The sequence below is a fragment of the Cohnella sp. 56 genome (genome assembly GCF_037963805.1).
Classification (GTDB): domain Bacteria; phylum Bacillota; class Bacilli; order Paenibacillales; family Paenibacillaceae; genus Cohnella.
In genome coordinates this window covers 57,672-288,357 of the sequence record NZ_JAZDQE010000002.1, presented here as the reverse complement: position 1 = coordinate 288,357, position 230,686 = coordinate 57,672, and the positions used below count along the sequence as shown (strand labels likewise).

Here is a 230,686-nt window from a genome sequence, read left to right as displayed (position 1 = left end):
CGTCATCGTCTTGCCTCCTTCTAGGGTAAAGGGGAAGCCTAAGCCGATCGCCAGATGATTGGACGCATTCTCGTCGAACAGCGTGTTGTAAAACAAAATGTTGGAGTTCGAGATCGGCGAACGATGCGGTACGAGCGCGACTTCTCCCAAATAATGCGAGCCTTCGTCCGTCTCGACAATCTGCTTCAGTATGGCCTCGCCGACTTCGGCTTCCACGCCGACGATCCGGCCTTTGTCGAACGTCAGCTTGAAGCGGTCCACCGTGCTGCCGCTATAGTTAAGCGGCTTGGAGCTGCTCACGTACCCGTCCACGCGTTCCCGGTGAGGCACCGTGAACACTTCCTCGGTCGGCATATTTTTCATGAAGCCGACGCCGTCCGGCCGCGTGCCGGCAGCCGTCATCCACAGATGACGCTCCGGCAGCCCGATCGTCAGGTCCGTACCGGGCGCCCGGTAGCGCAGCTCGTTGAACCGCATCTCGTTCAGCCAAGCGGCCCGGGCTTGGAGGCTGGCATTGTGCGCGCGCCAATTGTCCACGGGATCGTGGGCATGCAGCCGGACGGCGTCGAAGATCGCCCGCCATAGCTTGCGCACGGACGTCTCCGCGGATTCGCCCGGGAATACCTTGTGCGCCCATGCCTGCGTAGCGCTCGCCGCGATCGTCCATGCGACCTTGTCGGCCGCCGTCGCCTGGCGGTACACGATCAGCGCCTCGCCCGCAGCCTTCTGATAGTCGCCGATCCGCTTCGGCTCGACGCCGGCGAGCAGGTCGGGATTGGACGAGTTCAGGAAGATGAAGCAGGCGCCCCGCTCGACGAACCCGTTGCGACGCTGCTTCTCCCACTCCGGAAACTTGGCGAACACCTCGGGCGCCGCATGATCGTATTTGAGCCTGGTGAGCGTATCGTCGGCCCAATCGACGAACACCTGGCTGGCGCCCGCTTTGTAGGCCTGCTCGACGACAAGGCGGGCGAGCGGCGCTCCTTCGATCAGGCTTGTGACATACACCTCCTGACCCTGCTGAACGTTCGCGCCGATCTTTACGATCAGCTCTGCATACTTGGTCAAATCCTTCTCGAACTCCGACATCAGGGCACACTCCATTTGTTCAGTTTGAGTCATTTCGTTTTTCTTGCTTCCATTGTAACGAAAGACGGGACGAATCACAAACTGAACTGGTCGGTCATTTTTATTGTGCCGACCTGTCTGCACGGGCGCAATGCCGCAGCGGCGTGTACGGACGTCGGGAGCAAGCGGCGCGGAGAGCCGCAACCGCAAAATGCGCTGCTGCTGCAGACGGATGTCCGCAGCAGCAGCGCAAAATTCCCGGCAGCGGCCGGGCAGTTAACGAACGGGCGCGTAGCGCAGCAGCACGACGCCTGAGCTGAAGGTCTTAGTCTCGGTCAGCTTCAGCTTCAGCCGCTCATGAATTCCCCCCAATAAGCGGGGACCGCGTCCTGCAACGATAGGGTTTACGAGCAAATGATACTCATCCACCAAGCCCAGTTGCGCCAGGGTGGAGCCGAGGCCGGGACCGCCGTTGACGAGCAGATTCTTCCCTTCTGCCGTAAGCTTCGGCACTTCCTCGGAGACGGGCCCTTTCAACAAAAAAGAATTCTGCCACGATACATGATCCAGCGTCCGCGAGAACACGTACTTGGGCTGCCGGTTGAGCTTGTGCGCGAAGTCGACGATGAATGGGGGTCCATCGCCGCTGCTGGCAATGGCCGGCCAAAATTGCTCCATCAGCTGGTAAATCTCTCGTCCGAAAAGCCCGCCGTCGCAGCGGTCCATCAAATCTGCCGTGTACCGGTGAACCTCCTCATCCGCAATCATCTGTCTGTGGTCACAGCAGCCGTCCAGCGTTACGTTCATCTGCAGGATTACACGCCCCATATGTCCCGCCTCCTTTATAGCTACATTTTATAATATTTTTGCAGCCCGGAATTCTCTTGGATTGCTGATTTGGAGCCTGCGACCGCGGCATTGGCCGCTGCGCCGGACAGCCGAGGCCTGTCGTCGCTCGGGAACAGCCTTCCGGACGCAAAAAAAAGCGGCGCTTCGCACCGCTTTCCATAGCTGCTTGCCTTATTCATTGCTTGCCTTATTCATTCAACGCCTCGATCAAGGCCGAGAGGTTGTTCTCCATAATGCCGATATAGTCGAGGTGCCGCTCCTTGTCCTGCTTCGTCAGACCTTCGATCGGATTCAGCACGGCCGTCTTGGCGCCGGTCTCGTCCGCGATCGTCTCCGCGATCTTGGGATCGACCAGCTCCTCGAAAAAGATCGTGCCGATGCCGAGCGACTTGACCTTCTGCACGACGGCCGCCATCTCCGCCGGCGTCGGCTCCTGCTCGGGCGACAGTCCGGCGATCGGCACTTGCACAAGGCCGTACTCGCGAGCCAGATAGCCGAACGCGGCATGCTGCGTCACGAAGTCTTTTCGTTTGGTCCCTTGCAGACCGGACTTAAAATCCGCGTCGAGCTTCTGAAGCTTGGCGATATAGGCCGACGCGTTCGCTTCGTAGTCGCTCTTGTGAGCCGGATCGGCCTTCGCGAGTCCGTCCCGGATGTTCTCGACCTCGCGCTGCGCAAGCGCGGGACTGAGCCAGACGTGGGGATCGGCGCCGTCATGGACGTGGTCGCCGTGATCCGCTTCCGAATGAGCTTCATGCGCTTCCTCCGCATCGCCGCTTGCCAACGCAACTCCTTGCGAAGCCTCGACATTGACGCGCCCGGCATTGGCCGCGCTCGACAGCGCCTGCTCCGCCCAGCCTTCGACCATTCCGTTGTAGACGAACACGTCCGCCTTGGACAGCATGGCCATATCCTTGGGCGTCGGCTCCCAGTCATGGGGCTCCACGCCTTCCGGCACCATCGCGACGACTTCGGCCCGGTCGCCTGCGACCTGACGGGCGAATTCGTACATCGGGTAAAAGCTTGCCACGACGCGAAGCTTGCCCGGATCGCCGGCAGCGGGATCCGCGCCCTTCGTCGAACCCCCGCCGCCGCAGCCCGCCAGCAGCAGCGCGGCAGCTAACGGCAGAGCCGCCGCCTTGATCAGCACGCCTCTCACGATTTTGTCTCCCCCTTGTCCGGCACACGCACGGCATTCGCGGCATTCGCGGCACTCTGGAACAGCGCCGCTTCGAACCGGACGGCCGCGCCTTCGCCGGCCTGCCCGAGCCGGCTCCTGCGCTTGGCCGCCTTGACCGCGGCCTTCCTCAAGCCGATGCCGACGAGCAGCATCGCGAGCAGGATGAGCGCGATCGTCGCGCCGGGCGGCGTGCTCAAGGCATAGGAGGCGGCAAGGCCCGACCATACGCCGGCGAGGCCGAATGCCATGGACAGTCCGACCGCCAGCGCGAAGCTCGACGCCAGCCTGATCGCCAGCGCCGCCGGCAGCACGACGAGCGACGATACGAGCAGCACCCCGACGATCGGCATCGCCGCGGCGACGATCATGCCGGTGACGACGCTGAATGCGAGCGACAGCCAGTTCACGGGCAGTCCCGCCGTCTTGGCCGTATCCTCGTCGAAGGTCATCTGATACAGCGGCCGCCGCATCAGAATGAAGAATAGCGCGGCCAGCACGGATACCGCGAACATCAGAATCAGCTCGGTCCGGTTGACCGCCACGACCGAGCCGAACAGATAGGACGAGAAGCTCTTGCTCACGCTCTGGTTCAGGTTCATGATGATGACGGCGCTCGACAGGCCGCCGACCATGATGATCGCGACCGATATCTCACTGTATGTCTTGTACGAACGGCGGACGTACTCGACCGCAACCGCGCCGACGATGGCGATGGCGAATCCGGTCAGCGTCGGATTCCAGTGGAGATACGCGCCGGCTGCGATCCCGGCCAGGGAGACATGCGAGAGCATATCCGCCATGAGCGCCTGCCGGCGCAGCATGAGATAGACGCCGAGCGCAGACGCGACGAGCGCTATGAGTGCGCCGGCGAGAAATGCCCTCTGCATGAAGTCGTAGTGCAGCATCTCCACTTGCCATCCTCCTTCCGTTCCAGTTCGATGATGCGGTCCAAATACGGCGATACTTCGTCCAGGCCGTGCGTGACCATGACGACCGTCCGTCCGTACTGCTCCGTCTGGGCCTTCATCAGCTCGTAAAAGCCGAACCGGCTCTCCTGGTCCATACCCGTCGTCGGCTCGTCCAGCACGAGCAGGTCCGGCTCCATCGCCAGCGCCCGCGCGATGCAGATCCGCTGCTTCTGGCCTCCGGACAGCTCGCCGATCTTGCGATGCCGCAGATGCCACATGCCCACTTGCCGGAGCGCCTGCTCCGTCAGCTCGTGATCCCGCACATTCAATCTTCTGAGCCACGAGCCTTTGGTATAGCGGCCTGACCGCACGAACTCCAGGATGCTGCTGGGGAAGCCGCTGTTAAAAGCCGCAATCTGCTGCGGCACGTAGCCAATCGACAGCTTGCCGCCGCCCGTGCCGCGACTTGCGAGCGCAACCTTGCCCTTCCAGGGGGAGAGCAGTCCCATCATCAGGCGAAGCAGCGTCGTCTTGGAAGCGCCGTTCGGACCGGTGACGGCGACGAACTCGCCGGTGCCGATCTCCAGATTGACATCCTCCAGGCTCGGCACGTCATCATAGCCGAATACGACGCCTTCCATCGCAACAAGCTTCATCCCGCTCTCTCCCCTCTTCTTTATCGTAAAAGTTACACTTTTTATCCAAAACAAAAGGCTGCAGCGCAGCCCGGCTATTTTTCATTATAAACAGTAACAATTACACTTAAACAATATAACAGCACGCGGTCCGTGCGTCAACATCCAATCGTCGTCGGACGAGCTGTCCTTCAACGCGCCGTCTGCTGCGCACCCTCCTGCTGGCATTCCTCGCATACGCCGTAAATCTCGAAGCGATGGCTCAGCACCCGATAGTGGCCGGGCAGCTCCAGGTCTTCCTTCATGGGGCAATAGTCGAACGACAGCGTCTTCTCGCAGTTGGTGCAGATCAGGTGATGGTGGTGATGTCCCACACAGTTCGCCCTGAACTTGAGCCCGCCGTCCATAAAATAAAACTGCTCCAGCACACCCATATCGCTCAGCATCCGGAGATTGCGGTATACCGTATTAAAGCTGACGCTCGGATACTTCACGGCGAGCTGATCGTAAACGTCCTTCGGAGACAAATAGCCTTCGGTATCCGCGAATATGCGGGCAAGCGTCCGGCGCTGGTCGGTAATGCGCCATCCGGCCCTGCTCATCATCGACACCATCTCCGCCACCGTGGCGGACTCGCCGGCCGATCCCTGATCGTGACCGCAAGTGTCGTCGTGTTGGTGCACGCCCATCGATATCAACCTCCTATAACGCACAATCGGAAAGCGCGACGTAAGCCGGGTTCTGTTCTTCCGGTGGTAAGACGGACCTGGTGGTCCTCCCACGGATGGAAGCGACAATCATCTATCTAGGCCGTACGTTGCCGCACGGCTCGAGCGACCAACCCGAACGCGCCCCGGGCAAGGGCTGCGGCTGCGAGAGCCGCTGCGTTCCTCTTCGGTCTTGCTCCGGATGGGGTTTACCAGGAGCAAAGTCGCCAGTGCTCCTCGTGGTCTCTTACACCACGGTTCCACCCTTGCCTGATCCGCGACGGATCGCGGCCATCGGCGGTCCATTTCTGTGGCACTATCCTTCGGCTCGCGCCGACTGGACGTTATCCAGCATCCTGCCCTGCGGAGCCCGGACTTTCCTCTCGCGGCGCGAAGCCGCCAGCGATTGTCTGTCGAACTTTCCGATATGCACCGATAAGTATAACCAATATCGCGCTCCGGCACAATGGCAGCGGCACCCACATGCCGGTGAGCAGGCTGCAAAAGCAGGGTTTGCACATGCGCATCCTCAGCGATTCGACCGCCCAATCGTGCGTCCCCTACTTCAGCCTGAACGGCTCCGTATTCAGCTCGGAGGCGAACACTTCCGTCGCATAGCCCTTGTCCGCGAGCCGCTCGCGCAGCCACTGCGCCGTCTTGGGACGCATGATCTTCTCCGCGTAATGTCCCGGATCGACGATCGCGAGCCCGCCGGCTTCGGCATCCTGGGCCGAATGATAGTCGATGTCGCCCGTGACGAGCACGTCCGCGCCCATGAACATCGCCCGCTTGATATAGCTGCGGCCCGAGCCGCCGAGCACGGCGATCTTGCGCACCTGGCGCGCGCCGTCCCCGACGACGCGGACGAACGGCATGTCCAGCCGCGCCTTGACGAGCCCGGCGAAGTCATCCAGCGCCATCGCCTCGGGCAGCTTGCCGACGCGTCCGAGCCCGAACGAGCGGCCTTTCAGGTCGACGCCGTACAGATCGTAGGCGACCTCCTCGTACGGATGTGCCTTCAGCATCGCCTGCACGACCGCCTTGCGCGCGCTGTCCGGCACGATGATCTCGATCCGGGTCTCCTCCGCGCGCTCGAGCTTCCCCGTCTGCCCGATATACGGATCGCTGCCGTCCCGCGGCATGAACGTGCCGATGCCGTCTGCGTTGAAGCTGCAATGGCTGTAGTTGCCGATCCAGCCTCCGCCCGCGCGGAACATCGCGTCCCGCACCGCATCCTGATGCGAACGCGGCACGAAGACGGCGAGCTTGTACAGCTTGTCCGTATGAACCTCCTCCAGCACGTCGCGGCCTTCGAGGCCGAGCGCCTCGGCCATCCAGTCGTTCAGGCCGCCCTCCGCCGTGTCCAGGTTCGTATGCGACACGTAGACGGCGATATCCCGCCGGATCAGCTCGGCCGCCAGCGCTCCCGCAGGCGTATCGGTCTGCAGGTGAGCGAGCGGACGGTAGATCACGGGGTGATGCGCGACGATCAGCTCTGCGCCCAGCGCAGCCGCCTCGCGCACGACATCAAGATTGACGTCGAGCGTGACGAGCACGCGCTTGATCTCCTTGCGCAGCGAGCCGATCTGCAATCCGATCTTGTCGTCCGCGACTGCAAAGTGCTTCGGCGCGAGCCGCTCCATCAGCTGCGCGATCGTCTCTCCTCTTGCCAGCATGCCAGCACCTCCTTGATGTCGGCCGATACGCGCTCCCACGCTTCGAGCTTCGCCCGGGTATCGGCAGATTCGGATTGTCTCATCCCCTGCGCGATCCGCTCGCGCTTGACGAGCTCGGCCCGCCACTTGTTAAAGAAAGCTTCGTCCGTCGAACGGAGCAGCAGCGGGCCCATCTCGTACAGCAAATTCGTCGGCACGGCCTTGTTGCCTTCGCCCAGCAGCAGTGGGTCGTACAGCGCCAGATGGCGCGACTCGGACTGCGCCTCGTTGTCGGCGCGGACCGCCCGCAGCAGCGTGTAGCTCTCGCCGTCTTCCTCGACGATCGCCTCCCGCTCCAGCACGTAGCGGTGCGCCTGCAGCCAGCGGCGCACTTGATCCTCCGCCACATGCGGCGACAGAATCAGCGTCGTCACGTCCGACAGCGCCGCCCCCGCCTCGTCCAGCAGCCGCACCATCAGGCTGCCGCCCATGCCGGCGATGCAGACCGTGTCCACCTCGCCGGGCGAGAGCACCGACAGGCCGTCCCCGTGGCGGACGGACACGATGTGCCCGACGCCGGCGGACGCAACCTGACGCCTCGCCGCTTCCGCCGGGCCGGCATTGACGTCGCCTGCCACCGCGCGCGACACCGTGCCGTTCAGCGCGAGAAATACAGGCAGCAGCGCATGGTCGGTGCCGATGTCGGCGAACCTGGCCCCCGGCCGCACCCAGCTTGCGAGCGTCGCGAGCCGCTTGGACAGCTTCGGGGCTTCCGCCTTGCTATTGATATCGTTCATCGTCATGCAACCCATTCCATCCATTGTCTGCGCAGGCGGAACATCAATGTGCCCACCAGCGCGATTTTAATCAACAGCTCGATCTGAATCCAGTCCCGGGCCACGCCGAACAGCGCGGAGTAAACTTCAGGCATGAACCACAAAATGAGGGCGGTCGCGAACAATACGGCCCCCGTCATCTTGAACTTGACGTGCAGGAACCAGCTGAGCCATGCGAACAGCAGGGCGGCGGGCACCCAGAACACCTGCACCTCAAGCCAGCTCGGATGCGGCGCCTGACGCGACAGGACGGCCGCATACAAGGCGACGATGCCCATCCAGCCGAGCCAGTGCAGCACTGCGAACCGCTCCGCAATCCCGCATACGATCCAGATCAAGGCGCTCGCGACCAGCAGGATGAACAGACCGGGACCTTCCGTCCAGCCCTGGATATGCAAAATGGCGGCGCCCGACGCCGGCAGCAGCAGCATGCCTGCGGAGAGCAGCGTCAGCCCGCGGGCGGGAAGACTGTCCCTGAAGCGCGAGCCGAGCGCGACGAGCACGCCCGTCCCGATGACGGATATCGCGATTTGCAATGCCGGAGGAAACGCGCTAAAATGAAGGGCAACAAGACAGATCAAGGAAAATATGACAAGGACATACAACCACTGTTTACCCGACGCCTGGCCGATCTTTTGCAGCCGCTCCCCGGCCGCGCTCTTGGGCCGAACGGTCAGATCGTCCAGATATAAATTTTGGAGGAAGTCGCAATAGTGCTCCGGCAGCATTTTGGCCCGCCGCCAGGATTCGATTTCCCGCACGACCCATTTCCTTTTGTCCTCGTCTACTGGAGGCATGTTGCTTGCTCCTCTCGCTTCGCGTTGCTTGAAGCCAAGAAGACCTTGCAGCCGGACGGCCGGCGCAAGGTCCTCTGAGACACGGCAATGCGTCCCGTCTTCTTATTCCAGGAAGTCCTTCAGACGTTTGCTGCGGCTTGGATGCCGCAGCTTGCGGAGCGCCTTGGCTTCGATCTGCCGGATCCGCTCGCGCGTAACGCCGAATACTTTGCCGACTTCCTCCAGCGTGCGCGTCCGGCCGTCGTCGAGTCCGAAGCGCAGCCGCAGCACATTCTCCTCGCGCTCGGTCAGCGTATCGAGCACGTCCTCCAGCTGTTCCTTGAGCAGCTCGTACGCCGCCGCATCGGCCGGCGCCAGCGCCTCCTGGTCCTCGATGAAGTCGCCCAGATGCGAATCGTCCTCTTCGCCGATCGGCGTCTCGAGCGATACCGGCTCCTGCGCGATCTTCATGATCTCGCGCACCTTGTCCACGCTCAGCTCCATCTGCTCGGCGATCTCTTCAGGCGCCGGCTCGCGGCCGAGCTCCTGCAGCAGCTGCCGCGAGACGCGGATCAGCTTGTTGATCGTCTCGACCATGTGCACGGGAATACGGATGGTGCGCGCCTGGTCGGCGATCGCGCGCGTGATCGCCTGACGGATCCACCACGTCGCGTACGTACTGAACTTGTAGCCCTTCGTATGGTCGAACTTCTCGACGGCCTTGAGCAGACCCATATTGCCCTCCTGGATCAGGTCCAGGAACAGCATGCCTCGTCCGACATAGCGCTTCGCGATGCTGACGACCAGCCGCAGGTTCGCCTCGGCCAGCCGCTTTTTCGCCTCTTCGCCGCCTTCGCCGCCGATTTCGATTTTCTTCGCCAGCTCGACCTCGTCGTCGGCGCCGAGCAGCGGCACCCGTCCGATCTCCTTCAGATACATGCGCACCGGGTCGTTGATCTTGATGCCCGGCGGCAGCGACAGATCGTCGTCGAAGTTGAATTCGTCGTGCCCTTCCTCTTCGCGGTCGCGGTCGCGCCCGCCGCCCAGCTCGTCGTGGTCGTTGACGACCTCGATGCCGTGGTCCGCGAGCTGTTCGAAAAAGTCATCGATCTGCTCGGCGTCCTGATCGAACGGAGACAGCTTCTCCATGATGTCCTTGTAGGTCAGGCCGCCCTTCTTTTTGCCCTGCTCGATCAGCAGCAGCTTGACCTGCTCCAGCGAGCTCTCCGTCTCGAGTCCGGTGTGTTGATCGTTCGCCATTTCCGACTCCCTCCTCCCTGCAGCGACGGCTTCACTTCATTTTAAGCCGTTGCCTCAGGGCGATAATCTCTAGTCCAATTTCTGCAGCTCGTTGCGTGTCTCCGGCACGATCTGCCTGAATCATCTGCTCCTGCAAACTTTGCAAATCATCTTTTTTGGCCGCCTGACGTTCAACCGTGCGAAGATAATCCTCAAGCTGCCGCTCTCCGAATGGAACATCGATCAATGCGATGGCGGTGGCCGCACGTTCGAGCCGATCATCCTGAAGGTTGGCGGTGAATCTTCCTATGTCAGGCTGATTGCCCATCGCATAATAAGCGTATAGATAAGCAGCGATTGCCGCGTGATCCTCCACTTGAAAACGATCGCCAAGCCGCTCCTGCACGATGCCGGCCGTCTCTGCGTCCAGCAGCATCCACGACAATAAATGCCGTTCGGCTGTCACGTAAGCGGGCGACAAATCGGGAAGCTTGGCCGAACTTCGGTTATCATTCCATTCATTATTCCACGATCCGCCCGGATTATCCCCAGCCGTTCCCAATTTCTCCTGCTGCCTGATCTTGAATACGTCCTGCTTCAGGCTGTCCGTCGAAGCGCCGAATTCCTGGGCCAGCTCCTTCAGCGTGAGCTCGCGCTCGGTAGCCGATTCGCGCCGGGCCACCAGCTTGATCGCGTCTTCGAGGTATCGGAGCTTCCCGTCTTCTTCTAGAAGTATATGGGATTTCCTTAAATAGATGAGCTGAAATTTAAGCGCCGATACCGCCCCTTCGACGATCTCCCGCAGAAATGCCTCGGAGCCGTACGACGCGATGTACTCGTCCGGGTCCATCTTGCCCGGCAGCACACCCACTCTCACTCTGAAGCCCGCCTGCTCCAGCAGCGGGATGCTCTTGCTCGCTGCCGCCATCCCTGCATCGTCGCCGTCGTAGCAGACGACGGCCTCGTCCGCATAGCGCTTCAGCAGGGAAGCGTGCTCGGCCGTCAGCGCCGTCCCCATCGTCGCCACGCCGTTGTGGACGCCGGCCGACCACGCCTTGATCACATCCATATAGCCTTCGAACAGCACGACCTGACGGGACTTGCGGATCGTTCCCTTGGCCGCGTGGAACCGGTAGAGCGTCCGGCTCTTGCTGAACAAGGGCGATTCGGGCGAATTCAAATACTTGGGCTGCCCGTCCGACATCAGTCTGCCCGCAAAGGCGATGATCTTGCCGCTGTCGTCGTGGATCGGGAACATGACGCGGTCGCGGAATCTGTCGACGAACCCTTCGCCCTCATGACGCCTAGAGAGCAGTCCGCCCCGGTCCATCTCGGACAGATCGAAGCCGCGCTTGTCCAGCGCCTGCGTGAGCGTGTCCCATCTGGCGGGCGCATAGCCGACGCCGAATTCCTCGATCAGCCGGTCGGTCATCCCGCGGCCCCGCAGATAGTTCATCGCCTCCGTCCCCGCAGCCGTGTTGCGCAGCACGGCATGGTAGAGCTTCGCGGCGAACGCATGCGCCTCCGTCATCACGGACCGTTCCTTCTGGCGGGGCGTCTGCTCGCCCTCGGACGCCTGCCAGTTGATCGGAATGCCCGCTTCCTCGCACATGCTGCGGATCGCCTCGGGGAATGTCTCGTTCTCGATCTCCATGATGAACTTCACGACATTGCCGCCCTTGCCGCAGCCGTAGCAGTGAAAGATCTGCTTCTCCGGCGTCACCGTGAAGGACGGCGTCCGCTCGGAGTGGAACGGGCACAGCCCCTTCAGGTATTTGCCGTTCCTCGACAATTGAACGTAACGACCGACGGTCTCCGCAATATCGTACCGCCGAAGCACCTCGTCGATCGTCTCTTGTGGAATCATGCCGTTACTCATATCATAAGCCATCCGCCTTGCCGTTCATTTTCGGCACGTAATACAATTCGCTAAGAGAGACGATTCTCCTGCAACCTCCGAATAAGCAATGTCAGTTTTTGTTGAAATCGGTCGCGATCCTCGTCCGTGAACGGCTTCGGTCCCCGCGTCCGCATGCCTCCCCGGCGCTGCCGGGCCGAGAAATGCCGCTGCGCGAGCAGGCCCTCGATATCGTCCTCGCCGATGATCTTGCCGCGCGGCGTCAATACCGCCGCTCTTCGCGCGAGCCCGAGCGCAGCGAGGCCGTAGTCGCCGGTCACGAGCACGTCCGTAGCCTTCAGCGCGTTGGCGATATACAGGTCCGCCGACTGGTCGCTGTCGTCCACGGTGACGATGTCCACGCCTTCCTCCGACTGCAGCACATGCGCATGCGACGATACGAGCAGCGCGCGGATGCCCGCAGCCCGCACACAAGACGCGATCTCCGGCTTCACCGGGCAGGCATCCGCGTCCACGACGACTCTGACCGGGTTTAGCAGCATTCGACACCACCGCTCATTAATTATGTTGTGAGTCCCTATTATATACGCTACTTGTCTAATAAATCCTTCCTTGCGACCGAAAAATCGGGCCAACGTCCCGTAAGAAAGGAACAACCAGCCGCCTTGTGAGGCAAGCCGGTTGTCCGCTGGCAATCCGCCGAAAACGACTATTTTTCCAACCGTTCCATAATCAGGCTGGCCGTCTCCTCGACCGCTTTGTTCGACACGTCGATGATGACGCAGCCGAGCTTCTCCATGATGCCGTGCGCGTACTCAAGCTCCTGCTGAATCCGCTCGGCCGTCGCGTAGGAAGCCGTGTTCGGCAGTCCCAGCGCCTTGAGCCGCTCCACGCGGATCGCATTGAGCGCATCCGGACGGATCGTCAAGCCGAAGACCTTGGCCTTCGGCACGAGGAACAGCTCCCGCGGCGGCGTCAGCTCCGGCACGAGCGGGACGTTGGCGACCTTGTACGTCCGATGCGCGAGCACCATCGACAGCGGCGTCTTGGACGTGCGGGATACGCCGGTGAGCACGATATCCGCCTTCATCACGCCGGTCACGTCGCGGGCGTCGTCGTAGCGGACCGCGAACTCGACGGCCTCGACCTTGCGGAAGTAGCCGGCGTCGAGCACGTGGTTCAGTCCCGGCTCATGCCGGGACCGACAGCCGAAGCGCTGCTCCATCTGGTCGATGAGCGGGCCCAGCAGATCGATCGCCGAGATGCCGCGCCGCGCGGATTCGGCGGCCATATGCGTCCGCAGCGCGTCGATGACGAGCGTATAGAGCACGACGGCCCGCTCGCTCTGGGCCGCCTCGAGCACCGCATCGATCGCCTCCTGCCGCTGGATGAAGCCGGCCCGCCTGATCTGCACCTTGAGCGGATGGAACTGGGCGGCTGCCGCCCGCACCGCCAGCTCCCCGGTATCGCCGGCGGAATCCGAGACGACATAGACGGTCACGCTGTTTGCTTCCAAGTAGATCCCTCCCGTTCGCTCAAGATCGATCCGCCCGGTACGCCGGCGGGCGCTGCCGCGCGCCTGCTCCGGCGATCAACCGGCGAGCTTGGCGAAGTCGGCGAAGCCGCGCACATCGTCCGCGATCAGCCCGAGCAGCGCCAGCCTGTTGCGGCGGATCGCCTCGTCGTCGGCCATGACCATAACCGCCTCGAAAAACGCAGCGATCGGCCCGCTCAGCTCGGACAGCGCGGATAGCGCCTCGGTCAGCTTCGCCTCCGCCGTCGCCGTCACGATCGTGCCGTGCGCCTTCATCCAGGCTTCGTACAGCGCGCCCTCCGCCGGGTCTGCGAACAGCGAGGCGTCGATCTGGCGGGAATCCCCCGCCTTGGCCGCCAGGTTGGCGACGCGTCCGAACGCTTCGGCCGCCGGACGGAACGCCTCGCGGCTGTCGCCGGCCGCCGCAGCCTGCAGCGCCTTGGCCCGCAGCACCGTGCGGCGCACATCGTCGCAGCCCGCGCCGAGCACCGCATCCGTGACATCGTAGCGGATCTGCTGCTCCGTCAATACATTCTTTACCCGCAGCGCGAAAAATTCGCTCAGGTCCTTGGAGACGTCGAACGCCTCGCGCTTGCCGAGACCGGCCGCCGCGAACACGTCGAGCGACAGCTTGAACAGCTCGGACAGCCTAAGCTCCAGGCCGTGCGCCAGCAGCGTCGACACGATGCCCGCCGCCTGGCGGCGCAGCGCGTACGGGTCCTGCGAGCCTGTCGGGATGATGCCGATTAAGAAGCAGCCGACGATCGTGTCGAGCTTGTCGGCGATGCCGACGATCGCGCCGACGAGCGATGCCGGCGGGTTGTCGGATGCATTGCGCGGCGAATAGTGCTCGTTGATCGCCTTGGCGACGGCCGGCTCCTCGCCGAACTTGAGCGCGTAGTCTTCGCCCATGATGCCCTGCAGCTCGGGGAATTCGTACACCATCTGCGTGACGAGGTCGAACTTGCAGATGTCCGCCGCGCGGCCGACCTGCGCGCGAACCGTCTCATCCGCTCTCAGCAGCTCCGCGAGCTTGTCTGCGGTCGCGCGGACGCGGCGCACCTTGTCGGCGACGGTGCCAAGCTCCTCGTGGTAGACGATGCTCTCCAGCTTGTGCAGGAACGCGTCTATCTTGCCCTTCTGATCCTCGGCGTAGAAAAACTTCGCGTCCGACAGCCGGGCGCGCAGCACCTTCTCGTTGCCCCTCGCGACCATGTCGAGCGATGCCGCGTCGCCGTTGCGCACGGTGACGAAGTGCGGCTGCAGCTTGCCCTGCGCATCCAGCACCGGGAAGTAGCGCTGATGCTCGCGCATCGAGGTGATCAGCACTTCCTGCGGAATGTCGAGGAAGGCCGGGTCGAACGAGCCCGCGAGCGCAGTCGGCGTCTCGACGAGGAACAGCACTTCCTCGAGCAGGTCGTCCTTGATCGCGATCTCCCAGCCGCGGGACTTCGCCAGCTCGCCGAGCTGGGCCAGAATCGCTTCGCGGCGCTCCTCGATGTCGACGATGACATGCTGCTCGCGCAGCTTGGCCACGTATTGCGAAGGCTCGGCGATGTCCGTATCGCTACCCAGGAAGCGGTGTCCGCGGGATGTACGGCCGGTCTGCACATCCGTGATTGAGAACGGCACGACCTCGCTGCCGTGCAGCGCGACGAGCCAGCGGATCGGACGGACGAAGCGCAGCTCGTAGGCGCCCCAGCGCATATTTTTGGGGAACGTCATCGACGTGACGATCGCCGGCAGCGCCCCGGGCAGCAGCTCGGACGCGGCGACGCCGATGCTCGATTTGCGCGCATAGACGTACTCGACGCCCGCCAGCTCTCTGACGAACAGCGCCTCCGGCTCGGCGGCGTTGCTGCGCGCGAAGCCGAGCGCGGCCTTGGTCCAGGCGCCGCCCGCATCCTTCGCGATCTTGAGCGAGGGTCCCTTGACCTCCTCGCTGACATCCTCCTGACGGTCGGCCAGGCGCTTGACGATGACGGCCAACCGCCGCGGCGTCGCGTAGGCGGTCACGCCTTCGTGCGCCAGCCGATTGTCCGCCAGCCATTTTTCCGTCTTGTCCTTCAACTGCTCCACCGCGCCGCGCACGAATCGCGCGGGTACTTCTTCCAGACCGATCTCAAGCAGCAGATCCTTAGGCATTTTCCGTCGCCTCCTTTTTCAGCAGCGGGAATCCGAGGCGCTCGCGTTCCTGCAAGTAAGTTGCGGCAACCGCCCTGGACAGATTGCGAATTCGTCCGATATAACCGGTACGCTCCGTGACGCTGATCGCGCCGCGCGCGTCGAGCAGGTTGAACGTATGGGAGCATTTAAGCGCATAATCGTACGCAGGGAACACCAGATTCTCGTCCATCGCCCGTCTTGCTTCTGCTTCGTAGGTAGAGAACAGATTGAACAGCATCGCGACGTCCGACACCTCGAACGTATACTTGGAGTGCTCGTATTCCGGATGCTTGAACACGTCCCCGTAAGAGACGCCCTGGACCCATTCGAGTTCGAACACATTTTCCTTGTCCTGAATGTACGAAGCCAGGCGCTCCATCCCGTATGTGATCTCGACCGCTACCGGATGGCAGTCGATGCCGCCGACCTGCTGGAAATACGTGAATTGGGTAATCTCCATGCCGTCCAGCCATACTTCCCAGCCGAGTCCCCACGCGCCAAGGCCCGGATGCTCCCAGTTGTCTTCGACAAAGCGGATATCGTGCTGCAGCGGGTCGATGCCAAGCCGCTTCAGGCTCTCGAGGTACAGCTCCTGAATGTTGTCCGGCGAAGGCTTCATGATGACCTGGAACTGGTGATGCTGGTACAGCCGGTTCGGGTTCTCGCCGTAGCGTCCGTCCGCCGGACGGCGGGACGGCTCCACATAAGCGACGTTCCACGGCTCCGGTCCGAGCGTGCGCAGGAACGTCATCGGGTTCAGCGTGCCCGCGCCTTTTTCCGTGTCGTACGGCTGCACGACGATGCAGTTCTGCTCCGCCCAGAACTGCTGCAGCGTCAATGTCATCTGCTGAAAATTCAAGTTCGCCACTCCTTCGTAAATTGGGATCCAATCCGCCTTTTCCGCGGCGCCGGAACGCGACAAAAAACTCCCGTCCCACGTCTGCCGCGCAGACATAGGGACGGGAGCTCGATCCCGCGGTTCCACCCTACTTGACGCCCGAAGATACCGCCGGAAGTCCGAATCCGCGCTGTGCGGCTCGCTCCCGCGTTCCTTCGATTGCCCGCTCTTTGGTGTGGCCGTTCTCTCCGGAGTGCCCTTCGCCGGTTCGTCGCGCCGGGCTCGCACCGCCCCCGGCTCGCTGCAGCTGCCGACAGGCAACCGGCTACTCTCTTCCTTCAACGAGTACATGGCCATCAATATGCAACATTCTAGCCGATGGACGGCGAATATGTCAAATATCGGCGGCAGCAAGCGGCGCGCCGCGCATGCGCGCTACTCCCGGATCGTCACCTTCACCGGCGAATACTCCGCGATCACGGTCTGTCCGTGCACCGACACGCTGCCCTCCGGGGTCAGATCCTTCTCGGTCATGATGCCGAGCGCGATCGTGAAGCGGTTGAACTTGACCGGCACGCTGCGCTCGCGGCGGACCTCGGCGCCGTTGACGTAGAAGACGACCTCGTCCTCCGCCCTGTTGTATACGATCTTGTAGGTGTTGAACTCGCGCGCCTTGAAGTTCGTATCCTCCTGGAACACGCAGAAGTACCGGGTCTTGTCCGACGGCGGCACCTCGACGCCGGGGAACGGCAGCACCGCGTAGACGGATGCATACTTGTCATTGCCCGCAAAAAAGTCGAGCGCGGCGCCCGTGGAGAAATCGAGCAGGTTCAGCGAGACGTAGCCGTCGTACAGATCGCCGGGCGCCGTGCCCGTGCTGCGCGCGCGAATGTCCAGCTCAAAGCTGACCTCCCCGTTGTCCGGCACGACGACCTCCTCCACGGCGTAGTACATATGCTTCGCGTTGTCGAGAATTTGCACGCGGTCGTGGCTGCGGCTGAGCGGCGCGCGCACATACAGCATACCGTTGCGGACGATGACGACGGCATCGGGCTCCCGGTATTCCCAGAACGAGCCGTCCGGCAGCGGGAAGCCGCCGATTTTCCATACTTCGCCCTCGGACAAGATGCGGTGAAAATCGCCGAATACGATTTGCTTTTCCATCGAGCTGTCACTCCATATCGGATTGAATTAGTTCAGAATGCCCTGGATAATCAGGCAGACGATCAGGATCGAGCCGCAGCGGTTGGCGGCTTGAACGGATGCGCCCATCAGCGGAAGATAAGCCCGCGAGCTGTTGTGATCCTGCAGCCGGCCATATACGAGATACAGCGGTATCGCAGTGAGCAGGCCCAGCAGCGCATAGGCGGGCAGCGCGCCTGCAACGACGGCCACGATCTGCGACAGCGCCGCAAGCCCGAGCAGCAGCCGCGAGAATTGAAGCGCACGGCGCTCGCCCCACACGACGACGAGCGTGCGCTTGCCTGCGGCCCGATCCGCCTGCCAGTGCAGGAAATGATGGTTGAACAAGATCAGCGTCGTGAGCAATCCGATCGGCAGCGACAGCAAAATCGCTCTGTAATCGAACGTGGACGTCTGTACATAAAACGAGCCGAGCACAGGCAGCACGCCGAACGCCAGCAGTATCGCCAGCTCGCTGTAGCCCTTGCCCCGGTAACCGAAGCGGATCGGCGGCGCGACATAGAAATAGGCGATCAGGCCGCCGAGCGCGCCGAAGACAAACGCCCAGATGCCGGACAGCAGCGCCAGCGCGATGCCGCTGGCGGCGGCGAGCGCAAACAGTCCCCAGGTGACGGCCGCGAACAAACGCAGACTCCATACGCCGTTCGTCAGATAGCCCGAATTGGTGCCGATTGCGTCCGCCGTGTTTTTGGCCGCTTCGTCCGTACCGCTCTTATAATCCCAGAGATCGTTGATCATATTCGAAAACAGGTGGGCGGCCCCGGCGCCGACCAGCGTGAGCAGCAGCAGCCAAATATTAAAGACGCCTTCCCATACATAGGCGCCGAGCGCGCCGAGCGCGACGGGCATCAGCATGACGGGAATGACCCGCATGCGCGAAGCTTTCATAAATCGCCTGAATTTATCCATTCAGCCGCATCCTTTCGCCAGTGGCAAGTATCCCAGCATGCATAGAAAAACGGCTTCGCAGACCTACGAATCTAGCGAACCCGTATCAATGCTTGAATCGCGTATGTTACTTACTATAGTATAGCACACTTTGTCGAATTAAGGTACCGGTTTGAAAAAATCTTCTCCCCGTTCCCACTGATCCAAAAAATGCCGCGACTTCAAGTTCAGCGCCAAATGATGATCGAACCATCGCCTCATGACCTCGGCGAGCCGCTTGGCGGTCGCCTCCTTCACGGCCACATTGCCGAGCCTGCGCAGGTCCATCGCCGAAAAAACCCGCAGCAGCTTCCAGACGCCCTCCTCGAGCTCCATCGCCTTCGGGTCGCGATGACGGCACAACGAACAAAGGGCGCCGCCTCCGGCGGCGCTGAAATAAAAAGGCCCCGCCTCCCGTCCGCAGTTCGCGCATGCGTCAAGCATCGGCGCATAGCCGGCCGCCGCCGCAATTTTCATTTCGAACAGCCGCGCGACAATCTGCGCAGCCTTGCCTTCGGATATAGCTTGCAGGCCCGCGTGAAGCTGATAGTAGAGATAAGCGCCCGCATCCTCGTCCTGAATGGCGCGGTCGCACAGCTCCACCAGGTACGAGGCATAGGCGGCTTGATCGAGTCCTTCTCGCAAACCTCTGAAAGATTCGATTATCTCGCCGCTGTTCAAATTGCCCAGGCCGCCTCCCTTGTAAAAGGAAAAATCGCCAAGCGTAAATAGCTGGGCGAGCGATGCGTAACGGCTTTTCGGTTTGCGGGCGCCGCGGATGACGATGCCCTGCTTGCCCAGCGACGGGGTCATGATCGTAATGATCTTGTTGCCTTCTCCGTAGTCGATGCTGCGGATGACGATGCCTTCCGTCCGGTAGAGCAACGGCCTCTCCTCATTTCTGTCGCCCGGCCGGGACCGGTGGCGCGCCGCGTTCGATGCGGCTCGCGCCGCGGGCTTCCCCTACAACAGGGCTCCCGCTCCGTCCTCTTCCCTTTCGCTCTCCGGCGCCGGCATTTCCGTCGCCAGGCCGGCGGCTCCGGGCTGACTCATTTCCTTGTACAGCAGGTAGGCTTCGATATCGCCGGTCTGCGTAAACACGTGCCACGTGAAGTCTCGCACAGCGTCACATCCTCCCGGGTGGAAATGAACTTTTCCCTATCGCCACCGTTAGAATGCCACCGCCGGGGTGCGCCTATGCCTGACAACATTTGACCTTCGTGCGCTTAACACCGCCGTATTTAGCCCGCACGACCGGTCAGTCGTGCCGGAAGCCGAGCGACTTCAGCACCGCTTCCCGGTTGCGCCAATCTTCCTTGACCTTGACCCACAGCTCCAGAAAAATTTTGGAGCCGAGCAGCCGTTCCATATCGTGTCTCGCCCGTTTTCCGACCTCTTTGAGCGCGGCGCCGTTTTTGCCGATGATGATGCCCTTCTGGGAAGGACGCTCGACGTAAATGACCGCGCCGATGTTGACGACGCCGTTGTCGCCGGTTCCCATGCTCTCGATCTCTACGGCGATCGAATGCGGAATCTCCTCGCGGGTCGTCTGCAATATCTTCTCGCGAATGAGCTCCGCGCAGATGAACTGCTCGGGGTGGTCGGTAATTTGGTCCGCCGGATAGTACATCGGTCCCTCAGGCAGGTAGCGGCCGATCTGCTCGAGCAGCGTATTCACATTGTTGCCGTCGCGAGCCGATACGGGCACGACCTCGGTGAAGCTGTGCAGTTTGCTGTACTTGCCGATAATCGGCAGCAGCGCCTCGGGCTGGATCTTGTCGATCTTGTTCAGCACGAGAAAGACGGGCGTATTCACCTTCTTCAGCTGCTCGATGATGAAGCGGTCGCCGCCACCCAGCTCCTCCGACACGTCGGTCAGGAACAGGATCGCCTCGACCTCCTCGAGCGCCCCCAGCGCGGACTTGACCATAAAGTCGCCCAGCTTGGAGTTCGATTTGTGGATGCCGGGCGTATCGAGGAACACAATCTGCTTGTCCTCGGTTGTATAGACACCGTGAATTTTGTTGCGGGTCGTCTGCGGCTTGTCGCTCATGATTGCAATCTTTTGCCCGATCACCTGGTTCATCAGCGTCGACTTGCCGACGTTCGGCCGTCCGACGATGGCGACGAAGCCCGACTTGAACTTGCTTTTCGGATCGTTCATTGTCTGTTCCTTCCCTCCGCCAGACTGGCCGGCGTGAATGCGCCGGGCAGCAGCTCGGCGACTGTCGTGATCGAGATGTCTCCCTTGGCGTTGCCCATAATGACGGGCATATCCGGTCCGCCCAGTTCGATCAGCACCTGCCGGCAGACGCCGCATGGCGTGATCGGTTCGTCCGTATGCCCCGTGACGGCGATCGCGCGGAAGCTCCGCGGCGCATGGCCGTCCGCGATCGCGCGGAACAGCGCCGTGCGCTCCGCGCAGTTGCCGGGGCTGTAAGCCGCGTTTTCGATATTGCAGCCGTGATGGACCGCGCCGGCGCTGTCGACCAGCGCCGCGCCGACCTTGAAGTTCGAATACGGCACATAGGCCTTGTCCATCGCCCGGGCCGCCTCGGCGAGCAATTGCTCCGGCGTCCAGCCGATCGTCTCTAGATTAATGTCCCCCATCTGTCATCCTCCGAATCGGGGCAGTCCGCCCCGATGTTGTTAGCCTGCAATACGCTCCCATAGCGGCGGCAGCAGCACGATCAGCCCGACTGCGGCTGCGAACAGCGCTGCGACCAGCACCGCGCCGGCAGCCGTGTCCTTGGCCGCCTTGGCCAGCACGCTCCGCTGCAGGGAGGCGTGATCGACCGCGCGCTCGACGGCCGTGTTCACGAGCTCTGTCCCCAGCACTGCGGCGCAGGCCGCCAGCAGCCACAGCCAATCCCCGCGCGGCAGTCCGAGATATGCCGCCGCGGCGAGCACGATCGCGCTCGCCGCCGTATGAAATCGCATATGCGGTTCGGTCCGCAGCGCATGCGCAATGCCGGCCAGCGCCTGACGGAACGACGCCAGCTCGGACTGCTTGCGGCTCACCGGCCGAGGCCCGCGCTGGCCAGAATCTCTTCCTGCTTCGCGAACATCTCGCGCTCGGCGGCCTCGTCTCCGTGATCATAGCCGAGCAGATGCAGGAAGCCGTGCACGAACAGGAAGCCCAGCTCGCGCTCTGCGCTGTGGCCGTATTCCTCGGCCTGCTCGTGCATTCGCGGCACCGAGATGACGATGTCCCCGAGCAGCTCCTCAATCAGCCCGAATCCGGCCGTCTGATCCTCGGCTTCGTCGGCCTCGCGCTCGTCCGCCTCGTCCGCGCCGTCCGGTCCGATCTCGATCGTCGCCGTCTCGTAATCGTCCTCGTACAATATTTCCAGCTCGTCCGAGCCTTGCTCCCGCATCGGGAAAGACAGCACGTCCGTCGCCTTGTCGAGACCTCGGAACTGGCGGTTCAGCTCGCGGATGCCGTCGTTGTCGGTCAGCGTCAGCGTGACAATGCCGTCCGCCACGCCCTCCGCGGCTCCAGCTTCGTTCAGCAGGCGCTCGAGAAGGGCCGGCCAGCCGCTCTCGCCCGCCCCTGCGCCATCCGACCGCTCATCCACCCATTCCAGCTTCAGGCTCATGCTTCCCGCTCCTTTTTATCCATTTCGTGTTTGGAGGTATTTTCCTCCGGATATTTGATTCTGGAATGGAACATGCCGATTACGGTCGTCTTCAGCGTATCGGCGATCTGGCCGAGCTCCTTCACCGTCAGATCGCATTCGCTCAGCTGCCCGTCGTCCAGCCGGTCCTTGATAATCTTGGCGATGATCGTCTCCACCTGCTCCACGGTCGGCGCGCCGAGCGATCGAACCGCCGCCTCGACGCTGTCCGCGATGCCGACGATCGCCGCTTCCTTGGACTGCGCCTTGGGCCCGGGATAGCGAAAGTCGTCTTCGGACCATTCGCACGGCTCGCCGGCCTGCTCCGCCTGCTTGACCGCTTTGTAATAAAAGAACTTGAGGAAAGTCGTCCCGTGATGCTGCTCCGCGATATCCCGGATCTGCTTCGGCAGCTTGTACGCTCTCAGCATGTCCGCCCCGTCTCTCGCATGCGCGATAATGATCGAGGCGCTCACCTTCGGGTCGAGCTTGTCATGGGGATTGTCTCCGCCGTTCTGATTCTCGATGAAGTAAAGCGGCCGCTTCGTCTTGCCGACGTCGTGGTAGAAGGACCCGACTCTGCAGAGCAGCCCGTTCGCGCCGACGGACTCGGCCGCAGCCTCGGACAGATTGCCGACCATCAGGCTGTGATGATAAGTGCCCGGCGTCTCCGTGAGCAGCTTGCGCAGCAGCGGATGGTTCGGGTTGGACAACTCGACGAGCTTCAGCGCCGACAATATGCCGAACGTCATCTCAAAAAACGGCATGATGCCAATCACGAGAACCGCCGTGAGCAGTCCGCTCGCCAGCATGAAGCCGACCGACTGGACAAGCTGCGACCGGTCGAGATCGGGGCCGACGAGCGCGAGCGCCGTCACCGCGAATGCGCCGAACAGGCTCACCATGATGCCCGCCTTCAAGATCGCGGAGCGCTGGCTCGCCCGATGAATGGCGAGCACCGAAGCGAACAGCACGACGGCCGCGACGAATCCGTAGCGGAAGTCGAAGATGTTCGTCTGCTCGACGTTCATGACGATGCTGGCGTGAATCGTGAACAATAGCGAACCGATCATCGCCGTCTGGATATCGATCAGCAGGGTGATGAGCATGCTGCCGAGCGCCAGCGGCGCAATATAAATGATAAAAGGCCATGCGTCGCTATGCGCCAGCGCGACCAGATGCACGACCAGAATATTGATCGCAAAAATAAGAAGCAGCATCAGCCAGTCCACGTTCGTACGCCGCATCGCATGCCTGGAAGCGGCAGCGGACAGCTCCGAATACCCGTAAAGCGCCAGCATGAACAAAATCGACAGCATCAGCGCGCCCAGCTGCGGCCAGTAGGTCTTCTGCTCCTTGAGCAGCCCGAAGCTGTCCAGCAAATCGTACGTCTCCTGGTCGATGACCTGGCCGGCCTTCACGATCACGTCGCCCTGCTTGATGACGATCGGCTGCGTGTTCTGCTTGGCCTGGACCTTGGCCTCCTCGGTCGCTTCCTTGTCGTAGAACTTGTTGGGCGTCAGCACGAATCTGGCGAGCTCCTGAACGATCTCGCGCTGCGTCTTGAGCGCCAGCGAGCTTCCGTTTACGAGCTCCGCCACCTTCGCGCGCGCCGCCTCCGCGTCCGTGCTCGGATCGCTCATCAGCCTGCGGACGACGTCCCGCCCCACGGTGCGCATCTCTCCGATCTGCTCCGTCGTCAGCTTGGGCAGCTTGTAGTACGTCTCCTCGGGAATCCGGTAAGCCTGCGCCTGGACGACCTTTTTCATCTCGGCCAGCAGACTGTCCGAGTAGACGCCGGCTCCGGCATTCGTGCTCGTGAACGTGTCGATGAATTGGTCCACGCGGTCGGGCAGCTCCGTGCGGTAGATCTGGATCTTTTGCTCCAGCGTGACCTGGTCGTCCTGGTTGAGCTGATCGATGCGCACGAAGATGCTGTCGATCAGGTTCTCGTTGTGCAGCGCAACATAGGGGTAGATCGCCCCGATCTTCTCGGCGGCGGCCTCCTGGGCCTTCAGGGTCGCCTTCTCGTCCGTCGTCTGATGCGGTGCCTTGATGTCGTGCTCGCTTCTCACGCCGAGCGTGATATCGTATGTCTCCGGCACCAGCCGCGTCGCCAGGCTGAAATAAAACAGCAGGACGAACGCAAGCAGCAGCAGGCCTTTGACCGCCGCGCTTTGCTTCCATCCTGCGGCAGCAAAGGAAGTTAATATACCCGCCGGGCCGCTTCGTGTCCGATTCATCCGGCGCTCTCTCCTTTACTCGTTGTGTTCGTCGTCCCTCTGATAGGCTACGATAATCTTCTGCACGAGCGCATGGCGGACAACGTCTTGCTCCGAAAAGTAGACCAAACCGATCTCGGGAATGTCCTTCAGAATGCGTTGGGCTTCGTTCAGACCGGACTTCTTGCCCTTGGGCAGATCGATCTGCGTTACGTCTCCGGTGATGACCATGCGGGAGCCGAAGCCGAGCCGTGTCAGAAACATTTTCATCTGCTCGCCCGTCGTATTCTGCGCCTCGTCCAGAATGACGAACGAGTCGTCCAGCGTGCGGCCGCGCATATAGGCGAGCGGCGCGATCTCGATCATGCCGCGCTCGAGCGCCTTGGCTACGCCCTCGGGGCCGAGCACGTCGTTCAGCGCGTCGTACAGCGGGCGCAGGTACGGATCGACCTTCTCCTGCATGTCCCCGGGCAGGAAGCCCAGATTCTCGCCGGCCTCGACGGCCGGACGCGTCAGCAGAATGCGCTTGACGCGCCCTTCCTTGAGCGCGGCGACGGCCGATACGACCGCCAGGTAGGTCTTGCCGGTACCGGCCGGGCCGATCCCGAAGACGATGTCCTTCTTGCGGATCATCGTGACATAATGCCGCTGGCCGAGCGTCTTGGGAATGATCGGCTTGCCCCGGTAGGTCGTCGTAATCTCGCCCTGGAACAGCGCGAGCAGCTGGTCCGCCTTCATGTCGCGTGCCAGCTCGTACGCATAGCGCACATCGCGCTCTCCGAGCGTGAGGCCGGAGCGGATCAACTGAAGCAGCGTATCGAAAAACTGCTGAAGAGACCGCACGTCGTTCTCCGCGCCCTCGACGGTAATCTCCGCGTCTCGGGAGTGGATGACGGCTGCCGTCTCCTGTTGGATCATGCGGAGGAACTTGTCCTGCGGACCGAATAGAGCCAGTCCCTCCGCCGCGTTGCGGAGAGGAATCGTAATTAGATGCCTGCTGTCAGTCAAAAAGCCTCATTCCCCCTGCGTATTGGGATTCGCCGAGATCGGATGCCGAACGGCAATCGATTGTTCGATTTCAAACAGTACACGTACCATCACTTTACCATTCTCCGATTGTTCATGCAAAATTTTTTCCGCCTTGATGACCGCGCCCGATCCGGCGGCCGACAGCGCTTCCTCTCTTGCGCGGGCCAGCCCGGCCTCTCTTGCGGCTTCCGGCGTCATACGCTCGCTTCGCTTTTCGACGGCCCGCTCCTTTTCTCTCAATATCGCGATCGGCAGCGTCCAGCTTCCCCACTTGAACGTCTGCCACTGCGCGAACGTCTTGGAGAAGGCGTAGCTGTCCTGCCCGTAGCCGCCCGTCTGCAGCGCCCGGCTGCCGATGACGAGATAGGTGCGATCCGCGGACTCCCCCGTATAATAATTCGTGCTACGCGCAAGCGGCGATACGATGTCGTATTCATGCCATACGAGCCCCCGCACCTCTCCTTCCGACGCGACGAGCTTGACCCGCTCGGCCTCGCCGAGCCGGCCGGAGATGAGCACCTGACCTGCCCGCACCCGCGTATTGCGCGCGACTTGCGGCCGGCCGCTCTCCGCGACGATCCGGGTCACGACGGCGTCCGCCTTGGCGACCAGATCGCTCGGCCCCGCTGCGGCTTTTTCCTCGGGCTTGTTCGATCGGACGACGGAGATGACATAACGTGTCCCGTCCTTCTCTACGCCTACCCATGCCGCATCGGGCAGCCTCCGCGCGAGACGGTGCGCCAGCTCCGTCGTATCCGGCAGCCGGAGCGACCAATGAAGCGGCCTGATGCCCTCCGACGCGGCCGCTTGACGGATCACGCTCTCCGGCACCGTATCGTCCGTCTTCACCTGCACGTCCCAGATCAAGGTGGACAGCGCGAACAAAGCCGCGACGAACAGCAGCAAACCGCCTGCAAATGTCTTGCGCCGCGACAGCCGGTTCAGCTTGAACGGCAGACCGTAGCGCGCAATCACGCGGGGACGGCTGCCGGCCTGCCGCAGCAGCGGGCGCAGCGCAAAAAAATCCGGCACGGACACGCAAAACGACAAGCGGCCTTCTCTATCGTAGGCGACCTCCCACAGCTCGATCCGCTGGGAGCCGGCCGCATTCAAAAAAACTCGGCTGTCTCCCCCGACCAGCCTCACCTTCACGCTTCCGCGGATAAAGCTTAACCACTGACCCTTCACGGCTTCTCCCCCTTTCTCGCCGGCTTGTCCCTTGTTCCGGCAGACGCGGCGTTCGGCGCCGCCGCAGAAGCTGCTCACCCCCGACGCGCTGCCTCCGGCTTCGGCACGCCGCCCGCCGCGGGGCGGCCGTCTGCCGCTCCCCATTGCGACGGGCTCAATCTCCCGGATGCAGCAGCACGCCGGTAATTTTGCCTTCGACGAACACTTCCTCGCCTCCGATCAGACGGATCACGAGATCGCTGCCCAATATCTCCAATTCGCCGCGATCCATCGCGAGCCGCAGCCGATCCTGCGAGAAATGAAGCACGCCGCGGTGATTTTCCACCGTCAGCTGCAGTCCGGCGATCATCGTGATGCGCGGCACATCCAGTACGACATCCTGAGGCAGATCGAGGACACGGGCTGTCCACTTGCGCAGCTTGCGTCCGACTCGCGGCATGACGCGCCCCCCTCCCATACGTCTCATCTATATGCGAGGGCGGCGGGGAATATGAAGAAGCGACAAAAAGCCGTCCGCTGCGGGCGGATGGCCCGAACGGACGGCTTCAAGTTATGGCGGCGCCGGAGCGCCGGCAGGCTTCATCTGCGATGCGGCTTGCGCGAGCGCGGCGGGCCGAGAATCTCGGCCCACATGACCGCCTGCGCCAGCTCGCTGCGCTTGGGCCGCTGCCGGGCCATGCCGGCCTGCGGCTGCTGCGCCGGCAGCGAGCGCGATGTCGCCGCGTGGTATGCCGCGTCCTCGCGCGCCGACTGCGCGGCGGAAGCGGAGGGCACGCCCTCGCCTCCGGATTCGCCCTCGCCGGCCCAGGGGACGGCGGCAGGCGGCGAACTCCCCGGGCTGCGATACACGACCTGGCGCTCGCCTACGGACCGTGCAGCGGCAGTCTCCCTGCCGCCCGCTTCGCCAGTCGCCTGCGGCGACCACGGCCGGTCATGCGCCCCGGGCCCTTCGTGGCGCTGAACCGGCTGCTGCGCGCGCCGGGGCTCAGGTGCCGTCTTCGGCCCGGCTGCCGGGCGCATCGGCCGCGGCAAGCCGCCGCCGCCAAAGTCGGGCATCCTCCCGGACTGCCCGTTGCCCGGCCTGCCGCTCGGCGGCTTCTCCAGCGGAGACTTGCGCAGCAGCATATACAGAATGCCGATGCCTATGAGGACAAAATGGAAATTCCCGAGCAGAAAACCGATCAGCTGTTCCATGGCGCTCAGCGCCCTTCGCCGTCAGCAGGACCCGCTTCGCTGCGGCCGATGGAGCCGCGCATCTGGGTGTCGGCTTCGAGGTTTTTCAGATTCATGTAATCCATGACGCCCATCTTGCCGCTCCGCAGCGCTTCGGCCATCGCCAGCGGCACGTCGGATTCGGATTCGACGACCTTCGCCCGCATCTCCACGACGCGCGCCTTCATCTCTTGCTCTTGCGCGACCGCCATCGCGCGCCGTTCCTCCGCCTTCGCCTGGGCGATGCGCTTGTCGGCCTCCGCCTGCTCCGTCTGAAGATGGGCGCCGATGTTTTTGCCGATGTCGACGTCCATGATGTCGATGGACAGAATCTCGAACGCGGTGCCGGCATCCAAACCTTTGGCAAGCACGGTGCGCGAGATCAGGTCCGGATTTTCCAGCACGTCCTTGTGAGAATTGGCCGAGCCGTTCGTACTGACGATGCCCTCGCCGACACGGGCGATGATCGTCTCCTCGCCGGCGCCGCCGACGAGCCGGTCGATGTTGGCACGCACGGTGACCCGCGCCTTGACCTTGACCTCGATGCCGTCCTTGGCTACGGCCGAGACGACCGGCGTCTCAATGACGCGCGGGTTGACGCTCATCTGCACGGCCTGCAGCACGTCGCGGCCTGCCAGGTCGATCGCCGCCGCCCGCTCGAAGGGCAGCGGGATATTGGCGCGCTGCGCCGCGATGAGCGCATTGACGACTCTGTCCACGTTGCCGCCAGCCAGGAAGTGGCTCTCCAGCTGATTGATGTTAAGCCCGAGTCCCGCCTTCGTAGCCTTGATGAGCGGATTCACGATTCTCGACGGCACGACGCGCCGCAGCCTCATGGCGACGAGCGTGATGATGCTGAGCCGCACCCCCGACGCAAGCGCGGATATCCAGAGCATGAACGGGAAAAAGCTGAAAAACACGGCCAGCACGATAATAATCAAAGCGCCGATAATCAATAGCTGCACATTCGGATCCATTCGCATTACCTCCGGCAAATAAATTAGTTTGTTACCGTCTTGCCCTCAGTCTTATTCCGCTTCGCGGACAGCCCTGACCAATATTCGCGTGCCGTCGGCCGATACGACCTCGACACGGACGCCCGCATCCACGAATTCTCCCGAAGTGATGACGTCGACACGTTTGCCGCCAATATCGGCCACGCCCGCGGGCCGAAGCGGGGACAGCGTCCTGCCGGCGCTGCCCACGAGCAGCTCCCGCCCGTCTCCGCTCGGCACGTAGCCCTGCTCCGCCGTCAGCCGCTCATGCAGGATGAATCGATTCCATACGCCCTTCCGACGGAAGACATAAGCGACGACGACGACCAGTACGAGCGCGATCAGAAGCGCGTAGCCGAGAGACTCGAACGCATTGCCCGTATCGTAGGCCGCCGTGACGACTCCGCTCACGATGCCGGCCCCGCCCAGCAGGCCGAGAATGCCGAAGCTCGGCACGAACATCTCCAGGACGATGAATGCGATGCCCGCCACGAACAGCACGATCGACTCTCGGCCGGCGAAGCCCGCGACCTGCTGCCCGAAAAAGTAAAGGCCGAAAGACAGCAGTCCTATGATGCCGGGCAAGCCGAAGCCCGGCACGATCAGCTCGATCAGCACGCCCGCGATCCCGACGATGAGCAGCAGCGTGGCCACGGCCGGGCTCGTCAGCGTCTGGGAGACGCGCTCGGCGAGCGTCGGATTCTCTTGAATGACCATCCGCCCGTCCAAACCTTCGGCCGCGATCGCCTCCGCCGCATTCGCCGCCTTGCCTTCGGCATACCCTGTCTTCAGCGCTTCGTCGGCGCTCAGCGAGATAATCTCGCCCTTGGACTTCGTCTTGTTCAGCGCCTTGAGCTCGACGACCAGATTCGGATTGGCCATGCCCTCGGCGATATCCGGATCGCGTCCGTTGAGCTCGGCGGCGGCTCTCATCTGATGGCTCCAGAACGACACGATCTTCGGACTCTCCACCGCTTCGCCTGCGCCGTCGACGACCATCGCGGCGCCGATCGTCGAACCGGGCGACATATAGAGGCGGTCCGCGTTGAGCGCGATATAGGCGCCTGCGGATGCGGCCTTGCCCTTCACGAATGCCAGCGTGGGCACCTTGGACGACCGTATCCGCTCCCCGATCTTCTCCGCGCTCGCCAGACTGCCGCCGGGCGTATCGATCTCAAGCACCGCCAGCGCCGCCTCCGCTTGCTCGGCCTCGTTCAGCGCCCGATCCAAAAATGAAGCAAGCCCGCGCTCCACCGTCATGTTGACGGGAATTACGTAAACCGAGGCGCCTTCCGTCGGCGCGGACGGCGTCTTCTCCGCAGCGGCCGCGGTTGCGGCCGCCCCCAGCGACAGTACCAGTGTCAGCAGGATCGTTGCGGCCAGCAGCGGCCGACGCGCAAGGCGGCCGAGCGCCAGCAGTCTACCGCCGGCGACCGACCATTTTTCGTCAGCACGAGTCAACGTCGTTCCCCCTTTCTTGGGGCAGCTTCGGATTCGGCTTCCATCCGCCGTTCATCATAACCCCATATGCTACTTTTACGTTATGTAAGGGCTTTACGTTTCATTGCCAGCTTGCCGCCCAGCGACTGCGCCACTTCGAGAGAGCCGCAAGTAAGCAAAAAGCACTCCCCTGCCGGAGAGTGCCTGTCGTTCTCGAGATGATCATTGCAATAGCTGCTGGACGATCTGATTGACGAGCTTGCCGTCCGCGCGTCCCTTCACCTTGGGCATCAATGCGCCCATCAACTTGCCCATATCGGCTTTGGAAGAAGCACCGGTCTCTTGAATGGTCTGTGTAACGAGAGTCTTGATTTCTTCTTCGTCTAGCTGTGTGGGCAGGTATTCGCTGATGATATCGATCTCCGACGCTACGGCCGTTGCCAGATCGTCGCGACCCGCTTTGCCGAATTCCTGGAGGGAATCTTTGCGTTGTTTGACTTCGCGGCTGAGGATCTCGATCACTTCGTTATCCTCAAGCGGGCGGCGCAGCTCAATCTCTTGATTCTTGACCGCCGCACGAACCATGCGAATGGTGGTCAGGCGAAACTTATCCTGGGCCCTCATCGCCTGCTTCATGTCTTCGTTCAAACGGTCCGCGAGGTTCATAATGCGTAATTCCTCCTAGAACTTGCGTTTACGAGCAGCCTCGGACTTCTTTTTCCGCTTGACGCTCGGTTTCTCGTAGTGCTTGCGTTTTTTCAGTTCCGCGAGAACGCCGTCTTTAGCGATCGAACGCTTGAAGCGGCGGAGTGCAGCGTCGAGTGTTTCATTTTTGCGAACTTTCGTTTCGGACACCAGTTTTCCCTCCCTCCGGAACAGACCACAACACACGGTTATCAAACTTCATTATAGGCGAACGGGAAAGGCAGTGTCAACTTCTCGATCCGGCCTTTTGAAAAGGAATTACGACTGCGACGGACGAGCGTTGAGCGGCCCCAGTTTTTCCCCGCCCAGCACATGAATATGTACGTGGTACACCTCTTGGCCGCTGTCCGGGTTGCAGTTGTTGATGAGACGGTATCCGCTCTCCGCGATGCCCGCATCCCTGGCCACGCGCTGCGCAGCCAGCAGCAGCTTGCCGAGCAGAAGCGCATCCTCGGGTTCGGCCGCGTCCATCGTCGGGATCGGCTTTTTGGGGATGATCAGCACATGTACGGGCGCCTGCGGACGAATGTCCTTGAACGCGAGCACATCTTCGTCTTCGTAGACGATGTCGGCCGGAATCTCGCGGTTGATGATCTTGGTAAAAAGCGTATCCATAAGCTGCAGCCTCCAACTTAAAAATTTCCATGCTCCCATCATACTCCACGCGAGGAGGGCGCGTCCAATCGAACGGAGGAGATCTGATCCGGCTCCCTTATTCGATCCAAGTTCGATATAATGTTATTTATGCAGCGACGGGCGGGAGGTCAGACCGTGAACAAAGAGGAGCAGCTCATTATAGGCGTCAGAAAACTTTTCAATCAAATGGTTTGGCTCAACAAACAAAAGATGGAGGACAGTCTCAAAGGCTACACGCCTTCCGAAGTCCATTGTGTCGAAACCATTGCGAAAAATAAAGAGCCCAACGTAACGAAGCTTGCGGAGTCCCTTTATATGACGAAAGGCGCCATAAGCAAATTAACGAAAAAGCTGATGGAGAAGGACCTAATCGAAAGCTATCGGAAACCTGAAAACAAAAAAGAAATCTACTTCAGACTTACCGAGCAAGGAAAAGTAATATTTAAAATTCACGAGGAGCTGCACAAATCGTTTCAGGAGCGGGACAAAGTCGTATTCGAGCAAATTACCGAGGAACAATTCGACAGCATGCTTGCCTTTGTGAAAAAGTATAGCAGCCATCTGGATGCGGAAATCAAGCGGCAGGGCTTAACGATAAGTTGATGCGATTGGAATAGCATTCGAATATGTTCGCACAGGCAGCCTCGCTCTTCAGGAGATCGGCTGTCTTTTTAATGCTGCGTTTTAGTTGACAAGGAAACAAAGAAAATGATAGTTTGGTTGACAAGGAAACGAAAAACCAAGAACGTCGAGGAGATTACGATGGCAAAAAATAAAGCAAAAAAACCGGGACTACCTAAAGAAATTCTCGCTGCCGCTTGGGCGATTGCGCTTGGGGCGATTGCTCCCATGCTCGATTCGACGATGGTGAACATCGCCATCGACCAGCTGACGAAGGAATTTAACACGACACTGGGGATCATCCAATGGTCCGTTACAGGTTATGTGCTGGCTCTTGCGATCGCAGTTCCGGTGTCCGGCTGGCTTATGAACAGATTTAACGGAAAAAAAGTTTTTGTCGGCGCCGTCGTCGCCTTTGGTTTGATTTCCGTATTTACCGGAGTCAGCTGGAACATCTCCAGCTTCATCTTTTTCCGACTGCTTCAAGGATTTAGCGCCGGTATCATTGCACCGCTCATGTCCACGCTTTTGGTTAAAACAGCTGGCAGGGAAAATCTGGGGAGAGTGATGGCGATCGTCAGCACGCCTATGATCCTGGGGCCGATCCTGGGGCCTGTAATCGGGGGCTTCATCGTACACGCCGCATCGTGGCACTGGATTTTTTTCATCAATGTGTTCATCGTACTGATCGCCGCACCGCTAATGGTCAAAACGATCCCGGACTTTGACCCGTTCAACAAAAACAGCAAGCTCGATCTGTTTGGCATTATCGACTTGTCCTTCATGAGCGCGGCGTTCATCTACGGCATTACAAAAGCGGCGGATCATGCAACGTTTAACAACAGCGAGACCAAGCTATGGGCGGGCATCGGCCTCGCTGCAGCCGTCGCTTACTTCATTTACGATCGGATCAGAAAAAATCATGTCGTGCTCCCGCTGAGCCTGTTTGCCAACAAGCGTTTCCTGGCATCGAGCATCGGTTTGTTTTTGGCGAATATCGCCGTCATGGGCCCCATGCTCATCCTTCCGCTGTTTTTCCAAAACCTCCGTCAGTTCACGGCGATCGAAGCGGCGCTTGCGTTGATCCCGCAAGGCGTCGGGATGCTCGTCACACGCCCCCTGATCGGAAAAATGATTGACAAAATCGGCGCAAAATACGTCGTCTTGGTCAGCCTTGCCATTTCGCTGGTCGGCTCGGTCCCGCTTATTTTTATGACGGATCAAACGAGCATGATATGGATCTCCATCGTATTGTTCGTCCGCGGCACCAGCTTCGGCGGAATTATGCTTCCGTTGACGAGCGACGCATACACGGGTCTTGACGACAAGCAGCTCCCCGAAGCAGGCGTCGGTATCAATATAATCGAGAACCTCGGTTCCAGCTTCGGTTCGGCCGTCATCGCCACTGTCGTCGCCACCGTCATGCAGGGATTGGAGCCGACGATTGCAGGCAGCCTGCGGGCTTACCATGCCGGCTTCCTGGTGTCGGCCGTTGTGCTGGCTGCAGTCTTCGTCCCGAGCCTGTTCCTCTCGCACAAGAAGAAGCATGCATAATGAAGAAGCCCGCGCTTGAGTCATCGAGCGCGGGCTTCTTGCAGTTCGGATCAGTAGTAGTAGGGGAGCAATGCCAGACCGGTCAATGCGGCCAACGGCAGTGCCAGCCTGCTGAAGCGCCTGGGCCTGAACGGATAAGGTCCGGGGCCGAAGCCGGGACCGAAGCCAGGACCGAAACCGGGAGCAAAGCCGGGACCGGAACCAGGGCCAAAGCCGGGACCGAAACCGGGGCCGAAACCGGGACCGAACGCCCGATCCTCGATCGCTCCCGGCACCGCGAGACATAACGTTTCCTCGTCGACATATTCGACGATGCCGTCATAACAGATGCCTTTGTGATCCTGAACCTCCACATAACGATGCATGTACGATTCGCTCAGCGCCATAATGTCCTGCCTAAGCACGAGTTGCCAGCCTCCTCGATTGCCGCTTTGTATCAGCATATGCCCAAGCGGGCAATCGGCTACTGGACGCAAGGCGCCCAAAGCCGGACAAGAGCGGCGGATTCGGAACGAAATCGACATGAGTCTGAGCCGGTTCGAGTCGTGCTCAGCCGATATCGGCTGCCGCCCGGTTCAGCTCGTCGACAAAGCGCTGCGCGACGGGAGGCCAGTCTACGCCGGCCTGCATCTGCCGGAAGCGGTCGGCGCCTTTGGGCGCGGAATAAGCGCCCAGTACGCCAGCGAGCTCGTCCGCCGTAGACGCCAATGCGGTCAGCTTGGTCCGGTCTCCCTCAGTGAGCGCTCCGCTGCGACCGCCGATCGACGCCAGAGCTTCGTTGATCTTCTGCATTGGTTCGGAGGCGGCGGCCAGAGCCGCCTCGTCGGTCATTCCGGCACGTATGCCGGATTGAAACAGAACGCCCCCGGTGCACTCGCCGCCCGCGAACTCCAGCCTTCCCTGCGCCTTCACGGCCCGTGTGCGGGCTTCGTCGTCTCCGCCTCGGAGCAGCCCTGTTGACGATTCCTTAAGCGCGTCCGTATAGACGAGGCAATAGTTGTAGCTCGACGCGAGCCGTTCGCCTCGCTCGGTCTTGAGCGACTGGCCATCCAGCAGCACCCTGGACAGCAGCACGACGATGATGAACGTCAGCATCGTGATAATAATCAGCATTACCGGTACGGTATACTTCCTTTTGCCCGACATGATTCCATTCCTCTCGCTCGAATTCAGGAGATATTACGTCCGCAGCAGCCGTTGGTTGCGGGAAAAGCGGACTCAGTAGAGACGAACGCCTGTCCCTCCGCCAACAAAGTAGACATGTCCCTCCGCGACGCTTCTGCCCATAATGTCCCGTACAGCGCGCGCATACATTTCCATCTGAAACCGGTGCTTCTCCGCGGCCGCAGCCCAGTCCCCGTCCGGCACGGTGTCGGTTTTGTAATCGACGAGCACCAGATCGCCGCCGTCTTCGAACAGGCAATCGAGCACGCCCTGGATGAGCACCGTCTCCCCGGCCAGGTCGGCCGCGTCCGCGCCAGGGTGCGCTTCGCCGGCAGGTATGCCGACGCTGAACGGCCATTCCCGCCACAGTCTGTCGGCTCTGCCGGCGCGCGCATACAGCTCCGTCCGGCAAAATGCGGCGATGTCGACGCTTCGGACAGCCTCCCGCTGCTCCGGCGACAATATGAGCTGCTCCACGAGTCGATCCAGCAGCGCATTCACTGCCTCGTCCGCATGCTCGGGGCGCAAGCCGAGCGGCAGATGCTGCATGACCATGTGTACGGCCGTGCCCCGCTCCGCCGGCGTCATCCGGCGCTCGGACAAGAAGCGCGGCCTGCGCAGCCTGTAGGTCCACACATCGGCGTCCGGCACGTCCTCGGGATTCCAGGCCGGATGCCGCGTCTCCTCCAGATCCGGCATCTGTTCGGACGCCGGAGCAGCCGCCCGGCCGAACCCGGAGTCCGCGTCCGCAAGCTGCGCCGGATGATACGCCGGTTCGGAGGGCGCTGCGATGCGATCGGCGATCGCGAAGTCGCGCGCGGACTTCATCGCCGTGATCGAGGTCTTCGCCGCCGAGCGCGCGGCGGCCGCGTGCGGGTCCTGCCAGGACAGCGCCTCGTAGGCCCGCTCCCCTGCCGGCGACACAGGTCCCGGCAGCGGCTCCAGCCGCAGCGCGAGGTTCCAGAGCGGCTCCTCGTCCGACACGGCCGTCCGCTCCGCAGTCTTCGGCGCCCGCAGCGAGCGCGACGGCACGATCCGGCAGGACCATGCACCCGGCGAAGGCGTATGCGGGCCGGCAGGGAGACCGTCCGCGGCAGCCGCCGCAGCCTGGCCGATGCCTTCGGCCGCGCCGGTCGCTTGCCAGCTCGCTCCCGTCAGGACGGAAGCCGGACCGAGCCAATCCAGATAGCGCCCGGCAGAGGCGACGGCATGATCCGGCAGCCGGTCGGTCGCATCCGCGGCCGTCCGCAGCCAGTTCTCCAGATCGCCGGCGGCATCCTTTGTCGTGCCGACCAAAATCAGCTTTTCCTTGGGCCGGGTCAGGGCCACATACAGTACGCGCATCTCCTCCGCGAGCAGCTCCGCCTTCATGCGGCGGCGAATCGCCAGCTGCGGCAGCGTCGGATACGAGACCCGCGTCACGCGCTCGACCATGCGGGGGCCGAAGCCCAGCTTCTTGTGCCTGAGGAACATCCCGCCGAGATCCTGACGGTTGAAGCGTCGGCCGAGTCCGGCCACGAAGACGACCGGAAACTCAAGGCCTTTGCTCTTGTGGATGGAGACGACGCGCACGACATCCTCCTGCTCTCCGGCAGCCCGCGCCGCGCCGAGATCGCCGCCCGTCTCCCGCATGCGCCCCAGAAACCGCAAAAAGCGAAACAGGCCGCGGTAGCTGGAATTGCGCTCGTACTGGCGGGCCCGGTCGACGAGCGCGCGCAGGTTGGCCTGCCGCTGCGTACCGCCGGGAAGGCCGCCGACAAAGTCGAAGTACCCGGTGTCCCGGTACAGCGCATGCAGCAGCTCGCCGAGCGGCTCCCGCCGCGCGAGATTCCGCCAGCGCTCCAGATCTTCGATAAAGCCGACGAGCCGGCCCCTGAGCGCGGCTTCCTCGCCCATCTCCGCCGCGATCCGGACCGCCGTCCAGAACGAACCTGCGCGGTCCGCGATCCGCACGGCGGCGAGCTCGTCGGCGCTGAGGCCCACGATCGGGGAGCGCAGCACGCCCGCCAGCGGAATGTCCTGGTCCGGATTGTCGATGATGTGCAGCAGCGACAGCATCACGTCCACTTCGACGGCGGCAAAGTACCCGGTGGCGAGCTCGGCGTATGCCGGTATGCCCGCCGCGTGCAGCTCGTCCAGCACGACCGGCGCAAGCGAGGTCGCGGCGCGAAGCAGGATGACGATGTCGCGATAGGCGAGCGGACGATGCAGGCCGGACCGGCTGTCGTAGACGGCGAACGGCGGCCGTCCCGAGCCGTCCGTACCGGTCAGCCTGGCGATCTCGCCTGCGATGCAGCGCGCCTCCAGCTGGGCGCTCTCCAGTTCTTCCTCGTCCGTGTCGGCGAGACCGGCTTCGTCTGCGCCCGGCGCGGCAACAGCGCCCGGTGCCGGCGCTGTAGCGGCCCGATCCGGGCGCGCTGCATCCGCCGGACCTGCCGAAGCGCCGGCATCGATGAGCAGCATGTCGACCGCGTACGACGGCATCGCGCTTCCGTCCGGCGCATCTCCGGCCGTGTCGTCCGGCGGGTAGCCTTGACCGTAGATCAGCTCGGCGCGGCGATCGTAATCCATCTCGCCGACCGGCTCCCGCATGATGAGCCGGAATACGTGGTTGACCGCATCGATGACGCGGCTGCGGCTGCGGAAGTTGCGCGCCAGGTCGATGCGCAGTCCCGCAGTCGCTTCGCCTGCCGATCCGCCGCCGGCGGGCTCCGTCCCCTGCGGCGTCCAGACGTCGTACGTCTTGTACTTCGCCAGGAACAGACCGGGCTCCGCCAGCCGAAAGCCGTATATGCTCTGCTTGACGTCGCCGACCATGAACACGTTGCCGGGATCGCGGCGCGCGATCAGCGACACGATGGCCTCCTGCACCTCGTTCGTGTCCTGGTATTCGTCGAGCAGAATCTCTCTGAAGCGTTGCCTGTAGGCGAGCGCAGCCTCCGATGGCCGCGTATCCCCGGCCGACGCCCCCGGCGCCCGCAAGATACGCAGGGCATAGTGCTCGAGATCGCCAAAGTCGAGCAGGCCTTTGTCCCGCTTCGCGAGCTCGTACCGCTCCCCGAACGCGATGACCAGCTCCGCGATCTCGGCCATCCGGGGCGCGAGCGCGGACAGCTCCGCCGCATATTGGGCGGGCGATCGTACGAACCATTCCTCGGCGAGCCGCGTCACCGTCTTTTTGGCTTCGTCCCGCATCAGCTTGACGCGCTCCTGCAGCGCCGGATCGTAGCTGTCGCCTCGGCATGGCTTCAGTCGGCCGAAGAGGGCCGCTGCGAATGCCTCGCGCCAGTCCGTCCACGGGCGCGTCGCCACCGTCTCGGTCAAGGCGGCCACAAGCGCGGCGTCTTCGGCGAGCGTGGACGCGTACGGCTCGGGGCCGCCCGGCTCGGCGGCCAAATCCCGCGCGCCGCGCAGCAGGCCGGCAGCGCCGTCGAGCGCGAGCAGCACGTCGGACTGCATGCTCTGCACCCAAGGCGACGAAGCCAGATCGTCCTCGCCGCCGATGTCGAACTGACCCGCCGTGCCGCGCAGCCACTCATCCGGCCACGGATGGCTGCGGGCGAAGTCGTACAGCTCCAGCACGAGCCGGTGCAGCGGCTCGTCGCTCCGCTGCCCGCCGTACATGTCCGCCAGCGCTGCGAGCGTGCCTTCTTCGTCACCCCGCTCCAGCTCCTGCTCGTAGCGCTCCTCGAACAGCGCGTCGAGCGTATCCATGCGGAGCAGCTCCGCCTCGGTCTCGCCCGCGATGCGGAAGCTCGGATCCAGCCCGATGAGCGGCGCGTAGCGCCGCACGGCATCCAGGCAGAACGAGTGCAGCGTCGTGATCGCAGCCCGGGGCAGCAGAGCGAGCTGCCGCCGCAGATGGGCGGAGTCCGGCTGCTTTTCGAGCTTGAGCTCGAGCGCCGTCCGAATCCGCTCCTTCATCTCCGCTGCCGCCGCCTTGGTGAAGGTCGCGACGAGCAGCGCATCCACGTCGAGGGGAGCCGTCTCGTCGGCGATGCGCGAGATGATCCGTTCGACGAGCACGGCCGTCTTGCCCGAGCCCGCCGCGGCGGCGACCAGCAGATTGCGGCCGTCCGCCGCGATTGCCGCCCACTGCTCTGCCGTCCAGCGGCTGCCTTCGGGTCTTGCATACGTGGCGGCCAGTCCGTCTGCGCCGGGAGGCGCTCCCGCTATGGGCGCGGGGGCGTCCGCCTGCCGCGGGGCCGACCCGGCCTCCGGCCTCCTTGACGTGTCTACCGGAGGAGGAGACGCCTGCTGCGGCTCCATCGCCTCCCGCGCTCCGGCCTCGCCGCTCTCGGACCGGCCGGCCGCAGTCTCCGCCGAGCCGGCAGCCGGCCGGCTCGACTCCCCGAACAAGCCGTCCCAATCGAAGGCAAGCTGCTCGTCGTCCGCGCTGTCGTGATTTCCGCTCATGCCTCGTCTCCTCCTTCCTCGTCTTCTTCACCCAGCCACTGCCATACCTCGTCCTTGTTCGCCGGACGCCGCAGCGTATGATGGCGGTTGCCCTCGAGCTGCCCGTCGAACTGGCATACCGGCCGGAATTCGCACATTGTGCAGGGGCTTCGCTTGCCGAGCCTGTAGGGCGCGATATCGACGTCGCCGTCCACGATGCGCTTGCCGATCTTGGAGATGTTGCGGCGCACGGCTTTGCGCAGCGTATCCCACTGCGCGCCGTCCGCCACCTGGGAGCGCGCGGAGAAGGTGCCGTCCTTCTTGTACTCCACAGGCACGACAGACGACTTGCCGCTGCTCTCGAGCGACTCGTCCATCAGCTGCACGGCTTCGCCGTCGGCGAGCACGAGTCCCTCCATCCGGTACTCCTTGCGCAGCGCCTCCTCGGCGCCCGAATCGTCCAGCCCGTTCGCCGTATGCAGCAGCGGGTTGTGGACGTGCAAATAAAGGACGCCGGCAGGCTTCGCGGGACGACCGAGCCAATGCGGCGCATGCGTCACGACGACATCGAGATATGTCAGCATCTGCAGCGACAGTCCGTACGCCACCTCGTCGAGCCTCAGCTTGACCGCGCTGGACTTGTAGTCGAGAATGCGCAGCAGCGTGCCGTCCTGCGACTCCGCCGCATCGACCCTGTCGATCCGTCCGGCGATGTCCATCCACCTGCCTTCGCCCAGATACAGGCTGAGCGGGGGCATGACGCCCTGCGGACCGAAGTCCACCTCAAGCCCTACCGGCCGAAAAGCGGACAACGCGGCATGCTCTCCGAGCATCGCGGACGTCTGGGACACGATCCGGCTTAGCTTGCGCGCCATCGTGCGATGGCGGTTCGAGGAAAGAAGGATCTGCGATTGCACCCTCGGCAGCAGCCGCTCGACCGCCGCGGCGGCTTCGGTATGCCACAGGCCCGCGTCCCCTGCGCCCGGTTCGCCCATGAGCAGCTTCTCCGTCGTCTGCCGCAGCGCGGCATGGAACAGCTGCCCGATGTCCGGGGCGTCGACGCGGTACATGCGCCGCTCCTTGAGCCGCAGCCCGTGCGCCGCGTAATGACGGAACGGGCAAGCCACGAACCGCTCCATCCGCGACACGCTGGCGAGCAGCCGCTCGCCGTACAGCAGCAGGCTCGTCTGCGGGCGCAGCGGGCGCTCCTCGTTGTTGTAGCGCAGCGAGGACAGCAGGACGCCCAGCCGCATGCGCCAAGGCTCACGCTCCACGAGCCAGCGGTACGCGGAACGCCAGCCCGGCGACAGCATGTCGCCCTGCCTGTGCCTGCGCAGCATCGCGACCGTGTGCGTGAGCGCCCGCCCCGGACGGACGGCGAACGACAGCTGCCTCTCGTCCGTCGCGCCCGGCTGCGGCTCGGCCGTCTCGGGGACGACGGGCAGGCCGGGGAACCAGGCGCGGATACGCCCGATCAGGCTGGACCGGACGAGGCTCTGTCCCTCCTCGTCGGCCAGCGCGCAGCTGACCCACAGATGGCGCGAAGGAGTCGTCAGCGCCAAGTATGCGAGAAATTCCTCGTCGAGCAGCCGGCGCCTCGCGCCGATCGCCATGCGGATGCCCGACTGCGCCAGCCGGTCGCGATCCTCTTCGGTGAGCAGGCCATCCTCGCGTACCGCCATCGGCATGATGCCTTCATTGACGCCCAGCAGATAGAGGACCGATACGCGGTCCGATCTCGTGCGCTCGGGCGTGCCGATCAGCACCCGGTCGAGCGAAGGTGGGACGACTCCGATCCGGAGCGATTCGAGCCCCGCGTCGAGCATGCCCGCAAACAATGCGGAATCGGCCGGCTCCCCGCCCATCAGCTCCACGAGCTGGTCGAGCAGACTCATCACGCCATCCCACAGCTGTCGGTGCAGACGCGCGCGCAGCGGATCTCCCGCCAGCTCGTCGTGCCGGCTCCACAGCTCCAGACGGTCCGGCGCGGCCGTCTCCTCGAGCAGCATGTACAGCGCCCTGCTCAGCTCGGACATCGTCTTGGCGCGTTTAAACCGCGATTCGAGCGTCCGGAGCGGCGCCAGCAGCGCGTCGCGGGCCGCGCGAATGCCGCGCATGGCGCGTCCGCCGCCTTCGGCCCCCTCCGGCTCCTCCTCGGCGTCCAGATCGCGTCCGGAGAGCGAGTACCAGCTCCGGTCGTCGTGCCAGCGCCAGCCGTCGATGCCGGCGGCCAGTACATAGTTCTCGAGCGTGTCTACCGCATCCCGGGATACGCTGCCCCCCTCCGGATGGAGCAGATCCGTCTTCGCGCAGCGGAAAAACGCCTCGTAGCGCCAGCCGCCCGTCACGCATTCGAGCGCCGAACGGATGAACTCGGCAAGCGGGTGATGGGAGGCCCGGGCTCTGCCGTCCATGAAGTACGGAATGCCGTAGTCGTCGAGCACATTGGACAGCAGCTCGCTGTAATCCTCGATATTGCGCGCAAAGACGCTCATCTCCCGCCAGCGCATGCCGTCCTCGCGAACTCTGCGCAGCATGTCCCTCGCCGCGGCCTCCGCCTCGGCCCTGCGGCTGACCGATTCGTGGATCGACAGCCCGCAGCGCGGGTGCGCGGGACTGAGCATCGCCTCGCTGCCGGACCACCTGCGTCGGCCGTCCATCGCCCGCTCCAGATGCGCCAGCATCGGACTGTCGGCGAACCGCGGCGGCGTCTTCGGCTGCAGCAGCAGGGCAGGCTCGAGCGTCGCGCCGGCCGCTTCGGCCAGCGCGCACAGACGGGCTGACGTATCGGCCGTCTGGTAGAACAGGTCCAGCTCGTCGGGCGTCTCTCCGGCCTCGTACGGACGATCCAGACAGAGCGCGGCCGATACGCGGACGCATCGGCGAAGCAGCGCCTCGATGACGGCGTATTCCATCGGCGTGAACCCGTGGAAGCCGTCCAGCCAGATCTCCGCCCCTTCCAGCAGGACGGACGACGGCGCGCCGCGGATCAAAAAGTCGAGCGCATCCTCACCGTCCATATAGTGGCCGACCAGCTCGCGCTCCACGTCCTCGTACAGCAGCGCCAGATCGTGCAGCTTGTCAGACAACAGACCGTCCGCATCGCCTCCAGTCAGAGTTCCGCCCATCACGCCTTCCGCGTCCGTACCGCCGGCTCCGCCCGCAAGCGGCACTGACAGGAGCATGTCCGGCTTTGTGCCGTAGCGCTTCCACTCGGTCAGCAGCTCGCCGATCCGCTCGGCCAGACCTGCCCCATCCGCTCCGCCGCGGTACAGCTTAAGCTCGGCCTGCCTGCGGACGAGCGCCTTGTGGACCAGCATCGCCTTGCCCTGATCCCCGATCGGCACGACCGCGGCGCCGCCCGTCTCCTGCATGACCCGGAACGCCAGCCGTCGGAAGCTGAGCACCTGCAGGCGCATGAATCCGCCGAGACCGGGCGCGGAGGCCAGCGCGTACTCCGTCTGGAACGTCGCCTGCTCCGGCACGATCAGCAGCAGCGGCGGACCTGCCGGGTCGCGGCCGATTCGCTCGGCCAGCTCCTGGCGTATCAGATGCGACTTGCCGCTCCCCGAGCGGCCCGCGATCAATCTCAGTTTCACGGCTCATGCCTCCTTTTGTCGGTGCAAACACCGATAATCCGATCCGCTCCCGGCATTTACGCCGGATTATAGCGAATATTGTACCACAACCGCACAGACGTTCGCACCGCATCGCGCAAATAAGGATGTCTCACATCGTTATCCCGAGCGTCGGGCCGGGTTCCGGGCAAATAAGGATGTCGCACATCGTTATCACGAACGTCGGACCGGGTTTTGCGCAAATAAGGATGTCGCACATCGTTATCACGAGCGTCGGACCGGGTTTCGCGCAAATAAGAATGCCTCACATCGTTATCACGAGCGTCGGGCCGGGTTCCGGGCAAATAAGGATGCCGCACATCGTTATCCCGAGCGTCGGACCGGGTTTCGTACAAATAAGGATGTCGCACATCGTTATCACGAGCGCCGGACCGGGTTTCGCGCAAATAAGGATGCCTCACATCGTTATCACGAGCGTCGGACCGGGTTTCGCGCAAATAAGGATGCCTCACATCGTTATCACGAGCGCCGGACCGGGTTTTGCGCAAATAAGGATGTCTCACATCGTTATCCCGAGCGTCGGACCGGGTTTCACGCAAATAAGGATGTCGCACATCGTTATCACGAGCGTCGGGCCGGGTTTCGTGCAAATAAGGATGCCTCACATCGTTATCACGAGCGTCGAACCGGGTTTCGCGCAAATAAGGATGCCTCACATCGTTATCACGAGCGTCGAACCGGGTTTCGTACAAATAAGGATGCCGCACATCGTTATCACGAGCGTCGAACCGGGTTTCGTGCAAATAAGAATGCCGCACATCGTTATCACGGCTTCACCACCGCAGGCGCCCAAAAAATAAGCCGTCCCTCTCCGCATTGCCGCGGATGAAGGACGGACTTTTGTCACAGCTCTTTGCGGCTCCTGACTTCAAAGATGCCGAACTTCAAATAGTGACCTTCCTCGACGCCGACGAGCTGCGGGTGGTCGCGTCCCGCGCCGTTCCAGACGATGCGCCGCAGCACCTTGCCTGCGTCGCGCGCCGCCTCGAGCAGCGTCTCCATGAACAGCTCCGGCCGGACATGATAGGAGCAGCTCGCGGTGACGAGACAGCCGCCTTCGTTGATCAGCTTCAGCGCCTGCAGATTGATGTCCTTGTAGCCGCGAATCGCGCCTGGCACCGCCCGCTTCGTCTTGGCGAACGCCGGCGGGTCCAGGATGATGACGTCCCAGGTGCGGCCCTGCTTGGTCAGCGGCTTGGACGTATCGACCTTGGCGCCCGCCTTGGCTCCGCCCTTCGCCTCGTCGGCTGCCCCCGCTCTCAGAGCGCGCTCCTCGCGCCCCTTGACCTGCAGCCGCAAATATTCGAACGCATCCGCGACGACGAATTCGACGCGGTCCTCGAAGCCGTTGCGCGCTACATTCCGGCGCGCAGTATCGATGCCGTGCTCGGAGATGTCGAGGCAGGTGACGCGCTTGGCGCCGTACTTGCAGGCATGCAGCGTGAAGCTGCCGGTATGTGCGAAGCACTCCAGCACGGTCGCCCCGTCCCAATAGGGGAAGGTCACGACCGCACCGTTCGGATTGACGGGCACGGGGCGCACGCCCTCTTCGGTCGCCCGCTCCTCGACGGTAATGCCGCTGCGCTTGCCCCAGCCCCGCATGAGCGGCTCGATGGCGGCGCGGTTTTCCCGCTGGTCGAAAAAGTAGCCCGTCTTCTGGCCGCCCTCGATGTCGACCTCGACGGCCAGCCCGTTCTCCGCAATCTCGAGGTAACGCGGACATTCGCCGTACAAGACGCCCGTGCGCTCCTCCAGCCCTTCGAGCGTGCGCACGCCGACATCGCTGCGCTCGTAAACGCCGCGCGGCGCGAACACGCTCACCAGCGCCGGCAGCCAGGCGTCTCTCGCCCTGTCCATGCCGAGCGTGAGCACCTGCACGACGAGCACGCCGTCGAACCGGTCGACGACGAGCCCCGGCAGGAAGTCGGCTTCGCCGAATACGAGCCGGCAGGAGTCATCGCTTGCCGCGAAGCGGTCGCGATAGTCGCGGCATGCGGCGAAGCGTACTGCGAACCATGCTTCGTCCATCGCATCCAGCGGACTGTACGCTACGATTCGGATCGCGATCTGCGACGCCGGATTCCAATAGCCCGTCGCGAGAAATTGGCCCCGATGATCGCGCACCTCCAGGAGGTCGCCCGGCTCGGCCGCCCCCTCCGTCCGCTCGATCTCGTTGGCATAAATCCACGGATGGCCGAGCTCCAGTCTCGGCCGCCGCGAGCGGTTCAGCACCGCGAACGGCTTGTTTTCTGTCGGCATGCGCTCATCCCTTTCCCAATCATGTCTCATGTCTGTGGCGGTCCAAGCATACGATGGTGTACAAGGAACAGGTCGTCCCGTATCCGTCTCGTCGTCGCCGCCGCTATGTATTCAAAGGAGAATCGATCCCTATGGTGCTGTATCTTGTCTCGCTGTCGGTCGTCGGCCTCGCGCTGCTGCTCTCCGGCATGAAGGTCATGGAGCTGGCGCTCTCCCAGTGGGCCGGGGACCGCATGGCGCTCGCCGTCGCGCGCTCCACGTCGACGCCGCTCCGGGGCTTCGCGCTCGGCACGGCGTCCAGCGCGCTGCTGCAGAGCGGCACGGCCGTCACCCTGCTCACGATCAGCCTCGTCAACGCCGGCATGCTGCCGTTCGCCCGCTGCTTCGGCGTGCTGCTCGGCACGAACGTCGGCACCTGCCTGACGACGGAGCTGATGAGCCTGGAGCTGCACCGGTACGGGCTGCCGCTGCTCGGCGCAGGCACCGGTCTGTGGCTGCTGTCGCTGCTCGCGGGCGAATGGCGCGTGCTGCCGCCGCTGCCCCGCCGCGTACACGACGCCTGCCGCTTCGGCGGCGCCGTGCTGGCCGGCTTCGCGCTGCTGCTCGCGGGCTTCGCGCTGCTGCGCACGATGGGCCCGCTGCTTCAGCAGCAGGGCGCCTTCCAGCGCCTGATGGACTTGGCTTCGCAGCAGCCCGTACTCGGCGTGCTCGGCGGCGCCGCGCTCACCGCGCTCATCCACTCCGGCGCGGCCGTCATCGGCATGTCGATGGGCTTCGTGTCCGCGGGCGCGATGGAACCGGGCACCGCCGTCGCCGTCGTGCTCGGCGCCAACATCGGCACCTGCGCGACCGGGCTCGTCGTCTCGCTCGGCGGCGGCCGCGGCGGCAAGCTCGTCGCGCTGTCGCAGATCGCGCTCAATGTGGCCGGCGTGCTGCTCTTCTACCCGCTGCGGCACGAGCTGCTCGCAGCCGCAGCCTGGATCGCGCCCGGCCATCCCGCCGCGCAGATCGCGCATGCGCAGACGATATTCAACGTCGCCTGCTCGCTGCTGGCGCTGCCGATCGCCTATCTGTTCCACAAGCCGCCGGCTCGCCCGGCGATGCCCAAGGCGGCCTGATCTGTCCTGGCCGGCAAGCGTCAGTAAGCGCCCGCCGCAGCCGCGTCCCCGCTCACAATAGCGATGCCGGAGCTCGTGCCGATGCGGCTCGCGCCCGCAAGCAGCATCGTCTCGGCGGTCGCCGCGTCGCGCACGCCGCCGGACGCCTTCACGCCGACGTGACCGGATACCGCCTCCCGCATGAGTCGGATATCGGCCTCCGTCGCCCGTCCCGGCCCGAAGCCGGTGGACGTCTTGACGTAATCCGCGCCGGCCGCTTCGGAGATGCGGCACGCTTCGCGCTTCAGCTCGTCCGTAAGCGCCCCGGTCTCCAGGATGACCTTGACCAGCGCGCCTCCCTGCACGGCCCGTACGACGGAGGAGATATCCCGCCCGACGGATTCGAAGTCGCGGTCGAGCAGCTTGCCGACCGACAGCACCATATCGATCTCGGAGGCGCCGTCCTCGACGGCGGCGGCCGCCTCGAACGCCTTCACCCGCGTCGCGGAGGCGCCGAGCGGGAAGCCGACGACCGCGCACACCTTGACATTGGTGCCGCCGAGCCGCTCGCGGCACAGGCGCACCCATCTGCCGTTCACGCACACGCTGTAGAACTGGTAGGCGAGCGCTTCCTGGCACAGCTGCTCGATATCGGACGTGGTCGCCTCCCCCTTGAGCAGCGTGTGATCGATGAAGGGCGCGATCGATTGGCCCGGCGTCCAGATCGGGAATCGCCCGGCGACGGCGAGCTGCCCGTCCTGCGGCACGAATCCGAGCTGTCTGAGCGCCTCGCGCAGCACCTCGTCATTGTTGTCGTAGCCGCCGCTGCGCTGCAGCTTCCAGCTCTCCGCAGGGCTGTACCAGGCGACGCCCTTGATCTCTTCGATCTGCGCCTGCAGCGCGCCGTCGCCGGCCTCGACGAGATAGTAGTGAACTTCCTTCTGAATCGTCGTCCGTTCGGCGGACTCGTACTGGTAGCGGATGACCGACAGCGGCGAGCGAATCTCGCCGCGGATGCCGGTCTCCTCCCATATTTCCCGCAGCGCCGTCTGCTCGATCGTCTCGCCCGGCTCCATCTTGCCTTTGGCCAGCGTCGTCTTGCCGAAGCGGTCCTCGATCAGCTGAATTTCAATCCGGCCGCCGTTTTTCCGATATACGACTCCGCCTGCCGATATTTCCAACATGTTCGTTATCCCCCTATGTTAAGCCTGCATCGCAGGCACAAACCCTGCGGACGGCGCTTCGATCAGCATGCCTCTGCATTCGTTCGCGCCGCCCTCCAGCACCCGCACCCGGCACAGCTGGCCGACGAGCGACGGGTCGCCTTCGAATACGATGTTCAAATAATTGTCCGCATGTCCGCTCATAAGACCGCTGCCCGCCGGCCCTTTTTCACCGCGCTCGGGAATGATCTCCAGCTCCTGGCCGACCCACGCGGACGCATAGGCGGCCTGCATGCGCTCGGACAGCTCGATCAACTGCTGCACCCGCCCGTGCTTGACGTCGTCCTCGACCTGATCCTCCATGCGCGCGGCGGGCGTACCCGTCCGCTTGGAATACGGGAACACATGCATCTCCGCGAATCCGATCTCCTCCATGAACCGGTAGCCCCGCTCATAATGCGCATCGGTCTCGCCCGGAAATCCGACGATGACGTCCGTCGTGATCGCCACACCCGGCATCGCCGCCTTGATGCGCCTGATCTTGTCCGCGAACTCGGCCGTCGTGTACTTGCGTCGCATCCGCTTCAGCACCTCGTCGTCGCCCGCCTGCAGCGGGATGTGCAGATGCCTGCACATTTTTTTCGAGCTGTTCAGCACCGCAATCATCCCGTCGTCGATCTGGCTCGCTTCGATCGAGCTGATGCGAATCCGCTCAAGCCCCTCTACGCGGTCCAGATCGCGCAGCAGATCGGCGAGCCGGTAGTTCTCCAGATCGTCGCCGTAGCCGCCCGTATGAATGCCCGTCAGCACGATCTCCTTGTATCCCGATGCCACCAGCTGGCGCGCCTGCGCGAGCACGCTCTCCGGGCTGCGGCTGCGCGACAGGCCGCGCGACCAGGGGATGATGCAGAAGGTGCAGAAGTTGTTGCAGCCCTCCTGAATCTTGAGGAAGGCGCGAGTATGGTCGGCAAAATCCGGCACGTCGAGCTCCTCGAACTCGCGTGTCTTCATAATATTGCGCACCGCGTTGACCGGCCTGCGCTCTGTCTGGATATCGGCAACGTAGCTCAGCAGCTTGTCCCTGTCCTGCGTGCCGACGACGAGGTCGACGCCCTCAATGGCGAGAATCTCCGCGGGCGACGTCTGCGCGTAGCAGCCCGTCACCGCGATGACGGCGTCGGGATTGCGGCGGATGGCGCGGCGGATGATCTGCCGGCTTTTTTTGTCGCCCGTGTTGGTCACGGTGCAGGTGTTGATGACGTATACGTCCGCCGTGCGCGACTCGAAGTCCACCTGCTCGTAGCCTTCCTTTTTAAAAAGCTGCCACATCGCTTCCGTATCATAGAAGTTGACCTTGCAGCCCAGCGTATAAAATGCCACCTTAGACATGGCGAGCTTCCCCCATCTCTCCGGATTCGTATCCGATTGCGGCGAGCGCGATGAGCGCCGCCGTCTCCGTGCGTAATATCCGTCTGCCGAGCCCGACGCAGACCGCGCCGGCCGCCTCCGCCTGCCGAGCTTCGTCTTCGTCGAAGCCGCCTTCGGGGCCGACGATGACGAGCAGCCGAGGTGCTTCGCCTCCGCCGTCCGCCGCCGACGAGCGTCCGAACTGCTCCAGCACGGGCCTGAGCCCCGCGCCGCGGCGGCCCTCCTCCTCGTAGCACAGCAGCGCCAGGTCGTAATCGGGCAGACGCGCGAGCAGCGCCTTCCACGAGGCGACCTCCGCGATGTCCGGCACGACGCTGCGATGGGCCTGCTCCGCGGCTTCCTTGGCGATCTTGCGCCAGCGCTCGTGGCGCTTGGCTTCCTTGCGGGCGTCGTACTGGACGACAGTGCGCCGCGAGACGAAGGGCAGGAACGCGGCCGCGCCGGCCTCCGTCCCCTTCTGGATGACCGTCTCGAGCTTGTCTCCCTTGGGCAGGCTCTGGGCCACCGTGACGCGCCAGGCCATCTCCGCTTCGGATGCGAGCCGGCGCACGATGCGTCCTGCGACGCGGCCGCTCTCTATATTCACGATCTCGGCCAGACAGTCCCCGCCCGACCCGTCGCATACGATGAATTCATCGCCGGGCTTCGCCCGCATGACGGTCGCCAGGTGCCTGGCATCCTCCCCCAGCAGCAGAGCGGTATCGCCTTCTATCTGCCCGGGATCGACAAAGTAACGCTGCATTCGCTTGAAGCCTCCACGATCGATTCAAGTTCCACCGTCCATCATACCGCGAATCGCGCTTAGGCGCTAGCTTCGCGGGCGCCACATGGCGGATACATTCGCGTGCAACGCCATGCGGCGACAGACCTCGCAAGCAAGAAAAGCCTTCGAGGCGGATACCCCGAAGGCCGTCTTCATATAGAACCGATGCGCCGTGCCGCCGATCAAGAAGTAAACCCGTAAAACGGCGTCGTAATATGCAGCAGCTCCGCCAGCCAGATCGTCGTGCCCCGGATAATCGGCCGCCCCAGCGAGAAGAGCGGCGTCAGCGTCACGGCTTTGAGCGGCGGCAGGAACACGAACAGCAGGAACAAAAACATTCCCCACTGCTCGAACTGAATCATCTTGAGCCGCAGCCGCAGGGGCGCGAACTCCTCGACGATCCGGTAGCCGTCGAGCGGCGGCAGCGGGATCAGGTTGAACAAAAACAGCATGACATTGATCGGCACGAAATAACTGAAAAAAGTCCAAACGGTCTCATGGGTGGCGTACTGGTCCAGCGCGCCGAACTTCACGAGCAACAGATAGATCAGCAATCCGATAAACGCCAGCAGCAGGTTGCTGACGGGCCCCGCAGCCGTAACCGCGATATTCATGAGGCGCGGATGCTTGAACCGGCTGCGCCGGACCGGCACAGGCTTCGCCCAGCCGAAGCCGGCGACGAGCAGGAACAGGATGCCGAACAGATCCAGATGCGCCATCGGGTTCAGCGTGACCCGGCCTTGCTCGTAGGCGGTCGGGTCGCCGAACTTGTAGGCCGTCCACGCATGTGCGAATTCGTGCACGGTGAAGGCGATGAGCATCGTCAGCAGGACGAACGGCAGCTCGCTGAGCGGGAACCATAGAAAGCTCATTCGTCCTCACCCTTCGGCTTGCCGCAGACGAAGGCGATCCAGTCGTCCTGCCGCACGCGATCCACGATCTCGAAGCCTGCGGCGAGCAGCCCCGCTTCGACGTCTTCTTCCTTGTTCTTGTATATGCCGCTCGCAATATAGATGCCGCCTGGCTTCAAGACGTCGAATACGTCTGCGATAAAGAGCAGGATAATCTCCGCGAGAATGTTGGCGACGACCAGATCGACGGGCGGGACGACCTTCGAAGTCTCGGATTGCGCCCCGGCTCCGGCGTCTTCGCCTTCCTGGAGCACGCCGAGCAGATCGCTCAGCCGCACCTCGATATCCTGTTCAAGCGCATTCAGCTTGACGTTCTCCGTCGCGCTCGAGACGGCGACAGGATCGAGGTCGAGCGCCAGCACGCGCGAGGCACCGAGCTTCATCGCGCCGATGGCGAGAATGCCGGAGCCGGTGCCGACGTCGATGACGGTGTCGCCCGCCCGGATCGCGCCTTCGAGCGTGCGCAGGCAGAGCGCCGTCGTCGGATGCGTCCCCGTGCCGAACGCCATGCCGGGATCGAGCTCGATGATCAATTCGTCCTCCCGGGGCGTATAATCCTCCCAGGTCGGCTTGATCGTCAGACGCTCGGACACCGGCAGCGGCTTGAAGTACTTTTTCCAGGCATGCGCCCAGTCATCCTCGTTCACCTCGCGGGTCTCCACGGTGAAGTCTCCCGCGTCATAACCGTACTCCGGCAGCCCGCGCAGCAAACCGGAGAGCTCCTCTACCAGACTGTCGCTGTAAATATCCTCCGGAAAATAGCCGGCGATGACGGCAAGTCCCGCAGGAATGTCGTTCAGCGGCTTGTCGTACCATTGACCGAGCGACGTATCCCTCGGCTTGTCGGGCGACCAAGATTCTTCAATCGAGACGCCCCCCGCGCCCAATTCATGCATATAGTGAGCGACCATTTCCTGGGCCTGCTCGTTTGCCACAATCGTAATCTCGAACCAACGCAATTCCGTTTCCCCCTAGACGACTCGTTAGCACCCATTATACAGCCAGCCCGGAACGGGAAGCAAAGGCAGGGCAGAAGCGTCTTTGCTAGACGATTTTTACCAAACTGTAGTTTTTCTTGCCTTTGCGGATAATGATGAACCGCCCGCCGATCGCATGGCTCTCGGATATAGCTAGCTCCAGGTCGCTGACACGCTCGCCGTTCAGGTAGATCGCGCCCTTCGTAATATCCTCGCGCGCCTGCCGCTTGGAAGGCTCGATCGTCAGATCGACGAGCCAGTCGACGATATTTTTCGCTTCGCGGGCAGCTTCGAACGTCGGCATCTCCTTGAAGCCTTGCTCGATCTCGTCGGCGGTGAGCGCCTTGATGTCGCCGCTGAACAGCGCTTCGGTGATGCGTTTGGCTTGCGCGAGCAGTTCCTCTCCATGCACGAATCTCGTCATTTCCTCGGCCAGCGTTTTTTGCGCCTCGCGCTTGTGCGGCTCGCTCTGCACCTTTTCCGCCAGCTCGTCGATCCGTTCCTTGGTCAGGAACGTGAAGTACTTCAAGTACTTGACGACATCCCGGTCGTCCGTGTTGGCCCAGAACTGGTAGAACTCGTAAGGCGTCGTCTTGTTCGGATCGAGCCATACGGCGCCGCCCGCCGTCTTGCCGAACTTCGTGCCGTCGGCCTTCAGCATAAGCGGGATTGTCAAACCGAATGCCTTGGCGTCCGCGCCTTCTTTTTTGCGGATCAGGTCGAGACCGCTCGTGATGTTGCCCCATTGGTCGGAGCCGCCGATCTGCAGCTGGACGTCCTCTTCCCGGTACAGATGCAGGTAGTCGAGCGATTGCAGGATCATGTAGGAGAACTCCGTAAAGGAGATGCCGCTGTCGAGCCGGCTTGCCACGACGTCCTTGGCCAGCATCGCGTTGATGCTGAAGTTTTTGCCGTAGTCGCGCAGAAACTCGATCACGTTGATCTTGTGCGTCCAATCGTAATTGTTGACGATGCGCATCGGCGCCTGGCTGGTATCATCGGTCAGAAACAGCTTGGTGAGCTGCGCCGAGAGCGCCTCGACATTCGCCTGAATCTGCTCCATCGTCTGCAGCGAGCGCTCGGTCGTGCGGCCGCTCGGATCGCCGATCGTGCCGGTCGCGCCGCCGATCAGGATGACCGGCCGGTGGCCGGCCAGCTGGAAACGCCGCAGCACCATAAACGGGATCAGGTGCCCGATGTGCATGCTGTCCCCCGTCGGATCCACGCCGCAGTACAGCGACACCGACTTCTCGTTCGTCAGCTCCCGCAGTCCTTCCGCATCCGTCTGTTGGTTGATGGCGTCGCGCCATTCCAGTTCGTCGATAATGTTCATTGTGAGCCGCTCCCTTGTCTGAGAAAAATAAAAATCGCCCCTCGTCTGTATAAGACGTAGGGACGATTCAATAACCGTGTTACCACCCAAATTGCACCGATGGATCTCGCGCATGCGAGTCATGGATGCCGCTCTTAAGCGCGATATCGTTCGCCAGTCCGCCCGGCATTACCCGGGATACTCCAGAGCGTACTTCGCTGGCCTTCGTGTGTGCCGGGTCGCATCGACCCCCGGCTCTCTGCGACAGGGACTAGGCAGCTACTGACTCCTTCAACGCATATGCATATCGAATTACAGACAGTTTATTGAAATTAACTCGCGATGTCAACGATTATATCGCTATACGAGCGTGCCGCCCGTCTCCGAGATGACTTTGCGCGCCCGCTCGACCGACTCGCCGGGAATATCGGCGGTCAGCCGGATCGCCGCTGCCTTCGATGCGCCCGGGCCGTACTCCGACGCGCCCGTGCCCAGCTCCTCGGCCGCTTCGAGCTCTGCGCCGCCGTAGAGCATCGCGCTCGCGATGCCGCTCGCAATCGCATTCTGTTGGCCCGCGCGAGAGCCGAAGTCCGCGCCGGCCGCCGCGCTCTCCATGCGGAAACGGTCGCCGCGCAGCGCCGTCAGCTTGCGAACCGCCGCCTCCGCTTCCTCCTGCGAGTCGAAGCTCGCCTCCAGCGTCGTCTTGTCCACGCCGCTCACGTCCCTTCGTATTGCTGCGCGCGGCGTTCTGCTTCCTCCGAGCGCCGCAGCGCCTCGAGATCGTCCTGGTCCGCGCGCTCGGCCGCGAACTCGACGTCCTCGGCCTTCGCCAGTGGCAACTGATGTTTGTCGCTCTTGTTCCGCTTGCCCATCGATGCTGTTCCTCCCGTAGTGGCGATTCTGATGCATGCAGTCTCACTTGTAGGATGCGCGATTGCAGACGGCTTATGCGCGGGGCGACGGGCGGTGGGCTGGCCGGGCGACAGGCGGTGGGCTGGCCGGGCGACAGGCGGTGGGCATCACCTTTGCTGCGGGTGGCGATGCGCCTCCCGGGCGGTGCGCGAAGCCCATCGCCTTCACCACGAGAGGCGATGCGACTCCCGGGCGGTGCGCGAAGCCCATCGCCTTCTCTACGAGTGGCGATGCGACTCCCGGACGGCGCGCGAAGCCCATCGCCTTCACTACGAGAGGCGATGCGCCTCCCGGACGGTGCGCAGCAGCCATCGCCTTCACTACGAGAGGCGATACGCCTCCCGGGCGGTGCGCGAAGCCCATCGCCTTCACTACGAGAGGCGATGCGACTCCCGGGCGGTGCGCGAAGCCCATCGCCTTCTCTACGAGAGGCGATGCGCCTCCCGGGTGGTGCGCGAAGCCCATCGCCTTCACTACGAGAGGCGATGTGACTCCCGGGTGGCGCGCGAAGCCCATCGCCTTCACTACGAGAGGCGATGCGACTCCCGGGCGGTGCGCGAAGCCCATCGCCTTCACCACGAGAGGCGATGCGACTCCCGGGCGGTGCGCGAAGCCCATCGCCTTCACTACGAGAGGCGATACGCCTCCCGGGCGGTGCGCGAAGCCCATCGCCTTCACTTCGAGAGGCGATGCGACTCCCGGGCGGTGCGCGAAGCCCATCGCCTTCACTACGAGAGGCGATACGACTCCCGGGTGGCGCGCGAAGCCCATCGCCTTCACTACGGGAGGCGATGCGACTCCCGGACGGTGTGCGAAGCCCATCGCATTCACTACGAGAGGCGATACGCCTCCCGGACGGCGCGCGAAGCCCATCGCCTTCACTACGAGAGGCGATACGCCTCCCGGGCGGTGCGCGAAGCCCATCGCCTTCTCTACGAGAGGCGATGCGCCTCCCGGGCGGTGCGCGAAGCCCATCGCCTTCACTACGAGAGGCGATGCGACTCCCGGACGGTGCGCGAAGCCCATCGCCTTCTCTACGAGAGGCGATGCGACTCCCGGGCGGTGCGCGAAGCCCATCGCCTTCACTACGAGAGGCGATACGCCTCCCGGACGGCGCGCGAAGCCCATCGCCTTCACTTCGAGAGGCGATGCGCGGCTAGGCTGCGCCCGGCAGCGGCTCCTCATGCAAAAAGCCATCCCCAATGTCATATTCATGACAATAGGGATGGCTTTTTAACAAGCATCAGTCGCCCAGAATCGCCTTCTTCATGCGCTCGAAGATCGACTGATGCTGCTCGTGCGTCGATTCGCCCGTGGTCGAGCCGAACTCCCGCAGCAGCTCGCGCTGCGCTTCGGTCAGGTTCGTCGGCGTGACGATCGTCACCTTGACGTGCTGGTCGCCCTGGCCGTAGCCGCGCAGCTTGGGCACGCCTTTGCCCTTGAGGCGGAAGTATGTGCCCGTCTGGGTGCCGGCCGGGATCTTGAGCTTGACCTTCTCGGTCAGCGTCGGAATCTCGATCTCGTCGCCGAGCGCCGCCTGCGCGAACGTCAGCGGCACCTCACAGTAGATGTCGTCGCCGTCGCGCTCGAAGAAGTCATGCGCCTTGACGCGCAGGACGACGTACAGGTCGCCCGCAGGTCCGCCGCGCGTGCCGCCTTCGCCTTCGCCGCTCACGCGCAGCTGCGAGCCGTCGTCCACGCCGGCCGGAATCTTGATGTGAATTTTGCGCTGCTTCTTCACCTGGCCATTGCCGGAGCATACTTTGCAACGCTCCTTGATGATCTTGCCGCGGCCGCCGCAGGTCGAACACGTCCTGCGGTTGACGATGCGGCCGAACGGCGTGTTCTGCGCGACTTCCTGCTGGCCGGTGCCGCGACAAGTCGGGCAGTTGTCGACCTTGGAGCCCGGTTCCGCCCCGCTGCCGTGGCAGTGGTCGCAGCTCTCGGTGCGCGGAATGGTGATGTCGAGCTCTTTGCCGAAGACGGCTTCCTTGAATTCGATCGTCATCGTATACTGCAGGTCGTTGCCCCGCTGCGGCGCGTTGGGATCGCGCCGTCCGCCGCCGCCGCCGAAGAACATATCGAATATATCGCCGAAGCCGCCGCTGAAGTCGCCCTGGCCGCCGCCCATGCCCGCCATCGGGTCTTCATGCCCGAACTGGTCGTACCGGGCGCGCTTCTGATCGTCGCTCAACGTATCGTACGCTTCCTTGACTTCCTTGAACTTGGCTTCGGCATCGGCCGCCTTGTTCACGTCAGGGTGATACTTGCGGGCGAGGCCGCGGTATGCTTTTTTGATATCGTCCGCCGAAGCGCCCTTGCCTACGCCGAGCACCTCGTAATAATCCCTTTTGTCCGCCACTGTTCAACCTCCATCTCCATGACAAAGTCAAAGCGGGTTCCGCCGCGTTTGCACGGTGGCAAACGACCTGGCGGAACCGGCTTTGACTACTCGCTGCCGCCGGCAGCCGGCTATCTATCGCTTATTTCTTGTCTTCGTCCACGACTTCGTAGTCTGCATCGACGACATTGTCCTTCTTGGCCGATGCGGGGCCTGCGTCTGCGCCGTCAGCCCCGCCTTGCGCGGCTTGGGCTTCCTGCGCGGCTTGCTCGTAGACCTTGACCGACAGCTGCTGTACGATGCCGGACAGCTCGTCGGACGCCGCCTTGATCTCGTCGAGATTGTCGCTCTCAAGCGCCTTCTTGACTTTTTCCTTGGCCGCTTCGACGTTCGCCGTCTCGGAGGCTTCGACCTTGTCGCCCAGATCCTTGACGGCCTTGTCGGCCGCATAGACCAGCTGGTCGGCGCTGTTCTTGGCTTCGATCAGCTCGCGGCGCTTGTTGTCCTCTTCGGCGTGCAGCTCGGCTTCTTTCTGCATGCGCTCGATCTCTTCCTTGGACAGGCCGCCCGAGGACGTGATCGTGATCTTCTGGCTCTTGCCCGTGCCCTTGTCGAGCGCGGAGACGTTGACGATGCCGTTGGCGTCGATGTCGAACGTGACTTCGATCTGCGGTACGCCGCGCGGCGCCAGCGGGATGTCCGTCAGGTTGAAGCGGCCGAGCGTCTTGTTGTCGCGCGCCATCGCACGTTCGCCCTGGAGCACGTGAATCTCAACCTGCGTCTGGTTGTCGGCGAAGGTGGAGAATACTTGCGACTTGCTCGTCGGGATCGTCGTATTGCGGTCGATCATCTTCGTCAGCACGCCGCCGGCCGTCTCGATGCCGAGGGAGAGCGGGGTAACGTCGAGCAGTACGACGTCCTTGACGTCGCCCGTCAGGACGCCCGCTTGAACCGCCGCGCCGAGCGCGACGACTTCGTCGGGGTTAACGCCCTTGTGAGGATCCTTGCCGGTCAGGCGCTTGATCGCTTCCTGGACGGCAGGGATACGCGTCGAGCCGCCGACGAGCACGATCTTGTCGATCTGCGAAGCGGACAGACCCGCGTCGGACATCGCCTGGCGCGTCGGGCCCATCGTGCGCTCGACGAGCGAAGCCGTGATCTCGTCGAACTTGGCGCGCGTCAGGTTCATCTCAAGATGCTGCGGCACGCCGTCGACGACCGTGATGAACGGCAGCGAGATCGTCGTCTGGAGCACGCCGGACAGTTCCTTTTTCGCCTTTTCCGCGGCGTCCTTCAGACGCTGTACGGCGGATTTGTCCTTCAGGAGGTCGATGCCTTGCTCCTTCTTGAACTCGGCGGACATCCATTCCATGATCGCCTGGTCGAAGTCGTCGCCGCCGAGGTGATTGTCGCCGCTCGTCGCCTTGACTTCGAAGAAGCCGGAGCCCAGTTCGAGGATGGAGACGTCGAACGTGCCGCCGCCAAGGTCGAATACGAGGATCGTCTGATCTTCGGCCTTTTCCAGACCGTAGGCCAGCGCCGCCGCCGTCGGCTCGTTGACGATACGCAGCACTTCGAGGCCCGCAATGGCGCCCGCGTCCTTGGTCGCCTGACGCTGGCTGTCATTAAAGTATGCGGGAACGGTGATGACGGCTTGCGTCACCGTCTGGCCGAGATAGGCCTCGGCGTCGGACTTCAGCTTCTGCAAAATGATCGCGGAGATCTCCTGCGGCGAGTATTCCTTGCCGTCGATCGTCTCCTTGTGGTTCGTGCCCATGTGGCGCTTGATCGAGATGACGGTGCGGTCCGGGTTGGTGATGGCCTGACGCTTGGCCGTGTCGCCGACGATGCGCTCTCCGTCCTTCTTGAAGCCGACGACGGACGGTGTCGTGCGGTTGCCCTCCGGATTCGGGATGACGACGGCTTCGCCGCCCTCCATAACCGCTACGCAAGAGTTGGTAGTACCCAGGTCGATGCCGATAACTTTGCTCATGATTTAAACTCCTCCAGTCGTAATTTGCTCGGATAAATGCTCGATTAAGTATTCATTACCCGCTGACCTTGACCATGGCCGGACGGATGACCTTGTCGTTCAGCCAATAGCCGGGCTGCACGACCTCGACGACGACGCCCTCTTCGTACTCCTCGGACTCTACCTGCATGATCGCCTGCTGCAGCTCGGGATCGAACGGCTGGCCGACCGGATCCATCGCCTTCAGCCCTTCGGCCTCAAGCACCTGCCAGAGCTGGCGGTTGATCATCTCGATGCCCTTGACGAACGAATCGCTCTCGACCGCCTCGGTCGAAGTCTGGAGCGCGCGCCCGAAGTTGTCGAGCACGGGCAGCAAATTCGTCACGAGCTTGACCGATGCGTACTTCTGCAGGTCGGCCGTCTCCTTAAGTGTACGGCGGCGATAGTTGTCGAAGTCCGCCTGCACGCGCAGCTGACGCTGATGCGCCTCCTCCGCCTGGCGCTTGAGCTCCTCGAAGCGCGCATCCTCCGCAGCTTCGGGAATCCCGGCTTCCGCAGCCTCGGCAGCTTCTGTATCGGGAGCCGCCTGTGCCGTCTCGTCGACATTCGGCTCTTGCTTGAATTCCTGATCCATCGTAAGGCTCCTTTCTCTATTGCGCAAGATATGCGATTCCGAATTATTTGTACAATCGGTTGTAAAGACGGGTCAAATCTCCGGATAAATAGTCCAGCAATCCGATCACCTTGCCGTATTCCATGCGCGTAGGGCCCAGTATGCCGATCGTGCCGAGCAGATGACCGTCCGCCGTGATGGTTGCCGTCACAAGACTGCATTGATTGATCGCCTCGACGCCGTTCTCCGTCCCTATCCGTACCTGTATCCCTCCGGACAGCGACTGAAACAGCTGCATCAGCAGCGGCGTCTCGTCGAGCAAGTCAAGTATGCCCTTGACCTTGTCGACGTCCTTGAACTCGGGCTGCGTCAAGATGTTGGTCGCGCCGCTCAGGAACACCTTGGGCTCGGCCTCTTCCTTCAGCGTATCCTCGAGCAGGGACAAAATATGCTCGCAATGATCGACGTAGCTGGTGAGCTCGTTGGCTACCTCGGTATACAGCACCGACTTCACCTTGTAGAACGGAACGCCGGTCAGCTTGTCGTTGAGCAAGCCTGCGATCCGGCGCATATCGTCCATGCTCACGCCCTCGGGCAGCGAGATGGTGCGATGCTCGACGTGTCCGGTGTTGGCGACCACGATCGCGACCGCCGTCGTATCGGTCAGCGGGAGCAGCTGGAAGTGCTTCAGACTCGTATGGAACGAATCCGGCCCCAGGACGATAGACGTGTAGTTGGTCAGCTGCGACACGATGGTCGCCGCATGACTGACGGCGCCCTCCCAATGGTTCATCTTGTCCGCGACCAGACTGTGCAGGCGCCTGACGTCCTGCTCCTTGACGCCGCCATGCCGGATGAGATGATCCACATAATAACGATATCCCTTAATGGAAGGAATGCGGCCGGCCGACGTATGCGGCTGTTCGAGGAGCCCCAGCTCCTCCAGATCGGCCATGTCATTGCGGATGGTAGCGGGGCTGAACGAGACGTCGCTGCGCTTGGATATGCTGCGCGAGCCGACCGGCTCCGCCGAGCGAATATAATCATCCACAATGGCACTTAGAATCATACGTTGACGCTCGCTGAGCATATATCCGTTCACCCTCCTCGCCGTCGTTAGCACTCAACACCAATGAGTGCTAATCACTAATACAAAAATACCAAACCGCGCCTGTCGTGTCAAGACGACCGGAGACGGTTCGGCATTTATTCGGGCGATCGCCCGGCGGTGCGTTCAATTCAGTCGAGCAGACGAACGACAGCGATCTCGTCGCAGTTGTTGCGCTTGCTGCAGTGTATGCAATCCGTCCATACTTTCTCGGGAAAAATCTCCTTGTCGACGACTTCGAAGCCGTTTTTCAAGAAAAAATTCACTTCATAAGTGAGCGCCATGACCTTCGGAATATTCATCCGGCGCGCCTCCTCGATCAGCGCATCGACGATGCGGGAACCGATGCCCTTCCCCTTGTGGCCCTCACTCATCCCGAGCGAACGGATCTCGACCAGATCGGAGCCGAGCTTGAACAACGAACCGCAGCCGATCAACAAGCCGCTATCCTCGACGACGACGAAGGAATCGATATGGCGCAGCAGCGCCTCTCGCGATCGGGGCAGCATAATCCCCTTTTCCGCATAGCCCTGAATCAGCTCGAACAAGGCTTCTACGTCCTCCGGCTTTGCCTTGCGGCTTACGATAGTCGTGTTCATCGGTCTCCCCCGCTTCCCGTACGCGCCCTCGGCGCCCGATAAATGATGATGTGAATAAATATACATTATGACGAATGAATTCTCAATAGTTTATTGAAGACCGGCTTGGATTCGGCTGCGAACGATAAATATGAATTCGGCAAATAACAATTGACAAGGCATATTTACCCGTTCATAATACCCTCAAAAGGTAGTATTCCAAAATACGACTAACAGAAAGGTGGTTATCTCTTGATCGACAGGCTCAAGCGGCTGGGGCTATCCGAGCTGGAAGCACGCTGTTATCTGGCGCTGCATGAGGAAGCCGCGCTCTCGGGCTACGAAGTCGCCAAACGCGTCTCCGTATCCCGCACCAACGTATACGCGGCACTGAGATCCCTGGTGGACAAAGGCGTATGCCGGGCCGCGGAGGGCGACCCGGTGATGTACGGCGCCGTGCCGGTCGGGCAGGTCGTACGGATGCTGCGCTCCGAGTTCGACGAGATTGCGGACGTGCTTGTCAGGGAGCTTAAGCCCCAGCTGCCTCCTCCTTCCTTTTACAGCTGGTCCGGCGACGCCAACATCCTCGCCTCTATCCGGCGCATGATCGTGAGCGCGGAGCGTTCGATCGTCGTCGACGTCTGGAGCGAAGACTTCGCGGAGCTGGAGCCGCTGCTGCTGGAGGCGGAGGCGAGAGGTGTAGTGGTCGTCGCCATCACGCTAGGTCCCGTCCGATCGGCGCTCAAGCATGTGCGCACGCACAAGCGGATGGAGATGTGGCTGAATGGCGATGCCCGCGACTATTACGTGCTGTGCGACTGGAAGGAAGGCTTCATCGGCAGCTTCGGCACGCGCGGCAAATCCGCGGCGCTGGAGACGAACCACCCGGCCGTCGCGCACATCCTGAAGCAGGCGTTCCAACACGACGTCATGATGATGGATATCGAGCGGGACTTCGGCCCCGAGCTCGAACAGGCTTACGGCGGCGATTATGAGCGGCTGCTGGAGCGTTATCGCCAGGATTACGGACTCGAATGAGGTATTAAGGAGAGAATTCGCACATGAAAACCGCGGCCATCCGCGCGCTGCCTGCCAGCGCAACCGTTTTTCCGATATTGTTCATGATCAGCACGGTTCATCTGCTCAACGACTCGATGCAATCGACCGTGACCGCGCTGTTCCCGGTGCTCCGCGAGTCGCAGCATCTGAGCTATGGGCAGATCGGCCTCATCGCCTTTATGATGAACATCACCGCATCGTTCCTTCAACCGCTCGTCGGCTGGTTCGCCGACAAGAAGCCACGGCCTTACATTCTGCCCATCGGCGTCTGCTTCACGCTGCTCGGCGTCGTCATGCTCGCGCTCGCGCCCAGCTTTGCCATGATCCTGCTGTCCGTGACGGCGATCGGCGTCGGCTCGGCTGTCTTCCATCCCGAATCGTCGCGCGTCGCCTACCTGGCGGCCGGCAGCAACCGCGGCCTCGCCCAGTCGATCTTCCAGGTCGGCGGCAATATCGGCAGCTCGCTCGGCCCGGTTATGACCGCACTTATTTTTATCCCCCTCGGGCAAAAAGGCGTGCTCCTGTTCGTCATCGCAGCCGTCGCAGGCATCGTGCTGCAAACGGTGGTGGCACGCTGGTATGCGGCGGTAGGCGCTGCGCCGAAGCCGAAAAAAGCGGTGGCGCATGACGAGAAGTCCGCGCTCAAGCTTTCCGCGGGCAAGGTGCGAATGTCGGTCGGCATTTTGATCCTGCTCGTTTTTTCCAAGCATGTATACTTATCCAGCTTCACCAGCTTCTACTCGCTGTATCTGATCGACGACTTCGGTGTCGGCAAGCAGCAGGCGCAATGGTATTTGTTCGCCTTTCTCGTCGCTTCCGCAGCGGGCACCTTCATCGGCGGACCGCTGGCGGACCGCTTCGGACGCCGCAACATCATCTGGCTGTCCATTCTGGGCACCGCGCCGTTCTCGATCGCGCTCCCGTACGCCGACCCGTTCTGGTCCGCCGTACTGTGCATTTGCGCAGGCTTCGTGCTCTCGTCCGCTTTCTCGATCATCGTCGTGTATGCGCAGGAGCTGCTGCCCGGCAAGATCGGCCTCGTATCCGGCCTGTTCTTCGGCCTCGCGTTCGGCCTGGGCGGCCTCGGCTCGGCGCTGCTCGGCGAGATCGCCGACCACACCAGCATCTCGACGGTCATGCATATTTGCGCTTATCTGCCACTGCTGGGCATCTTCACGCTGCTGCTGCCGAAGGACGCGGAGCTGCGGGGAAGGTGAGGCAAGAAGGCGAACGGAGCCAAGGCATTCATGCTGTCAGGCGCGATCGCGGGGGGACTCATCATCTTCGAAGTCATCCATCAGTTGGTCAAAGGGCGGCATAAATTCAACGGGCATCGCCGATGATGGCGATGCCCGTTGAACTGCCCGGTGCGGCGTGAAGGGCGAGTTGTGCGATAGTATCGCGTAACGGCCGCTGAAATGCCTCCAGGTGGCCGAGTTGTGCGATGATACCGCGTAACGCACGCAAATACACGGTACAGAGGGCGAGTTGTGCGGTAGTATCGCATACCGGCCGTTGAAATGCCGCCAGGTGGCCGAGTTATGCGATTGTATCGCGTAACGCACGCAAATACACGGTACAGAGGGCGAGTTGTGCGATAGTACCGCGTAACGGCGGCAGAAATGCCACCTGGAGCCCGAGTTGTGCGATAGTATCGCGTAACGGCAGCTGAAATGCCGCCAGGTGGCCGAGTTGGGCGATAGTACCGCATAACGGCCGCTGGAATGCCGCCAGGTGGCCGAGTTATGCGATAATGCCGCGTAACGGCCGTAAAAATGTGACGCGGGAGGCACCGCCTTCACTACAAGAGGCGATGCCTCCGCTTCATCGCTCTGCATGCGCGTCTCATGACGAAAAGAGCCCTTGCACACTTGATGCAAGGGCTCTTTTCGTTATGTCATGGCGCCGTCAGCCGCTCCAGCTCGGCCAGATAAGCGAACGCCTCTTCGTCGCGGCTGCCGCACATCTCGCGGGATGGCTGCAGCTGGCCGCATATAACCGGCCGCTGCGGCTGGCCGAACAGCAGGCAGCGATTGTCGGGCGTCAGCTGCACGCAGCGTACGCCCGCAGGCTTGCCGCCGGGCATTCCCGGAATCGGCGAGGAGATCGACACGACGATGCAGCATGCGCCGCATCCGGCTCTGCATTCCATACTGGCTCCCCCCTCGCTCTCGCTCCCGCGTGCAGCCGCTCGGTCCGGCAGAAGCTGCCGCCACGCCACCGTCCCGGCCAGTTGCAACTTCAGGACAGAAACGCCCCGAATACTTCGTTGCCCAGCGGCACGCCCGCCTCGCTCAGACGATAGCCGTCGTCCTCCGGTGTCCGCTCCAGCAGTCCCTGCGCCAGCAGCTTGTCCAGCACCGGACCAAACACATCCGTCAAGCTCGCGCCGCCGAACTGCAGCGCGAAGTCGGCATCCCGCACGCCCGCGCGCAGCCGCAGGCCGACCATCATGAAGTCTTCCATCGCTTCCTTGACCGGCACGGCGTTGCGCTCGAGTCTGGGCAGGCGCGCATTCGCGGCATCGATGTAAGGCTGCACGCCCTTGATATTGAGATGACGCTCGCCTCTCGCATACCCGTGCGCGCCCGCACCGAGTCCGTAGTAAGGCTCGTTGTGCCAATAGGCGGAGTTGTGCCGGCTCTCGAAGCCCGGACGGGCAAAGTTGCTGATCTCGTAATGCCCGTAGCCCGCTTCGCCAAGCCGACGACGCAGATGCTCGAACATCGCGACCTCGGTGTCTTCCTCGGGCAGCGGCAGCTCGCCTCGTTCGTACAATCGATGGAACAGCGTGTTCTCTTCGACCTTCAGACTGTACAGCGAATAATGCGGCAGATCGAGCTCGAGCGCCCGCTCGACGCTGTCGGCCAGCTGCTGCAGCGTCTGGCGCGGCAGTCCGAACATGAGGTCGATCGACAGATTCGTGAAGCCTGCCGCCTTGGCGTTGGCAATGCTGTTCACGACGTCATCCGCCTCGTGAATGCGGCCGATGGCGGCGAGCAAGCCGTTGTCGAACGTCTGTGCGCCGAAGCTGATCCGGTTGACGCCGCCTGCCCGCATCGCCGCGAGCTTGTCCGGATCGGTCGTGCCGGGGTTCGCCTCCATCGTAAACTCGGCCCCGCCAGCGATCGGAAAATGACGCTTTACCGCGTCGAGAAACCGCGTCATCTGCGTGGGATTAAGCACGGTTGGTGTGCCGCCGCCGACGAATACCTTGCCGATCGTCTCCGGCGGCAGCTCGCGCACGGTACGCTCCATCTCCCGCTCCAAGGCATCGAGATAGGCGTCGATCGGCTGCCCCGCGGCCACGTAGGAGTTGAAGTCGCAGTAGTAGCATTTGTTCGTGCAAAACGGGATGTGTATATACAGCGCCCTCGGCGTCCACGCGTGAAGCGGCGGGACTGTCGCGGTTGCATGATTCATAGGTTGAGCTCCTCTCGGGTGGCAGGGGCGGCACGTTCGACGGAAGCAAAAGCTCTCCGGGACCTAGTCCTGCGGAGAGCCGGCTGCTAACCTTCGTCTGTCAGATGTTCCTTGGCGCGGACGAGGGCGTCGATGATCTCCTCGAGTTCCTCCGCCCGCTCGATGTACAGCGATACGTAACGTTCCCGGTACCCGGTGCTGGACATCTCGATATGCACATGTCCTTTGGCGGGATCCGCGCTAATGAGCATCTGTTCGCCGGAATAGATCGGCACGAGCGCCATGACTTCCTCCGCCTCCGTCCGTCTTTACGCTTTAATTAATCGTCCAGCTTCAGCACGGCCATGAACGCTTCCTGCGGCACCTCGACGTTGCCGACCTGCTTCATGCGCTTTTTGCCTTCCTTTTGCTTCTCGAGCAGCTTGCGCTTGCGCGAGATGTCGCCGCCGTAGCACTTGGCCAAGACGTTCTTGCGCATCGCCTTGATCGTCTCGCGGGAGACGATCTTCTGACCGACGGCCGCCTGGATCGGCACCTCGAACATCTGACGCGGGATCAGGTCCTTCAGCTTCTCGCAAATAACGCGTCCGCGCTGGTAAGCGCGGTCCCTGTGCACGATGAACGAGAGGGCGTCCACCTGCTCGCCGTTCAGCAGAATGTCCATCTTGACGAGGTTGGACTGGCGGTAGCCGGTCAGCTCGTAGTCGAAGCTGGCGTAGCCCTTGGTGCCGGACTTGAGCTGGTCGAAAAAGTCGTACACGATCTCCGCGAGCGGAATGTCGTACTTCAACGTGACACGGTTGGCATCGAGGTACTGCATATCGATGAATTCGCCGCGCTTGCCTTGACACAGCTCCATGATGGCGCCGACGTAGTCCTTGGGCACGATGATCGACGCCTTGACGTACGGCTCTTCGACGAAGTCGAGCTTGCCCGCCTCCGGATACTCCGAAGGATTCGAGATGTCGATCTGCGCGCCGCTCGTCAGCGTCACCTTGTAAATAACGCTCGGCGCCGTCGTAATGAGCGGGATGTTGAACTCGCGCTCGATCCGCTCCTGGATGATCTCCATATGCAGCATCCCGAGGAAGCCGCAGCGGAAGCCGAAGCCGAGCGCCTGCGACGTCTCCGGCTCGAAGCGGAGCGACGCGTCGTTCAGCTCGAGCTTCTCGAGGGCGTCCCGCAGATCGTTGTAATCCGAAGACTCGATCGGATACAGGCCGCAGAACACCATCGGGTTGATGCCGCGGTAGCCCGCGAGCGCCTCGGCGGTCGGACGCTTGGCATTGGTGATCGTGTCGCCGACGCGCGTGTCCTTGACGTTTTTGATCGACGCGGTCACGAAACCTACGTCGCCCGGCCCCAGCTCGTCCACGATCGTCGAGCGCGGCATGAACGTGCCGACCTCGACGACGTCGAACGTCGCGCCCGTCGCCATGAACTTGATCGGCGAGCCCGCGCGGAGCTTGCCGTCGATGACGCGGATATAGCAGATTACACCTTTGTACGCATCGTAGTAGGAGTCGAAGATCAACGCCTTGAGCGGGGCTTCCGGATCGCCTTGGGGCGCGGGCACCTTTTGTACGACCTGCTCGAGAATCTCCTTGATGCCGATGCCGTTCTTCGCGGAGGCGAGCACCGCTTCGCTCGCGTCGAGTCCGATGACGTCCTCGACCTCCTGCTTGACCCGCTCCGGCTCGGCGCTCGGCAGGTCGATCTTGTTGATGACCGGCAGAATCTCCAGATTGTTGTCCAGCGCGAGATAGACGTTCGCCAGCGTCTGGGCCTCAATCCCCTGCGCAGCGTCTACGATGAGCAGTGCGCCCTCGCAGGCCGCGAGACTGCGCGACACCTCGTAGGTGAAGTCGACATGTCCCGGCGTGTCGATCAGATGCAGTGTATAAACCTCGCCGTCGTCGGCCTTGTACTTGAGCCGGACGGCCTGCAGCTTGATCGTGATGCCGCGCTCGCGCTCCAGGTCCATCGAATCGAGCACCTGGGCCTGCATCTCGCGCGCGGTCAGTGTGCCCGTATATTCCAATATGCGGTCGGCCAATGTCGACTTGCCGTGGTCGATATGCGCGATAATGCAAAAATTGCGAATATGGCTTTGCTTGTGTTGGATGTCTGCCATCTTCTTTGTCCTTACCTCCACCGATACATGCCGTTGCCCGGCTATCCTGTCTATTATATCAGCCGGGTCAAGGAGCGGCAATCGGGATCGGGCGGAGACGCTTGACGATAACGTAAGACAGCCAACCTACTTAGCCGCCTGGGGGCCATTCGCCTCGTCATAGCTTGCCTTCGCGAGCCGGTACACATCGGTGCCCTCTACCTTATCAGGATCTTTCTCGAGGTTTTTGAGCGACGTCTGGTGGTCCTTCAGTTCTTTGCCGATATCCCGCTGACTGTCCGCCAGCTCCCGCTCCCGCCGGAGCAGGTTCTGGATGCGCGGGTCGCTCGGGTCCAAGCCCTTCAGCGATTCAAGCTTGCCGTTCGTGACGGCGATCAGGTAAGCCAAGTGAGCCAGTTTTTTCATCATCTCGTCGATCTTGGCCTTATATTGATCGATAGCTTGCGTGTATGCGCCGGTCTTGAGGCGAGCCTTCGCGGTGTCGTTCACGGTGCGAACGGCGGTCTCCGCCACGCGATCCGACAGACCTGCCTCGTGGAGCGCGGCACGGCCCGCCTTCTCCCATTCCGCCAGCTTGGCGCCGAACTTGGCCGGGTCGGAGCCCGGTGCCGGCGGCGGCTGCATCGACTTCAGCGCGCGGGATAGTGCATCGATGTCCCGATAATCCATCGTCTCGAGGCGATCGGCACCGGTCAGGGCGAGCAGCCCCCGCTCCGCGCCGCCCGGCTGCGCAGTCGCGATCTGCTTCGCGGTCTCCGCGAGCTGCGCCAGATGCTCGCGGAATGCCGCCCGATCGAACGCTGGATCGCCGGTCGTCATCTTGTACGCGGACGTTGCCTGGGCAGCGCCGTTAAAAAACCGGTCGAACTGGTCGACGAGCCTGTCCGCCTCATCGGATGTCGCCTGGCCGTAAACCTCGTCGAGCATTCTAAGCTGCTCGGTCTTGTAAGTCTCGTCGCCATCGCCGCTCGATATCTCATCGCGAATCTTGGCGTACGTCTCGGCGTAGCTCGCCAAGTACGAGGCCGGACTCCGCTCATCGCTCGAATCCGTGTGGAACCGCTGACGCATAGCGGACTTCGCGAGCCCGGCGACGGAGATGGACAAGTCATCCGGATTGCCTGCTTCGACTTTCGTCAGCGTCTGACTGACGGCTGGCAGCGACCCATGCTTGACCAAAGGTTGAGCAAGCGCCGGAGGAAGCACCTGAGGAAGCGATATACCTTGCAATTTCATGCGAACACCGCCGTTGGAGGATTTTATACACCCATTATCGGCAGGGTAATTATGGAAATGAATAGTTATTGCTCCAAATCGCCTCGTTCAATCTTCAACCCGTCTATATGGCGCTTGGCCCTAAGCTTGCGTTTTTTGCGGTTGTCGAACGTCAACAAAAGCCCCGCATCCACCGATGCGGGGCCCGCCTGCCTTATTGCTGCTTCGTCTTCGCCCACTCGTCCAGCTGGCGCTGCTTCTCGGCGATGATCTTGTTCACGCCGGCAGCCTCCATCTTCTTCAAATATTGCGGAATCGTCTTCTCCGGATCGAGCGCGCCCGTCGCCACGACGCCGGCGAATTGCTGGCTGGCGTTGTTCACGGCCGTAATCTCGTTTTTGACCGGGTCCGGGTTGAACACGAAGCCCAGCGCCGGCGAACGCTCCGCCGATTCGTTGAACTGCTTGTATTGATCCCACAGGTCGGACGCTTCGCCCTTCCACAGATAGGTGTTCATCTGATTGCCGAACATCCAGGAGGCGTTCAGATTGTAGCCGGTCGTCGCGGCGTCGACGCCCGCCGGGTAGTCGATCGTGCCGTCCGCTCCCTTGACGAAGTGCTTGCCTTCGATGCCCCAATTGAGCAGATTGATCAAGTAAGGGTCGGTGAACAGCAGATTGATGAACATCATCGCCCGCTGCGGATCACCCGAAGTCGTCGGGATCGCCAGCATGGAGCTTGTCGTATCGCCCGTCGTCATGAACGGCTGGGTCAGCGGCACCGCGACCATCGGCGTGCCCGTATTGCGCGACTCCTGCAGCTCGATGCCGGGCTTCATGGCGACCGCATAGGAGAACGCTTTGCCCGCCTTCACGGCGTTCGCCACGCCGTCGCTGCGCGTCGGGGCGTCCTTGTTGATGTAGCCCGCCTCGAACCACTGGCGCATCAGCTTCGCGAGCTCCATATATTCCGGCGTGCCGATCGCGTTCACGACCTTCAGATCGTGCGCGCTGCGCATGATGGCGCCCGGACCGTCGCCGAGGCCGTCGACCTGGAGCAGCTGCGTCAGCGGCGAGTTGCCGCCCTCGGCCTGCAGCGGCGTCATGCCCGGCTCGCCCTGCTTGATCTTCTCAAGCACGGGTCCGAAGTCCGCAAGCGTCTTGAGCTGCGCCACGTCGATGTTGTACTTGTCCACGAGATCCTTGCGCATGACGATACCCCGATTGGAGGCGAACTCCTTGTTCGTGACCGCGCCGTACACCTTGCCGTCGATCTTGCCGCCCTCGACAACGTCGGGATCGATGATTGCCTTGATGCCCTGGCCGTCCGAATCGATCAGATCGTCGAGCGGGATGATCTGCCCCTTGGCCACCTGCTGGCCGAGCCCCATCCACGAGGATGTCCACATGACGTCGAGCTGTTCCTTGGACGCGAACAAGAGGTTGGTCTTGTCGTTCCAGGCGCCCCAGTCGATCGGGCGAAGCTCGATCGTCGCGTTGATCTTGTCCGTCAGGTACTTGCTCATCTCCGCATTTACGGCGTCGAGGTCCTTGGGCGTGCTCCCCGGGAAAATCATGACAAGATGATACGGCTTGAGCGACGAGGATGCGGCGGGCGAAGACGCTGCGGCGGGCGAAGCCGAGGCTCCGGCGTCTGCACTGCCGCTTGCCGGCGCCGACGAGCCGGCAGCGCCGTTATTGTTGTTGCTTCCGCATGCGGTTGCCGCCAGCGACATGGCCATCATGGCGGACAGCATCAGCGTTGATTTCTTTTTCAAGAGAAAACCCTCCCGTATGAATGATAAACAATATCTATGGCAAACGGAACATCCCGCCGCGCCGCGTCCGGCTCCGGCAGCAGCCCGGTCAACCCTTGATCGCGCCGATCGTCAGGCCTTTGACGAAGTACTTCTGGAAAAAAGGATAGGCCAGTACGATCGGCCCCATGCCGATGATCGCCATCGCCATCCGCATCGTCTCCTGCGGCACGAGGCCGGAGAACGAGGCGGCGCCGGCGTTCTGGGATTTTTGCGACAGGAACTGGATGTTGAGCAGCGACATGTTCAGCAGGTACTGGAGGCTGTAGAACTTGGCCTTGGTCAGGAACACGAGGCTGTTGAACCAGTCGTTCCAGTAGGCAAGCGTGTTGAACAGTCCGATCGTCGCGAACACGGGCTTGGACAGCGGCACGACGAACTGCGCGAAGATGCGCAGCTCCCCTGCGCCGTCGATATAAGCGGACTCGATGAGCGCGGGCGGGATCGACCCGGAGAAAAAGGTGCGCATGATCAGCACATTGAAGCCGTTCAGCAGCAAGCCCGGCACGATCAGCGCCCATACCGTATCCCGCAGGTCGATGTACTGGGCGAACACGAGATACCACGACACCATGCCGCCGTTGAAAAGGATCGTGAAAAACACATAGAAGGAAAAACCGGTGCGAAACGGAAGCTGCACGCGGGACAGCGGATAGGCGAGCATCGCCGTGACCGCCAGGCTGACGAGCATGCCGACGGCGGTCACGAACAGCGTGACGCCGTAGGAATCGAGGATGACCCAAGGGTCCGACTCGAACAAAAAACGATAAGCGTCCAAACTCCAGCGTTCCGGGAACAGCGAGTAGCCTTTGCTCAGAATCGAACGTTCGTCGGTAAAGGAAGCGATCAGCACCAGCGCGATCGGCAGCACCATTGCCAGCGTTACGATTCCGAAAAACAGATGGACCGGCCAGTACTCTTTTTTCATCAGTCGTTTTCCCCTTTTAAAATAAAGCGTTGTCCCGGTTGATCTTGCGGACCGCAAAGTTGGACAGCAGCACGAGCGCAAATCCGACGACCGATTGGTACAAGCCCGCCGCCGAAGCCATCGAGATATCGCCCAGCTGCATCAAGCCCCGGTAGACGTAGGTGTCGATCGTGTTGGTCGCGGGCAGCAGCGGTCCCGAGTTCATCGGCACCTGGAAAAACAGTCCGAAGTCGGAGTAGAAGATTTTGCCGACCGCGAGCAGCGTCATGATCGTCATGATCGGATACAGCAGCGGGATTGTAATATGGCGGATCTGCCGCCACTTCGTCGCACCGTCGATGGTGGCCGCTTCGTAATACTCCTGGTCGATGCCCACGATCGCAGCGATGTAGACGATGCTGGAATAGCCGATGCTTTTCCATATATAGACAAGCGTCAGGATGACCGGCCAATACTTCGGGTCCATGTACCAGTAGACAGGATCGAGCCCCAGCATCGGCAGCACCGCCTTGTTCATGAGCCCGTATTCGGGACTGAGCAGGCCGAACAGCAGATAGGCTACGATAACGGTCGACAGAAAATACGGGAGGAGCAGCGCGCTCTGGTAAGCTTTGCGGATACGCGAGCGCACCTCATTCAGCAGGATGGCGACGGCTACCGACAGAATGAGGCCGAGGACGATAAAGGCGGTATTGTACAAAATCGTGTTTCTCGTAATGACGTACGCATCCGATGTTGCGAACAAGTACTTGAAGTTGTGGAAGCCGACCCAGTCGCTGTGCCAGATGCCCTTCGTAAAGTTGATCTCCTTGAACGCGATGACGACGCCCAGCATCGGCATATAGTTGTTAATGAGCAAATACAGGAGGCCCGGGAGCATGAGCAGGTACAGGGCGCGGTATCGATAAGCTGTTTTCCATACGGTCTTCACAAAACGGTTCCCTCCTCGCGCGGACGCTCTCGCGGCGCGCTCGCTGTCTATAATCGAATTATAAAATGCAGGCCACCCGCTCCCCCACTACTTCGGTTACATGCGTATGCAACGATTGTTACGGGTTTGGGAGACAACGAAAAACCCCGTCTCCTCGCGGAAACGGGGCATTTGTCGACCGCGTGCTTATTCGCGCGATCTGCGATATTCCTGCGGTGTCGTCTGGAACACCTTTTTAAACATTTTGGCAAAATACGAAAAATTGTCGTAGCCGAGCGAACGCGCGATGCTGCTGACCGATTCCCTGGTGTTGGCGAGCAGCTCCGAGGCCCGGGTCATGCGCTCCCGCAGGATGTACTCGGACAGCGACTGTCCTGTCTTGATGCGGAAAATCCGCGACAGGTAAGAAGGATTAAGATGCACATGCTCGGACAACTCGTCCCGCGTAATCTCGTCCTGCAAATGCTCCTTCACATAGCGCTGGACCTGGAGCACGATGCTGCCTTCGGGATGCTCTCCCTGCCCCGAATCCGACAGCGACAGGACGGAGGCCACAACTTTTTCCATCCACTGCTTCAGATGGACGGACGAACGGGTCGCCTCGGCCGGTCCGGACTCGAGCCCGCGCTCGTGCAGCAGGCCGGGCGAGATGCCTTTGCGGAGCAGCGCGTAATAGACGACCTGCAATATGCCGTGGTAGACCTGGGCCAGCGACTCCCGCCTGCCCTTTTGTTCGCGGATCCACGCCTCCGCCTCCTGCATCAATTCGTCCATGCGCTCCGCATGGCCCGACTCCAGCGCGTCCGTCCAATGCAGGAAGGAGATCGAGCCGCCCGCACGCGCCTCGTGCCTCCGGGTTCCGCAGAAAAGCACCTGCCGCCTGCGCTTCAGATTGCCGTATTCCGTCTCCAGCAGCATATGGTAGGCGAGTCCGATATCGCGGACCGACGGCGCCTCGCCGATATAGCAGGACACGTCGCAGTAAAAATAACGCCCGCATGCTTCAATATAAGACTCGCAGCGCGTCTTGAGCGGATCGGACTCGGGATCGGCACGGCTGCCCGGATACAGAATGACCATCATATTGCCCAGCTCGTCCTCCATCACATGGCCCGGATGCCCCGCGACGATGACCTCTTCGGCGGCTTTGCGCAGCGCATAGCCCATCAGCTCCTCGTCGAATGCGCCGAGATCCCGCTTCCACGCCTCGATGCTCAGCAGGATGAGCAGCAGCGGATCGCGGTCGGTCAGCGGCAGATCGTAGGCCGCGATCGCCTCTTCGAGCTTGCTCCGGCGGCCGCCGTCCTCGCCCTTCATCATGTCGCGCCAGAACGACTGCACCAGCTCCGGCTTGTGCGCCTGCCATAGCTGATAGTATTTCTTGAACGTCTCGGTCTGCGTGCTGGCAATCCGCATATCGCCGAGCTCCTTCAAGTTGTGGGCGACGACCGCCTCCAGCTCCTCGTAGACGACCGGCTTCAGCATATAATCCCGGGTGCCGAGCTGCATCGCCCGCTGCGCGTAGCCGAAGTCGGCATGGCAGGTCAGGAACACGGTGCGAAGCTCCGGCTGCCTCTCCTTCGTCCACTCGAGCAGGGACAGCCCGTTCATGACGGGCATCTGGATATCGCAGATCATCAGATCGATCCGCTCGTCGAGCAGGATGCGCTGCGCGTCCTGCGCGTTGTACGCCTCGTGAACCTCGATGACGTCAAGCCGCTCCCAGTCGACGCCGTCCACGATTCCTTTTACCGCATACATCTCGTCGTCCACGATCAGCACTCTATACATGCGCATCCCTCCTCTCGCTCTCCGGCTCAAGCGGCAGCATGAGTTCTACGATTGCTCCGCCAGCGGGCCCGTTGTCGAACCGGATCGTCGTGGCCGCACGGTAGTACAGCTGGCAGCGGTGATAGACGTTCCAGATGCCGATATGCTCATCGTACTCGTAGCCGAAATAATCGCCGGACTGCAGCTTCTCCAAAATGCCGGGCTCGAAGCCGACGCCGTTGTCCGACACCGTGACCGCCAAGCACCGCCTGCCGGAGTCCGGGGAAGATACGAGGCGCAGTTCGATACGGACGCGGAACGGCTCTCCCTCGTTGTAGCAGAAGCCATGCTCCAGCGCGTTCTCCACGAACGGCTGAATCGTGAGCGGCGGAATCTCGATCGGTTCCGTCTCGGCGGGCGGCGCCTCGATCTCGTATTCGAAGGCCCCGGGGAAGCGCATCTCCTGAATGCTCAAATAGTTGCGGATATGCGCCAGCTCCTCGTCGATCGGCACGGAGACGACGTTGGTCCGGATCGTAAACCGCAGATGCTTCACGAGCTGCAGCGTCAGCTTCTGCACGAGCGCGATATTCTTGACCTGGGCCAGGCTGTAGATCAGGTTCAGGCAATTGGTGAAAAAATGCGGATGAATCTGCGCCTGCAGATGGCGGAGCTCCGCCCGCTGGGTCTTGATATGCTCCTCGTAGATGTCGATCTTGAGCGTCTCGATCTCGTCGGACATCCGGTTGAACGTGCCGTTGATATCGTCGAACTCCGCCAGCCGGGATGGCGCGAGCCGCATGTTGAAGTTGCCCGCGCGCATCTGCCGCATCCCCTTCAGCAGCTGCCGGACGGGCATCAGTATGGAACGCTGCAAATAAACGAGGAACAGCAGCAGCAGCCCGACCGCCAGCGGAGGCATCAAATAAATGAACCACTGAAACATCGGCAGCCGTTCAAGCAGACTGCGCACGGGCAGAAGCACGGCCAGATGAATGTCGGCCATGCGGGAATGCTGGCTGACCATGATGCGCTTGGCATCGCCTTCGCCGGTCGAGACGGTATGATAGAGCCGGCCGTCGTCAGCGAACGCCCCCGCAAGCGGCAGATCGGCCGCGGGAGCGCCGGATGCCGGGTCATGATCGTACGCCAGCAGCGTGCCGCCGGACGATGCGATCAGCACACGCCCTTCGTCGCCCATATCGAGCGCATGGAACGGCTTCAAAAACCGGTTTAAGCTCACCCATGCCCCTGCATAGGAGCCCTTGTCCGCATCCATCACCCGCAGCAGCGCGTATTCGCCGTCCAGACTGACCACGCCCCACCTGCTCATGTAGGGCTGGCGCGATTCGGACGTCGCCAGCAGCGCGGACAGCTTGCCCCTGACCGCCTCCTTCTCTTCGTACGGCATGCTCTGCTGCGCGGCGAAGATCAGCTCGCGGGAGCTCGCCCGATAGGCAAAAAACGCATCCATGTCGCCGTAATAAGGAATGTCCTGGCTGAGCCGGTTAAATGCGTTGACCTTGGCGTAGACGGCCTCCTCGCTGCCCTCGGGATACGATCCGAGCGCGAGCAGACCGGGGTCCTGCAGCGTCGTTTTCAGCAAATAATGGTCCGCCTCGGCGAGCTTCTGGTCGATCTGGTCCATGTTCATCGTGACCAGGTTTTTGTTGGAGCCGGCCACCTGCTTCTGGACGACGCCCATCGCGTACCAGTTGTTCACGATCAGCAAGACGATCAGCGGCGCGGTGACGAGCGCGAATCCCAGCACGAGCCGGGAGCGAAGGGTCGATTTACGCATGGAGGGCCTCTTTCCGGTGTCGAGTCATGCTTTCATTATAAAGGTTTTGGGATGCGACTTTGGTGCGGTTCTGCATGCAACGATTGTGACTTCGCGCCAAAAAGCGGAACCGCCTCCGGCGCGTTTGTACGCGTACGGGGCGTTTCCGCTGTATGGAGTCCGGATAACGCGATTACTGGCTGATCGTCACGTCGTCGATCTGCAGCGAGGTGCCTGCCGCCGCGTCGACATAAAACCCGACGTCCAGTTGGCCGCTCGTCACGGTGACGCTCTGTGTGACGGTCTGATAGGTCGTGCCGGCCGTTATATTTTTGTTCAGCTGCGTGCCGCCGTAGCCCGACACCTCCATACGGGCCGTCGTCGGCGGCATGCCGGCCGGATGCTGCAGCTTGACCGACGCGCTGACGGTATAGGTACCGCTGGGCAAGGCGACGACCTGATGCACGCTCTGCTGGTAGGCCGCAGTTCCGTTATAGAAGTACAGCTTGTAATTGCCGGTCGCCGCGTCCGCCGAATCGACGCCGAGCGAGGCGATTCCCGTTCCCGGATGCCATTCCGTCCAGTCGGACCGGGAGCCGGATTCGAAGCCTCCGTTTTTCACCGGATTGCGGTTGTTCAGCTCGATGTAGTCCAGGTTGAACGCCCCGGTGTGGCCGCTGCCGCGTGCAATCGTGATCAGGTTCAACCCTTTTTGCAGTGTCACCGTCCGATTGACCGTTCCCCATGTGTCCCAGTTCGCCAGATTCGGCAAAGAAAGCGTGCCCGAGGATAGCAGCGTTTGATTGAGATTCGTGACTGTGTAGCTGCCCGTGCTCGCACTGCCGGTCGCGTTGGCATACCGGACGGCCAGGTTGTAGCTGCCCGCCTTGTCCGCCTGCACGCCGATGACGACATTCGCGCCCGCATGGTCGCCGCTCAGCCGGTCGACGAAGCCGACGCCGGAGCGGCCCGTATGGTCGTTGTTGAAGTGCGCGCCGCTGCGGAACGTGCCGACTTCAGCCTGGTAACGGTTCACGAACGGACTGCTCGCCGCCGGGCTGATCCGGACCATCCGCACGTCATGCGGATTCAGCGTCGCACTGAAGCTCGTCATCGCGCCGAGATCCGCATGGCTCCATACGTCACGGACCGTGCCGCCGCTCGGGAGGCCGAGTACGCCCGCAAAGTCGATCGACTTGGTCTGGACGCTATCGGATCGGTTAAACAGAGCGACCACCCAATCGCCGCCGGCCGTCTGTCCGATCCAGCGCTCCGAGTCGCGGCTGCCGGTATCGGGCTGCCCGCTCGTCGCCGGCTCGAACGAATTGCCGTTGTTGAACACCGGCTTGCCGACGAAGCCTTCCTTCTTGAGCGCGAGAATCTCCGGATTCGTATAGTAGGACTGATTCGAGCCGATCGTATCGTACTGATCCGCGGCCGCTAGCGGCGAGCCCGCCATCGTGAACAACGAGACGACCGACCGCTTCTCGTTGTCCGCATATGACCCGCCGAACGTGCTGAACCGCAGGAAGTCCCCGTCGAGCGTCAGACCGCCCCGACCGCTCACATCCGCGAAGCCGGTGAAGCCCTGGAACGGGTTGGCCCACTGCGAGAAGCCCGCATTCCACGTCTGCCGCTCGTCGCCGAAGCTGCCGCGGTTGAGCCAGGTCCAGCCGCCGTTCGCCGTATCCGTATCGATCCGCATCAGGTCGCCGTATTTAATCTCGTTCTCCGCATGATTGAACGAATTGGGCATGACCAGGCTCAGCTCCATATCGTCGCCCGCAGCCTCGCTCATCCAGCGCAGCGCGGTCGCGTAGCTGGCGGTCCCGAACACCGGAGAGCCGGCAGGCGCACCGGCGGCGGCGCCCGATTCGTACCAGGACAGGAAGTCGACGCGCAGGAAGCGGATGCCCATATTTTTAAAATAGTTCACATAACCCTTGATATAAGCCTCGGCGCCATTCTTGGTCACGTCTACCCAGCCGGACGTCGCGATCGACGAGATCGGGATGTTCGTGCCGATTACCTTTTTGTTGGGGTCGCTGACGGCCGAGTCCGCCACCCACAGCGGATTGTAGTAGACGCCCATATCGAGTCCTTTGCCGTTCGCGTAGCTCGCCCAGTACGCCCAATCGTGGGACCACGCATCGTTGTACTTGAGCAAGTAGCCGTTGGCGTTCGTCTGCGTCGCGCCGTAGATCCAGCCGTCCGTCGTCACCATCTTGTAGCCGTACGGCAGCAGCGTGGACGCGACCCAGTCGATATTGTCCTTCCAGCGCGCCTCCGAGATCGGGGCGTCGTTCACGAATGAATTCTCGTAGGCAGTCCAATACAACGGATAGAGGCTGGTACCCATACGCGTGCTCATGCTGTCGCGGGCCTGTGCGCTGCCCGGCAGCGCGGCTTGTGCGCCGGCGACGGTCAGACCGATCGCGAGCGCCAGCGTCAGCAGACGTTTGAACGGCTTTTTGTTCATCTTTTTCCCTCCAGCTATGAATTGGATTGTGATGCGTCGTATCGCATTTGCTCCGTGGCATTTGTTCTCGCGGCAAGCGCGGAACGCGGTCACCTCCCTTCAAGCGGCGGAATCGTGGGATATTCAGTGCTGGATAATGACCGGCTTGCCGTCGCATCTCAGCTTGCCCGCTTCGACTGCGGCTTCCGTGCCGTCGATCAGATTGCGGTAGCGTCCGTCCGGCAGCTCCACAGCCGCTTCCGCCGGCTTGCCGCGCATGCTGAACACGCCGACGAGCCTTTCTGATCCTTTCTCATGCACGGCGACGAGGACGTCATTCGCCGAATCCGCACGTACGAAGTAGCGGCTATCGGCTATAAGCGGATTTTTTTTGATGCCGTACAGCGTTCGGAGGAGTCCGCTCAGATCGCTGCCCGTCTCCCAGTCGACCGTATCCTTGTTGAACAGATCGGGACGGCGGACATTTTGCGTCTCCTGTCCGGCATAGATCAGCGTCATTCCTTTTTGAAAATAAATAAAAGCGGTCCAGTTGATCAGGCTAAGCTCGTCTTCGATGATGCTTTTGGCGCGGGCTTGGTCGTGATTTTCCAAATAACGCAGCTTCACGTAGTTGTCGGGATAAATATACTCCTGCATGTTGATCTTCTCCGCGTAGGCATCCAGCGTTTGTCGGCCGACCAGATAGTCTCGGAAAACCTCGAAAATATCGTAATCGTAGCAGACATCGAACGCCTGAAAAATCTCGGAGTCCGACAAACTTGTCATGCCGCGCGCGCGATTGTTCACGATGAAGGCGGGCTCGACCGACTCGCTGAGCCACAGGCAGTCCGGGCGAACCTGCGCGACCTCGGCGCGGGCTCTGAGCCAGAAGTCGAGCGGGATTAGCGGCGCCACGTCGCAGCGGAAGCCGTCCACGATCTCCGCCCACATCTTGAGCGTGTCGATCTGGTCGTCCCACAGCTCGGGGTTGGCGTAGTCGAGATCCACGATGTCGCCCCACTCGGCGATCCGGTTGCCCATGCGCCCTTCCGGCGTCCGGTAGAAAAATGCGGGACGGTGGCGGGCGAGCCACGAATCGGGGGACGTGTGATTGTAGACGACGTCGATAATGATCTTCATGCCCTTGGCGCGGACGGCCTGCGCCAGCGCCTTGAAGTCCTCCAGCGTGCCGAGTTCCGGGTTGACCTCGCGGTAATTTGCGATCGCGTACGGGCTGCCCAGCTCCCCATTGCGCGCCTGCTTGCCGATCGGATGGATCGGCAGCAGCCAGACGATGTCCGTCCCGAGGCCCCGGATGCGGTCCAGGTCCCGCTCGACGGCCTTGAAGCTGCCTTCCTCGCTATAGTTGCGCACGTAAATCGAGTACATGACCTGATTTCTTAACGCTTTGCTCGTGTCTTTTGCCATTCGACTCTCTCCTTGTAATCCGTGACGGACGCGGCTGATGCCCCACGGCCGCTTGCTAGGCCCAGTATAGCGGTCGCTGCGGGGTGATTCCTGCCACACGCGTGACTTGTTGGTGCGACGATTGTTACGTGATGGCAAGTGGAAGGTGGGAGAACGCGGTTAGGTGGGCGGGGCGGAGCGGGGGCGGTTGGGAGCGAGGGGAGTGGGCATCGCCTATACTACGAGAGGCGATTCGACCCGCACACCGCTGCTCCGGCCGATCGCCTTCACTACGAGAGGCGATTCGGCCTACACACCGCTGCTCCGGCCGATCGCCTTCACCACGAGAGGCGATTCGACCCACACACCGCTGCTCCGGCCTATCGCCTTCACTACGAGAGGCGATTCGACCCGCACACCGCTGCCCCGGCCGATCGCCTTCACTACGAGAGGCGATTCGGCCCACACACCGCTGCTCCGGCCTATCGCTTTCACTACGAGAGGCGATTCGCCACACACACCGCTGCTCCGGCCTATCGCCTTCACTACGAGAGGCGATGGGCTTCGTAGGACACGGGCGGCGAGCTTCGCCTTCACTACGAGAGGCGATGGGCTTCGTAGGACACGGGCGGCGGGCTTCGCCTTCACTACGAGAGGCGACTCGGTCGGTAAGTTTGGTTTGTTATAGCAAAAACCGCCCCTCCAGCGAGAGGCGGTTCCGGTGTTAAGCTCACCTGATGCAAATTATGCGAATCATGTGGTTGCATGGTCCAACTGTTTATGTGGTTCGTGTGGTTCGTGTGGTTCGTGTGGTCATGTGGTCATGTGGTGCGTGCGCCTCGGAGCGGTTTGTACGGGTTGCGCGAATGCGCCGACAATCGCCACCTCCGAAGGCCCTACTCCAGCTCCTCACGCTCGATTGTCAGACCCTCCACGTGCCGCTTGGCCATCAGCTTGCGCTTCTTGCGATTGTCGACGGTGTCGAAGACGATGTCCATATCGTAGTCGTCGGGGTACAGATGCTTGCTCTCGATCTGGAGCTGCAGCCGCTTGCGGTTGATGAGCTGCTTGGCGCCGCGGATGTGCACGATCAGATTGCCGCGCTCGTCGGCCGGTCGGTAGACGACGCCGCGCTGCCCGAGCGACGGAATCCACACGACGTCGCCGACGCCGAGCGGCGGCGGCGCTGGCGCTCTCCGATCGCCGGCGTCACCTGCCTCGTGCGGCGCAGCAGCCGCCTCCGCATCGGGCCGTGCGGTCTGCCGGTCTGCTGCGGTCGGCACCGAGTCGCGCCGATCGCGGAGCGACGCATGGCCCGCCGCTCCCGAGCGCGCCGCAGCATCGCCGTCCATCGCAGGCTGCGCCTCCCCGTGAGCCTGCGGCAGGATGCCCTGCACGCCTTCGCGCAGCGAAAGCCCGCTCCCGCCGCCGCTGCGCGCTCCGCCTTTCAGGCTCTGCGCGATCTCCTTGGCGCGGGCGATGATCGCCTCGCCGATGCCGAACTTGCGGGCGATGACGAAGGCATAGCTGTCACCCGCTTCGCCCATATCGAGCCGATAGAGCGGCTGCAGCGTGTCTTCGTCGAACGCCATGCGGGCGTTGCGGAAGCCCGGCGCGAGACGCGCGTATTCCTTGATCTCGTTGAAGTGCGTCGTCGCCAGCACGGCCGCGCCGCGCCGGTACAGCTCCTCAAGCACGGCGATCGACAGCCCGACGCCCTCGCCGGGGTCGGTCCCCGTCGCCAGCTCGTCGAGCAGCACGAGGGTCGCGCGGTCCGAGACGGCGAGGATGTCGGTGACGTTGCGAATATGCGAGGAGAACGTGCTGAGCGAGCGGTCCAGGCTCTGGCCGTCGCCGATGTCCGCCTCGATCGCGCGGAACACCCCGACGCGGCTGCCGGCAGCGGCCGGGATGAGCAGGCCGGACTGGGCCATCAGCGTGAGCAGGCCCACCGTCTTGAGCGCGACCGTCTTGCCGCCGGTGTTGGGCCCGGTGATGAGCAGCGACCGGTAGCTGGCGTCCATGACGATGTCGAGCGGCACAGGCTTCGCGCTCAGGAACGGATGCCGCGCCGTGCGCAGCTCGAACGTGCCGTCGTACGTGAGCGACGGCGGCAGCGCGCCGATCGCGAGCGCCCACTTGGCCTTGGCCAGCAGGAAGTCGTAGTGCGCGACCGCCTCCGCGTTCACGGATAGCTGCGGCAGCGCGAGCTCCGCCTCGCCGGTCAGCCTCGCGAGCACCTGGAGCTCCTCGCGCTGCTCCTCGGCCCGGAGCGCGGACAGATCCATCTGCAGGCCGGTCGTCTCGGCCGGCTCGACGAACACCGTCTGTCCGCTCGCAGATTCGTCGAGCACGGTGCCGGACACTTTGCGCCGATGCTCCTTTTTGACGGACAGCACGTACCGCCCGCCGCGCGAGCTGACGATCCGCTCCTGCAGATGCTCGGCATGCTTCGCCAGCAGACCGTCCAGCCGCTTCTGCAGCTTCTCCTCCGCCTGCCGCAGCTTGCGCCGGACGCGCCCCAGCTCCTGGCTGGCGCCGTCCAGTATGCGTCCGCGGTCGATGCTGCCCTCAATCTCGGCGAGCAGTCCGCCGAGCTCGTGCATCGACGACGCGTAGGCGGCGACCGTCGGGGCGACGTCCGCCTTGGCCGCCATGAACCTGCGCAGCTGGCCGCAGCTGCGGACGAACTGCGCCAGCTGGCCGAATTGCCGCTCATCCGGGACGTAGCCCGTGCCGAGCAGCGCGAACAGCTCCTCCATGCCGTCCATCGAGGGCAGCGGCACATGCATGCCCTTGTCGATCATCGCGCGGGTCTCCTCGGTCTCCGCCAGGCGTGCGGCGATGATGCGGGTGTCGGACAGCGGGGCCAGTCCTTCTGCCAGACGACGGCCCATATAGGTAGTCGCGCGAGACACGACGGCTTCGACTGCGCGCGGGTATTCCAATTTATCGAGGGATTGATTTCTCATGAGTAGGGGATGCTCCTTTGTTTAAGGGGATTGGGTCAACCGGACGCAGCGAAGAAAACGCAAAAAACCGTGCCTATAGGCACGGTTCGCATTCCCGCTCCTCGCCGCAGCGACGGACGGAATGTCGGACAGTTCCTCCCCGGCAATCAGAGCCGTTAGCCAAGCGCAATAAAATAAACGGGTCGAATCCGCTTCGACCGTCCATGCGCTCGCGCTAACGGGCTATCCAATTGATCAGTTCAGAACCATCGCAGACATCAAGGTGTTCCCCTTTAGATAAACAAAGTTGCCCTCATTTTAGCACAGATCATACTTCGTTCTCAAGCAGCTTTTCCAGCTTGGAGCGGTCCTGCACCTGAATCATTTTCTGCTGAATGCGAATCAGGTCTTCGTCCTGCATCTCCTGCAGCACCTTCGATACGGTCTCCCGCACGGCCCCGACCATGTCGGCGAGCTGCTGATGCGTGAGCTTGATCGGGATGCGCACGGGCGCGGACGGATCCGAGCCGCCGCCGTATTCGTCGCACCAGGAGACAAGGCGCTTGACGATCCGCGAGCGGACGCTCAGAAAGGTCAAATCGTAGATTTGCTGGTTGGCCTTGCGCAGCCGGTTCATCGTATCCTCGACGAGATAGTGCAGCAGGTTGCGGTCATTCTCGAACAGCAGCTGGAAATGCGAGCGTCGAAGCGACAGCAGCCGGGTCTGCGAAGCCGTCTCCGCCGTGGCCGAGCGTACGAGACCGGGCTTGATGAGCGCCATCTCGCCGAAATAGTCGCCTTCCTGGAACAACGCGAGCACGACTTTTTTGGATTTGTTGATCGTGTGGATGCTGACCGAGCCGGAGAGGATAAAGTAAATCTCGTCGCCTTCGCTGCCCTCGAGGAAAATGATCGCGCCTTTGCGGCACACTTTCTCCTGGACATACGGGAGGACACGGTCGAACAGTGCGGGATCGATGCCTTTAAAAAAGGGGATCGTCCTCAGCCTGGTGGCGGTAATCGGCATAATAGCCCCCTTGCGCGTATGTGCAGCTGCGCCGAGCGTCCCCTCTAGACGACAGCCTCCACCATAAAGCCGGGATGCTCCATCAGGTTGAACTTCGTGCCGAACTGGTGCAGCCTGACGACCGGCCTGGCCAGATGTCCCTTGTTCAGTTCGACGACCGTCGCAAGAAGTCCCCCGGTCAGCCTGAGCTCGGTGCCGATCGGATACGGGACGAATGCCTTCAGGAAGCCGCGGACGACGGCATAGCTGTATGAAGTATCTATTTTCGACATGACGTACTCGATTCCTCCACATGGCAGCTTGTCCGCGAGTCGATCGTTCATAAAATAACTGAATTCGCTGCACAGCCCGCAAATCTGCGCCTCCTCCGCCAGCTCCGCACCCTTCGTTCCGTGCGGGAACCCTCTGCCGTTCAGCTGCTCGTGATGCTGCATGACGATCCGGAGCGCCGCCGCTGGCACGCCGGGGGACTGCCGCAGCAGCTCGTATCCCACCTGCGGATGATGAATGACCATGGTGCCGTCATGCGGCCTGAACAGTCCGATATCGTGCAGCAGGCTGCCTATGGCCACGTTCTGAATCCGCTGTCTGCTGTAGCCGAGCGCCTTGGCCGTCAGCATCGCCAGAAAGCAGACATTGACGCTGTGCGCGATCAGGCTGTCGTCTCCCCTCAGCAGATCCTCGTAGTGATACATCAGATCGCGCTCTTCCATGACGATCCGCGACATATGCGCGGACCATTCCAGCACCGGCTCGATAGGGACGGCGCCGCCGCGTTGGACCGCAGCCGTCACGAGCGCCAGCAAGTCCTTCATCTGCGCCCGCAAATTTTCCTTGAGCGCATGCGGGTGCGCATTGCGCGCTTCTGTCGTTTCGATAAACAAATAACGCAGGCTGCGTCTCCTCAGACCTTCGATGAGACGCTTGTCCAGCAAGGCGCCCTGCTTTAAAACCAGTCGTCCTTCGGACGTATATATGCTTTTGCCCAGTCTGTCGCCTTCAACCAGCTGGTCTGCACGCACGAACCGCACAGTCTCACACTCCCGATCCTTGTTTGTCTCTCTTGTGCGATTCGATATTACTATTGAACCCGGGTTCGGTTCTGTAACTCAGATCACATAAAAAGGCAAAAAGTCTCAGTCGCCACCTGATGCAATGTAGGCCTTAAGAACCCGACAGCTTGTCGAAAAGCGAGACGACCGCCCGCACGCCGCCCTGGGACAAGGCTTGCAGCGCCGAAGCCGTCTTGTCTGCGAGACTGTCGACGAGCGGTTCGCCGTCCGGCCGCGGAATCGCGTACGGATCTCGCTTCGCGGTCTCCCGCTCCACGGTATCCCGCTCCTGTCCCCCGCTCCGTTCGCCGCCGCGCACGCCGCCTGCCGAGCTGCGCTCCACGCCGCTGCCGCCCTCATAGGCAATGCCCTGCGGCTCCTCCGCGTAGTAGCGGCTGCGCTGCGCCGCCCGCTCGTCATTCGCGGCCTGCGCGCCGTCCGCGGCGGAGACGCCGGCACTGTCTCCGACCGGTCCGTATACCGTGCGAATGCCGTCGTCCGCCAGCTCCATCCCGAACAGGATGGCCAGCGCGATCAGCACCGACACGAACGCAAGCCTGCCCATTGAACGTCCCATGACCCGTTCCCCCTTTATTGTGCCGACGTCTTCGTCTTCGCCCCGGCGCCTACGGCTTCGGCGTCCTGGTCCTGCCAATACAGCTCCGCGATCGTCTTGGCCAGCGCGTCGGCGGTGCGGTAGCATTCCTCCAGCGTGTTGTCGACGCCGCCGATCTCGATGAGCACGCTGTCGGGCGCCATCGACTGGTTGTACTCGCCGTTGCCGGTCGCAGCCGTCTTGCCCCATATGCCGCGTGACAATCCCGGGTATGCCGCCTCCAGCTTTTCGTGAATCGAATTGGCGAACTTCTCGTTCTGCTTCCAGTCCGGATTGCGCTGACCGATGATGAAGAATACCTGGGCATAGTCCTTGCCGCCGATCGTGACGGTCGATTCCTTGCGCCGCAGCGAATCTCTGTGAATATCGAAGAAAAAGGTCAGATCCGCATGACTCGCAATCGCCTGCGCGACCGTCTGTTTGGAATATTTATAGGATTGGTTCCAATCGTAATCTTTAACCGTGCCCGCATAATCCTTGGACGAGTGCACCGCGCCGATGCCCCGCTTCTCGAGCTGGTCCGCCAGGCGCTTGCCGACCGCGGTCACATTGACTTTGCCCGAATTCGGGTCCTTGGTGCCTGCCGGCAGCTCCGGATAATAGGATTCCCGGCTGTGAGAATGATAGACGAATACGACTTTGCGTCCGTCCGTCGTCCGCGGGGCGTCCTCGCCGGCATCCGGCGCCGGATCGTCGGCTCCGCCTTGCTGCGTATCCGGCGACTGCGTGGCGTCCGGCTTGTCCGCGTCTCCCGGCGTCTGCTGTCCCGTGCCTCCGCCATGATCGTCCGGCTCGTCCGAGGCTTGACCATCCGCGCCGGAGTGGCCGTCCGAAGCCGGACTGTAGTCTTCAGGCGCGCTGTCCGAGCCCCCGGAGCCCGTCCTGAACAAGGTCGGCTCGTCCCCGCCCGCGCCCGGCATCTCGGCCGCGAGCAGACTCTTGGGATCGCCCGGGTTGACATCCGTCAGGAACCGCAGCAGAAACGCAGCGATCCGCTCCCCGTCGACCCGCTCCCCATCGCCGCGATCCGCCATCTGGGGCAGCTCGAGCCCGAGCATCGAGGAAAAAAAAGTGTCGGATACCGAAGCCGCAAACCCCTTCATCGATTGCGAGGGTGAAGCGGCCAGCTTGATCTGCAATATGCCGCCAAGACCGAGCAGCACGAACAGCACCATCGAGCAAAAGCTAAGCAGCAAAAAAGCGCGGCCCGACGCCAGAAACTTTCGGGACTGCCTGCGCCAGACCGGCCATTGAGCGATTACCGCACGGATCATCCCGCACCTCCGTTTTCCCTGTCCGGGAATTCTCTCAGACTCTCAACTCTTCCGTCTTGCGAAGCGATATTGAAGTCTATGAGAGATTAGGAGATGCTAGAACGGACGAATCCATATCATAGAAAAAAAGGACTGTCCCCCGGTCATTGGCCATGACCTTGGGACAGTCCTTTTGGGATGGCGGCATCCTGTGCCGCCGTTATGCGTTTCTAAGCTGATGCGTTCGGCTTAATAGCCGAGGTCCTTGCGAGCCTTGGCCCACTTGGCGTTCATGTCGTCGAACGCTTTCTTCAGATCCTTCGCCACGATCAGGTCCTGATCGACGGAGCCGGTGCCCAGCGCGATCTCGGCCTTCTTGGCGATCTCGTTGTAGCGAGGGTCGACCGCGACGCCTTCGATATAGGTCGGGTTGGCTGCATTGAATTCGGCCAGCTGCGGCACTTGCGGCTCCTTGGTCTTGTCGACCGGCATGAAGCCGGAGTCGGTGTCGTAGCCGGATTCCTTGACGAAGAAGTTAACCCAGGCGGTAGCCAGTTCCTTGTTCTTGGAGTCCTTGCTCACGCCGACGAAGTAGTCGCCGCCGAGCGGAGCGTTGTACTTGCCGGAGTTGTCGTAAGGGAACGGGAAGAATCCGATGTCTTCGGAAGCAGCGCCTGCGCCGATGACTTGCGGAATAACCCAGTTGCCGAGGAAGTACATGGCAGCTTTGCCGGATGCGACTTCGCCCTTGGACATTTCCCAGTTGTTGGTCGACAGGTCGGATTCAACCCACTTGTTCTCGACAAACTTGCGTGCGATCTGGATCATTTGGCCCCAAGGCCCGTCCACCGTGAACGGCGTGTCCGTGGAGATCAGGCTGTCGGTCCACTTGGCGTCGCCCGCTACGGTCGTGTAGGAGTTCTCGCCCCAACTGCCCATCGGCCATTGTGCGCCGAAGTTCATGTACAGCGGGATGATGCCGGCGTCTTTCAGCTTTTGCGCGTCGGCGTACAGCTCGTCGAGCGTCTTCGGCGTCGCGGTGATGCCTGCCTTTTCGAACGCCTTCTTGTTGTACACGATGCCCTGGGTGTTGACGCCGGACGTGATGCCGTAGCGCTTGCCTTCATAGGCGTCGAAGTCGGCGAAGTATACGTTCTCGAACATCGAATCCGGCAGCGGCTCATAGTACTTCGGATATTCGCTGGCTGCGAGGGCGGACGGAATCATGTTGACGTCGCCGGCTTCGCCGGTCGTCAGACGGGTGTTGATATCGGTGGCGTAGTTGGTGAGGCCTTCGAATTCGACTTCGGCCTTCGGATATTTTTCCTTGAACTTGGCGACGTACTTGTCGAACGTGCCGTCGCTGATATAGTCTGTACGGTGCGTGAGCACCAGAATCTTGCCGGACAGGTCGGCGTTCGCTTCGCCGCCGGATGCGGACGCGGATGCAGAAGCGGATGCGGACGGCGATGCCGGCGCGGACGACGATGCGTTGTTATTGTTGTTGCTGCCGCAAGCGGACAGGACGGCGGAAGCGGTCAGCAACGACAAGATGGCAAGCGTGCTTTTCTTCATTTGTATACCCCCAGATTGATGGTGTTTGCCGATCGCTCGGCACCTGTAAGCGCTGTGATGGGATCGCTTACATGTACTCATTATACGCTTACCGTTCTGCAATAACAGGCAATCGTTTTGTTTTTATTGTCATCAATTATGATAACAAACAAAAACTTTTAGCTTAAAATCCCCTAACCAGGCATTATTATGCACCGGTCAGGGGATTTTTATCATGGCCTATTCAGTTATGCGGACGAGCTGTTAGCCGCGCTTCAGAAAAGCGTACTCGGGGCGATCCAGCAGCTCCAGGTTGCGCGCGATCAGCTTGTGGCGCGTCTCGACGCTCGCGCGCGAGCGCAAGCCGTCCTCCGGCGTGTTCTGCACATAGTCGATCAGGCGGTCGATCGTCGTGGAAGCGACGTGCAGGCGCGTGTCGGAGGAAGCGTAATAGATGTACACTTCGCCGCTCTCCTCGGCGATCAGGCCGTTCGTGAACACGACGTTGGATACGTCGCCGACGCGCTCGATGCCCTCGGGGGCGATCAGATGGCCGGCCGGGGCGTGGATGACGCGGTTCGGCTCGTCGAGCGCGGTCATGAACGCGTAGATGACATAACGCAGACCGGCAGCCGTGTTGCGGACGCCGTGGGCGATATGGAGCCAGCCCTTGTCCGTCTTGATCGGCGCGGCGCCCTGGCCGTTCTTCACTTCCTTGATCGTGTGATACACCTTCTCGTCCACGATCGCTTCGTGGTCGACGATGGCCGGATTCATGCTGTCGGACAGTCCCCAGCCGATGCCGCCGCCGGCGCCCGTGTCGATGAAGCCGTCCTGCGGACGCGTGTAAAAGGCATACTTGCCGTTCACGAACTCGGGGTGAAGCACGACGTTGCGCTGCTGTGGCGAAGGGGTCTGGAGATCCGGCAGACGCTCCCAGTTGATCAGGTCCTTCGTGCGGGCGATGCCGCCCTTCGCGTTCGCGCTCGACGTGTCGCCCTTCGGCGCGTCCGGGTCTTTGCGCTCGCTGCAGAACAGGCCATAGATCCAGCCGTCCTCATGCTGCACGAGGCGCATGTCGTATACATTGATGTCCGGGTCTTCGGTCTCGGGGAGCAGCACCGGATAGTCCCAGAATCTGAATCCTTCGGTCGGGCTGTCGCTCTCGGCGACGGCGAAAAACGATTTGCGGTCGACGCCTTCGACGCGAACCATCAGATAATACTTGCCGTTAAGCTTGATCGCGCCAGCGTTGAACGCGGCGTTGACGCCGATCCGCTCCATCAGGTGCGGATTCGTCTCCGGGTTCAGATCGTAGCGCCAGTAGAGCGGCGCATGCGCATGCGTCACGACCGGATGCTCGTGGCGCCAGTAGATGCCGTTGCCCGGCTCGACCTTCGGGTTGGGACGGGAGATCAGCTGCTCGTACTGCTCATTCAATTGTTTGATTTGATTCAGAAAATCGCTCATGGATTACGCCTCCGATTTAAGATGTTCGAGTCTTTCCAGCACTTCGATGCAAGCCCGGCTGTTGTGATACGGGCACTTCCACTGACCGACCTTCGGCTGATTCGCGTCCATGATCGGCTCGCCTGCGCGCGTTACCTGCCAATGCCATTCGCCGCCCTCGCGGTCGCTGACGAACTTCGAGATGAAGTCCCAGCTATGCTTCGCCGCGTCCAGGTACTTCGTCTCGCCGGACAGCTGGTAGGCGTTGAGGAAGCCGACCATCGCTTCGGCCTGCGGCCACCAATCCTTGCTGTCGTCGAGATGATGGCCGTCGTATTCGTTGAATAGGCCGCCGTCCTCGTCCACGCCCTGCTCGAGCGTCGCCTTGGCCATGGCGACCGCCGCTTCCTTGACGCGCGGGAGCAGTGACTCGTCGCCCAGCACCTCGGCCGCTTCCCATAGCAGCCAGCTGCCTTCGATGTCGTGTCCGTACGACACATGCGGCGACTTGGACTGCCACTCGTCATCGAAGAACAGCAGGAAGTGATCGGTATTCGCGTCGATGATCTTGTCCAGATGGACCTCGATCAGCTCCTTCAGCTTCGCCTTGAGGCCTTCGGGCTTCCAGACGCGGTACAGATTCGTGTAGGCCTCGAGCACGTGAAGATGCGTGTTCATCGACTTGCGCTCGTTCATGTCCTTGCCGGAGAGGCTCAACTCGTCCGTCTCGGACCAGTCGCGGGCGAGCGCTTCGACATAACCGAGGTGCACCGGATCGTAGGCGTGCTTTTCGAGCAGCCGGTAGATCTCCTCCGCCCAAGCCAGCGCTTCCCCGTCGCCGGTCACGCGCACGTACTCCGACAGCGCATAGATGACGAACGCCTGGCCGTAAACCTGCTTTTTATCCGATACCGCATTGCCCTTGACGTCGATCAGCCAGTACAGGCCGCCGTGCTCGGGATCGTGGAAATGATTGCGAAGCGCTTCGTATGCCCGCTTGGAAGCGGCGAGGTACGCCTCCTCCTTGTACAGACGGTACGCGGACGCGAACGTCCACATGATGCGCGCATGCAGCACCAGCCCCTTGTCCGCCTCCGGCTTCCGTTCGCCGCTGCTCGCAATCTCGCCGACATAACCGAAGTACTTTTCATCAACCGTGTTGTTCAGCCAGTAGCCGAGGATGTTGTCCTTGAGCTCCGCGGTCAGCTCTTGCCGCCACCGTGCGCTCGTCAATTGCTGCGTCATGCGTAAGTCCTCCCTCTTGTGCGAGTTCAATCATTCAGGCGTTCAGGCGTTCAAGCCTTCCGGCTTCTGTCCGGACTTGTAATAGTCGCCGACCGTCTTGGCGGCCGCCTTGCCGTACATGCAGTAGTCGTCGTTGGCCGCCGCATCCTGCGTGTCGTACAGCTTGGCCGGCCAGTCCCAGAGCATGAAGCCGCGCATCCACTCGCGCTTCGCGCACGCGCCGAACATCGCCTCGTAGTAGCGCTGCTGCGCCTCCTCCGACGGACCGCCGGGCAGCGACCAGTCGTTCGGACGGAGCGGCGAGCCCTCGCGGCTCGGGCATCCCGCTTCCATGAAGAAGAACGGTTTGTTCCACTGTGCCAGCACGCCTTCGATGCGGTCGAGATGTTCCTCCCACTCGTGAATCGGGTAGTAGCCGCTCGAGGAGATGATATCGACCGCGTCCCACCACTTGACCCGGCCTTCTTGGTACTTGTCGCAATTATAGGTAATCAGGCCGGAGTAGATCGGACGGATGTCGGCGATCAAGGCGCGCCATTCGGCCTCGCGCTTGTCGGTCTGCACCATCTCGCAGCCGATGCACAGCATCTCGCAGCCCTCTTCCTCCGCGATGGCGGCGTAGTGGGCGATGAACTTGCCGTAGGAGGCGAACCATTGCGCCCAGCTCGGCTCTCCGGGAACCTCTTCGTCGAAAAAGCCGATATGCGCGCGCCACGTGCCGTTCTTCACGTTGACGACCGGCTTCAGGCACACCTTCATCCCGAGCGCCTTCGCCTTGCGAATCGCCGTGCGCACCTCGTCGTCGGTCACCGTCGGTTCGTCCCAGTACGGGATGTCCGTCGACTGCGGCGTCTCCTGCAGCGCGGACAGCGCGATCGCCGCCCAGTTCACGCCGAGCTTCGTCATCTCCTCCATCGAGAAGTCCGCTTCTGGCCCCGTCCAAGTGCCGCGGGTGCCGACCCAACCCCAAGTCATGCCGCTAACCGTCTCGTTCCAAGTCTGTTTGCTCATGCTGGCCGCTCCTTCGTGCAAGCTTTTGTAGGTAGAGATTTGTAGATGCAGTTTTGTGGACATTAAGATGCAATTCTGTAAACCATAATATAATTATTGTTATCTAATTTGTTAGTAAATTAAATAACAATATCTAAAAGTGATTGTACCATCTAAGGGGAAGAAGTCAACAAGAGAAGGCATCATTCATTATTGGTTTGAGGGGCGCATTTGAATCGGGCAATATGCCTTGCAGGTGTTCGGCCTCGACCAAGCGCGGGAGATGCCATCGCCTTCACTACAAGAGGCGATCGGCCTCCTCCAGCCCACGAGCGCGCCATCGCCTTCACTACAAGAGGCGATCGGCCTCCTCCGGCCCGCGATCGCGCCATCGCCTTCACTACAAGAGGCGATCGGCCTCCTCCAGCCCACGAGCGCGCCATCGCCTTCACTACAAGAGGCGATTGGCCTCCTCCAGACCACGAGCGCGCCATCGCCTTTACTACGAGAGGCGATTGGCCTCCTCCAGACCATGAGCGCGCCATCGCCTTCACTACGAGAGGCGATCGGCCTCCTCCGATCCGCGAGCGCGCCATCGCCTTCACTACGAGAGGCGATCAGCCTCCTCCAGCCCACGAGCGCGCCATCGCCTTCACTACGAGAGGCGATCAGCCTCCTCCAGCCCACGAGCGCGCCATCGCCTTCACTACGAGAGGCGATCGGCCTCCTCCAGCCCACGAGCGCGCCATCGCCTTCACTACGAGAGGCGATCAGCCTCCTCCAGCCCACGAGCGCGCCATCGCCTTCACTACGAGAGGCGATCGGCCTCCTCCGATCCGCGAGCGCGCCATCGCCTTCACTACGAGAGGCGATCGGCCTCCCCCAGCCTCGAGCGCGCCATCGCCTTTACTACGAGAGGCGATCGGCCTCCTCCGATCCGCGGGAGATACGCTCACAAAACAAGAAATAACCGTCAGAGCGTTCCTGACGGTTTTGTTTGTTTCACATACAATGGTAGTCCGCTCCTGTAGCAGCGCATTTCTCGCTTGCACCGCGATCCGGCGCACTCGTCACACCAGTAACGTTGGTTTCCGCGCTTACAGCGGGCGGCCGCTCCTGTAGCCGTGCATTTCTCGCTTGCACCGCGATCCGGCGCGCTCGTCACACCAGTAACGTTGGTTTCCGCGCTTACAGCGAGCGGTCGCTCCTGTAGCCGCACATTTCTCGCTTGCACCGCGATCCGGCGCACTCGTCACACCAGTAACGTTGGTTTCCGCACTTACAGCGGGCGGTCGCTCCTGTTGCCGCGCATTTCTCGCTTGCACCGCGATCCGGCGCTCGTCACACCAGTAACGTTGGTTTCCGCGCTTACAGCGGGCGGTCGCTCCTGTTGCCGCGCATTTCTCGCTTGCACCGCGATCCGGCGCGCTCGTCACACCAGTAACGTTGGTTTCCGCGCTTACAGCGGGCGGTCGCTCCTGTTGCCGCACATTTCTCGCTTGCACCGCGATCCGGCGCGCTCGTCACACCAGTAACGTTGGTTTCCGCGCTTACAGCGGGCGGTCGCTCCTGTTGCCGCCGCGCACAGCAGCCGCGCCGTAAGTAATCTCGTGTTGACCGCCCTGCGCGGCGCGCTACGATCCGTACACCCTGATCTCGACCAACTGCGCGCGGCGGGAGCCGTTGGTCGACTCTGCGACGACTCGCAGCCGCTCCGCCCGAATCGGCTGCTCCAGCCGATGGATTCGCTTGCGCTTGCGGTTATCCGTCTCGCGCAGCAGCACCTGCCAGGTTCCGCCGACATTCGCTTCGATGCGGTAATCCTTGATCAGCTCCGGGATCACTTCGAACGGGGTGCGATGATGATGCAGGTTGATGAGGTCCTCGTTGACATCGTCGTTGAACAGAAGTTGAATCTCCGCGATCGTCTCCGCCGCTTGCCACTCCAGTTGAATCCATTCCTCGCGTCCCGGCCCCATGACGTCCGACATCCAAATATGCGGACCACTGTATGGCCGAGCGAAGCCGTCGACGACCGACGCCGCGGCGTACGCCTCCGTGTCCGGCGACACGCGCAGGCAGAACGGCATGCGATGCAGCCCCTTCATCGACCACGCCATCGTGAGCTGCGATTGCTCGTAGTCGGCGAAGTCGGCCGACGCGGCGATGCGGTTCTCGAAGCACAGCACGCCGAACAGCGGTTCGCCGCTCCGATACAGCGCGACGGCTTCGTTCGCTTCGATCACGGCGAACAGATTGCACGGGCGGTTCGCCGCGTATTCCAGCGGCACCGTCGCCCATTGCCGATCGCCCCGAGACACCGGCACGGTATGCGACAACAGCAGCCGGGCCGGAATATAATTCTCGTCTCTGCCCGTCTCGAACAACGACACGGTCAATGCCGTATCCGCCGAAGCGTCCAGCAGCAGCGACAGGCTGTCCATACGATCCGTGACCGGGAACAGCACGCCCGCCGGATGCGTCAGCGCGTAGGCGGACGACGGCTCCTCGACGGCGACGCGGCGCTGCACCGAGGATGCCGTCACGGCAGCGCGCCGCGCCGCATCCGACTCGTCCTCGCTGCGCAGCCCGATGACCGCGGCGTCCTGACGGAGCAGCGTCTGCTGCAGCGCATCCAGATGCGCCGCGTGCAGCTCCCGCGGCGCCGCGCCGCGCTGAACGCACAGCGCGGCGGCCGTGCCCGCCGCTTCGCCGATGACGGCGCATGTCGCCATCACCCGCGTCGTGCCGAAGGCGACATGGGACGCGCTTATATTGCGGCCCGCGAACATCAGATTGTCGATGTTGCGCGAGTAGAGCGAGCGCAGCGGGATATGGTAGATGCCGTCCGCATGATAATGCTTGGAGCCGCTCTCATCGGCGTACATGCCTTGCGGCGGATGCAGGTCGATCGACCAGCCGCCGAAGGCGACCCGGTCGGCGAAGGGCGCCTGCGCGACAATGTCGTTCTGACTTAGCACATAGTCGCCTACGAAGCGGCGATATTCTCGTTTGCCGGGCAGCGCTCCCACCCATTCCAGCGTCATGTTGTCCGCCTCGAACTTACCCGAGTTTTTAATATAATCCCAGATGCCGTATATGACCGACCACAGCTCGTCGCGAATACGCTCGTTGTCGTGAACCGTATCCAGCTCGCCGCCCCATTCGATCCACCAGTAATGACAGCCCGAATCGCCGCTGCGAATGACGCGGCGGATCGGAATGGACGTCGTCTCGATATTGCGGGCGAAGCTCGGCGGGATATACCGGACGGGGCGTCCTTCATCCTTCGTATAGAACAGAATCGTGCTGCCGAGCGTGATGTCGTCGGCTTCCTCCGGCGCCCAATCCTCGTTGAACTCGGCCTTCGCCTCACGTCCGATCCGATAGTCCGCCCCGGCCATGAAGCCGACCAGACCGTCGCCCGTGCAGTCGAGGAACATGCTGCTCTCGTACCGAATCCGGCGCTCCGAGCCCATCATCCACCCCGTCACCGCCTTGATCCGGCCCGCCGCTTCGCCGCCGTCCGACGACGCCTCCGCCACTTCGACCTCATGGACGTCGGTATTCAGGAACAGCCGTATGTTGTCCTCGGCCCGGACGGTCTCCAGCACGATCAGATCCCACAGATACGGGTTGCCGTCCGGGTTGCGATACTGGTTCTCCACGAACATCTCGCCCATAATGCCGGTCTCCCTGGCGTAGCGGTTGACGCCGTGACTGGTCGCTCCGCATACCCACACGCGCACCTCGCTGCTGGAATTGCCGCCGAGCACCGGCCGGTTTTGCACGAGCGATACCGTCTGCCCCAATCTTGCGGCCGCCACCGCGGCGCACACGCCCGCCAATCCGCCACCGATCACCGTCACATCGGATACGATCGTTTCTTTCCTCACATCTCTCACACTCCAGTCTGTCCCGCAGCGATCATCCCTTGACCGCCGAATTGGATATGCCTTGAATGATGAACCGTTGTCCGAGCAGGAATACGACGATCATCGGCACGATGCCGGCCGTCGCGGCGGCCATCATCCCGTTGTAATCGATCGTGTTTTCCAGAATGAAGTTCTGCAAGCCTAGCGGCACCGTGTACAGCCGTTCGTCGATCAGGAACACGAGCGCATTCTCATAATCGTTCCAGTGCCAGCTGAAGTCGATGACGGCAAGCGTCGCCAGCGCGGGCTTGGCCAGCGGCAGCACGAGCCGGAAAAAAATGCTGAAATGTCCCGCCCCGTCGAGAAACGCGGATTCGGAAATCTCATACGGGATCGACAGAAAAAACTGCCGCATCATAAAAACGCCGAATATCGTAAACATGCCGGGCAGGATCAGCGCATAATGCGTGTTGTAGATGCCCGCCCACTCGAACATGATGAACTTCGGCACGAACAGCACTTGCGGCGGCACCATCATCATGGACAAGTACACAAGGAACATCGTGTTCCGGCCTTTGAACTCCACCCTCGAGAAGCCGTAGGCTGCGAATGAGGACAGGAAGACCGCGCCTGTCGTGCTGATAACGGATACTTTGAGCGAGTTCAAATAATACGTCACAAAACTCTTGTCGCCGGTCCACACCTTCACATGATGATCCCAGTTGAACGGGTTCGGCAGCCACTTGATCGGATAGACGAATACATCGGCCGGCGTCTTGAACGATGTGCTGATCATCCAGATGAACGGCACGATCATCAAGAGCCCCAGGAAGGCCATAATCAGCGTCAGGATCAGCTTGTTCCACTCCAGCAGCTTCAGTCCGGCCGACGTTCTCCGCGGCACGGACCCCGCATGGGGGGAAGCAAGCGGTTTACTCGTTGCGTCCATTGTCCGTTCCTCCCATTAGTAGTGGACCCAGCGCCTCTGACCGGCCCATTGAATCAAAGTAATGATCAAGATGATGAAAAACAGCACCCAGGAAATGGCCGAAGCGTAGCCCATCTCGTAATAGCGGAACGCATTTTTGTAGATGAACAGGGACAGAATCGTCGTGCTGTTGCCCGGTCCGCCCTGCGTAATCGCCTGAATAATGCCAAACGTCTTGACTGTCATAATCAAGCCGGTAATGAGCAGCAGAAACGTTGTCGGACTGACGAGCGGCCATACGATACTGCGCACGCTCTGCCACCACTTGGCGCCGTCGATCTTGGCGGCCTCGAGCTGCTCCGTGGATATCTCCTGCAGCGCTGCCAGATAAATAATCATATTGTAGCCGAGCATAAACCAGATCCAGATGATGTCGATCGCGATCATGGACGTCTCCATCGTCGACAGCCAGCCCGGCGGATTATCGATGCCAATGGCCCGCAGGAAGCCGTTGATCGGCCCCATCTTGGGCTGGAACAGCAGCATCCATACAAATGCGATAGCGACGCCGCTCGTAATGTAAGGCATGAAGAAGAGCGCTCTCAGCGTTTTTTTCCAATAAACGGACTTGTTCAGCACAACCGCCACGATAAAAGCCAGCATAATCGAAACCGGCACCGACAGCAGGAAAATAAACGTGTTGGTCAGCGATACGTAAAAAACCTCGTCCTTAAACAGTCTCGTAAAATTATCGACACCGACAAAGGACACATGCGGATTCATAAACTTGTAGTCCGTAAACATGAGCGCAAAGGAAAAGATTGCAGGCAGAACAAAAAACAGCAAGACGCCGAGCATATTGGGCGCAATAAACACATATCCGAGCATTTGCTGCTTCCTCATCCAGTTGCCTTTCATGGAGCTCCACTCCTGTCGTTAAGGAAAGAGGGGGCGCGCGGGGCGCCCCTCCCTCCGGCTTCTTCGTTTATTGTTTAAGGAAGTCGTTGTGGCGGGATACCATGTTGCCGATTGTTTTGTCGATATTCTGGCTGCCCAGGAAGTACTTCTCGTACTCCTGCGTCCGCAGGTCGATGACCTGCTGCGGCACGCCGCGGACGTAGGTCGGCGTCGTGTCTCCATACAGCACGTACTCCAGCGACGCCAGATCGTACGTATCGGCTTTGTCGCCGAGCAGGCTGTCCATCGCTACCTGCTTGTCGACATCCTTGGACGCCGGCAGCCGTCCGCCGGCAGCCATCGGAGCCATGCCGCCGTCCGCATACCACTTCACAAATTCCCATGCCTCGTTCTTATGCTTCGACTTGGCGTTGACGGACACAAAGTCGCCCAGTCCGCCGCGTGTGATATAGTCGGCTTCGTTGTCCGCAAGACGCGGCACGGGAGCAAATGCGATCTTGAAGTCGCGCGGGAAATCGGTCATGTTGTTGGAGCTGCGGATGAGCCATTCCCCGATGTTCAGCATCGCGGCTTGCCCGCTCAGGAAGCTGGTGTCCACCGGCAGTTGCGTCGACATCTGCTCGCCGAGCGGCGGCGTCGATTGATCTTCCTTCATCATGCCGTTCAGCGTCTCCAGCCACTTGCGGATCAGCGGGTGATCCAGGTTGGAGCTGCCGTCCGCTTTGGTATAGCCTTCCTTCACCAGCACCGAATCCATCGGATCGTAGAACGGCTCCAGATGCTGAATGAAGCCGTAACGGCCGTCCGCCTTTAACTGCTTGGCGTATTGGCGCGCTTCGTCCCAGGTCCAGCTCTTCGGCACCGCCAGCCCGGCAGCATCCAGCATATCTTTGTTCAGCGCTACGAAAAATGCGTTTTTCTTGGTCGGCACGCCGTAATACTTGTCGTTGATCTTCCACAGCGCGGCGTCCGGCCCCATCTTCTCGTCGATGTTGTAATCGCCAAGCTCGCTCAGATCAAGCGCTACGCCCGCTTCCACCCGCTTCTCGGTCTGCGACAGCGTATAGTTGACGTAGATGTCCACGCCCTGGTCGGTCAGCATCGCGGTGTCCAGCTTCAGGTTGCCGTCGTCGTCGTTGACGAACCGCACATATTCGACTTGCACGTCCGGATGGGCCGCATTCCAGGCGTCTACTACCGCTTGCGGACCCGACTCCGGCGGCACGCCGCCCCACATCGTCAGCTTGATCGGGTCGGCCGCCTTGCTTGCGCCCGCGCCGCTCGGAGCGCTCGACGACGCGCCGCCGCTGTTGCCGCCGTTTTTGTTTTTGTCGCCCGAGCAGGCCGAGAGCAGCCCGATCATCATGATGCTTGCCAGCAAAATCGTAAACCATCTCCTGTTGTTCACTTTGTTGACCTCCTGATTTGATTGTCTGCGTGCGTGCGACTTCGGTGAATCGCCGACAACATCAGCTTAACAGGAGCGCATCCGACCGATAATAAACATAACCACCTATCTCATGGAACAAAAATCCGCAATTTCCCGCACTGTCGGAGCATGAGCTTCTTGCACAGATTTGTTCTATTCGTCAAGTAAAGGGCGGCCGGACAGAGGCAAGGCGACATACGCAAACAACTGTACGGCATATGCGCCGTACAGTTGTCTCCTGGTATGCTTCGCCGCCGACTGACACAGCGCGCCGCACACCTTTTTATTTCTTGTTCAGCAGGCTCAACAAGTTGTAGACCGCCTGCGCCGTCTGTGCACGGGTGGCATTCCCGCCGGGATTGAACGTATCTGCCGCCGTGCCTTGCATGAGGCCGGCCGATACCGCTTTGCGCACATCTTCCTTGGCCCAGCCGGACAGCTTGGCGATATCCGCATAGTCGGCCAGGTCCGCATCCTGGGCGTCAATTTTGCCGCTCGCATACTCGTAAGCGCGAACGATCATCGCCGCCATCTGCTCGCGGGAGATGCGTGCGCCGGGCGCAAAGCGAGCATCCGACACGCCTTGCACGAGGCCCGCTTCGTATGCGGCGGACACATCGTCGGCGAACCAGTCAGCCGTCGATACGTCGTTAAATGCCGGAGTTGTGCCCGATTGACCTCCGTCACCCGCGCGCAGCCCGAGCGTCCGTACCAACAGCGCCGTAAATTCGGCGCGCGTCGTCAGTCCCGACGGCGCATACGACGTGTCGCTGATGCCGTTCACCACATGGCGCGCCGCGAGCACTTGCAGCGTTCTGTACGCCCAGTGAGTGCTCGGGATATCGTCGAACTGCTTGGTGCGCATCAGCAGCGCGTATTGTCCCGACCGATCCATAGTGGCCGCAATAGCGGCATGATCGGCAGTCGCTGCGCCGCCTGCATACACCCACTTGCCGGATGCCTCGTCGAATCGATACATGCCGAGCAATTCGGCATCCGCCTGACTCGGATCATAGCCGATCTCGATCTGGACGCCGTCCGCCGGGTCCTTCGCCTGTATGCTCGTGCCGTTTTTCAGCTTCAACGCCAACGATATCCGGCTGGCAGCTTCGCTGATCGGACGCAAGTCGTCGCCCCACGCGCCGAGCTGCGCGGCTGTATACGGATTGGACGCGATATCGAGGACGTATCCCTCGCGATCCGCCCCTCCCGCATCCGCAGACAGCTGCCGCAGCGCCTTCGCCGGGATCGTGAATCGAACCTTGCCGGATTCGATCTGAATCATGTCTCCGTCGCGAAGCTGGTCGGTCGATGCGGGCAGTCTTACCGAGGTTTGCTTGCCATCCAATCGGATGAGAACCTTGCCTGTCTGTCCCGCTTGCTTCAACTCGTCGTCGAGTACGTTGCGCACCTGCTCGTCCGGAGCCGGCGGCACGCCGCTATCGGAGCCGCCGGTGTTGTTACCGCCGTTGTCGCCACCGCCGTTGTCGCCGCCGCCGTTATCTCCGCCGCCGTTATCTCCGCCGCCGTTGTCGCCACCGCCGTTATCTCCGCCGCCGTTGTCTCCGCCGCCGTTATCTCCCCCGCCGTTGTCGCCGCCGCCGTTATCTCCCCCGCCGTTGTCGCCACCGCCGTTGTCGCCGCCGCCGTTATCTCCGCCGCCGTTGTCGCCGCCGCCGTTGTCACCGCCGCCGTTGTCGCCGCCTCCCTCGTCCGGCTTACCTCCGCCTGTCAGCTCATATTGATGCCCTTCCGTTAATGCGAAGGAATAACGTCCCGTCTTGGCATCGTACACATAAACCACTTGGTCGCCGGCAGTCGTGTCCGTGATGACCAGCGTATCCTTGTTCCATCCCGCATTGCGGTTCACTATCCGGCTTGTGGACACGCCGTCCGGGTAGGTGTACACAAATTCGGAACCGTTCGCGGCGATCGGATACACTTCGGCGTACAACGCCTCGGACGCCAGATCCCGCTTGACCAGCACGCCTTTCCCGCCGACAAATACCGGCACTTTGTCCAGCGGCAGCTCATAGTTTTTCAGCGTCACAGGCCCGTTGTGAACCTCGCCCGTCTCATACTCGATCCACTTGCCCTCCGGCAAATACACATCCCGGGCCGTTGCCGTCGTCAGATCGTTGCCGAACAGCGGCGCAGCCAGCAGCGATTCGCCCAGCATCCATTCGTACTGACGCGTGGTCGTGTTGGCCAGATCGTACGTATTCGCATCGCTCGGATACGCGATCGGCAGCGGCGTCATCGTATACGGGAATCCGGTCTTGAAGCTGTCGACGGCAGCGCTATAAATATACGGCGCGTACGCGGAGTGGAAATCGACCGCTTTTTTGACGTCGCTCTCGTAACCCGCATTGCCCATGCGCCACGGCCCGAGACCAACCGACATCGCCGGGGTCAGCGCCGCGAAGGTAGCGTTGCGCACAAAGTAAAGCTTCTGGTCTTCAGTCAATTTTTTCGGCAAAGACTTGCCCGCTACAATGTCCGAATATACATTCGGCGCGCCGCTGGCCGCCATGCTCAGCGCCACCAGCACCGGACGGTCCTGATCGTAGTCCCAGCGGGTGTCCTCCAGGCGAATGATATCGCCGGGCACCGAATACGCCGCGTTGCGCACCATAACCTCGTAGCCCGCCTGCATCAGCGCTTCGTTCGGCTTGTTCCACAAGCTGTCGCTCGAAGGCGCGCGCGCCATCGTGTCTTCTTTGAAGCCGTCCACGCCCCATATGTCCGCGCCCTTCTTGAACCATTCCACGGCGCCCGGCGCCTCGGGGTTCAGCAAGTACACCGGGCCGTTGGGGAACGCATTGACATCGAACGTCTTGGCCGCTCCGCCCAGCGCAGCGGATTTTACGAAGTAGCCGTTGTCCACGCCTTCTTGCGTATAGGGTCCGTCATTGGCCGGATTGTAAAATCCCTCGTCCTCGGGCAGCGCCTTGAAGTTGGTTCTGAGTCCGAGCAGGAACTTGATGCCGTTGTCCCGGAAGAAGTTCTTGAAGCCCTCTACGTCCGGATAACGCGGATTCGGGTAGTTGTCGGTTCGGCCCTCCTGATAGGTGTCGTCCCACATGCCGAAGCTGGTCGTAATGGCCTGCTGCGGATCGTTGCGATCTCCCTTCCAGAAGCCTGAGCCGACGACGGCCCACTTCAGTCTGTATCCCTGGTCCAAATAATTTTTTATATCGTCCGTCACGGTAGCTTGTGCGGTATTCCAGCCGAGCGAGCCGAATGCCTCGTAGCCGACCTCGAAGAAGTTGGACTTCGGCTGGAACTCGGGATAACCCTCGGCGAAGCGCACTTGCTGGTAGTCCGCATAGATCTGCTTCATATCTCCGACAAAATAGTACAGCCGGTCGATACGCTCGGCGCTGCTGACGCCCATTTTGTTTTCCGCGGTGTTCAGCGCGACTCTTTTTTTGGCGTGATCGTCGAACAGCACTTGAGCGAAGCCTTGCTTCGGGAACACCATGAAGTTGGAAATGAATCTGGAGGTTGTCCCGTTGTTCTCCACGTAGGAGCGGTCCGCCTCCGAGAAGCCGAACACATTGCTTCCGCCGCCGAATCGCCCGTCATCGCCGAGCCCGTATGCGGGTGCGATCGATGCGGTCCGCGCATCGATCATAAACAAGCGGTTTTCCACGCGCTGTTGAACGAACAGACGTCCTTCGTCCAATGTCCACTCGTCGATATGACCGGAGGCAAAGTCGGTATGATACACCGGGACAGCTCCGTTTGCCGCCTTGATGCTTGCATAGTGAACCGTGCTTTTGAACGCCTTGACACCGATCTCGCCCGCGAAGGCTGCGCCGGTATCCGTCCAATCCACTTTTTTGACGCCGTCCACGAATACCGAGATCGTATTGCCTGTCATCGTCGCCTTCAGGTTGTACCATACATTTTTATTGATGAGTTCGTCCTTCTTGCTTGCTACCACCTTCAGCGTCCCGCTGCTGTCCGTCTTAAGCAGCTGGACCTCGCCCTTCGCATCGTGCAGCCGCACATAATAATATTGCTTCGGGCTCTGATAGCCGAATACGAGACCGGAAGCCGAAGAACCGGATGATTTCTCGATGAGCATATCCGCCTCTATGGAATCATACTGCCAGTTCCCTGCTCCTGCGCGGGCAATCCCGTTTTCCGAAGCCAGCGAATCGAATACCAGAACATTGTCGGATTGCTGTACAGGCTCTCCGCCATCCTGCTTCGCAAACTCGTAGATGACAAGCTCGCCGCGCTGAATGTTCCATCCGGCCGTATCGCTCGCTTGGAAATCGTCGGCGTACAGCGGCGCATTGTCGCGGCTGATTCGCATATCGTCGAAGTGCACCGTCGTTTTGAACGATTTGACGCCGATCTGGCCTTTGAAGTCGGCCGAAGCGTCGGACCAGGCCAGTTGCTCCTGATTGTTGATCCCGATTTTCACCTGACCGTCGGCCAATTCGATTTTCATATCGTACCATACGTTTTTGGCGATGGAGAGGGCTGCCTTCTTGACAACCTCCAGCGCGCCGCTGCCGTCCGCTTTGGTGCGCAGCAACTGAATTTCCTGATTTTTGTCGTGCAGTCGCGCATAATAATAGCTTGTATCGCTCTTGTATCCGAACACGATGCCCGAAGCCGAGGAACCCGTTGATGCTTCGATCATGATCCGGCTGGAGATCGTATCGTACGCCCAGCTCGTATCCCCGGTGATCGCCACCGCATCGTCCAGGTCCGTCTGCTTCATTCTGAGCGACCGATCCGGTTGCTCGGGCTGCTGCGGCTGCTCTCCGTCTTCGTCGCGCGGCGATATATCGAACTTCGCATACGTGGCGAACGGGTAGATCGTCACATCGGCATGTTGGCCCGCTGCGCTCGCTACCGTCATCTCGACCTTCGCGTCGTCGTAGCCCGCGAGCTCGGTAGATACCGCATCGAATAGCGTCCCGCCGCCCGGAGCGGTGTACCGGATGCCGGACTGCTGATGGCCGCCGGCAATTACAGTGCCGTCCGGCTTTTTGAACGAATACTTGAAGCCCGCCTTTTCGATCTCGATCGTATACGCTGGCGCGTTCACCACAATCAATGAATCCGTTTCCACAACTTGGAACGGCGCTGCCGCCCCTCCCCCTGCCGCACTTGCAATCGTCGCTCCCGACGGGAGCCACAACGCAACGGTCAGACATAACGCAAGTACGAATGCTACACTCCTGTTGAATATAGTTCCAACGCGCACGAACCTTCACCCTTTCTCTGATTGTCGCCTGTATATGCGAGGCATTGTTGTTGACGGTACTAAGTATACTGGAGCGACAATAGCCGAACGATAAACATAACCACACAAGTAATAGAACAGATTTACGTATTGTGACGCTGCTTTTCGGGTTGCACAGTTTTGATATGTACCGAATCATCTTTTGTCGGACAAATACTCCATATGTCTTCTGCTCATGTTGCCGACCGTCTGTTCCAGCGTCTGCACGCCCAGAAAATATTTCTCGTATTCCTCGATTCTGAGATCCAGCACGGGCTGCGGAACGCTGCGGACAAAGTTCGGCGTCTTGCGTCCGTGCAGCACGCGCTCCAGCGAATCGATATCGTACAGAACCGGACCCTGCTGTCCCAAAATATAGTTCATGGCCACATCCCGGTCGGCCCCCTGCGAAGCGGGAAACCGCCCTCCTTCCGCCATCGGCAGCATCCCTCCGTCGGCATACCACTTCACGAATTCCCACGCTGCCGCAATATGAGCCGAGGACGGATGAATCGAGATAACGTCACCGAGTCCGCCCCGGGGCACATAATCGTCCTCCTGCTCCGTCAGGCGGGGCACCGGCGCGAAGGCGATGGTGAAATTCCGCGGGTAATCCTTCATGTTGTTCGCACTCCGGAACAGCCACTCGCCGATGTTCAGCATGGCCGCTTCGCCGCTCAGGAAATTTTGCTCAACCGGCATTTTGGAAGTCAATTGTACGCCGTATTCCGGCGTGGAGCGGTCATCCATCATCATCGCTCTCATCGTCTCCAGCCAATGGGCGACCAGCGGATGATCCATCCGCGAATGCCCGGAGCCGTCCGTGTAGCCCACCCGGGTCAGCAGCGAATCGATCGGGTCCGAGAACGGTTCGAGATGCTGCAGCAGGCCGTATTTGTACGTCCTGGACAGCACTCTCGCGTATTGCCTCATCTCGTCCCATGTCCACGACAGCGGGATCGGAAGATTCGCAGCCTCCAGCGCCTCCTTGTTCAGCGCCACAAAATAATAATTTTGTTTGGTCGGCACGCCGTAGTACCGCCCGTTCACCTTCCAGGCGGCCGCATCCTCGCCCATCCTGACGTCGGGATCGTAATCGTCGAAGCCGCTCAGATCAAGGGCAACCCCCGCATCGATCCGCCGCTCCAGTTGGGAGAACGAATAATTGAAATACAAGTCCACCTGCTGGCCGGCCATCAGCGCGGTATCCAGCTTCAGATTGCCGTCATCGTCGTTGACGTAGCGAACGTACTCCAGCGCAATGCCGGGATGCGAGGCATTCCAGGCTTGTACGACTGCGTCCGGCCCCGCCTCCGGCGGCACGCCGCCCCACAGCACCAGCTTGATCTTGCCGGAGCCGGCGAGCTCTGTGCCCATAGCCGCCCCCTTGCTCCCGCCCATCACGGAGCATCCGGCACACACCGCCGCCTGCACCGTCAGACATAGTAGGACGGACAGACGCAGGAACATCTGTCCTGACCGTCTTTTTCTCCCCACTCCCGCATCCCCCTTCCCGGCTACCTTTGTTCCTTGCGGTACAGACTCGGCGTCTGCTTCGTTTGCCGCTTGAATATTTTAATGAAGTAGTTGTCGTTGGCGAAGCCGACCTTCCGGCCGATCTCCGACACCGGCAGATTCGTATTTTTTAAATACCAGATCGCCTTGTCGATTCTGACCTGATGCAAGTAGTGAATGAGCGTATGCCCCGTCTTTTTCTTGAACAAAGCGCTTACATAATTTTCGCCCATCGTCACATATTGGGACAATTGCTTGACGGACAAGTCCTCGTGGTAGTTGTCGCGAATATAGTCGATAATTTTGTTGATCTCGGGATGGGTGATTCGGTCCTCCGCCGCCGTTCGTGCGCTGTACGGCATGTCGGCTCCCGGAGAGGAAGCTGCGGCTTCATCCGTTTGTGGCGCTGCCGCCGCTCCGGCTTCATGCTGCGGCCGGTAAGCGTCCCTGCGCTGAACGGCTTCCTTCTCCAGCTCCGTCCGTATTTTGCCGAGCGTCTCTCTCAAGTCCTTCACATTCATCGACAGCTTCAATATGTAGTTCGAGGCGCCGTATTCCATCGCTTGCCGGATATATTCGAATTCGCTCATGCAGGTCAGCATGACGAATTTGGAGTGAATGCCCGCCGCCCGCGTTTTTCTGAGCAGCTCGATCCCGTCCATCTCGGGCATGATGATATCGGCCAGCACCAGGTCCGGCTTTTCTCTGCGGATGATGGCCAGCGCCTCCGCACCGTTGCCCGCCTCGCCTACTACCCGGAACCCCATACTCTCCCAATCGATAATTTCCCGCACCGACTCCCGGACGAACACTTCATCCTCGGCGAGCAGTACTGTCCACATTTACATCGCTCCTACACCAAGATGATCGCATCCGACTAGGCTTGTCCGCCCGGCAGATCCGGGATTGGCGGCGCCTTCGTCCCATACGGCTTGGACAGCAGCAGCGGTATCTCGATCACCGCTTCCGTCCCCTGCTCGAGCGCGGTCAGCTCGATGCTCCCTTGATCCTTGAACAGCAGCGCGAGCCGTTCTCGCAGATTGCGGATGCCGATCCCGCTGCTCTTGCGCGCGGAGGGCCGGGCCCGTGCTCCGGCCAGTCCCGCTCCATTGTCCCGGACGCTGATGGCCAGACGCCTGCCTGTCTTCCGTTCGATCACAATATCGATGTTCCCGTCTCCCTGAATATGCGCTATGCCGTGCTGGATCGCATTTTCCACCAGCGGCTGTATGCTCAGCTTCGGCACAAGCGCGTAGGCCGTCTCTTCCTCATATACAAAGTTCACATCCAGCTTGTAGTTGAAGCGTTTCTGCTGAATATGCACATAGGCTTGCACCAGTTCCAGCTCGTCCTTCAGATGAATCATATCGATCTCCGAATTCAGGCTCATCTCCAGCAGCTTCCCGAGCGACATGCAGATTTCCTCGATATCCTCGTTCTGCTTGCGAATGGCGATCCACTTCATCGTGTTCAGCGTATTGAGCAGGAAATGGGGATTGATCTGCGCCAGCAGCATCTGGAAATGGACGGCTTCCTTCTGCCGCTCTTCTTCCTTGAGCCGCCGGATAAGCCCGTTCATATCGTCCAGCATCGCATTGAAGGTGCGCGTCAGATCCAATATTTCTCCCCGGTATTTCCCGTGGGGCAGCCGGATCTTCAAGCTCTTGTGCACGACTTCCTTCATCTTGTTCTGCAGATGGGACAGCGGGCGCGTGATCGTCGCAGCAATCATAAAGGTCATCGCGATGAACAGCAGCATGAAGGCGACCGATGTGGCAAAAAACTGCCGCTTCAACGCATTGATCTCGTTGAACAAAATGCCGAGCGGCGTCCGGTTGACCATATACCAGTCGAGCGACGGAATGTAGCTGTAGTTGACGATGGTGGCGGAGTCCCGATCGATAAAATAGCCGCTGCCGCGCGTCTCCACGATCTGCCGGACCGCGTCCGCCGTCAGCAGCCCGTCCGTCCGCGACTGCGCCACATGCTCGCCGTCTCCCCTTATCATGAAGTACTCCTGCTCCGGGGACGACTGATTCAGCACCGATTTGAACCAGTAGTTGTAGTCGATGCTGATGCGGGCCACGCCGTAGGGCTTATAGCTTTTGTTTTTGTCCTTGAAGACCGTGTACATCGACAGCAGCCACCTGCTCGTCGACAAGTCGCTCGACACATAGTTCGCTTCGTCGGTCATCCAGCGGAAGCTCTTCTCCTCTGAGAGCGCTTCCTTAAAATGGGGTTCTTGTACCAGCCGTTCGTAATCGAGCGCCTGACGAGGCTGATAGGAGGTGTATATGTTGCCTTGCAGATCGAGAATCGTATAATAAACGACCGGATTCAGCAAAAACAGGCTGTTGTTGATGCTGATGAACTTGGCTTCCATATCGTGCTTGTTGTCCAGCACACTCCCGTTCTCCGGATGCAGCAGCATATCCTTGACGGCGGCGTCCTGTCCGAGCATAATCCATGTCTTGAACGCCATATTCATTAAATCGTCCAGGGAAATAATAATCTGTTGAAGCTGGTCGTGACTTTTCTCGCTGATCTTCTGCTGCATGACCGCCTCAACCCGTCTATAGTTGTACAGGTTCAGTATGCTGAAGGGAAGCAGGATAAGTACGAGGAATGCGGTGAACAGCCGGTATTTGAGCTTCTCGGGAAAGAGGGAGCGCAGCCTCCCAAGCATCGCTAACAGCTCCTTGCTCATCGTAGTCGCAGTCTTGAAGTAGCTTCATTATACCATCTCCTCCCCTCGCGTTAATCCGCCGGCCGCAATTGCGAAGTTCTGTTGCATCGTGACGGCGGCCATACACAGATTTGTTCTATTGCACGTTAAAATGAGCGATTAAAAAAAGACATTGCAGCATAACCGCAATGTCCGTGCAACCCTATTCAATCGTTCACTACCGCCGTCGACTGCCTGAACACGAATTCCCCCGACAGCAGGATGCGCTCCTTGGGACTGTCCGGATGGTTGATCCGCCACAGCAGCGTCTCGACCGCACGCAGGCCGAGCGCTTCCTTGTTGACGTTAACCGTACTGAGCGTGGGCGTCGAGAGCGCGGCGTCGTCGATATTGTCGAAGCCGGTGACGGACACGTCCTCCGGCACGCGGATGCCGTGCTTCATGAGCGCGGTGACGACGCAGAGCGCGAGCGAGTCGTTCGCGCAGACGAAGGCGGTCGGCAGCGTCTCGCGGGCCTTCATGCCGCCGATGACCTCCGTGAGCACCTCGGTCAGCTCCGAGCGGTTCTCTCCCTCCAGGTCGAGCAGCCCCGGCTCCTGGTCCAGCGCGATCTCCTGCTCCTCGAGCAGCGAGCGGTACCCGAGCCAGCGATCGTAGAAGCTCCGGGAGTAGCGCGTGTTGCCGACGAATTGCAGCTTGCGGTGGCCGTTGCCGAGCAAGTAGTTCGTCACCCTGCGCATGCATTCGTAGTTGTTCATGAACAACGCGTCCGAAGGAATGAGCGGGTCCTCGTGATCGACCATGACGAACGGGATCGCCAGATTGCGGATCTCGAGCAGCAGCTGGTTGGAGATGAGGCCGACGCAGACGATGCCGAGCACGCCCTCCGGATTGATCAGCTTGATGAAGTTGTCCGTAATATGCTCGGTCACGATCATCATCCCGAGCCGGTGCTGCTCGAGTCCGGTCGTGATGCCGTCGATAATGCGCCCCCAGTAGAAGGAATGGCGATTCTGCTCCCGCACATTCGGGATCAGCACGATAATCGTGTCCCGCTGCGCTCTGCCGGAAGCGCCGGACGAAGCGCGGGCCGCGAGCGTTTTGTTGCGTTTGCCGGCAAAGTAGCCCAGCTGCGTCGCCGAGCTGATGATCTTCTCCCGCGTCTCCGCGCTGACGCCGGACTTGCCGGCCAGCGCCTTGGAGACGGCGAACTTGGAGACGCCGACGTGATCGGCGATCTGCTGCATCGTTACTTTCTTGGACATCTCTCGTACGACCCTTTCCGCCATTAAAAAATCCGAATGCGATGATAACAATATTAATTGTTATCATAACACATTCGGATCGTTAGCGTCATGGGCGGAATCCGCTCATTATTTGACCGCGCCGTTCGTGACGCCGGCGAAGATGTAGCGCTGCAGGAACAGGTAGATCACCAGCGTCGGGATGAAGATGATCAGGATGCCCGCCGAGATGACATTGATCTCCGATGCGTTCGGGCCGACGAACGAATAGATCGCGGTCGAGACGACCTGCAGCTTGCGCGACGGCATGTACAGGTACGGCGTGTAGAAGTCGTTGTAGATCGAGATCGTCTTCATGATGATGAGCGTCGCCGTCGCCGGCGCGAGCAGCGGGAAGATGATCGACCGGTAAATTTTGAAGAGCGACGCGCCCTCGACCATGGCGCTCTCGTCGAGATCCTTCGGAATGTTGTTAACGAACTGCAAGTAAATGACGATCTGCAGCACATCCGCGCCCAAGTACAGCAGCATCGGCGCGTAAATCTCGTTGTAAGCCCCCAGGAACTTGATGACCTGGAAGGTGGCGACCTGCGTCGTGATCATCGGGATGACCTGCGCGACGAGGTACATGCCCATGATCGGCTTTTTCATCTTGAAGTCGAAGCGGCCGAGCGCGTAGGCGACCATCGTGCCGATGACGACGTTGCCGGCAAGCGACACGATGAGGATAATGAAGATATTCTTGAAACCGAGACCGAGCCGCCCGACCTTGAACACCTTCCTGAAGTTGTCGAAGTTGAACCAGTCGTGCGGCAGGGCGAGGCCCGAGTTGTAGTATTCGACCTTCGTCTTGAAGGCCGCGATCAGAACGGAATAGATCGGGAAGAACACGATGAACAATCCGATTGCGATCGTGATGTAGCGGAATATCGTCCAGGCTTTATTTTGGCGCTCCATCGCTTATTTCTCCTCCCTGAACAGCAGCTTGCGCTGCAGGATGATAAAGGCGATGACGATCATGAGCAGCACGATTGCCATTGCGGACGCAAGTCCGGCCTGTTGGAACTTGAACGCCATATCGATCGTCTTGGAGACGAACGTATGCGTATCGTTGGCGCCAAGCATCATGATGTACGGAATGTCGAACGCTTCGAGCGCGCCGGTCAGCGTCAGAATAAGCATCAGCTCGAGCACGCTGCGGATGCTCGGCAGCGTGATGAAGCGGAATGTCTGCCAGCCCGAGGCGCCGTCGATCTTGGCGGCTTCGTAGTTGTCGGCCGGGATCGACTGCAGCGCGCCGATGAAGATGACCATCGTGAGGCCGAAGTATTTCCAGATCGAGATGAAGGCGAGCGAGAAGTTGACCAGATGCGGATTGCCCAGCCACTGCTGCTGCCACGAGCCAAGACCGATCGCTTCGAGGAAAATGTTCAGCGAGCCGTACTCCACGTGATACAGGTTGCGGAACATAATGACGATGGCTACGCTGTGCAGCACGTACGGGATGAACAGCAGCGAGCGGAAAATATTGCGTCCCTTGAGCCGGCTCGTCAGCACGACGGCGAAGTACAAGGCGACGGCCGTCTGGAGCAAACCGCCTACGAAGTAATAGGCGTTGTTCTTAAAGACGCCGAAAATCTCCGGTCTGGAAAAAATCTCCTTGTAGTTGTCGAACCCGACCCAGTTCATCTCCCACCCGAGGCCGCTCCAGTCCGTGAAGCTGTAGTAAAGCAAGGACAGCGCCGGATAATACGAAAAGGTCAACGACAAAATGACCGGAATCGTCAAAAATCCGAATAAAATCAATATGCGCTGCGTTTTGTAGCTGAAGTTAAACATAGACACCCCTGCTTTCGTCGTCCGGTCTATTCACCGTATGGAAATCGCTTACAATGATTATACCCGATTCGGTTATGCCTTTTAAGGTGCTACGTTTGTTTTCCTTGTCTTCAATTTGGATAACTACAACCTAACACGGTCCCGATATTCTTTGGGCGTCAAACCCGCCACTTTTTTGAATACCTTGTTGAAATAAGCGGGATCGCCGTAGCCGACCATCTCTCCCACCTCGTACGTTTTGAGCGAAGGATCGCGGATCAGCAGCTCTTTGGCATGGGCGATGCGCACGGAGATAATGTAATCCGTGATCGTCTCCCCCGTCTCGGTCTTGAACAGCTTGCTCAAATAACTCGGCGTCAAATAAACCCGGTCGGCAAGCCGCTGCAGCTCCAATTCCTCCGTGTAATGCTGCTGAATATAGGACTTTACGGTTTCGACCACCCGATTTTCCTGTCTTGCTTCCTTAAGTATGTGAAGCAGAGCCCCTGCCGAATCCATCAACTCGGCAGTAAATGCATGCCAGCTGACGAATCGGCCCGGCGAGAGGCGCAGCTGCTCATCCTCCGTATCACCCGAGGGCAGCTGGCTCTGCCTGCCGCCGAGTTCTCCGCGCAGCAGGCCAAGGACGGCCGACGAAGCCTCGCTCAGCGCCGGCCAAGACGGCCGCACCTTGGCCGCTTCGTCCAGCCAAGCCCGCAGCGCGCCCTCGGCCCGCGGCAGATCGAGCATTTGCAGCGCCGGCCGGAAGTCCTTGTCCAGCATGCGCAGCGGGCTCGCGCCGTCATCCGTGCGTTTGGTCAGATGCAAAAAGTCGTTCATCGCTTTGATTTCTTTCTCGTACCATACCTGCTGCAGCGCCGCCTCCGCTTCGATGTAGGCATCGCGCAGCTTGAGCGGTCCTTGATGGACGGCGCTGACGCCGATCCGGACATGGACGGCATGCGGAATGCGCTGCAGCAGCGTCGAGGCGAGACCGCGGACGGTATCGTCGTGGTCGCCCTGTCCGATCGACACGACGATCACGGACTGCCGCGGCTCCAATACAATGCTGCGGTGCTCGCGATGCCAAGCCTCCGTATAAGCGGCGAGCCGCTCGCCGGACAATTCCGGATCGCTGCGCAGCAGGACGACGGCGAAGTGCTCCTTGAACAGGCCAATCTGCGACAATTCCCGGCTCGCGCCCTGGGTCATATGGTCAGGCAGATGGCGGATGTCGCTCCCCAGCAGCAGCCGGATATGCTCCTCGGCCGCGACCGCCTTGCGGTAGCGCTCCAGCTCCAGATTGTTGCGGATGCGGTGCAGCAGGGCGCCCAGCTCGTCCTGGTCCACCGGCTTGAGCAGATAGTCCTCCACGCCTTGGCGGATGGCGCTTCTGGCGAATTCGAAGTCGTTGAATCCGCTCAGGATGGCGAATTTAATCCGCGGCTTGCGCCGCTGCACCTGCTCGATGAGCTGCAGCCCGTTGATCTGCGGCATCTTGATGTCCGTAAATATAAGATCGATATCGAGCCTTCCAAGATCGTCCAGCAGCTCTTGAGCCCCTGCATATATGCCGACAATCTGAAACGCCTCTCCCGTCAGCTCGATCAGCTTGGCCAATCCCAGCCGGATTTTTTCCTCGTCGTCTACAACCGCAATTTTGACTATCATGGCCGTTCTCCTTCCTGGTGCGTTGTCAGCGCGGCCGGCAAGCGGACGCTCACGACCGTACCGTCTCCCAATCGACTGCGTATCTCAAGTCCGTACAGTTCCCCGTACTTAAGTTTGATTCGTTCATTGACATTGCGCAGGCCGATGCCCGCGCCCGCTCCCGGTTCGGCCCGTTGCAGACCTGCGCGCAGCTTCTGAAGCGTAGCCTCGTCCATGCCGATGCCGTCGTCGGCAACCTCGAACAGGAGATCTCCGCCCTCACGCTTGAATCCGACACGGATGCGCATCCCGCTGCGGGATTCCTGAAGACCGTGGTATACCGCGTTCTCGACGATCGGCTGGAATAGAAGCTTGATGATGCTTAAGTCCTCTGTCTCCTCCGGTGCCGGAAGCTCCAGCTCGAAGCGGCTGCCGTACCTGTAATTCAGCAGCTGCACGTAGACCTGCAGATGCTCCCACTCCTTCGCGATCGGCACGCTCTCCAGCCCTCCGTGAATGCTGTATCTGAGCAGCTTGCCGAGCAGCTGGGTCATCGTGCCGACCTCCTTGTCGTCGTTCAGCACGGCCGTCATACGGATCGATTCGAGCGTATTGTATATGAAGTGGGGATTGATCTGATGCTGGAGCGATTGCAGCTCCGCTTCCTTCTTGCGTTCCTCGACCGAATAAATATCCTGGATCAGCGTCTTGATCCGGTCGAGCATCCGATTGAAGGCGCTGCCGACGAGCCCGGCCTCGTCCCTGCTGACAATCGGGAAGACGACATCGAGATTGCCCGTCTGCACTTCCTTCATCATGCGGACAAGGCTGCGCAGCGGCTTCGTCAGTGCGAACACGAGCACCAGGGAGATGAGGAGCGCGAACCCCATAATTGCCAGCGCCGCCGCAACCGTGTACGTCCGGGTCCGGACCGCATCCTTCATAAGCTCGTCCTCGGGTATCGTGATCAGCACCTTCCACCCGGTCACGGACGACTCCTTGTAGATCGCCAGCACGCCCTTGCCGTCCACCTTCGTATGGTAGCTGTCTTGACCCGCCGCCCTGCTTGGCAGCAGCTCGCTGGATTTCAGGTTTTGGCCGATCAGCGATTTGTCGCTGTCGTAGACGACGCTGCCGCTCTTGTCCACGACCAGCGTCTTGCCATGCGTAGATTTGTCGAGATCTTTAATGATGTTATCTATTACCCCGATATTGGCGTCGATTCCGATCATGCCGATCGATTCGAAAGTCATCGGGTCGATGATCTGGCGGACGACCGTGAACACATAACGGCTGCTCGTGGCCCGACCGGCGACATCCTGCGTGCTGACCAGCACGGGCGTACCGTGCGCTTCTTCGGCCAGCTCCGTCCATCTCGGCAGCACATCGCGCAGATCGGAGCGGATCGCCGAATTTTTAATGGCGTAGTACGGATTGCCGTACTTGTCGAACAGGTAGACGACGTTCGTGCTCTGCTTGATATTGTTGATAAAATAAATGCTGCTCGCGATCTTGCGGTCGATCGCCAGGCGCGTCCTCTCCTGCTCCGACAGCACGCCGGCATTCGCGTCTTCGCCCCCGGATTCTCCCCCGTAGAAGCGGTTGGACATTTTGAGACCTTCCATAATATCGGACTGGTACGACGGAATAATCGATATTTTTTTCATATCCTCTATATAATCGTCCAGCTTGCCGAGCATCTGGTCGGACAGCTGGGAGACGAACGTCACCGTGTTGCGCTCGATGGAATTCGAATAGCGCAGCGCGGACACGTAGGTGAGCACGCCGATCGGCAGTATGATCAGAAATAAAAACACGATCAGCAGCTTGTTCTCCATCCGTTCCGGCCGCCACTTCCACGCCCGCGCGAGACCGCGATTCCAGCTTTTCATCCCGTATCCCCTTCATCGTCGGACCAGACGCACGCCAGGAGCGCCCGTTAATTGAAAGCGATACTAATTATACATAACATCGCCTAACAAAGTAAGCATGACAATAATCAAAAATAAGGCTGTCCCCGGCAGGAAACTCCCGTGCCCGGAGACAGCCGCCAAGCAGCGGGCGATATCGCCCGCCCGTGCAGGTCAATGCGTATAAGCAGCCACGTTGTCGGTGTCGACCGCTTCGTGCAGCGCGGCATTGAGGCCGCTGGCTACGATATTGCCGAGATCCTCGATGAAGTCGTCGATCTCCTTGGGCGTGACGAGCAGGTCGTGCCCGACCGGCTGCAGCACCTCCTTGACCAGTTGCAGCCGCTCCTGGCCCGCCATGCTGCCGTACACGCCGAACAGTGCGTTCGTATCGGGCGTATGCTGCTTCATATGCGCGAGCACCATGTCCATCGCGTCGTTCACGATGGTGGACGCGTACAGCACCGTCGGCACGCCGATCGCGAGCACCGGCACGCCCAGCGTCTCGCGCGTCAAGCCTTTGCGCTTGTTGCCGATGCCGGAGCCGGGATGGATGCCCGTATCCGCGATCTGGATCGTCGTATTGACGCGCTCCAGCGACCGTGCGGCCAAGGCATCGATCGCGATGACCAGCTCCGGCTTCGCCTGCTGCACGGCGCCCAGCACGATATCGCTCGACTCGATGCCGGTCGTGCCGAGCACGCCCGGCGCGATCGCGCTTACGGAGCGATAGCCTTCGCCGACCTGACCCGGCATCAGCTCGAAAAATTGGCGTGTCACCATCAAATTTTCCACGACGATCGGTCCGAGCGCATCCGGCGTCACCTTGCCGTTGCCCAGGCCCACGACCATAACGGATGTGCTGGGACCGACGCCGATTCTGGCGAGAAACGCCTCGAACTCGCGCGCAAACGTCGTCGCGACGCGATTTTGCAGCTCGGTGTCGCCGCGCCGAAGCTCGGGCACCTCCAGCGTGACATAGTGCCCCTGCATCTTGCCGATCGCCCTGGCCCCTTGCTCCGTCTGAATCTCCATCCGCGTGACGGTGATGCCCCCGTCCTGCTCCGTCTCCGACAGGACGCCGGGCACGCTGCCTCCCGACTGGGACTCGGCTCTCTCCTTGGCTTCGAGCGCCAGGTCCGTCCTGACGTCGTACTTGCTCAGATCAAGTTCGCTCACGATGTATCGCTCCCCTCGCCTGCTTAAACGGGACTTCGCCGTCCGCCGCGTCCCCTGCGCCCGCACACTTCCGACGGCCGCGGAGGAGGCGGCGCATTTGTCTTGCGTTCTGCCCCCTTGCATGATAGAATGTTACAAGTTGTGTGGAGAAATACTTGCAGTTTTTGCAGGAGGTGAAATCAATGCCGAACATCAAATCCGCCATCAAGCGCACCAAGACGAACGAGAAGCGCCGCCTGCGCAACGCTTCCCAGAAGTCCGCTCTTCGTACCGCTGTCAAGCAAGCTGACGTAGCCGTAGTAGGTACGGACGTCGAAGCAGCGAAGAATGCGCTTCAACTGGCTCAAAAGAAGCTGGACAAGGCAGTAACCAAGGGCCTCATCCACAAGAACGCGGCTTCCCGCAAGAAGTCCCGTCTCGCCAAGAAAGTGAACGCGCTGTCCGCGCAAGCCTAAGACGGCGCCTGACGTATAATGGCGTTCAAAAGCCGCATCCCGAATCCGGGATGCGGCTTTTTTGCGCTTGGCGGCGGTGGGCGCGATCAAGAGAAGGCGCGCTGCCGCATGGCCCGGCATGGCATTGCGCGGTAGCAGTCCGCGCCACCCCTTCCAATTGCGGCGCTACCCCGCAATTTTGCAGGGCGGGCCGTCTTCAGCCGTCCGAAAAGCGGCAAAACCGGTATTGATTGACGGCTGACGGCACGTTAGGTAGCCCGCTCGATCACGCGGAACGACGCGGTCGCCATCGACGACAGCCTGCCGTCTTCGGCGTACAGTCTGCCCTCCGCCGTAATCATCCGCCCGGACATGTGTACGACGCTCGCGACCACGCTCACTCTGCCCGCCCGCGCCGGCGAAGTGAAGTGCACATTCAGGCTCGACGTCACTACGTCCGCCTCCGGGCGCGCCGACATGGCGGCCAGCCCCATGGCCGAGTCCAGCAGCGCCGTGTGGACGCCGCCGTGCATCAGCCCGATCAGGTTGAGATGATGCTCCCGAATGTCCAGCTCGACGACGGCTTCCCGCGCGTCCTGGCGGATCAGCTCGCAGCCCAGATAGCCCCAGAACGTGCGCCGGGCCCGCTCGAGCATATCGGCTGCCGGTTCGTTGCCTCCGTCCGCCTCCCCCATGGCGCTCCCTCCCTTCGTCACTCACTCGGGATTTTCTTCTTCGTCCGCTTTTGGGGAATCATTCTTTACACCGGCTTGCTCACCGTCCGCATTCCGTTCCTCCTCGAGCAGCTTGCGGCGCAGCACCTTGCCCGCGATCGTCTTGGGCAGGCTCTCCCTGAACACATAAATACGCGGCACCTTGTAGGCGGCCAGCCGCTCTCTGCACCAGGATTCAAGCTCAGCCGCGCTCAGCGACGAGCCTTTCCGCCGCACCGCATACGCCTTGACCGTCTCCCCCCGGTACGGATCGGGCACGCCGAGCGCGACCGCCTCCTCGATATCCGGATGCTCGAACAGCACCTCCTCGATCTCGCGCGGGAATATGTTGTAGCCGCCCGCGATGATAACATCCTTGATGCGATCCATAATGTAAAAGAAACCGTCCTCGTCCATACGCGCCATGTCGCCGGTGCGCAGCCACCCGTCCTGGAGCGCCCGCGCCGTCTCATCCGGCCGCCGCCAGTAGCCCGTCATCACCTGCGGCCCGCGAATGGCCAGCTCGCCGATCGCGCCGACCGGCAGCGTCTCGCCCGTCTCCGGATGCACAATCTTTGCGATCGTGTCCGGAAAGGGCAAGCCGATCGAGCCTTTTTTGCGATATTCCCACAGATTATTCGCATGCGTCACCGGAGACGCCTCCGTCAGCCCGTAGCCTTCGATGAGCCGGCCGCCCGTGATCGCCTCGAATCGCTCCTGCACCTCCTGCGGCAGCGGGGCCGCGCCGCTGATGCACACTTGAATGGAAGACAAGTCGTAATCGCGCACGCGCGGATGGTTGATAAGGGCGATGTACATCGTCGGCGCGCCGGGGAATATGGTAGGCCGCTGCTTGTCGATGATGCCGAGGATGTCCGCCGCCTCGAATCGGGGCACCAGAATCAGCTCGCCGCCCAGCATGATCGCCTGATTCATGAGGACGGTCAAGCCGAACACGTGGAAAAAGGGAAGCGCGGCCAAGTATCGTTCCTCTCCCGCCTTGCTTTTGTAAAACCACAGACTCGTCTGGATCGTATTGGCGACCAGATTGTAGTGGGTCAGCATGACGCCCTTGGCGACGCCCGTCGTGCCGCCGGTATACTGCAGCAGCGCCAGATCCCGCTCCGCATCGACCTCGGCCATGACCGGGTCCGCCGGGGAGCCGTGCAGCAGACTGACGAAGCGGTGCACGCGCTCGCCGTACGCCACCTCGCGGTCGAGTCCGTCCTTCTTCGCCTTGATCGGGTACAGCCAGTTTTTCGGAAAGGGCAAATAATCCTTGATCGACGTCACGAGCAGCTGCAGCCCGGGCAGCTCGCCCGCGGCGCTCATCGCTCTGCGGAACAGCAGGTCGAGCGTCACGAGCAGGACGGCGCCCGCATCCTCCAGCTGATGCGACAGCTCGCGCCGCACGTACAGCGGGTTGGTCATGACGACGATGCCGCCCGCCAGCAGCGTGCCGAAGTAGGCGATGACGAGCTGCGGGCAGTTGGGCAGCATGATCGCCACGCGATCGCCTTTTCGGACGCCCAGCCTCGAGAGACCGTGCGCGAACCGGTAGGACGACGCCAGCAGCTCCGCGTAGGACACTTTGCGGCCCATGAAGCTGAGCGCCGTCCGGTCCGGATAGCGGGCGGCCGACTCCACGAGGAAGGCGGCCAGATTGTGCTTCGGATAAGGGTAGGTCCTGGGCACTTCGCTCGGATAATGCATATGCCACGGCGCTTGAGCCAACCCCATCACCTCTTCGCGCATAATCGAACGAACCCTAACCTAGCAAATGTAGCCCTCCGCGCGGATGACGCCCGCCGCGATCTGCCGCTTGAGCTGTACCGTGTTCACGGGACTGCGGCGGGTCAGCTTCTTCAGCACCGACAGCTGCGTACGGAGCGCATCGCCCTCCTCGACGGCTGCCAGCGCCTCCTTGGCGAGCGCCTCGATCCGGCCGAACGCCTCGTGGACGAACACGCGCGTCATGGCGATCTTGAGCGCCGACTTGTCTTCGCCCTGCGCCTCGATCTGCTTTTTAGCGCGCAGGAGCGCGCTCTCCTTCGCATAGAGCAGGATCATCATATCCGCGAGCGCAGCGAGCGTCTCCTGCTCCTGCTCGAGCCTGGGACCAAGCTTCCGGACGGCGGTCCCGCCCGTCATCAGAAATATTTTTTTGGCCATCGCGATCAGATGCGTCTCTTCTGCGAGCGTACCCTCGAACGTCTGCCCCGGCATGAGCCCGAGCAGCTCGGACTCGAGCGCCTGCGCCTTCTGCAGCAGCGGCAGCTCGCCCTTGAGCGCGCGCTTGACCAGCGTCCCTGGAATGAGCAGACGATTGATCTCGTTGGTGCCCTCGAAAATGCGGTTAATGCGCGAATCGCGGTAGATTCGCTCGATCTTGTACTCCCGGATAAAGCCGTAGCCGCCGTGAATCTGGACGCCCTCGTCGGCGATGAAGTCGAGCGCCTCCGAGCCGAGCACCTTGTTGATCGAGCATTCGATGGCATACTCGGCGATCGCCTTCGCCGACTGGACGCCCGCCTCCGGCGAATCGTGATCGATGGCGGACAGCCCGGCATCCATCAGACCTGCCGTACGATAGATGACGCTCTCCAGCGCATAGGCTTGAATGTTCATCTCGGCCAGCTTGCTGCCGACGAGCGGAAAGGCGGAGATCGGCTTGCCGAACTGCACGCGCGCATTGGCGTACTGGGCGCTGAGCTCGATCGCCTCCTTGGCGCCGCCCAGGCAGCCGACGGCCAGCTTGTAGCGGCCGATGTTGAGGATGTTGAAGGCGATCAGATGCCCTTTGCCGACCTCCCACAGCAGATTGCCGGCCGGCACCTTCACGTCCTCCAGAACAAGCGGGCGCGTGGAGCTGCCTTTGATGCCCATCTTGTGCTCCTCGGGTCCTACGCTCACGCCCGCCATCGTCCGCTCGACGATAAACGTGCTGAAGTGCAGGCCGTCGACCTTGGCGTACACGATAAAAATATCCGCGAAGCCGGCGTTGGTAATGAACTGCTTCGTGCCGCTGAGCACGTAGTGGCTGCCGTCGTCCGACAGCCGCGCCGTCGTCCTGGCGCCGAGCGCGTCCGAGCCGGAAGCCGGCTCGGTCAGGCAATAAGCCGCGATGCGCCGCCCGCTCGCCAGATCGGGCAAGTATACGCGCTTCTGCGCAGGCGAGCCGAAGTAGACGATCGGCAGCGTGCCGATGCCGACATGCGCGCCGACGGACAGCGCGAAGGAGGAGGCGCGCGACAGCCGCTCGCTGATGAGCGCGGAGCTGACCTTGTCGAGTCCGAGTCCCCCGTATGCCTCGGGCACATCCGCGCCGAGCAGTCCAAGCTCGCCCGCCTGGCGCATGAGCTTCACGGTCAAGTCGTAGTCCAGCAGCTCCAGCCGCTCGTCGACGGGCAGCACCTCGCGCTCGACGAACGCCGCCGTCGTCTCGGCGATCATGCGCTGCTCTTCGCTCAGATCCTCGGCCGTCGCGATTCCGCTTGCCTCCGCATCCTCGATGACGAAGCTGCCGCCGGCCGCCTTGTTAATTCGTTTATCGGTCATACTCGGACTGCCTCCTGTCTGGCCTGAATTCGGCGATGGATCGTGGCGGCGCTATGCCGGATACACCTCCAGCACGCCCGCCGCGCCCATGCCGCCGCCGATGCACATCGAGACGACGCCGCGGCCGCCCCCGCGCCTGCGCAGCTCATGAATGAGACTCACCGTGAGCTTCGTCCCCGTACAGCCGAGCGGATGGCCGAGCGCGATCGCGCCGCCGTTGACGTTCACCTTGCGCTCGTCGAGCGCAAGCGCGCGGACGATATGCACACACTGCGAGGCGAACGCCTCGTTGATCTCGTACAGGTCGATATCCGCCAGCGACAAGCCCGCCATCCGCAGCGCTCTCGGAATCGCTTCGACAGGGCCGACGCCCATGATGTCGGGATCGACGCCTGCGAGGGCGTACGACTTGAACGCGGCGAGCGGCGCCAGGCCGAGCGCATCCGCCCGCTCCCGGCTCATGACGAGCACGGCAGCGGCACCGTCACTCATCTGCGAGGCATTGCCCGCCGTGACCGTGCCGCCCGTCTTGAAAGCGGGCTTCAGCTTCGCGAGTCCCTCGACCGTCGTATCGGGGCGGACGCCCTCGTCCGCATCCAGCACGAGCTGCCGCTCTCTTGGCCTGCCGTCCTCTCCGTCGCCCCAGCGCGAAGTCGCCACCGGCACGATCTCCTCCCGGAGTACGCCCGACGACAGCGCCCGCGCCGCCTTGGCGTGGCTGTCCGCGGCGAAGCGATCCTGATCCTCGCGGGAGATGCCGAACCGCTCGGCGACATTCTCCGCCGTGTGACCCATCGCGATATAAATATCGGGACGCTCGTCGACAATAACCGGATGCGGAGACGGCTTGAAGCCGGCCATCGGCACATGGCTCATGCTCTCCACGCCGCCCGCGACGATGATGTCCGCGCCGCCGGACATGATTCGCTCGGCCGCAAAGGCGATCGACTGCAGCCCCGAGGCGCAAAACCGGTTGACCGTCAGCGCAGGCACCGCGGACGGATATCCCGCGTACAGCGCCATGATGCGCGCGAAGTTCAGCCCCTGCTCGCCCTCCGGCATCGCGCAGCCGACGATGATATCCTCGACGTCCGCCTTGGCGACGCCCGGCGCGCGCGCGATGACGGCTTCGAGCACGGCACGGCCCAGATCCTCGGCGCGCGTATCGGCGAAGCTCCCCTTGCGGGCGCGCCCGACCGGGGTGCGGACGGCCGATACGATGACTGTCTCTCTCATGCTCATGCGTGATCGTCCTCCTCGCTCGTTAATTGCGCAGCGCCTTGCCGACGGCCAGCATATGCTGCATCCGCCGCTGCGTCTTCGGCTCGCCGCACAGGCTGAGGAACGCCTCGCGCTCCAGGTCGAGCATATGCTGCTCCGTCACCCAAGTGCCTGCCGGCACGTCCCCGCCCGCCAGCACATGCGCGAGCTTGCCGGCGATGAGCAGGTCATGGTCGCTGATCTGCCCGCTCTGCCGCATGCCGAGCGCGCCGAGCTTCAGCACCGCCTTGCCGTCCCTGCCGACGACCCGAATGCGCTGCGGCAGCGGCGGCTCGATGCCCGCGCTGGCGAGCCGGAGCGCGGACTGCTTCGCCTCGAAGACGAGCCGGTCCTGGCTGAGCACGACGCGGTCGCGCTCCCGCAAAAAACCGAGCCGCTTCGCATCGTGGGCGCTCGCAGACACCTTGGCCGTGCCGATGTTCAGGAACAGCCGGTTGATATGCGGCTGCAGATCGATATCCGGCTCGGGGTTCGCCTGGCTGATCCGCAGCGTCAGCTCCTTGCAGCCGCCCCCCGCCGGGATCAGGCCGACGCCGGTCTCGACCAGGCCGAAGTACGTCTCCGCGAACATGACGACCTCGTCCGCGGGCAGGCACGCCTCGACCCCGCCGCCGAGCGTCATCCGGTGCGGCGCCGCCACGACCGGCTTTTCGAAGCGCTTCAGCTTCGTCATCGTATCCTGGAACAGACGGATGATGCCGTCGATCTCATCCCAGCCTTCGTCCTGCGCCTCCATCAGCAGCAGCAGGAGATTGGCGCCGACGCAGAAGTTGCGCCCTTCGTTCGCGATGACGAGCGCGTCGTAGTTGGCCCGCACCTCCTCCACGCTCTGCTCGATCATCGTCAGGATGTCGCCGCCGATCGCATTGCTGCGCGAGTGGAATTCCAGCGCCGCCACGCCGTCGCCGATGTCGATCAGGCTCGCGCCTGCATTGCCGCGCACGACCTTGCCCTGCGCCTTCAGCGCGCGCAGCGAGATCGTCTCCGGCGGTTGCTCCGCATCGCGGTACTCGCCCCGGCAGGCATACGCGGCCCGGCCCCCCTCCTGCCTGTAGAACGACGTATGGCCGGCCGCGATCCAGGCCTTCACCCAGGCTGGCAGCGTCGCGCCCTCCGCCTCCATCCGCGCCGCCGACGGGACGAGCCCGATCGCGTCCCACAGCTCGAACGGGCCGAGCTCCCAGCTGAAGCCCCATTTCATCGCCTTGTCGATATCCGCGATCGAGTCCGCGATCTCCTCCGCCTTGTCGGCCGTGTAGAGCAGCGTCTGCTTGAGGATGCGCCAAGCGAGCGCCGCATAGCGGTCGCCGCCGCCGAGCAGCGCCTTCGTCTTCTCCTTCGCGCCCTTGGCCGCCTTGGCCGCTTCAAGCGACGCTCCCGAAGGGCTGGCAGACGGCGCGAAGTACGTCATCGCGGCCGGATCGAGCGACAGAATCTCGCTGCCGCCGGCGCTCTTCTTCTTTTTGTAGAAGCCCGCGCCGGCCTTCTCCCCGGTCCAGCCTCTGGCCGCCAGCTCCTCCAGCAGCCGGGGCGGCTCGAAAACCGCTTTTTCCGCAGGATCGTCCGTCTTGTCGCGCACATTGCATGCCACGTGCAGGAACGTATCGATGCCGACCAGATCGAGCGTGCGCAGCGTCGCGCTCTTGGGCCGGCCCATGGCGGGGCCGGTGACGGCATCGATCTCGGAGACGGAGAAGCCACCCGCCTCCATCTCCTGCAGCGTGACGAGCAGCCCGTACGTGCCGATCCGGTTGGCGATGAAGTTCGGCGTATCCTTGGCGACGACGACGCCCTTGCCGAGCACGCGCTCCGCGAACAGCGCCATCCGCCGTACGACCTGCGGATCGGTATCCGGTCCCGGCACGAGCTCCAGCAGCTTCATATAGCGCGGCGGATTGAAAAAGTGCGTGCCGAGGAAGTGACGCCTGAACGCTTCGCCGCGCCCTGCGGCCATCTCGCGGATCGAGATGCCCGACGTATTGGAGCTGACGACGACGCCGGGACGCCAGTGGCGCTCGATCCGCTCCAGCAGGCCGCGCTTGACGTCCAGCCGCTCGACGATCGCCTCGACGACCCAATCGACATCCTTGATCCGATGCAGATCGTCCTCGATGTTGCCGGGCTCGATCCGGCTGGCGAAGGCATCGTCGTAGAGCAGCGCCGGATTGCTCGCGGACAGCCGCGCGATCGCGGCCCGGGCCAGCCTGCTGCGGACCGCCGCGGCGGCGAGCGTCAGTCCGGCGGCTTCCTCTTCGGCCGTGAGCGCGGACGGGACGACATCGAGCAGGAGGCAGCGGATGCCCGCGTTCGCCAGATGCGCCGCGATGGCCGCGCCCATGACGCCCGAGCCGATGACGGCGGCTTTGGTGATGGTTGATGTCATACGACAGCTTCCTCCTTTTGGCCGAATACGGCCAGCTCCAATATTTCCGCGATATCGAGCGTCCGCACGCGATCTTCCGTGTCCTTGAGCTTCGTCCCGTCGCCCAGCATCGTCAGGCAGTACGGGCAGGCGCTGCCGATCATCGTCGGATTCGTCCGCAGCGCCTGTTCGGTGCGGGCGAGGTTGACGCGTTTGCCGGCCTTCTCCTCCATCCACATCATGCCGCCGCCCGCTCCGCAGCACATCGCGTTTTCGCGCGATCTTTCCATTTCGACGAGCTCGACGCCCTTGATCGCCCGCAGGATGCGCCGCGGCTGGTCGTATACGCCGTTGTAGCGCCCGAGATAGCAGGAATCGTGGTACACGATCCGTTCGTCTAGGACGTGGTTTGGTACGAGGCGGCCGTCCTTCACCAGCTCTTCGAGCAGCTCCGTATGATGCAGCACCTCCACCCCCTCGAGCCCGAAGTCGGGATATTCGTTTTTGAAGGTGTTGTACGTATGGGGGCATGCCGTGACGATGCGGCGGACGCCGTATTTGCGGAACATCCCGATATTGCCCGCGCACAGCTGCTGGAACAGCAGCTCGTTGCCCATGCGGCGGGCGGCGTCGCCCGAGTTCATCTCTTCGTTGCCGACAATCGCGAAGCTGACGCCGGCCTCGTGGAGCAGGCGGACGAAGGCGCGGGACACTTTGCGGCTGCGGTTGTCGTAGGCGCCCATCGATCCGACGAAAAACAGGTATTCGAAACCGGGATTATCCTTGACCGTCGGCACCGGGATGCCGTCCACGTCGGCTGTCCAGCGGGCGCGGTCGGCTCGGCTCATCCCCCACGGATTGCCCTGCCGCTCGATATTTTGCAGCGCCCGCTGTCCGTCGTGAGGCATGCTGCCCTCCATCAGCACGAGATGACGGCGGAGATCGACGATCTTGTCGACATGCTCGTTGCCGACGGGACACTGGTCCTCGCAGTTGCGGCAGGTCGTACAGGCCCAGATCTCCTCCTCCGTGATGACGTCGCCGATCAGCGCGAGATCGAGCGCGTCGCGGTCCTGGGCCGCCGTCCAGCCCGCCTGCTGCCAGACTTGGGTCGGACGAATGTCCGTCGTACCGCCTTCCCGCGCCTCTTGGTCCCAACGGGGGCTGTGCGACGCCGTCGGTCCGGACATGCTGTGAGCGCTTACATTCGGGAACGCAAAGGCCGGTGTCCAAGGCGGCTTGCCCGTGAGCGCGGCCCCCTTCTCCGTGAGATGATCGCGCAGCTTGGTGATGAGATGCATCGGCGACAGCGCCTTGCCGGTATTCGAGGCGGGGCATACGTTCGTGCAGCGCCCGCACTCCACGCAAGCATAGAAGTCGAGCATCTGCTGCCGCTTGAAGTCCTCGATCCTCCCGACGCCGAACGACTCGGCCGCCTCGTCCTCCAGATCGAGCTTGGCGAGCTTGCCGACCGGCTCCGTCCGGCCGAGCAGCAGGTTCAGCGGCGCCGTCAGCAGATGGAAATGCTTGGACTGCGGAATGTAGACGAGGAACGACAGCAGGATGAGCAGATGCGCCCACCAGAAGACGAAAAAGAACGCCTGGGCCGCAGTCGGAGACAGGTCGGATGCAAGCGCCGCGATGACCGAGGATACAGGCGCGTAGGCGGAAGCCGCTTCGCCCGTCCATACGCGGTGCAGGCCGAGCGACAGCAGCGCGGTCAGCATGAGCGACCCGATCAGGACGAGCACGACGGCCGGCTTCCAGCCTCCTTTCAGTCTCGCCAGCTTCTCCCCGTACCTGCGGTAGGCCGCATAGCCGGCCGCCAGCACGATGAGCGCCGCCGTCGTCTCCTGCGTGAGCCCGAAGAAGCGGCGGCCCGGCAGCGGCAGCTTCTCCCCTCCGGACAGCCCCGTATAGATCAGATCCAGCGCGCCGAACTGTACGATGATGAAGCCGTAAAAAAAGATCAGGTGCATGATGCCGCTGCGAGGATCTTTGAGCAGCTTGGCGTGTCCGAGCGCCTGGCCCAGCAGCTGGCCGATCCGGGCGCGCCATCGGAGCGGACGATCCGGCGGTCTGCCGAGCCTGACGTACAGGTAGCGATGATAGACGGCCTTGCCAAAAAAAGATATCGCACAGCCGACGGCCAGCAGGAACAAGGCGTATTGCAGCAGCCAGGACGCCCACATATGCGCTCCATCCTTTCCTCCGTTGCATCGTAAGCCGCCGCAACGAATAAATTTGTAATGAGCCTGGGCGCAGCCTTGCACGCGTTTGCGGGCGACATGTTCTATTTATATTTCAAAGGCCGGGCGGATATCCTCGTTACCTCGCCGCTTCGTAGTGAAAACGACGCGCAGGCCTATCCATGTGAGAGAGGAGCAGGTCCGATGAACATCGCAGTGCTGCTGAAGCAAACGTTCGATACCGAGGAAAAAATCGTTCTGAACGGAGACGGAAACGGCGTGTCCGAGGAGGGCGTAAAGTTTGTCATCAATCCGTACGACGAATATGCGGTCGAGGAGGCGATCCGGCTGAAGGAGGTGGGGGGGCGGCCGGGTGACCGTGCTGTCGGTCGGCCCGCAGAGAGCACTGGAGGCGCTCCGCACCGCGCTCGCCATGGGCGCCGACGAGGCTGTCTTGATCGGGGACGAGCGGATTCCGCAGGACGAGTACGCCGTCGCCGCCGTCATCGCGGCTTATCTGAAGGGGCAAGCGTATGACCTGGTACTCGGCGGGAGCTTCTCCGTGGATACCGGCGGCGGCCAGGTGGCGGTCCGCGTGGCGGAGGCGCTCGGCATCCCGCATGTCGCCTCAATCACGAAGCTGGACGTGAACGGCGGCGGCGGCTCGGCTACGGTCGAGAGAGACGCCGAGGGCGAACTGGAGCGGATCGAAGTGTCGCTGCCTGCGCTGTTCACCGCCCAGCAGGGGCTGAACGAGCCGCGCTACCCGTCGCTGCCGGGCATCATGCGAGCGAAGAAGAAGCCGCTCGCACAGCTGACGCTGGACGATCTGAACATCGAAGACGGCCGGCTCGAAGCGCGGACCGAGCGGATCTCGCTGTCGCTGCCGCAGCCGCGGGAGGCAGGGCTTGTGTTGAAGGGAAGTCCGGCGGAGCAGGCCGCCGCGCTGGCGGCTATACTGCGCGGCGTGTCGGGCTTGCGCTGATCCAGCCGATTCGAAGGAGGAGGAAAACCGGATGAGCAGGACGTACATCGTTATTGCGGAGCACCGCGACGGCAAGCTGAGACAGGTCGCCCTGGAGGCGCTCCGGGCGGCCGCTGACAGCGCCTGCGAAGGGGACACGCTGCAAGCCGTCCTCATCGGCGGCCCGGACGACGGACTGGACGGCCTGGCGGCCGAGCTGGCCGCCTATCCGCTGGCCAAGGTGCATGTGCTGGCAGGCGAAGCGCTCGATCGCTACAATCCCGAAGCCTATGTGCAGGCGCTCGCCCCGCTGCTCGAAACGCTGCAGCCGGACGGCCTGTTCCTCGGCCATACGGCGATCGGGCGCGATCTCGCGCCGGCGCTGGCCGCGCGCATGGGGGCCGGGCAGCTGTCCGACGTGACCGCCATCGAGCGCGAGGGCGACCGGGTCGTGTATGTGCGGCCGATCTATGCGGGCAAGGCGTTCGAGCGCAAAGCTTTCCGCTCGTATCCGTGGGTCGTGACCGTGCGGCCGAACAACATACCGGCAGCGGCGCCAAGCGCGGGCGGCGCGGCCGCCGAGATCGTCAGGCATGCCGCTGAGCCGGCCGGGATGCTGCGGACGGTCGTCCGCGACGTCGTCCGCAAAGCTACCGGCAGCATCGACCTGACGGAGGCCAGGATCGTCGTCTCCGGCGGTCGGGGGGTCAAGAGCGCCGAGGGCTTCGGGCCGCTCGAGGAGCTGGCCGCGCTGCTCGGCGGCGCCGTCGGCGCGTCGCGCGGCGCCTGCGATGCCGGCTACTGCGGCTACGACAGGCAGATCGGCCAGACGGGCAAGGTCGTCACGCCCGAGCTGTATATCGCCTGCGGCATCAGCGGCGCGATCCAGCATGTGGCCGGCATGAGCGGCTCGCGGATCATCGTCGCGATCAACAAGGACCCGGAGGCCCCGATCTTCCAGCTGGCCGACTACGGCATCGTCGGCGACCTGTTCGAGATCGTGCCGCTGCTGACGGCGGAATTCCGGCGGGCGCTCGCTTAAACAGCATGAACGCCGCTCCCGCGCAGAGGGCGGAGCGGCGTTCAATGTACAGACAGCTTGCTTTTCATTTCGCAGCGGACACTAGCCGCCTACGCCCGTCGCGGCCTTCATCCCCGCGCCCGACCCGGTGCGCATCAGCCACAGCTCCAGGCCGAGCGTCTTGTCGATGCGGCCCGTCTTCATCTCGTAGTCCAGCTCGGCCAGACCGCCGAGCAAGGCGGTCAGCCGCTCGATGGTGAACGCCCGCGCCTGCTCCGCCGTCACCTTGACGCCGTACGGATGCATGCCGAGCTGCCCCGCCATCTGCTGCGGCGAATAGCCCTGCTTGCCCAGCTCCTTGACGTAGAGCATGCTGCGGAACTGCCTGACGAGCAGCGCCGTCAGCTTGATCGGCTCCTCGCGCCTTCTGAGCAGATCATGATACAGCGCGATCGCCTTGTCGGTGCGGAGCGCGGCGATCTCCTCCGTCAGCTTGAACACGCTCTGCTCCACGCCCGCCGGCACCAGCTCCGCCACGGCAGCGGCCGTCACCGTGCCGCCCTCGCCCGCATGCAGGCACAGCTTGTCCGTCTCCGCGGACAGCGCGCCCATCTCCGTGCCTGCGCGCCGGATCAGCTCCTCGGCGGCCGCCCGTTCGAGCGTACGGCCCTGCTTGGCCGCCCGGCCCGCGATCCATTGCAGCAGCTCGTCCGGCCCGAGCGGCGCGAAGCTCACGACGATGCCGTCCTGCTTGGCGGCTTTGGACGTCTTCTTGCGCTCGTCGAGCTTGTCCAGCGGCACCATGAACACGAGCACCGTCGTCTCGAACGGCCTGCGCATATATTCGAGCAGCCGCTCGGTCCGGTGCTCGACCTTGGCCGATTCCTTGGCCGAGCCGAACACGACGCTGTCCCGGACGAGGATCAGCTTGCTCGGCACGAGGAACGGCATCGTCTCCGCTTCCTCGAGGATGACGTCGAGCGAATGCTCCGCCGTATCGAAGCGCACGATCGCCATGTCTCTGTGCTCGGGCTCCGCCACGGCCGCGGCGAGCCGCTCGGCGAAGTCGTTCATCCGGTAGCTCTCCGTGCCGAAGCATATGTAGACGGGACGCACCTGTCCCTCGCGTATTTCGCGGAAAACTTGTTTGGCTTCCAATCCGACCACCTCGCTCCCCATTATACAGCAAAGAGACCGCGCCCGTTAATGGCAAGCGCGATCTCTTTGTCCTTGGAATCTATGTCAACGTTCGACGGGCAGGCCCATGGTACCTGCGCGAACGATCGTGACCGCGCCTCCAGGGGGCGCTCGGTGACTGATAACACAATATACGCAGGAGACGCACGATTGGTGACAGCCGCTCAGCGCGTATATTCCCGATTGTCCGCGGCGCTCCACCGCAAGTCGGTCGACTTGCCCGAAGCGTCCGTCCACGTATAATACAGGTCCTGTCCGTTCTGTCCCCAGGTTACGTCCGAGATCGAGCCTTCGCGGCTCCCGCTCTCGAACACCGTCTTCGTTCCGTCGGTCTGTACGATGCGGATGCCGCCGTCCACCGCCAACGCAGTCAGCGAGCCGTCCGGAGACGGCCAGGAAGATTCGGCCAACGAGCTGGAGAGGGTCATATCGGGCACGCCGGTAATCGTCGTCCCTTCGGTGACGACCGGACCGTCCGCCGACGGATCGTTCGTCGCCGCCGGATCCGGATTTGCGGCGACGGCAGGCGGCGCGAATCCCTGATGGCCCTGGCTGCTGCCGCTGCTGCTGCCGCCCTCGGCGCTATTCGTGGCGGCGCTCGGCGAAGGTGCCTCGCCTGCGGCTGATGTCGACTTCGTAAACTTGGTTACCGGCGCCTGCAGGTCGAGCCTCTCAGATGCGCTGTCGTTCGCGGACGGCTTGCTGCCGGCGCCGCCGCCGTTCGAGCCGCCCGAAGCCTTGGCTGTCGGCGCATCCTTGGCAGCGCCCTGCCCTGCTTCGGCGCCCGCAACATCCGATATTTCCATGCGCATAGCTTGATCCGTAGTCGCGCGCTGCCCGCTTGCGGCGCCGGACGATGCCTCTGCGCCGGCCGGCGCGGATTGGTTCATCGTCTCCGCCATCGACGCGGACTTGTCCTGATCCGACTTCGGCAACGAGAACGGCTGGGCGATGATCAATACGGCTGCGACGACGCCTGCCGCGACGACGGCCCCCAAGCGGCGGTACCCCGTCCTGCGTTCGCCGCTGCGGCGAGCCCGCGGCTCGTACGGCGACTCGGAGGCCGCCGCTTCGGCCGAGCCCGGCGCAGGCTCCGGCACAATGCGATCGAGCTGCGGCAAGATCGCGTCTACCAGGCTGTAGCGGGGTGCGACATGCGGCAGTTGGGTGAGCTCTTCGGAGAGCCGGGTCAGCTTCTCCTTGAATGCCGCGCATTCCGGGTATTTCAACAAGTAAGCTTGCAGACGCGAGGTCTCTTCTTCATTCAGATCGCCGTCGATCGAACGCTGCACAAGCTCCATCCCCTCCTCGCGATTCATCCCCGGACACCCCCTTTCCGATATTCATGAAGTAATGTCTGTAGTTGCTGCCGGGCGCGGAATAAGTATGACTTGACCGTATTCAGGGGCAAGTTAAGCGAATCGGCGATCTCGTTGTAGGAGAAATCCTGCAAATAGCGGAGCACGACGACGGTGCGATGATGCTCCGGAAGCTTGCCGATCGCTTCGCGAATATCCTCGGAAGCATAGCCGCTCATCACTTCGGCCTCAACATCCTCATGGGCTTGAAATACCATCTCATGTTCGTCGATCGAAACGGAAGGACGTTTGCGACGAAACTTGTCTATGCAAATATTGGTGACGATACGCTGCACCCAGGTGCGGAACTGCGCCTTCTCCTCGTAGGTGTTGATCTTCGTATACACGCGGATCAAAGCTTCCTGCGCGGCGTCCATCGCGTCCTGCTCATGGTTCAGCAAGTAGTAGGCCGTACGGTAAACCTGGTGTTCGATATCGCGAAGCAATGTGACGAGCGCTTCCCGATCGCCGGCCTGCGCAGCTTTGATCAATTCCGGCTCCACCACGGGAGATCCTCCTTCTCTCGCATCACCTCTGACGCAGCCGTGCGCCAAAAGGTTGCAAAAAACGCAAGGTATAATATAGAAAATAAAAGAGCCCCGCACTACGGGCCAGTCTCCGAAACAGACCGGATTCTTGGCGGGGAAAACATCGTCGGTTGGAGATCGGTCGGCGGATATCCGACAGCGCGCTTCATACTTTGAAGTTATACTCCGCTCTCCGATAAAAAGTTGTGGGGGATGTGCAAGCACACCCCGTCCAGTCTATCACAAGCGATCCCTTTTGTCCTTATTCCCTTCTCGTGCGCCGTGACATGCGGCCGTCCGGGCGGATGCGATATTCGATCTCCCCTTGCATGTCGGTGCGGGCGAGCTTCGCGCCCGACTCGGCAATGCGCGCCACGACGCCGGCATTCGGATGGCCGTACATATTGTTTTTGCCGACCGACACGACGACCTCGGCAGGGTGCCACCACGCGAGCCAGGGCACGGTCGTGGACGTCTTGCTCCCATGATGTCCGGCCTTGAGCACATCGACGGCCTGGGGCTGTCCGCCCCGGTCGCGCAGCGCCGCCAGCACCGCCGATTCGCCCGCTGCCTCCAGATCGCCGGACAGCATGAACAGGCGGCCGTACAGCTTCAATCGCAGCACGATGCTGATGTCGTTCTGTTCGTCAACGACCGGGATGCGCTCCCCGCCGCCTGCGGCCATCGGATACAACGCTTCGATCGAGACCGACCGGTCCGGCTCCCAGCTCATCCCGGCTTGAATCGCATAGAACGGGATGCCCGCTTGCTGCGCTTCATCAAATAGACGAATGACAGTCTGATCGGGTTTGATCGTGCCGTTAAAAAAGATGCGGCCGACCTGCAGCTCGCGAACGACGGCAAGCGCGCCCCCGATATGATCCGCGTCCAGATGCGTGAGCACGAGTGCGTCGAGGCGGCGAATTCCCCTTTGCTTCAGCAGCGGTACGAGCGTTTTGCGACCGACCTCGTAGGGGTCCTTGCGCTGGCGCCACTTGTCCTTCTCCTTCGCCTTCGCCGAGCCGAACTCGACGGTCCCTCCCGCATCGACGAGCAGGCGCTTGCCCCCTCCGGTCCGAATCAGGATGCTGTCGCCTTGGCCTACGTCGAGAAAAGATACGGAGGCGGTCCGGCCGTGTCGAACCTGCGGCGCCTCCGAGAGCAGCATGCCGGCCCAGGCGAACGCGAGGAAAATGACGGCAGGCCGGCGAAGCAAGCGGCGGCGGCGCTGCGGGGAGCGCTCCGGGGAACCCGGTCTCCCGAGGCGGCCGGAGACCGGATGCGCGGCGCGATCGCCCGCGCCGAGCGGGCCGGTCAGCGCGCCGTCGGATGGCGGCGAATGCGCATAGGCGGGCACGAGCGACGCCCTGCGCGCCGGATCGAACGGATCCGCCGCGGCGCGCTGCAGCGCAGCGGCCTGCGCCAGCGCGGCTTGCTCTGCGCCGGCGCGCATGACCCGGCCGGCATAGGTTAGCGTCGCCAGCAGCAGCGCATAAAAGCCGAGCACCCACAGCAATGACGGCTGCTGCCACACGGTGGCGAGCGCCTTGAACCGGCCGAGCCGGTCCGTCGCCACATCGGTCGCGACATTGCAGAGCGCGGCCAGCTTGGCCGGCACAGCCCCGAGCGGCAGCCAGACGGCCCCGAGCGCGAGCGCGGCCATGCCGAGCGGCAGGACGACGAAGCTGATAAAGGGCACGAGGACAAGGTTCGCAAGCAGGGACAGCAGGTGAAGCTGATGAAAGTAATAAGCGGTGACGGGAAAGGAAAAGAGCTGGGCGGTCAGCGCGACGGAGAGCGACGAACGGAGCACGGTGGAGCGGATGCGGCGGGACAGCAGCTCCGTCATGACCGGCACATACAGAAGCAGCCCCGCCGTCACGATAAAGGACAGCTGGAAGCTGACGTCCTCCACGACATTCGGCCGCCATATGACCATGATGAGCGCGGCGGCGGACAGCAGGTGCAGCCCGTCCTTCAGCCTGCCTTGCCTGGCGAGCCACAGCGCGATCATCGACATGAGGCAGGCGCGGACGGCGGACGGTGAAGCGCCCGTCAGCAGCATATACACTGGCATGGCCGCCGCCGCGAACGCGCAGGAGCGCTCCCGGGTCCAGCGCAGCGCCCTGCCCAGGAGCAGCAGCAGGTAGACGACGACGGCCACATGCAAACCCGAGATCGCCAGCACATGCGTCAAGCCGAGCCGCGAGAAGTCGTCATACTGCCCGGGATCGATGTCGTCCGTGATTCCCGCCACCAATCCTTTCATATATCCGCTGTCCTTCGCGCCGTACAGCCGGTCCGACAAGCGGCCGATCGCGGCGCGCGTATCGTCGAACCATCGCAATACCCGCGTCGGCGGCGGCGCGGCTTCGCCCAGGAGACGCACCGCGGCGGCTCCCTTGGCAGCCACCGTCCAATGAATGTTCTGCCCGCGCAAATACCGCCGGTAGTCGAAGCCGCCGAAGTTGCCGGCATCGGCAGGCAGCCGCAGCTCGCCGCCGATCTCGACGGCCGAACCCCGCTTCCACCGCCTAGCCTCCTCCAGCTCTTCCTCGGCGCCCAGCCGGATGCGAACGAGCAGCTTTTCGTCCGGATGCCGGGTCTCCCCTGTGTCTGCGGCGGCGATTGTCCGCGCGCGCAGCGGGAATGTCACTGTGTCGCCGTCGATCGCGGCCGGCTCCAGCAGCCTGCCGGATACCTGCACGATCCGTCCGTCCGGCGCGTCGAACGCAGCCGTTATGACGGACTCGCCGTTCGCGTCGGACCACAGCCGCAGGCCCGCGGACAGCAGCAGGGCGATCAGACATAGCCCTCCCGTACTGATCCGGATGCGCCGCAGCAGGACAAATGCCGCCAGCGCCATCATCAGTCCGATGTAAATGAGGAGCGCTGCACAGCCTTGGCGAACGGACAAAATCCCGCTGCCTGCGATCCAGAATCCGGCGACAGCTACAAGCGGCCTGCGGTCCATGGGACACGCCCCTCTCCATGAATGTTCAACACAAAAAGAACCCTTGCTTATTCGGCAGGGTTCTTCCCTTGTCTCGGCACAGGAGCCGTATATTAGATATCGCCGTTCGGCCGGTCACTCCGCCGGTCCAATCTCATCGTCCGGTCAGTCGGCATCCTTCACTTCGGTGTCCTGGGGCGGCACATAGCCCGGAATCGTTCGAAACGTGATGGTCCGCTCCGCCATCAGCGCGGATACTTTGTCGTAGTCCTTGGGGTAAACGCGATGGTAGACAATCTCCACGATGCCGCTGTTGGCGAGCATGTTGGCGCAGGTCCAGCACGGCTGATCGGTGACGTAGACGGTCGAGCCTTCCCGGTCCGTCCGGTCGGTGAACAGCAGCAGATTCTGCTCCGCATGAATCGTGCGGATGCAGCGCTCCTTGCGGATCATATCGGACGCGGGTCCTTCGGGCGCCGGCACATATTCCTCCACGATCATGCAGCCGGCCTCCGAACAGTCCGGCACGCCCATAGGCGCGCCGTTGTAAGCTGTGCCCAGCAGCTTCTTGCCTTGTACGAGCACGGCGCCGACATGTCTCCTCGGGCACCGCGAACGCGTGGATGCCATGAAGGCAATATCCATAAAGTATGTATCCCAGTCTTTGCGAACCGCAACCGTCATGTTGCTCCAGCCTCCTAATGTATGCGTTCGGTTGAATGCGGACGGCTATGCTTCTTCAGCCTGCCGTCACCAGCGGCCGGAGCTTGTCCAGCAGCTTGTCTCCGATTCCCTTGACGCGCTTCAGCTCCTCCGCCGAGCCGAAGCGTCCGTGCGCCTCCCGGTACGCGATGATGGCGGCCGCCTTGGCCGCGCCGATACCCGGCAGCTCATCCAGCTCCGCCGCGGTAGCCGTATTGATATCAAGCAGGCCCGAGGCCGCCTGGACGCCCGGCGCCGCCGCGGACGATGGGGCGGCCGCCGCGCTCGGCGCCTGCGCTTGTCCGGCCGCTGCCGCCGGCGGGACCGGAGGCGGCGAATCCGCCTTGGGCGCCGCTTCATCCGATGCCGCCGGATTGGCGGAGCCGGCCGGCGCCTTGTCAGCGCCGGCCGCTGCGGGCACCGTCACGGACACGCCTGCTTCGGCTGCCGCCGGCGCGGCCACCGCGGCGACCGCAGCCGCGAGCGGCTGGTTGACCGGCTGCCAGCCCGGCACCTCTCCGTCCGCCGGCTTCATCCATCCCCATGCCAGCAGGACGGCTGCCGCCGCGCCCGCCAGCACGGCTGCGCGGCTTCGCATACCGCCGCCGGCCATTCCTGTTCTCATGTTCGCTTCGCCTCCCGACGCTCCGGTTTACATCCTGTTCCATTTATATTGCAGCCGCGCAATAAATCGAGTCATGTCGGCCAAACCCTCCGACATACAATGAAAAGCAGTTATGAAAAATGCCCATTGCGGGAGGAGGATCTCAGATGAAGATCGGCTTCATCGGCGCAGGAAGCATGGGCGGTCTGCTGGCGGGAGCATTGCTGCGCGCCCGGGCTTTTGAGCCGGCGGATGTCACGATCGCGACCCGCACCTCCTCCAAGGCGGAACGTCTGGCGCGGCAATTCCCCGGTCTGCGGATCGGCTCGACGAACCTGGCAGCCGTCCAGGACGCGGACCTTATCTTCCTCTGCGTAAAGCCCCTTGACTATAGACAGGTCATCGGGGAGATCCGGAGCGCGCTCCGGCCCGACCAACTGCTGATCTCGATCACGAGTCCGGTCACGCTTGAGCAGCTCGAACGGCTCTTGCCCTGCAAGGTCGTCAAGATCATCCCAAGCATCGTCAACGGCGCGGCCAGCGGGGCTTCGCTGTTCATGTACGGCTCCCGCCTGGAGCCGGCGGACAAAAGGCAGCTGGTCTCCCTGTTCGGAAAAATCAGCGAGCCGATCGAGATACCCGAAAGCAGCGTCCGCGCCGCTTCGGATCTGTCAAGCTGCGGGCCTGCCTTCATGGCATACCTGCTGGAGCAATTCGTCGACGCGACCGTCGAGTATGCAGGCATGGCCCCGGACATCGCGGCCAGGCTCGGCGCCGAGATGCTGCTGGGCACGGCGCGGCTGCTCGAGCAGGGCTGCACGATGCGTGAGCTGCAGGAGCGCGTATGCGTGCCCGGCGGCATCACGGCGGTCGCGATCGAGGAGCTGCGCGACTCGACCCGGGACGCCTTCCGCAGAGTGCTCAGAAAGACGCACGACAAATTCGCGGAGGATTTGGCAAAGGTCGAAGCTTCGCTGTCCGAGCAGTCTTTCTGGACCGAGTAGCGCCCGATGACGTCCATTCTGCCGATCGGCGACAACGAAGAGGGCGGCCCCGATATTGCGGGCCGCCCTTCTCGTGAAGTCAGTTCGCTACGATGTTGACGAGCTTGCCCTTGACCGCAATAATCTTGCGCACCGTCTTGCCGTCCGTGACGGCCTTGACCTTGTCGAGCGCGAGCGCCGCATCCTGCAGCGCCTCTCCCTCGAGATCTGCCGCGACGAACACGCGGTCCACGATCTTGCCGTTGACCTGGACGGCGATCTCGACCTCGGCGTCCACCGTCAACGCCGGATCGTACGACGGCCACGCCGCATAGGTGACGCTCTCCGCGTGACCGATCCGCTCCCACAGCTCTTCGGCGATGTGCGGGGCAATCGGGGACAGCATCTGCACGAAATGCTCAAGCGCCTTCTTCGGCAGCTCCTCCGCCTTGTACGCCTCGTTCACGAAAATCATGAGCTGGCTGATCGCCGTATTGAAGCGCAGCGCTTCGTAGTCCTCGGTAATCTTCTTGACCGAGCGGTGCCACGTCTTGCGGAACGTCTCCTCGCCCGCGACATCCTTGATCTTCTCGCTCAGCTCGCCGTTCTCCCCGACGAACAGGCGCCACACGCGTCCGAGGAAGCGGTAGATGCCTTCGACACCGTTCGTATTCCAAGGCTTGGTCGCCTCGAGCGGCCCCATGAACATCTCGTACACGCGCAGCGTATCGGCGCCGAACTCGCCGACGATGTCGTCGGGGTTGATGACGTTGCCGCGCGACTTGGACATCTTCTCGCCGTTGGTGCCGAGGATCATGCCCTGGTTGACGAGCTTGTGGAACGGCTCCTTCGTCGCGACGACGCCCAGATCGTACAGCACCTTGTGCCAGAAGCGCGCATACAGCAGATGAAGCACGGCATGCTCCGCGCCGCCGATGTACAGGTCGACCGGCAGCCATTCGCGCTGCTTGGCCGGATCGCAGATCGCGTCCGCGTTCTTGGGATCGATGAACCGCAGGTAATACCAGCAGCTGCCCGCCCATTGCGGCATCGTGTTCGTCTCGCGGCGGGCGCGCCTGCCGTCAGGCAGCGTCACGTTCACCCATTCGTCCACGGTCGCCAGCGGCGACTCGCCCGTGCCCGAAGGCGTGATCGATTCGACATCGGGCAGCAAGAGCGGCAGCTGGTCCTCGGGCACCGTCTCCATGCTGCCGTCCTCGAAGTGCAGCACCGGGATCGGCTCGCCCCAATAGCGCTGGCGGCTGAACAGCCAGTCGCGCAGGCGGTACGTCACCTTGCCGCGGCCCTTGCCCTGCTCCTCCAGCCAGGAGATCGCCTTCGCGATCGCGTCCGGCGTGGACAGGCCGTTCAGGAAACCCGAGTTCACATGCTCGCCCTCGCCCGTATGCGCCGCTTCGTCGACGTTGCCGCCGCTGACGACTTCGACGATCGGCAGGCCGAACTTTTTGGCAAATTCCCAATCCCGCTCGTCATGTCCCGGAACGGCCATAATCGCGCCGGTGCCGTAGCCGCCCAGCACGTAGTCGGCGATCCAGATCGGCACGAGCTGCCCGTTCACCGGGTTGACGGCATGCGCGCCGGTGAAGACGCCCGTCTTGTCCTTGGCCAAGTCGGTCCGCTCGAGATCGCTCTTGCGCGCCGCCTGCTCGACATAGGCTTCTACATCGGCCTGCTGCGCGGCGGTCGCGATGACGGACACCAGCTCGTGCTCGGGAGCGAGCACGCAATACGTCGCGCCGAACAGCGTATCCGGCCGGGTCGTGAACACAGTCAGCGCCGCCCCCGGATGGCCGTCGATGTCGAACGTCACCTCGGCGCCGGTCGACTTGCCGATCCAGTTGCGCTGCATGTCCTTGATGCTCTCCGACCAGTCCAGCTCCTCGAGATCCTCGAGCAGGCGCTCCGCGTACTCGGTAATCTTGAGCATCCACTGGCGCATCGGCTTGCGGATGACGGGATGATTGCCGCGCTCGCTCAGGCCGTTGATGACCTCTTCGTTCGCCAGCACCGTGCCCAGCGCCGGACACCAGTTGACGGGCACTTCGGCAACGTAGGCAAGTCCCTTTTTGTAAAGCTGGATAAATATCCACTGGGTCCACTTGTAGTAATCAGGATCAGTCGTGCTGAATTCGCGTTCCCAGTCGTAGGAGAAGCCCAGCGACTTGATCTGGCGGCGGAAGTTGTCGATATTCTCCACCGTGATCTCGCGCGGATGGCGGCCAGTCTGCAATGCGTATTGTTCGGCCGGCAGGCCGAAGGCGTCCCAGCCCATCGGATGCAGCACGTTGTAGCCGCGCATCCGCTTGTACCGGCTGACGATATCGGTCGCCGTGTATCCTTCGGGATGTCCTACGTGCAGACCCGCGCCAGACGGATACGGGAACATGTCGAGCGCGTAGAACTTCTCCTTGCCTGCGTCCTCCGTCGTGCGGAACGTCTTGTTCTCGTCCCAGTAGCGCTGCCACTTGGGCTCGATCGCTTGCGGCTTGTAGCCGGGTTGTTGGTTGTCTTGTGCCATGGATGATGCTGCCCCTTCCGTCTGACTGCTCGATTAAAAACCAAAAAACCTCCCGCCCCAGCGAAAACACGCTAGGGACGAGAGGTTAAACTCGCGGTACCACCCTAGTTGACGCAGCCCTGCTTGGGCATGACGTCCACTCTTCCTCCTTAACGCGGAGGGATACGCCGCGCTTGCCTGAGATCCCAATCCGGAACCGGTCAAGGATTGTGCGCGGGGCTCCAAGGCGAGTTCGTCGCTGGCGCCAGCCGGCTTGCACCTACCGCCGGTTCTCTGGGTGACGCTGCGCGATTACTGTTCCTCTTCATAGCCGTTAATGCCTCGATTATAGCGGTTCTCGTCAATTCATGTCAAGCGTGCGGTCCCGCGCCCCGCCAGAACAGATTCACGATACGCTCCGCCAAGCCGCTCTGCTGTGCGTCCGGCGCCAGGGACGTATCCCGGCCGCCGACCATGAGCAGCGAGGAAAAGGCGTGCGCCAGCAGCAGCGGATCTTCTCCGCTCCGCATCTCCCCCGCCTCAGCGGCGACGGCGAAGTATTCGGCAAGCACCCGGTGGATGTCGTGTTCGGCTTCCCGAATCTGAAGGCGCTGCGCCTCGGACAGCGAATGGATCGCTTCCCGCATCATCGTCTCGAATTCGACATGGTTGACCGCGATTTTGGCTTCGGCCACCTTGACCAGTCGTTCGCGCAGCGTGCCGCCCTGTGCGAGCAGCTGGCGCGTGTACATGGCGATGCGCCCCATCATCTCGGTCACGGAGGCCGTGAAGAGATCCGACTTGCCGTTAAAATAATAGTATATGGACGCCTTTGTGACGCCGGCTTTTTCTGCGATTTGATTGAGGGAGACAGGTTCGTAGCCGTATGCCATAAATAGCGCCGAGGCTGCGTTCAGCAGCACCGAGCGGCTGTCCGTGTTTCCTTTGGGCCGACCGGGAGTGCGGCCTGTCTGTTGTCGTTTCACTGTGCCGATGCCTTCCCTTCGTAATTGTTGCATTATTAACCTTCCGGTATATATAATTAATAGGAGCTGTTGCAATACCTATTATTATAACGTAATCGAATCACTGGAGGGAACAATCGTGAGGGAGCATCGCGGGTATGGGAAAGGCATAACAGGACCTGTCGGCCGATGGGTGACGCTGGCGGCATGGATCGTCGCAGCCATGCTGCTCAGCATGCTGCTGCCGCAGGTCGGCAAGCACGAGACGAACAACGCGCCCAATCTGTCGGACAGCCGGCCATCCGTTCAGGCCGAAGCCGTCGCGGAGCGGGAGTTCGGCAACGGCGCGGACATCCCCGCGCTGATCGTCTGGCACAAGCCCGGCGGTCTCACGGACGAAGACCTTGCAGTCATCCGCGAACTGGCCGGCAAGTGGTCTGACGCGCCGGTACCTTATCAGACGTCGATCCCCCCGTTCCACCGGATGCCCGCGGCAGCGCTCAAGGCCGAGCTGTCCGAGGACGGCAGCACACTCGTGACGCCCGTTTTTTTCGACAAAAATGCGGATACGGATCAGTTGAAGACAGGTGTCACAGCGCTCAAGTCACAGGCCGGCGCACTGCTGAACGCCGATCCGTTCGAAGCGGATACGGAAAAGGAAGGAACGCTCAGCGCACGCGTCACCGGGCCTGTCGGCATCCAGATCGACGCGACTGGCCTGTTCGAGAACGCCGACTTCGCGCTGCTGATGGGCACCGTGTTGCTCGTGCTCGTCCTGCTGCTCCTCATCTACCGTTCGCCGATCCTCGCTCTCATCCCGCTCGTCGGCGTCGGCTTCGCCTACGGCGTCATCAGCCCGCTGCTAGGCTGGATGGCCCGCGAGGGCTGGATCACTGTCGATTCGCAGGGCATCTCCATCATGACGGTGCTGCTGTTCGGAGCGGGGACGGATTACTGCCTGTTCCTGATCTCGCGGTTCCGGCAGCTGCTGAAGCACGAGCCCGATAAAAGCAAAGCGCTGCGCACTGCGCTGACGGACGCCTCGGGTGCGGTCGCGATGAGCGGCATCACCGTCGTCATCGCCCTGCTCACGCTGCTGCTCGCGGAATACGGCGCATACAAGCGATTCGCCGCGCCGTTCAGCATCGCGATCCTGATCATGAGCGTCGCCAGCCTGACCCTCGTGCCCGCGCTGCTGTCCATCATCGGACGCGCCTCCTTCTGGCCGTTCGTGCCGCGCACGCAGCATATGCGCGAAGCTCGGGCAGCAAAGCGCGGCAAGCAGCCTCCCCGCCCCGAGGCGCCTCCCCGCTATCGTACAGGCAGTCTTGTCGTGAAGCGGCCGGGCTGGATCGCCGTCGCTTCGATCGTTTGCCTCGCGATGCTGGCGGGCGTGTCGAGCCAGATCAAGTTCACGTACGACATCCTCTCTTCGTTTCCGTCCAGTATGGAGTCGCGCGAAGGCTATGCGCTGATCGGCTCTCAATTTTCCGAGGGAGAGCTCGCGCCGGTCAAGGTCATCGTCGATACGGGCGGCCGCGATACGCAGCTTGGCGCCGAGCTGTCCGCGCTGCCGTACGTCAGTCGCGTCTCCGAGCCTGCCGCCGGACAGCGCGATCCGCATATCGTCGCGTACGATGTAGAGCTGGCCGTCAATCCGTACTCTCTGGAGGCGCTCGGCCATATTCCCGACCTGCGCGAAGCCGCCGGCAAGGCGCTCGCAGCAGCGGGCGACGCGCAGGCAGCCGACCACGTGTGGATCTCCGGCCAGACTGCCGAACAATACGATACGAAGCGGACGGGCGAGCGGGATACGCGGCTGATCCTGCCTGTCGTCATCTGTCTGATCGCGCTGCTGCTCCTCGTCTACTTGCGCTCCATCACCGCTATGGTCTATCTCGTCGGAACCGTCATTCTGTCGTATTTCTCGGCGCTCGGACTCGGCTGGCTGGTCATTCATTATCTATTCGGCGCGGATGCGATACAGGGAGCGATCCCGCTGTATTCGTTCGTCTTCCTCGTGGCGCTCGGGGAGGACTACAATATCTTCATGATCTCGAGCATCTGGCGCAAACGCAAGGAAATGCCGCTGCGCGAGGCAATCCGCGAGGGCGTGGGCGAGACGGGCGGCGTCATCGCGTCGGCGGGGCTCATCCTGGCCGGCACATTCGCCGTGCTGGCGACGCTGCCGATTCAGGTGCTCGTCCAATTCGGCGTCATCACCGCGATCGGCGTACTGCTGGATACGTTTCTCGTGCGGCCGTTCCTCGTGCCGGCCATCACGGCGCTGCTGGGCGATTGGTCGTTCTGGCCGGGACGGCGGCATCTGGCGGAAAAAGCGAAAGCGAAAGGCTGAAACAAGCAAAAGAGCGGTCGCCCGAGTCATCATGATTCGGGCGACCGCTCTTTTCTGTGCGTGGGGCGATGATGCGCTCGGGTGAGTTCGCAGGCGCATCGCCTGCACTACAAGAGGCGATGATGCGCTCGGACGCGCCGACAGGCGCATCGCCTGCACTACGAGAGGCGATGATGCGCTCGGACGCGCCGATGGGCGCATCGCCTGCACTACGAGAGGCGATGGCTACGCGGGACACGCCGACAGGCGCATCGCCTTCACTACGAGAGGCGATGATGCGCTCGGACGCGCCGATGGGCGCATCGCCTGCACTACGAGAGGCGATGATGCGCTCGGACGCGCCGATGGGCGCATCGCCTGTACTACGAGAGGCGATGATGCGCTCGGACGCGCCGACGGGCGCATCGCCTGTACTACGAGAGGCGATGATGCGCTCGGATGCGCCGACAGGCGCATCGCCTGCACTACGAGAGGCGATGATGCGCTCGGACGCGCCGACAGGCGCATCGCCTTCACTACGAGAGGCGATGATGCGCCCGGACGCGCCGACGAGTGCATCGCCTGCACTACGAGAGGCGATGATGCGCTCGGACGCGCCGACAGGCGCATCGCCTTCACTACGAGAGGCGATGGCTACGCGGGACGCGCCGACAGGCGCATCGCCTTCACTACGAGAGGCGATGATGCGCTCGGACGCGCCGAAGGGCGCATCGCCTGCACTACGAGAGGCGATGGCTACGCGGGACGCCGCGCGACGAAGAACAGCCGCTCGCTGGCCGCCGTCGGCGCGTGCCAGGAAAAGTCGGCGCATCGATCCAGCAGCTCGAAGCCGGCCTCGGATAGCTGATCCGCCAGCCAGTCGGGCTCGTAAGCGCGCTGCACATGGCCCTCCTCGAAGCGCCGGTACAAGCCCGAGCCGCCATCCTCCCGCACGAAAAAGGTCAGCTCGTGCTCCACCTCGCGACGCTCGGCATCATAATCGCAAGTCCATAGATAGGCAATGTCCTTGTCGTCCAGCACAAACGGCTGCTCCTCCCCGTAGCGAGCGAGCTGCGAGGGCGCGTGCACGTCGAACACGAACAGGCCGCCGGGCCGAAGCCCCGCGTATGTATGCTTGAACGCGGCGGTCACATCTTCGGGCTCCGTCAGGTAGTTCAAGCTGTCGCAGAACGACAGGACGCAATCGATCGGCTCGGGAATCTCCCAATCTCGCATATCCTGCTGGAGCCAGCGGATGCTGCCCTCTTCGCTGCCCGTGGCGCGCGTGACGCCGCGCCGCGGCACCGACTCCCACTTGGCACGGGCGACGGACAGCATGTCCGCCGACAGATCGATGCCGAAGATGCGGAATCCGGACTTGGCCAGCGGAATGGCGATATTGCCCGTCCCGCAGCCCAGGTCTACGACAGTCTCGGGCATGCCGTAGCGTTCCCAGCACCCTCTGGCGAAGCTGAGCCATTCCGGATAAGGCATATCCTCCATGAGCCTGTCGTACACCGAGGCGAATTCACGATAGCTGCGCATTGATGTCTCCTTGGCGGCGACGCTGCTCACCCACTGTCGGATAAGTCAGGCCGCCTCGTAGTCATAATTGCCGTTAACCTGCTAACGCTCGCCCTCTAAGAACGCTCCCCGCCCTCGGAAGGCTGCCCGGCATCCTTCCCTGCACCGTCCGTTTGCGTACCGTCCGTCTGCGTACCGGCCAGTCTCGTCCAGTTGCCGTCCTGCACGACGAGACGGTCTTTCATGAGCTTGCCCAACGCCCGCTTGAAGGCGGACTTGCTCAGGCCGAAGCGCTTCTGGACGACGTCGGCGGGCGTCGCGTCCGAATACGGCATCGCGCCGCCCGGTCTTCCCTGCAGGAAGGCGAGGATGCGGTCCGAATCCTCGAGTCGGCCGACCTCCTTGGCCGGACGCATGGACAGCGTCACCCTGCCGTCGTCGCGCACTTGCGTCACCCGGGCGTGCACCTTCTCGCCGAGCCGCAGCGGCCGCGCCATCGAGGCGTTCGGCATATAGCCGAGCGCGCCGTAGCCGAGCACGCCACCGTCCGCCAGGACGAACACGCCGTCTTTGTAAATATCGGTCACCCAGCAATCCCGCTGTTCGTGATGCCAGGAGGAAGGAGCGCGGAAAACGATACGCTCGTAATCCTCGATCTTGGCGAGCCGGGCCAGCATACGACCTTCCTTGTCGTGCTTCATGACGACGTGAAGCTCGTCGCCGGGCTGGGGCCAGCGGTCGCGGCTGTCCGGCAGCTCCTTGATCGGCAGCAGCAGCTGTCTGCCGATGCCAAGCTCCAGGAAGCAGCCGAACCGGGGATGGAAGTCTGCCATCTCCAGCCGTCCCATCTGACCAAGCTCAAGCTTCGGCTTGCGGGTCGTCGCCGTAATACGACCCTTGTCGTCGTGAAAAAGAAAGGCGTCCGCGGAATCGCCGACCGACGGACGGCCTCCCGCAGCTTCGCCGTAAGGCAACAGCACCTCTTGCGTTCCCTCCGCCTCGTCCTCGGCCAGAAACCAGCCGTACGGCGGCACTTCTCGCCGAACGAACAGTGTAGCCGTCGTGCCGGCGATCAGCGTCATGCGAATTCAACCGCCTTCGCATCGGACCACAGACGCTCCAGCGAATAGTACTCGCGCTCGTCGCGGTGGAATACATGCGCCACCACGTCGCCCATATCGATGAGCACCCAGCGCGCCGTATCCATCCCTTCGATGCGAACCCGTGCGCCGGCTTCCTCCGCACGCTTCTTGATCTCGGTCGCGATCGATTGGACCTGCGTATCCGAGTTGCCGTGGCAGATTACGAAGTAATCCGCGACGAGCGATATATGCTGCAGATTGAGCGCGACGATGTCGTTTGCTTTTTTGTCGTCGGCCGCATCCACGACTTGCTTCAACAATTGATCAGATCCTGCCATTGGTTCAGCCTCCCTTTACCTCTCGCTTGCCTTGCCCGCTGCCGCGATCTCTCGCACCAGATCGTTGCGCGCCAATATCGTCAGCGGGAAAATCGTCTTGCCGCGCTCGATCAGAAATCCGATCGTCGAATCGAATCCTGCGACAAGCGCCTCGTTCAGGCGATGCTCGGCCAGCTCGCGAATACGCGCTACGCCGGGGAACTCGCGACTCGGCTCCATATAGTCCGCCAGGCACACGATGCGATCCAGCAGCGTCATGCGCTCCCGGCCGGACGTATGGTACCGCACCGCGTCCAGCACTTCCTCGTCCTCGATGCCGAGCTCCTCCCGGACGGCCCAGGCGCCGACATGGGCGTGCCACAGTTCCTTGTCGTAGTCCAGCAGCTCGGCCGGCAGCCCCTGCTCCCGAATGATCCGCTCCATGCGGTCCGTCGGCCATGCCTTCGCGTAGTCGTGCAGCAGCGCGGCCAGCCAGGCTTTGTCCGGATCGCCCCCGAACCGCTGCGCCAGCACATAGGCCGTGTCGACGACCCCGGCTACATGCCTGTACCGTTTCTCCGGCATCTGCCGCTTGACGGCTTCAATCAACAGCTCGCGGTCCATACAATCCCTTCCTCTCGATCTCCGTCCGCACCGCTTCGGGCACCATATAGCGGATGCTTCTGCCTTCGGCGCGCCGCCGCCGGATATCCGTCGACGAGATGCCGATCTGCGGCATATGCGCGTCCAATATGCGGCCCTGCAGGTACGCAGGCAGCGGCTGCCTCTCGCCTTCGGCGAGGCCGCCGGCCGCAGGACGCTCAAGCGCGATAAACGTCACCAGTCCGGCCAGCTCCTCGATCCGCCGCCAGCGCGGGAGGTCGTCCCGCATGTCCGCGCCTACGATCCAGTAGAAGGCGTCATCCGGATGGCGCCGCCTGAGCTCGACGACCGTGTCGATCGTATAGGAGGCGCCTTGCCTGTCGAGCTCGATATCCTCGAGCCGGAAACCCGCGTGGTCTGCGATCGCCGCCACGACGAGCGCCCGCCGATCCGCGCCGGAGGCGCCAGGCTGCGGCTTGTGGACCGGCACCGAAGTCGGAATGAACCACACCTCGGACAGCTCCGCCGCCTCGCGCGCCGCCTCCGCGGCCAGCAGATGGCCGATATGCACGGGGTCGAACGTGCCCCCCATCAGCCCGATGCGTCTCATGCGCGCCCTCCCCTGTTACGGAAGCTGAATCTGCTTGTTGTCCCGCGATTCCTTGTACAGCACGATCGTCTTGCCGATGACCTGCACAAGCTCGGCGCCGGAGCGCTCGGACAGCTCGCGCGCGACCTCGTAGCGGTCGTCGTCGTTATTATTAAGAATCGATACCTTGATCAATTCGCGCACCTCGAGCGCTTCCTCGATGTGACGGATGAGATGGTCGTTCGTGCCGCCTTTGCCGACCTGGAAGATCGGGGTCAGGTGATGGGCTTCCGAACGCAAAAATCGTTTTTGTTTGCCGGTCAGCATGCGTGTTCCCTGCTCTCTCTAATGTATAGGCTTCTAGACGGCCGCCGTCCCGGCGAACGAGGCGAGCACTTCTTCGCGCATCGCCCGCGCCGGAGCCGGCAGGCCGGTCCAATATTCGAAGGCATATGCCCCTTGGTAGACGAACATGCCGAGCCCGCCGTGAATGCGGCAGCCCCGCTGCTCCGCCGCGCCGAGGAACGCCGTCTTCAGCGGATTGTAGATCAGATCGCTCGCCACCGCGCCCGGCCGCAGCCAGGCCGGGTCGGCAGGCATCGCCTCGGTATGCGGCGCCATCCCGACGGATGTCGTGTTGATGACGATGTCCGCTTCGCCGCAGGCTTCGGCGAGCAGATGCCACGGCAGGACCTTCAGGCGCCCGTCCGACGGGAGCGCGGCGGCCAGCCCGACGGCCCGCTGCTCCGTCCGGTTCGCCAGCCAGATCTCGGCCGTATGCTCCCGCTGCAGCGCCCATACGATGCCGCGCGCAGCCCCGCCCGCGCCGAGGACAAGCACGCGCTTGCCGGTCAGGTCGGGTTCGGCCTCTTCCTTGAGCGACCGGACATAGCCGATACCGTCCGTATTGTAGCCGATCAGGCGCCCGTCCTCGTTCACGATCGTGTTGACCGCGCCGATCGCGCCGGCGCTCTCGTCGATCTCGTCGAGATAAGCCATCACCTCGACCTTGTGGGGGATCGTCACGTTGAGCCCCCTGAAGCCGAGCGCACGAATGCCGCGGATCGCGTCGCCGAGCCGTTCGGGCGCTACGTGAAAGGCGCCGTAAGCGCCGTTCACGCCGCTCTCGCGGAACGCCCTGCCCAGCATGACCGGCGATCTGGAATGGCGGATCGGATCGCCGATGACGCCGTAGAGTACCGTATGACTGTTCATGCTTGCGGCATCCTCCCGATTCCCGATTACAAGATGCAATCTCTTAGCAGCACCTTGATGCCCTTCGGCGCGTAAATGTCCACCACTGCGCCCGTCATGCCGTTCGCTTTGATCCAGCCCAGGCCCGATATGAACAGGTCTTTGGGTCCGCCGGGCGGGATGCGGATATTGTGCCGCACGAGCGGCGGCATGTCTGCGAGCGCCTCGCCGGAAGGCGGGGACAGCATCTCGCCGCGATGATTGGCATACAGCTCGTCCGCCTTTTCCTGCTTCGTGCGGTGCACGGGAATGCCGGCCGCCAAATAGGCGGTAAAGGACTGGCGTTCGCCGGCCATAAAGTCGAAGCGGGCCAGCGAGCCGAAAAACAGTGTCTGCTTCTCGTAAAATTGATAGGTGAGCGGCTTGAGCGGCTTGTCCGGCAGCAGCGCCTGCAGCGTGTCGCGCGGAACGATCTCGGACAAACGCGATTTGTAGACGATGCCGGGCATGTCGATGATGCTGCGCCCGTCGTCGAGCGGAATCCGGATGGCGTCGAGCGTCGTGCCTGGATAGCGGGATACCGTCAGCTCCCGGGCGAGATCGCTGTAGTCCGCGATCAGCCGGTTGACGAGCGTGCTCTTGCCGACGTTCGTCGCGCCGACGACATATACGTCCCGGTCGCCGCGCATGGCCCCGATCGCTTCGACGACCTTGTCGAAGCCGATGTTGCGGCGCGCGCTGCACAGGACGACGTCGGCGACCTTGAGTCCGCCGGCCTTGGCCTGCTTCTGCACCCAGTTGCGCAGCCGGTTCCAGTTGGTCACCTTGGGCAGCAGGTCGATCTTGTTCACGACGAGCAGCACCGGATTGTTGCCGACGAACCGCTGCAGTCCCGAGATCAGCGAGCCCTCGAAGTCGAACAGGTCGACGATATGCACGACGAGGCTGCTGGTCGACCCGATGCCGCCGAGCAAACGCAAAAAATCGTCCTGGTCGATGGCGACAGACGAGGCGTCGTTGTAATGCTTGATTCTGAAGCATCGCTGGCAAATGATCGGCTCCCGCTCGCGCGCCGCCTCCGGCACGTACCCGGGGCGCGCCGGTTCGTCGATCTGCAGCGCCACGCCGCAGCCCGCGCACTTCATGTCCTTCCAGTTGTTCTCAAGTAACGGCAATGCTACTTGTCCTCCTTATTCGGCCATAGGCCCTGCTTGGTCAGCCTTGCAAGCGCGATCTTCTCGATGCGGCGGTTCATTCTCGTGCCCCAGCCTTCCTCGCCTCTGGCGATCGGGGTGACGAGAATCGTGTGCAGTCCCATCCGGCGTCCGCCGAGCACATCGGTCATCATCTGGTCGCCGACGACGACGGCCTGCTCGGGCGCGAGCGACAGCTGCGCAAGCGCCTGCCTGAACGCCTTGGTGAACGGCTTGCGGGCGGCCGGAATGAACGGGATGCCGAGCGGCTCCGCGAACTTCGCCACCCGGGTCAGATTGTTGTTGGATAAAATGACGACCTTGAATCCGAGCGACTTGACCTTGTCCAGCCAAGCGATCAGCTCGGGCGTGGCGAGCGCCGTGCCGGCGCTGACGAGCGTGTTGTCCAGGTCGGTGATAATGCCGCGCACGCCCATGTCCGCAAGCGACGCCAAATCTATATCGAAGACGGTATTGACGAGTTGGTGAGGCAGCAAGCGTTCAAACATGCAGCAAGCTCCAGTCTCTATCGGATTGTTCAAAATATACCACACCCGTACCTGCCTTGCAAAAAAATCGCGTCCAAGCGGCAATCCGCAGCGAGGCGTCCGTTGCGGCACTGCCAAGAAGGCCGCCCGGACGATACAAAAGGAACGCGCCGCAAAGCGCGTTCCCCGTCGGTCAAGCTATAGCGACTTGCGGATCTTGTCCGCCATCGCGCTGAACTGCGCCAGATCGCCTTCGTCCGCGGCTTGACCGCCGTATCTGGCGGATTCGAACTTGTAGAGCACGCCCTCGAATTCGGGACGCAGCGAGGAGAAGCGGCTGCTCCAGCCGAGGAACGCCTCCCGCAGCGTATCGTGCTCGCTGCGTCTGAGTCCGCGCCGGCTCAGGAAAGCGAGCAGGCGCTCCATCTCGCGCACGATCTTCTGATTCGGCGCCAGGCCGCGGTAGCGGACGCGCCGGAACATCGATGCCGTCCATGCGCGACGCCGGATCAGCAGCGCGCCGACGCCTGCGAGCACGAGCGCGACGCCTGCGATCGCCCATGGGAGCGCGGACCAGCCGCCGGCATGGCCGGATTCAACCGTCTCGTCCGGCGCGGCTGCGCCGGACGGAATCGGCAGATCCGGCAGATCGGGCTGCGTGCCTTGTACTGTAGGCTGCGGGACCGAGAAGCCGGCCGTCGGCTCGAACGGGACCCAGCCGACGCCTTCGAAGTACACCTCCGCCCAGGAATGCGCATCCGCGTTCCGCACGGTATACGTACCCGCGCCGCTCGGATCGGGGACGTAGCCGGCGCCCATCCGGTAGCCTTCTTCGTCCAGCCTGTTGGAGCCTGTCGCATATCCCTTGACCCAGCGTGTCGGCAGGCCGACAGCCCTCGCCATGACGACGAATGCGGTGGAATAATAATCGCAATAGCCTTCCTTGATCTCGAACAGAAATGCATCCGCGATATCCTTGCTTTTCTGCAGGCTCACGTCCGGCGTATTCGTGTACGGATAGTTGAGCCTGAGGTAGCTCTCCAGCGCCTTTGCTTTGTCGTAATCGTTCGCAGCCGCCGCCGCGATGCCGGCAGCCAGCTCCGACACGCGGTCCGGGATGGCGGGCAGCTGTTCGTAGGGCGCCAGATCGAACGGCGCCTGCGCGCCGTGCGACTTGGCCGACCGCAGCTTGTTCTCGTCGATGACGAGCATATCCGATTCGACCGTATAGGACTCGACCGCGGCGGCACGCTGGAACTTCAGCTCCTGCTCTTCCTTGTTCCACGTCAGCTTGGCGCTGCCGCTCACGCCGTCCCATGCCGTCAGATTGTTGATATGCCCCGCGCCGAACAGTACGGGCAGACGATCCTTGCGCAGGATCGTGAATGTCTGTGTGACGCGCTTGGTCTCGACATCCCCGTCGGTCAGCTTGTCGGCCGGCAGGTCCCGCGTTCCCGGTGCGGCCGGCGTCGTCTCCATGTCTTTGCGGTCCGCCCACCCTTGCCCTGTATACTCCGCCTTCGTCTCGCCGCGCCAATACGCTTTCTGATTCGTATCCACGGTCATGACGGGCGAATAATCGAACTCGAAGCCGCCGCCGATCTTCGTATCGCTGCGTCCGTATCCGGACTTGGACGATCTGCCCGAGCCCGAGCCGTCGCTCACGTACCCGCCTTCTCCCGAGAATGCAGGCACCTCCCTGTTCTGCGCCTGCATCCACAGCGTATACGGGTCTGTCAGCAATACGGGTGCCCGCGGCACCGCAATGCCGGCCAGCATGAGCAAGCCGATAACGATGACCGCCGGCACCGCCAGATCGAACGGACGCTCGGCCAGCGCCGACCAGCTATCGAAGTGCCGCTCCTTGAGCTGTCTAAGATGAAGGACGACCAGCCAGCCGAGACCGGCTACGACGACCCAAGCGATATTTTGCCAGAGCTCCAGCGGGAAAAAGGAATCGATAATGGCCATGGTCGCGACCGACATCAATATGAAGCCGATCGCCCGGATTTTGTTGAGCCCGAGAGAAGCCATGTAGTGAATGAGAAGCATGACGCCTGCCGCAATCTCGAAGTAAGGATGGAGCTGCCGAACGTTCCCCTCGGCGAACGTCCGAAGCGCCGCCCAGCCTCTGAGTCCGTCGGGCCAGGCCATCCACTCGAATGGCGTCAGCAGCATGACGGCGGCGATCGCGACGGCCAGCTGCAGCGCGAGCCGCATGAAAAAAGCGCGGCTGACGAGCAGATCGATCACGGCGAGAGCGGCGACCGAGGCGTATACGACGGCATAGGTCTCTTCCCACCAGTATTGCTTGAACACCTGAATCAACTGAAGCACGATCACGATGACGAACAGCCGGTGAAGGCGCTCCAGCACGAGCCTGCGCCAATACTTTGTCTCCGTCCTCCGGCCTGCGCCGGCAACCATCATATTCAAGCTGTACCCGCCTCCAATGCCGTGGGCAGATCTTCCAGGCGCATGATGGTGCAGAGCTCCCACTGCCGGCTGCGGAACATCTTGGCCCATTGGGCCAGCCGCTCGGGCGGCTCGGCAGGCTGCGCCCGCTCTGCGATATGAATATGGCAGGGACCGGTGCGCTTCGCCGCCAAGCCCTCAAGCGCGAACAGCGTCTCGTCCTCCATCGACGGACTGACGAGCACGAAGCACGCGCCGGCTTCGAATCGCTCCGACGTTCGGCGGAGCACATGGTCCAGCGGCTCGCTGCCGTCGGCCTCTACGTCGATCAGATGCTCCATGAGCTGCTCGCGGTTCACCGGCATCCTGCCGGCGCCGAACCAGCCCGTCTGCGCGCCCGCGGATACGAAGCCGACGGGCATGCCTCTGCGCAGCGCCAGGTTCAGCAGCGAAGCGGCCGTGGACACGGCCAGTTCAAACGCGTCGGGGCTCTTGTAAGCGCCCGCCCGGCGGTCAAGCACGATCACGAAGCGCGGCAGCGCCTCGCGCTCGTATTCCTTGGACTTCCATTGACCCGTGCGCGCGGTCGCATTCCAGTGGATGCGGGACATCCGGTCGCCGTGGATATAATCCCTGACGCCGTCGATTTGGGTCGTCTCCCGCGCCCACAGCGAGCTGGCGCGCTGCTCGATCTGTCCGGCCCGCGCCTTGCGCAGATGGCGCCACTCGTGAAGCTCGATCGTGCGCGGGAGCACCTTGATCTGACGCTCTTCGCTGAAGGTGCCCCGATGCTCGAACAAGCCGAATATATCCCGGGTCGAACATTGCGTATCCAGAAACTTGTAGCGGCCCCGCCGCAAGGGCGCGGATTCGTAATCGACCAGTCCGCGGCGCCTGTAGTCCGGCACGAACGACAGCTCGTACTCCTGCAGATCGGACCCGCCGACGCGGATCAGCCGCTCGCGGACGATCACGTAGGGGAGCGGCCAGAAGCCCGGCACCTGCATCTGCAGCCGGACCCGCAGCCGGGAGCCCGCCGCATGCAGGTCGTCCTGGCCCGAGGATGCGACCAGCGTACGCGTGCCCCGAATCCCGCCGATGCCGCTCCAGCGCCCGAGCAGCAGGTACAGGCCGAGTCCGTTGACGATGACGAACAGCATCAATGAAGTTTTGCCGCCCTGGAATACGACGAACGATAAAATGACGGCATACAGAAAGGCGCAAAACCAGCCGAAGCGGATTTCCGGCAGGCGCTTCATGCTCAGCGCTCCAGCGCCACCGGCACCGGCAGCTGCTTCATGACTTCCTGGAGAACGCCGTCGGCGGTAGCGCCCTGCATGCGCGCCTCCGACCGGAGATGGAGACGATGGGCGAGTACGAATGGCGCGGACGTCTTAATATCGTCCGGTATGACGTACATCCGGTGCTGAAGGAGCGCATACGCCTTGGCGCATGACGCCAGCGCGACGGTCGCCCGCGGGCTCGCGCCCAGCAGCACCGACGGATGCTTGCGGGTAGCGCGGATGAGCTGCACCAGATAGTCGGCCACGCCTCCGTCCAGATGAATGCCGGACGCGAGGCGCTGAATCTCCAGGATGTCTCCGACATCGGCCGCCTGGCCCAATTGATCTGCCGCGCGCGACGATCCGGGCTCCAGCACGAGCCTTTTTTCCGACGCTTCGTCCGGATAGCCGAGCGATATTTTCATCAGAAACCGGTCCAGCTGCGCCTCGGGCAAATTGTACGTGCCTTCGAATTCGATCGGATTCTGCGTGGCAAACAAAATGAACGGCTGCGGCAGCGGGTAAGTGACGCCGTCGACGGATACGTGGCGCTCCTCCATCGCCTCGAGCAGAGCCGACTGGGTCTTCGTGGTCGCCCGGTTGATCTCGTCCGCGAGCAGCAGGTGGGACATGACCGGACCCGGCCTGAACACGAATTGCTCCTGCTTGGGATGGTAGATCGATACCCCCGTGATGTCGGTCGGCAGCAGATCGGGATTGCACTGGATGCGGTGGAACGTGCCTCCGATCGATCTGGCCAGCGACTTGACCAGCTGCGTCTTCCCCGTGCCGGGGACGTCCTCGATCAATACATGTCCGCCGGCTACGAGCGCGGTCAGCAGCCAGGCGATCTCCTCTTGCTTTCCGTATATGCATGATTCCATATTGCGTCTGATTGAATCTAGTAATTGCATGGCGGCTTGAAGTTCCATCGAAGTCCCTCCTAATGGGATCATGCGGTAGTCGTAGGCTACACTTTAATTATACCTGATGAATATTGCCTACTACAATTTTGCAAAACTCCAAATAATAATAGAAAAAAAGCCAATTCGCGGGAGCGAATCGGCTGCAAAAATCAGAGTGTGAAAGCGAAAAAAACGCGCAAATCGCAAGCTGCGTACGGGCGGAGCCCGAACGGCGGCGACGAGAGTACGGCCGTCAGGCGAGCGTGACGATCGCAGTCCGCGAACAGACCGCAACCTAAAATTTACATAAACTCCGTCCTCAGCCCTTCGGCTTGACCGCCAGCGCGGCCAAAAACGAAAAGATGATGGCCGCCGATATGCCGGCGCTCGTCACCTCGAATATGCCGGTGATGATGCCGATCCATCCGACCTCCTGCAGCTCGCTCAGCGCGCCGTGGACGAGCGCATTGCCGAAGCTGGTGATCGGGACGGTCGCACCCGCGCCGGCGAAGTCGACCAGCGGATCGTACAGGCCGAGTCCGTCGAGCACCGCGCCCGCTACAACCAACGTCGCCATCGTGTGCGCCGGCGTCAGCTTGGCCACGTCGAACAGCAGCTGCCCGACGACACAGATCGCTCCTCCGACCAGAAAAGCCCACAAAAATTGCATCGCATGTCCTCCAATCGTTATTGTTCGATCGAGACGGCGTGGGCGATGCACGGGATGCTCTCGCCCTGCTGAAACGACAGCGGCGAGAGAAGCGCGCCCGTCGCCACGACCAATATCCGCTTCAATTCGCCCTGTGCCATCCGCTTGAGCAGATGACCGTACGTGACCGTCGCCGAACAGGCGCAGCCGCTGCCGCCGGCCTGCACCTTCTGCTTCGCTAGGTCATAGATGAGCGTCCCGCAATCGCTGAACTCGGTCTCGGCGATCGGGACGCCGTGCCGCCGCAGCAGATCGGCGGCAATCGGATGGCCGACCGATGCCAGGTCGCCCGTCACGATCATATCGTAGTAGCCGGGTTCCCTGCCGGTCTCCAGCAGATGCGCCTGAATCGTATCCACGGCGGCCGGCGCCATCGCGGAGCCCATGTCGAACGGATCCTTGAGGCCCAAGTCGACGATGCGTCCGATCGTCGCCGCCGTGATCCGCGGGCCCCGGCCCTCGGCCGCGACGACGGCCGCGCCCGCGCCGGTCACCGTATACTGCGCGGTCGGCGGCTTCTGCGAGCCGTATTCGGTCGGATAGCGAAACTGCTTCTCGGCGGTGCAGTTGTGGCTGCTCGTACCCGCCATCACGTGGCGGGCAGCGCCGGATGACACGAGCAGCGCCGCCAGCGCGAGCGTCTCCATCGAGGTCGAGCAGGCGCCGAATACGCCGATGTACGGCGCGCCCAGCGTGCGCGCGGCGAACGTGCTGCTGATGATCTGGTTGATCAAGTCGCCGCCGACGTAAAAATCGACCTTGTCCTTGGACAGCTCCGCCTTGGACAGGGCGATATCCGAAGCCTGCTCCAGCAGCACCCGCTCCGCCTTCTCCCAGCTCGGCTGCTGGATCGTCATATCCGGATGCACGAGATCGAAGTCGCCGGCCAGCGGGCCTTCGCCTTCGTCCGGTCCGACGACCGTCCCCGTGCCGATGATGACCGGTGGCTTGTCAAAAACCCACGTCCGCCTGCCCTGCAGCATTAATGGCTCACCCCCAGGATCCAGTAGACGATCCCGACGAAGAAGGCGGCCACCGTGCCGAACACGATGACGGAACCGGCGAGCTTGAACATGTTGGCGCCGACGCCGAGCACCAGCCCCTCGCTGCGATGCTCGATCGCCGCCGAGCACATCGAATTGGCGAAGCCGGTGACAGGCACGGCGGTGCCGGCGCCCGCCCACTGCGCGATCTTGTCATAGACGCCCAGGCAGGTGAGGATGACGGAGACGAGAATCATGACCGCTACGGTCGGATTGCTCGCCTCCTTGCTCGACATGTCGAACGCGGCTGCAAAAAAATTTTGCACGCCCTGACCGATCAGGCAAATAAGCCCGCCCACGAAAAACGCCTTGACGCAATTGGCGAAGACGGGTCTTGAAGGCTGACGGTTTTTGGCGAATTGCTGATATTCCTTCGGCGACATGGACAGCGGCTTGTACGAAGCTGGCCCTCTTCCGGCCTCTTTGGTCGCCATGGTTGCCATTCCCCTTTCCGGCTCGGACTGTAGTCGTTGTTCATTATTTGCCGGAGAGGAACACAATATGGATGGGAAAAGGTGGGGCGGGCGGCAGGCGGTCTATCTCAGCAGCCTGCGCACCCATTTGAGGCGATCGCCGTATGGCGGATAAGCCAGTCCGGGGTCGAGGGATCTCGCGCCGCGCCGGACGACGCTCTTGGCGTGGGAGAACAATTCGAAGCTGTGGCGGCCGTGATAGGCGCCAAGTCCGGACGGGCCTATGCCGCCGAATGGCAGACGGGGATTCGAGATGTGCAAGATCGTATCGTTGACGCAGCCGCCGCCGAACGGGATCCGCTCCAGCACTGCGCGCTCGGCGGACTTGCTGCTCGTGAACAAGTAGAGCGCCAGCGGCTTCGGCCGATCGCGGACGAACGAGACGGCCTCGGCCAGATCGTCGTAGACGACGACCGGCAGCAGCGGGCCGAAGAGCTCGTCCTGCATCGCGGCTGCATTCGCCGCGGTGTCGGCCGCCGCGCCCAGATCGAGCAGCGTCGGCTCGATGTACCGGTCCGCTCTATCCGTGCGGCCGCCGTATACGACATGCTGTCTGTCCTGCGCCAGCACCTGTGCCAGCCGGTCGAACTGGCGCTCGTTCACGATGCGGCCGTAATCCGCGCTGGCCGCAGCGTCTTCTCCATAAAAAGCGCGGATTGTCCCGATGAGCAAGGAAATAAACTTGTCCTTCATGCTGCGGTGAACGAGCACATAATCCGGCGCGATGCACGTCTGGCCTGCATTCATCAGCTTGCCCCAGGCAATTTTTTTGGCCGCGAGCGGCAGATTGGCCGTCTCGTCGACGATCGCCGGACTTTTGCCGCCCAGCTCCAGCGTGACCGGCACCAGATTGCGCGCCGCCGCTTCCATGACAATTTTGCCGACGGACGTGCTGCCTGTGAAAAAAATATAATCGAACGGCGCATGGACAAGCGCCGATGTCAGCGCCTTGCCACCCTCCAGCACGCGCACGTAAGCGGGCTCGAACGTGTCGCCGATCAGCCGCGCGATCGCGGCCGCGACATGCGGCGTCGCTTCGGACGGCTTGAGCACGGCGCAGTTGCCGGCGGCGATCGCGCCGATGAGCGGCTCGAACAGCAATTGCACCGGGTAATTGAACGGTCCGACGATCAGCACCGTGCCGTAGGGCTCCTTGCGAATGAAGCTTGTTGCGGGCAACATCGCAAGCGTCGAGCGGACGCGCTTCGGGCGCGCCCATCGCCTGAGATGCTTCGCCGCGTATCGGAGGCTGCCCAGGACGAGCCCGATCTCCGTTGCATACGACTCGAACCTGCTTTTGCCGAGGTCCGCCGCGAGCGCCTGCATCAGCGCTTCCTCATGCAGCCGGATTGCCCGGCCCAGCTTTTTCAGCTGCTCGATCCGATAGGCCAAGGGCAATGTATGCCCCGCGGCAAAATAGTCGCGATGCGCCCGAAGTGCCAGTTCAACGTTCGCTGCTTCCGTCAACAGGCTTCCCTCCCGTTCTCTCCAACATTCGATCGTTTTTGCGCCTGACAGGCACGGTTGGGCGAAGGCCCACATACAATGATAACAGTTCGCGCGGCAAGATGATCTGACAACACGAGGAGGCCGTCCTGTGCCCGGATTTTTCACTTCGATAGCGCTATTTATCAAGCAGCTGTCCCTGCTCGTCTCCTACGTCAAAAACAACGCATTCCCGCAGCCCTTGTCCGAACAAGAGGAGAGCAAATACTTAGGTCTGATGGCGGAGGGCGACGCCAGAGCGCGCAATCTGCTCATTGAGCATAATCTGCGCCTCGTCGCGCATATCGTCAAAAAATTCGACAATACCGGCGAAGACCTCGAGGACCTGATCTCGATCGGCACGATCGGGCTGATCAAGGCGATCGAGAGCTTCCAGGTCGGCAAAGGCACGAAGCTCGCCACATTTGCGGCGCGGTGTATCGAGAACGAAATTCTGATGCATCTGCGATCGCTGAAAAAGACGCGCAAGGACGTGTCCCTCCACGACCCGATCGGCACGGACAAGGAAGGCAACGAGATCACGCTGCAGGATATTCTCGGCAGCGAGCCCGACGACGTCGTCGAGAAGGTCCAGCTGAAAATCGAGAAAAGCAAAATCTATCAAAATCTCGACATCCTCGACGAGCGGGAGCAGGAAGTTATCCGGGGCCGGTTCGGGCTCGACGGCAGAGGCGGCGACGAACGCACCCAGCGCGAGATCGCCCGCGAGCTTGGCATCAGCCGCAGCTACGTGTCGCGTATCGAGAAGCGGGCGCTGATGAAGCTGTACCACGAGTTCTATAAGGCTAAAAAGTGAGACTAGAGGCCGTTGAGCGGGAGCCCGAACGCTAGAATCCCGGCCGCCTCGAGAGTGCCATCAACCGAACATGTTCAGATCGTAGGCAGACGCTCGTCGCTCTTGTACAATAGAATCGACATTCAAACTGGCGTTAGCGGAGCGTAACTCATGTTCGACATCGTACTGTCGGGACCCGACGACCAACCGATTTATATTAGGCTCTATACGCAGCTGCGGGCGCACATTCGCGACGGGAGCATCCCGGACGGCGCACGCCTGCCTTCCGTCCGCGCCTTGCGGCAGCAGCTTAATATCAGCAAGACGCCGATCGAGACCGCGTATCAGATGCTGACGGCGGAAGGCTACGCGGTCAGCCGCCCGCGGTCCGGACTGTATGCATCCAATCCGCTGCCGGCCTCGGCGCAGCGCGGAGACGGCACGGCAGCGGCCGCGCGTCCCGGCGCCGCGCCGGTGTCGGAGGCCCCCTCCGCCAGCCGGATCGACTTCGATCCGACCCGGCTTGACCACGGCGCCTTTCCGTTTCGAATCTGGCACAAGATGCTGAAGGATGCGCTGGAGAACCACGCTGGCCTCCTCGGCAGCTATGGAGATCCGCGCGGCGAGCCGGAGCTGCGTCAGGCGCTCTCCGAATACCTGGGCAGCGCCAGAGGCGTCCAATGCTCGCCGGAGCAGATCGTCGTGGGCTCGGGCATGGCCTACAGCATCGGCATCGTCGCCAAGCTGCTGGCCGGCCGGAACCGGGTCGCGATGGAGGAGCCCGGCTATAACCTCGTGCGCGATCATTTGCTGCTCAGCGGCTGTCAGGTACTCCCCGTTCCCGTCGGCGACAGAGGGCTGAGTCTGGACGCGCTGGCAGCCAGCGCAGCCCAAGCCGTCTATATTACGCCGTCCCACCAGTTTCCGACCGGCAGCATTATGCCGTACCCGGAGCGCGAGCGGCTGCTCGCATGGGCGCGCGACAGGGACGCCTATATTATCGAAGACGACTATGACGGCGAATTCCGCTATGTCGGCAAGCCCATCCCCTCTCTGCAGGGCTTGGACACGCACGGCAGCGTCATCTATATCGGCACGTTTTCCAAGGCGTTCACGCCGGCCGTGCGACTGAACTACATGGTACTGCCGCCGCAGCTTGCCGATCGCCTGGCGCGCATGCCGCATGAAGTGCTGCAGGCGCCGTCGCGGATCGAGCAGTGGGCGATGCGTTCGTTCATCGGACAAGGCCACTGGTTCAGGCATGTACGCAAAATGAGAGGTCTGTACCGCAAACGCCATCGGCATCTGAACGAATTGATCCAATCCATGCTCGGCGAACGGGTCGGGATCACGGGGCAAAATGCCGGACTTCACCTGCAGCTGACCGTAAAGGGCGGGGGCTCTTCGGAGCGGCTTGTCGAGGCGGCAGCGGCGGCCGGCGTAAAGGTGTACGATCTGAGGAAGATGTGGGCGGACGGGCGGCAGCCGGACGCGGATCTGCCTAAGCTATTTTTCGGATTCGCGGGCTTGCAGCAGGACGAAATGGAGGAGGGCATCGGGCGGCTAGCAAAGGCTTGGCGCGCTGACCTGTGAGCTTGCTTGCGACGCGGCATATCCGCTAAGCGGACATAGCACGCGCCGACTCCGCAGCGCGCTCCCTGGCGGCATTGCGCGAGGAGACAAACACACCGGCCAAAATTAGCGCGAGACCGGCCGCCATATGCAGCCGCACGGACTCGCCCAGCAGCGAGAATCCCCACAGCAGCGAAAACGCCGGCAGCAGGTAAGTGACCATCGTCGCAAATTCGGGGCCACCCTCCTGCACGATGCGATAAAACAAAATATACGCGACGCCCGAGCCGAAAACGCCTAAGCCGACAAGCACGGACAGATGATGCGGAACGGCGAGCTCGCGAACGGACACGCGCTCGGTCGCCAATGCCATGACGCCGCTGCCGAGCATCGAGAACAGCAGGGTGCAAAAGGTCGCCTGATAAGGCGTGATCTTTTGCAGCAATATTTTGGACAGCTGCGAGCCGAGCCCGTAAAGGAACGAGGCCGCGAGCATGCCCGCGGCGCCCCGGCTATCGATCCGGCCGCCGGAGGTAAGGCCTGGCCCTAACAGAACGACCAGGCCGGCCACAGCGACGGACATGCCGATCCAATGCGCACGACGCGCGGCGGCTCCGAAAAATACGATGCCTAGCGCAAGCGTCCATAGCGGTGTCGTCGCGTTCAGCACGGATGCCATCCCGCTCGCGATCCGGGTCTCGCTGAGCCCGATGATTGCCCAAGGCAAGCAAGTATTGACGAGCGCCATGACGGCTGCCGCACCCCAGGGCATCCCCCTGAAGCCGAAAGGCTTGCCGGCCCAGGCCATATGCGCCGCGATGACGGCCAAACCGAGCGCCGAGCGCAGGAACACGATCGTCCAAGGTTCGAACGCCTCAAGAAGCACCTTGATAAAATAGTAAGAGCCGCCCCATATCAAGCTGAGAAGCAGCAACAGCGCCAACAATGTACGCCGCATCGCGATTTCGCCCCTTTCCGCACAAACGCCGGCTTCAAGCTTCGAATTTGCGCAGCAATACCGCCAGCTCCTTCACAATCGCTTCCTGATAGGCTTGGCCTGCATTGTAAAGCTCCCCGATCTCCCGGTAAACGCCATCCAGAAGCGTACCGTAGTCCGGCTGCGTCTTGTCCGGATTGTCCCGCTTGAAGCGGTCCATGACGGCCTGAATATAAGCGGGCCTCGCGCCCCAACGCCCGCGCACCTGCCCGTCCCGCCCGATGAACACGGCGATCGGCTGTGCGCGGCCGCCGTCGGTCAGGAACAGATCCATCGTCTCCGCATGCGCCTCCATCGGCAGCAACTCGACGGGTATGCCGGCATCCTCCAGCACACGCAGCAGCACGGGCACGTTCCAGATGACGTCCGGACACCAGTCCGTGCACAAGATGAAGACGCGGAGATCGGTCGCGCGCCGCAGCGAGGAGGCGAGAGACGCGCCCGCCTCTCCTGCGGGCAGTGCGAAGCTTTCGTAGATTTCGGCGAATCGCGCCTTCGTATCGGGGATCCCGCTCAGCTGCATTCTCCGCGCCTGCATTTCTTCCATAAAACGTGTGGACGTCCAGCCTTGTCCGATCATGTGCTTGAGATTAATCCCCATGCTGTTTTCCATCGCCGTTCACGCTTCCTCTCGTCTGCAACCGAATATAGCTCAACTATAAAATAAAACTGACCCTCTCCAAAGGGTCAGTTTTAAACAAATTATAAAGGTCAGAATCTCATGGTTATCCATTAAATCCGTTCCACCTGCAGCAGCGCGATTTTTTTCGTATCGTACGTTCCCGACAGCTTCTCCTCGCCGATGACGTTCAGCTTCACGAGCCCCGCGATCTTCGACGGATCCGCGCGCGAGACGAGCCGCCACACGTCATCGTCGGGCAGCGCGGACTTCAGCTTCTGATCGTCGTATTCGCGCCGCTCCTGAACGACGATCTTGACCTTGTAGCCCCCGACTTCCGCCTGCGCCAGTCCCTCAGCCTCGCATTCGCCGAGGATGGCGCCGCGCAGCTCGGCCAGCTCGCGCTCGATCTCCTTCTGCCGGCTCTTCAGATCGTAGTACCGTTTGACCGCGGCCTTGTCCATTCGCCTCACGCCCCTTCCCTTTATCTCATCTATATGAGACTTGGGGGCGAGGTAGACGGATTATTCAAGCCGCATCCGGCTCAACTGATTTTGAAGCTCGCAGTGCTGCAGCCGTCGGCCGACTTCTTCACCTCGAGCACCGCCGGGATCGCCTGCTTCAGCTCCTGCACATGCGAGATGATACCGATCATGCGTCCGGTCTGCTGCAGCTGGACGAGCGTATCGACCGCCTTGGCGAGCGATTCTTCGTCGAGCGAGCCGAAGCCCTCGTCGATGAACATCGTCTCGAGCGACACGCCTCCCTCGTAAGCCTGGATGACGTCGGCCATGCCGAGCGCCAGGCAGAGCGAGGCGTTGAACTTCTCGCCGCCCGACAATGTCTTCACATCGCGGAGCTGGCCGGTATAGTTGTCGAACACGTCGAGCCCGAGCCCGCTCTGTCTGCCGTGGCGCTCGCGCCGGTCGCTGCGCGTCAGGTAAAATTGACCGCCCGAGATCGTCCGCAGCCGCAGATTGGCGGCGGCGAGTATCCGGTCGAGAAATTCGACGAGCAGATAGCGCTCGAACGAGATCTTGTGCCTGTTCTCGCCGCGCACGACATCGTACAGATCCTTGACGAGCTGGAACGCCTGCTCGGCCGTCCGCCACTGCTGCTCGGCCGCCACGAGGCGCTCGCGTCCCTCGCCGCCTCTGTCCAGACAGTCCTGGGCCTCGCGCAGCGACTTGCGCGTCGCCTCGAGCGCCCGCTCCATCGCCTCCGCCTCTTCCGCGAGCGCGGCGAGGTCGGCCCGCTCCTTGCCTTCGAGCTGAACGCCGAGCTCCTCGAGCTGCCTGCGGACCGTCTCGAGCTCCGTCCGGAACAGCTCCAGCTCCCGCTTCAGGTCCGCGATGTCACGCTCCGGCAGCTTGGCGGCCCGATAGTCCGCCTCCGAGCCGAAGCCCGCCCGCGCCAGCTCGGCCGCGAACTCGTCCTGGGTCTGCGCCAGCCTCGCCTGCGCCTCCTGCAGCTGCCGCTCCTCGCCGGCCAGCCCGGCGCCCGCCGCCGCATGCCGCTCGCCGGCCTGCCGCAGCAGCTCCTGCGCCTGCCGCCACGCCGCCTCCAGCCGTCCCTTTTCCAGCTCCGTCTCCTTGATCCGGCGCTCCAGCGCGCCTGGCGTCCGATGCGCTTCAGGCAGGCCGGACAGCATCCGCTCGTACACGGCGCGGTCGGCCGCATACGCCGTCCGGCGCTCCTGCGCGCCCGCGACCGCTCGCTCCTTGGCGGCGAGCGCAGCCTCCAGCGCGGTCTCCTCGCCCTCGAGCTGCCGCTTCAGCTCGCCCAGGCTCGTCTGCTCCGCCTTGAGCCGCTCCACCTCGACCCGCATCCGCTTGCCCGCTTCGACGAGCTCCGCATACGCGGCCGCTGCCCGGCCGGGCTCGTGTCCGTTCGCCGCGATGTCGGCCGCCTTGTCCCGCAGCTGTGCCGCCGTATGCTCGCGCTTCGCCTTCGCCGCCAGATACAGCGTCTCCCGCTCCGCCCGAACGCCGCGCTGCCGGTCGAGCGCTTCGCGGGTCGGCATATCCGCGGGCAGCGCCGCTCTGCGCGGATGCTCCGCGCTGCCGCACACCGGGCAGGGCAAGCCGTTGTGCAGATGCGCGGCCAGCTGTCCTGCCTGCCCCTCGAGCCAGCGGGCTTCGAGCGCGAGGTAGGCCTCCGCCGCCTGCTCATGCGCCAGCCGCAGTCCGGCCTCCTCCTCCGCCAGCGCCTCCGCGGCGCCGGTCAGCTGGACATAGTCCCGCAGCAGCGTCGCCTCCTGCAGCATCCGGTCGAACCGCTCCCGCAGCTCGGGCAGCCCGCGCACGGCCTCATCGGCCTGGCGCACGCGCTCGGCCAGCGCCCTGCGTCCGGCCACCCGCTCCGCTGCCGCGGTCTCGGCCTCCTGCTGCGCGCGTCCCGCCAGCTCGGCATCCCGCTCGAGCCGGGCGAGCGCCGTCCGCTTGTCCTCCAGCTCGCGCACGATGGGCAGGTCTCTCGCCAGCTGCTCGAGCGCCCCGACGAGCTGCTCGCGCTTGCCGGCTCGACTCTCCTCATCGCGATAGCGCTCCTGCGCCGCGGCCAGCTCTCCCTCCGCGCGCACGAGCGATTCGGCGGCCGCGCGGCTGCGCCCTTCGGCCGCCAGCACCTGCGCCTTCGCGTCCGCGAGCATGCGCTCTCTGACCTCGAGCGGCAGCGTCTTCTCGGCGAGCGCGAGCCGCCGCCGCTTGTCCTCGATCTCCGGCAGCCGCGCCTCGCGCGCCTCCTTGTCCTGGCGTTTGCGCGCCTGCTCGTCGAACAGCTCGTTGACTCTGACCGCCCGGTGATAACGCTCGACCAGCGCCTTGTGCTGCCTGACTTGTTCCTCGAGCCTGCCCTGACGGCCGGCCAGCTCGGCCTCATAGTACACGAGCTCTGCCGCCAGCGCCTCCAGCACCTGGTGCACATTGTAGTGCTCCTGGGCGAGCACGCGATGCAGCTCCGAGCCTTCCCGCTCGGGAAGAGCGAGCCGCAAGCCGGTCGCATGCATGTCGAGATCGCGCTTCGCCAGCTCCCATACCGACTGCGACGCCTTGCGCTTTTCGTTCAGATACTCGGCTACGAACTTGAACAGATGCGTGCGGAAGATCCGGCGCAAGATCTCTTCCTTGTTCTCGGTGTCCGAAGTGAGCAGCTTGCGGAATTCGCCCTGCGGAAGCATGACGATCTGGCTGAACTGGTCCTTCGTTAGCCCGAGCAGACTCTGCAGCCGCTCGTTGATCTGGCGGACCGCCTGGCGGTCGACCATCATCGTCTCCTTGCCGCCGGTCGTCTCCACGAATTCGTAGCGTTCGCCGGTCGCGCTCTTGTTGCCCGTCTTCACATGCGCCAGCTGGCGGAGGATGCGATAGGTTCTGCGCTTCAGCTCGAACTCGAATTCGACGGACGTATAGACGTCGTCCTGCGCGAACTGGCTGCGGAGCATCCGGACGTCGCTGCGGTCCTCACCGCTCGCCTCGCCATACAGCGCAAAGCAGATCGCATCGAAAATGGACGTCTTCCCGGCACCCGTATTGCCCGACACGAGAAACAGACGATTGCCCGCCAGCTCCGCGAAGTCGATGACTTCTGTATCCTTATACGGCCCGAACGCCGTCATCGTCAGCCGCATCGGCAACATGACGCTCATCCTCCTCGCTCTCGACATCGCGCAGCGCCGCCAGGAACAGCCGCTCCGTATCTTCGCCCGCGTCCTCGCCCTTCGCATCGCGGTAGAATGCCCTGAACAGGGTCAGCATGTCCATGCCCGCCTTGCCGCCCGGGACGGCCGCTTCATCCGTTCCGCCCGCCTGCCGCAGCGCAGCATCGCGCTCCACATGCATCGCGTTCGGATACACCGCCCTGACCCGCTCCATCGGCGACAGCACCGGCTGCTCGTCGAGCAGTCTGACATATATGTAGTCCTCGCTCGGCGCGTGGCGCTCGATCTCCTCCATGTACCCGACGACCGTGCGCATGTCGCGTCTTGGGACCAGCAGCCGTTTTTCGACCGTTACCCGTCCTTCGCTGTCCAGCTCGACCGCCAGATATCCCTTCTTGTGGCGCTCCTCGGAGATCGAATACTTGAGCGGCGATCCGGCGTACTGCACCGTCTCCGAGCCGATATAATGGGCCTGGTGCAGATGGCCGAGCGCCGTATAGTGGAATCCGCGGAAATGCGCCGCGCTCACATGCTCCGTGCCGCCGATCGCAAGCGGCCGCTCGGAGTCGCTCGTATTGGGCTCGGCCTCGCCCCTGGGCGTGACGAAGGCATGTCCGACCAGCACATGACGGGCCGCCGGGTCCATGGACGCCCTGATCCGTGCCGCGATCGCGGCCATGGCGTCGTCATAGGAGCGGATCGCCTGCTCCTGCAGCGCCAGACGCACCGCAGCCGGGTCGGCGAACGGCACGAGGTGGAAATGAACCGGTCCATGCGCATCATGCAGCACAACCGGCTCCGACGGATATGCGAATTCGCCAGCCATATGCAATCCCGCCGCCTTCATGAGACCGCTGCCGAAGTTCAGCCTGCCCGGACTGTCGTGATTGCCGGAGATGGAGATGACGGGCGTCCCCAGCTTCAGCACGATATGCTGCAGCGTCCGGTCCAGCAGTCCGACCGCATCGGTCGGCGGCACCGCCCTGTCGTACAGGTCGCCCGCGATGACGACCGCATCCGGCTGCTCGGCTTCGATATCGCGTATGAATTGCTCCAGTATGTATGCCTGGTCCTCGGTCATGTATACGTTCTGGATCAGCTTGCCAAGATGCCAGTCCGCCGTATGAAAAAATTTCAAGTAAAAACACCTTCTTGTCGTTCATTTCCTTCATTATACATCAGCTGGCGCGCGCACAGCGTCCTGGCATACATTTCTTGCCGGCCCGGTAACGGTTCCCATGACAAAACAGCCATGACCTGTCACGGAAAAAGGTGACAGAAAGCGAGGCGCACCCGTGCTAGCATCAGGGATGACATTTATTCATGAGAGGGGCAATACGAATTATGACATTAACGGGATACGCCTATCTGAAGGAAAACTGGCTGAACCTGCTGGTTGCGGTCCACGTGATCTCGGCGATCGTCGGGATCGGCCCCACCTACTTCGGGCATGTGCTGCTGCGGCAGGGGCAGACGCTCGGCCAGCTGCGCCAATCGCTCGGCCTGTCCGCCAGCCTGGAGAAGTTTCCTAAAATCGGGGGAACCATCGCCGTCCTTAGCGGACTGGCGCTCGTCTGGCTCGGCGACTACGGATGGGATCAATGGTGGATCATCGCGGCAATCGTCGATTATGTGGTGATCCAGGTCGTCGTCATCGCCTTTATGGCGCCCGCAGCCGCCAAGCTCGGGGCCAAAGCCGCTGCGGCGCCAATCCCTGCCGAGTCGCCCGTGCCCCAAACGATGGCCGCAGAGCTCAGCCGGGTGAACGCCATTAATTATGTTGCGACGATTCTCGGCATCGTGCTGTTCGCGCTGATGTTTTTCAAGCCGACGTTCTAGACGTCACGCGGTTCCGGTCTCGGAGGAAGCCCGCAGCGCCCTGTGCAGGGCTGCTGCGGGCTTATGTATTTTTTTAAGACCATGACAAATAAATGACGGAGGTCTATAATAACGTAGAACCACACGGCTTGCGGTCAAGACGGCCGCTCCCGCCGATTAATACGCGATGATCCGCGGCCGCATCTTGCCACGGATGGCTTGAGGTGTATGCTTTGACTTATATTGTTTATGACCTGGAGATGACCGTGCGCCGCAAAAAAGGGCAGATCGCCGAGATTATCGAGATCGGTGCCGCCAAGGTCGGTCTGGTCGAAGGCGTGCCCGGCATTGTCGATACGTTTCAGGCGTTCGTCAAGCCGACCGTCGTGCCGCTGCTCTCTCCCGACACGACCGCCTTTACCGGCATTACGCAGGCGGACGTGGACGCGGCCGGCCGGCTGCCCGAGGCGCTGGGCGCTTTTGCAGGCTGGATCGGCCAGGACGAATATTACTTGTGCGCCTGGGGGCCGGACGACCTGAGGCAGCTGCTGCAGGAATGCCGGCAGATGCAGATCGATACGTCGTGGATGGTCAACCACAACAATCTGCAGAAGATGCTGTCCAAGGTGTTCAAGCTCGAGAAGCATCAGCAGATGGGGCTTAAGGCGGCGCTCGAGATGCTGGAGATTCCGTTCTCCGGGTCTCATCATCGGGCGCTCGACGATGCGCTCAATACGGCGCAGGTGCTCGTGAAGCTGTTCGACCGGCTCTCGTTCCGGCAAAACAAACCGGCGGAGGAGCCGCAGACCGAATCGGAGGTCGTCTACAAGACGGGACACTTCGAGAACCTGCCCTTCGCGGCGCTGTCAGGGCTGTTCCCTGCCGACAATGACGCCTGAAGCTTGTCCAGCCCCCTGCCCCCGGCAGGGGGTCGCTCGTAGTACGCGGACGGGTGCAGCCGATTGCCTGCGATCGGCAGGCGGATGCTGTAGCCGTTTGACGCTATAATGTGATAAAATTGTTTCTATTCGCACTTGCCCTACCATTGTCCTATGCTCGTCCCACACTTGCACTCATACGAAACGGGGGATTCCTACCATGGCTTCCAAAATGCGTTCCGACATGATCAAAAAAGGCTTCGACCGCGCGCCTCACCGCAGCCTGCTGCGCGCCGCCGGCGTCAAGGAAGAGGACTTCGGCAAACCGTTCATCGCCGTCTGCAACTCGTACCTCGACATCGTACCCGGACACGTTCACCTGCAGGAATTCGGCAAGATCGTCAAGGAAGCGATCCGCGAAGCGGGCGGCGTGCCGTTCGAATTCAACACGATCGGCGTCGACGACGGCATCGCGATGGGCCACATCGGCATGCGCTACTCGCTCGCCAGCCGCGAGATTATCGCCGACTCCGTCGAGACGATGGTCAATGCCCACTGGTTCGACGGCATGGTGTGCATCCCGAACTGCGACAAGATCACGCCCGGGATGATGATGGCCGCGCTGCGCGTCAACATCCCGACGCTGTTCGTCAGCGGCGGCCCGATGAAGGCCGGACGCACCAAGGACGGCCGCGCCATCTCGCTGACGTCCGTCTTCGAGGGCGTCGGCGCCTACATGACGGGCAAGATCGACGAGCAGAGCCTGACCGAGCTCGAGCAGTTCGGCTGTCCGACCTGCGGCTCCTGCTCCGGCATGTTCACGGCCAACTCCATGAACTGCCTGGCCGAAGTGCTCGGCCTCGCGCTGCCGGGCAACGGCACGATTCTGGCCGTCGCGCCGGAGCGCCGCGACTTCGTGAGGAAGTCCGCCGCCCAGCTGATGGAGCTCATCAAGAAGGACATCAAGCCGCGCGACATCGTCACGCTCGACTCGATCGACAATGCGTTCGCGCTCGACATGGCGATGGGCGGTTCGACCAACACCGTGCTCCATACGCTCGCACTGGCGCATGAAGCCGGCATCGAGTATCCGATCGAACGCATCAACGAAGTTGCCAAGCGCACGCCGTACCTGTCCAAGCTGGCGCCGGCCTCCGACCACCATATCGAGGACCTGCACAACGCCGGCGGCGTGAGCGCCATCATCAACGAGCTGTTCAAAAAGGAAGGCACGCTCAAAGGCGACGTCATGACGGTATCCGCCAAGACGCTGCGCGAGAACGTCGAAGGCGCCGAGATCACGGATCACGCCGTCATCCGTCCGATCGACGATCCGCACACCAAGGAAGGCGGCCTGTCCGTCATGTTCGGCAACCTGGCGCCCGGCGGCTCGATCATCAAGGTCGGCGCGGTGGACAAGTCCGTCGGCGGCTATCACCGCGGCCCGGCGATCTGCTTCGACTCGCAGGACGATGTGCTGCGCGGGCTGGCCGAGGGCAAGGTCAAGGAAGGCCATGTCGTCGTCATCCGCTATGAAGGACCGAAGGGCGGTCCAGGCATGCCCGAGATGCTCGCGCCGACGTCGCAGATCGTCGGCATGGGCCTCGGCACGAAGGTCGGCCTGATCACCGACGGCCGCTTCTCCGGCGCCTCCCGCGGCATCGCCATCGGCCATATCTCGCCCGAAGCGGCGGAGGGCGGTCCGATCGCGTTCGTCGAGGACGGTGATATGATCGAGCTGGACATGAACAACCGCACGATCACCCTCGAGGTGAGCGACGAGGAGCTGGATCGCCGCCGGGCGAACTGGCCGGGCTTCGAGCCCAAGATCAAGCGCGGCTACCTCGCGCGCTACTCCGCGATGGTGACCAACGCCAGCCGCGGCGGCGTCATGAAGATGTAAAGACCGGCATTCAGACCTCGGAGGACGAGGCGGGCGGATTTCCAGCCTGCTTCGTCTTTTTTTTGTGCGCGCCCTGCTCCGCCTTCGCACGGTTCGCGACGCGTCCCCGCCGCATTGAATATAGCATCATACTTCAAGGCGGTGGGGACATGCCGGCAATGAGCCGCAAGATCAGACTGCAGCGTCCTTGCAGGTTCGAGAGAACGGACAAGGCACAGGGGAAAAAGATCGGCTGGAAGTCCAGCAACTGGAGCGGCTACGCGCTGTCCGGCGCCAAAGGCGCCTACAGCCGCATCTCCGCAAATTGGACGGTGCCGCTGGTCAAGCCGTCCGCCAGCCCCACCTACTCGTCCGCATGGATCGGCATCGACGGCTTCAAGAACAGCAGCTTGATCCAGACGGGCACGGCCCACGACTACACGGGCGGCAAAGCCAGTTACTATGCATGGTGGGAAATACTGCCCGCAGAGGAGACCGTCATTCCGCATCCCGTCTTCCCGGGGGACCGGATGCGAGCCGTCATCGCCAAGCGCGGGCGCGGCAAATGGTCGATCATGCTGCGCAACCTGACGCGGGGCTGGGTGTTCAGGACGATCCAGTCGTACGACGGTCCGCAGACGTCCGCGGAGTGGATCGTCGAAGCGCCCCAGGTCGGCGGCACGATCGCACGCATGGCCCGCTTGACGCCGGTCATGTTCGGATGCTGCCGCGTCAACGGCCGCAATCCACGCCTCCGGCTCGCCCAGCGCGGCGTCATGGTGCAGGACGATGTGACGGTGTCCGTGCCGTCGCCGCCCAACCGCGCAGGGGATGCCTTCGTGGTGCGCAGCGTGAGGCGCAAGTCGTCGACGAGCTGAAGGCGTTGGCCGAGCCGGCAGCGCAAGCATGCGCGATCGGTCGGCGCCCCCGTGCGTCCCGATCCCGAGCATGCGAGGCTGATATGCGGGTCACAAAAGACGAATGCCTGCAATATTGCAACTTTTATGACTGCAAACCGAACCTTGTGCAATAAAAGATGCGAATGTGCAGGCTTCTCCCCTTTTTTGTTTACGAAAACAGGCTCGATAGCTAAATACATGCCGATACGCAGGCTTTTATTCGATTTCTCGCCAGAACGACTGAAAAGCCTGCACGCATGCAGGCTTTAACGGGCCGATAAGCGAACAACCGCCAGGGAAGATCGAAGATCGTCCCCGGCGGTTGTTCGCTTTGCTTGCTATTCGCATCCGGTCGCGCAATGGGATGCCGCGGCCCCCGCTTGCAGGGCTGCCTGCGTGACCGAGGCCATCGGCGCGGCGTTCGACACGATCAGCTCCTGCCCCCGAGCTGATCACCATCCGCCGTCTCATGCCCCTGTTCCCGGAAGCCGGCGGCTGCGCCCACGGCAGCCATGCCCTCTTGAATCTCGGCCCTCGAGGCCCGTTCCCTCGCCGGCGAATACGAGCCCGATTCCCACTCGGTCAGCTTCCGGCGCGGCATCACGAGCATGCGGGGCTCCATCCGTTCGCCATGCGACTTGACCCGGGTTCTGCCCTGCGGGTGGATGATCGCCGTGAGCATTCGAAGATAGTGATTCGTTAGCCAGGAGAACAGCCCCTTCTTCAAGGCGAACGTCTCGAATCCGAGTCCCTCCGATCCGCGGTTGATCATCGATATGCCGTAGAGCGCCTTCACCTCGTCCCCGTCCGGACGTGATCTGAGCTCCCGTGCGAGAGTCGGAAGCGCCTTTTTGACCAGCTGGATCACTCGGATCGCGACCTGCACCTCGGACTTGGAGCTCATGCCGATATCGAGCATCATCTTGTTCACGAAGTGCAGCTCCAGCACCCGGTCGCCCCGCCGCAGCCGCTGGCCGTCGCTCAGCGTCAGCTCGGGACCGCCGTACCGGATGATCCGGTAATGGAACGACTTGCCGTCGCCGACCGGGGAGAGACGGAACAGCCAGCCGAATACGTCCTCCCATAGCATCCAGGCGGCTACGATAACTCGCTTGACCGGTCCCTGCCTGACAGGCGGCTTCGAATGGCCGCGGGCGCCGGATACGGCGTCCGGCACAGCTCCGCCCGCTGCCAGCTCATCGCTGCGGGCTGCCGGCTTCGCTTGCTTGTTCATCCTGGTCAGCTCCATCATCTCCCCGATGCCGACGAAGCGCAATCCTTCACGTCCGCCGTCCGCGAGAATCCGGCCGACAGCCTCGATCGTATTGGCCGGCGCGTCGGGATCGGCCCCAAGCGTATCGCCGCAGTCGTGGAGCAGCAGCACGGCTCCGGGCTGGAGCTTGGTCCGGATTTTGGCGTACAGCCGCCCCGCGCCCACCTTTTGCTTCCAATCTCCGAACAGCGCGGTCCACAGCACGATCTGCGGCTTGCCCCGGCCGACGAAGTCGAACACGTTGACGATGCCCCACGGTGGACGGTAATACTTGGGTCGCACGCCCGTGATCCGCTCCACGATGTCGCCCGTCCGCACGACATGCCGCCTCACGCTGAGCGGCCCCATGACCCAATTGCTGCGGTGGACATAGTTGTGAATGCCGATATCGTGGCCTTCGTCGTGCATGCGCTTCACGATGTCCGGATGCTTCTCGGCATGTGCTCCGACAACAAAAAAAGTGGCGCGCGCGCCGTGTTCCTGGAGCAGGTCGAGCAGCCTGGGCGTGTACATCGGATGCGGACCGTCGTCGAATGTCAGCGCGATCTCGCGCTCGGCAACACCTTTGGAAAATACGCGGAAACCGAACATGCGGCTGATGAATCCCGGCAAAAACGCGTAAAATGTCAATAAGTAAAAGCCCCACCAAATGATAACGTCCATGCCGTACCCACCAACTTGCTTTCTGTTATAATTTTCGTCGCAGTTCAACTTCTATATATTTTAGCATAGGTACGGACAAAAATGACGCCGCGGCGCACATCTTTTTTGCTGATACAAGTATCTCCGGCTCCCGCTTCTTCGCGAGAATACGCCACCATATAGCCATCCCTGCGTACAATGAAGTAAAATGGAAAACGTCCCGCCGTTTTTCCTTCAACCTAAGCAAAGGGGAATACATATGCTCTCGCTGTACCAGAAATATTGGCGAACCGCCTTCGACATCGCCCTGATCGTGCTGACCGTCTGGCTTATCATGTTCTCGTTTAGTTATTTGTATAAGATTGCTACGCCGGTATTCCTTTCCTTCCTCGTCTTCCTGTGCATCGAGCCGCTCGCGCGCAGGCTGCACAAGCTCGGCATCCGCAAGGCGCTCGCCTCCGGCATCAGCGTGCTGCTGTTCACGGCCATCCTGCTCGCGGCGCTGGCGGGCATCGGCTTCATGTTCTATCATCAAACGTCCGAGCTGGTCAAAAAGCTCCCCGATTACCAGGTTCAGGTCGAGGCGCAAATTCGGGCCATAACGGCCGAAGTGCAGCAGCGCTCCGACAGTCTTCCGGACGGCGTGGCCGACAAGCTGCAGAGCGCCGCCGAGAACATCGTCAAGTTCGGCACGAAGCTTGCGACGAACCTGTTCAACGGTACCGTCGGCTTCGTCAGCTCCTTTTCCTCGTTCGTTCTCAACTTCACGATCGCCATCATATTGGCTTATTTTCTGAGTGTAGAGATCGATATGTGGAAGCGGCTCGCAGGCGAGCGGTCCCCCAGGACGCTGAAGACCGCCTTTACGTTTCTCCGCGAAAATGTATTCAAGGGCATCGGCGCCTATCTCAAAGCCCAGATGAAGCTGATCAGCGTCACCTTTCTCGTCATCCTCGTCGCATTATTCGCGCTCCGGGTGAACAATGCGCTCACAATCGCGCTGCTGGCCGCTTTTTTCGATGTTCTGCCGCTGCTCGGCGTCAGCACGCTGTTCATCCCGTGGATTCTGTATTTGTTTATCGTGGGGCAGACGGGACTCGCGATCTGGCTGTCGGCGCTGCTGCTCGTCGTGACGCTGACCCGGCAATTCCTCGAGCCCCGCATTACCGGCCAGACCGTCGGCGTATCCGCCTTTACGATGCTCGCCTTCATGGTCATCTCGCTCTCCTTCTTCGGCGTCGCGGGCCTGATCCTCGCCCCGATCCTCATGATCCTGCTCAAGGCGCTGTACGATCAAGGCTACTTCCACAGATGGATTCGCTGGCCCAAGGAAGAGTTCAACGTCGCGCCGTTCATGCCCGCCGCTGCGGAGACGACGGTGCCGGGCGGTCCGACTCCGACTTCGACTCCGCCTCCTCCAACCGGCGAAGCGCGTCCATGATGTCGCCGAAGACGTCGGCGGCCGCGTTGCGGACGCCTGACGGACGATTCTCGAGCAGCACGGACACCGCATAGCGCGCCCGGCCCTCGGCCGGGCCGTAGCCCACGAACCATTGCTCGTTCATGCCAGGCCGCCCTGCGCCAAGCTCCGCCGTGCCGGACTTGCCCGCGAGCGGCCATTCGCGATGCCCGAGCGCCCGCTCCGCAGTACCGTCCGTCGCTACGGCGCGCATCGCCTCTCGCAGCGCTGCCGCCGTAGCCGGCTTGATGCTGCCGAACTCGGACGGCGCCGCGCGCGCCGGCAGGCTCGCCAGCAGTCCGCCGTCCGCGTAGCGCAGCTCGCTGACGAGCCGCGGCGACTGCACGCGGCCGCCGTGCAGCAGCGTCACGGCCAGATTGGCCGCCTGCAGCGGCGTCACGCGCACGTCGCGCTGGCCGATGCCCGTCCCGGTGCGTACACCCCCGTCCTCGCCCGCTGCGGCGGACGCGAATATCATCCCCCGCTCCTCCTCCTCCAGCAGGCGCAGCGGCTTGCCGTCGACGAACGAGTCGGTCTGCCAGCCGACCTGCCGTCCGAAGCCCAGCTTGTCCGCCGTCGCCGCCAATACGGCCGGATCCAGCCGCTCAGCGAGCGCCGCGAACACGACGTTGCACGACTCGGCGTACGCTTGCTTGACAGTCAGCACGCCGTGACCGCCGTGCAGCCAGCACTTCAGTCCGTATCTGCCGTACATCCCCGTGCAGCGGAACAATTCGTCCAGCGTCGTGACGCCGCTCTCCAGCGCGGCCGCCAGCGTCACCGTCTTGAATACGGAGCCGGGCGGCACGGCGATGAGCGCGTGATTGCGCGCGTCGGTGCCTCCCGCGCCGATGCTGCCCGGGTCGAATGCGGGCAGGGATACCATGCCCAGTACGCCGGCATCGTTCGCGTCGAGCACGACGACGGCCCCCTCCTTGATGCCGTGCATTGTCAGCACCGCCTCGACCGCGAGCTGCACCCGCATATCGAGCGTCGTCTTCACCCGCAGCGGATAGTGGGGATTGACCGGTCCCGAGATTCGGATGCCCTTGCCCGCCAGCGGCCGTCTGGCGCCGTCCGTCGCCTGGATGGCGGACGTGCTCCCGATGCCGCGAATCAGCCGGTCCAGCGACAGCTCCAGACCCGCCTCTCCGGTCCGCTCCGTCGCCCGCGCCTTGCCAGTTGCCAGCTCCTTGCCGTACAGCCGCGCCATCCGGTCGGGATCCTCCGCCACATAGCCGATGACATGCGGCGCCATGCCGCCCGTGAGCCCCGCATAGCGTTCGACATACGATACGGCCGCGACGCCCGTGAGCCCGAGCTGCGCGATCCGCGCGGCCTGCGCCTCGGTCAGGGCGACCGCACGGCCGCGCCCTCCGGCCCGCCACACCATGGGCTCCCGCAGCCCGTCCAGCCATGCGCCTACGGTATCCGGCTTCGCGCCGAGCACCTCCGCCAGCGCCTTCAGCCGGTCAGGCGTGCCTCTGGGCATGCCGCCTGTCGGATAGGCCGCCAGCGCCTTGATCGTCTTGCCCGTCAGCGGACGGCCTTCCCGATCCTCGAACTGTCCTCGTCCGCTGTCCAGCACGAGCGGGTCCGATTGCTGCAGATAAGCCTGGCGGGCAAGGCCGGCGGCAGCGTCCGACGACCGTCCGCCGCCTCCCAGCTGCACCCAGGCGAGTCTGGCTTCCGCGACGCCGAACGAAGCGGCGAGGACCAGCATGATTTTGGACAGCCGAGACGGGATAAGGCTTTGCATGGCAATCCCTCTTTTCGTTAGCTCTATGAATAATCATCCTTGCAATGTCCTGATGTTCCCATTGTTGCCCGTCCCTGCGCGCATTATAAACATCCGACTTGCCGGAATAAACGTGCCGCTCCCAAGTGACTTAAGGTATAATTACAGCTATTGTACAAAATGAATGCCTATATAGAAGGAGTCCGAAATGGAAAGACAAACCAACCGCAGCTTCGTAACCGCCGGCCTGCTCGCCGCGCTGTTCATCGGCGCGCTGGATTCGACGGTTGTGACGACCGCGACGACGAGCATTGCGACCGATCTGCAGGGCTTCGGGCAGATCAGCTGGATTTTCTCGATCTATACGCTGACGACCTGCGTGACCACGCCGATCTTCGGCAAGCTGGCCGACCTGTTCGGACGCAAGACCGTGTTCATCGTCGGACTGGGGCTATTTCTGGCCGGTTCGGTGCTCTGCGGCGCAGCGGGCAGCATGAGCGGCCTGATCTGGTTCCGGGCGATCCAGGGCATCGGCGCGGGCGCGCTGACGCCGGTCACGTTCACGATTATCGGAGATTTGTACAAAGGAGAGCAGCGCGGCAAAATCCAGGCCGTGCTCTCTTCCGTCTGGTCCGTCGCGGGCCTTGTCGGTCCGTTCGTCGGCGGCTATTTTGTGGACGCCATCTCCTGGCGCTGGATTTTTTTCATGAACGTACCGGTGAGCGTCCTCTCGTTTCTGCTCGTGGTGCCGTATCTGCACGAGCGGTTCCTCAGGGCGAACAAACGCATCGATTACGGCGGTGCACTCGCCTTCACGCTCAGCGTATCGAGCCTGCTGTTCGCCCTGCTGACCGGCGGCAACGAATACGGCTGGGATTCGCCGCTGATCGCCGGATTGTTCATTGTGTTCGCCGCAGGCCTCCTGCTGTTTATTCGCATCGAGCGCCGCGCGCCCGAGCCGATGCTGCCGCTGTCGCTGCTGCAGGACCGCAGGCTGTCCATCCCTTATGCGATGGCTTTTCTGGGCTTCGGCATGGTGGCGGGCGTCACCATCTATATCCCGTTCTGGATTCAGAATGTACTCGGCTTCAGTGCCACGACTTCGGGACTGATGCTCATGCCGATGTCGCTGTTCTGGCCGGTCGCCTCCAATCTGTCCGGAAGATTCATGTATCGTCTCGGCGCCAAACGCTTCATGACCGCCGGTGCCGTGCTCGTGCTCATCGCCGCAGGCTGGCTGCTCACGCTGGATGCCTCCGATTCCTACTTGCAGATCATCGGCGCGCTCAGCATATTCGGCCTCGGCATGGGCAGCATCACGACGCCCGCGATCGTCATGATTCAGGGCGCTGCCGACCATGCACACCGGGGCGTGGCGACGTCTACGAATTCGCTGCTTGGCGCGCTCGGCCAGACTGTGGCCGCCGCCTTCTTCGGGATGCTGTTCAACCATGTCGTCCGCGGTCAGTCCGCCTCCGGCAGCGCGGGCACGTTCGCGGATGGCATGCACCTTATTTTCATCGGGATTGCATGCGTCTCTCTCGTTCACCTGCTCATAACGACGCTGCTGCCTTCCGCTTCCTCGGACGGCGTTCAACGGCAGCGGCTCTAGCCTTGGCAGCTTCGCTTCGCTATAATAAACGATAACGATTATCATGCTGCTGCGAAAAGAGGGAACGCATGGCCTATCTGCTGGCCGGCATGACGCTGGTATGCATCGTGCTCGGGGCGATGTGCGTATTCATGGGTATGGAGCACCGCCGGTACACGCGCGAGCTGCATCGGCGCTGGAATGCCGTCCCCCACGCAACAAAAGAGCTGTCCTCGCGGTAGACTGAACCGCGCCGGACAGCTCTTTTCTTTTTTTAGAGGCTCGTTATTCAGCCGAAGCTCCCTCGCGAAGCAGGCGCAGACCGTTCAAAATGACGAGAATCGTGCTGCCCTCGTGACCGACCACGCCAAGCGGCAGCGCGAGGCCGGCCGCGAAGTTCGCCGCGATCAGCAGCAGGATGACGCCGAGGGCGAACCCTATATTCTGCTTCGCGACATTTGTCGTCCGGCGGCCCAGACGGACGGCATCCGCGATATGCCCGAGATCGTCCCGCAGCAGCACGACGTTCGCCGTCTCCAGCGCCGTATCGCTGCCGCCCGCGCCCATCGCGATGCCTACCGCGGACGCGGCCAGCGCCGGGGCGTCGTTGACGCCGTCGCCGACCATCGCGACCGTGCCGTGCGACGCACGCAGCGCCGCGACCAGATCCGCCTTGTCCGCCGGCAGCAGCCCGGCGAATACTAGCTCCGGCGCGATCCCCGCTTCCCGCGCGATCGCCATCGCCGTCGTACGCCGGTCGCCGGTCAGCATCGCCGCCTTCACGCCCATCTCCCGCAGCCGGGCCACGGCACGCCGCGCTTCCGGCCGCACCGTGTCTCTCAGCGCGATGAGGCCGGCGATTCCCCGGTCGTCCGACAGCAGGACAACCGTCTTGCCCTCGGCCTCCAGCCGCGCGATCGTCTCCCCCATATGCGGCGGCTGTGCGACCGCTGCACCCGACATATCCGGCTTGCCGATTCGCCAGTCGCCTCCGTCCACCCTGGCCCGGACGCCGATGCCGGTCTCGGAGTAAAAGTCAGACGCAGCCGGCAGCACAATGCCTTGCGATGCCGCATATCTAACGATCGCCTGTGCAAGCGGGTGCTCCGAATAACGCTCCAGCGCGCCGGCGATCCCGACCAGCTCGCGCTCGCTTGTGCCGTCCGCCGCTACGACATCGGTCACATCCGGACGCCCCGTCGTCAGCGTGCCCGTCTTGTCGAAGGCGACGATCCGGACGGCGCCGAGCGCTTCGAGATGGACGCCGCCTTTGAACAGAATGCCCCGGCGCGCACCCGCGGAGATCGCGGACAGCATCGCAGGCATGATCGAAGCGACGAGGGCGCACGGCGAAGCGACGACGAGAAATACCATCGCCTGATATAGCGCCGCGTCCCACGACCTGCCCAGCAGCAGCGGCGGCAGCACGATGAGCAGCGCGGACAGCGCGAGCACCGCACCCGCATAGAAGCGCTCGAACCTTTCCATGAACCGCTGCGAAGCGGGCTTCTCCGCTTCCGCCTCCTGGACCAGCTTGACAATTTTGGCGAACAAGGTCGACTCGCCGGGGCGGGTTACCGCGACGAACAGCGCGCCCTGACCGTTGATGGTGCCCGCGTACACTTCATCGCCGGGCTTTTTGTCCGCCGGCATCGATTCGCCCGTGATGGCCGCTTCGTTGACGAACGACAAGCCCTCTCTCACGATGCCGTCGGCCGGTATCCGGCTGCCCGGCTTGACGAGTACCAGGTCCCCGACAGACAGCGCGTCCGCCGGCATCTCGATCTCCGAGCCGTTCTCCCAGCGCAGCGCCGTCTCGGGCTTCATCCTCAGCAGCGCGCCGAGCTCACGGCGGCTGCGGTCCGTCGTATACGACTCCAGCGCGCCGCTCAGCGCGAAGATAAAGATGAGCACCGCGCCTTCCTTCCAATAGCCGATGCCGGCAGCGCCCGCCGCAGCCGCAACCATGAGGAGGTTGACGTCGAGCTCGCGCGCCATGAGTGACTTGAGCCCCTCCGCCGCCTTGCGCAGCCCCCCGATCAGGCAGGTGCCGAGATAGAGCGCGACGGTCCAAGGCGACGAACCGGCACCCGCTTCGAGCGACCAGGCGGCGGCGAGCAGCAGACCGCAGGCGAGTATGGCAACCCCTTCACCGTGCGTCCTTGCATAGTCCCGTGCGGTTTGCAGCAGATTGTCGTAAGCCCGCGTCCTGTCTGCCGACCTTTCCAACCGTGTCTCCGAGCCGTTCATGGCGGATCACCCCTTGCTTATGTTGAGAATGAGAGACATTATTAACGTCCCTAAAATGCCGAATGCCGCCCCCGCGAAGCGGGAGCAGCATCCGATTAAAATAGTATAGTTTAGAATTATTATAATCTATCCTGACCGAAATGTGAATCCGTCAACCGAAGATAAAGCCCGTTTACTAAATTCTGAATTGCGACAACGACTCGCGAAGCTGCTGCGACACGGCTTCCAGCCTGTTCGACAGCTGCACGAGACCGTCGCTGATGCCGAGCTGTTCGTTGCTGAGCGACGCCACCTCTTCACTCGTTGCGGAAGCCTGCTGCGCGACTGCGCTGACATTGGTCATCGTCATCGTGAGCGTCTCCTGCGCCTGCTCAAGCTGGGACACGGACGCCGTGGCCGCCTGCAGCCGATCGTTGAAATCTCCCATATGCGACTGCACGTTCTCGAAAATGACGTTCGCATCGCGCACGGCCTCGATCTGTTCCTTGAACATCGGGTAGGCGTCCGACAGCACGGATACCGTCTCGTCGATCTCATGGCCGATGCGGTCTACAATCTCGCCGACGACCCCGATCGATTGGCGCGACTGATCCGCGAGCTTGCGGATCTCGTCTGCGACGACCATGAAGCCTTTGCCCGCATTGCCTGCCCGGGCCGCCTCGATCGTCGCGTTGAGCGACAAGATGTTGGTCTGCTTCGTCACGTTGCCGAGAAGATCGAGAATTTTGGTGATCGAGCCCGTGCTTTCTTTGAGCTTGTCGACCTTGTCCACCATCGAGCGCGTCAGCTCTTCGGTATGACCCGTCTTCTCGATCAGACCGGCCATATACTGCGTGCCCTTGCGGCCGGCTTCTTCGACCTCGTACGCGGACTTGCCCATCTCCGCGTTGGAGTCGATGACCGACAGCACCTTGTCTCCGATCTGCCCGGTCATCTCGCTGCCGCGTTCGGATTCGACGGCCAGATTGGTCGCGCCGGTCGCGATCTCCTCGGTCGCCACGGCGATCTCCTTGGCGGCCGTCGCGGTCTTGGTCGATGCGACGGTGAGCGAGCTGGCGGTCTCGAGCACCTCGAGCGCGGACTGATTGGTCTGGCGGACGAGCTCCGTGATTCTGACCATCATCCGGTTGAAGCTGTCCGATACCTGGCCGATCTCGTCCCGCTTGCGAATCGAGCTGCGAACCGTCAGATTGCCCTGCTCGCCTTCGTTCATCAGATGGCGCAGCTGGCCGAGCGGCTTGCCGACGGTCATCATGATGAACAAGCCGATGAGCGCGGCGATCAGCGCGGACAGACCGCACATGAGGAAGGTCAGGTTGCGGATCGACTTGGCATCCTCAACGAGCGAGTATGTCGGGATGTTCCCGACGACGGACCAGCCGCTGTTGCCCCCCGCCTTGGCGGCGACGGACAGCATCTGGTGTCCGTTGGACTTGAACTTCAGCTCGCCGTTCTCCGGCACGTCCTGACCGTACGGCTTGCCGAGCAGGCTCGTATCGGCCGCATATACGACGGTGCCGTCCGGCGCCACGATATAGGTCGAGCTGTCTTTACCGAAGCTGACGTTCGCTAGCATATCCTGCAGCGCCTTCAGGCTCAACTCGATGACCAGCAGGTAAGGCTTTGCAGAGTTTACGTTCATCAGCGCCCGGCCGATCGCGATTGTCGGTCCCGTCTGCTTGCCGCTGATGCCGGCGGGCATCGTCGGCACCCATACGACCTTGCCCGCGGCTTGCTTCATCGACTCGATGAACGCCGGTGCGTTTTCCTTCATATTGATCATGCCGCCCGAGTTGGAGGCGCCGATGACGTCCTTCTCCGGGTCCGTGGGCAGCAGGTAGATGCCGCTGATCGAGCTGTCCGAGATCATGACGTTGGATAGCTTCGTATTGATCGTCCGTTGATTGTCGAAGCGCTCGAAGTCGTCCGTGGACGTGACCGCCGTGCCCAACTGGGCGATAAATTCCGAATCGGAGAGAAACTCCATCGTCTTGCGTTCGTAGCCGGTCAGCAGCAGGTCCATGCGACCCGATACCTGCTTGGCCGTTTCCATGCTCGACTCCGATACTTTACTCTCGATGACTGACCTGGACTTGGAATAGGAAAAAAGGCCGAGAGACACGACGCAAAGCAGGATACCGCAGAATACAAGGATAAACAGCTTTACGCCGACCGATCGGATCGGACTCTCCAGCTTTGTATCTTTCAGTTGGCGCCCGAACTTTTTCGCATAGCCCCCCAGCGCATCGGCACCTTGCTTCCACTCCACCGACTTGACACGATCGCGCCAATTTTGCTTCATCTGACACACCCTCCGAGACTTATTGAGTAACCCTGTGATGCGCTGCTGCGGCAGGTCAATAAAAAAGCTTGCCGAATCCCGATAGCGCCATTGAATCGCCCGGTCCTGCTTAGGCAATCCGCACTATAGGTGTAAATTCGACAAGCGGTTTAAATTTCCTGTTAAAACGCTTTCCCGGCTCAAATATTTATTTTTTGTCGTAACTTAGGAGGTCCCGATCCGCTTGCGCATCATATCGAGCGGCGCTACAGGCTCGGCCGTCCGGATGCGAAGCAGCTGAAGCGGATGCCGCGCCACGTCGACGGAAGCGCCGTCCATGTCCGCAAGCGGTCCTGCGACCTGCCTGAAGCTGCGGCCGCCCGGACCGATGAACTCGATCTCCGTACCCGGTCGGAACGGACTGCGCTGCTCGACGACGGCAATGCCGGTCGCGGGATCATAGTCCCGCACGATCGCGGCGAAGTCATAGGGCGCGGGCTTCTCCTCCGGTTCATAGATATGCTCCGACGCGCCGGGCGTGCTGTAGAAAAACCCGGTGTTGAGCGGCCGGTTCGCCGCCTTGCCGATCTCTTCCTCCCATTCGGGCCGAAGCGCATACCCCTCAGGATCCGCCATGTAGGCGTCGATCGCCTGACGATAGGCGCTCACGACCGAAGCGACATAATGGATGCTCTTCATCCGCCCTTCGATCTTGAAGCTGTCCACACCCGCTTCGATCAGATCGGGGATATGTCTGATCATGCACAGGTCCTTGCTGCCCATCGTGAACATATGATCTCCCGGATCGGACGCCGGCACATGCTCCTGGTGCAGATCGTACTTCCACCTGCACGACTGGCAGCAGCCGCCGCGGTTGGAATCCCGGTCCGTGAAGTGGTTGGACAGCACGCAGCGGCCCGATACCGACGAGCACATGGCGCCGTGGATGAATACCTCGAGCTCCAGGTCGACGCGATCCTTGATCTCGCGGATCTCCTCCATCGACGTCTCGCGGGCGAGCACGACACGGGGCAGCCCGACTTCCTTCCAGAACTTCACGGCCTGCCAGTTCATCGTGGACTGCTGCGTGCTCAGATGCACCTCGAGCCCGGGCGCATGCGTCATCGCCGTCTCGACGATGGCGGGATCGGCCGTGATGATGGCCGCGATGCCCGCGGACTCCAGCTGCTTCAAGTAGTCGGCGATGCCGGGGAGGTCCTCCTGATGGGCGTAAATGTTGGTTGCGACAAAAACTTTGGCCCCGTAGCGGGCGGCGAACTCGACACCCTCGCGCATCTCCTCGAAGCTGAAGTTGTCGGCATTGGACCGCAATCCGTAGCTCTGACCGCCGATGTAGACGGCGTCGGCGCCGTAGTGGACGGCGAACTTCAGCTTTTCGAGATTGCCTGCAGGCGCCAATAGCTCCGGCCGGTCGAGCCGATACCGGCGTCTCTGCCCGGCGTCGGTCCCGGCGGCATGGACGGCAGTGCCGTTCATAGTCTGCACCTCCATTAATAGACTTGCTCCTTGTACATGAATCCGAAGCTGAGCTCGCGGCCCGGGTCCTGCAGCTCCCGGATCGGATCGAGCCAGTCTTCTTCGAACGAAAAGTTGCCCGGATCGCGATGCCAGGCGTCTATCGCCTGACGGTAGCTGCGCAGCACGGCCACATTGTACGCCTCGGTCTTGAGCAGCGGCTCGATATACAGGCTGTCCACGCCCGCCTCCAGCAGCTCGGGCAGCGCCTCCAGCAGGCAGATGTCGTCCGCGCTCATCACATGCGTGCCGCTGTCGTCTTCGTACACCGGCAGGCGCTCGTCGGGCCGTTCCGACTCGATCAGGAAGCGGCCTTCGCTCGGACCGAGATCCATGAGGCTCGCCTCGCGTCCCAGATAATCCATATAGCTCTGCAGCAGATTGCGCTGCGAATAATAGATGTTGGTCATGCCGTGCACCTGAACCTGGACCTCGAAGCCGACGCTCCGCTTGAAGTCCGCGATCTCCTCGCCGTTCAGTTCCCGGGCGAGCACGGCCCGTGAAGCCCCCCGCTTGGCCCAGAAGGACGCGGAGGCCGAGTTCGTCCCCGTCATCTCCGCGTTCCAATGCAGCGCCATATCCGGCGCCGCTTCGCGGGCCGCCATCCAGACGGCCGGATCGCCGAATACGACGGCGTCCGCGCCGGCCTCGGCAACCGCCCGCAGATAGCCCGGCAGCGCCGGCAGTTCATGGTTGCGCAGCAGTCTGGCGGCGGCGATGTACGCCTTGGCGCCCAGCGCATGCGCGCAGGCGACGGCTTCGCCGAGCTCGGACTCCGCGATCGAGCCCGGCAGACGCGCCCCGAACCGGGCATCCCCGATGAGCACGGCGCTGGCGCCGGCTTCGATATAAGCTTTGATTTGCGAGATAGAGCCCGCCGCAATCAACAGCTCCGTCTTCATTTTTCCTCACCTCATCCAAACGTGAAGCCCGGCGCCGGCCGCGCCGGTGCGCCTCCTGACGGAGCGGCGCGCCGGGCGGTACCGCTGCCGGGCCGGTATGACGGACACCGCCGCTTTTCGGGGCGTCCGTTACTTCTTTTCGTTCTTTTCGCTGTCGCGAATATTTTTCTGATGCTGCTTGTACGTCTGCGCGAACAGATGAGTGTTGCTGCCGTCTTTTTTGGTCACATAGTACAAGTAGTCGGTGTCGGCGGGATACAGCACCGCTTCGATCGACTTGAGGCTCGGGCTTGAGATCGGCCCCGGCGGCAGCCCCTTGTGCGTATACGTGTTGTACGGACTGTCGACCTTCAGATCGTTGCTCGTCAGCTTTTCTTTTTGCTTGTCGAGCAAGTATTGGATCGTGGCGTCGATCTGCAGCGCCATGTCCTTGTTCAGCCGGTTCAGGATGATGCCCGCCACGATCGGCCGCTCTTCGTCGACGACAACCTCCCGCTCGACGAGCGAGGCGGCGGTCAGCAGCTGATGAATCGTCCAGCCGCGCTCCTCGAGCACGCTCTGCCAATCCTCTGGCAGCATGCCCAGCTTGCGATCGAGCTCGGCCAGCATCCGGTCGATGATGTCGGTCTCCGTGCTGCCCTTCTTCATCTCGTAGGTCTCGGGGAACAGGTAGCCCTCGATCGGATACCGGAGCTTGGCGTCCGCCGGGATCTGTCTGGCCCACGGCGAATTGGCGAGCTGCGCGGGATTTCTGACCGCATTCATGAACTTGTCCTTGTCGACGATGCCTTCCTTGGCCAGGCGGTCCGCCATCTGCACGACCGTGAAGCCCTCGGGGATCGTGAAGCGAATCGTGGCCGCCGCCACCGTCTCGCCATTGTTCAGCTTGGCGACAATCTCTCCGTTCGTCATCCCGGGCTTGAAGTCATAATCGCCGGCCTGGAACCGGGAGCCTTCGTTCTTGTACTTCAGCCACATGCTGAACAAAAACGTATTGCGGATCAGTCCGCTTGTCTCCAGCGTCTCGCCGACTTTTTTGGCGCCCATGCCCTTGCTGATCGTGACGCGGACGGGCTGTTCCGAAGCCGCCGGCGGGCGCAGGCCGTTCCAGACATAGACCAGGATGGAAGCGGCGGCAATGACGACAAGCCCGAGTGCGATCAGGAAGGACCATAATGCGGGATGCCCCTTGGACGGCGCCTCGCCGTATTCGTCTTCCTGCTCGTCCTGCCGGCGCTCGGTCTCCGGCGGCGCGGGGTCGTCCCGTTCGGATGCGCCCCGCGGCGTCCGGGATTCCGTGCGCGCTCGCGGCGGCAGCGGACCCTCCGGCTGCGCCGCCTCCCGGACCGGACGGGCGTGCTCCGCGTCAGGCTCCTCCCGGTCATCCGGAAGATTGCCCGAGTACACGGACTTCCACCCGTTGTTGTCGTCGTCGTCTCTGCTCACTGTCTTCCCTCCTGCTTGGGTCAAAAAACGGCCGGACAGCTCAAGAAGAGCGGTCGCCCGCTCTCCGCTTCGCCGATGCTGTCGGCCTTAAGGCCTCTCGTCGGTGCCGAACTGCAGATCGTCGTACGCCTCGGCGACGTCTTCCCATTCGTCGTCGTCGTCCAGCGACGCGAGCTGCGGCTCTCCGTCCTCCAGGAGGATGCGGAACACCTCGATATCGCCTTCCTGGCGCATGTCCTCGCTCTGAAGCACGGCGTAGGATGTCCCGCGGACCTCGAGCTCGGCCATGATCCGATAGGTTGTAGCCGTCCCCCGGTCGTCCGTCAGCTCGATCTCGCGTCCGAACTTGCCCTGCAGCATGCCGCTCCGGGCGTCGGTAGGCTTGCCCGCCTCGGTCATTGGTCCTCGGCGCCGCCGAATTCGGCCGCCAGCGTGTTGAACGTCTCCTCGACGATCTCCCACTCTTCTTCGCTCTCGATCGGGTACAGCTTGATCTCGTCGTCCTCTTCGTCGAAGCGGAACGCGTACACTTCTTGTTCTTCATCCTCCGCGTCGGCCGGCACGACCATCATGTACTTGCGGTCGGTGCCGTCGTCAAGCTCGAAGCGCATGATGACCTCGAAGGCTTCGTCGTTGCCGTCGTCGTCGGGAATATAAATGATCTCCGCTTCGTCTTCCGGGCGGATCGTATCGTCAGCCATGCAAGTTAGCCCCTCTCCCTCTGGAATCCAAATAGCTCTGAAGCAATATTGCGGCTGCCATCTTGTCGATGACCTGCTTGCGCTTGGCCCGGCTCACGTCGGCCTCGAGCAGCGTCCGCTCGGCGGCGACGGTCGTGAGCCGCTCGTCCCACAGCTTGACGGGAAGCCCGAGCGTCTCCTCGAGTCTGCCGGCGAACGCGATGCACAATTCGCCCCGGGGGCCGACCGTGCCGTTCATGTTCTTCGGCAGGCCGAGCACGATCTCCTCGGCCTCGAGCTCCGCCGCCAGCTCCGTCACTCTGCGCAGACAGGCGTCTTCGGTCTTGTGCTGGATGACCTCGACGCCCTGCGCCGTCCAGCCGAAGGCGTCGCTGACCGCCACGCCCGTGCGTCTGTCACCGTAGTCCAACGCCATGATCCTCGGCATCAGCGGTGCTGCTGAAGATAAAAGCGGACCATCTCTTCGATGAGTTCGTCGCGTTCTTTCTTCCGGATCAGACTTCTGGCATTGTTGTGCCGCGGGATGTAGGCCGGATCGCCGGACAGCAAGTAGCCCACGATCTGATTGATGGGATGATATTCCTTCTCCACCAGCGCGTCGTGCACCGTCAGCAAGATATCCTTCGCGGAGATCTCCTCCGGATCGGGCATGACGTCGAATTTGACCGTCTTATCCATATGGTTCTTGTCGGACGAGCTCATTGTCGCAGCACCTCGCTTTATGCCAACATCATATCATATTCTCTGCTGGACGGGAAATGGAAGCGCCAAGCAGCAGCCGCAGCGTTCGACACGCTCTCAGCGCCGAACGCGCCTCCGCTCCCTCCCAAACCCATGCCTCAGGCGCCGGCGCCCGCTGCCTCGACCAGTCTCTCGGCCGCGCGGAGCGCCTCGCCGAGCTTGGCCGGGTCCTTGCCGCCTGCCTGGGCGAGCTCCGGCTTGCCGCCGCCGCCGCCACCGCAGATGGCGGCCAGCTCCTTGATCAGCTTGCCGGCGTGCAGGCCACGCTTCACAAGCTCCGGCGCGACGGAGACGACCAGGCTGACCTTGTCGTCGTGCACAGCGCCCAGCACGAGCACCGCCTCGGGCAGCTTCGCCTTCAGCTCGTCGGCGACGCCGCGCAGCGCGTCCATGCCGCCCGCATTGACCTGCGCGGCCAGCAGCTTGAGGCCGCCGACTTCCCGGACGCCGCCGAGCAGGTCGGCAGCTTCCAGACGCGCCAGCCGGCCCTGCAGCGACTCGGCCTCGCGCTGCGACTGGCGCAGCTCGCCCTGGAGCGCCTCGACGCGGCGCGGCACCTCGGCGACGCCGGTCTTGAGCAGGCCGGCCGCGCTCTTCAGCAGGCCGATCTGCTCGTCCATGTACGCGTAGGCGTGACGGCCGGTGACCGCCTCGATGCGGCGTACGCCGGAGCCGATGCCGCTCTCGCCGACGAGGCGGAACAGGCCGATCTGCGCCGTGTTCGACACATGGCAGCCGCCGCACAGCTCGAGGCTGTAATCGCCGACGCGCACGACGCGCACGATGTCGCCGTACTTCTCGCCGAACAGCGCCATCGCGCCGAGCGACTTGGCTTCGTCGATCGGCTTCAGGCTGATGTCGACGTCGGTGCCGAGCCAGATCTGCTCGTTGACCCTGCGCTCGACATCCGCCAGCTCGGCCTCCGTGATCGCGCCGAAATGCGAGAAGTCGAAGCGGAGGCGACCCGGCTCGACCAGCGAGCCGGCCTGGTTGACATGTTCGCCGAGCACTTGCTTGAGCGCCTTGTGCAGCAGATGCGTAGCCGTATGGTTGCGCACGATGTCGGCGCGGTCGACCGCGTCGACGCTCGCCGTCACCTTGTCGCCGACCTTCAGGGTGCCCGAAGTGACGGTCACTTGATGCAGCGGCTGTCCATGCGGCGCCTTGCTCATGCCGCTCACCGCCGCGACGAGTCCGCCCTCGCCGACGAGCATGCCGGTGTCGCTCACCTGGCCGCCGCTCTCGGCGTAGAACGGCGTCCGGTCGAGGATGACCGACACCGTCTCGTCCGCGCCGGCCGCGTCGACGAACCGGTCGCCCGACACGATCGCCGCTACCGTGGCGCCCAGCATCAGCGCGCCATAGCCGTCGAACTCGCTCTTGACCGTATAGTCGGCGAGCGGTCCGCCCTGCACCTTCATGCTCTCCGTCTCCTGCCGCGCGGCGCGCGCCCGCCGACGCTGCTCGTCCATCGCCGCGTCGAAGCCTTCGCGGTCGACGGTCATGCCCTGCTCGGCCGCGTAGTCCTCGGTCAGGTCGAACGGGAAGCCGTACGTGTCGTACAGCTTGAACGCGTCCGCGCCCGATATCGTCTGCTCGCCGGCGGCGGCCGCCTTCGCGCACAAGTCCGCGAGCAGGGACAGCCCTTCGCTCAGCGTCTCGTGGAAGCGCTCCTCCTCGGTGCGGATGACGCGCTCGATGAACTCGGCCTTCTCGACGACGGCCGGATAGTAGCCGCCCATAATGTCGCCGACCGTCGGCACGAGCTGCCACAGGAACGGACGGTCGATGCCGATGACCTTGCCGTAGCGCACGGCGCGGCGCAGCAGGCGGCGGATGATGTAGCCGCGGCCCTCGTTGGACGGCATGACGCCGTCGCCTACGGCGAAGGCGACCGTACGGATATGGTCCGCGATGACCTTGAGCGCGACGTCGTGATCCGGGTTCGTCTTGTACGTCACGCCGGCGACGGCGCTGGCGCGCGCGATGATCGGCTGGAACAGGTCGGTGTCGAAGTTCGAGTCGACGTCCTGCACGATCGAGGCGAAGCGCTCGAGGCCCGCGCCGGTATCGATGTTCTTGTTCGGCAGCGGCGTGTAGCTGCCGTCCTTGTTGTGGTTGAACTGCGAGAATACGAGGTTCCACACTTCAAGGAAGCGCTCGTTCTCGCCGCCCGCATAGCACTCCGGATCGGACAGATCGCCATACGCGTCGCCGCGGTCGTAGAAAATCTCGGTGCATGGGCCGCAAGGACCCTCGCCGATATCCCAGAAGTTGTCGGTCAGCTTCACGATGCGCTCGGCCGGAATGCCGATCTTCTCGTTCCAGAACTTGAAGGCTTCCTCGTCTTCGGGGTGTACGGTGACGGACAGACGCTCCGGGTCGAAGCCGATCCACTCGGGTCCGGTCAGGAACTCCCATGCCCATGTGATCGCTTCTTCCTTGAAGTAATCGCCGATCGAGAAGTTGCCCAGCATCTCAAAAAACGTATGGTGGCGGCGCGTCTTGCCGACGTTCTCGATGTCGTTGGTGCGAATGCACTTTTGCGAATTGGCGATGCGCGGATTTTCCGGCTTCTCCCGCCCGTCGAAGTATGCCTTCAGCGGCGCCATGCCGGCATTGATCCAGAGCAGGGACGGGTCGTTGTGGGGCACGAGCGAGGCGCTCGGCTCGACGCGATGTCCTTTGGAAGCGAAGAAGCGAAGCCATCTGTCGCGTATTTCGGCGGCTTTTAACGGTTGCATGTTGGGGATCCTCCCTTGTAGTGGCGGCGCTGCGGCCTGTTCGATAAGCTAAAAAAAATAAAAAACGCCCCTGAAAATCAGGGACGAATCGATCGCGGTACCACCCTGGTTATCCCGCCGCGTCGGACTGTCGCCCAGCGCATTAATGCGGAATCGCCTTCAGTAGGCTGTAACGGGCCTGCCCGCCGGATCTGATCCGATGCTCGGAAGCCGGCTTCCCCCGCCCTTCGCACGAAGACGCTCGCAGCCGGGCCGGACCGCTCGTCCAGGTCGCTGTCGGCGACAGCGGACGATCGTCGGGCAAGGCGTCTTCTCTCTGCACTGCGGAACCTCGGGGTACTCTTGCTTCTTCAACGCGTGATTGGCTATTCTCATGCTGCCGCGTGTACGCGACGTTATCATTATAGAGTCGGTCTTTCGGCGGTGTCAAACGGTTTTTCGTCTGATATAGTAGGCGAACAGATGCTGGACGACGACACGCAGCGCCGCGTACATAGGTACGGCCAGCAGCAGTCCGATGACGCCGGCGAGCTCGCCCCCGATCAGCAGCACGAATATAATCGTGAGCGGGTGCATTTTCATCGACCGTCCCACGACCTGCGGACTGATGACATTGCTCTCGAGCGTCTGGCACAGCGTGTTGACGATGACGACGAACAACGCCATTTTCCACGAGATCGTGCATGCCATGATAAGCGCGGGCAGCGCCCCCAGGAACGGTCCGAGGTACGGAATAATATCGAACAGCGCGACGAATGCCGCCATCAGCAGCGGATAAGGCATGCCGATGACAAGATAGCCGATATACGCCGCCAGTCCGATGCAGAGCGATACGATGAACTGTCCGCGAATGTAGCTGCCGAGCGCCATATCGATTTCTTTGAGCAGCCGGATCGTCCCCTGCCGTCTCGCCCGCGGCAAATACTTGAGCACGGCCCGCTCGAATACGTCCATATCCTTCAGGATATAAAATACGAGAAAGGGTACGATCATCAGCAAAAACACGACATTGACGACGGCGCCGATATTGTTCAGGAAATCCGATATGCGCATGGAGATTTGCTTTTCCAAGCCGAACAGCGCCCTGTTGATCCCGCTTCGCAGCGTATCGGGGAGCGTGTCGTTTTTGTTGAAGCTGTCCATCAGGTTCTGGGCGCGCATCGTCAGCTCCGGCATATGATCGTTCAGCTCGCGCACCTGCGCCGCGAACATCGGCGTGACGTTCACCAGCACGACGACGCTGCTGCACACGAACACCGCGTAGATCAGCAGTACCGCCGCCGTCCGCGGCATCTTGCGGTGATGCAGCAGCGCGACGATCGGATTGAGCACATAGGCGATGATCATCGCGATCAGAAAAGGAGCAGAGACGGCCTTCGCGAAGCGCCACACCGACAGCAGCATCGGTCTGACGAGCGTCACGAGATAAAGCGCCAGCAGTCCGAGTATAATGTAGATCAGCACGGCGAGCAGGCGGCTTTGCGACAGCCGGTTCATCTTTTCACCCCCCGACCCATCTTGTCCGGCCCATTCCAGTATATGTACTTCGGTCTCTGCATAAACCTGATACAGGACAATCCTGTGCGCGAGCATACAAAAAAAGCCCCTGCGCGAAGCGCGGGGCCGTTCAGGGGCGATGATAATCCGATTGCCCGGAGCGAATCGTCACATGCCGCCAGCGTGAATATGCGGAGGGATCGGCTCCCCGAAGAACAAATCGTCGAGCGAGCTTAGCGTGCCGTCCTCCTCGACCTGATAAACGGACATTTTGTCCCCGTTTACCGTCAATTCAATAAAGCAGCTCCAGCAGTAGAACTGATGCGATCCGATTTTGCCGATATCTTTGGAATTGCAGTTCGGGCATCTCATCATCGGTTATCACCTGTCACTTTCCGTGTTAAGGTCTCTATCCATAATTCGTTCATATGATGCGGGTACGAGGATTGCGTCCTCGCCCAATGTCAAGTCCTTGGGTCCGTCCGGCAGGTAGAGACGCCGCCGACCCTCGAACACATCCGCGAGCAATCCGTCCGTCAACTCATAGCCTGCTATCTGTGTACCCGCGGTTTTGCGAAAATAAACATCGGATATGCGTCCGAGCTCCTGGCCCTCCAATGTATAGACGGGAAGCTCGCGCATTTGGATCAATCCGGTATGGAAAGTCCGCTGCAAATCTTTGCGCGACATGCGGCGGATCGACTCCTTGCCTTGGATAACAAGCGCATCCTCGCCGTATGTAACAATATCGCGCCACTTCACGATGCGGACTGTGCGGCGCAAGCCGAAGCTGCCGTCCAGCACGACATACTCGGCCTCCCAAAATTCGTCGAATCCGATGTCCAGCACGCGGCCGACCCGCTTCCCGCTGGGAAGCAATACCGGCAGGCCGATGCTCTGCTGCAAGCTTCGATTCATATCGCCCTCGCGTGATTAGGCTCTCGCCTGTTATCTCTTACGCAATCGCGCGACAATGGTTGCAGTTATTTCAGCCGTTTTGTCCGCTTGTTCGATAGTATTGCCCAATCCGAAGCTGAATCTTACCGAATTTTTGCATAAATGAGGCGCAAGTCCCATCGCGGTCAGCACATGCGACGGCTGCAGCGAGCCTGAGGTGCATGCAGACCCGCCGGAGGCGGCAATCCCCTGCAAATCCAGATTCATCAGCAAAGTCTCATTAGAAACGCCTTCGATGCCGATATTGAGTATATGCGGCAGTCGCCCCTGACAATCGGGGTCCCCATGCACCGAGACGATTCCCGGACCGAGCCGCGCGAGCAGCCCGCCGAGCAGCGCTTCGCGCACGGCCTCGGCTTGCTCGCGCCGTGCGTCCAGCGTATCCGCGGCGAGCTGCGCGGCCGCGCCGAAGGCGGCGATGCCGGGCACATTCTCCGTGCCCGCGCGGCGACGCCGCTCCTGGGAGCCGCCGTAGAGCAGCGGCTCCCAAGGGGTGCCCGTGCGCACATACAGGGCACCCACGCCCTGCGGTCCGCCGATCTTGTGGGCGGACAGGCTGAGCAGGTCGACGGGCAGCGCGCCAAGATCGATGCGCGCGTAGCCGAGCGCCTGCACGGCATCGCAGTGCATGACGGCGCCGTGCAGGCGCGCCAGCTCGCCGAGCTGCGCGACCGGCTGCAGCGTGCCCGTCTCGTTGTTGCCGTACATGACGCTCACGACGGCGGTGGCAGGACCGATCGCAGCCTCCGCGTCGGCGACGGATACGCGGCCGGCGGCGTCGACCGGCAGCACAGTGAGTGCGAAGCCTTCGGCCGCGAGTCGCTCGGCGGCATGCAGCACCGCATGGTGCTCGACCGCCGTCGTCACGATGCCGATGCGCTGCGGATCCCGCGCGCGCTGCGCCCTGGCCGCGCCGAACAGCGCGGCGTTGTCGGCCTCGGTGCCGCCGCCGGTGAACAGCAGCTCGTCCGGCCGGCAGCCGAGCGCCCGCGCGAGCGAATCCCGCGCGGTGGTGATGCGGCTGCGCGCCTGCCTCCCCCAGCGATGGAGGCTCGACGGATTGCCGGGTGTCTGCAGCGCCGCCAGTTGATACGCCTGCAGCGCCTCCGGATGCATCGGCGTCGTGGCCGCGTGGTCCATGTAGATGTAGGTTGGCTCCATCGCTTCTCCCTGCTAAATCCTGCTAAATATAGAACATGTAGCTGTCGGGCTTGCCCTCATCCTTGAAGTTGATGAGATCCGACAGCGTCGTGGAGTCGAGCACGCTCGCGATGCTGTCGCGAATGCGCAGCCACAGATCGCGCTTGGCGGCGTCATCCTCCTCGGTGAAGTCGACCGGACTGATCGGCCCTTCGAGTATGCGGATAATATCGCCTGCCGTTATTCCTTCAGGGTCTTTGGACAGCACATAGCCGCCGTATGCCCCGCGAATGCTTTTCACGAGACCGGCGTTGCGCAGCGGAGCGATCAGCTGCTCCAGATAATGCTCGGACAATCCGTTTTTTTCGGCGATGCTCTTGAGCGAGATCGGTCCCTCGCCGAACTTGGCGGCCAGCTCCATCATAATCGTCAATCCATAACGGCCCTTCGTCGATATCTTCATATCGGCACCTCATTCCACGCGAGACAACGGCGCAGCTTCATCTCTTTTTATATTTGATCGAACGTAATCTTGGATGCAAAAAAAAGGGAGTATCCCCATTCCACATCTATGTTATCACAACATCCTTCTTTGTGGACAATAAATCGGTGACATATTCATGGAATTTGCAATGTCGCGTGCGGTGGCGTGCGGCTCCGCAGCCCGATCCGGCGTCCTTCCTGCGGCGGCCGACGCCACTGCGCCGTCCTCCAAGTTGTGCTACAATGAGAAATGCCTCACACGGCATATCCCATTCGCTAGCGCAGGAGTGATTATTATAATGAAAGAACACAGATTTGCCAACCCTTCCGACACGCGTGTCGTCGTCGGCATGTCCGGAGGCGTGGATTCGTCCGTGACGGCGCTGCTGCTCAAGGAACAGGGCTTCGACGTCATCGGCGTGTTCATGAAAAACTGGGACGATACCGACGAAAATGGCGTGTGCACGGCGGAGCTTGACGCCGAGGACGTGCGTCGCGTCTGCGATCAGATCGGCATCCCCTACTATACAGTCAACTTCGAAGCGGAGTACAAGGACAAAGTATTCGCGTACTTCCTGGAAGAATATCGCAGAGGCCGCACGCCGAATCCCGACGTTATGTGCAATCGCGAGATCAAGTTCGGAGAGTTCCTGCAGAAGGCGCTCGACCTCGGCGCAGATGTCATCGCCACCGGCCATTATGCCCGCGTGACGTGCGAGAACGGCGAGTACAAGCTGCTGCGCGGCATCGACGGCAACAAGGACCAGACCTACTTCCTGCATGCGCTCGACCAGTCGCAGCTGGCGCGGGCGATGTTCCCGATCGGCCATCTGCCGAAGCCCGAAGTGCGGCGCATCGCCGAGGCGGCGGGCCTGGCTACGGCCAAGAAAAAAGACAGTACGGGCGTCTGCTTCATCGGAGAGCGCAACTTCAAGGAATTCCTGAGCCAGTATCTCCCCGCCAAGCCCGGCGACATGATCGATGCGACCACCGGAGAGGTCAAGGGCCGTCACGACGGCCTGATGTACTACACGCTCGGGCAGCGCCAGGGTCTCGGCATCGGCGGCTCGGGTACGGGCGAACCCTGGTTCGTCGCGGACAAGGATCTCGAGCGCAACGTGCTCTATGTCGTGCAGGGCGAGCGCGATCCGATCCTGTATTCGCACGGCCTCACGGCGGGCGACGTGAACTGGATCGCGCCCACGATGCCGGCAGGACCGCTGCGCTGCACCGCGAAGTTCCGCTATCGCCAGCCGGATCAGGGCGTGACGATCGCGCCGCAGCCCGACGGCAGCTTCGAGGTCGTATTCGACGCGCCGCAGAAGGCGATCACGCCCGGACAGGCCGTCGTATTCTACGACGGCGACACCTGCCTCGGCGGCGGCACGATCGAGCGCGTCCACAAGGCGGCGCTGACGGGACGCGGCTGAGCGGGGGCGGCGCGGGGGGCGCGAGAAGCTGGCATCGCCTCGACTACGAGAGGCGATGCTCGCTCCGGCGGCGCGCACAGCCCCATCGCCTCCACTACGAGAGGCGATGATCGCTCCGGCGGCGCGCACAGCCCCATCGCCTCCACTACAAGAGGCGATGATCGCTCCCGCGGCGCGTACAGCCCCATCGCCTCCACTACAAGAGGCGATAATCGCTCCGGCGGCGCGTACAGCCCCATCGCCTCCACTACAAGAGACGATGATCGCTCCGGAGGCGCGTACAGCCCCATCGCCTCCACTACAAGAGACGATGATCGCTCCGGAGGCGCGTACAGCCCCATCGCCTCCACTACAAGAGGCGATGCCAGCTCCGCCAACGCGTACAGCCCCATCGCCTCCACTACAAGAGGCGATGCCAGCTCCGCCAACGCGTACAGCCCCATCGCCTCCACTACGAGAGGCGATGACCTCGCGCGACAGCTGCACGCAAAAAACCTCCGGCATATGCCGGAGGTTCTTTGTTTACGATGTCGTGCTATAATGAGCGGCCGCGCAGGCGGTGCTTACAGCTTAACGACGTTGGATGCTTGCGGTCCGCGGTTGCCGTCGGTGATGTCGAATTCTACCGCTTGGCCTTCGTCCAAGGTCTTGAAGCCGTCGCCCTGGATAGCGGAGAAATGAACGAATACGTCGTTGCCGTCTTCTACCGAGATGAAGCCGTAGCCCTTCTCTGCGTTAAACCACTTAACTGTTCCTCTCAAATGAAAAACCTCCTAAAATCTCGCCGTAAATCGGCGAATGTCATCATTATAGCGGAATCCTTGTCAAGACGCAATATGTGAATTTTATGTCTCATTTTTCCGAAGAATGAGTGTCATACTCTCGGTCGGTACGAACGGCAGGCTGCAAGGAACCAGTCGCGCCTCCGCCTCAACCGCCAGTCCTTCCAGCAGCCGGTCCAGGTTCCCAGGACAGCGTGACGAGCGGATAGATGCGCACCTCGCCGCCGGGTCTCGTCACCCGCAGCAGCTCGCGCAGGGCGGCAGCGTGGAATGCTTCGCCAAACTGCTCCGCGTACAAAAACAGAAAATGGCTGCAAACGGCAAGTCCGAATGTGCCGTCCTCAAAAGGAAGGTCGGGCAAGCCCGCCGCCATGTATCTCCCGCCGCCCTCCGCCGATCGGAAGTGGCCAGCGAACATCGCATGCGACGCCTCCCGCAGCCGCCTGTGCCGCTCGGGCGACCCGTAGTAGCTCCAATCGTATATATGCGCCATGGCGGCAAGCTTGGCCGAGGAAGTGTCGATCTCCCGCTCCGCCGCGGCGATGACTTCCTCCCTGCTCCCTGCGTAGAAAGGATCTGCGGCATAGGCATCGATGCCCCGGGCGCAGAGCGCGGCCGTGAACGACGATGCGCCGCCTGCGACATCGAGCACCTTTTGTCCGGATAGCTGTCCGGCATCGATACCGAACATCCGCTCGTATTCCTCGAACGAACGACAGGTTGAAGCGACCCCTGCCTGGGGGTAAGCGAGCTTTTTCATTTTCCTGATCTCCTCTCGTCTCGTCAGACTCGTCTATGCTCGTCTCGGCTGTCCGACAGCCGTAACCCCTGCGGGTTATTACCACTTTGCCACCGCACTCCATTTCTGTCAATCGTCTTTTTGGACGTATTTTCCTGCCCGCAAGCCGCAGCGACATTGATTTCTGACGCCATCTCTTCTATAGTCAAGAATAGCGGCTTCGCCGTATTATTAACGGCACATCGCTGCCGGACGGGAGGCGTTTATCCATGTTCGCCAAACACGTAATTTACAAAAACGACCACTACAACATGCTGACCGTGGAGGTTCAGGGCAAGACGCTGGTCGTACGCCAGATCTCGGACCAATGGGGCGAGGAATGCCACAAGTTTTTAAGCCGTCCCGAGATGATGCACTGGGCGGAGAGAAGACTCGTCGCGGAGGATTTCCCCGGCGGAGAGCAGCAGCTTGCGGAGGTTATGAACAGCCTGCGCAACGTCTGACAGGCATATAGCCCGGGAAAGGAAGTCGCAGCTTCATGGATTACACAGCCACGCTCATATTCGCCATAACTTCGTTCGGCCTCGCCGCCGTGCTGATCTGGCAGCGCGATCACGTGCCCGCCAAGCTCAAGAGAGGACTTGCGATCGTCTCGCTGCTGCTGGTGGCGTTCGCTTTTTTTCTGATCGTATACGCCTTCTTCACTGCCGGCCGCGCTTGACGTCGGCCTGATAAGCGCGGGCGCGCGGGACATACTAGAACGGATTGCCATTCGTGCCATACGGGGGTCCGTTCATGAGTAGAGCAGCAAGGCCGCTGGCTGCACTGGCCGCAGCGCTGCTGCTGGCCGCAGCCTGCTCCCCGCAGCCCGCGCGGGAAGCCGCCGCCAGAGGCGAGAGCAAGACGATCGACGCGCGGGCCGAAGCCCGCCGCGAATCCAACGTACCGAGGAGGCCAATCAAGATGAATGAAGTGCCAAAACGCAGCGAGGTGCCCGCCGGGCATCGCTGGCATCTGGAAGACATCTATGCGAGCCAGGCGGAATGGGATCGCGAGTATGCCCAGGCGCGAAGCCAGATCGGCGAGATCGCCTCTTATCAGGGCAAGCTGGTCGACGCAGCTGCGATCTCTGACTGCTTCGCCAAGGACGACGAGCTGTCCCTGCTGACCGAGCGTCTCTACGTATACGCGAATATGCGCAGCCATGAGGACATGGCCGACTCGAAGTACCAGGCGCTCTCCGAAAAGGCGAAAAAGCTGAGCGTCGAAGCGGGTGAGGCGACGTCGTTCATCACGCCGGAAATCTTGAGCCTGTCCGAGGAGAAGCTTAAGGCCATCATCGCGGATCCTTCGGTTAAGCCTACATACCGGCGCACGCTCGAGGAGATGCTGCGGCAGAAGCCGCATACGCTCTCCAAGAGCGAGGAATCGCTGCTCGCCCAGGTCGGCAACCTGTCGCAGGGACCGAGCACGATCTACGGCATGATGAACAACGCGGACATGAAGTTCCCCAAGGTCAAAAACGACAAGGGCGAAGAAGTCGAGCTCACGCACGGACGGTATATCCAGTTCCTCGAGAGCCGCGACCGCAGCGTGCGCGAGGCCGCCTTCAAGGCGGTGTACGACACATACGGCAAATGGCGCAATACGCTGGCCGCAACCTTCAACGCAAACGTCACCAAAAACCTTTTCTACGCGAACGCCCGTCATTATCCGTCCGCCCTGGAGATGTCGCTGTTCGGCGACAACATCCCGGTCAGCGTTTACGACAATCTGATCGCGACGATCCACAAGCATCTGCCGCTCATGCACCGCTACATGGAGCTGCGCAAAAAGCTGCTCAAGGTAGACGAGCTCCATATGTACGATCTGTTCGCGCCGCTGGTCGAGGAGTTCGACATGGATATCGATTATGAGGACGCCAAGAAGACGGTGTACGACAGCCTGAAGCCGCTCGGCGACAGCTACCGCAAGGTGCTCCAGGAGGGCTTCGACGGCGGCTGGATCGACGTCTACGAAAACGAAGGCAAGCGCAGCGGCGCCTACAGCTGGGGCGCGTACGGCACACATCCTTACGTGCTGCTGAATCACAAGGACAACCTGAACAGCATGTTCACGCTCGCGCACGAAATGGGGCATGCGCTCCACTCGTATTATTCCGACGAGAGCAACGAGTACCGCGATGCGCAGTACACGATCTTCCTGGCCGAGGTCGCATCGACGCTGAACGAAGCGCTCCTGATGGATTATCTGCTCGACAAGTCGACGAACCCGAAAGAAAAAATGTACCTGCTCACCTACTATGCGGACCAGTTCCGCACGACGGTATTCCGCCAGACGATGTTCGCGGAGTTCGAGAAGATCGTGCATGCAAAGGCCGAAAGCGGCGAGCCGCTCACGCCCGAAGAGCTGTCCGCCATCTACTACGACCTGAACGTCAAGTATTACGGAGAGGGCATGGTCGTGGACAAGGATATCGCGATGGAATGGGCGCGCATCCCCCACTTCTATACGAGCTTCTATGTGTACAAATACGCGACCGGGTTCTCCGCCGCCACCAGCTTCGCCAAGCAGATTCTGAGCGAGGGGCAGCCCGCGGTCGACCGTTATCTGGGCTTCCTGAAGAGCGGCGGCAACGATTATTCGATCAACATCCTGAAGAAGGCCGGCGTCGATATGTCCACGCCGGAGCCGATCGAGCAGGCGCTCAGCGTGTTCGAAGGCTTGATCGAGCAAATGGAGAAGTTAACAGGGAACTAAGACCTATATATGAAGCTTCCCGGGAGTGCCCGCCGATGGCGGGCGTTCTTTTTTTATACCAAAGTACCAAAAGACGGCAGGAATCGAGCACGATCGACACGAATAGATAGACGGAATGCTCATGGGGAGTGGAGCCGAATGCTGCTGAAGGACCTGTCGTCAGAACAATTGCTGACCATTATATTCGAATACATGGCCAAGATCTCAAGCGAGTCGCGGCTGGACAAAGTTCTCGTGCTGATGGCCAACATGGGGCGCGAGATGATCGTCGCCGACCGCTGCACGGTCTGGTTGATCGACGAGGCGAGCGGCGAGCTGTACACGACGGTCGCCCACGGTGTGAAGGAGATCCGCATACCGATCGGCTCGGGCCTGGTCGGCCATGCGATCGCCACGGGAGAGCCAATCATTATCGAGGATGCCTACGACGATCCGCGGCACAATGCGGAGAACGACCGCAGGACGGGTTATCAGACGAAGTCCATCATCACGATTCCGTTCCGCAACAACGACGGACAGACGATCGGCGCCTATCAGGCGATCAACAAGATGACGGAGGCGGGCAAGTTCACGGACTACGACATGAACCTGCTGTCGCTGGCGGCCTCCTATGCGGGCAAGTCGCTTGAGTCCGTCATGCTCCACCAGGAGATCGCCGACACGCAGCGGGAGATCATCTCCACCATGGGCGAGATCGGCGAGATCCGCTCCAAGGAGACGGGCAACCATGTCCGTCGCGTCGCCGAGTATTCGTACGTGCTGGCCAAGGCTTGCGGGCTGTCCGACCGCGAAGCGGAGATGCTGCGCGACGTATCCCCGATGCACGATATCGGCAAGGTGGCGATTCCCGACGCCGTCCTCAACAAGCCGGGCAAGCTGACCGACGAGGAGTACGACATCATCAAATCGCACACGAGGATCGGCCACCAGCTGCTGCGCAGCTCGCGCCGGGAGCTGCTGTCCGCGGCCTCGATCATCGCCGAGCAGCACCACGAGAAATGGGACGGCAGCGGCTATCCGAACGGCCTCTCGGGCGATGCTATACATATATTCGGGAGAATCACGGCGGTGGCGGACGTGTTCGACGCACTCAGCGCGGAGCGCGTATACAAGGCCGCATGGCCCCTGGACCGCATCGAGCGGTTGTTCCGCGAGGAGCGCGGCCGTCATTTCGATCCCCGGATCGTCGATATTTTTTTCGAAAAGCTGGATGAGCTGGTGGAAATACGGGATCGGCTGAACGACACCGAAGCTTAAACGCTCCCCGCATGAAAATCGCATCTGTACCGAACGCCTCGACTCGCCTGGCCGGTCTCATGCCCTTCTTACCTATGTCAGGTCTTGACGATATATGGCGCGAGCGCCTGGCGCCAAGTGTCCTCCTTCTCCTCCAAGCCCCGATGCTGCCGCGTCGGGATCGGGCTCGTCGACGGCAGCTTCAGCACGACGCGGCTCTCGATCTCCTCTTTCCCGCCGTGATGCTTTTTGAGCGTATCGTAGGACTTCCCTCCGTTGCACACGATGACTCTGATACCGGGGGAAGCCCGCAGCAAACCGGGTATGTCGGTCGGCGCGGCGTCACGGATATCGGCGTCCAGACTTCCTTCCCGCTCGCAGGAAGCGATCGTATCCCATAACGCGAAGCCGTGCGCAAGCGCAAAACGAAGCCGATCCTCGTAGGACTCATGTGGCGTATCCGCGCCGTGAAGTCTGTAGAGAATCGGCCAAAAATGGTTGCGCGGATGTCCGTAGTAGCGGCTGGCCGCGAGCGATGCGGTTCCCGGCATGCTGCCGAGCACCAGTATCCGCGAGTTCGCGTCTGCGACCGGAGGCAGCGAGAACACTCTGCCGGTCTGTGTCATGAAGCGTCACCTCCGTCTCCCCATTGTGTCATGGCAAGACGGCAAAGGCAACCTCAAGGAGCGAGGTTGCCTTCAGTATGCGCAGAGGCGGAGGCGGAGATCAGCCCTTGACGCTGCCCGCGGTGAGTCCTTCGATAATCTGACGCTGCAGAACCATATACAGCAGCAGCACCGGCAGCACGCTGAATACGATGCCCGTACAGATCAGCGCGTAGTTCATCTGGAACATATCGCGGAAGCCGACCATGCCGGTAGGCAGCGTACGTAGCGAATCTTTGCTGATAAAGAAGTTGGCGAGCAAGTATTCGTTCCAGTTGCCCAGGAAGTTGACGATGAATACGGTGACCAGCGACGGGATAGACAGCGGCAAAATGATCTTGAGGAACATGCGGATCGCCCCCATACCGTCGACCGTCCCCGCTTCCTCCAGCTCATGCGGAATCGACTTCATGAACGCCGACAGCAGCAGCACGCTGAACGGCAGCGCGCCCGCCGTGTACGGGAGGAACAGCGCCCAGTGCGTGTCCAGGATGTGCAGATCGCGCACGAGGAAGTATTGAGCGATGAACAGGACGTTGCCAGGAATCAGCATGCCGATCAGCACGAATTGATAAATCCAGCGGCTCGGCGTGTCCAGCTTCATCCGCGTCAGCGCGAACGCCGTAGCAGACGCCAGGAACACGCCGACGACCGCGGAGCTGAGCGACAGATACAAGCTGTTGAAGAAGTAAACGCTGATCTTGGCCTTGACCCAGGTTTCCTTGTAATTGTCGAACGACAGGCTCTTGGGCAGGCCGAACGGATGCTGCGTGATCTCATTGTTGTCCAGCTTGAACGAGGAGAAGAGAACGAACAGGAACGGGACGAGAATGATGACGACGTAAACGAGCATGAAAATATGCGGTATGGCTTTTTTGGCGGTTGCCGGCATCAGTATTCAATCCTTTCCTGTCTTCTCGCGATCAGCAGCTGGTAGAGAGCCGTCAAAATGAGCGCGATGGCGAAAATAATGATCGACAGCGCCGACCCGTAGCCGTAATCGCCGAACTTGATCGCCTTGTTGACCATGTAGGAGGCCATGACGTCCGTACTGCCGGCAGGGCCGCCGCCCGTCATGACGAGGACGATGTCGACGACGCGCAGCGCGCCCGCAATCGACAGCATGATGACGACATTGATGATCGGCTTGATGAGCGGCACGGTCAAATACCAGGCGCGCTGGACGCCGGTCGCGCCGTCGATCATCGCCGCCTCGTCGATATCCTTCGGAATCGCTAGGATGGCGGCGAGGATCAATACGATATAGAAGCCCATCCACTGCCAGGCATTCGTCACGAGAATGGAGAACATCGCCAACTTCGGCTCTGCCAGCCAGTAGATCGTATCTACGCCGAAAGTTTTCAAGATGCTGTTGAGCAGCCCCACATCCGGATTGTAGATATAGCCCCACAGAATCCCGATAATCGACGTCGAGAGAATCGAAGGCATGAAGACCGTCGTCTTGTAAAAGCCCTGGAACCGCTTCACGCTGCTGATCAGCAGCGAGAAAATGACGATCAGCGGGACTTGGATACAGGTGGAGAACAGCAAGATGATCAGGTTGTTCCAGATCGAATTGCGGAACTCCGCATCCTTGAAGGCGTTGACGAAGTTGTCCAATCCGATGAACGCTTTGTCGTTCAGACCGTCCCAGTTGGTGAAGCCGTAATAAAAGGACGTAATCGTCGGATAAATGAAAAACATGAAATAAAGGACGATCGTGGGCAGCACGAACATCAAGTATATATAGGGATTTTTAAGTGCGCTTTTCATAGTTCCTCCCCCTGCTCCGTTAGCGGCGAATAAAAAGTCTCCGCCCACGCGGGGCGGGCGGAGACTTCTCTTCGCTTCTGCGGTGCGAGCTTACTTGGCTGACGCTGCGTTTTCGGCGTCTTGTACTTTTTGGATGGCGTCGCCCACTTGCTGCGCCGTCGCCTTGCCGGCGATCAGCTTTTGGAGCTGGGTTTCGGTCTCCGAATATACCTTCGATTGAACGATTTGGTCGAAGTGCGGGAACGTCTTGCTCGCGTTTTTCAGCGCGTCAAGCACTTCCTTGAGCAGCGGGTTCGTGACCTTGGCGAGCGATTCGTCGGACAGCTTCATGGAAGGCAGGACGCCGTCCTCGAGCAGGCCGCGAAGCTGCATCTCGTCGGAATACAGGTTTTTGATGAACGACTTGACGACGGCAAGCTCGCTGTCGTTCAGGTCGGCGGAGAAGCCGTAGCCTTCGGCGTAGTTCGCGTTCATCGCAGTTTGGTCGCCCTTGCCGTTCGGCACCGGAGCGAGCGCGATGTAGGACACTTTGCCGGCCAATGCGGCGCCGATCGCAGGCTTGCCTTCGGCATCCTTCTGATCCGTGAACGCGGAGTTTCTCCAGGAGCCGTCGAACATCATGCCGGCTTTGCCTGCGATGAAGTCGTTAAGCATGTCGTCGTACGTCTTGCCAAGCTCGCCCTTCGTGAAGTAGCCCGCTTTTTCGAAGTCCGCGTATTGCTGGTAAGCGGAGACGACGTCAGGGGAGTTCCACTTGGCTTCGCCCGTGATGAAGCCTGCATTCGTGTTCTCGCCGGCGATGCGGCCGATGAGCGTGTTGACGAACATATTCGGCACCCATCCGGCCTTGGAGCCGACGGCGATCGGCGTGATGCCGTTTTTCTTGAAGGTGTCGGCCGCCTTGATCAGCGCGTCCCAGGTCGTAGGCGCTTCAAGGTTGTACTTGGCGAACAGGTCTTTATTGTAGAATACGCCTTCGGTGTTGCCGCCGATCGGCAGGCCGTATACTTTGCCGTCTACGGACCACGGATCGAGGACGCTGAGGAACTTGTCCTTCAGGCCCAGCTCGTCGATGATCGGCGTCAGGTCGAGCAGACGTCCGGCCTTCGCGTACTTTTGCGCGTCGCCCGCGCCGGCGAACAGGGAGAAGATTTTCGGCGGGTTGCCTGCGGCCATCTCGGCGGGCAGCTTCGTGAAGCGGTTGACGCTGTCTTCGACGCCGTCGAGCTCGAACGTTACTTCCGGCACGTCCTTCTTGACGTTGTCGAGAACGCTGTTCAGGATCGCGAGGCGGAATTTGCGCGGCTCGCCGATCTGAATGTGACGCACGGTCATCGAGAACGGATCTACCTTCGCCGGCTCGGATGCGCTCGCAGACGGCGAAGCCGAAGCGGATGCCGAGGCGCTCGGGCTGGCGGATGCGCTTGCGGACGGGGAAGCAGCGTTGTTGTTGTCGTTATTGCTGCCGCAGCCTGCCAGAACGGCGGACATGGCGACCGATGCGGCCAATACGGAAGTCAGTTTCTTTTTCACTAGTTGACCCTCCCAATGGTTTGGTGTGCTGTTGACTTCTTCATTGTAGATTGAATCCGGCGTTATGTAAGGACGTTAAACCCCTAACTTGGGGATACAATCCTATAGTGGTCTTAAACAGCAAAAAAGACGCATCCGGCGCGCCGACTGGGCGTCAATCGACCGGATGCGTCGCTATTTGTCGCTAAATATCGCGATATGTCGAATGAGGGATGGAGCGGCGGCTTATACCGTCTATACGCGGAACGTCGCGGCGCCGACGGACTCGCCGCGCCACAGCAGCTCCGCCGAATCGCCGCCCGCCAGCTTCCCTACGCCCGCGGGCGTGCCCGTGAACAGCAGATCGCCCGGCCCGATGCCGTATATGCCGCCGACATGCGCCGTCAGCTCGGCGAGGCCGAACACCATGTCCGCCGCATCCCCGCGCTGGACCTCAACGCCGTTCAGCCGCATGGCGAAGATGTCCCCGCGCAGCTCCGCAGCGGGTTCATATCGAAGCCAGCGCCCGAGTGGCGCGGCATGGCGGAAGCCCTTGGCGGCGAGCCACGGATAGCCCTTCGCCTTCAAGCCGTCCTGCACATCGCGCAGCGTCAGGTCCAGCCCGACGGTGAAGTGCGTGTACAGCTCGTGCGGCGCCATGCCCGGCTCGTACTGCCTGCCCGCGATCCAGACGAGCTCGGCCTCGTAGTGGATCTCGCCCTGCCCGCCCGGCAGCAGGATCTCCTGTCCGTCCATCGGCACGACCGCATGCGTCGGCTTCGAGAATATCATCGGAGATTCGGGGACCGCGTTGCCGAGCTCCGCGGCATGCAGCCGGTAGTTGCGGCCGACGCAATAAATATTGCGATAATCGTTCGCTGTAGGAATCGTCATGTCTGTCGCAGCTCCTTATTTGACGGCCGCGAGCCAGCGGTCCGGATAGTTCGTGCAGAGTTGAAACCGCTGAGGAAAAGCGGCCAGCTTGCTCAGATCGCGCTGCTCGTTCACGGTCCACGCCATGACTTCGATGCCCGCCGCCTCCGTCTTCTCCAGCAGCGCCGCTGTCACGTATTTATGATGAAGGGAGAGTACGCTTGCCTGCAGCGACTCGAGTACGGCGGCGATGTTGGACGGCTTTTTGTCCAGTATAAGCCCCGTCCGGGTGCGGGGAGCATGGCGCCTTGCAGCCAGCAGCAGCGCATGATCGAACGAGGTGAGGATGCTATCCTCCTCCCGGCCGCAATCGCGCAGCAGCTCGGATACTTTGCGAGCGAGCAGGTCTTTGTCGGACGTCCCGTCCTTGAGCTCGATATTGAGCCGGCAGCGCCCCTGCGTCAGATCAAGCACCTGCGCGAGGGTGGGCACACCCTCCCCGGCGTACATGCGGTGGAACCAGCTGCCCGCATCCAGCCTGCCCAGCTCATCGGCCGTCAAGTCGCGCACTTTGGCCTTGACGCCGGTCGTCCGCTTCAGCGCGTCATCATGAATGACGACAGGCACCTCGTCCTTGGAGAGATGGACGTCCAGCTCGATCCAATGCACGGCCGGCTCGCTGAGGGCCAGCCTGAACGCAGCCAGCGTATTCTCAGGCGCCGCGCCCGACCAGCCGCGATGTGCAACGCAGGGATGCAGGTTTTCTTTGACGGATTCGGTCAATTGCAGTCATCCTTTCTATCGTGCGCGTGCCTTGATCAGGCCGTTCGAATCGATGGCCGCGCCATAGGACACTTTGTTGAGTCTGTCGAAAAGGGCTTGCGCCTGCTCCGGCTCCATCGGCCGGGGCTGAGAGTCCTTGGCGTACATCGGGTCGAACTTCAGCTCGCAAGCGCCGTCGGCGTTGCAAGTCGCGGTCAGAATACCCGTATCCTGCGTCTTCGAGTAGCCCTCCCGCGTCGTGAACACGAAGTTGCCAAGACTATAAGCGATCCACTTGCCCTTGTAGGCTTCGAAGCCCTGCAGCACATGCGGATGGCTGCCGATGATCAGATCGGCGCCCGCGTCGATCAGCGTGTGGCCTACGTCGAATTGCGCTTTTTTGGGCGTATCCGCGCGCTCGTTGCCCCAATGGACCATGACGACGACGATGTCCGCGAGCTTGCGCGCTTCCTTGACCGCCGCCACGGCCCGGGTCGTGTCATACGTCTCGGCGACGCCCGGATGATTCGGGCCTGCCTTCCACGAGCCCTCCGGCACGACGTTGGATACGGCGATATAAGCGACATTGATGCCGCCATGCTCCATATAGACCGGAGCGAACGCCTCCTTGTCGTCGGCGCCCGAGCCCATATGCTTGAGCTTGATATCGTCGAGCGCATCCATCGTATCGCTCAGGCCTTCCCAGCCCTGATCGAGCGTATGGTTGTTCGCCAGGCCGACGACGTCGAGACCCGCGTTTTTGAGGCCTGCCAGATATGCAGGCTTGCCTTTGAACACATAGGTCTTGTTCTCCGCGGGCGTACCGCGCTCGGTGATCGGCGCCTCCAGATTGCCCGCCGCGATATCGGCAGCCTCCAGAATCGGCTTCGCGAGCTTGAACGGATAGTCGACGCCGTGCTGCTCCATCAGCTTGCCGACGCCGGACGCCGGGAGGATGTCGCCGACGAAGGCCAGCGTCACCGTCCCGCCCGGCTGTCCTGCGCCGTCCGATGCGCCCGGCGTCTCGCTCGCCGATGGCTCGCCGCCGACTGTCGGCTCCGGCGATTCACCGGGCGACGACGGCTCGGGGCTATCCTGCGGCTGTGGATCGGGCGTGGCCGACGAGGCGGCGGCCCCCGGGCTCGCCGCCCCCGCGGACGCACCCGCACTTGCCGTCGTCTGCGGCTGCTGCGCTTGATGATTCCCGCCGCCCGCGATCCGGGCCGCATACGCGCCGACCCCGATGACGAGGACGACGATCAGCGCCAGCAAGGCGAAGAGCGGCCAGCGGCGCTTGCGTTTCGTTTTTTGTCTGCTTCGTACGCGGGAATAAGACATCGGGATAATACCTCCGGTTAAAGCTTAATGCCCGTAATTATACCATACCCCATGCCCCGTAGGCGAAGCATGCCGCCCGCCGGCGGGCGAAGCGTCGCAGCCCCGTATCCCCACACAGCGACGCCAAAAAAAGAGAGCCGCTCCGCACATGGCTGCGGAACGGCTCCCGCCGATCGTAATTGTATAGTCAGACTCTTGCGTACTCGCCGATTGTGATCGGCTGGCGCCCTTGTGCAGGCAGTCTGCCCGTCAAGACACCCGCAAGCGCGGTCATCATCGTCGGCTTGTTCTCGTATGTGCAGACGTACACGGGAACGGCCGGCGCGCCGAGCAGGTCGTACGGCGCTCGCAGGGCGGCCAGTACGAACGCCTTGCCCTCCAGGCTGCAGAGCGTCCGGATGAGCGCCGTCTGGCTGTCCGAGAAGCCGGCGTCATACGAAGCGAATACGATCGTCTCTGCGGAGCTCGCCGCCGACAACACACGCCCCTGCTCCTCCTCCGTCGGCTTCAGCCCTACGGCAAGCTCCGTCACGTCGAGGCCTTCGGCGCGCAGCGCCGCGCCCAGCGTCCAGCTCTGCTCGATCGCCTCGACGACCTCGGTATTCTCGCGCGGCTCGGCCCAGACGACCAGCGTCCGGTTGCCCTTTGGAATTGGCAGCAGCTCGCCGCCCTTGACGACCGTCACCGCGCGCTCGCTTAATTGCCGGGCGACGGCCTCCGCCTTTGACGCAACCGGCTGCAGCGGCAGCGCATCCGCGAACAGTCCCCGCTTTTCCTTGAGCGCCCACACCCGTCTGACCGCCTCGTCGATGCGCGAGAGCGGGATCTCTCCGGCCAGCGCTGCCTCATATACGGCCTCGAGCGCAGCGATCTGACGATCGAGCCGGTGGCTGACGAGGATCAGATCCGCGCCGCCCTTGATCGCTTCGACGGCGCCTCTGGCGACGCCGATCGTCTCCGAGATGGCGTTCATCTCGAGACAATCGGTGACGACGACGCCGTCATAGCCGAGCTGCTCGCGCAGCAGGCCGGTCAAGATGCGTTTCGACAGCGTGGCCGGCACGTTGTCCGGCTCGTACGCCGGGAATACGACATGCGCGGTCATGATCGCATCGACGCCTGCGGAGATGGCGGCCCGGAAGGGCACGAGCTCTACCGCATCCAGCCGGTCCCGTCCGTGCGGCACGACGGGCAGCTCGTAGTGCGAGTCCGAGCCCGTATCGCCGTGTCCCGGGAAGTGCTTCGCGACTGCGGCGATGCCGCCCTCCTGATAACCGCGGATCGCAGCCGTTCCGAGCTCCGCGACTTTGTACGGATTCTCGCCGTAGGCGCGCACGCCGATGACGGGGTTGCGGGGATTGTTGTTCACATCCAGACACGGCGCGAAGTTCATGTTGACGCCGATCGCACGCAGCTCGGCGCCCGACCATCTGGCCGCATCGCATGCCAGCTGCGCGTCGTCGGCTGCGCCGATCGCCATCGCGCCCGGCATGACGGTCACGCCCTCCTCCAGGCGGACGACCATCCCGCCCTCCTGGTCGATCGAGACCAAGAGCGGCGCGGCGGCGCGCGCCTGGAGCGCCTCGGTCATGCGCGCCACCTGCGCGGCGTCTCTCAGATTCCGGCGGAAGTAAATGATGCCGCCCAGACCGTATTCCTCGATCAGCCGGCCTATCCCTTCCGTCGGTTCATGGCCGCCGAAGCCGCACATGAACAACTGGCCGATCTTATTTTTAAGATCAAGCTGATCCAACGCAACATAACGATTCGACATACGGGTTCTCCTTTACCGACCGGCGCCGCCGGACGTCCGTTCGAGATTATTTTAGGCTTGCGTCTTGTTCTGCGTCTGCTCTCTGTACTCCGAGGGCAACTGACCCGTATATTTGCTGAACACTCTCGTAAAATACCTGCGCTCGGCATAGCCGACCATTTGCCCGATCGCGGTAATACTCTTGTCGCTGATCGCCAGCATCGACTTGGCCATCTCCATCCGCTGCTTCGTGACATATTCGACGAACGTCTCGCCGAAATGCTGTTTGAACAGGAGGCTGAAGTAGCTGCCGCTGATGCCCAGATAATCGGCCAGCGTATCGATGCTAAGATCCGAGGACAGATTCCGTTCGATATAATCCCGCGCGGACAGCATCAGGACGTCGCTCGTCTTCTTTTTCATGACGCTGTCGATCGATCTGTCCACGAGCCGGTTGATGACAGCCAGCGTCTCGCGGATGCCCGGGTTGTGATCGAGCTGCTTCCAGAAAGCGGCCTCGTCCTCTCCCTGGATGACATCCATCGAGCGCATCTCCCGAAGCAAATGCAAACAGAGATAATGGAGGATGGGCTGCACCCGTTCGTAGGACGCGTCCGGCAGCTGCCTGAAGCTCTCGTTCAACTCCCTAAGCGCGCCTTCCGTTTTGCGCCGGTCGCAGCGCTTGAGCCCCGTGACCATCTCCTCGATCCGGTCCCACAGGCGCTGCGACTGCTCCGACTGCTCCTTCGCCCGTTCCGGCACGATAACCCCGCTGTCCTGTGCGGCGTTCAAGCTTAGCGAGCGCTGCAAATTTTTGTACACATGCGCCAGCTTCTCCAGCGACACCGGCGCCGGATGCAACGCTACCCGGATGCGCAGCTTCAGATAGCGTTCGACGGCATCGCGAAGCTGATTGCACCAGTCCTCGCATTGATGCTTGTCGAACGACTCGGGCGGCATGCGCTCGATCAACACGCACCATTCGCCGCTGCGGACCTGCAGCACGGAGTACGGAATCTGCAGCGTCGACAGATACTCCTGGAGCACGTTGTGTACGGCAAAATTCCACAGCTTGCGCTCCTTGTCGTCCCAGTTGCGCTCCTTCTGCGAATAATCCGCCACGTCGACGAGCAGCATGGCGAACGTCAGATCTTCGCCCGACAGCTCGTGATGCTTCAGCAGCGGTCGCGCCGAGCCCCCGCCGACTTCCATCAGAACGTCGTAGAGCACCTTCTCGTAGGCCAGATGGAACACCTGATGCCATTCCCGCTGAATATTTTGCTGCTCGGCCTGACGCTCGCGAATGCCTTCGACGAGCCTGCCGATCGTATGGCCGAGCTCGTCGTAGTCGATCGGCTTAAGAATATAATCCTTGACCTCATAGCGGATGACGGACCGGACATAGCTGAAGTCCTGATAACCTGTCATCATGATGACTTCGGCGTCAGAGCCGTGCTCCCGCAGCTCCTCCAGGAACCGTATCCCGTCCATGACCGGCATCCGGATGTCGCACAGAATGAGCTCGGGCGCCTGGCTGCGCACGATTTCAAGCGCGGCTTCGCCGTTTTTAGCCGTCCCTACGATATCGATATCCAGTTCGTCCCATGGAATGACCGCCTGCAAATTTTTGATAATATTGATCTCGTCATCCACCAATAGCGCCTTGAGCCTCATGCTCGTCCCCGCCTCTCCCGTCGCAAGGTATAACGCATTTGATGACCGTGCCCTGCCCCCGCGCGCTGCACAGCATGAGCCCGTAGCCCGTTCCATAATGAATGCGCAGCCGGTCGGCGACATTGCCGACGCCCATGCCGCGCCGCTCGCCCTTCTCCGGCGATTCCTCGTACATCTGATCAAGCATCGTCGCGCGGTTCGAGGCGAACTTCGCGAGTCTGTCGTTTGCGATGCCGATCCCATTGTCTTCGACGTAAAAAGCGATGCCGTTATGCTCGAACCTCGCGCAAACCCGGATTTTCCCGAGATAGTCGATCCCCTCGAAGCCGTGCTGGATGCTGTTCTCGACGAGCGGCTGCAGCGAGAGCTTCAGAATTGAGTGCTTCAGAATATCCGCAGGCACATCAATCTCATATTCGAACAATTCCTCGAACCGGAATTTTTGAATTTCCAGATAGCTGCGCAGATGCTCCAGTTCCTGCTCGATCGTTATTTCCTCTTTCTGCGTAATGCTGATGCGGAATATATTGCCCAGGCGCTGCACCATCTTGCTTACTTTTTTGCCCTCGTTCTGAACGGCGAGTATGTTGATCGATTCCAGCGCGTTGAACAGAAAGTGCGGTTTGATCTGCGCCTGGAGCAGCATCATTTCGGCCTTCCGCTTGCGCCTCTGCTCGGTCGTCACGTCATTCAGCAGCTCGGCAACCCGTTCCACGAGGCTGTTGAAGCCTTTGGCGAGTATGACGGTCTCGTCGTTGCCCACCATCGGCACTCGGGTCGTCAGATCGCCGCGCTCCACCTTTCTCATCGCCCCTACCACGGTCACGATAAAGCTGATCGTACGACGGACGAACATCAGATTGAAGACGAGCGCACATACGAGGCAGCCGAAAATAATGAACACGACATATCGCAAAATCGTAGCCAAATCGCCGGAAAGATAGCCCCAATCGGTCACGGTCACGAGCGTCCAGTCGCCTGTGCCCAAACGCTTGATATCGCCCAGATTATGCGCCGACACCAGGCTTTTTTGTCCGTCAAACGTCATTTTTATCGTTTGGAAATTTTGCCTCAGATCCAGCTTGTTGCCGGGATCGGCCGCTTGAGCGAAGGAGAGTCCTTCCATTTTTTTGGCGCTGTCATAAATAACGGTGCCGCCGCGGCCTACAATCAAGTAGCGGCGCTGTCCGTTCTCCTTCGTATTGTAAAAGTTGAACGTCCGGCCGAGCTCCGACATGCTGAAGCGCATGACGAGCACGCCGATCGGCTTGAGCGTATCGATGTCGAGCAGCACGCGTATTTGCGTAAACCAATTGTTGGCTCCCGTCAGCTTCATATCCTCGTAGGGTCCGATCCATACGGGCGCGCCGTTTTTGGCGACGACATCGGTATAGATCGGATTGTGCTCCAGTACGGTGCGCGGGATCGGATCGTCCGCATCGAAGTTCAGGTTCACGACCCGGCCGTCGACATGGTACAGCGTGACCGATTTGACGCCGGGATATGTGAGCAGCACCCTGCGCGTCAGTTTCTGCTTTTCGATCAGATCCTCATATTCGCCATTCTCTGCGTCCTGCTTGATTTGGCTGCGATTTTTATCTACCGTCTTGTTGCCCCCGAGCGCCTGCTCGACGCTCTCTACGCTGTCTTCCGTCGTCACCCAGAAGTCGGAGAAGTAGTTCGCTTCCTTGATCATATTGTTCAGGTTGCGTCCGATCGCGTTCATCGACAATTCCATCTGATCCGTGTACTTCTGCTCGGTGATGTGTTGGAATGCCAGATAGGTGATCGTCCCGAGCACGACCAGCGGCATGATGATAAAGAAAAAAAATGCGGTAAATACGCGTTTGCCCAGACTCATCGGCCCCAGCCTTCCTGTAGCCCGCGTGCGGGAGATGTGCGGCATTCTTCTTGGTGTCATTATAGCAGGATGTCGGACGGGCTTAACATTATTATATGAGTCGTCAATGGCCAGAATAAGAAGGCATTCCTATGGTAAGGGGATAAAATCGTCTACAACGTTATTGCGGAGGGAGCCGGGGTTGGGAGAGGGAAGGGGGGCAGTATATCGATTTTTTTCTTCGCATACCATTATCCCGCTCGCTCAGGAACCGGCTACAGGGACACCAGGGAATGCTGTCGATGAAACGATACTCGATAGAACGTACGCCGCAAATGGGAGATTTTGAGATTACACTTGAAATAGGAACATTTGTTCGGTATAATGAAAAAAACGATTGCCGGGAGGACCTTCCATGATCGCACATGATTTGGAATATCCGGACTTTCTATCTTGTTTCGGCACGGAGCAGGCCTGTGTCTCGGCATTGTTCGACGCGAGATGGCCGGGCGGTTATAGCTGTCCTGCTTGCAGTTGCCGCGATTACTATTTAATCTCTACCCGCCGCTTGCCTTTATACGAGTGCGCGTCCTGCGGGCTTCAGACGTCGATTACCGCAGGTACAGTCATGGCGGGCAGCCGTACGCCGCTAACCAGCTGGTTTCATGCCATGTATCTGCTGTCCCGCTCCAACGGCATCAGTGCGCTCCGTCTATCCGAGTCCATCCATGTCTCTTACAAGACAGCTTGGCTCATCGCGCATAAAATAAGGAACGCCATGTCAGCCGCTGACGCCACCGTAGCACTGTGCGGAAATATCCGTGTCGATCGCTGTCATTACGGCGATTCGATCTACGACGACGCGCGCCAACCGCTGCTGATCGGCGCCTCGCTGCGGGACGACGAACAGCCCGACTACGTCAAGATCAAGCAGCCTCATCCCGGCCATGTAGACGAATCCAAGAGATTCATTAAGCCAGAAGGCATCCGGGCTTTTTACGAGACACATACCGACAGCACCGAGCGGCCTGAGATAAGACTCTTTTTTAAGACAAACCCTGATCTTCTTCAGATCATACGTCAGGTCAACAGCTGGTTGAACCTTACTTTCAACGGTATCGGGGCCAAGCATCTTCAGAGCTATTTAAATGAATTTACCTTTCGCATCAATTGTATCGCTCGAGAGGCTGCCGCTTTTGCCGAGACCGCTCGCTGGTGCGCCCGCACACCTGTACTCACCTATCCCCGGCTGATCGCTCCTCGACCGATGTTGCAGCCTCCTTGGTTGATCTACGGCAGCAGATCCCGCTGGAAAGGCAAGCATATGTCACGCTGGGGCGCTTAGCATTCACATATTGTACTGGCGACGAGATCGTTGCGACCGGTTTTAAGCCGTCTCTGGCAGTTGATCTCCATTTCTAATTTACTGAATTTGAAATTACTCATTATAATGTGGCAACGTTCCTTCGAGTTTGTTGATAATGCTTTTCCGGACTCTCGCTTCTTGGATGCGTTGATATAGCGCTTGTCCGCGGTTCTGACTACGTTTAATCAGCGCTTTATTGCTCTGAAGTCGTTATAACCTGAGCCGACGGGATAATGGTATGAGTGGCGAGAATGGGGAGTAGCACCATGCGTATGGAACAAAAAGGAAAACCCTGCCCACACGGGCAAGGCTGCTGCTGAAGCGATATAAGTTAGCGTCGGAGCATCTGCTCGGCCGCGAACCGTCCCATCTCGACGCAATCGGGCAATCCTACGGCATCGAACGGAGCGCCGGTCGCATAGACGCCGGGCAGGGCGTGCAGCATCTCATCCCGCAGTTGAGCGATAGCGGCGGTATGGCCAACAGGATACTGCGGCATGGAACGCCGCAGGCGAGTAATCTCGACGAATGCCGGTTCGGCCTTCAAGCCCATCAGGTCGCGCAGGTCGTGTCTGACGGCAGCTGTCAGCGCTTCGTCTGTCAGCTCTACGCCGCTCTCGTCACCGGCACGGCCGACGTAGCAGCGAATCAAGCGCTTGTCTGGCGGAGCCGTGTGCAGCCACTTGGCCGAAGTCCAAGTGCTGGCCGTGATCGTCCGGTGCTCGGCATGCGGGACGAGGAACCCCGAACCGTCGAGCCGGCTGCCGAAGCCTGCTTGCTCGAACCCAAGCACGACATTCGCTACGGAGACATAATCGATGCGGCTTAGCGCCGACACGTCAACATGGGGCGACAGCAACGGAGCCGCAGCGAATGCGGGCAATGCGACCAGCACACGGTCGGCCTCGATCTCTGTGCCGTCCGACAAACCTATTAGATAGGTCGAGGCAGGGTCGCCGTCGTCCCCTCGCTTAATCGATTGGGCGGCAACGCCTAGCCGGATATCGCAGTTGTAGGCTTGCAGACGTGACTGCAAGGACTCGGTCAAGGTCGACAGGCCGTTGCGGAATGTCAGGAATGCCGTCGAAGGTATCGGCGCGCCGCCGACGGCGCTGGAACGAGCGGCAGCGGCTTGGGTCCCCGCTGCAGGCGCTTTGCGCTTGGCATCGATCATGCCGCGGATGACGCTGCCGTACTGGCGTTCCATCTTTGCGAACTGTGGAAATGTCGCCTGCAAGCCGAGCTTGTACAGGTCGCCTGCATGGATGCCAGCAAGCAGCGGCTCTGCAATTTTCTCGACCATCTCCCTGCCCAATCTGCGTTCGAGAAAAGCGCCGACGGACTCATCCTCGTCGGTCGTCTTGGGGGAGATACGCAGTTCGTCGAGCGCTCTCAGCTTGCCTAGGGGCGATACGAGCGAATTGTGCGCGAACGCACCCAAGTCGTTCGGTATGCCTAAGTTAAGACCTTTGGGCATCGGCCGAAGCTGGTCGCCGTGCGCCAGATAAGTCTTGGCCGCGGCCGGGTTGGTGCCTACGAGCTCCCCGAGCAGGCCGAGCTCCCGTGCCAGATGCAGCATCGGGAGCTTGCGGCCGAGGAACGAATCCGGTCCCCGCTCGATGACGAAGCCGTCCCGGCGCAGCGTGTTGACCTTGCCGCCGAGCCGGTCGGACGCTTCGATCAGCGTCACGCGAACCTGGATGCCCGCTTCGTCAGCCATGCGGCAGACGTAAAACGCTGCGCTGAGTCCGGTCAGCCCTCCGCCCGCGATCGCGATCCGAATCGTTTGGTCCGTACTCATGCTTCCGGCGCTCCGCCCGATAGGTGCTGAGCTTCGGACCGCCCTGCCGCTTCGAGCACGGAATCGGCGAGCGCCTCCATATACTTGGGATCGTCATTGAGCATATCGATGCGTGCCAGCGAGATGCCAAGCTCGGCGGCGTGACGCTTCGCTTCGATGTCGATATCGTACAACACCTCGAGGTGATCCGAGACGAAGCCGACCGGCGTGACGAGAACCTTGGCAACACCTTCTCCGGCGAGGCCGCTCAGCGTGTCCAAAATATCGGGTCCGAGCCAAGGCTGGCCCGTCTGCCCTGCGCTCTGCCAGGTGAACTGCCAACGCGCGATGCCGGTCGCTTGCGCGACAGCCCGGGACGTCTCCAGCAGCTCATCCTGATAAGGGTCGTTCAGCTCCAATATTCGTGCCGGCAAACTGTGCGCGCTGAACAGAACGAGCGTCTCGTCGGCCGGTCCTTGGAGCTTGGCCAGTCCGCTCGTCACACGCTCGGCTAACGCCTCGATCAATGCGGGATGCAGATGGTAGCGCTGCACGCCTGCGAAGGCAATGCCGTGCGCCGCAGCCGCCTCCTCGGCTCGCTTCAGATATCCGCCTACGCTCATGGACGAATATTGCGGCGTCAATACGATGCCGACAGCCTCGCGAATGCCGTCCTCGGCCATTGCCGCGATGCCATCCTCGATGAACGGCGCCGCATGCTTAAGACCCTGGTAACAAACATAGCGGCCCGGTCCGGCCAGCTCGTCCAGCTTCTGCTGGAGCGCGGCAACCTGACGGTTCGTATTCTCCCGGAGCGGGAACACGCCTCCCACGATCGCCTGATACCGGGAGGTCAGATCCTCCAGCTGCTCTGCCGTAGGCGGATGTCCCCGGCGGATATGCGTATAATAAGCCTCGACGCCCTCGAGGCTCTCCGGCGTGCCGTAGGACATGACGAGGACGCCCACGGGAGCGCGATTCGAACCGCTCATACAGATACCTCCGTTGCCAGCTTCTGCCGGGTGTAGTCGTGAATGTAGTCCGTAAGTTCCTTTAACTTGTCCAGCGAAGCTTCGGGGAACAACCCGTGACCGAGATTAAAAATAAAGCCGGGCTCGCGCATGCCCTCGTCCAGAATGGCACGAGCCTTGGCGTGGATGACATCCTGCGGCGCCGTCAGGACGTAAGGATCGAGATTGCCTTGAACGGCAAATCGCCCTCCCGTCCGCCTGCGGCCTTCGGCGATGGATACACGCCAGTCGAGGCCGATGACGTCGGCCTGCAGGTTGTCCATCAGAGGCAGCAGCTCTCCAGAGCTGACGCCTGGGAAGTAGATCTTAGGAATATCGAGATCGGCCGTCTGCGCGAAAATATGCTCGACGTGAGGCAGCACGAATTCCTTGAAATCCTGCGGCGCCAGCGCGCCGACCCAGCTGTCGAACAGCTGTACGGCCTGGGCGCCGGAAGCGGCATGCGAGCGCAGATAGGAGGCGGCCATGTCGGCGAGCTTGCCCATCAGCTTGTGCCAGACGGCAGGCTGTCCGTACATGAGCGCCTTGGTGCGAATATAGGACTTGGACGGCCGTCCCTCTACGATATAACTGGCCAGCGTGAACGGCGCGCCGGCGAATGTAATGAGGGGCACGTCCAGCTCCCGGCTCAAAATACGGATCGTCTCGAGCACATGTCCCAGGTCACGCTCCGCGTCAATCGGCACAAGACGGTCCACGTCGGCTTCCGAGCGAACCGGATTGTGGATGACCGGGCCGATATCCTTGACGATATCAAAGTCGATGCCGATCGATGCGACCGGATTCATAATGTCGGAGTACAGGATGGCGGCGTCCACGCCCAGCTTGCGCACGGGCATCATCGTCACCTCGGCAGCCAGCTCGGGCTGCCTGCATATTTCCAGCAGACTGTACTTTTCCTTGATCTTGCGGTAATCGGGGTCGTACCTTCCAGCTTGTCGCATATACCAGACGGGCACCCTGTCGACGGGCTCGCGCCTGCACGCGCGCAAGAAGCGGTCATTCATTTTTGCCGTGTCCCCTTTATGTATTAGGATAGTTCCCGTTGCTCACGTGTTCATTCGGTTTTATTATGCCCTTTTTGACCGAACGCCACAACCTTCCGCTCGCGGGACCTTATGACAATCCATTGACAAACTGTTAAATATCCGATGAAGAAATGAGGCGGAAGCGTGGAGCGCTGGAAAATCAATCTTGCGGTGCTATGGCTGGGGAACTTTCTGGTGATGGCGGGCATGACGATGATTACGCCGTTTCTATCTCTATATTTGCAGCAGGATCTCGGTGTCGTCGGCGAACATGAGATCGGGGTGTGGGCAGGGCTAATATTTGCGGCGAACTTCGTTACCTCGTTTTTCTTCCAGCCGCTCTGGGGCAAGCTGTCCGACCGCTACGGCCGCAAGGTAATGCTGCTGCGCTCGGGCTTCGGCATGTCGATCGTCATGGTGCTGATGGGCTTTGCGGCGACGCCCCTCCATCTGCTGCTGCTGCGGATGGCCAACGGCATCATCTCGGGCTTCTCTCCTGCTGCCGTCTCGCTCGTATCCGCCTCGACGCCGAAGCACAAGATCGGCTTCGCCATGGGCACGCTGCAATCCGGCGGCACGGCCGGCACGATACTCGGCCCCTTGATCGGCGGCCTGATGGCCGACACGTTCGGCTTCCGGCCGATCTTCTATATTACCGGCTCGCTCATGTTCGTCGCCTCGATGCTGTCCTGGCTGCTCGTGCGCGAGCGGTTCGACAGGGCGGCAGCCCGCGTCGCCCCGGCCACCAGCCTCGCCAGGGGATTCGGGGCGCTCGTCGCCATTCGGCAGCTGCCTGCGCTGTTCACCGTCACCTTCCTCATTCAATTCGCGATGCTCAGTCCGATGGCGCTCATCCCGATCTACGTGCAGCACCTGCACGGCACGACCGAGAATCTCGCCTTCTGGGCCGGCTTCGTCGGGTCCGTCACCGGCCTGTCGAATATGGTCAGCGCGCCGCTGCTGGGCCGTCTGAGCGACCGCAGCGGCGCGACGCGCGTGCTGTTCTGGTCGCTGATCGGCGCCGGCGTCTTCTTCATCCCCCAGGCATTCGCGGCCAATGTCGGCGAGCTCCTCGTCTGCCGCTTCCTGCTCGGCTGCTTCGTCGGCGGGCTCATCCCGACGGTCAATGCGCTGATCCGCCGCCATACGCCCGACGACAAGGTCAGCATGGCGTTCGGCTTCAACAGCAGCGCCGTCGCGCTGGGCAATATGGCCGGGCCGATCGTCGGCGGCGCGCTGTCGGGCTATATCGGCATCGAGGGGCTGTTCCTCGTCTCTGCCGCCGCCCTCCTGGCGACCGCGCTGTGGACCTGGCTCTCTCTCGTTCGCCGTGATGTCCTCCGCGAGGTTAGCCGCGAACCATAAACAAAGCCAAGCCGTCATATGCGGGCAGGTGAGTGCCGATCAATCGCGGATCGGAGGCGAGCCCGCTATTGAAAGCGCGAACGGCCTGAACGGCTGGCCCTTGCTTCGCTTCGTTCAACGTCCGCCCCCGCAGCAGCGTGTTGTCCGCCGCGATGATCGCACCCGGCAATGCGAGGCCGATCGCCCTTTCCAAATAATTCGGATAGTTCTCCTTGTCAGCGTCAATAAAGAAAAAATCAAACCTCCGCCCCTGCGAAGCCAGCAAATCCAGGGAAGCCAGCGCATCGCCCGCAATCATCTCCGCCTGGCCGCCGTAGCCCGCCGCCGCAATATTCGCCGCCGCGAGCTCGGCGTAATCCGGCCGCAGCTCGAGCGAGGTGAGCCTGCCTTCATTCGCAAGGCCGCGCGCCAGACAGATGCCGCTGTAGCCGGCCAGCGCACCGATCTCCAGCACCGACTGGCAGCGTGCCGCCGCGACCAGCATCGTCAGCAGCCTGCCGTAGCCGGGCGCTACCGATATGTCCGGCATCCCCCGTTCACGAATCGACTCGGTCACGCGCACAAGCTCCGGGTCCTCCGCAAAAAGCCCGTCGAAGTAAGCCTCGGGCGTTTGTTCCCTTTTCGCAGCGTTCGTTTCCTCCATCGTTCTCTTCCTCTCATTTCCAGGTTCTTTTTCAGCATATCCAATTATAGTATACTGTTCTTTATGTCGCTCCTTTTTGTACCGCGTCGATGCGTCAAATCGGCGTAAATCATGAAAGCGGGGAAATGTACGATGCACACGCAGCTTCGAACGACGGCCTCCAAATGGCTCAGAATGATTGGAGCAGGGCTGGCCGCTTGGCCCTATTGGGCCGCCATGCTGCTCGTTATCTCGGTCGTATATAAGCTGAATTGGCTAGATCATCAGCTGAACGTCGGAGGCATGAACGAGTGGAAATGGAAAGTGAACTACGGCGCCATGGTGATCGTCACCTTCTGGCTCGTCTGGCTGGGCCGGCGCACGCGCGCGATTGTGATTGCCCTGCTGGATATCCTCTTATCCATCCTGCTATTTGCCGACCTCGTATATTTCAGATACTTCAAAGACTTCTTGTCGGTCCCCGTCCTGCTGCAGGCCAATCAAGTCAGCTCGCTGGAAGACAGCATCTGGAGTCTCGTTCACCGGAGCGATCTGATCCTGTTCTGCGATATCCCTGCGGCTGTCGCATTCGCCGTATGGACTTGCTGGCATTGGCGGCCCTCCAGGCTCGCGCGGATCCGGGCGTCTTCAACCGCGCCGAAGCGCTCCCGCGCCCGCTTCATGCTGAACACTGCGCTTGCGGCCGTGCTGCTCGCGATGGGCATCACACTGATCGCAGGACCCGTCAATCAGCAAAAAAACGGCTGGGCAACCGGCCTGTTCGTCGGCAACTGGTGGAACATTCCGATCTACAACGTGACTGGCCTGCTCGGATTCCACGGCTACGATACGTACCGCTACGCCAAGGAGCATTGGTTCGGCGGCGGCGTCAGCCACGAGCAAATTCAAGAAGCCCGGGACTGGTTCGGCGAACGCAAGCAGCTGCAGGATCAAGCGATGTCCGAGCCGATGTTCGGCGCAGCGGCCGGCAAAAATGTATTGATCATCCAGGCGGAGGCGTTCCAGTCGTTCGTCATCGGTCAGACAGTAGAGGGCAAGGAAATCACGCCTTACCTGAACGCACTCATCGGCAAAAGCTTGTACTTTCCGAACTTCTATCACCAGACCGGCCAGGGCCGCACCTCGGACGCCGATTTTCTGACCAGTTGTTCGCTCCACCCGATGCCCACCGGCTCCGTATTCATCCGGTTCGCGGATCACGACTTCAATTGTCTGCCCGAGATTCTGAACGGCAAGGGCTATGACACGACAATTCATCATGCGTACGACGGCAGCTTCTGGAATCGCAACAACATGTATCACAACATGGAGTACGGCAAGTTTTACAACATCAAGGACTTCAATATCGACGAGGAGCCGCTCGGCTGGTCGCTCGGAGACAAGTCGTTCCTGCAGCAGACGGTCGATCAGATCCAGGAGCGCGGCGCCTCGCCGTTCTACGCGATGGCCATCACCATATCCGGCCACCATCCGTTCAACCTGCCGGACAGCAAGACCGAATTCGAAGTCGGTGCATTCGAGGGCGCGACGTTCGGCGATTATATCAAGGCGGCGCACTATGTGGATGCGGCGATCGGCGAGCTCGTAGACCGCCTCCAGCAGGAGGGGCTATGGGACAATACGGCGCTCATGCTCTACGGCGACCATGACAACTCGTTGTACGACAAAAAGCCCTACGAGCAGCTGCTCGGAAAGTCGCTGAGCGACGAGGAGATGGACGCGATCATCCGCAAGGTGCCGTTCTTCATCCACTTCCCCGGCGACGAATATGCAGGCGTCAGCGAGAAAACGGCCGGCCAGCTGGACACGGCCCCGACTATTCTGCAGATGCTCGGCATACCGATGGGCGACAATAAGATGATGGGCGTCAGCATGCTGTCCGCCGCGGAAAAACCTGTTGTATTCCGCACCGGCGGCTTCACGGACGGCAAAGTATATTATACGCCGTCTAACGACGGCTCAGGCGCAGGCGGAGCCTGCTACTCGCTGGCAGACGGCGCTGCTGCCGATATGTCGGCCTGCGCTGCCGGCAAGGATGCCGCCCAGCTGGAGCTGCAAATATCCGATCTCGTCGTCGAGCACGATCTGCTGCCCGTTCTGAAGAAGGAAGAGTGAGGCAAAGCGCCGCGTACCTGCCCAAGCTATAAAAGAAGCGCTCGACCGCGAATACGGTCGGGCGCTTCTTTTATAGCTTGGGGGCTTTAAAGCTTCGGAGCCTTAATGTACGGCTTGACCTTCTCGAGCGCCTCGTCTTCGGTAGGCGCGGCGATATATCTGCCGTTGATGAAAATAAACGCCCGCTTGGCGCACGGGCCGCAATAGGACTTGCAGCCGACGCGGATCTCGGCGGCGGGGTCCAGCTTCTGGAGCTTGCCCGCGAGCGTCTTGATCCGAGTATGCTTGCACTTGTCGCAGATCCGGATGTCGTTCGGGCTGGCGCAGGCGCCGGGGTCGGCTGCCGGGATGACCCAGCTCTCAGGGGGGACGGCCCTGTTCCCCGGAGACGCGATGCGGCTCTCAGTGGTCGCCATGGTTCCCCTTGCTCGGGTTCGTGATGACGAAGCCTTCCTGAGGGAAGTACAGGTAGTCGATCTTGACCCCGTCGAGCAGCTCCTCGCCCTTCGTCAGCAGAACGTCGATCTCTTTATCGGTTGAGACGATCTCGTCATTGTCCCCCGGCTTGGACATGTCCAGACCGTAGTGAGCGTGATCGCCGTGGCTGTGCGTAATCATGACGCGAAGAATAAGACCTTCGTTCTCCGGCTTGTCCAGTTCTTGACGCAGCACCTTGGCGGCATTGCGCGTGATCTTGCATTGCATGGTCGTCCACTCCATTCGTAGGCATCTCTCCCTGCGCGGATATGGATTATCGCCGGGAAGATCACATTCTATTGTATAACCCGGCGGGGCTTAAGTCCAGCGCTTCCGTCAACAGCCGCATACAGTCGTCGTATACATCCTCGAAGTCGGAAACAGGCAGCGGATTGCGGCCATAGCCGGCCTCTACGGTGAAGCCGGGTCGGCGGAACTTCGCGATGAACCAATCCTTGAAGCCCGCATCGCTGCCGGTCAGCTCGACGGGGCGGTAGCCGGAGGCGAGGCCGAGCCGATGCGCCCAGCCCTTCGCCTCCTGGGGCTCCAGCCCGCCGTAGTTCCAATAGATCTCCTCCCCCTGCGTATGAAGCGCGATCGCGGCGTCGAAGCTGTGCGCCTCCGTAAACTCGGCCAGCGCGGCGGCCTCCGGCTCCGAGAGCGGGGCCTCGCCGCTGTAATCCCGGGGCGCCGGCCCCGGTACGGCGCGACGCCGCCGCTCCTCCTCCCAGCCCGCCGGGAACTGATCGTTCAGATCGACGCCCCTGATATTCGCCTTCCAGTTGCGGAATACGGAGGAGCCCCGATTCCAGCGACCGATACGTTGGGCATGCGGATGATCGGGGGACAGCCCCTCCTGGACAAGCTCGACGCCGTCCGGATTCACCATCGGCACGACCCACAGCGTCGTCCGCCTGTACAGCGCCGCCGCATCCGCTCCCCCGATCGATGTCCTGCGCCGGCAGGCGCGGCTGTAATCTTCCAAATACCGCATCGCAATCACCGAGGTGATCCATTCATTGGCGTGCATGGCGGCGTTCAGATGCCAGCTGAACGGCCCTTCCCCGATGCCGACCGCCACGATCGGCTTGCCCATCACGCTCCGGCCGATCGTCCTGACCTTGAGAAACGGAAACGCTCTCGTCAGCCGCTTCAGGTCGGCGGCCAGCCGCCCCGGCCCATAGCCCGACGACGGCAGGACGATTCGGTTATGCGTAGAGGGAGGCAGGATCAGGCGGGTACCCGATTCCGGCTCCCGGTTCGATGGCAGCTGCGGATTGAGCGCTCTGATGCGGCTCTCCGCGCATTGATAATTCGCCGCCAGCTTGGCCAGCGTATCGCCCGGCTGGACGATGCAGGCGCGGCGCGGCGCCAGGGGCAAATACAGCAATTCCCCGGGGCGGATCGGCTCGTCCGCAGCGCGCTGCGGATTCGCGCGCGCCAGCTCGCCGATGCCGAGCCCCGCCGCCTTCGCGATCGAGCGGTACGTATCTCCCGGCATCGCCATATATTGCTCGCTGCGCAAGTCTATCACTCCATCCGTCGGGATATTTGGGGTGATATTTTATTATGATGCCGCAGCGCGGGATATGCCCCCTGCTCCCTCTCGCATACAAAAACGAAGCCTTCGCGGCAAGTCTCTCGACTGCCGGAAGGCTAAAAGCGTCCTATGAATGCTGCATCGGCATAGGCTCACGCGCCGATATGCGGAACTTGCCAGACGACAGGCGTCAGCCGGATCTGCGCGCCGAGCCACGTCTGCGCGATCTCGCGGAACTTCGCCGGATCGCCGCTGCAGAAAAACTGGTGAAGCGGCTCCGCATCCCCCGCGGCCAGCTGCCCCGTCCGCTCGAGGATGGTGCGGATCTCGCGTGCGGTCTCGTCCGCCGAGCTGATGAGCGCGACGCCCGGCCCCATCGTCTCGGCGATCGTATCTGCCAGAAACGGATAATGCGTACACCCGAGGATTAGGCTGTCCATCCCCGTCCCCCGCAGCGGAGCAAGCGCCTCCTCGACGATCTCATGCGTATGCGCCGACCGGAAGTTGCCGTCCTCCACGAGCGGCACGAAGCCCGGACAAGCCTTGCTGATGACCTTGACGCCGTCCTCGGACAGCAGGTTCAGCGCCGCCTCGTAGGCGCCGCTGCGAATCGTGCCCTCCGTGCCGATGACGCCGACGACATTGGTGCGCGTGCGGCCGAGCGCCGCGCGGGCGCCGGGGCCGATGACGCCGACGACGGGAACGGAGACGCGGGCCGTAATATCGTCGAGCGCGACGGCTGTCGCCGTATTGCATGCGATGACGATCATCTTGGGTTCGAATTGAATGAGGTAATCGACGATCTCCCGGGTGAACGCAACAACTTGCTCGGCGGAGCGTGGGCCGTAGGGTGTGCGCGCCGTATCGCCGAAGTATAATATCTTTTCCCGGGGGAGCTGACGCATCACTTCCTTGACGACTGTCAGTCCGCCCACTCCGGAGTCCAGGACTGCGATCGCTTGTTGCACGAGAACACCGCTTTCTGCTAAAGGGATGACGAATCTTGATACAGTATGAGTATCGGTCGAAAAAGGTACCTACATATTAGCGCATATTCATGCGGGGTTCAAGGCATGCGAAAAGCGCCGTCCGGCTGCCCGGACGGCGCTGCTGCGGCGGGTGCGGACGGCCGCTGGCGTCAGACCGTTCCCGTGTCCGACAGCTCTTCCGCCGCTTCCGCCACTTCCGTCGAGGCGTTCTTTTTGCCGAGCTTGGCGCGGATATCGCCCGCCCAATCGGCCGACTTCTTGGCGAGCGTCTGCGCCGCAGTGCCGGCCGCCTTGCCGAGCTCGGCCGTCTTGCCGCCTACGAGCTGCGCCTTGTCGCCGATATCCTTGCGCAGCTCCTTGCCCGCCTTCGGCGCCAGCAGCAGCCCTGCCGCAGCGCCGAGCGCCGCGCCCGATACGGCGCCGATGAGGAAAGTCTTCACAGCTTTGCGGTTTGCCATCTTTAATCCCTCCGTGAGTTGTCGTTCTATGCCTTCACGGCACGTTTGTCGCATGCCCGACTACTCATCCCGGTCTTCGCCGCCGGGAGCGGAGACGACACCCTGCCGTCCGTCCGCGTCCGGCGGCGTTCCGCCCGCAGTTCCCATGCATCGCCCTGCCGCTGCCGCCAGCCCGCCGAGCCGGCTCAGCCACCCTGCCGGCTCGGCAGCTTCGGCATCGCCGTCGTCTTCGCGGCGCCCGCCGCTGTCGCGCGTCCAGCGCGTCAGCCTGTCGCTCCAGCTATCGAGCAGCTCCGCTCCCGCTTCGGCCGAGCGGGCCGCCGCAGCCATGAGCGCCCTGCCGCCTTCGGCGAGCCTGCTCGCCGACCTGGCTGCGGCCAGACACAGCTCCGCGGCTTCCGCTGCGCGGGCCGCCAGCCGCCTGTGCTGCCGCAGCGTCTTCGCCGCCTCCGCCTCCAGCGTCTTCGCTGCCGCAGCGCAGGCTTGCAGCGCACGCGCCGCTGCCAGCCCTGCGATCAGCACCGCCGCAGCCATCGCAACGCACAACACCGCCGCCGCATAACCTGCGATCGTCCAGGCCATCGTCTCCCTCCTCCCGAGCGTCGTCGCTTGTGCCGGGCATCCGCCCATGCGCTCAACACAGTATAAGTACGCCGGGCTTGTCTTGACACAGCCTACGCAAAAAAAGCCGGCTGGAGGATTCGTCCTCCGCCGGCTCGCGCCAGAAATCGTTCGTTCGACAATCAAATTCAGGACGAAGCCGCCTGATCCTGGGGCACGCGCCGTATCGCGTACGTGCATCTGCCTCCGCCGTCCGCAATGCACTCCGTCCGCTTCACTTCGGCATTCAGCAGCGCTTCGAACAGCTGATGCTCGCAGCGGCACGCCTCCCGGTACTTGCCCGCCACCTGCGCGATCGGGCAGTTGAATTCGTACAGCGTGTATTGCTCGCCCGGACCGCTATGCTCCCAGTGAGACATGTAACCTGCCGCCTGCTGGATCGCAGCCAGCTCCACCACCCGCGCCTCCAGCGTCTCGCCGGTCATGGATGCCCCGTGCCTGGCGATGAGCTTGTCGCGGCGTCCGGCGAACATGCGGCCGATGATCTCCTCGCCGGCAGGATCGCCGTCCAGCTCCTCGAGCAGATCGAGCGTCAGCTGCGGATACTTCTTCGGAAAAAGATCGTCCGCGCGCTCCGTCAGCCTGTATCTGGCCACGGGCCTGCCCATCGCCTGCTTCACGATCGTAGCGGCGATCAAGCCTTCGCGCTCCAGGATCTGAACATGTCTGCGCACGCCCATCTCCGTGAGCGACAGCGCCTGCGACAGCTCGGATATGCTGCTGCCGCCGCTCGTCCGGAGCGTCTGCAGCAGCTGCTGTCTCGTTGTCATCGTGTCGTCTTGCGGCAGCATATGCCGGCCCTCCCCGCTGACGGCGGCACCGCTAGCGGGCAGCCTTCGCTTATGCTCCTATTGTATAGGAATAAGCGCGAAGCGTAAATTGGCAATACGCGTCAGCGCTGCTTCTCCCAGGGATCGAGCTCGGTACGCAGGTACGCCTTCACCGACTCGGAGAAGGCCGTCAGCAGCGCCGGCAGCTCGCCGGTCAGCGGATGCAGCTGCGGCCGCTGCCAGAGATCGTAGTCCTGCACGAGCGGCCGGCGCAGCGCGACGAGCGCGCGCAGCCGTCCGGCCGCCTGCTCGTCGATGACGTTCTCGCCGGCAATGACGCCGACGATATCCTCATAGCTGCCCGCGTCGCGCATCATGAAGCCGTCGATCAGGAAGCTGCCGATATCCGTCACGATCTCGAGCGCCAGATGCAGGCAGCGCTCCTGCGCAAGTCCCTGCAGCAGCTCGCCTTTCCACTCTCCGGCCAGCCGGGCCGAAGCTTCGGCCAGCTCGGGAATGCAGCGCAGGCGGCTCGCGATCGCTTGTCTGTTTACATAATACATCGTATCACCCTCAATCTTTCCTGCCCCGCTTTTTGCGGCCTCTTCGCTTCAGCCAGTACACCATCACCAACGCGCTGATAATAATGACCAGCAGATAGGTCATCATCTCGTACAGATCGCCGGCACCGGAATCGGTCGTATTGTTCAAGGCGAGCGGCACCTCAGCTCTCATAATCGACGACGGCTTGCGCTTCACGCGCGGCCGACATATGCTCGATTACTTTTTTGTGCTCGGGATGCACCTGGTAAGCTTGCATATCCTCGAGCGAAGCGAACTTCGTCACAAGCGCGATGTCGTACGAACGTTCGGAATGCACGACGTCGATGCCGACCTCAATGGACAGCAGCTGCTCGATCTTGCCCTCCATGTTGCGCAATACGGACGCCGTCCGCTCGACGCTCTCCGGGCTGCGATCCTTCAATTTAAAAAGTACGATATGGGTCAGCATATGATTGTCCCCTCTCACAATTGTGTTCACCGCCGTCCGCTCTTATGCCGCATGACCGGCCTTTGCAAAGCGCATAATATGCGCAGGCTGGCCAGACGCCGCGGAAGGAGGCAGGTCATGCGGCTCACTTATACGCTCATGTTCACTGTGATCGGCCTGGCGCTATGCTTGTTCAACGCGACAGGTTACGATCCGCACAACGCGTTCTTGTTCATGTTCAGCGTGCCGATCTGGTTCGTCGAGCTGTTCGGCGATATTCACCGCGTCAGCGTCCTGGGCATGTACGCGCTAACCGTCCTCAGCTACGCCGTCATCGGCGCGGCATGCGACTACTTGATCGCGCGATTGTACCGCAGGAGGCGAGTTTGATCGCCCTAGGCGGTCAAGCTTGAGGACAAGCTTGAGGTCAGGATCAAGATCATGCTCAGACCGTAAAAAAAAGGAGCCGGCAACGGCTCCTTTCTCCTTTGCGCAAGGCAAATTTTATTCGACGATGATCGTCGACTTCATGGTCGAGTGACCTTGTCCGCACATGATCGAGCAGTGCAGTTCATACGTCTTGCCCTTGTCGCTCTCAGGGAATGTAAAATCCGCTTCCGGATTGTCGGCGGTCAGTTCGAGACCTGCGGCTTCGATAGCTGCGCCGTGTACACCCAGCTTGTTGGAAAATTTGATCTTGTAGTTGGTCCCTGCCTTGACGTGATATTCTGCTTGGTCGAACTTGTAGCCCGCCGAAGTCGCGGCGATCTTGAGCAGCTCCTGGCCTTCGGCCAATCCCGCATCCTCGCTCTCGGGTCTCGCCGGCAGATCGTTAACCAAGAGGTATACGGCAAAAAGACAAGCCACAACAAGCAAGACCGGCATGATCCATTTGAACATTGTTGCTCCCCCTGCTTCCTCGAAATGTCTACCTCTTATAATACCTAAAAGTGGCGCGTCAACTCAACCTTTGTCCTCTTGTAAGCGTCAACTTTTTTTCACATTTGACAATTTCATGAACGTATAATCCCGATTCATGCGCGTGAAGCGGCTGCGGACAGGGTAAGAGTGTTCGACGACGGCAATTCCGCCGCCACAAACACCCATAAGCTGCCTATTTTCATATTCGGGAGGGATAACGATGTCTCATTACATTGGAGTCGAGCAAGGTGTCCGCCTTTATGTCGAAGATGTCGGGACGGGCGTACCGGTTATTTTTCTCCACGGCTGGCCGGTCAATCATAAAATGTTCGAATATCAGTTCCTGGAGCTGCCGCGGCTCGGCTACCGCTGCATCGGCATCGACCTCCGCGGCTTCGGCAAGTCCGACGCGCCTTGGGACGGCTACAATTACTGCCGGCTGGCCGACGACGTCAAGGCGGTCATCGATCATCTCGGCATCTCGGGCGCGGCGCTGGTCGGCTTCTCCCTCGGCGGCGCCGTAGCCGTGCGCTATATGGCGCGCCACCGCGGGCAAGGCATCGCCAAGCTGCTGCTCATCGGCGCGGCCGCGCCATCGTTCGTACGGCGCGAGGACTTCCCGTTCGGCACGCCTCCCGAGAAGGTGGACGACATGATCCTGCAGGCGTATACCGACCGTCCGTCGCTCGTCATGCAGTTCGGCAAAAAGTTTACCGCCAAAAAGCCGAGCGCCGGCATGGCGGCCTGGATGCAATCGCTGGGCTTCAACGCGTCGGCGGTCGGCACCTACAAGGCGCTCGAATCGCTTCGCACCGAAAATCTCGGCGAAGATCTGCCGCTCATTCACGTGCCTACGGCCGTCTTCGGCGGCGTCCAGGACGAGATATGCCCGTTCGAGCTCGCCGAAGAGACGCATCGGTCCATTCCCGGCTCGACGCTGCATCGCTTCGAGGAGAGCGGACACGCGCTGCTGTTCGACGAACCTCAGTTGTTCAGCGAGCGCCTGACGGCGTTCCTCGCGGATACGCTGATCGTCCCCGAGCCGATCGTGGTCGAGCCCGAACAGACGGCGATTCTCTGACCCGAAGTCCGCTCGGACAAGCCCGATCCAGGAGCACCGCCGAACCATTGCCCGGCGGTGCTCTTGTCGTGCGCCCGGATGCGGTGCATCGGACACAGCCGCCGCTCGGAGCCGCAGCGGATGCGTCGCACTCGCACGGTCTGCCGGCGGCGTCCCCCGGCCCGGATCAGCCCAGCCCGGCTAGAAGCCCTGCGTCTTCAGCCAGGCGGCCGCAGCCGC

General features: G+C 62.0%; 199 protein-coding genes, 1 other RNA gene, 1 pseudogene and 2 other annotated features (2 of these 203 only partly in view). Of the genes and pseudogenes, 29 read left to right on the top strand and 172 right to left on the bottom strand.

Features of this window, described 5'->3' with window-relative positions; translation table 11 throughout:
* The 34 genes from VQ071_RS04225 to VQ071_RS04060 all read right to left on the bottom strand — a co-directional run.
* A protein-coding gene (locus VQ071_RS04225) for an aminopeptidase (protein ID WP_340512610.1) crosses the window boundary here: on the bottom strand, positions 1-1,089 show its 5' portion. It extends 144 nt beyond the left edge of the window; only the first 1,089 of its 1,233 coding nucleotides appear in the window; it begins with the start codon at positions 1,087-1,089; the stop codon falls past the left edge of the window.
* Positions 1,090-1,344: 255 nt separating this feature from the next.
* Positions 1,345-1,896, bottom strand: a complete 552-nt coding sequence (locus VQ071_RS04220; RefSeq protein WP_340512609.1) for a dihydrofolate reductase family protein — start codon at positions 1,894-1,896, stop codon at positions 1,345-1,347.
* 208 nt (positions 1,897-2,104) lie between these two features.
* Positions 2,105-3,076: a metal ABC transporter substrate-binding protein gene (locus tag VQ071_RS04215; RefSeq protein ID WP_445293255.1), complete on the bottom strand. Its 972-nt coding sequence runs from the start codon at positions 3,074-3,076 to the stop codon at positions 2,105-2,107.
* Positions 3,073-4,008 carry a metal ABC transporter permease gene (locus VQ071_RS04210; RefSeq protein ID WP_340512608.1) on the bottom strand — a complete coding sequence of 312 codons (936 nt, stop codon included), beginning with the start codon at positions 4,006-4,008 and terminating at the stop codon, positions 3,073-3,075. Before VQ071_RS04210 ends, VQ071_RS04215 begins: the two co-directional genes overlap by 4 nt.
* The gene (locus tag VQ071_RS04205) at positions 3,951-4,661 is read right to left on the bottom strand and encodes a metal ABC transporter ATP-binding protein (RefSeq protein ID WP_340512607.1); all 711 of its coding nucleotides are present in this window, start codon (positions 4,659-4,661) and stop codon (positions 3,951-3,953) included. Before VQ071_RS04205 ends, VQ071_RS04210 begins: the two co-directional genes overlap by 58 nt.
* 170 nt (positions 4,662-4,831) lie before the next feature.
* Positions 4,832-5,329, bottom strand: coding sequence for a Fur family transcriptional regulator (locus VQ071_RS04200; RefSeq protein WP_445293254.1), 498 nt, complete (start codon positions 5,327-5,329; stop codon positions 4,832-4,834).
* A 26-nt stretch (positions 5,330-5,355) separates the two neighbouring features.
* An RNA gene (rnpB, locus tag VQ071_RS04195) (RNase P RNA component class A) lies at positions 5,356-5,769 on the bottom strand.
* A gap of 138 nt (positions 5,770-5,907) precedes the next feature.
* Positions 5,908-7,023, bottom strand: a complete 1,116-nt coding sequence (locus VQ071_RS04190; RefSeq protein ID WP_340512606.1) for a Nif3-like dinuclear metal center hexameric protein — start codon at positions 7,021-7,023, stop codon at positions 5,908-5,910.
* A complete protein-coding gene (locus tag VQ071_RS04185) occupies positions 6,990-7,799 on the bottom strand; it encodes a tRNA (adenine(22)-N(1))-methyltransferase (protein ID WP_340512605.1) in 810 nt (269 codons plus the stop codon). Before VQ071_RS04185 ends, VQ071_RS04190 begins: the two co-directional genes overlap by 34 nt.
* A gap of 2 nt (positions 7,800-7,801) precedes the next feature.
* Entirely contained in the window at positions 7,802-8,635 is an 834-nt protein-coding gene (locus VQ071_RS04180; RefSeq protein ID WP_340512604.1) for a hypothetical protein, read from the bottom strand.
* Between the two features lie 102 nt (positions 8,636-8,737).
* A complete protein-coding gene (rpoD, locus tag VQ071_RS04175; RefSeq protein ID WP_340512603.1) occupies positions 8,738-9,874 on the bottom strand; it encodes an RNA polymerase sigma factor RpoD in 1,137 nt (378 codons plus the stop codon).
* 31 nt (positions 9,875-9,905) lie between these two features.
* Positions 9,906-11,732 carry a DNA primase gene (gene dnaG / locus VQ071_RS04170; protein WP_340512602.1) on the bottom strand — a complete coding sequence of 609 codons (1,827 nt, stop codon included), beginning with the start codon at positions 11,730-11,732 and terminating at the stop codon, positions 9,906-9,908.
* 50 nt (positions 11,733-11,782) lie between these two features.
* Positions 11,783-12,253, bottom strand: a complete 471-nt coding sequence (locus tag VQ071_RS04165) for a YaiI/YqxD family protein (RefSeq protein WP_340512601.1) — start codon at positions 12,251-12,253, stop codon at positions 11,783-11,785.
* A 167-nt stretch (positions 12,254-12,420) separates the two neighbouring features.
* Positions 12,421-13,227 carry a pyruvate, water dikinase regulatory protein gene (locus tag VQ071_RS04160; RefSeq protein ID WP_340512600.1) on the bottom strand — a complete coding sequence of 269 codons (807 nt, stop codon included), beginning with the start codon at positions 13,225-13,227 and terminating at the stop codon, positions 12,421-12,423.
* A 75-nt stretch (positions 13,228-13,302) separates the two neighbouring features.
* A complete protein-coding gene (gene glyS / locus VQ071_RS04155) occupies positions 13,303-15,390 on the bottom strand; it encodes a glycine--tRNA ligase subunit beta (protein WP_340512599.1) in 2,088 nt (695 codons plus the stop codon).
* On the bottom strand, positions 15,383-16,270 hold the full coding sequence (gene glyQ, locus VQ071_RS04150; RefSeq protein WP_340512598.1) for a glycine--tRNA ligase subunit alpha: 888 nt from the start codon (positions 16,268-16,270) through the stop codon (positions 15,383-15,385). Before glyQ ends, glyS begins: the two co-directional genes overlap by 8 nt.
* A gap of 414 nt (positions 16,271-16,684) precedes the next feature.
* On the bottom strand, positions 16,685-17,413 hold the full coding sequence (locus VQ071_RS04145; RefSeq protein WP_340512597.1) for a DUF6081 family protein: 729 nt from the start codon (positions 17,411-17,413) through the stop codon (positions 16,685-16,687).
* A 27-nt stretch (positions 17,414-17,440) separates the two neighbouring features.
* Positions 17,441-18,361 carry a prenyltransferase gene (locus VQ071_RS04140; RefSeq protein ID WP_340512596.1) on the bottom strand — a complete coding sequence of 307 codons (921 nt, stop codon included), beginning with the start codon at positions 18,359-18,361 and terminating at the stop codon, positions 17,441-17,443.
* Positions 18,362-18,499: 138 nt separating this feature from the next.
* On the bottom strand, positions 18,500-19,264 hold the full coding sequence (gene recO / locus VQ071_RS04135) for a DNA repair protein RecO (protein WP_340512595.1): 765 nt from the start codon (positions 19,262-19,264) through the stop codon (positions 18,500-18,502).
* A 78-nt stretch (positions 19,265-19,342) separates the two neighbouring features.
* Entirely contained in the window at positions 19,343-19,501 is a 159-nt protein-coding gene (locus tag VQ071_RS04130; RefSeq protein ID WP_340512594.1) for a YqzL family protein, read from the bottom strand.
* Between the two features lie 136 nt (positions 19,502-19,637).
* Complete coding sequence (era, locus tag VQ071_RS04125) at positions 19,638-20,543, bottom strand: GTPase Era (RefSeq protein ID WP_340512593.1); 906 nt, start codon at positions 20,541-20,543, stop codon at positions 19,638-19,640.
* Complete coding sequence (gene cdd / locus VQ071_RS04120) at positions 20,540-20,989, bottom strand: cytidine deaminase (RefSeq protein WP_340512592.1); 450 nt, start codon at positions 20,987-20,989, stop codon at positions 20,540-20,542. The genes era and cdd overlap by 4 nt, the downstream gene beginning before the upstream one ends.
* Before the next feature lie 39 nt (positions 20,990-21,028).
* On the bottom strand, positions 21,029-21,400 hold the full coding sequence (locus VQ071_RS04115; RefSeq protein WP_340512591.1) for a diacylglycerol kinase family protein: 372 nt from the start codon (positions 21,398-21,400) through the stop codon (positions 21,029-21,031).
* Positions 21,397-21,978: an rRNA maturation RNase YbeY gene (gene ybeY / locus VQ071_RS04110; protein WP_340512590.1), complete on the bottom strand. Its 582-nt coding sequence runs from the start codon at positions 21,976-21,978 to the stop codon at positions 21,397-21,399. The genes VQ071_RS04115 and ybeY overlap by 4 nt, the downstream gene beginning before the upstream one ends.
* Entirely contained in the window at positions 21,975-24,239 is a 2,265-nt protein-coding gene (locus tag VQ071_RS04105) for an HD family phosphohydrolase (protein WP_340512589.1), read from the bottom strand. The genes ybeY and VQ071_RS04105 overlap by 4 nt, the downstream gene beginning before the upstream one ends.
* Before the next feature lie 15 nt (positions 24,240-24,254).
* Entirely contained in the window at positions 24,255-25,226 is a 972-nt protein-coding gene (locus VQ071_RS04100; RefSeq protein ID WP_340512588.1) for a PhoH family protein, read from the bottom strand.
* Between the two features lie 6 nt (positions 25,227-25,232).
* Entirely contained in the window at positions 25,233-26,579 is a 1,347-nt protein-coding gene (gene yqfD / locus VQ071_RS04095; protein ID WP_340512587.1) for a sporulation protein YqfD, read from the bottom strand.
* A 10-nt stretch (positions 26,580-26,589) separates the two neighbouring features.
* Entirely contained in the window at positions 26,590-26,874 is a 285-nt protein-coding gene (gene yqfC / locus VQ071_RS04090) for a sporulation protein YqfC (protein WP_340512586.1), read from the bottom strand.
* A gap of 140 nt (positions 26,875-27,014) precedes the next feature.
* A complete protein-coding gene (locus VQ071_RS04085) occupies positions 27,015-27,629 on the bottom strand; it encodes a hypothetical protein (protein ID WP_340512585.1) in 615 nt (204 codons plus the stop codon).
* 5 nt (positions 27,630-27,634) lie between these two features.
* Entirely contained in the window at positions 27,635-28,624 is a 990-nt protein-coding gene (gene floA, locus VQ071_RS04080; RefSeq protein WP_445293253.1) for a flotillin-like protein FloA, read from the bottom strand.
* A 51-nt stretch (positions 28,625-28,675) separates the two neighbouring features.
* A complete protein-coding gene (locus VQ071_RS04075; protein WP_340512583.1) occupies positions 28,676-30,103 on the bottom strand; it encodes an NfeD family protein in 1,428 nt (475 codons plus the stop codon).
* A 201-nt stretch (positions 30,104-30,304) separates the two neighbouring features.
* Positions 30,305-30,748, bottom strand: coding sequence for a GatB/YqeY domain-containing protein (locus VQ071_RS04070; RefSeq protein WP_217597126.1), 444 nt, complete (start codon positions 30,746-30,748; stop codon positions 30,305-30,307).
* Between the two features lie 15 nt (positions 30,749-30,763).
* Positions 30,764-30,937, bottom strand: a complete 174-nt coding sequence (rpsU, locus tag VQ071_RS04065) for a 30S ribosomal protein S21 (protein WP_080840534.1) — start codon at positions 30,935-30,937, stop codon at positions 30,764-30,766.
* 108 nt (positions 30,938-31,045) lie between these two features.
* Complete coding sequence (locus VQ071_RS04060) at positions 31,046-31,402, bottom strand: histidine triad nucleotide-binding protein (RefSeq protein ID WP_340512580.1); 357 nt, start codon at positions 31,400-31,402, stop codon at positions 31,046-31,048.
* 156 nt (positions 31,403-31,558) lie between these two features.
* Between VQ071_RS04060 and VQ071_RS04055 the strand changes: the two genes are divergently transcribed.
* Positions 31,559-32,026: a MarR family transcriptional regulator gene (locus VQ071_RS04055; protein WP_340512579.1), complete on the top strand. Its 468-nt coding sequence runs from the start codon at positions 31,559-31,561 to the stop codon at positions 32,024-32,026.
* Positions 32,027-32,185: 159 nt separating this feature from the next.
* Entirely contained in the window at positions 32,186-33,598 is a 1,413-nt protein-coding gene (locus tag VQ071_RS04050) for an MDR family MFS transporter (RefSeq protein WP_340512578.1), read from the top strand.
* Positions 33,599-33,648: 50 nt separating this feature from the next.
* On the opposite strand, the gene VQ071_RS04045 is transcribed toward VQ071_RS04050, so the two are convergent.
* The 5 genes from VQ071_RS04045 to VQ071_RS04025 all read right to left on the bottom strand — a co-directional run bounded on the left by VQ071_RS04045 (position 33,649) and on the right by VQ071_RS04025 (position 45,054).
* Positions 33,649-34,002, bottom strand: a complete 354-nt coding sequence (locus VQ071_RS04045) for a hypothetical protein (RefSeq protein ID WP_340512577.1) — start codon at positions 34,000-34,002, stop codon at positions 33,649-33,651.
* Between the two features lie 145 nt (positions 34,003-34,147).
* Positions 34,148-34,744, bottom strand: a complete 597-nt coding sequence (locus VQ071_RS04040) for a hypothetical protein (protein WP_340512576.1) — start codon at positions 34,742-34,744, stop codon at positions 34,148-34,150.
* 72 nt (positions 34,745-34,816) lie between these two features.
* A complete protein-coding gene (locus tag VQ071_RS04035) occupies positions 34,817-39,178 on the bottom strand; it encodes a UvrD-helicase domain-containing protein (RefSeq protein ID WP_340512575.1) in 4,362 nt (1,453 codons plus the stop codon).
* Positions 39,175-42,756 (bottom strand): helicase-exonuclease AddAB subunit AddB, encoded by a 3,582-nt coding sequence (gene addB / locus VQ071_RS04030; protein WP_340512574.1) that lies wholly within the window; start codon positions 42,754-42,756, stop codon positions 39,175-39,177. The genes VQ071_RS04035 and addB overlap by 4 nt, the downstream gene beginning before the upstream one ends.
* A gap of 882 nt (positions 42,757-43,638) precedes the next feature.
* The gene (locus VQ071_RS04025; RefSeq protein ID WP_340512573.1) at positions 43,639-45,054 is read right to left on the bottom strand and encodes a class I SAM-dependent rRNA methyltransferase; all 1,416 of its coding nucleotides are present in this window, start codon (positions 45,052-45,054) and stop codon (positions 43,639-43,641) included.
* 131 nt (positions 45,055-45,185) lie between these two features.
* Here VQ071_RS04025 and VQ071_RS04020 point away from each other — a divergent pair, with 131 nt between their 5' ends.
* On the top strand, positions 45,186-46,172 hold the full coding sequence (locus VQ071_RS04020) for a Na/Pi symporter (RefSeq protein WP_340512572.1): 987 nt from the start codon (positions 45,186-45,188) through the stop codon (positions 46,170-46,172).
* A 20-nt stretch (positions 46,173-46,192) separates the two neighbouring features.
* Here VQ071_RS04020 and deoC read toward each other — a convergent pair whose 3' ends face one another.
* From deoC to VQ071_RS03950, 14 genes are all read right to left on the bottom strand, one after another.
* The gene (deoC, locus tag VQ071_RS04015) at positions 46,193-47,335 is read right to left on the bottom strand and encodes a deoxyribose-phosphate aldolase (protein ID WP_340512571.1); all 1,143 of its coding nucleotides are present in this window, start codon (positions 47,333-47,335) and stop codon (positions 46,193-46,195) included.
* A gap of 18 nt (positions 47,336-47,353) precedes the next feature.
* Positions 47,354-48,703, bottom strand: coding sequence for a tRNA (N(6)-L-threonylcarbamoyladenosine(37)-C(2))-methylthiotransferase MtaB (mtaB, locus tag VQ071_RS04010; protein ID WP_340512570.1), 1,350 nt, complete (start codon positions 48,701-48,703; stop codon positions 47,354-47,356).
* Positions 48,696-49,484, bottom strand: coding sequence for an RsmE family RNA methyltransferase (locus VQ071_RS04005; RefSeq protein WP_340512569.1), 789 nt, complete (start codon positions 49,482-49,484; stop codon positions 48,696-48,698). Before VQ071_RS04005 ends, mtaB begins: the two co-directional genes overlap by 8 nt.
* 203 nt (positions 49,485-49,687) lie before the next feature.
* The gene (locus VQ071_RS04000; protein WP_340512568.1) at positions 49,688-50,377 is read right to left on the bottom strand and encodes a site-2 protease family protein; all 690 of its coding nucleotides are present in this window, start codon (positions 50,375-50,377) and stop codon (positions 49,688-49,690) included.
* The gene (gene prmA, locus VQ071_RS03995) at positions 50,374-51,375 is read right to left on the bottom strand and encodes a 50S ribosomal protein L11 methyltransferase (protein WP_340512567.1); all 1,002 of its coding nucleotides are present in this window, start codon (positions 51,373-51,375) and stop codon (positions 50,374-50,376) included. Before prmA ends, VQ071_RS04000 begins: the two co-directional genes overlap by 4 nt.
* Before the next feature lie 85 nt (positions 51,376-51,460).
* Entirely contained in the window at positions 51,461-52,726 is a 1,266-nt protein-coding gene (tyrS, locus tag VQ071_RS03990; RefSeq protein WP_340512566.1) for a tyrosine--tRNA ligase, read from the bottom strand.
* Positions 52,727-52,781: 55 nt separating this feature from the next.
* Positions 52,782-53,009 (bottom strand) — a binding site (T-box leader).
* A 56-nt stretch (positions 53,010-53,065) separates the two neighbouring features.
* On the bottom strand, positions 53,066-53,416 hold the full coding sequence (locus VQ071_RS03985) for a hypothetical protein (protein WP_340512565.1): 351 nt from the start codon (positions 53,414-53,416) through the stop codon (positions 53,066-53,068).
* A 5-nt stretch (positions 53,417-53,421) separates the two neighbouring features.
* Positions 53,422-53,577, bottom strand: coding sequence for a YfhD family protein (locus VQ071_RS03980; RefSeq protein ID WP_340512564.1), 156 nt, complete (start codon positions 53,575-53,577; stop codon positions 53,422-53,424).
* Positions 53,578-53,650: 73 nt separating this feature from the next.
* Positions 53,651-54,802, bottom strand: a complete 1,152-nt coding sequence (locus tag VQ071_RS03975) for a hypothetical protein (protein ID WP_340512563.1) — start codon at positions 54,800-54,802, stop codon at positions 53,651-53,653.
* Positions 54,803-54,860: 58 nt separating this feature from the next.
* The gene (gene dnaJ, locus VQ071_RS03970) at positions 54,861-55,979 is read right to left on the bottom strand and encodes a molecular chaperone DnaJ (protein ID WP_340512561.1); all 1,119 of its coding nucleotides are present in this window, start codon (positions 55,977-55,979) and stop codon (positions 54,861-54,863) included.
* Between the two features lie 121 nt (positions 55,980-56,100).
* Complete coding sequence (gene dnaK / locus VQ071_RS03965) at positions 56,101-57,951, bottom strand: molecular chaperone DnaK (RefSeq protein ID WP_340512560.1); 1,851 nt, start codon at positions 57,949-57,951, stop codon at positions 56,101-56,103.
* Positions 57,952-58,006: 55 nt separating this feature from the next.
* The gene (grpE, locus tag VQ071_RS03960) at positions 58,007-58,564 is read right to left on the bottom strand and encodes a nucleotide exchange factor GrpE (RefSeq protein ID WP_340512559.1); all 558 of its coding nucleotides are present in this window, start codon (positions 58,562-58,564) and stop codon (positions 58,007-58,009) included.
* 43 nt (positions 58,565-58,607) lie between these two features.
* Positions 58,608-59,633 carry a heat-inducible transcriptional repressor HrcA gene (gene hrcA, locus VQ071_RS03955; RefSeq protein WP_340512558.1) on the bottom strand — a complete coding sequence of 342 codons (1,026 nt, stop codon included), beginning with the start codon at positions 59,631-59,633 and terminating at the stop codon, positions 58,608-58,610.
* A gap of 149 nt (positions 59,634-59,782) precedes the next feature.
* The gene (locus VQ071_RS03950) at positions 59,783-60,250 is read right to left on the bottom strand and encodes an N-acetyltransferase (RefSeq protein ID WP_340512556.1); all 468 of its coding nucleotides are present in this window, start codon (positions 60,248-60,250) and stop codon (positions 59,783-59,785) included.
* A gap of 231 nt (positions 60,251-60,481) precedes the next feature.
* Between VQ071_RS03950 and VQ071_RS03945 the strand changes: the two genes are divergently transcribed.
* Both VQ071_RS03945 and VQ071_RS03940 read left to right on the top strand, forming a co-directional pair.
* Complete coding sequence (locus VQ071_RS03945; RefSeq protein WP_340512555.1) at positions 60,482-61,267, top strand: TrmB family transcriptional regulator; 786 nt, start codon at positions 60,482-60,484, stop codon at positions 61,265-61,267.
* Between the two features lie 23 nt (positions 61,268-61,290).
* Positions 61,291-62,505, top strand: coding sequence for an MFS transporter (locus tag VQ071_RS03940; protein ID WP_340512554.1), 1,215 nt, complete (start codon positions 61,291-61,293; stop codon positions 62,503-62,505).
* 680 nt (positions 62,506-63,185) lie between these two features.
* Here VQ071_RS03940 and VQ071_RS03935 read toward each other — a convergent pair.
* From VQ071_RS03935 to gpr, 37 genes are all read right to left on the bottom strand, one after another.
* Positions 63,186-63,440, bottom strand: a complete 255-nt coding sequence (locus tag VQ071_RS03935) for a YkgJ family cysteine cluster protein (RefSeq protein ID WP_340512553.1) — start codon at positions 63,438-63,440, stop codon at positions 63,186-63,188.
* Between the two features lie 89 nt (positions 63,441-63,529).
* Positions 63,530-64,711 carry a radical SAM family heme chaperone HemW gene (gene hemW, locus VQ071_RS03930; RefSeq protein WP_340512552.1) on the bottom strand — a complete coding sequence of 394 codons (1,182 nt, stop codon included), beginning with the start codon at positions 64,709-64,711 and terminating at the stop codon, positions 63,530-63,532.
* 86 nt (positions 64,712-64,797) lie between these two features.
* Entirely contained in the window at positions 64,798-64,995 is a 198-nt protein-coding gene (locus VQ071_RS03925) for a hypothetical protein (protein ID WP_340512551.1), read from the bottom strand.
* A 35-nt stretch (positions 64,996-65,030) separates the two neighbouring features.
* Entirely contained in the window at positions 65,031-66,845 is a 1,815-nt protein-coding gene (gene lepA / locus VQ071_RS03920; RefSeq protein WP_340512550.1) for a translation elongation factor 4, read from the bottom strand.
* A 126-nt stretch (positions 66,846-66,971) separates the two neighbouring features.
* On the bottom strand, positions 66,972-68,081 hold the full coding sequence (locus VQ071_RS03915; RefSeq protein ID WP_340512549.1) for a hypothetical protein: 1,110 nt from the start codon (positions 68,079-68,081) through the stop codon (positions 66,972-66,974).
* A 193-nt stretch (positions 68,082-68,274) separates the two neighbouring features.
* Positions 68,275-69,837, bottom strand: coding sequence for an ABC transporter substrate-binding protein (locus tag VQ071_RS03910; protein ID WP_340512548.1), 1,563 nt, complete (start codon positions 69,835-69,837; stop codon positions 68,275-68,277).
* An 88-nt stretch (positions 69,838-69,925) separates the two neighbouring features.
* Positions 69,926-70,804, bottom strand: coding sequence for a carbohydrate ABC transporter permease (locus VQ071_RS03905; RefSeq protein WP_340512547.1), 879 nt, complete (start codon positions 70,802-70,804; stop codon positions 69,926-69,928).
* A 16-nt stretch (positions 70,805-70,820) separates the two neighbouring features.
* Positions 70,821-71,684, bottom strand: coding sequence for an ABC transporter permease (locus VQ071_RS03900; protein WP_340512915.1), 864 nt, complete (start codon positions 71,682-71,684; stop codon positions 70,821-70,823).
* 237 nt (positions 71,685-71,921) lie between these two features.
* A complete protein-coding gene (locus VQ071_RS03895) occupies positions 71,922-73,526 on the bottom strand; it encodes a helix-turn-helix domain-containing protein (protein WP_340512546.1) in 1,605 nt (534 codons plus the stop codon).
* Positions 73,519-75,306 carry a histidine kinase gene (locus VQ071_RS03890; RefSeq protein WP_340512545.1) on the bottom strand — a complete coding sequence of 596 codons (1,788 nt, stop codon included), beginning with the start codon at positions 75,304-75,306 and terminating at the stop codon, positions 73,519-73,521. The genes VQ071_RS03895 and VQ071_RS03890 overlap by 8 nt, the downstream gene beginning before the upstream one ends.
* A 172-nt stretch (positions 75,307-75,478) precedes the next feature.
* A complete protein-coding gene (locus tag VQ071_RS03885) occupies positions 75,479-77,764 on the bottom strand; it encodes a CBM35 domain-containing protein (protein WP_340512544.1) in 2,286 nt (761 codons plus the stop codon).
* A gap of 123 nt (positions 77,765-77,887) precedes the next feature.
* On the bottom strand, positions 77,888-79,171 hold the full coding sequence (locus VQ071_RS03880; protein WP_340512543.1) for an alpha-amylase family glycosyl hydrolase: 1,284 nt from the start codon (positions 79,169-79,171) through the stop codon (positions 77,888-77,890).
* A gap of 124 nt (positions 79,172-79,295) precedes the next feature.
* Positions 79,296-79,667 (bottom strand): hypothetical protein, encoded by a 372-nt coding sequence (locus tag VQ071_RS03875; RefSeq protein WP_340512542.1) that lies wholly within the window; start codon positions 79,665-79,667, stop codon positions 79,296-79,298.
* Positions 79,668-80,046: 379 nt separating this feature from the next.
* Positions 80,047-82,122: an endonuclease MutS2 gene (locus VQ071_RS03870; protein WP_340512541.1), complete on the bottom strand. Its 2,076-nt coding sequence runs from the start codon at positions 82,120-82,122 to the stop codon at positions 80,047-80,049.
* A gap of 307 nt (positions 82,123-82,429) precedes the next feature.
* On the bottom strand, positions 82,430-83,128 hold the full coding sequence (locus VQ071_RS03865; protein ID WP_340512540.1) for a Crp/Fnr family transcriptional regulator: 699 nt from the start codon (positions 83,126-83,128) through the stop codon (positions 82,430-82,432).
* 44 nt (positions 83,129-83,172) lie between these two features.
* Positions 83,173-84,159 carry an HD-GYP domain-containing protein gene (locus VQ071_RS03860; protein ID WP_340512539.1) on the bottom strand — a complete coding sequence of 329 codons (987 nt, stop codon included), beginning with the start codon at positions 84,157-84,159 and terminating at the stop codon, positions 83,173-83,175.
* A gap of 133 nt (positions 84,160-84,292) precedes the next feature.
* Complete coding sequence (locus VQ071_RS03855; RefSeq protein ID WP_340512538.1) at positions 84,293-84,757, bottom strand: hypothetical protein; 465 nt, start codon at positions 84,755-84,757, stop codon at positions 84,293-84,295.
* Positions 84,758-84,771: 14 nt separating this feature from the next.
* Positions 84,772-86,070, bottom strand: a complete 1,299-nt coding sequence (locus tag VQ071_RS03850) for a stage II sporulation protein P (RefSeq protein ID WP_340512537.1) — start codon at positions 86,068-86,070, stop codon at positions 84,772-84,774.
* 228 nt (positions 86,071-86,298) lie between these two features.
* Positions 86,299-87,624: an ABC transporter substrate-binding protein gene (locus VQ071_RS03845; RefSeq protein ID WP_340512536.1), complete on the bottom strand. Its 1,326-nt coding sequence runs from the start codon at positions 87,622-87,624 to the stop codon at positions 86,299-86,301.
* 243 nt (positions 87,625-87,867) lie between these two features.
* Positions 87,868-89,073 (bottom strand): glycoside hydrolase family 130 protein, encoded by a 1,206-nt coding sequence (locus VQ071_RS03840; protein ID WP_340512535.1) that lies wholly within the window; start codon positions 89,071-89,073, stop codon positions 87,868-87,870.
* Positions 89,074-89,076: 3 nt separating this feature from the next.
* On the bottom strand, positions 89,077-90,297 hold the full coding sequence (locus tag VQ071_RS03835) for an AGE family epimerase/isomerase (protein WP_340512534.1): 1,221 nt from the start codon (positions 90,295-90,297) through the stop codon (positions 89,077-89,079).
* A 42-nt stretch (positions 90,298-90,339) separates the two neighbouring features.
* Positions 90,340-91,308, bottom strand: a complete 969-nt coding sequence (locus tag VQ071_RS03830; protein ID WP_340512533.1) for a glycoside hydrolase family 113 — start codon at positions 91,306-91,308, stop codon at positions 90,340-90,342.
* A gap of 189 nt (positions 91,309-91,497) precedes the next feature.
* Positions 91,498-92,076 carry a hypothetical protein gene (locus VQ071_RS03825; protein WP_340512532.1) on the bottom strand — a complete coding sequence of 193 codons (579 nt, stop codon included), beginning with the start codon at positions 92,074-92,076 and terminating at the stop codon, positions 91,498-91,500.
* Between the two features lie 845 nt (positions 92,077-92,921).
* Positions 92,922-95,183: an FAD-dependent oxidoreductase gene (locus VQ071_RS03820; RefSeq protein ID WP_340512531.1), complete on the bottom strand. Its 2,262-nt coding sequence runs from the start codon at positions 95,181-95,183 to the stop codon at positions 92,922-92,924.
* 31 nt (positions 95,184-95,214) lie between these two features.
* The gene (locus tag VQ071_RS03815; RefSeq protein WP_340512530.1) at positions 95,215-96,111 is read right to left on the bottom strand and encodes a carbohydrate ABC transporter permease; all 897 of its coding nucleotides are present in this window, start codon (positions 96,109-96,111) and stop codon (positions 95,215-95,217) included.
* A gap of 15 nt (positions 96,112-96,126) precedes the next feature.
* Positions 96,127-97,008 (bottom strand): carbohydrate ABC transporter permease, encoded by an 882-nt coding sequence (locus VQ071_RS03810; RefSeq protein WP_340512529.1) that lies wholly within the window; start codon positions 97,006-97,008, stop codon positions 96,127-96,129.
* A gap of 67 nt (positions 97,009-97,075) precedes the next feature.
* Positions 97,076-98,416 carry an ABC transporter substrate-binding protein gene (locus tag VQ071_RS03805; protein ID WP_340512528.1) on the bottom strand — a complete coding sequence of 447 codons (1,341 nt, stop codon included), beginning with the start codon at positions 98,414-98,416 and terminating at the stop codon, positions 97,076-97,078.
* Between the two features lie 304 nt (positions 98,417-98,720).
* Positions 98,721-103,511: an S-layer homology domain-containing protein gene (locus VQ071_RS03800; RefSeq protein ID WP_340512914.1), complete on the bottom strand. Its 4,791-nt coding sequence runs from the start codon at positions 103,509-103,511 to the stop codon at positions 98,721-98,723.
* 330 nt (positions 103,512-103,841) lie between these two features.
* Positions 103,842-105,182, bottom strand: coding sequence for an ABC transporter substrate-binding protein (locus tag VQ071_RS03795; RefSeq protein ID WP_340512527.1), 1,341 nt, complete (start codon positions 105,180-105,182; stop codon positions 103,842-103,844).
* A gap of 20 nt (positions 105,183-105,202) precedes the next feature.
* Positions 105,203-106,042, bottom strand: coding sequence for a response regulator (locus tag VQ071_RS03790; protein ID WP_340512526.1), 840 nt, complete (start codon positions 106,040-106,042; stop codon positions 105,203-105,205).
* A 35-nt stretch (positions 106,043-106,077) separates the two neighbouring features.
* Complete coding sequence (locus VQ071_RS03785; RefSeq protein ID WP_340512525.1) at positions 106,078-107,886, bottom strand: cache domain-containing sensor histidine kinase; 1,809 nt, start codon at positions 107,884-107,886, stop codon at positions 106,078-106,080.
* Positions 107,887-108,092: 206 nt separating this feature from the next.
* A complete protein-coding gene (locus tag VQ071_RS03780; protein ID WP_340512524.1) occupies positions 108,093-109,151 on the bottom strand; it encodes a LacI family DNA-binding transcriptional regulator in 1,059 nt (352 codons plus the stop codon).
* A gap of 108 nt (positions 109,152-109,259) precedes the next feature.
* Positions 109,260-110,087, bottom strand: a complete 828-nt coding sequence (locus VQ071_RS03775) for a carbohydrate ABC transporter permease (protein WP_340512523.1) — start codon at positions 110,085-110,087, stop codon at positions 109,260-109,262.
* Between the two features lie 3 nt (positions 110,088-110,090).
* Complete coding sequence (locus VQ071_RS03770) at positions 110,091-110,969, bottom strand: carbohydrate ABC transporter permease (protein WP_340512522.1); 879 nt, start codon at positions 110,967-110,969, stop codon at positions 110,091-110,093.
* A 123-nt stretch (positions 110,970-111,092) separates the two neighbouring features.
* Complete coding sequence (locus tag VQ071_RS03765; protein WP_340512521.1) at positions 111,093-112,619, bottom strand: response regulator; 1,527 nt, start codon at positions 112,617-112,619, stop codon at positions 111,093-111,095.
* The gene (locus VQ071_RS03760; RefSeq protein ID WP_340512520.1) at positions 112,616-114,490 is read right to left on the bottom strand and encodes a cache domain-containing sensor histidine kinase; all 1,875 of its coding nucleotides are present in this window, start codon (positions 114,488-114,490) and stop codon (positions 112,616-112,618) included. The genes VQ071_RS03765 and VQ071_RS03760 overlap by 4 nt, the downstream gene beginning before the upstream one ends.
* A 192-nt stretch (positions 114,491-114,682) precedes the next feature.
* Complete coding sequence (gene gpr / locus VQ071_RS03755; protein ID WP_340512519.1) at positions 114,683-115,687, bottom strand: GPR endopeptidase; 1,005 nt, start codon at positions 115,685-115,687, stop codon at positions 114,683-114,685.
* Positions 115,688-115,869: 182 nt separating this feature from the next.
* On the opposite strand from gpr, the gene rpsT reads away from it, so the two are divergent.
* Positions 115,870-116,142 carry a 30S ribosomal protein S20 gene (gene rpsT, locus VQ071_RS03750; protein ID WP_340512518.1) on the top strand — a complete coding sequence of 91 codons (273 nt, stop codon included), beginning with the start codon at positions 115,870-115,872 and terminating at the stop codon, positions 116,140-116,142.
* Between the two features lie 248 nt (positions 116,143-116,390).
* On the opposite strand, the gene VQ071_RS03745 is transcribed toward rpsT, so the two are convergent.
* From VQ071_RS03745 to VQ071_RS03720, 6 genes are read right to left on the bottom strand one after another with little or no spacing between them, the layout of a single operon-like run.
* Complete coding sequence (locus VQ071_RS03745) at positions 116,391-116,816, bottom strand: PaaI family thioesterase (RefSeq protein WP_340512517.1); 426 nt, start codon at positions 116,814-116,816, stop codon at positions 116,391-116,393.
* 21 nt (positions 116,817-116,837) lie between these two features.
* The gene (locus VQ071_RS03740; RefSeq protein WP_340512913.1) at positions 116,838-118,574 is read right to left on the bottom strand and encodes a long-chain-fatty-acid--CoA ligase; all 1,737 of its coding nucleotides are present in this window, start codon (positions 118,572-118,574) and stop codon (positions 116,838-116,840) included.
* A 33-nt stretch (positions 118,575-118,607) separates the two neighbouring features.
* Entirely contained in the window at positions 118,608-120,392 is a 1,785-nt protein-coding gene (locus tag VQ071_RS03735; RefSeq protein WP_340512516.1) for an acyl-CoA dehydrogenase family protein, read from the bottom strand.
* Between the two features lie 51 nt (positions 120,393-120,443).
* A complete protein-coding gene (locus VQ071_RS03730) occupies positions 120,444-121,628 on the bottom strand; it encodes an acetyl-CoA C-acyltransferase (protein ID WP_340512912.1) in 1,185 nt (394 codons plus the stop codon).
* A gap of 28 nt (positions 121,629-121,656) precedes the next feature.
* The gene (locus VQ071_RS03725; RefSeq protein WP_340512515.1) at positions 121,657-124,056 is read right to left on the bottom strand and encodes a 3-hydroxyacyl-CoA dehydrogenase/enoyl-CoA hydratase family protein; all 2,400 of its coding nucleotides are present in this window, start codon (positions 124,054-124,056) and stop codon (positions 121,657-121,659) included.
* Positions 124,053-126,227, bottom strand: a complete 2,175-nt coding sequence (locus VQ071_RS03720; protein ID WP_340512514.1) for a (Fe-S)-binding protein — start codon at positions 126,225-126,227, stop codon at positions 124,053-124,055. Before VQ071_RS03720 ends, VQ071_RS03725 begins: the two co-directional genes overlap by 4 nt.
* Before the next feature lie 201 nt (positions 126,228-126,428).
* On the opposite strand from VQ071_RS03720, the pseudogene VQ071_RS03715 reads away from it, so the two are divergent.
* Both VQ071_RS03715 and VQ071_RS03710 read left to right on the top strand, forming a co-directional pair.
* Positions 126,429-127,209, top strand: a pseudogene (locus tag VQ071_RS03715) (electron transfer flavoprotein subunit beta/FixA family protein).
* A 31-nt stretch (positions 127,210-127,240) separates the two neighbouring features.
* Positions 127,241-128,230: an electron transfer flavoprotein subunit alpha/FixB family protein gene (locus VQ071_RS03710; protein ID WP_340512513.1), complete on the top strand. Its 990-nt coding sequence runs from the start codon at positions 127,241-127,243 to the stop codon at positions 128,228-128,230.
* Positions 128,231-128,311: 81 nt separating this feature from the next.
* Here the strand turns inward: VQ071_RS03710 and holA are convergent, their stop codons facing one another.
* The 6 genes from holA to VQ071_RS03680 all read right to left on the bottom strand — a co-directional run bounded on the left by holA (position 128,312) and on the right by VQ071_RS03680 (position 135,571).
* Positions 128,312-129,367, bottom strand: a complete 1,056-nt coding sequence (gene holA / locus VQ071_RS03705; protein WP_340512512.1) for a DNA polymerase III subunit delta — start codon at positions 129,365-129,367, stop codon at positions 128,312-128,314.
* A gap of 203 nt (positions 129,368-129,570) precedes the next feature.
* On the bottom strand, positions 129,571-130,725 hold the full coding sequence (locus VQ071_RS03700; RefSeq protein WP_340512511.1) for an anti-sigma factor family protein: 1,155 nt from the start codon (positions 130,723-130,725) through the stop codon (positions 129,571-129,573).
* Positions 130,722-131,270 (bottom strand): RNA polymerase sigma factor, encoded by a 549-nt coding sequence (locus VQ071_RS03695; RefSeq protein ID WP_340512510.1) that lies wholly within the window; start codon positions 131,268-131,270, stop codon positions 130,722-130,724. Before VQ071_RS03695 ends, VQ071_RS03700 begins: the two co-directional genes overlap by 4 nt.
* Before the next feature lie 283 nt (positions 131,271-131,553).
* Positions 131,554-134,265: a ComEC/Rec2 family competence protein gene (locus VQ071_RS03690; RefSeq protein ID WP_340512509.1), complete on the bottom strand. Its 2,712-nt coding sequence runs from the start codon at positions 134,263-134,265 to the stop codon at positions 131,554-131,556.
* A gap of 144 nt (positions 134,266-134,409) precedes the next feature.
* Positions 134,410-134,928, bottom strand: a complete 519-nt coding sequence (locus VQ071_RS03685; protein WP_340512508.1) for a deoxycytidylate deaminase — start codon at positions 134,926-134,928, stop codon at positions 134,410-134,412.
* Positions 134,929-134,983: 55 nt separating this feature from the next.
* Complete coding sequence (locus VQ071_RS03680) at positions 134,984-135,571, bottom strand: ComEA family DNA-binding protein (RefSeq protein WP_340512507.1); 588 nt, start codon at positions 135,569-135,571, stop codon at positions 134,984-134,986.
* 146 nt (positions 135,572-135,717) lie between these two features.
* Between VQ071_RS03680 and comER the strand changes: the two genes are divergently transcribed.
* Positions 135,718-136,554, top strand: coding sequence for a late competence protein ComER (gene comER / locus VQ071_RS03675; RefSeq protein ID WP_340512506.1), 837 nt, complete (start codon positions 135,718-135,720; stop codon positions 136,552-136,554).
* A 79-nt stretch (positions 136,555-136,633) separates the two neighbouring features.
* On the opposite strand, the gene leuS is transcribed toward comER, so the two are convergent.
* Positions 136,634-139,072: a leucine--tRNA ligase gene (gene leuS, locus VQ071_RS03670; protein ID WP_340512505.1), complete on the bottom strand. Its 2,439-nt coding sequence runs from the start codon at positions 139,070-139,072 to the stop codon at positions 136,634-136,636.
* A gap of 70 nt (positions 139,073-139,142) precedes the next feature.
* Positions 139,143-139,389 (bottom strand) — a binding site (T-box leader).
* 33 nt (positions 139,390-139,422) lie between these two features.
* Entirely contained in the window at positions 139,423-140,037 is a 615-nt protein-coding gene (locus tag VQ071_RS03665) for a TetR/AcrR family transcriptional regulator (RefSeq protein WP_340512504.1), read from the bottom strand.
* Between the two features lie 118 nt (positions 140,038-140,155).
* Between VQ071_RS03665 and VQ071_RS03660 the strand changes: the two genes are divergently transcribed.
* Entirely contained in the window at positions 140,156-142,372 is a 2,217-nt protein-coding gene (locus tag VQ071_RS03660; RefSeq protein ID WP_340512503.1) for an MMPL family transporter, read from the top strand.
* Here the strand turns inward: VQ071_RS03660 and VQ071_RS03655 are convergent.
* From VQ071_RS03655 to VQ071_RS03575, 17 genes are all read right to left on the bottom strand, one after another.
* Positions 142,296-143,183 carry a hypothetical protein gene (locus VQ071_RS03655; RefSeq protein WP_340512502.1) on the bottom strand — a complete coding sequence of 296 codons (888 nt, stop codon included), beginning with the start codon at positions 143,181-143,183 and terminating at the stop codon, positions 142,296-142,298. The genes VQ071_RS03660 and VQ071_RS03655 overlap by 77 nt on opposite strands.
* Positions 143,108-143,896 carry a class I SAM-dependent DNA methyltransferase gene (locus VQ071_RS03650; RefSeq protein ID WP_340512501.1) on the bottom strand — a complete coding sequence of 263 codons (789 nt, stop codon included), beginning with the start codon at positions 143,894-143,896 and terminating at the stop codon, positions 143,108-143,110. The genes VQ071_RS03655 and VQ071_RS03650 overlap by 76 nt, the downstream gene beginning before the upstream one ends.
* A 95-nt stretch (positions 143,897-143,991) precedes the next feature.
* Complete coding sequence (locus VQ071_RS03645; RefSeq protein ID WP_340512500.1) at positions 143,992-144,957, bottom strand: CvfB family protein; 966 nt, start codon at positions 144,955-144,957, stop codon at positions 143,992-143,994.
* Positions 144,954-145,295, bottom strand: a complete 342-nt coding sequence (rsfS, locus tag VQ071_RS03640; protein WP_340512499.1) for a ribosome silencing factor — start codon at positions 145,293-145,295, stop codon at positions 144,954-144,956. Before rsfS ends, VQ071_RS03645 begins: the two co-directional genes overlap by 4 nt.
* 15 nt (positions 145,296-145,310) lie before the next feature.
* Positions 145,311-145,898: a bis(5'-nucleosyl)-tetraphosphatase (symmetrical) YqeK gene (gene yqeK, locus VQ071_RS03635; protein ID WP_340512498.1), complete on the bottom strand. Its 588-nt coding sequence runs from the start codon at positions 145,896-145,898 to the stop codon at positions 145,311-145,313.
* Positions 145,876-146,487 carry a nicotinate-nucleotide adenylyltransferase gene (gene nadD, locus VQ071_RS03630; protein WP_340512497.1) on the bottom strand — a complete coding sequence of 204 codons (612 nt, stop codon included), beginning with the start codon at positions 146,485-146,487 and terminating at the stop codon, positions 145,876-145,878. Before nadD ends, yqeK begins: the two co-directional genes overlap by 23 nt.
* A gap of 15 nt (positions 146,488-146,502) precedes the next feature.
* On the bottom strand, positions 146,503-146,793 hold the full coding sequence (yhbY, locus tag VQ071_RS03625) for a ribosome assembly RNA-binding protein YhbY (RefSeq protein WP_340512496.1): 291 nt from the start codon (positions 146,791-146,793) through the stop codon (positions 146,503-146,505).
* A 33-nt stretch (positions 146,794-146,826) separates the two neighbouring features.
* Positions 146,827-147,681, bottom strand: a complete 855-nt coding sequence (locus VQ071_RS03620; protein ID WP_340512495.1) for a shikimate dehydrogenase — start codon at positions 147,679-147,681, stop codon at positions 146,827-146,829.
* 26 nt (positions 147,682-147,707) lie between these two features.
* Positions 147,708-148,805, bottom strand: a complete 1,098-nt coding sequence (gene yqeH / locus VQ071_RS03615) for a ribosome biogenesis GTPase YqeH (protein ID WP_340512911.1) — start codon at positions 148,803-148,805, stop codon at positions 147,708-147,710.
* Between the two features lie 32 nt (positions 148,806-148,837).
* Entirely contained in the window at positions 148,838-149,362 is a 525-nt protein-coding gene (locus tag VQ071_RS03610; protein ID WP_340512494.1) for a YqeG family HAD IIIA-type phosphatase, read from the bottom strand.
* A gap of 177 nt (positions 149,363-149,539) precedes the next feature.
* Positions 149,540-151,771: a DUF4129 domain-containing transglutaminase family protein gene (locus tag VQ071_RS03605; protein WP_340512910.1), complete on the bottom strand. Its 2,232-nt coding sequence runs from the start codon at positions 151,769-151,771 to the stop codon at positions 149,540-149,542.
* Positions 151,772-151,773: 2 nt separating this feature from the next.
* A complete protein-coding gene (locus tag VQ071_RS03600) occupies positions 151,774-153,015 on the bottom strand; it encodes a DUF58 domain-containing protein (RefSeq protein WP_340512493.1) in 1,242 nt (413 codons plus the stop codon).
* A 2-nt stretch (positions 153,016-153,017) separates the two neighbouring features.
* Positions 153,018-153,971, bottom strand: coding sequence for an AAA family ATPase (locus VQ071_RS03595; protein WP_340512492.1), 954 nt, complete (start codon positions 153,969-153,971; stop codon positions 153,018-153,020).
* Between the two features lie 292 nt (positions 153,972-154,263).
* Positions 154,264-154,614 carry a stage V sporulation protein AE gene (gene spoVAE / locus VQ071_RS03590; RefSeq protein WP_340512491.1) on the bottom strand — a complete coding sequence of 117 codons (351 nt, stop codon included), beginning with the start codon at positions 154,612-154,614 and terminating at the stop codon, positions 154,264-154,266.
* A 17-nt stretch (positions 154,615-154,631) separates the two neighbouring features.
* The gene (spoVAD, locus tag VQ071_RS03585; protein WP_340512490.1) at positions 154,632-155,636 is read right to left on the bottom strand and encodes a stage V sporulation protein AD; all 1,005 of its coding nucleotides are present in this window, start codon (positions 155,634-155,636) and stop codon (positions 154,632-154,634) included.
* Positions 155,636-156,130, bottom strand: coding sequence for a stage V sporulation protein AC (gene spoVAC, locus VQ071_RS03580; RefSeq protein ID WP_340512489.1), 495 nt, complete (start codon positions 156,128-156,130; stop codon positions 155,636-155,638). The genes spoVAD and spoVAC overlap by 1 nt, the downstream gene beginning before the upstream one ends.
* A 102-nt stretch (positions 156,131-156,232) precedes the next feature.
* Positions 156,233-157,636 (bottom strand): aldehyde dehydrogenase, encoded by a 1,404-nt coding sequence (locus VQ071_RS03575; RefSeq protein WP_445293252.1) that lies wholly within the window; start codon positions 157,634-157,636, stop codon positions 156,233-156,235.
* A 130-nt stretch (positions 157,637-157,766) separates the two neighbouring features.
* Between VQ071_RS03575 and sigK the strand changes: the two genes are divergently transcribed.
* Together sigK and pdxR are read left to right on the top strand one after the other, a co-directional pair.
* Positions 157,767-158,471 carry an RNA polymerase sporulation sigma factor SigK gene (sigK, locus tag VQ071_RS03570; RefSeq protein WP_340512488.1) on the top strand — a complete coding sequence of 235 codons (705 nt, stop codon included), beginning with the start codon at positions 157,767-157,769 and terminating at the stop codon, positions 158,469-158,471.
* Between the two features lie 150 nt (positions 158,472-158,621).
* Positions 158,622-160,043, top strand: coding sequence for a MocR-like pyridoxine biosynthesis transcription factor PdxR (gene pdxR / locus VQ071_RS03565; RefSeq protein WP_340512487.1), 1,422 nt, complete (start codon positions 158,622-158,624; stop codon positions 160,041-160,043).
* Positions 160,044-160,068: 25 nt separating this feature from the next.
* Here the strand turns inward: pdxR and VQ071_RS03560 are convergent, their stop codons facing one another.
* The 5 genes from VQ071_RS03560 to VQ071_RS03540 all read right to left on the bottom strand — a co-directional run bounded on the left by VQ071_RS03560 (position 160,069) and on the right by VQ071_RS03540 (position 166,434).
* Positions 160,069-160,980 (bottom strand): DMT family transporter, encoded by a 912-nt coding sequence (locus tag VQ071_RS03560; RefSeq protein ID WP_340512486.1) that lies wholly within the window; start codon positions 160,978-160,980, stop codon positions 160,069-160,071.
* A 34-nt stretch (positions 160,981-161,014) separates the two neighbouring features.
* Positions 161,015-161,632, bottom strand: a complete 618-nt coding sequence (locus VQ071_RS03555; RefSeq protein WP_340512485.1) for a thioredoxin family protein — start codon at positions 161,630-161,632, stop codon at positions 161,015-161,017.
* Positions 161,633-161,751: 119 nt separating this feature from the next.
* The gene (locus tag VQ071_RS03550; RefSeq protein WP_340512484.1) at positions 161,752-162,102 is read right to left on the bottom strand and encodes a hypothetical protein; all 351 of its coding nucleotides are present in this window, start codon (positions 162,100-162,102) and stop codon (positions 161,752-161,754) included.
* 80 nt (positions 162,103-162,182) lie between these two features.
* Positions 162,183-165,275 (bottom strand): AAA family ATPase, encoded by a 3,093-nt coding sequence (locus VQ071_RS03545; RefSeq protein ID WP_340512483.1) that lies wholly within the window; start codon positions 165,273-165,275, stop codon positions 162,183-162,185.
* Positions 165,232-166,434, bottom strand: a complete 1,203-nt coding sequence (locus VQ071_RS03540) for an exonuclease SbcCD subunit D (protein ID WP_340512482.1) — start codon at positions 166,432-166,434, stop codon at positions 165,232-165,234. Before VQ071_RS03540 ends, VQ071_RS03545 begins: the two co-directional genes overlap by 44 nt.
* A 206-nt stretch (positions 166,435-166,640) precedes the next feature.
* Between VQ071_RS03540 and VQ071_RS03535 the strand changes: the two genes are divergently transcribed.
* From VQ071_RS03535 to VQ071_RS03520, 4 genes are all read left to right on the top strand, one after another.
* Positions 166,641-167,135 carry a DUF2269 family protein gene (locus VQ071_RS03535; protein ID WP_340512481.1) on the top strand — a complete coding sequence of 165 codons (495 nt, stop codon included), beginning with the start codon at positions 166,641-166,643 and terminating at the stop codon, positions 167,133-167,135.
* 212 nt (positions 167,136-167,347) lie between these two features.
* Positions 167,348-168,013, top strand: a complete 666-nt coding sequence (locus VQ071_RS03530; protein WP_340512480.1) for a 3'-5' exonuclease — start codon at positions 167,348-167,350, stop codon at positions 168,011-168,013.
* 211 nt (positions 168,014-168,224) lie between these two features.
* Entirely contained in the window at positions 168,225-169,895 is a 1,671-nt protein-coding gene (gene ilvD / locus VQ071_RS03525; protein ID WP_277567611.1) for a dihydroxy-acid dehydratase, read from the top strand.
* A 149-nt stretch (positions 169,896-170,044) separates the two neighbouring features.
* Positions 170,045-170,752, top strand: coding sequence for a G1 family glutamic endopeptidase (locus tag VQ071_RS03520; protein WP_340512479.1), 708 nt, complete (start codon positions 170,045-170,047; stop codon positions 170,750-170,752).
* A 451-nt stretch (positions 170,753-171,203) separates the two neighbouring features.
* On the opposite strand, the gene VQ071_RS03515 is transcribed toward VQ071_RS03520, so the two are convergent.
* Positions 171,204-172,709 carry a polysaccharide deacetylase family protein gene (locus tag VQ071_RS03515; RefSeq protein WP_340512478.1) on the bottom strand — a complete coding sequence of 502 codons (1,506 nt, stop codon included), beginning with the start codon at positions 172,707-172,709 and terminating at the stop codon, positions 171,204-171,206.
* Between the two features lie 238 nt (positions 172,710-172,947).
* On the opposite strand from VQ071_RS03515, the gene VQ071_RS03510 reads away from it, so the two are divergent.
* On the top strand, positions 172,948-174,129 hold the full coding sequence (locus tag VQ071_RS03510; protein ID WP_340512477.1) for an AI-2E family transporter: 1,182 nt from the start codon (positions 172,948-172,950) through the stop codon (positions 174,127-174,129).
* On the opposite strand, the gene VQ071_RS03505 is transcribed toward VQ071_RS03510, so the two are convergent.
* Entirely contained in the window at positions 174,041-175,906 is a 1,866-nt protein-coding gene (locus tag VQ071_RS03505; protein WP_340512476.1) for a peptidoglycan D,D-transpeptidase FtsI family protein, read from the bottom strand. The two genes, VQ071_RS03510 and VQ071_RS03505, sit on opposite strands and share 89 nt — an antisense overlap.
* A 187-nt stretch (positions 175,907-176,093) precedes the next feature.
* Between VQ071_RS03505 and VQ071_RS03500 the strand changes: the two genes are divergently transcribed.
* Positions 176,094-177,497, top strand: coding sequence for an MDR family MFS transporter (locus VQ071_RS03500; RefSeq protein WP_340512475.1), 1,404 nt, complete (start codon positions 176,094-176,096; stop codon positions 177,495-177,497).
* Between the two features lie 68 nt (positions 177,498-177,565).
* Complete coding sequence (locus VQ071_RS03495) at positions 177,566-177,718, top strand: hypothetical protein (protein WP_340512474.1); 153 nt, start codon at positions 177,566-177,568, stop codon at positions 177,716-177,718.
* Positions 177,719-177,761: 43 nt separating this feature from the next.
* Here the strand turns inward: VQ071_RS03495 and VQ071_RS03490 are convergent, their stop codons facing one another.
* The 15 genes from VQ071_RS03490 to cymR form a co-directional block, all read right to left on the bottom strand.
* A complete protein-coding gene (locus VQ071_RS03490; protein WP_340512473.1) occupies positions 177,762-179,726 on the bottom strand; it encodes a heavy metal translocating P-type ATPase in 1,965 nt (654 codons plus the stop codon).
* Between the two features lie 175 nt (positions 179,727-179,901).
* Positions 179,902-182,028, bottom strand: coding sequence for a methyl-accepting chemotaxis protein (locus tag VQ071_RS03485; protein ID WP_340512472.1), 2,127 nt, complete (start codon positions 182,026-182,028; stop codon positions 179,902-179,904).
* 204 nt (positions 182,029-182,232) lie between these two features.
* On the bottom strand, positions 182,233-183,504 hold the full coding sequence (locus tag VQ071_RS03480; RefSeq protein ID WP_340512908.1) for a peptidase U32 family protein: 1,272 nt from the start codon (positions 183,502-183,504) through the stop codon (positions 182,233-182,235).
* A 14-nt stretch (positions 183,505-183,518) separates the two neighbouring features.
* Positions 183,519-184,445, bottom strand: a complete 927-nt coding sequence (locus VQ071_RS03475) for a peptidase U32 family protein (protein WP_340512471.1) — start codon at positions 184,443-184,445, stop codon at positions 183,519-183,521.
* A gap of 129 nt (positions 184,446-184,574) precedes the next feature.
* Positions 184,575-185,891 (bottom strand): endolytic transglycosylase MltG, encoded by a 1,317-nt coding sequence (mltG, locus tag VQ071_RS03470; RefSeq protein ID WP_340512470.1) that lies wholly within the window; start codon positions 185,889-185,891, stop codon positions 184,575-184,577.
* Between the two features lie 87 nt (positions 185,892-185,978).
* Positions 185,979-186,290: a DUF1292 domain-containing protein gene (locus VQ071_RS03465; RefSeq protein WP_340512469.1), complete on the bottom strand. Its 312-nt coding sequence runs from the start codon at positions 186,288-186,290 to the stop codon at positions 185,979-185,981.
* A complete protein-coding gene (locus tag VQ071_RS03460) occupies positions 186,287-186,592 on the bottom strand; it encodes a DUF1292 domain-containing protein (protein WP_340512468.1) in 306 nt (101 codons plus the stop codon). The genes VQ071_RS03465 and VQ071_RS03460 overlap by 4 nt, the downstream gene beginning before the upstream one ends.
* A complete protein-coding gene (ruvX, locus tag VQ071_RS03455) occupies positions 186,585-187,019 on the bottom strand; it encodes a Holliday junction resolvase RuvX (RefSeq protein WP_340512467.1) in 435 nt (144 codons plus the stop codon). Before ruvX ends, VQ071_RS03460 begins: the two co-directional genes overlap by 8 nt.
* The gene (locus VQ071_RS03450) at positions 187,019-187,294 is read right to left on the bottom strand and encodes an IreB family regulatory phosphoprotein (RefSeq protein WP_271749126.1); all 276 of its coding nucleotides are present in this window, start codon (positions 187,292-187,294) and stop codon (positions 187,019-187,021) included. The genes ruvX and VQ071_RS03450 overlap by 1 nt, the downstream gene beginning before the upstream one ends.
* Positions 187,295-187,431: 137 nt before the next feature.
* Positions 187,432-190,077, bottom strand: a complete 2,646-nt coding sequence (gene alaS / locus VQ071_RS03445; protein WP_340512466.1) for an alanine--tRNA ligase — start codon at positions 190,075-190,077, stop codon at positions 187,432-187,434.
* A gap of 426 nt (positions 190,078-190,503) precedes the next feature.
* On the bottom strand, positions 190,504-191,574 hold the full coding sequence (locus VQ071_RS03440; protein WP_340512465.1) for an AI-2E family transporter: 1,071 nt from the start codon (positions 191,572-191,574) through the stop codon (positions 190,504-190,506).
* Positions 191,575-191,742: 168 nt separating this feature from the next.
* Entirely contained in the window at positions 191,743-191,949 is a 207-nt protein-coding gene (locus tag VQ071_RS03435) for a hypothetical protein (protein WP_090114827.1), read from the bottom strand.
* Positions 191,950-191,955: 6 nt separating this feature from the next.
* Entirely contained in the window at positions 191,956-192,492 is a 537-nt protein-coding gene (locus VQ071_RS03430; RefSeq protein ID WP_340512464.1) for a PRC-barrel domain-containing protein, read from the bottom strand.
* A gap of 30 nt (positions 192,493-192,522) precedes the next feature.
* Entirely contained in the window at positions 192,523-193,692 is a 1,170-nt protein-coding gene (locus VQ071_RS03425) for a cysteine desulfurase family protein (protein ID WP_340512463.1), read from the bottom strand.
* A gap of 22 nt (positions 193,693-193,714) precedes the next feature.
* Positions 193,715-194,134, bottom strand: a complete 420-nt coding sequence (gene cymR, locus VQ071_RS03420; protein WP_340512462.1) for a cysteine metabolism transcriptional regulator CymR — start codon at positions 194,132-194,134, stop codon at positions 193,715-193,717.
* Between the two features lie 319 nt (positions 194,135-194,453).
* On the opposite strand from cymR, the gene mnmA reads away from it, so the two are divergent.
* Positions 194,454-195,584 (top strand): tRNA 2-thiouridine(34) synthase MnmA, encoded by a 1,131-nt coding sequence (mnmA, locus tag VQ071_RS03415; RefSeq protein WP_340512461.1) that lies wholly within the window; start codon positions 194,454-194,456, stop codon positions 195,582-195,584.
* On the opposite strand, the gene VQ071_RS03410 is transcribed toward mnmA, so the two are convergent.
* From VQ071_RS03410 to VQ071_RS03400, 3 genes are all read right to left on the bottom strand, one after another.
* The gene (locus VQ071_RS03410) at positions 195,509-196,036 is read right to left on the bottom strand and encodes a hypothetical protein (protein ID WP_340512460.1); all 528 of its coding nucleotides are present in this window, start codon (positions 196,034-196,036) and stop codon (positions 195,509-195,511) included. The two genes, mnmA and VQ071_RS03410, sit on opposite strands and share 76 nt — an antisense overlap.
* Positions 196,037-196,147: 111 nt before the next feature.
* Positions 196,148-196,345 (bottom strand): cold shock domain-containing protein, encoded by a 198-nt coding sequence (locus VQ071_RS03405; protein WP_340512459.1) that lies wholly within the window; start codon positions 196,343-196,345, stop codon positions 196,148-196,150.
* A gap of 169 nt (positions 196,346-196,514) precedes the next feature.
* Positions 196,515-197,126 carry a class I SAM-dependent methyltransferase gene (locus VQ071_RS03400; protein ID WP_340512458.1) on the bottom strand — a complete coding sequence of 204 codons (612 nt, stop codon included), beginning with the start codon at positions 197,124-197,126 and terminating at the stop codon, positions 196,515-196,517.
* Between the two features lie 248 nt (positions 197,127-197,374).
* On the opposite strand from VQ071_RS03400, the gene VQ071_RS03395 reads away from it, so the two are divergent.
* The 4 genes from VQ071_RS03395 (at position 197,375) to VQ071_RS03380 (ending at position 201,122) form a co-directional block, all read left to right on the top strand.
* Complete coding sequence (locus VQ071_RS03395) at positions 197,375-197,608, top strand: hypothetical protein (RefSeq protein ID WP_271749117.1); 234 nt, start codon at positions 197,375-197,377, stop codon at positions 197,606-197,608.
* 35 nt (positions 197,609-197,643) lie between these two features.
* On the top strand, positions 197,644-197,826 hold the full coding sequence (locus tag VQ071_RS03390; protein ID WP_340512457.1) for a hypothetical protein: 183 nt from the start codon (positions 197,644-197,646) through the stop codon (positions 197,824-197,826).
* 242 nt (positions 197,827-198,068) lie between these two features.
* Complete coding sequence (pepF, locus tag VQ071_RS03385; protein WP_340512907.1) at positions 198,069-199,865, top strand: oligoendopeptidase F; 1,797 nt, start codon at positions 198,069-198,071, stop codon at positions 199,863-199,865.
* A gap of 138 nt (positions 199,866-200,003) precedes the next feature.
* On the top strand, positions 200,004-201,122 hold the full coding sequence (locus VQ071_RS03380; RefSeq protein ID WP_340512456.1) for an HD domain-containing phosphohydrolase: 1,119 nt from the start codon (positions 200,004-200,006) through the stop codon (positions 201,120-201,122).
* 77 nt (positions 201,123-201,199) lie between these two features.
* Here VQ071_RS03380 and VQ071_RS03375 read toward each other — a convergent pair whose 3' ends face one another.
* The 10 genes from VQ071_RS03375 to VQ071_RS03330 form a co-directional block, all read right to left on the bottom strand.
* On the bottom strand, positions 201,200-201,727 hold the full coding sequence (locus tag VQ071_RS03375) for a DNA-deoxyinosine glycosylase (protein WP_340512455.1): 528 nt from the start codon (positions 201,725-201,727) through the stop codon (positions 201,200-201,202).
* 100 nt (positions 201,728-201,827) lie between these two features.
* A complete protein-coding gene (locus tag VQ071_RS03370) occupies positions 201,828-202,658 on the bottom strand; it encodes a carbohydrate ABC transporter permease (RefSeq protein ID WP_340512454.1) in 831 nt (276 codons plus the stop codon).
* Complete coding sequence (locus tag VQ071_RS03365) at positions 202,658-203,539, bottom strand: carbohydrate ABC transporter permease (protein ID WP_340512453.1); 882 nt, start codon at positions 203,537-203,539, stop codon at positions 202,658-202,660. Before VQ071_RS03365 ends, VQ071_RS03370 begins: the two co-directional genes overlap by 1 nt.
* 90 nt (positions 203,540-203,629) lie before the next feature.
* The gene (locus tag VQ071_RS03360; protein WP_340512452.1) at positions 203,630-205,072 is read right to left on the bottom strand and encodes an extracellular solute-binding protein; all 1,443 of its coding nucleotides are present in this window, start codon (positions 205,070-205,072) and stop codon (positions 203,630-203,632) included.
* A gap of 234 nt (positions 205,073-205,306) precedes the next feature.
* Positions 205,307-205,945 (bottom strand): fumarylacetoacetate hydrolase family protein, encoded by a 639-nt coding sequence (locus VQ071_RS03355; protein ID WP_340512451.1) that lies wholly within the window; start codon positions 205,943-205,945, stop codon positions 205,307-205,309.
* Between the two features lie 15 nt (positions 205,946-205,960).
* Complete coding sequence (locus tag VQ071_RS03350) at positions 205,961-206,707, bottom strand: glycerophosphodiester phosphodiesterase (protein ID WP_340512450.1); 747 nt, start codon at positions 206,705-206,707, stop codon at positions 205,961-205,963.
* A 15-nt stretch (positions 206,708-206,722) separates the two neighbouring features.
* The gene (locus VQ071_RS03345; RefSeq protein ID WP_340512449.1) at positions 206,723-208,024 is read right to left on the bottom strand and encodes a CapA family protein; all 1,302 of its coding nucleotides are present in this window, start codon (positions 208,022-208,024) and stop codon (positions 206,723-206,725) included.
* A gap of 187 nt (positions 208,025-208,211) precedes the next feature.
* A complete protein-coding gene (gene nagZ, locus VQ071_RS03340; protein ID WP_340512448.1) occupies positions 208,212-209,798 on the bottom strand; it encodes a beta-N-acetylhexosaminidase in 1,587 nt (528 codons plus the stop codon).
* Positions 209,799-209,849: 51 nt separating this feature from the next.
* On the bottom strand, positions 209,850-211,451 hold the full coding sequence (locus VQ071_RS03335) for a response regulator (protein ID WP_340512447.1): 1,602 nt from the start codon (positions 211,449-211,451) through the stop codon (positions 209,850-209,852).
* Positions 211,423-213,312 carry a cache domain-containing sensor histidine kinase gene (locus VQ071_RS03330; protein ID WP_340512446.1) on the bottom strand — a complete coding sequence of 630 codons (1,890 nt, stop codon included), beginning with the start codon at positions 213,310-213,312 and terminating at the stop codon, positions 211,423-211,425. Before VQ071_RS03330 ends, VQ071_RS03335 begins: the two co-directional genes overlap by 29 nt.
* A gap of 394 nt (positions 213,313-213,706) precedes the next feature.
* Between VQ071_RS03330 and VQ071_RS03325 the strand changes: the two genes are divergently transcribed.
* Complete coding sequence (locus tag VQ071_RS03325) at positions 213,707-214,636, top strand: IS1595 family transposase (protein ID WP_340512445.1); 930 nt, start codon at positions 213,707-213,709, stop codon at positions 214,634-214,636.
* A gap of 352 nt (positions 214,637-214,988) precedes the next feature.
* Here VQ071_RS03325 and hemG read toward each other — a convergent pair whose 3' ends face one another.
* From hemG to hemE, 3 genes are read right to left on the bottom strand one after another with little or no spacing between them, the layout of a single operon-like run.
* Positions 214,989-216,458, bottom strand: coding sequence for a protoporphyrinogen oxidase (gene hemG, locus VQ071_RS03320; protein ID WP_340512444.1), 1,470 nt, complete (start codon positions 216,456-216,458; stop codon positions 214,989-214,991).
* Positions 216,455-217,429, bottom strand: a complete 975-nt coding sequence (gene hemH, locus VQ071_RS03315; protein ID WP_340512442.1) for a ferrochelatase — start codon at positions 217,427-217,429, stop codon at positions 216,455-216,457. The genes hemG and hemH overlap by 4 nt, the downstream gene beginning before the upstream one ends.
* Positions 217,426-218,475: a uroporphyrinogen decarboxylase gene (gene hemE / locus VQ071_RS03310; protein WP_340512441.1), complete on the bottom strand. Its 1,050-nt coding sequence runs from the start codon at positions 218,473-218,475 to the stop codon at positions 217,426-217,428. Before hemE ends, hemH begins: the two co-directional genes overlap by 4 nt.
* 165 nt (positions 218,476-218,640) lie before the next feature.
* Here hemE and VQ071_RS03305 point away from each other — a divergent pair, with 165 nt between their 5' ends.
* Complete coding sequence (locus VQ071_RS03305) at positions 218,641-219,861, top strand: MFS transporter (protein ID WP_340512440.1); 1,221 nt, start codon at positions 218,641-218,643, stop codon at positions 219,859-219,861.
* Here the strand turns inward: VQ071_RS03305 and VQ071_RS03300 are convergent.
* Positions 219,845-220,504 (bottom strand): O-methyltransferase, encoded by a 660-nt coding sequence (locus VQ071_RS03300; RefSeq protein ID WP_340512439.1) that lies wholly within the window; start codon positions 220,502-220,504, stop codon positions 219,845-219,847. The genes VQ071_RS03305 and VQ071_RS03300 overlap by 17 nt on opposite strands.
* Positions 220,505-220,636: 132 nt before the next feature.
* Between VQ071_RS03300 and VQ071_RS03295 the strand changes: the two genes are divergently transcribed.
* On the top strand, positions 220,637-222,619 hold the full coding sequence (locus VQ071_RS03295; protein WP_340512438.1) for an LTA synthase family protein: 1,983 nt from the start codon (positions 220,637-220,639) through the stop codon (positions 222,617-222,619).
* Between the two features lie 86 nt (positions 222,620-222,705).
* On the opposite strand, the gene VQ071_RS03290 is transcribed toward VQ071_RS03295, so the two are convergent.
* The 10 genes from VQ071_RS03290 to VQ071_RS03245 all read right to left on the bottom strand — a co-directional run bounded on the left by VQ071_RS03290 (position 222,706) and on the right by VQ071_RS03245 (position 228,486).
* Entirely contained in the window at positions 222,706-222,969 is a 264-nt protein-coding gene (locus VQ071_RS03290) for a DUF1450 domain-containing protein (protein WP_340512906.1), read from the bottom strand.
* Between the two features lie 52 nt (positions 222,970-223,021).
* Positions 223,022-223,324, bottom strand: a complete 303-nt coding sequence (locus VQ071_RS03285; RefSeq protein ID WP_340512905.1) for an iron-sulfur cluster assembly accessory protein — start codon at positions 223,322-223,324, stop codon at positions 223,022-223,024.
* 61 nt (positions 223,325-223,385) lie between these two features.
* Entirely contained in the window at positions 223,386-224,621 is a 1,236-nt protein-coding gene (locus VQ071_RS03280) for a M14 family zinc carboxypeptidase (protein ID WP_340512437.1), read from the bottom strand.
* Positions 224,622-224,788: 167 nt separating this feature from the next.
* Complete coding sequence (gene racE / locus VQ071_RS03275) at positions 224,789-225,604, bottom strand: glutamate racemase (RefSeq protein ID WP_340512436.1); 816 nt, start codon at positions 225,602-225,604, stop codon at positions 224,789-224,791.
* Between the two features lie 170 nt (positions 225,605-225,774).
* A complete protein-coding gene (locus VQ071_RS03270; RefSeq protein WP_340512435.1) occupies positions 225,775-226,083 on the bottom strand; it encodes a YtxH domain-containing protein in 309 nt (102 codons plus the stop codon).
* Positions 226,084-226,143: 60 nt separating this feature from the next.
* A complete protein-coding gene (locus VQ071_RS03265) occupies positions 226,144-226,665 on the bottom strand; it encodes a hypothetical protein (RefSeq protein ID WP_340512434.1) in 522 nt (173 codons plus the stop codon).
* Between the two features lie 167 nt (positions 226,666-226,832).
* Positions 226,833-227,495 (bottom strand): helix-turn-helix transcriptional regulator, encoded by a 663-nt coding sequence (locus VQ071_RS03260; RefSeq protein WP_340512433.1) that lies wholly within the window; start codon positions 227,493-227,495, stop codon positions 226,833-226,835.
* Between the two features lie 101 nt (positions 227,496-227,596).
* Complete coding sequence (locus tag VQ071_RS03255; RefSeq protein WP_340512432.1) at positions 227,597-228,037, bottom strand: DUF86 domain-containing protein; 441 nt, start codon at positions 228,035-228,037, stop codon at positions 227,597-227,599.
* Between the two features lie 10 nt (positions 228,038-228,047).
* Entirely contained in the window at positions 228,048-228,185 is a 138-nt protein-coding gene (locus VQ071_RS03250; protein ID WP_340512431.1) for a hypothetical protein, read from the bottom strand.
* A gap of 13 nt (positions 228,186-228,198) precedes the next feature.
* Positions 228,199-228,486, bottom strand: a complete 288-nt coding sequence (locus VQ071_RS03245; RefSeq protein ID WP_340512904.1) for a Dabb family protein — start codon at positions 228,484-228,486, stop codon at positions 228,199-228,201.
* Between the two features lie 117 nt (positions 228,487-228,603).
* On the opposite strand from VQ071_RS03245, the gene VQ071_RS03240 reads away from it, so the two are divergent.
* Complete coding sequence (locus tag VQ071_RS03240) at positions 228,604-228,855, top strand: hypothetical protein (protein WP_340512429.1); 252 nt, start codon at positions 228,604-228,606, stop codon at positions 228,853-228,855.
* A 114-nt stretch (positions 228,856-228,969) separates the two neighbouring features.
* On the opposite strand, the gene VQ071_RS03235 is transcribed toward VQ071_RS03240, so the two are convergent.
* Positions 228,970-229,365 (bottom strand): cupredoxin domain-containing protein, encoded by a 396-nt coding sequence (locus VQ071_RS03235; protein ID WP_340512428.1) that lies wholly within the window; start codon positions 229,363-229,365, stop codon positions 228,970-228,972.
* Positions 229,366-229,606: 241 nt separating this feature from the next.
* Here VQ071_RS03235 and VQ071_RS03230 point away from each other — a divergent pair, with 241 nt between their 5' ends.
* Positions 229,607-230,467: an alpha/beta fold hydrolase gene (locus tag VQ071_RS03230; RefSeq protein ID WP_340512427.1), complete on the top strand. Its 861-nt coding sequence runs from the start codon at positions 229,607-229,609 to the stop codon at positions 230,465-230,467.
* A 180-nt stretch (positions 230,468-230,647) separates the two neighbouring features.
* Here the strand turns inward: VQ071_RS03230 and VQ071_RS03225 are convergent, their stop codons facing one another.
* Positions 230,648-230,686 carry the 3' portion of an alpha/beta hydrolase gene (locus VQ071_RS03225; RefSeq protein ID WP_340512426.1) on the bottom strand. It continues 762 nt past the right edge of the window, so only the last 39 of its 801 coding nucleotides appear in the window; the start codon falls outside the window, past its right edge; the stop codon is at positions 230,648-230,650.

Coding starts and splice junctions, on each gene's coding strand:
- VQ071_RS03735 (WP_340512516.1), bottom strand. CDS start 120,392: ATGACCGATAAACGAATTAACAAGGCGGCCGGCGGCAGCTTCGTCATC.
- spoVAC (WP_340512489.1), bottom strand. CDS start 156,130: ATGGCGACCAAAGAGGCCGGAAGAGGGCCAGCTTCGTACAAGCCGCTG.
- VQ071_RS03295 (WP_340512438.1), top strand. CDS start 220,637: ATGCACACGCAGCTTCGAACGACGGCCTCCAAATGGCTCAGAATGATT.
- VQ071_RS04165 (WP_340512601.1), bottom strand. CDS start 12,253: ATGCTGCTAAACCCGGTCAGAGTCGTCGTGGACGCGGATGCCTGCCCG.
- VQ071_RS03355 (WP_340512451.1), bottom strand. CDS start 205,945: ATGACGATTCCTACAGCGAACGATTATCGCAATATTTATTGCGTCGGC.
- rsfS (WP_340512499.1), bottom strand. CDS start 145,295: ATGGCAGGATCTGATCAATTGTTGAAGCAAGTCGTGGATGCGGCCGAC.
- era (WP_340512593.1), bottom strand. CDS start 20,543: ATGAACGATCCGAAAAGCAAGTTCAAGTCGGGCTTCGTCGCCATCGTC.
- VQ071_RS03645 (WP_340512500.1), bottom strand. CDS start 144,957: ATGACGCTGATCGCCGGCACGACGGCTACACTGTTCGTTCGGCGAGAA.
- VQ071_RS03650 (WP_340512501.1), bottom strand. CDS start 143,896: ATGCGCAGCTATCGTGAATTCGCCTCGGTGTACGACAGGCTCATGGAG.
- VQ071_RS03760 (WP_340512520.1), bottom strand. CDS start 114,490: ATGAAAAGCTGGAATCGCGGTCTCGCGCGGGCGTGGAAGTGGCGGCCG.
- pepF (WP_340512907.1), top strand. CDS start 198,069: ATGAATGAAGTGCCAAAACGCAGCGAGGTGCCCGCCGGGCATCGCTGG.
- mnmA (WP_340512461.1), top strand. CDS start 194,454: ATGAAAGAACACAGATTTGCCAACCCTTCCGACACGCGTGTCGTCGTC.
- VQ071_RS03330 (WP_340512446.1), bottom strand. CDS start 213,312: ATGAGTCTGGGCAAACGCGTATTTACCGCATTTTTTTTCTTTATCATC.
- VQ071_RS04190 (WP_340512606.1), bottom strand. CDS start 7,023: ATGCTGGCAAGAGGAGAGACGATCGCGCAGCTGATGGAGCGGCTCGCG.
- VQ071_RS04185 (WP_340512605.1), bottom strand. CDS start 7,799: ATGAACGATATCAATAGCAAGGCGGAAGCCCCGAAGCTGTCCAAGCGG.
- VQ071_RS03325 (WP_340512445.1), top strand. CDS start 213,707: ATGATCGCACATGATTTGGAATATCCGGACTTTCTATCTTGTTTCGGC.
- VQ071_RS03550 (WP_340512484.1), bottom strand. CDS start 162,102: ATGGACAAGGCCGCGGTCAAACGGTACTACGATCTGAAGAGCCGGCAG.
- yqfC (WP_340512586.1), bottom strand. CDS start 26,874: ATGCCGCGAGTCGGACGCAAGCTGCGCAAGTGGACAGCCCGTGTCCTC.
- VQ071_RS03480 (WP_340512908.1), bottom strand. CDS start 183,504: ATGAACGGCACTGCCGTCCATGCCGCCGGGACCGACGCCGGGCAGAGA.
- VQ071_RS03425 (WP_340512463.1), bottom strand. CDS start 193,692: ATGGAGCCAACCTACATCTACATGGACCACGCGGCCACGACGCCGATG.
- VQ071_RS03905 (WP_340512547.1), bottom strand. CDS start 70,804: ATGAAAAAAGAGTACTGGCCGGTCCATCTGTTTTTCGGAATCGTAACG.
- VQ071_RS03595 (WP_340512492.1), bottom strand. CDS start 153,971: ATGGAACTTCAAGCCGCCATGCAATTACTAGATTCAATCAGACGCAAT.
- VQ071_RS03230 (WP_340512427.1), top strand. CDS start 229,607: ATGTCTCATTACATTGGAGTCGAGCAAGGTGTCCGCCTTTATGTCGAA.
- VQ071_RS03850 (WP_340512537.1), bottom strand. CDS start 86,070: ATGATCCGTGCGGTAATCGCTCAATGGCCGGTCTGGCGCAGGCAGTCC.
- VQ071_RS03770 (WP_340512522.1), bottom strand. CDS start 110,969: ATGTTTAACTTCAGCTACAAAACGCAGCGCATATTGATTTTATTCGGA.
- VQ071_RS03740 (WP_340512913.1), bottom strand. CDS start 118,574: ATGGGGTTGGCTCAAGCGCCGTGGCATATGCATTATCCGAGCGAAGTG.
- VQ071_RS03765 (WP_340512521.1), bottom strand. CDS start 112,619: ATGATAGTCAAAATTGCGGTTGTAGACGACGAGGAAAAAATCCGGCTG.
- glyS (WP_340512599.1), bottom strand. CDS start 15,390: ATGCCTAAGGATCTGCTGCTTGAGATCGGTCTGGAAGAAGTACCCGCG.
- VQ071_RS03490 (WP_340512473.1), bottom strand. CDS start 179,726: ATGAACGGCTCGGAGACACGGTTGGAAAGGTCGGCAGACAGGACGCGG.
- cymR (WP_340512462.1), bottom strand. CDS start 194,134: ATGAAGATATCGACGAAGGGCCGTTATGGATTGACGATTATGATGGAG.
- VQ071_RS03620 (WP_340512495.1), bottom strand. CDS start 147,681: ATGAACAGTCATACGGTACTCTACGGCGTCATCGGCGATCCGATCCGC.
- VQ071_RS04140 (WP_340512596.1), bottom strand. CDS start 18,361: ATGGATAAATTCAGGCGATTTATGAAAGCTTCGCGCATGCGGGTCATT.
- VQ071_RS03515 (WP_340512478.1), bottom strand. CDS start 172,709: ATGGACGTTATCATTTGGTGGGGCTTTTACTTATTGACATTTTACGCG.
- VQ071_RS03925 (WP_340512551.1), bottom strand. CDS start 64,995: ATGGCGCTCGTGCCGATCTATTCCGGCGAACAGATGCTCATTAGCGCG.
- VQ071_RS03460 (WP_340512468.1), bottom strand. CDS start 186,592: ATGGCTGACGATACGATCCGCCCGGAAGACGAAGCGGAGATCATTTAT.
- hemE (WP_340512441.1), bottom strand. CDS start 218,475: ATGAATGACCGCTTCTTGCGCGCGTGCAGGCGCGAGCCCGTCGACAGG.
- VQ071_RS04105 (WP_340512589.1), bottom strand. CDS start 24,239: ATGAATCGGACACGAAGCGGCCCGGCGGGTATATTAACTTCCTTTGCT.
- hemG (WP_340512444.1), bottom strand. CDS start 216,458: ATGAGTACGGACCAAACGATTCGGATCGCGATCGCGGGCGGAGGGCTG.
- VQ071_RS04020 (WP_340512572.1), top strand. CDS start 45,186: ATGGTGCTGTATCTTGTCTCGCTGTCGGTCGTCGGCCTCGCGCTGCTG.
- VQ071_RS03285 (WP_340512905.1), bottom strand. CDS start 223,324: ATGCAATGCAAGATCACGCGCAATGCCGCCAAGGTGCTGCGTCAAGAA.
- tyrS (WP_340512566.1), bottom strand. CDS start 52,726: ATGAACATTATCGACGAACTGGAATGGCGCGACGCCATCAACCAACAG.
- yqeH (WP_340512911.1), bottom strand. CDS start 148,805: ATGAAGTGCGCGGGCTGCGGCGTGGCGCTGCAGATCGACGAACCGGCG.
- VQ071_RS03870 (WP_340512541.1), bottom strand. CDS start 82,122: ATGAGAAATCAATCCCTCGATAAATTGGAATACCCGCGCGCAGTCGAA.
- VQ071_RS03395 (WP_271749117.1), top strand. CDS start 197,375: ATGTTCGCCAAACACGTAATTTACAAAAACGACCACTACAACATGCTG.
- grpE (WP_340512559.1), bottom strand. CDS start 58,564: ATGGATCAGGAATTCAAGCAAGAGCCGAATGTCGACGAGACGGCACAG.
- VQ071_RS03890 (WP_340512545.1), bottom strand. CDS start 75,306: ATGCGTAAATCGACCCTTCGCTCCCGGCTCGTGCTGGGATTCGCGCTC.
- VQ071_RS03235 (WP_340512428.1), bottom strand. CDS start 229,365: ATGTTCAAATGGATCATGCCGGTCTTGCTTGTTGTGGCTTGTCTTTTT.
- VQ071_RS03685 (WP_340512508.1), bottom strand. CDS start 134,928: ATGACGGTTGCGGTTCGCAAAGACTGGGATACATACTTTATGGATATT.
- VQ071_RS03485 (WP_340512472.1), bottom strand. CDS start 182,028: ATGAAGCAAAATTGGCGCGATCGTGTCAAGTCGGTGGAGTGGAAGCAA.
- spoVAD (WP_340512490.1), bottom strand. CDS start 155,636: ATGCTGCAGGGCAGGCGGACGTGGGTTTTTGACAAGCCACCGGTCATC.
- VQ071_RS03240 (WP_340512429.1), top strand. CDS start 228,604: ATGCGGCTCACTTATACGCTCATGTTCACTGTGATCGGCCTGGCGCTA.
- VQ071_RS03855 (WP_340512538.1), bottom strand. CDS start 84,757: ATGGGACGTTCAATGGGCAGGCTTGCGTTCGTGTCGGTGCTGATCGCG.
- nagZ (WP_340512448.1), bottom strand. CDS start 209,798: ATGTCGAATCGTTATGTTGCGTTGGATCAGCTTGATCTTAAAAATAAG.
- VQ071_RS03345 (WP_340512449.1), bottom strand. CDS start 208,024: ATGTCTTATTCCCGCGTACGAAGCAGACAAAAAACGAAACGCAAGCGC.
- VQ071_RS03475 (WP_340512471.1), bottom strand. CDS start 184,445: ATGAAGACGGAGCTGTTGATTGCGGCGGGCTCTATCTCGCAAATCAAA.
- VQ071_RS03975 (WP_340512563.1), bottom strand. CDS start 54,802: ATGAGGAGCCGCTGCCGGGCGCAGCCTAGCCGCGCATCGCCTCTCGAA.
- hrcA (WP_340512558.1), bottom strand. CDS start 59,633: ATGCTCAGCGAGCGTCAACGTATGATTCTAAGTGCCATTGTGGATGAT.
- ybeY (WP_340512590.1), bottom strand. CDS start 21,978: ATGAGCCTGAAGCTGGAATGGGTGGATGAGCGGTCGGATGGCGCAGGG.
- VQ071_RS03840 (WP_340512535.1), bottom strand. CDS start 89,073: ATGAGCGATTTTCTGAATCAAATCAAACAATTGAATGAGCAGTACGAG.
- alaS (WP_340512466.1), bottom strand. CDS start 190,077: ATGCAACCGTTAAAAGCCGCCGAAATACGCGACAGATGGCTTCGCTTC.
- VQ071_RS04060 (WP_340512580.1), bottom strand. CDS start 31,402: ATGGATACGCTTTTTACCAAGATCATCAACCGCGAGATTCCGGCCGAC.
- VQ071_RS03865 (WP_340512540.1), bottom strand. CDS start 83,128: ATGCCGATTACCGCCACCAGGCTGAGGACGATCCCCTTTTTTAAAGGC.
- VQ071_RS03555 (WP_340512485.1), bottom strand. CDS start 161,632: ATGGAAAACAGCATGGGGATTAATCTCAAGCACATGATCGGACAAGGC.
- VQ071_RS03935 (WP_340512553.1), bottom strand. CDS start 63,440: ATGGAATGCAGAGCCGGATGCGGCGCATGCTGCATCGTCGTGTCGATC.
- ilvD (WP_277567611.1), top strand. CDS start 168,225: ATGCGTTCCGACATGATCAAAAAAGGCTTCGACCGCGCGCCTCACCGC.
- VQ071_RS04070 (WP_217597126.1), bottom strand. CDS start 30,748: ATGAACCTCGCGGACCGTTTGAACGAAGACATGAAGCAGGCGATGAGG.
- VQ071_RS03915 (WP_340512549.1), bottom strand. CDS start 68,081: ATGAAATTGCAAGGTATATCGCTTCCTCAGGTGCTTCCTCCGGCGCTT.
- VQ071_RS03265 (WP_340512434.1), bottom strand. CDS start 226,665: ATGGCCTGGACGATCGCAGGTTATGCGGCGGCGGTGTTGTGCGTTGCG.
- VQ071_RS03780 (WP_340512524.1), bottom strand. CDS start 109,151: ATGTCCAAGAAAGTAACGATGCAGCAGATCGCCGATCACGTCGGCGTC.
- VQ071_RS03720 (WP_340512514.1), bottom strand. CDS start 126,227: ATGTGGGCGTCCTGGCTGCTGCAATACGCCTTGTTCCTGCTGGCCGTC.
- VQ071_RS03605 (WP_340512910.1), bottom strand. CDS start 151,771: ATGATGGTTGCCGGCGCAGGCCGGAGGACGGAGACAAAGTATTGGCGC.
- VQ071_RS03465 (WP_340512469.1), bottom strand. CDS start 186,290: ATGACCGAGGCGGGCAAGCCTACCGACGCCCGGAGCGGCATGCTGCAG.
- VQ071_RS03940 (WP_340512554.1), top strand. CDS start 61,291: ATGAAAACCGCGGCCATCCGCGCGCTGCCTGCCAGCGCAACCGTTTTT.
- lepA (WP_340512550.1), bottom strand. CDS start 66,845: ATGGCAGACATCCAACACAAGCAAAGCCATATTCGCAATTTTTGCATT.
- VQ071_RS03520 (WP_340512479.1), top strand. CDS start 170,045: ATGCCGGCAATGAGCCGCAAGATCAGACTGCAGCGTCCTTGCAGGTTC.
- VQ071_RS04050 (WP_340512578.1), top strand. CDS start 32,186: ATGGCAAAAAATAAAGCAAAAAAACCGGGACTACCTAAAGAAATTCTC.
- spoVAE (WP_340512491.1), bottom strand. CDS start 154,614: ATGCAATTTTTGTGGGCTTTTCTGGTCGGAGGAGCGATCTGTGTCGTC.
- VQ071_RS03950 (WP_340512556.1), bottom strand. CDS start 60,250: ATGAACACGACTATCGTAAGCCGCAAGGCAAAGCCGGAGGACGTAGAA.
- VQ071_RS03365 (WP_340512453.1), bottom strand. CDS start 203,539: ATGAAAAGCGCACTTAAAAATCCCTATATATACTTGATGTTCGTGCTG.
- VQ071_RS03725 (WP_340512515.1), bottom strand. CDS start 124,056: ATGACATCAACCATCACCAAAGCCGCCGTCATCGGCTCGGGCGTCATG.
- VQ071_RS03830 (WP_340512533.1), bottom strand. CDS start 91,308: ATGAGCAAACAGACTTGGAACGAGACGGTTAGCGGCATGACTTGGGGT.
- VQ071_RS03845 (WP_340512536.1), bottom strand. CDS start 87,624: ATGAAGAAAAGCACGCTTGCCATCTTGTCGTTGCTGACCGCTTCCGCC.
- VQ071_RS03380 (WP_340512456.1), top strand. CDS start 200,004: ATGCTGCTGAAGGACCTGTCGTCAGAACAATTGCTGACCATTATATTC.
- VQ071_RS03775 (WP_340512523.1), bottom strand. CDS start 110,087: ATGGAGCGCCAAAATAAAGCCTGGACGATATTCCGCTACATCACGATC.
- VQ071_RS03495 (WP_340512474.1), top strand. CDS start 177,566: ATGGCCTATCTGCTGGCCGGCATGACGCTGGTATGCATCGTGCTCGGG.
- yqeK (WP_340512498.1), bottom strand. CDS start 145,898: ATGGACCGCGAGCTGTTGATTGAAGCCGTCAAGCGGCAGATGCCGGAG.
- VQ071_RS03710 (WP_340512513.1), top strand. CDS start 127,241: ATGAGCAGGACGTACATCGTTATTGCGGAGCACCGCGACGGCAAGCTG.
- dnaK (WP_340512560.1), bottom strand. CDS start 57,951: ATGAGCAAAGTTATCGGCATCGACCTGGGTACTACCAACTCTTGCGTA.
- VQ071_RS03510 (WP_340512477.1), top strand. CDS start 172,948: ATGCTCTCGCTGTACCAGAAATATTGGCGAACCGCCTTCGACATCGCC.
- VQ071_RS03810 (WP_340512529.1), bottom strand. CDS start 97,008: ATGAAAGGCAACTGGATGAGGAAGCAGCAAATGCTCGGATATGTGTTT.
- VQ071_RS03430 (WP_340512464.1), bottom strand. CDS start 192,492: ATGAATCGAAGCTTGCAGCAGAGCATCGGCCTGCCGGTATTGCTTCCC.
- VQ071_RS03790 (WP_340512526.1), bottom strand. CDS start 106,042: ATGTGGACAGTACTGCTCGCCGAGGATGAAGTGTTCGTCCGGGAGTCG.
- VQ071_RS03895 (WP_340512546.1), bottom strand. CDS start 73,526: ATGTATAGAGTGCTGATCGTGGACGACGAGATGTATGCGGTAAAAGGA.
- dnaG (WP_340512602.1), bottom strand. CDS start 11,732: ATGAGTAACGGCATGATTCCACAAGAGACGATCGACGAGGTGCTTCGG.
- VQ071_RS03440 (WP_340512465.1), bottom strand. CDS start 191,574: ATGAACCGGCTGTCGCAAAGCCGCCTGCTCGCCGTGCTGATCTACATT.
- VQ071_RS03745 (WP_340512517.1), bottom strand. CDS start 116,816: ATGGGGGAGGCGGACGGAGGCAACGAACCGGCAGCCGATATGCTCGAG.
- yhbY (WP_340512496.1), bottom strand. CDS start 146,793: ATGCTGACCGGCAAACAAAAACGATTTTTGCGTTCGGAAGCCCATCAC.
- VQ071_RS04035 (WP_340512575.1), bottom strand. CDS start 39,178: ATGAGCGGAAATCACGACAGCGCGGACGACGAGCAGCTTGCCTTCGAT.
- VQ071_RS03690 (WP_340512509.1), bottom strand. CDS start 134,265: ATGGACCGCAGGCCGCTTGTAGCTGTCGCCGGATTCTGGATCGCAGGC.
- floA (WP_445293253.1), bottom strand. CDS start 28,624: ATGGATCCGAATGTGCAGCTATTGATTATCGGCGCTTTGATTATTATC.
- VQ071_RS04025 (WP_340512573.1), bottom strand. CDS start 45,054: ATGCCGACAGAAAACAAGCCGTTCGCGGTGCTGAACCGCTCGCGGCGG.
- VQ071_RS03730 (WP_340512912.1), bottom strand. CDS start 121,628: ATGAGAGAGACAGTCATCGTATCGGCCGTCCGCACCCCGGTCGGGCGC.
- VQ071_RS04180 (WP_340512604.1), bottom strand. CDS start 8,635: ATGCCTCCAGTAGACGAGGACAAAAGGAAATGGGTCGTGCGGGAAATC.
- VQ071_RS03880 (WP_340512543.1), bottom strand. CDS start 79,171: ATGGCAAAAGACACGAGCAAAGCGTTAAGAAATCAGGTCATGTACTCG.
- VQ071_RS03610 (WP_340512494.1), bottom strand. CDS start 149,362: ATGTTTGAACGCTTGCTGCCTCACCAACTCGTCAATACCGTCTTCGAT.
- VQ071_RS03815 (WP_340512530.1), bottom strand. CDS start 96,111: ATGGACGCAACGAGTAAACCGCTTGCTTCCCCCCATGCGGGGTCCGTG.
- VQ071_RS03785 (WP_340512525.1), bottom strand. CDS start 107,886: ATGCTTGGGAGGCTGCGCTCCCTCTTTCCCGAGAAGCTCAAATACCGG.
- pdxR (WP_340512487.1), top strand. CDS start 158,622: ATGTTCGACATCGTACTGTCGGGACCCGACGACCAACCGATTTATATT.
- leuS (WP_340512505.1), bottom strand. CDS start 139,072: ATGGCACAAGACAACCAACAACCCGGCTACAAGCCGCAAGCGATCGAG.
- VQ071_RS03980 (WP_340512564.1), bottom strand. CDS start 53,577: ATGGGCAAGCGGAACAAGAGCGACAAACATCAGTTGCCACTGGCGAAG.
- VQ071_RS03370 (WP_340512454.1), bottom strand. CDS start 202,658: ATGCCGGCAACCGCCAAAAAAGCCATACCGCATATTTTCATGCTCGTT.
- deoC (WP_340512571.1), bottom strand. CDS start 47,335: ATGTTGGAAATATCGGCAGGCGGAGTCGTATATCGGAAAAACGGCGGC.
- VQ071_RS03545 (WP_340512483.1), bottom strand. CDS start 165,275: ATGTTGCCGATGCGGCTGACGATGACGGCGTTCGGGCCGTATAAGGAT.
- VQ071_RS03450 (WP_271749126.1), bottom strand. CDS start 187,294: ATGAGCTCGTCCGACAAGAACCATATGGATAAGACGGTCAAATTCGAC.
- mtaB (WP_340512570.1), bottom strand. CDS start 48,703: ATGTCTAAGGTGGCATTTTATACGCTGGGCTGCAAGGTCAACTTCTAT.
- VQ071_RS03255 (WP_340512432.1), bottom strand. CDS start 228,037: ATGTATTATGTAAACAGACAAGCGATCGCGAGCCGCCTGCGCTGCATT.
- comER (WP_340512506.1), top strand. CDS start 135,718: ATGAAGATCGGCTTCATCGGCGCAGGAAGCATGGGCGGTCTGCTGGCG.
- VQ071_RS03260 (WP_340512433.1), bottom strand. CDS start 227,495: ATGCTGCCGCAAGACGACACGATGACAACGAGACAGCAGCTGCTGCAG.
- VQ071_RS03300 (WP_340512439.1), bottom strand. CDS start 220,504: ATGGAGGAAACGAACGCTGCGAAAAGGGAACAAACGCCCGAGGCTTAC.
- VQ071_RS03560 (WP_340512486.1), bottom strand. CDS start 160,980: ATGCGGCGTACATTGTTGGCGCTGTTGCTGCTTCTCAGCTTGATATGG.
- VQ071_RS04000 (WP_340512568.1), bottom strand. CDS start 50,377: ATGAGCTTTCTATGGTTCCCGCTCAGCGAGCTGCCGTTCGTCCTGCTG.
- VQ071_RS04205 (WP_340512607.1), bottom strand. CDS start 4,661: ATGAAGCTTGTTGCGATGGAAGGCGTCGTATTCGGCTATGATGACGTG.
- VQ071_RS03270 (WP_340512435.1), bottom strand. CDS start 226,083: ATGGCAAACCGCAAAGCTGTGAAGACTTTCCTCATCGGCGCCGTATCG.
- VQ071_RS03400 (WP_340512458.1), bottom strand. CDS start 197,126: ATGAAAAAGCTCGCTTACCCCCAGGCAGGGGTCGCTTCAACCTGTCGT.
- VQ071_RS04200 (WP_445293254.1), bottom strand. CDS start 5,329: ATGGGCGTGCACCAACACGACGACACTTGCGGTCACGATCAGGGATCG.
- VQ071_RS03700 (WP_340512511.1), bottom strand. CDS start 130,725: ATGAATCGCGAGGAGGGGATGGAGCTTGTGCAGCGTTCGATCGACGGC.
- VQ071_RS03245 (WP_340512904.1), bottom strand. CDS start 228,486: ATGCTGACCCATATCGTACTTTTTAAATTGAAGGATCGCAGCCCGGAG.
- VQ071_RS03900 (WP_340512915.1), bottom strand. CDS start 71,684: ATGCTCCCGGGCCTCCTGTATTTGCTCATTAACAACTATATGCCGATG.
- VQ071_RS03505 (WP_340512476.1), bottom strand. CDS start 175,906: ATGCAAAGCCTTATCCCGTCTCGGCTGTCCAAAATCATGCTGGTCCTC.
- VQ071_RS03655 (WP_340512502.1), bottom strand. CDS start 143,183: ATGCGCCGACTTTTCCTGGCACGCGCCGACGGCGGCCAGCGAGCGGCT.
- VQ071_RS03535 (WP_340512481.1), top strand. CDS start 166,641: ATGACATTAACGGGATACGCCTATCTGAAGGAAAACTGGCTGAACCTG.
- VQ071_RS03500 (WP_340512475.1), top strand. CDS start 176,094: ATGGAAAGACAAACCAACCGCAGCTTCGTAACCGCCGGCCTGCTCGCC.
- yqfD (WP_340512587.1), bottom strand. CDS start 26,579: ATGGGGAGCGGCAGACGGCCGCCCCGCGGCGGGCGGCGTGCCGAAGCC.
- VQ071_RS03885 (WP_340512544.1), bottom strand. CDS start 77,764: ATGAACAAAAAGCCGTTCAAACGTCTGCTGACGCTGGCGCTCGCGATC.
- ruvX (WP_340512467.1), bottom strand. CDS start 187,019: ATGCCGAGGATCATGGCGTTGGACTACGGTGACAGACGCACGGGCGTG.
- VQ071_RS04005 (WP_340512569.1), bottom strand. CDS start 49,484: ATGCAGCGTTACTTTGTCGATCCCGGGCAGATAGAAGGCGATACCGCT.
- hemH (WP_340512442.1), bottom strand. CDS start 217,429: ATGAGCGGTTCGAATCGCGCTCCCGTGGGCGTCCTCGTCATGTCCTAC.
- hemW (WP_340512552.1), bottom strand. CDS start 64,711: ATGAATCATGCAACCGCGACAGTCCCGCCGCTTCACGCGTGGACGCCG.
- VQ071_RS04085 (WP_340512585.1), bottom strand. CDS start 27,629: ATGGAACAGCTGATCGGTTTTCTGCTCGGGAATTTCCATTTTGTCCTC.
- VQ071_RS03390 (WP_340512457.1), top strand. CDS start 197,644: ATGGATTACACAGCCACGCTCATATTCGCCATAACTTCGTTCGGCCTC.
- rpsT (WP_340512518.1), top strand. CDS start 115,870: ATGCCGAACATCAAATCCGCCATCAAGCGCACCAAGACGAACGAGAAG.
- rpoD (WP_340512603.1), bottom strand. CDS start 9,874: ATGGCGAACGATCAACACACCGGACTCGAGACGGAGAGCTCGCTGGAG.
- VQ071_RS04220 (WP_340512609.1), bottom strand. CDS start 1,896: ATGGGGCGTGTAATCCTGCAGATGAACGTAACGCTGGACGGCTGCTGT.
- VQ071_RS03600 (WP_340512493.1), bottom strand. CDS start 153,015: ATGAAGCGCCTGCCGGAAATCCGCTTCGGCTGGTTTTGCGCCTTTCTG.
- VQ071_RS03435 (WP_090114827.1), bottom strand. CDS start 191,949: ATGATGAGATGCCCGAACTGCAATTCCAAAGATATCGGCAAAATCGGA.
- VQ071_RS03335 (WP_340512447.1), bottom strand. CDS start 211,451: ATGAGGCTCAAGGCGCTATTGGTGGATGACGAGATCAATATTATCAAA.
- cdd (WP_340512592.1), bottom strand. CDS start 20,989: ATGGGGGACATTAATCTAGAGACGATCGGCTGGACGCCGGAGCAATTG.
- VQ071_RS03680 (WP_340512507.1), bottom strand. CDS start 135,571: ATGAGAACAGGAATGGCCGGCGGCGGTATGCGAAGCCGCGCAGCCGTG.
- VQ071_RS04040 (WP_340512576.1), bottom strand. CDS start 34,744: ATGTCGGGCAAAAGGAAGTATACCGTACCGGTAATGCTGATTATTATC.
- VQ071_RS04145 (WP_340512597.1), bottom strand. CDS start 17,413: ATGGAAAAGCAAATCGTATTCGGCGATTTTCACCGCATCTTGTCCGAG.
- VQ071_RS03835 (WP_340512534.1), bottom strand. CDS start 90,297: ATGACGCAGCAATTGACGAGCGCACGGTGGCGGCAAGAGCTGACCGCG.
- nadD (WP_340512497.1), bottom strand. CDS start 146,487: ATGAGACGCATCGGGCTGATGGGGGGCACGTTCGACCCCGTGCATATC.
- VQ071_RS03375 (WP_340512455.1), bottom strand. CDS start 201,727: ATGACACAGACCGGCAGAGTGTTCTCGCTGCCTCCGGTCGCAGACGCG.